We start from the raw sequence: 230,686 nt of genomic DNA on the forward strand, positions 1-230,686 counted from the left end.
ATGGTAATGCTGAATATGAATCCATTAAAAAAGTTAAAGAGCAAGTCAGTATTCCTGTTATTGCAAATGGTGATATTACAACTCCACAACAAGCTAAACAAGTTTTTAAATATACGAATGCTGATGGTATAATGATTGGACGTGGTGCTCAAGGCAGACCTTGGATATTTGAAGAGATTGCTTATTATTTAGAACACGGTCAATTAAAAAAAGAAAAGACAATGAATGAAATTAAGCAAATTATCATTGAGCATTTAGATTCTCTTTATCAATTTTATGGAGAATACAAAGGATTACGTATCGCTAGGAAGCATGTTAGTTGGTATACTAAGAATTATGTTAATAGCGATCATTTTAGGCGCTTATTCAGTGTACTTGATAACACAAGTGAACAAGTTAAAACACTAGAAGCATTTTTTAATCAAATTGAAAACAACACAAAGAGTTAAAAATACTATGTCAGAACAACGCGTTACAGCTGCAGCACTTAAATTTACAACTGTAAACTCACAAGACCAAATAACACAAAAACCTTTACGAGATTCAGTAAAACAAGCTGTTAGAAATTATTTATCACAATTAGATGGCGAAGATCCTAATGACCTTTATGACCTAGTGCTAGCTGAAGTTGAACATCCATTTCTTGATATGATTATGCAATATACTCGTGGTAATCAAACTCGCGCAGCTAATATGTTAGGTATTAACCGTGGAACATTACGCAAAAAACTAAAACAATATGGCATGAGTTAAACCCTAATTTCTCGTTTTATCTTTTTAAAAAAGCGCAATTGATATAATCGCGCTTTTTTAATTTTAGTTATAAGGTATTATTACAAAATAAATTGTTATTGAATTCGATTATTATTTGTTAAATTCTTCTCTATTTTTATTGCCATTTATTTGATAATTTTTTACTAATTAAGATAAATAAAATAGTAATTTTGTTCTAGATGGATTTTGATATTAATAATGAATTTATCACTTAATTTTGTTAAAATGCGGCGATTTTAAATTTTTTATTCTGGAGAATTTTATGGCAGGTCATAGTAAGTGGGCCAATACCAAACACCGTAAAGCAGCGCAAGATGCAAAACGCGGTAAAATTTTTACTAAAATTATTCGTGAACTTGTTACTGCCGCCAAAATTGGTGGAGGCGATCCAGCGTCTAATCCTCGTTTACGAGCAGCTATGGACAAAGCCTTATCAAATAATATGACACGAGATACCATGAATCGCGCAATTGCTCGCGGTGTCGGTGGCGAAGATGATAGCAATATGGAAACTATCATTTACGAAGGCTATGGTCCTGCAGGAACCGCGGTAATGGTTGAATGTTTAAGTGATAATCGTAATCGAACCGTTTCGGAAGTTCGTCATGCCTTTACAAAAACAGGTGGTAATCTTGGAACAGATGGCTCAGTCTCTTACCTATTTACTAAAAAAGGCGTTATCTCATATCCTGCAGGTACTGATGAAGATAAGTTAATGGATGCTGCATTGGAAGCTGGCGCTGATGATATTGTCACTTATGATGATGGTGCAATGGATGTTTTTACAAGCCCTGAATTATTTGGCGAAATAAAAGATGCCTTAGATGCAACAGGTATCGTTGCTGAAGCAGCTGAAGTTTCAATGATTCCTGCAACTAAAGTTGATTTAGATATTGAATCTGCACCAAAATTATTGCGTTTAATTGATATGTTAGAAGATTGTGATGATGTACAAGAAGTTTATCACAATGGCGAAGTGTCAGACGAGGTTGCTGCAACACTCTAATGTCAATTATCCTTGGTATCGACCCCGGTTCACGTTTGACTGGATATGGCATAATCCGTCAAACTGGCCGTCAATTGACCTATCTTGGTAGTGGTTGTATTCGTACACAAGTTGATGATTTACCGTCTCGATTAAAACGCATTTATGCCGGCGTTTCCGAAATTATCTTACAATTTAACCCAGACATGTTTGCTATCGAACAAGTTTTTATGGCGCGAAATGCCGATTCTGCTCTTAAATTAGGGCAAGCAAGAGGCGCCGCTATTGTTGCTGCTGTTAATCAAGATTTACCGGTATTTGAATATGCAGCAAGACTTGTTAAACAAAGTGTTGTTGGCACTGGTGCTGCTGATAAAAAGCAAGTGCAACATATGGTGAAATTATTATTAAAACTTCCCGCTAGTCCACAAGCTGATGCTGCTGATGCACTAGCAATTGCAATTACGCACGCACATATAGGGTATTTTAATTTAAATAAAAAAAGTTAAAATGCATTTTGCCAATTTTTAAACTTGTAAGTGATTTTATAAAGCTAAAACTCAGCGATTATCCTACCCTCATTTACCTGCGCTGTAAAACTCAATTCTTACACAAAGAAAATAATAAGTATTTATGCAATAACTTAGATTTGATTTCGCCAAAAATATGAGTTTATTAATGTTAGCAATGACTGAAGATTGAAATGAACTGCATAAAAAAGCACTGAATTGAAGTCACATTTTAACCTTAATAAATCTCAAATGTAACTTTTATCAGTGCTTTTTATCCGTATTTTTTAACTAATACTATTAACTTAGTTTTTATGTTCTATTGTTGCTTTTTCTGGTTCTGCCTCAGTTGGATTTTTAGCTAAGAATTTATTCACTAATACATAGAACAATGGAATATAAAATATCGTTAAGAAAGTACCTGTGAACATACCACCAATAACACCCGTACCTACCGCATTTTGACTTGCAGAGCCAGCACCTGTATTTAAGGCTAATGGTAATACACCTAAAATAAAGGCAAATGAAGTCATTAAAATTGGACGTAAACGTAAACGACATGCTTCTAATATTGCATCTATTAACGATTTATGTTGTTTTTCATAAGACTCTTTAGCAAATTCTACAATCAAAATCGCATTTTTGGCGGTTAGTCCCATCGTCGTTAATAAACCTACGATAAAGTAAATATCGTTGTCTAAGCCTCTTGACATAGTTGCATAAACCGTACCAATAATACCTAATGGTAAAACAAACAGAACAGAAATCGGCACACTCCAACTTTCATATAAAGCGGCTAACGCCAAGAATATAACAATAACTGAAATAATATATAAAGTTGTTGTTTGTGATCCTGTTTGGCGTTCTTGATAAGAAAGGTCCGTCCAGTCGTAGGTAAAGCCTGCTGGTAGATTTTTAGATAATTCTTCCATCATTGCCATAGCTTCCCCTGAGCTTTTGCCAGGAGCTGCGGAGCCCGTAATACCCATTGCAGAAACACCATCATAACGTATTAAAGCCGGTGAACCATACGTTTTAGTTGTTGTTGCAACAGCATCATAAGGTACCATTTCACCATAGCTATTTTTTACATTCCAGAAACTAAAGTCTTCTGGCAACATTCGATAAGGTGCAGCAGATTGTAAATATACTTTTTTGACTCGGTTGTTATAAACAAAATCATCAATATATGCAGAGCCAAGCGCTGTCGACAGCACGGTATTGACTGAACTTACTGAGACGCCTAATGCTTGAGCTGTTTCAAAATCAACATTAATTTTATACTGCGGCTCATCGAGCATACTTGATGGTCTAACATTAATTAAGCCAGTTTTTTCACTATTGCTTGCCATAGATAACATTTGGAAAAAGGCTTGTAGTAAAGCTTCGTGACCTTGTGAACCACTATCTTTTAACATATAAGAAAAGCCGTCTGCATTTCCTAATGAGATTATTGGAGGTAAATTCATAGCAAAAATATTAGCTTCAGTGAAGGTAGAAAAATAAAGATTCGCTTTACCAACTAATGCATCTACTTTTTGAGAAGGTTTAGAACGTTCTTCCCAATCTTTTAATTTCACAAATGCCATACCCATATTTTGACCACGGCCTTGGAAACTAAATCCCGCAATACTTAATACTTCTTTAACAGCATCGCCTTCTTGATTAAGGTAGAAATCGGAGGCTTTATTTAATACTTTCAGTGTTTGATCAGCAGTGGAACCTGAAGGCAATTGCACAATCATAACAAAAACACCCTGATCTTCATTTGGTAAAAATGAAGTTGGTAAGCGCGTAAAGCCAAAGACTAAAACAATCACAATAACTACATAAGCTATAGAACAAATGAATGGCTCGCGTATAACCTTAATCACGCCTTTTTCATAACGCACTAAGCAAGAATTATAAAATTTATTGAACCATTTGAAAACAAATTGCGAAATAGCCGAAAACCAACTAAATGGAGGATATTTTATTAATTTTTGCGCCAATGTTGGTTTCGTATCTTTATCATGTGCTTTTAAGATTTGAGTACAAAGTGCAGGTGTTAAAATAATCGCCATTAAAACGGAAAGGCACATTGATGTTACAATCGTAATTGAAAACTGACGATATATTCCCCCTGCTGCGCCACCGTAAAATGCCATTGGCACAAATACTGCTGAAAGGACAACCGCGATACCCACTAAAGCTGGGGTAATTTCTTGCATTGATTTAACCGTTGCGTCATAAGGTGAAAGCCCTTCATCCTTCATAATACGCTCCACATTTTCAATAACAACTATCGCATCATCGACGAGTAACCCAATCGATAAGACCATTGCAAACATAGATAACGTATTAATGGTGAATCCACTAATATATAAAACGGCAAAAGTACCCAGTAAAACAACGGGAACGGTGATGGTTGGAATAAGTGTTGCACGCAGATTTTGTAAAAAGATATACATAACGATAACAACTAAAACAATTGCTTCGATAAGTGTTTCAACCACATTACTGATAGAAAGTTTAACGAAAGGCGTTGTATCATAGGGGAAATCATATTGAATATCATCAGGGAATACTTTAGATAATTCAATTAATTTTGCGTCAACCGCATCAGAGGTATCTAATTGGTTTGCCCCAGTTGCTAAATATATCCCAAGCGCTGCAGAAACTTTACCATTATATTTAGAAATAAAACTATAATCCGATGCACCGATTTCAACAGTCGCAATATCTTTTAAATAAACAGTTGAACCATCAACATTAACGCGAATTAGAATATTTTTAAATTGATCTACAGTTTTCAAACGCGACTGAGCAGTAATTGTTGCATTTAATTCTTGTCCTTTAACATCCGGTAATGCACCTAATTGCCCAGCAGTAACTTGCGCATTTTGTGCTTGTATAGCGGAGGTAATTTCTTCGATTGATAAATTGAAATAATTAAGTTTGTTTGGATCTAACCATATTCGCATGGCATATTCAGAACCAAATAATTGCGTATCGCCAACGCCTTGTACACGTTTTATCGTATCTTGCACATTTGAATAAATAAAGTCAGCAATATCAGCCTTTGTTTTTTCTGGGTTAGTCGATGTAAAAGCCACAACTTTTAAAAAGTTAGTATTACTTTTGGCAACAGACACACCATTTTTTTGGACACTCTCAGGAAGACGAGATTTAATACTTTCTACTTTATTTAATACCTGCACTTGGGCAAAATCGGGATCAGTACCCGGCGCAAATGTTAATACAGTTTCAACAGAACCCGATGAACTACTGGTCGATTTCATATAAAGTAAATTATCGACCCCAGTTAAATTTTGTTCAAGAAGTTGTGTCACTGTATTTTCAATACTTTTTGCATCGGCACCAGGATAAACCGCATTAACCTTAATAGCAGGAGGTGCAATATCAGGATACTGTTCAATTGACATAAATTGGATACACATTGCACCGCCCAGAATCATCATAATTGCGATGACCCAAGCAAAAACAGGGCGATCAATAAAAAACTTAGCCATAATCTGCTGTTCTCCTGATTACTTCATATTATTATTTATTAAAGTATCTAACTGACTTTGCGTTAAAAAGCTGATAGCCTCAGTTGGATATCCTTCAGGTTTTCCTGTAGGTCCCATTTTTGTTTCCTCAACAATTTTCCCTTTGACAATGATATTTTGTCTTTTACCTTCAGGTTTATTTTGTTCAGTCATAGCGGCTTGCTCTGCACTAGATAATTTAAGTAATCCAGAGATAATCACTCTTTCACCTTGATTAATGCCTTTTGTGACTACCCAATATCCTGGTAACCCGGTATAGATTTCAAGCCCAACTCGCGTACTAATTGTATTATCCGCATTTAACACTTTTGCAGTATATTGACCTTGTTGATTACTGGTGATACCGCTTTGTGGAACAACAACCGCATCTTTAATATAACCTAGTGTTAACTGAGGTTTAATAAACATACCCGGTAAAATTTGTGCATCAGGATTTGCAAATTCAGCTCGTAGGGTAATAGTACCTGTTGTTTGATCAACCGACATGTCAGAAAATTTGATATTACCCGCTTCATTGTATTTAGAGCCATCATTAAAATAAATATCGACGTTATCTTCTGTTTTAGGTTCATAGATTACATTTGCATCTTTACGAAATTTATCGTAACGCGTTGCTGCTTCGGTCATATCGACATAAATAGGATCTAATTTTTGTACAACAGCTAAAGGCGTTGTTTGATCAGCTGAAACTAATGCACCTTCGGTAACACTCGACTTACCAATATAACCATCAATAGGAGAATAAACTTTGGTATAACCTAAGTTAACTTTGGCGGTATTTTGATTAGCTTCAGCAACAGCAACACTTGCATCAGCTTGTTGAGCTTCGGCAGAGGCTTTATCGTAATCTTGTTGACTTATAGATTTGGTTTGTAATAGACCTGCATAACGTTTTAATGTTAAATGAGCAATATTAGCACTCGCTTTCGCGCTTGCAACATTGGCGACGGCACTATCATAATTCGCTTGATAAATAGCGGGATCGATTTGATAAAGAGATTGACCCGCTTCTACATTAGAACTTTCAGTAAATTCGCGTTTTAGAATAATTCCGCCTACTTGAGGTCTAATTTCTGCTACTTGTGATGCGACAACACGTGCAGGTAATGCAACTTTAATCGTATATGTTAATGGTTTTATTTCAAAAACTTTTATAGGTACTTGCTTTACAATTGTATTGGCGTCATTGCCATTTTGTTGCGCTGTATCATTTTGAGAATTATTATCACAACCAGCCAAGACAAAAACGCTTGAAAAAACAAGCGGCAACATTAAAGTAGGAAAGAATTTATTAGATCTCATATCAAAAACGCCTCAATAAACTTATTAAATATATATTTAAATGACAATAGGTTTCGTTACAATGAAGCTGGAATTTTACAGAAAATAATTTATAAATGTAAGTCACATTCAATGTTATAGCACAGAGTTCTAAAAATAAAAAATTGTATTGATGATTATGATTATTGTTAGAAATAAAGTAAGATATGAAAACTTTATACACAAAAGGCTATTAAGTTAAAAATTTATTGATCATATTTACAATATCATAAAAGCTGTTTTAACTTATTAACATAAACTACTATAATAGCAACCTTTATTATATAGTAATTAAATAATTTTTTTTGAGATGATTATTATGGATAATTTACGTATTGTTCTAATTGTTGTGGCATCCTTAGTCATTCTAGCCTTATTGATTCATGGTTTTTGGATAAACAAAAAGGAACGTTCTTCATTATTTAATGAAAATAAACATAATGTAAATAACAATAAAAAAGATAACTCACCTTTACAAAATCAATCAAAAAATGATGTAGATTCTCCATCATTGTCTCAATATAATTCATCGACAAATGCTGACAATCGCACAAAAAAAACTAAAACAATTATCATAGATGAATCAGTTATGGACTATGTCGAACCCGATCGTCCACGCCAGCATGACCTCTTTGCAAATTCTACCTTTGAGGATGATCAACCTAAATCCGTTAATAGTAGCAATGTAAATATCGGCAATAAAGAATTTATAATTAATGAAAATGAACCTAAAATTCCCACTGATCACCATAACGAATTATTAACAGAGACCGATGAAACTCTGATCATCCCAGTTCATGATGAACAAGGCTCAAGTAGCAATAAACCTAATGAGTTGCCCAAAACCCATATTTCAGAAAAAGTAGAACAGCCTAAAACAGATATTATTATCCTGAATGTCACGGGTTTAAAAGGTGAACTTTTACATGGAGATGTTTTACTAAGTAGTATTATTCAATCAGGTTTTCAATTTGGTGATATGAATATTTTCCACCGTTATTTAGATCCAGCTGGTAATGGTCCTGTTTTATTTAGTTTAGCCAATATGATTCAACCCGGTTATCTCGATCCCGAAACTATGCATGAATTTAAAACTCCCGGCATTTCTATTTTTATGGTTGCGCCAACCGAGGGCAACAATCAACAAAACTTTAAATTAATGTTACAAACAGCCCAGCGCATTGCCGACGATGTAAATGGCGTTGTTTTAGATGATGAACATCGTATGTTAACACCTCAAAAAATTGATAATTACAAAGAAAGAATCAAAAAAGCGAATAATGAATTGTGATTTTATCACTTTTGATTAAATTTCTTGAAAATCGTGCTGTTTTCAGCCGAAATTAATGATATCAATATCATATTTATTAACAAACCGCTAATTATTAGCGGTTTATATATTAGGGATTGCAATCCTAAACCCTTTTATTGCTTCACAGTATATTTGCGTTTTTGTGGTAATACGTTTTATTAATAATGTGTTTTTATATATTAAATGGTATTTATTGCTTCGCAGCTAAGCTAGATGAGTTAGGGGCTAACTAATTTATGTGTAAAAGGCAAAATCATGACACAAATGAATCTAACCACAAATCAAATAGAATCATCTAAATCATTAAACAAAATTGAAAAAACCTTATCAAACTTGCGTCATGTAATACGTGAGCATGAGTATAATTATTATGTTTTAGATGCACCAACAATTCCCGACGCAGAATATGATAAATTAATTAAACAATTACAGGAACTTGAAGCACAATATCCTAATCTAATTATTGCAGATTCACCGACTCAGCGTGTCGGTGGCACTCCTTTATCCTCGTTTACAACCGTTCATCATGAAATACCAATGTTATCGTTAGATAATGTGTTCGATGAATCGTCTTTTTTAGCATTTGATAAACGCGTAAAAGAACGTTTACATTTACAGGAGCAACAATCGATTGAGTATTGTTGTGAATTAAAATTAGACGGATTAGCTGTCAGTATATTATATGAAAATGGACAATTTATTCGGGCATCAACCCGTGGCGATGGAACAACTGGCGAAGATATTACCGCTAATGTTAAAACAATTAAAGTCATTCCTTTAGTTCTTTTAGGCGAAAATATTCCATCAAGACTGGAAGTACGTGGCGAAGTTTTTATGACACATAAAGGATTTGAACAATTAAACAATAATGCTAAAAAACACGATCAAAAAATCTTTGCAAATCCACGTAATGCAGCAGCAGGTTCATTAAGACAATTAGATCCTAAAATCACAGCTAAAAGACCTTTAACCTTTTTTTGTTATGGCATTGGTATTGCCGAAAATGCCGATCTTCCTAATACACATTATGATCGTTTAATGCAATTGAAAAAATGGGGGCTACCAGTTAGTCATAAAGTTCAATTACGTGAAGGTGCAAAACAAGCCATTGATTATTTTAAACATATCAATCAAGAAAGGATGTCACTTGATTTTGATATAGATGGCGTTGTCATTAAAGTTAATGCAATTGCGCAACAACAAGAATTAGGCTTTGTTGCCAGATCTCCGAGGTGGGCAATTGCTTATAAATTTCCTGCACAAGAGGAAATCACCCAATTATTAAAAGTGGATTTCCAAGTTGGCAGAACAGGTGCAATTACACCGGTGGCAAGATTAGAGCCAGTTTCGGTTGCTGGTGTTATTGTAAGTAATGCCACATTACATAATAATGATGAAATAGAACGGCTAGGTATTCGTATTTCTGATTACGTCACTATTCGTCGAGCTGGTGATGTTATACCGCAAATTACATCTGTCATTTTAGATAAACGACCCAATGATAGTGAAGCGATTATTTTCCCGACACATTGCCCTATTTGTGGATCGTTGATTATTCGCGATGAAGGTCAAGCTATATCTCGCTGCTCAGGTGGACTATTTTGCCCTGCTCAACGTAAAGAAGCGTTGAAACATTTTGTTTCAAGAAAAGCCATGGATATTGATGGTTTAGGTGATCGTATCATTGAACAACTGGTTGATAAAGATTATGTTCATACCCCTGCCGATCTCTATAAACTGACTAAACCATTGCTTTGCAGTTTAGACAAAGTGGGCGAAAAATTAGCTCAAAATCTATTAAATTCATTAGAAAAATCCAAAAACACGACATTAAATCGTTTTATTTATGCGCTTGGTATTCCAAATGTCGGCGAAGTTACAGCTGAGAATTTGGTCAATCAATTAGGTGATTTGACAGATATTCAAAACACGAGTTTAGAAGAACTACAAACCGTTAATGATATTGGCGTTGTTATTGCCGAAAGTATTCAAAACTTTTTTAAAGAACCACATAATCGTGATGTTATTAATCAATTAATAAGTCCGGAAATAGGTATACATTGGGCTAAACCGATTTTAGCTACAAATCCCCCTTTAATGGATTCATTATTTACCGGTAAAACAATCGTATTAACGGGTAGCTTAACACACTTAACGCGCGACGAAGCGAAAGAAAAACTTAAACAACTGGGTGGTAAAGTAACAGGTAGTGTATCAAAAAATACCGATATGCTCATTGCTGGCGAAGCGGCTGGCTCTAAATTAACAAAAGCGCAGCAGTTAGGGATTCAAGTGATCGATGAACAAGAATTAATAAATGAATTAACTAAACATCATTTATATTAGATAACATAGTATAAAAAAAAGTTTTATACGAAAAATTATCATTGTTACATTTGTTAATATTGCTAATATATTAGCTTTAAAAATGTGTAAAAGGAAAATCTTATGCCATTACTCGATAGCTTTAAAGTTGATCATACCAAAATGAAAGCCCCTTTTGTCCGCATTGCAAAAAAAATGCAAACGCCAAAAGGAGATGATATCACTGTCTTTGATCTTCGTTTTACCATTCCAAACAAAGATCAATTGCCTGAAAAAGGTATTCATACTTTAGAACATCTTTTTGCAGGATTTATGCGAGATCATCTTAATAGCAAAAATGTGGAAATTATTGATATTTCGCCAATGGGATGCCGAACAGGGTTCTATATGAGCTTAATTGGTCAACCTGACGAAAAAACCGTTGCCGATGCTTGGTTAAAAGCTATGCAAGATATCTTAACGGTTAAATCACAAAAAGAAATTCCCGAACTCAATGAATATCAATGTGGTACTTATAAAATGCATTCGTTAGATGAAGCTAAAGCCATTGCAAGCAAAATTATCGAATCCAAAATTGGCGTGTGTCATAATGATGAAATTGCTTTAACAGACGAACAATTACAGAAAATTAATGCTTAAAATTTTATAAGCCTAATTTATTGGGAGCCTAAGTTATGCCAAATGTTATTATTGATTTTCTTGAAGGACGCACTATTGAACAAAAAAGAGAAATGGTGAAACGTGTTACTGACGCCATTAGTGAAACGCTTAATTGCCCTGCGCAGGCTGTGCAAATTATTATTCATGAAATTAGTAAAGATCAAATTGCCAATGCTGGCGTTTTGAAATGCGATCAAGATTAAAGATCCCTAGAAAAATATTAATTTCAAATTAGGATCTCTAAATGAGATCCTTTTTAACAGCAACAAAAATAAGCTTATTTATGCTGATTATGTCCAGAATGTAAATGCAATAAATGCCCCATTTTAGATGCTTTCGTTGCTAAATAATGCTCATTATTCGGATTTTCACCGACTTCTAACGGTACACGTTCAGTTATTTTAATCCCCGCGTCAGATAATACTTCAATCTTCTTAGGATTATTGGTTAATAAACGGATTTGCGAAACACCCAATAATTCAAGCATATCAGCACACAGTGTAAAATCTCGTTCATCAGCGGCAAATCCTAGCTTTAGATTCGCCTCAACGGTATCTAAACCTTGATCTTGTAGAGCGTAAGCTCGAATTTTATTTAACAAACCAATATTACGCCCTTCCTGACGATGATAAAGTAAAATACCCCTACCTTGTTTGGCAATTTGTTCGAGTGCGGCTTGCAGTTGAAAACCACAATCACAGCGCAAACTAAATAAAGCATCCCCGGTTAAACATTCTGAATGAACACGCGTTAATACCGGTTCATCACCTGATATATCCCCAAAAATCAGCGCAACATGCTCTTTACCGGAGTTTAATTCTTCAAATCCCACCATCAAAAACTCCCCCCAAGGGGTTGGTAATTTTGCTTGAGCAATTTTTTTTAATTGCATTATTCTCTCCACCGAAAATTTAACGCATATAAATTTATTTATTAACGTTAATTATCTATTCTTATCTATGTTAAAATAATAAAATTCCTGCTTCGATAGGTTAAATGGATGGCACTTATTTTAAAAAAGACGTTAGTATTATTAATCATCTTATTAGTGATACCTATTTTTATTCTTTATATAAAATGGTATTGGAGCCCAGAGTCTTTAACTTCTATCTCACATTATTTATTTTGGATCACACAAAGTGCAGGTAAACCCTACGCGCTTGTAACATCTATCCTCTTTTTTGTATTATTTTGCATATTACTACCTAGCCTAACAAAAAGAAAGTTTCTTATACTTAGCATAATTTTAGTTGGAGCCATATTAAGCGGCATCATCATTAAAAGTGGATTGAAAAATTACATAGCAGAATCGCGTCCTTTCGTTTTATGGATCAAAGACGAATATCATATTGATGATAAATTATTTTATTCACTATCTAAAAAAGAAAGGCAAGCGCTTATTCAACAAACAGTCAGCCGAGCGACCATACCAAAATGGTTAAATAAACATTGGCAAAATGAAGTTAATTATTCTTTTCCATCAGGGCATATTATTTTTGCAACAACATGGGCTTTTTTAGCTTTATTCTTACTCAATTTTAGAAAACACTATTTAGTAATTTCAGCAATCATATCTTGGTCAATTTTGATTGAAATTAGCCGTTTACTTTTAGGTATGCATAATCCTTATGATGTTATTTCGGCGGTCATAATGGCGTGGTTAATTTCGTTAATCAGTTATTTTTGCGCTAATAAATATCATATAGTAGAATCAGATTTAAATCACATACTGAAAAAATGATAATGATCGACTAATTATCAATTCAGATATTGTTAATCAGACAATAACTACAGGTCAACATTATGAAATTCGTTGTTTTAATATTCATTATTATTCTGTTTGCTATCGCAATTACAGTGGGTGCAAGCAATGATCAAATTGTTACATTTAATTATTTAATTGACGAAATAACCTCTCGCTTATCGACACTTTTAGCCATTTTCTTTGGTAGTGGTTTTTTACTTGGCTGGATTTTAACGAGTTTTTTCTTATTAAAAACAAAATTTCAATTAAAATCTGCCCAGCATAAATTAAATAAATTACAAAAGAAAAATGAAGAAGATAATGCTGAATTGCAAAAAATTCGATTAACATCGACTCAGTCGCAATAACAAAATCCTATGTTTGAATTGTTATTTTTACTTCTTCCTGTCGCTGCCGGTTATGGTTGGTATATGGGGAGCCGTAATGCTAGGCAAAAATACCATAATGAATCGAATAAACTCTCGCGCGAGTATGTCGATGGTCTCAACTTTCTTTTGTCAAATCAAAAAGACAAAGCCGTTGATCTATTTTTAGATATGCTAAAAGAAGATGACGGCACAATTGAAGCACATCTGACTTTAGGCAATCTTTTTCGTTCTCGTGGTGAAGTCGATAGAGCTATCAGAATCCATCAGGCCTTAATGGAAAGTGCTTCATTATCTTTTGAACAGCGCCTTTTAGCCATTCAAGAATTAGGGCGGGATTATATGGCAGCCGGTTTATATGATCGCGCCGAAGAAATGTTTTTACATTTAATCGATGAAGAAGACTTTCAACAATATGCATTAACACAATTAATTACTATCTACCAATCAACAAGTGAATGGCAAAATGCCATTAGTGCTGCCAATAAATTAGTTAAGGCTGGTAAAACTAAATATAATAAAAATATTGCTCAATTTTATTGTGAATTAGCTTCACTCGCTATTGCAAACGATGATTTAGATAAAGCATATAACTTATTACAAAAATCTGCCAATGCCGATAATAACTGCGCCCGCACATCGCTTATGGTTGGTCGGGTACTTATGGCGCAAAACAAATTACCGCAAGCAATTACGTATTTTGAACAAATCCTACAGCAAGATAAAAATTTTATTAACGAAGCCTTACCTTTTTTAAAAGAATGCTATACAAAATTGGATAACAATACCGAATTGATGGCATTTTTAAAATTATGTGTCGAACAAGATACAGGAAGTAGCGCAGAATTAATGTTAGCTGACGAAATTGAACAGCAAAAAGGCTTGGATTCGGCGCAAAATTATATCTATCGAGAACTTATCAAACATCCTAATTTAAAAGGATTTTATCGATTAATGAATTATCATTTAGCCGATGCCGAAGCAGGTCGTGCTAAAGAAAGCCTATTATTATTAAAAAATATGGTCGGCGAACAAATAAAAAATGTCCCTAACTATCGTTGCCAACAATGTGGGCTAACGGTCAATACACTTTATTGGCTTTGCCCAGCTTGTCGTTCATGGGCAACAATAAAACCCATTCGAGATTTCGAATCTCATGCTAATAAAAAAGAGTAAATTATGTTTTTAATTGATTCACATTGTCACTTAGATACATTAGATTTTAACCAACAATCCCTCGATGACATTATTCAAGAAGCGAAACAAAATAACGTCAAACATTGTTTAAGTGTAGCAACGACGTTATCTGGTTATCAATCAATGCGTCAAACCCTATCACCTTATGAGAAATACCTTTCTTATTCGTGTGGTATCCATCCTCTAAATATTCTCGATGAAGAATTTAATGAAACACTTTTTAATGAATTAGCAAGTCAGCAAGGTGTTGTGGCTTTAGGCGAAACAGGACTTGATTATTACTATGATCACGAGACAACTCATCTTCAACAGGCATTATTTCGTAAACATATTCAGCTTGGTAAGCAACTTAAAAAACCTGTCATCGTTCATACACGTAATGCAAGACAAGATACCTTGACAATATTAAAAGAAGAAGACGTCTACTCGGGCGTATTACATTGCTTTACCGAAGATTTAGACACAGCCAAACAATTATTAGATCTTGGTTTTTATATTTCATTCTCAGGCATTATAACCTTTAAAAATGCACAATCCATTCGTGATGTTGCCCGTTATATTCCGCTTGATCGTATCCTTATTGAAACCGATTCGCCTTATTTAGCACCGGTACCCTATCGCGGTAAACAAAATAAACCCGCATATGTGCGCCACGTAGCGACCTATCTTGCGGCATTAAAAGATGAAAGTTTAGAGACCATTGCTAAACAAACCACCCATAATTTTTGTCAATTATTTAATCTTCAAGGAGATCTAAGTGAATAATCAATTAACAATCAACTGGCAAGATTTTTTAAGTAATTATTGGCAAAAAAAACCGGTTTTATTACGTAAAGCCTGGCACAATTTTATTGATCCTATCACGCCTGATGAATTGGCAGGTCTGGCAATGGAGCCTGAATTAGATAGTCGTATCGTCAGTAATAAAAATGGTAAGTGGGATGCAAAATTTGGTCCTTTTACAAATTTCGATAATTTAGGTCAACAAAATTGGAGCTTACTTGTTCAAGCCGTTGATCATTGGCACAGTGAAGCAGCGACATTACTAAAACCTTTTAATGTTTTACCACATTGGCAATTTGAAGATCTTATGATCTCGTATGCAACAAAAGACGCGGGAGTTGGACCTCATATCGATAATTATGACGTTTTTATTATTCAAGGTATGGGCAGTCGACGATGGCGGGTTGGGGATCGCAATGATAATTATGAACAATTTAGCGCCCATAAAGCGTTACTGCATGTCAAAGATTTCACCCCTATTATTGATGAAATCCTGACTGCAGGTGATATGCTTTATATCCCGCTCGGTTGCCCTCATGATGGCGTTTCATTAGGTGAATCACTAAGCTATTCCGTCGGTTTTAGAACGCAATCATCTCAAGAGATGCTAAGCAGTTTTGCCGATTACATTATTGATAATTTACCTAACGGCATTTTTTACCAAGATCCGACTTTGCAATTATCGAACGATCCAAGCCGGTTAGAGCAAAGAGAATTGCAACAATTGCAAAATCACATGATAAAACTTATTCAAACACCTGAGCTATTTCATGATTGGTTTGGCAAACATATTACCGTGCCAATGCACGAATTAGACATTGTCGTCCCTGAGCCAGAATATGAATATGATGAATTTTTACAACGATTTCAATCAGGTGAACCTTTGCATAAGGTTAATAGTATTCGCATCGTTAAAATTCAAGATCAAGGTTATATTCATGGCGAAATCATCCCTTTAGAAATGCAACTTATCGATGATCTAACATTAACGTCCACAATAATTTATAACAAATCAATCAATAAAAAAAATCTGCAAGGATTGTTGGCACTTGTTAACAAAGGTTATTTATATTTTGATGATACTGAGGCATAACATCGAAGATGTATGAATTATCCTCATTAAAAATTAAGATCAACAGGTGAATAAAACATAAATTAACTTGAGGTAAAAATGAAGACAGACCAAAATATCCGTCATGTACAGCAGTCTATTACCCCTTATCAAAAGAAAACTCTATTCGCATCAACGATAGGTTATGCCCTCGATGGCATGGACTTAATGATTTTAGGCTTTTGTTTTCCTCTTATCGCTCTCTCATTAAATTTAGATCTCAAGGATCTAGGTACATTAATGTCCACCACATTAATTGGTGCAGTAATAGGAGGCATTGTATTTGGCGTATTAGCCGATAAATATGGTCGTGTAAAAGTTTTTTCATGGTCAATTTTAATATTTTCACTTTTTACTGGACTTTGTGCGATATCACCCAATTATGAATCTTTTTTAATTTTTCGCTTTTTAAGTGGACTTGGCTTAGGTGGCGAATTTGGCATCGGTATGACACTCGTTGCCGAAACATGGGTAAAAGATAAACGCTCAAGAGCAACCGCCATTGTCGCATTAGGATTTCAATTAGGTATCATTCTAGCTTCGCTAACCGTTCATTTTATTGGTGAAAAATATGGCTGGCGATTTGCTTTTGCCGTTGGCGTATTACCCGCCTTATTTGTTGCTTGGACACGACGAGGATTAGCCGAACCCGAAATTTGGCAACAACTGAAAAAACAAAACAAAAATAAAATATCTGTACAAAAACTGTTTAATACTCCTCGTACAGCTTGCATAACTCTCGGATTAATCATTGCATGCACTGTTCAAAATTTTGGTTTTTATGGCTTAATGATTTGGATGCCAAACATGTTTGCTACAGAATTTCATTTACCTTTTAAAGACACCTTATTTTGGACAATATCAACAACGATTGGCATGTCATTAGGGATCCTAATTTTTGGTTGGTTATGTGATAAAGTTGGACGTAAACCCGCTTATATCGTATTTTTATTAGTATCAGCCTTATCCATTTGGATCTATTTTCAACAAACTGATACATTAATATTAATTCTCTTTGGATCGTTTATTGGATTTTTTGTTAATGGCATGATGGGAGGCTATGGAGCCTTATTAGCAGAACATTACCCAACTGATGCACGTTCAAGTGCAGAAAATATTATTTTTAATTTAGGGCGCTGCATCGCTGGTTTATTACAAATGCTCATTGCCTATCTAGCAACGATTTATTCTATAAGCTATGCGCTTGCTTTACTTTCTGCCGCTTACTTAATTTCAGCCTTCGCCTTTGTCCTGTTTATTCCCGAAACAAAAGGCAAGCCCCTCGAATAATTCCTTAAAATATCTGCTATTTTGTAAAACTTTATCGTGTCGGATAAGGTTTTACATTCATCAGCAAATAGCTATTTTTTAAGAATTAATCTGTATTTAAAGGTTGATATTAATCTTATCGGATGATTCTTTTCCTTAATGGTAAAAAAAACAGTTGCACTTTTCAAAAAAACGAGTAATTTATAAAAATCACTTTATAAAAAACAACGAATAAATTAACACTCTTTATGAATTTTTCACTCAAAGTCGTTCTTATTAAAATTATTGTCAGCGTGGTGGTCATTATTCCAACGCGGGGGCGTCATTTGAGTTAATTATTTGAACGACTTAAATTTCAAAACCCCTGCCAAAATATGCGGGGGTTTTTTTTATGATAAATTTAAGTTTAAAAATACATTAAATAGTTGCGAGGAAATAATGTTAGGGACTCAATGGATCATTAAAACATTAAAAGAAAAAGGCATAACAACCATTTTTGGATATCCTGGCGGGCAAATTATGCCATTTTATGACGCGCTATACGATGGCGGGATCGAGCATATATTATGTCGCCATGAACAAGGGGCTGTTATGGCAGCAATTGGCTATGCCCGTGCTACTGGCAAAATTGGTGTTTGCCTTGCAACATCAGGACCAGGAGCCACAAATTTAATTACTGGACTTGCCGACGCGCTATTAGATTCAGTCCCTATTATTGCCATTACAGGGCAAGTTCCTAATAATTTAATTGGTACCGATGCCTTTCAAGAAGTTGACGTTTTAGGCTTATCACTTGCTTGTACTAAGCATAGCTACCTTGTCAATAACGCTGAGGATTTACCGAATATTTTAAATGAAGCTTTTTATCTAGCAAAATCAGGAAGACCGGGTCCAATTTTAATTGATATTCCAAAAGATATCCAACTTACCGATTTAGATTACATAAATTGCATAAATTCGCACTTCTCTTCATCTCAAGATACATTTCCTATAACAGACGAGATCCTATTACAAGCAAAAGAAATGATTGCTCAAGCTAAAAAACCGTTACTTTATATTGGTGGTGGTATTGGATTAGCTGACGCGGTAGATGAATTAAATGATTTTATTCAACAAACACAAATTCCAAGTATTTCAACATTAAAAGGATTAGGCAGCATTAATTCAACCCAGCCCTATTATTTAGGCATGGTTGGCATGCATGGCGCAAAAGTCGCTAATTTAGCCTTACAAGAAGCAGATTTACTTATCGCCCTTGGCGTTAGATTTGATGATAGGGTAACGGGTAAACTAAGCGAATTTGCACCTTTAGCACAAGTTTTACATATTGATATTGATTTAGCCGAACTTAATAAATTACGTCAGGCTGATTTAACCATACAAGCAAATTTAAAAGACATTTTACCGCAACTAATGGTAACAACTGATATTAATAACTGGCACCATGAAATTGACCATTTACGCCAGAAGCACCTCGTAAGATATGATCATCCCGGCGATTATATTTATGCACCTGCATTATTAAACACCCTATCAAAGCGTAAACCACAAAATACCATATTTACAACAGATGTAGGACAACATCAAATGTGGTCAGCACAACATATGAAATTTGACCATCCGCGAAATTTTATTACTTCAAGCGGACTTGGAACAATGGGCTTTGGTTTACCTGCAGCGATTGGCGCACAATTAGCAAGACCACGAGATTGTGTCATTTGTATTTCCGGTGATGGTTCTTTTATGATGAATGTACAAGAACTAGCAACGATAAAACGCAAACAATTACCTATCAAAATAGTATTAATTGATAATCAACGACTTGGTATGGTAAGACAATGGCAAGAATTATTTTTTAATGAACGTTATAGCGAGACTAATTTAAGCGATAACCCTGATTTTTTAATGTTAGCCAATGCATTTAATATTGACGGCAAAGTTATTTATAAAAAATCGGAAATTGACAATGCGTTAGATGAAATGTTCAATTCAAAAAACGCCTATTTATTACATGTTTGCATCGATGAGCTTGAAAATGTTTGGCCTTTAGTGCCACCAGGCGCAGCTAATCATCACATGCTTGAAAAAAGTTATCAGGAGTAAACTATGCATGATTTAACCCATCAAGTTACCATAACGGCATACGATAAATTAGAAACGCTAGAGCGTATCCTACGCGTTATACGTCATCGAGGCGCAAAAATACATGCTATGCAAATGCAACAAATCGCTAATGATTGTTTATCGATGACACTCACATTAAGTAGTCCGCGATCGATGACAAATATTAAAAATCAAATATCTAAATTAATCGATGTCATTTCAATTAATCATTAAGAGGCAACATTAAACATAAAAAGCTAAACTAAAGAAATTAAACGTAATAAGATATATACACAAGTTAAGACAATGTAATTAACACAACGTACTTAACACAACATAGTTAAAAGCAATTGGAAATAAGGCATGATTAATTAAATATGACAACGTGCACAATTTCTAAATTAATAATGAAAATTTAAGAGGGAAAAAATGGGATCAACAGCAAAATCAGATTTATATTTTATGGTTTAATGGTAAAATGGTACCATGGGCAGAAGCAAACGTACATGTTATGTCGCATGCTTTACATTACGGGACATCGGTTTTTGAAGGTGTTCGTTGTTATAATACACACAAAGGACCCGCTATCTTTCGTCATCGCGAACATGCCGAACGTTTATTAAATTCAGCAAAAATCTATCGCTTTCCTGTGCCTTATTCCATTGATGAAATCATGGAAGCTACGCGCCAAACTATCAAACAAAATAAATTAACCAGTGCTTATATTCGTCCACTGGTCTTTATAGGTGATGTTGGTATGGGAGTTAACCCACCGCCTGGATATAAAACAGATGTTATCATCGCGGCTTTCCCTTGGGGGGCTTATTTAGGTGAAGATGCTTTAGATCAAGGTATTGATGCCATGGTTTCATCTTGGAACCGCGTTGCATCTAATACGATTCCAGCCGCAGCAAAAGCAGGAGGAAACTACTTATCTTCTTTACTAATTGGTTCAGAAGCTCGTTTAAATGGTTTCCAAGAAGGGATTGCGTTAGATGTTCATGGTCATATTTCAGAAGGTGCGGGCGAAAACATTTTTATTATTAAAAATGGCATTTTATTTACCCCAGTTTTATCTTCATCTGCCTTACCAGGCATAACTCGTGACGCCGTTTTAACTCTAGCTCGTGATCTGGGTATCGAAATTCGCGAACAAACTCTATCGCGTGAAGCATTATACCTTGCTGATGAAGCCTTTATGACAGGAACAGCCGCTGAAATTACCCCAGTAAGAAGTGTTGATCGTATCCAGATTGGCATTGGTCGTGCCGGTCCAATCACCAAACAAATCCAACAAGCCTTCTTTGGTTTATTTGATGGTAAAACCGAAGATAAATATGGTTGGTTAGATCCTGTAAAATAAATAAATTCACGCCCGTTAAACGTTTAACGGGCAATCTTTGATATGCTTGATATGAAATCAAGCAACAAGGGATGCTTAAAATAAAAAAATTGGGAGCAAAAAATGCCTAAATATCGTTCCAAAACTTCCTTTGAAGGTCGTAATATGGCTGGAGCTCGTGCTTTATGGCGCGCTACCGGCGTAAAAGATGAAGATTTTGGTAAACCCATTATTGCGGTGGTTAATTCTTTTACACAATTTGTACCCGGTCATGTGCATCTAAAAGATATTGGTCAACTTGTTGCCAAACAAATCGAAAAAGCCGGCGGTAATGCCAAAGAATTTAATACAATTGCTGTCGATGATGGTATTGCTATGGGACATGGAGGAATGTTGTATTCATTACCTTCAAGAGAGCTTATTGCAGACTCGGTCGAATATATGATTAATGCCCATTGCGTCGATGCTATGGTTTGTATTTCCAATTGTGACAAAATCACACCGGGTATGTTAATGGCTGCTTTACGACTTAATATTCCGACTATTTTTGTGTCTGGTGGTCCAATGGAAGCTGGCAAAACAAAACTGTCTGATAATATTATCAAGCTTGATTTAATTGACGCGATGATTCAAGGCGCCAACCCAAATGTTAGTGACGAAGATAGCAATAAAATCGAGCAATCGGCTTGCCCTACTTGTGGATCATGTTCAGGCATGTTTACAGCTAATTCGATGAACTGCTTAACCGAAGCATTAGGCTTATCTTTACCGGGTAATGGATCGCTTGTTGCCACTCATAAACAGCGCGAAAAATTATTTTTAGATGCCGCGAATCGTATTGTTGATATTACTAAACGCTATTACGAACAAGATGATAATTCATTTTTACCACGTTCAATTGCAACAAAAGAAGCTTACGAAAATGCCATGTCATTAGATATTGCTATGGGCGGCTCAACAAATACCGTTTTACATTTATTAGCAACCGCACAAGAAGGTGAAATTGATTTTACAATGTCTGATATTGATAGATTATCACGTATCGTACCCCATCTTTGTAAAGTCGCACCAAGTACCCAGCTTTATCATATGGAAGACGTGCATCGTGCCGGGGGCGTTATTTCAATATTAAATGAATTAAACAAAGCCAAACTGTTAAATCGTAATGTGCATAACGTTTTAGGTCTTTCATTAGAAGAAACTCTCGATCAGTATGGTATTACTGAAAACGCCAATGATGAAATTAAAACGATGTACCTTAGCGGTCCTGCTGGTATTCGCACAACGCAAGCTTTTTCGCAAGATTGTTATTGGGATTCGTTAGATACCGATCGTGAAAATGGTTGTATCCGCGATAAAGCCCATGCTTATAGTCAAGACGGCGGACTTGCCACCTTATATGGTAATCTTTCTTTAGATGGCGCCATTGTAAAAACAGCTGGTGTTGCAGCAGAAAACCTTATTTTTAAAGGTCCTGCAAAAGTATTTGAAAGTCAAGAAGATGCCGTTGAAGCAATTTTAGGCGGTAAAATTGTTGAAGGTGATGTTGTTGTTATTATTTACGAAGGACCAAAAGGTGGACCTGGCATGCAAGAAATGCTTTATCCAACTAGCTATTTAAAATCAATGGGATTAGGTAAAAAATGCGCTCTAATCACCGATGGTCGTTTTTCTGGTGGATCATCCGGTTTATCTATCGGACATATCTCTCCCGAAGCGGCAAATGGCGGTTTAATCGGACTTGTCCGAGACGGCGATATTATTGATATCGATATCCCAAATCGAAAATTAGCTCTAATCGTTGATGATAAGGAACTAACCAAACGTCGTAATGAGGAATTGGCTCGTCAAGATAAAGCCTTTACGCCGCATCACCGTGATCGCTATGTATCTTATGCACTTAAAGCTTATGCAAGCCTTGCAACCAGTGCCGATAAAGGGGCTGTACGTGATAAAAGCAAGCTTGCTAATTAATTAGGTAATTCATCATGAAGCCAACTAATAACGAATTTACTGGAGCAGATTATTTAAAGGCCACGCTTTGCTCGGCGGTATATGATGTTGCCAATATCACACCGCTTGAATTAATGGAAAATTTATCCACACGTTTACATAATCAAATTTTCGTTAAACGAGAAGATCGCCAGTTAGTACATAGCTTTAAAATCCGTGGTGCACAAGCCATGATTGCCAGTTTAACGCCTGAAGAACGCAAACAAGGTGTCATTGCTGCATCCGCTGGCAATCATGCCCAAGGCGTTGCCCTTTCGGCAAGTAAACTTGGCGTTAACTCTTTAATTGTCATGCCTGTAACAACAGCAGATATTAAAGTCGAAGCCGTAAAAAGCTTTGGTGGTGAAGTGTTATTACATGGCGCAAATTTTGATGAAGCTAAAGCAAAAGCGCTAGAACTTGTAAAACAGCAAAATCGAATTTTTATCCCCCCTTTTGACCATCCGCTTGTTATTGCCGGTCAAGCCAGTATTGCCATGGAACTTATACAACAAAATGCAAAATTAGATCGCATTTTTGTCCCTGTCGGTGGGGGGGGTTTAGCTGCAGGCATTGCTGTATTAATCAAACAAATTATGCCGAACATAAAAGTCATTGCCGTTGAACCCGTCGAAGCTGCATGTTTAAAAGCCGCACTCGACGCAGGTAAACCTGTTGATTTAAATCGAGTGGGGTTATTTGCTGAAGGTGTTGCTGTTAAACGTATTGGCGATGAAACATTTCGCTTATGTCAAAAATATCTTGACGATATTATTACCGTGGATAGTGACGAAATTTGTGCAGCCGTTAAAGATCTCTTTGATGATGTAAGAGCCATTGCCGAACCATCTGGCGCTGTTGCGCTTGCCGGTTTAAAAAAGTATGTCGCATTGCATAACATACAAGGTGAAAACTTAGCGCATATATTATCTGGCGCAAATTTAAACTTTCATAATTTACGCTATATCTCGGAACGCTGTGAGCTTGGTGAAAAACGCGAAGTCCTACTTGCTGTTACCATCCCTGAACAAAAAGGCAGTTTTTTAAAATTTTGCCAGCTTTTAGGCAGGCGCATGGTAACAGAATTTAATTATCGTTATCATGATAAAAAATCGGCATGTATTTTTGTTGGGATTAAAACTTCTAAAATCGACGATAAACACGACATTATGAGCGATCTGATATCAGCAAATTACCCCGTTGTCGATTTAACCGATGACGAGATGGCAAAATTGCATGTTAGATATATGATTGGCGGTAAACCTTGCCAAACTATTGAAGAGCAAATCTATAGCTTTGAATTTCCTGAATCTCAAGGTGCATTATTAAAATTCTTACAAACGCTTGGCACAAATTGGAATATTTCAATGTTTCATTATCGAAGTCATGGTACCGATTGTGGGCGAGTTTTGGCTGGTTTTGAAATTGATGCAGCAAGTCAAGCAAAATTTAATCAACACTTAACACAATTAGGATATGATTTCCACAATGAAACCGATAATCCTTCAATACAATTATTTTTAACAAACTCTCCTAATTAAACTTCTAATTCAAAACAATAAAAGTTTAAAAGTTAAAAATAGAATCAATAAAGCAATCAATATGTTGGTTGCTTTTTTTATTATTCACTTTTCCTTAAATTTTTTAATAAATAAGCATTTTGATCTGTTCTCATGAACTCGATATGTATTGTTAATCATTATTAAAGACAGTAAAAAATAATTAAAATACCTTAATTGAGAGTATTGATTATCTTTCTATTTAAGTGCATATTGTTAATTATGTTAATTAATCGTTAAATTTAATTTAAATATTATTTTCATAATGTTTATCATTTTTTTTAATTATTATTGTGACATTAATTAGGCAACAAAATTAATTGTTTATAACTTTTTTTATCAATCTTTAAAAAATAGCTTTTTAAATACCCTTAATCAAGGGGGCTCTTTCTTAAAAGAAAGTAAAGAATAAGGAATATTTTATGGTAAATTTAACTTGGTTCCGTAAATTTTATTTATGGCTAGTTGCATTCATTTTTTTAATTAGTGGGCTTTATCTCACCTTTTTTGGATTTAAATTAATTTCTTTAAATGGAAGTTGTTTTTATTGCCTAATGGGACTTGCGCAAATTATTTCTGCTATCCTACTTTTTAGAAAAAGCACCTTAGGGGTATGGATATATGCCATTGCCTATATTTTAACCGTCATTTGGGCATTTGGTGAAGTCGGTCTACAATTTTGGCCTCTCTTTACGCGTTTAGAAGTTTTTACTGGCTATGCTATGTTAGTTGCGTTTATTTATCCAAGCCTACTACAACTTAAAACGGACAATCCAAATGCAGGGAAAGGCGGTTATTATATTGCATTTTTATTATTAATTCTTGTCGCAATCGGCGTAGCATTAATGTTTAAAGAACATAATGTTATTAAAAACGATATTGTGATTATGAATAATTCCCTATCGAAAAAAGATGCCCCGCTTGATTGGCAACAATATGCAAATACAACAAAAGGAACCCGCTTTTCTGGTGCTGATCAAATTACAAAAGAGAACGTAAAAAATCTAGAAAAAGCGTGGGAATTTCATACAGGTTATGTTCCTTACAATAGTGGCTCAGGTCCTGAAGATCAAAATACACCACTACAAATTGAAGATTCAGTTTACTTATGTACTCCAAACAATATTGTCATATCGGTCGATGCAGATTCAGGTAAAGAAAAATGGCGCTTTGATCCAAAAGCCACAACACCAAATTGGCACCGTTGCCGAGGACTTGCGTTCTATACTGACAAACCATTAGCGAATTCGCAAAATGTTAAACTAGAATCCCCTGATGAACAAAATGATCAAAATCAAGTATGTCAATCACGTATTATTATGAATACCGTTGATGCAAGACTGATGGCTATTGATTTAAAAACGGGGAAATTATGTGATGATTTTGGAGATCATGGTGTAGTTGATCTAAAAGTCAATATGGGTGATATTAAACCTGGTTATTACGAACCTACCGCAGCTCCGCTTGTTGCTGCTGACAAAATCGTTGTAGGGGGACGTGTTGCCGATAACTATTCAGTTGGTGAACCTGGTGGCGTTGTACGAGCCTATGATGTTCATACAGGAGAATTAATTTGGGCATGGGATCCAGGTAATCCAAGTATTACAGATGTTCCGTTGCCAAATCAAACCTATACTCGCGGCACCGTTAATGTTTGGGCAACAACGGCGTACGATCCTGATTTAGATCTTATCTATGTTCCAACTGGTAATGCAACGCCAGATTTTTTTGGTGGTATCCGTACTGAATACGATAATGAATATAATTCATCAATCGTCGCCTTAGAACGTAAAACCGGTCAAATCCGATGGACATTTAGAACAGTTCATCATGATCTCTGGGATTATGATTTACCATCACAACCTCTTTTATATGATATTCCTGACGGGCAAAATCGTGTTGTAAAAGCGCTTGTACAAACAACTAAATCCGGTCAAATTTTTATGATTGATCGTGAAACAGGTAAACCGATTGCCGAAGTGCAAGAAAAACTAGTCCCAACAGGTAATGTTGAAGGTGAATATTATTCTGCAACACAACCTTTCTCGGTCGGTATGCCATCAATTGGTAATGAAACTTTAACTGAAGAAGATATGTGGGGTGCAACACCTTACGATCAACTATTATGTCGTATTGATTTTGCAGGATCGGATTATAAAGGATTATTCACACCACCAGGAATGACTAAGACTTTACAATATCCAGGTTCACTTGGTGGTATGAATTGGGGAAGCGTTGCTGTCGATCCGCAAACAAATCTAATGTTTGTTAATGACATGCGTATTGGTTTAACTAACTGGATGATCCCACGTAAAGATATCCCAAAAAATGCAAGTGGTATTGAGATGGGCATCGTTCCGCAAGAAGGTACTCCTTTTGGGGCAATGCGCCTACGATTTACCTCTGTGCTTGGTATTCCATGTCAAAAACCACCTTTTGGTACCATGACAGCTATCGATCTTAAATCCAAACAAATCGTATGGCAAAAACCTATCGGTACGGTTATGGATACAGGTATTTTAGGTATTCCAATGCATTTACCTGTTCCAATTGGTATGCCAACGATTGGTGGACCAATGACAACTAAATCAGGCTTATTATTCTTTGCTGCGACACAAGATTTCTACTTGCGTGCTTTTGATTCAGCAACCGGTGAAGAAGTTTGGAAAGCGCGCTTACCTGTAGGTAGCCAAGGAACACCAATTAGTTATATCTCACCTAAAACAGGTAAACAATATATTGTTATCTCAGCAAGTGGGGCTCGCCAATCCCCTGTACGTGGTGATTATGTAATTGCTTATGCCTTACCAGATGAAAAATAAGTTGCACATATAATTATTCTAAATACAAAAAAGGATGAGAAAATATTAATTTCTCATCCTTTTTATTATTACTTTATGATTAATCTATCAATAACAAGATTCTAAAAAATTAATCAACACATTCTAAATTAAAATTATCTTATTAAAGGAGATTAATTTGCTTTAAATAACTTTTAATAATATCAATACTATTCGCAAATAACTGCTGCTCTTGAGAATCAAATTTAAGTTGAATGATTTCTTTCACACCGTTTTGATCTAAAATTGCAGGCACACCAATTGCAACCTCTTTATAACCGTATTCCCCATCTAAAATACAACTTACCGCGAGGGCTCTATGGCTATTGGTAAAAATTTGCTGACAAATTTCTGTAATCGTGCTACCAATTCCATACTCTGTACAATGTTTACGATCGGCAATAATAAAGCCCATTTTTCTTGCTTCAACACCAATTTCTTTAAAATCAATTTGTCTTTTTTCTAATTTATTTAGTGGGATACCATAAACCGAAGAATGAGACCAAACAGGAAATTGTGAATCACCATGTTCACCAACAATAAACGCATCAATACTTTGTGGGCCAATATCAAATTGGGCACCTAATAAACGACGTAAACGTACTGTATCAAGCCAAACGCCGGTGCCTATAACGCGATGTCTTGGTAAACCTGAGAGTTTCCAAACTTGATAAGTAATCGCATCACACGGATTAGTTGCTACTAAAAATATACCATTAAAGCCATTTTTCATCATTGTCGGCACAATGCCTTCGACTATTTTTGAGGTACCATCAAGTTCCTCTGCTCGACTTTTTTTCGCCATACCTGATGTAACAGTAATAATTGCAATGTCAATATCGGCACATTCTGACGCTTCTCTTAAACTGACTTTAATCATATTTTGGCGGTAAGCTGCAGCATCAAGTAAATCTAGCTGTTGCCCATAGGTTTTTTCTTTATTTATATCAACAAGTGCTATTTCTTCACAAATACCGCGATTAATAAGTGTGTAAGCGGTTGTCGAACCAACATTCCCAACACCAATAATCATCACTTTTCGTAATTTCATCATCGACTCCTAATTTATTTAAAAATAAATAATAACAACCTAATTAAATTACTTATACAATCACTTATCAATTTATCAACTTATTTTATAATATTATTTTTTAACATAATGAAAGATTTTATTTTTTAGACTATACACAATATATAAATAAGGCTATCATCATTTTTATGATTATTTAAATTAATGATGCTCAAAAGAAGCCATAACCTTCTTCTTTTTCATTATTTAAAATCTTAAATATGATAAGGTTATTGACATAGTTAATTTAAATAATAATAATTCTCATTATTAATTATTTTTGGAGACTATCTTTGATTTCACTTCCATTTAATGCATATAAAAATCATCGAAACATAATCGTTAGATGCTTATCCAAAATAAGTGTTCTTCTTACTATTACCCTTTTAGCCTCTGTTTTACTGGCATCTATAAATTTTGCTCATGGCGATGAAAAAAAATTTAAAGTCGTCACAACTTTTACGATTATCCAAGATATCGCCCAAAATATTGCGGGTGATGCAGCTGATGTTGAGTCAATTACTAAACTCGGCGCAGAAATACACGAATATGAGCCAACACCCCAAGATATTATTAAAGTACATTCTGCTGATTTAATTTTATGGAATGGACTGAATCTTGAATTATGGTTCAAACGTTTTTTTGAGGATGTCAAAGATGTTCCAGCTGTTGTTGTTACTGAAGGTATTAATCCTTTACCAATACAAGAAGGAAGTTATAAAGGCAACCCCAATCCGCATGCGTGGATGTCGCCGACTTTAGCCTTGGTTTATATTGAAAATATTCGAAAAGCACTGGTCAAATATGATCCGAAACATGCTGATATTTATAATCAAAATGCGAAAATTTATGCGGATAAAATCAAAGCACTCGATGAGCCTTTACGCGAACGTCTTGCTAAAATTCCCGATAATCAACGTTGGTTAGTGACAAGTGAAGGTGCTTTTAGCTATTTAGCGCAAGATTATAATTTGCGGGAAGCTTATTTATGGCCAATTAATGCCGAAGGTCAAGGAACCCCTAAACAAATAAAACATGTGATTGATCTTGTTCGAAAAAACAATATTCCGGTTATTTTTAGCGAAAGTACCATTTCGAATAAACCCGCTTTACAAGTCAGTAAAGAAACCGGTATTAAATACGGCGGCGTTTTATATGTTGATTCTTTATCAACAAAAGATGGAAAAGTCCCAACTTATATTGATCTATTAAATGTTACCGTTGAAACTATTGCGCAGGGTTTTGAAAAATAATGAGTCAGATTCAGTTAGATGTCGAAAACATCACGGTTACCTATAATAATGGACATACGGCCATTTATGATGCCAGTTTTTCTCTTGCTGGCGGAACGATTTGTGCGCTAGTAGGGATAAATGGAAGTGGCAAATCAACGTTATTTAAAAGTATCATGGGAATGGTGCGTCCAACAGCCGGAAAAGTAACGATTAATGATAAGCCTGTCAAATCTGCTTTAAAACAAAATCTCGTCGCTTATGTCCCCCAAACTGAAGAAGTCGACTGGGACTTTCCGGTTCTGGTTTCCGACGTCGTCATGATGGGACGCTACGGTCATATGTCTTTTTTACGAATCCCGTCTAAAGAAGATAAAAAACAGGTTGATTTAGCGCTGAAACGCGTATCAATGACTGAATTTAAACATCGACAAATTGGTGAATTATCCGGCGGTCAAAAAAAACGAGTATTTTTAGCTAGAGCTCTGGCTCAACAAGGAAAAATCTTATTATTAGATGAACCTTTTACAGGAGTCGATGTTAAAACAGAAAATGCCATTATTGATTTACTTAAAGAATTGCGTAATGAAGGGCATTTAATATTAGTTTCGACACATAATTTAGGTAGTGTACCTGAATTTTGTGATCAAGTAGTGTTAATCAACCGAACTGTTCTTGCTTTTGGTGATACCAAAACAACCTTTACGCCCCATAATCTTATGCAGACCTTTGGCGGTACATTACGTTATCTAAGCCTTTCTGGTAATACCTTACATGATGATGAAGATCCACGAAGAGTTTCTATATTAACCGATGATGAAAGAGCCGCTATTTTTTATGGTGAAGGTCAACATGATTCTCCTCACAAAGATCTACTTATCGATCACCTTGTCCATGATCCAAAAGGATAAATTAACATGGAATATTTACTAGAGCCTTTTAATTACGCTTATATGACTAAAGCCATCTTATTAAGCGCAATAGTCGGCATGGCATGCGCATTTTTATCCGCCTTTTTGATATTTAAGGGGTGGTCTTTAATGGGCGATGCGCTTTCCCACTCGGTAGTACCTGGTGTTGCAGGTGCTTATGCATTAGGTTTGCCCTATTCAATTGGTGCTTTTTTTACCGGTTTACTTGCCGCACTAAGTATTACCTTTGTACGTTATTATTTACGCTTAAAAGAAGATGCCGTTATTGGTTTTATCTTTTCTACCTTCTTTGCTGCCGGTTTACTTATCATTTCATTAAACCCGACCTCGGTCGATATTATGACTATCACCTTTGGTTATATACTCGGAATTGATGATAGTGACATGTGGCAAGTAATAATAATTATTTTAATTTCATTTACGATCCTTCTTTTAATATGGAAAGACTTACTCATCACCTTTTTTGATGAAATTTACGCCAAATCTATTGGCTTACCAACTTTAAGACTTAAAATTATCTTTTTCACAATATTAAGCGCCTGCACCGTTGCCGCTTTACAAACTGTTGGTGCTATTTTAGTGATTGCGATGGTCATTACCCCAGGTGCAACGGCATATTTACTTTGTCAGCGATTTTCACGATTAATCATTCTATCCATTATTATTGGCGGATTAAGTAGCGCAATTGGTGCATGGTTAAGTTATTTTATTAACGGTGAAACAGGTGGAGTAATTGTTACCTTACAAACGCTTGTATTTATCCTCGCTTTTTTATTTGCTCCTCAGCAAGGTATAATTTCAAGACGCTTAAGAATTAGCGCTTCATTAAAAAATAAGGGGACAACATAATGATAGAAATATGGGACTTCATCATTAAACCGCTTTCTTACCCCTTTATGCAAAGAGCAATCATTGCAGCATTAGCAACTGGTATTGTTTGTGCCTTGTTATCGTGTTTTTTGATATTAAAAGGTTGGTCATTAATGGGCGATGCTATCGCACACGCTGTGTTACCGGGTATTGTTATTGCTTATGTTATCGGTATTCCTATTGTCTTTGGTGCCTTTGTATCTGGACTATGTTGCTCAATTGCATCAGGTTTTATCAAACAAAATTGCCGTGTAAAACAAGATACCGTTATGGGCATTGTTTTTTCGGGCATGTTTGCTTTTGGTATTGTCTTATTCTCAAAAGTGGATACCTCGGTTCATTTAACACATGTCTTATTCGGCAACGTTTTAGGAACGCAATATAAGGATTTAATACAAATTTTAATTATCGCAGCGTTAGTCTCTATTATTATCATTCTTAAATACCGAGATTTAATGCTCTTTTGTTTTGATCCTATCCAAGCAACTGTCATCGGTTTACCCGTTAAATTACTACATTATGGTTTATTAACATTATTATCATTAACCATTGTGACATCATTACAAGCTGTCGGGGTAATATTAGTGATTGCTATGCTTATCGCCCCAGGTATTACCGCTTTTACCTTATCAAAACGCCTTAGTTATATGATGATTATTGCAACCTTTGTTGCTGTGTTTTCGACGATATCAGGTACCTATATTAGCTATTATTTAAACGCGGCAACCAGTGCGTGTATTATTCTTATTCAAGCTATGGTATTTGTTATTGTGCAAATTATTTATTTAATAAAAAAACACTGTACGAGCCATATGCCAAAAACGTTTTAATTTTGCTTTTGCATGATTAAATAATCAACCACATAAATATGCGAAATTTGAAATGCTGGCAAATTTCGCTAATATCATTACATCTCACTTTCTTAAACAACTTTTTGCTTTGCAAATAATTTACAGTATGCTACCTTATACCCGGTAATAAGCATCGATTTTACTTAATAACAATTACGTGACAACCTAATCTTTTTAGCTTAGTGATTTTTTATAACTCACTCATTTTTTGCTATTTATTAAGTAATTGATGATTAAAGTCTGCCAAAAATAAACAATAAAAAAACGGAAATAAAACATGTACTACTATCAACTGCTCACCCCAAGCGAGTGGGATAACCTTATACAAGAATTTAGAGAGGGTGAAGGCGAATTTAGATGCAGTCCTTTTTTTCCTCGTCGCATTAAATACTTCCATAAAACCGACTATCACCCGATTATTAAAAAGCTCGTTGCCAATCCTAATAGCTGTAAAAATTTCTATCCCTTACTGCAAAAAAACGGCTTACATTATGCGGCTTATTATCACCGTTATCCCGATAAGGTCGCAAAGTGTTTATTACAGGCACTCTATCACGAACGACTTATTTTGCGCACCTTACCGATTTTCAATCCCGTTTTCGATATGCGCCCATCCTCTCCACCTATGCCACCGCCCATTCCATATAATAGAAAAATCCCGGAATACCAACCTGATTACACTTGGATTATTGTTGAGCTCATCAATCGCCCAGCACTACCCATCGGCTTTTATGATGGCGCAGCGCCTGACATTAATGCCGCTCATTTCCTGTTCAATCATGATTTTAGCCCCGATGAAATTTTTTTAGGTAAGAATAAAAGTGTATTTAGTACCGAAAAGGTGTATCCCAAAGTACATTTACTGCTAGGGGGCGGCTTAAACGCCATTGAACTTGCGGAAAGGGGGGATAAACGCTTACACGTTAAAAAAACTGGCACAAGCCTGGCTTGATGACTTAACCGCCTTATTAACCTCCGGCAATTCACCCTTTACGGTTGAGATAGATAACGCCCTGGCGGGTCAAATTAATTATGGTTATTCCGCCGAGCATTTTCGCTATGCCCCTTTGCTTTGGCAACAAAATATGTTTCGCCCGGATGAGCACATTGGGTTTATGTTTTATCAGCTACTGATATTATTAAACAACACCTATTTTTTTACCGCCGAGCAACGCATCGGCACGTTAGCGTATGAAGACAGCGAAGGAGCAACGTACCCGCCCATTTTCTACAAGGACGTGATTTCAGCCGTTAGTCAGCTTAAACACAGTGAGGGATTTGATAAAGCGGATTATCGCTATCATAATAGCGATATCGTTAAACGTGTCCGCGCGTATCTCTATAGCCCCCTTGTGTTAGATGGCACAGGTGATGAGCGCGATGAAGAAACACGCTTAACAGCGGCAATTAAAACCGCCACGCAGCATGATAATCTTACCGATATCGAGTCCCTCTATGTTAACGCCTTTAAGCTGCTCAAATACCTGCGGCAACCGGCTATTATTAAGCATGTTGAAACACGCAAAAAGTATCGGTTAAAAGGCACCCGGATTGAATTTGCCTATACGCAGCTCCCAAAATGTGATGAGGTACTGCTTCAACTTCATTCCAGTTATAAATATAAAATCATTCCCCAGATTGAGGATAATCCTTATCATCTCGATAACGATACGGCAGATTGCAAACTGATTGGACGTTATAACCCCAAGGATTTATGCCGCGTTAAAATCCCTAAAAAATGGGCACATATCGAAAAATGGCAAGTGATTAATGAGCCAGTTGAGCCTGACTTTGTTGATAACAAGATAGCCAGGTACACATGGACCGAGCACGATAAACAAAATGTTTGGAATAGCTTTGTACTGAGTGAGCAATTCTGCCTGCCTTTTCGCGTTACCCCCATCGGTGACTTAGTCTGCCACACAGCACTCGTGACTGCGGGTTATACCACCGAAGGCAAATCAAACGAAGCCCTTGAGCATGAAATGCCCGCTTTTTAGGGGGGATGAAAGTCGTACAAGGTGCAGCGACGCTGATTGCTGCCAGCGCGTTAGCTGAAACCGGCATCGGTCTAGGGCTTGCAACCACGTTACTATTTTTTGGGCTAGATAATATCCAATCAGGGGCTCGGCAAGTAATATCGGGTGAATATACCTCAACAATCGGTGGCAGTTTAATTGAAGCAACCGGCATATTCCCCGATGGCACCGGCGAAGATATTTACGCATTAGCCGATATGACTGCAGCCGGTAAAGCGGGCTTAGTCATTAAAACAGCGACACAATCCCGTAATATCATCAAACTCACCAGTATTAAAGGCACCCCACCCGTTAAACCCAGTGAAATTGGTATCACCGTTGAGAATATCTCGCTTAATCAACGTAATATGATTAATATTAAAGAATCTGCTTTTAGTCCAAATGAATTAGCAGATGGAGTAAGAAATACAATAAAGGTTGATAATAAACTTAGCATAACAGAGTTAATTAATGCAGCAAATAAACCCGTTAATCAACAAGGATTATCAGAGGCATCAAGAGCTTGGGAAAAACATGCAAATAGACAAGGTGGAACATTTGGGTCATTAAAAGGCAATGTGATTCAAAAAAATACTGCTGCGAGTGAATTTGTAAAGGGAGTATTGGAAAATCCTGATATGATTAAAACAGAATTATCCCGAGGAGGGATTGAATATAGATTACCTAATGGTCAAGGGATTCGTTATAACTCAGATGGTTCTTTTTCTGGGTTTCTCGACCCAAAAAGGAGATAACTAATATGAGTACTGATTTTGAAATAGATTTTTTTAGTGATAATAAATACGAAGAAATAACAATTGAAATATCCTACAAAGGGCAGATACTTTGTCAATTAAATAAAGATAAAGGTATTTCAAATATAGAAATAGAATTTTCCTGTGATTCTAAAATATTAGAGATACCCGTAATAACTAAGTTCCCACTTGATGAATTTATTCATATTTTAAATGAAGCAAAACAAGACCTTATTACTTCATAAATACAAATTTATACGATTAATTATCCATCAGTTTTGCTGATTAATTTTAATCGTATTATCACAGATATATTGATATGTAGAAAAAGACGTCATTTGGGAATAGGAGAAGAGAACGGCACTTATTTATTAAGAATTAATATAAATATGAAAGCACAATTAAAATTAATGTATTCAATCGAAAGCGATTTTAATGGTTGTAGTTTAATTGATTATAAACCAGTTAATGAAACGGATTTTGCTATAAGTATAAATTTAGATATTGGAACCGAAGAAAATGATGCTTCTGATAATTTTGATTTATTTATATGTACGCCTGAATGGCTTTGTAACAATCAGTGGGAGCCCGAATTAATTCGTCATATGTTAATAGTTAGGAAATATGATTTTGATGAAATAAAAAATACCATAAATAAATATATTGAAAATTGTACTGGTGATACTTGGCTAGAAATAGCTACAAAACTCTCGAGGTATTTTTCTTGGGAATTTGAAGATTTTGAATACTAATTTTAAAATTATTTAAATATTCTTAAAAACCATTTAGTACAATAATTAGAATAGCTTTGTACTGAGTGAGCAACTTTGTCTACCTTTTCGCGTTACCCCCATCGGTGACTTAGTCTGCCACACAGCACTCGTGACTGCGGGTTATACCACCGAAGGCAAATCAAACGAAGCCCTTGAGCACGAACTGCCCCGCTTTTTAGGGGGGATGAAAGTCGTACAAGGTGCCGCGACACTGATTGCTGCCAGCGCGTTAGCTGAAACCGGCATAGGTCTAGGGCTTGCAACCACGTTACTATTTTTTGGGCTAGATAATATCCAATCAGGGACTCGGCAAGTAATATCGGGTGAATACACGTCAACAATCGGTGGCAGTTTAATTGAAGCAACCGGCATATTCCCCGATGGCACCGGCGAAGATATTTACGCATTAGCCGATATGACTGCAGCCGGTAAAGCGGGCTTAGTCATTAAAACAGCAACACAATCCCGTAATATCATCAAACTCACCAGCATTAAAGGCACCCCACCCGTTAAACCCAGTGAAATTGGTATCACCGTTGAGAATATCTCGCTTAATCAACGTAATATGATTACTATTGACGAGCCGACGTTTAGTCCATATGCTAAAAAGGAAACTACTGAGCAAATACTTCATAATTTACCAAAAACTAGAGTTGAGCTTTATACCGATCTAAAATCGAAAGGTTTTACAAATAATGGAAAATCGCAGGGAAATTATGAAACTTGGAAAGGCTCAGATGGTGTCACTGTAACAATCAAGCCAACCGGTGAAGTTATTAGAACACAAAGAGTATGGAAATCTGATGGTTCAGGTAAATATTCTGAACGACAAGATTATTTAGGTAATAGACTTCCAGACCAATCACATTCAACAGGACATTTTGTGGAGTAAATTATGAAATTTGAAGATGTATGCCTTGGAACTGTAGATTTTAGTAATTTCGGGTGCGATATTATTTTTGATATATGGAGTACTTATGATGGGGCATCTTTAGGAAAGATCCATTGTAAGAATGTAAAGGAATTTGAATTTAAAAATACACTTGATGGAGAAGAATTGTATGGTTCTTATATCGCTCTCGTGAAAATAGAATCAGGAACTTTAATAATGGAGTCTGGTGAGATTTGGTTTAGAGTGATTAGTGAAGAAATAATTTCCACTTTATAGATTAATAATCTTAGGTGTAATTAACGAAGATTTAACTTTTAATTATTAAAACAATATTAAATATGAACTTCTAAAATCTAATCAATGGGTAAACAATTCAAATACGAAGATTTTTATTAGTTCTAAAAATAGCTTATTAAATAATAAATATCCTTTATAAAAAATGACGATTAACTCGTCATTTTTTATTGACTATCTCAATACAACAAGCGCGGTTAATAGCGCATTTATTGATGACTATTTTAGCTATCTTAACCCCCATCAGTTAAGTAATGCCTTCGAGGCGAAGGCCCATCCTGCTTGAAACACGCAAAAAGTATCGGTTAAAAGGCACCCGGGTTGAATTTGCCTATACGCAGCTCCCAAAATGTGATGAGGTACTGCTTCAACTTCATTCCAGTTATAAATATAAAATCATTCCCCAGATTGAGGATAATCCTTATCATCTCGATAACGATACGGCAGATTGCAAACTGATTGGACGTTATAACCCCAAGGATTTATGCCGCGTTAAAATCCCCAAAAAATGGGCACATATCGAAAAATGGCAAGTGATTAATGAGCCCGTTGAGCCTGACTTTGTTGATAACAAAATAGCCAGGTACACATGGACCGAGCACGAAATGCCCCGCTTTTTAGGGGGGATGAAAGTCGTTATTCTTTTGATAATAACGTTTTTTACAACATCACCCGATTTTAAATATCGCATTACTCATACTTTCGCCTATTCTTGATTAGGTGGATTGATAATACGTTCAATCTCTTTTGGGCTCATATCCATAATTTTAGCGATGCTTTCAACGTCAACTCCTTTTTCAAGTAGCGTATTGACCATCGTTTGTTCTAATTTCTCTCGTCGTTGTTTTTCAATTTGTTTGGCTTCACGTTCTGATTTCATTTTTTCTTGCGCTACTTTAGTCTTATCCTTTTCACTTTCTAACTTTTCTTTAATGGATTTAGTTTTATTATTTGCTATATCTAATTTCTGTTTAGCAATACTTAGCTTTTCTTTCGCAATAGCCCGCTCTTCTTTTCGGATCTGTTCAACTACCTGATACGTTGGCACATATTTTAAACTCTTCTCTAGTTCATTCATTAAACCAATTGAGCGAAAGCTGACATAATTTTTAGGGCTGATAATTAAGTGATCGGTCAATTCAATATTTAAAATGCGACCCACTTGTATTAATCGGTCGGTTATATCTTTATCCGCATCAGACGGCACTAACCGACCCGAGGGATGATTATGAATAGCAATCACACGCGTGGCATTTTTCATCACAGCAACTCGAAATACATTCATCGGCTCGACATCGACCGAATGCACACTACCAAGTGCAATCAGCTCAATATACAAAATAAAGCCAGCAGTATTAAGACCAATAATCCAAAAATGCTCCTTTTCTTGATCGATTTTATTATCTCGCAATAATACTCGACGCATAATTTCAAATACATCATCGGTACCATTAATATACTGCTTATCGTTCTTGCTGAGTTTAATATCCATTGCGATTGCCTATGCGTTAGACTTAGGGAGTAAATTGGTTAAAAAATATAGCATAAAAGCGCGGTAACTTAAATGTCGTTGCGTCGTTTTGAGAGCAGAATTAAAGAAGAAATTATGCCATTAAATAATTTTTATTAAATTTGCGAGGTAGTTCGCAAAATAGATAAATGATACATGTAATTGGATGAAATAGATCCTAAAAACAAAAAATCCTAGTTTTTAAGCTGGGATTGTTAATATAGATTTTAAACGATCCTTTATTAGTGTGCGTAAAACAATTAATCCCATTTGACAAATTCAGTTATTCATCATCTAAATATTTACTTGCATCGGCATAATTATCAAAGCGTGAAAATTGTCCTTGAAATTTTAAGCGCACTTTGCCAATAGGACCATTACGTTGTTTACCCAAAATAATTTCAGCAACGCCTTTATGATCCGAATTTTCGTTATATACTTCATCTCGATAGATAAACATAATGACATCGGCATCTTGTTCAATTGAGCCTGATTCACGTAAATCTGAATTGACAGGTCTTTTATCAGCGCGCTGTTCAAGGCTTCGATTTAATTGTGATAAAGCGACAACCGGGATTTGTAATTCTTTGGCTAACGCTTTTAAAGATCGTGAAATTTCGGCAATTTCAAGCGTTCGGTTTTCAGAGATATTAGGCACACGCATTAATTGTAAATAATCGACCATAATCATACTTAGCCCTTTATGTTCTCGATAAATACGACGCGCTCTCGAACGCAATTCCATTGGCGTTAATCCTGCTGAGTCATCAATATAAATATTTTTCTTTTCAAGCAAAATCCCCATACTACTTGAAATCCTCGCCCAGTCGTCATCTTGCAGTTGACCGGTACGTATTTTAGTTTGATCAACGCGTGACAAAGATGCAAGCATACGCATCATTATTTGATCGGATGGCATTTCTAAACTAAAAATCAATACGGGTTTTTCTTGATCCATCGCCGCATTTTCGCATAAATTCATAGCAAAGGTTGTTTTTCCCATTGATGGACGAGCAGCAATAATAATTAAATCTGATTTTTGTAAACCTGCGGTTTTTTTATCTAAATCTGTAAAACCTGTTGAGACCCCCGTTACCCCATTATGTGGGCGCTGGAATAATTCCTCAATTTTAGCCACGGTTGATTCAAGCACATCGGTAATATTTTTAGGGCCTTCACCCTGTTTTGTTCTGCTTTCGGCAATTTGAAAAATCTTACTTTCTGCCAAATCTAATATTTCATTGCTATCTCGACCTTCTGTAGAATAGCAATTATCGGCAATATCATTAGATGCACTAATTAATTCTCGTAAAATAGCTTGTTGACGAATAATATCAGTATAAGCGACAACATTAACTGCACTCGGCGTGTTTTTTGATAGCTCGGCCAAATAAGCAAATCCGCCAACATCAGCAAGTAGCTCTTTATTTTCAAGACTGTCCGATAAAGTTATTAGATCAATAGGGGTTGCTTTACTAACAAGACTGTGCATTTCAGCAAAAATAAGTTGATGATGTCTAGCATAAAAATCACGCTCGGTGATCATTTCCGAAACCAGATCCCATCGTTGATTATCTAACATTAAACTACCCAAAACCGCTTGCTCTGCTTCAATAGAATGCGGAGGTAATTTTATATTTTGATTTATCGCTTTATTATATTTTTGTGCTTCTTTATTTGTTTCTTTCGTCGTCATAGTGTTAATATTCATCGTATTTTAGATAATTTTTAATCATTCATTTGATAAAAATAAAGGTCCTAATGGCGTTTGAGGTAAATGATATTCCGCTTTGTAATCTACTTTGACTAAATACAGCCCTTCTGGTTTTGCTGTCGCAGCAGCTAAGGTGCGATCTTTTGCTTGTAACAATTCTGCGATCCATTCCGGTTTTTGATTAAGCGTGCCAACTTCGCATAAACTACCAACAATATTTCGTACCATATGATGCACAAATGCATTGGCTTTAATATCAACAATAATGTAATCCCCTTGCCGATAAACATAAATATGATGAATATTGCGAAAAGGTGTTAAAGATTGACATTGGGCAGCTCTAAACGATGTAAAATCATTTTCACCTAATAAATATTGGGCAGCCTTATGCATTAATGAGGCATTTAATGGTAAATAACAATGCGTTACACCACTTGCTAAAATGGCTGGGCGATAGCGGTGATTATAAATAATATAACGGTAACGCCTTGCTATCGCACTGTGGCGAGCATGAAAATTAGTATCCACATCTTGCGACCATCTAACAGCAATATCAGGTGGTAGATGAGAGTTCACACCCATTGTCCATGCGCCATGCGACCGAATAGCTTGTGTTTCAAAATGAATCACTTGACCTGTTGCATGAACACCAGCATCAGTGCGCCCAGCACAAAATACCGTTATTGGCTCTGATGCGATTTTCGATAATGCGTTTTCTAAATGCTCTTGAATCGAACTTACAGCTTGCTGCCGTTGCCAACCATAATAACGACTACCATCATATTCAATACCGAGTGCAATTTTAGACATAGTCATTAATTAAGATCTCAAGCGTTTCAATCAATAATTTAGCCCCTAAGAAGCGAATATTATCTGCAACTGACCAAAATTGTACTTGTTCAAAATGACCATATCCATGACGTAAATTAGCTAATTTAATGGCGAGATTAGACGACGCATCAGGGTTAGCTTCGCTAACTGGAGTTGGTAAATTATCCCCATAAATCTCAATACCAAAATCTGCAAATCGTCCTGAATCTAATTCAATCGGAAAACTACTTGAAATATTAACAGCTTGCGCTAATCCATAAAAAACAGGCATGATGACAGATTCAATAGAAATAGGTAATTGATAATTATTCAAAACTTTGCGTATTTGATCGATTTGCGATTTTTCACCCAAAATCGTATCGTCTTTTTGGTGGGACACCGGCAAAATATTAAATGCTAATTGATTATCAAAAATGGCATTTTCAACCGGCATTCCATTTAATAATCTTGCACTTTGCCCTGCAAGTTCATCTACCCCTTGTTTACCATATAATGATGCTGGTATAAAATTAGTAACATGTATGTTATCTAGCTGCTCGACATCCGTTAAAGATGCAACTGAAAGAAGTAATTGGCAGACAGGTGCACTGGCTAAAGCAATAATATTTTCGTTACGATATTCTGACAGAATAGAATTATTAATTTTAGGCACCAGTAATGGAATATGCTCTTGGTTAAAAAAGTAACCACTAGCATCAATGACGATACATCCTGATTCAGCGGCCAACATTGCATATTTTTCACTAACCGCTAAATTTGCCACAAAAAAAGCAAAATGGCACTGGCTAAAATCCATTTGTTCACAATCAATAACGGTTAAATTCTTACCGTTATAGCGAATAATTTCGCCTTCACTGTTATCACTTCCGACTAAATAGAGCTTGTCAATGTCAATTGCCGAGTGTTGTAATAATTCTACTAAAGCCGATCCAACTTGTCCCGTCGCGCCGACAATAGCAATATTCCATGTTGACATAGCTAACCCCTCACAAAAAATTAAAATATGATTATAACATTAATTACTTAATATATTCGATAAAGTAATCTAAGTGATTTTTTTAGATTTTTTACTGTTTTTGCTTTATCACTGACATAAAAATAACTAAAAATATTGTATAACAGATCGCAAAACTAAATATTACATGTTTTATGATTTTAGACCTTTGATAACATTCACATTATGATCAATAACGTTTTTATGTTATGAAAAAACAAAAGTTTAATTTATCTATCATTGCTAAAAAAGCTAATTTATCGATTGCATCGGTATCAAGAGCATTAAATAAACCTTATTTAACCTCTTTTGAAACAAAGCAACGTGTTAATGATGCGTTACAAGATTTAAATGTTGAAATGGATCAATTATTAAAACCTTACAATGATAAAAATAAACATAAGAAAATTTTGATCATTGATAATCAATTACATCATCAACACTTAATTTTGGATGGTATAGAAAGTCATTTTCGTCAATTAGAGTATAAAATTAATTTGATTAAACTCGATAAAATAGATGAAAAAGATTTGTACTTGCTGATGCATTATATTGAACTTAATGCTATAGCTGGCATCATCATTATTAATGAAGTACATTTTTTAGAGCACTTTAAAAAATATGATTATGCTCTACCTCCGATTATTGTCGTCAATCATTTTTCGCGATATTTTCCCTGTGTTAATTTTGATCATATGATGATGGGCTTTCAATCGACAAAACATTGGTTAGATAATAATCATAAAAGAATTGCTATTTTGATTAGTCATTCGCATAAAATCAGTAAAGTGCAATTTTTAAAAGGCTATAAACAAGCATTAAAACGGGCGAATGTCAGATTTAAAAGTGATTATATCGTTGATAATTGTTTTAACTATGAACATGGTAAACAAGCCATTCTCTCTTTACTGCAGTGCACTTACCCACCATCTGCGATTATTTGTGCTGATCAGTTATGTTTAAGTCATCAAATAGATCAGGCTGATAACGAGGATCTCTACCTTTCACCATATGAAGTCAGTTTAGGCGCTTTACATCAACTTGAAATAATCAAAAATCATGGTGGTACTAAGATGTCATTATTATTTATTAGCCATTCAGTAAAATTAATGCATCAAGAATTACTGACGATAAGTCGTATCTATAAACCTTTAAAATCAATGGGAGAACAAGCCGCTCATTTGTTATGTGATTTCATTGAGAATAAATCGTCGTCTATACCTTGTAATAAAATTATCGATACTGAAAACTTTTTTTATTCGTCATAATTTTTTAAAAAACAATATAAAAATCTTTCAGCCATTTTCATATCAGTTATAAATCTCAATAATAAACCAGCTTTTGCAGCAAATACTCTTAGCTGTTAATTAATGAGCCGAATTTGCAATTAAGCGTTTTGGTATTAACTTATTGTCTTCAAGCATGCCTGCACCAATAAAATTGTCTTGTTGATAAATTCTAACTAACGAGTTTTTTTGTAAAAGATTATTTACGATTTGATTTTGTAAAAAAATAGTGCGTCCTAATAAAATATCGTCACCTTGTTGCTGGGATAAATCTATACGCGGATAATCTTGCAATGGGCTATCAACAGTTAATAGGTACTTATCCCTCTCTTTTAAGCTTTCAATCGATTGTAACCTATCTAAGGTAATCATTTTATCGATAGCATAGCTCGCAACTTGTAAACGGCGTAATTCAATAACATGTGCGCCACAACCTAATTTTTCGCCCAAATCATCAATGATCGTGCGTATATATGTTCCTTTTGAACAATGAATTTCTAACGTAATTTGCTTATTTATCTCATCATAGTTAATTAATTCATTGGTAAATACTGTTATCGGTCTTGCTTCGCGTTCGATAACGATTCCTTGTCGAGCATATTCATATAGCGGGCGCCCTTGATGTTTTAATGCTGAAAACATCGTCGGAATTTGCATAATATCACCACGAAAACTCGATAATTGTTGTAAAATATCTGTTTTTGTTAAATTAACCGGTTTTGTACTAATAATTTTGCCTTCCGCATCCGATGTATCTGTGCGCTGTCCTAATTGAGCAATAACTTGATAACGTTTATCTGAATCCAATAAATATTGAGAAAATTTCGTTGATTCGCCAAAACAAATAGGGAGCATTCCAGTTGCTAAAGGATCTAAAGCTCCGGTATGACCGGCTTTTTTAGCATTAAATAACCATTTTACTTTTTGTAATACATCGTTCGATGATAAGCCCTTGGGTTTATCAAGTAATAAAACGCCGTGAAGATCACGGCGTATTTTTTTAACATTCATCATTTTACACTTTTATCATTTTATACGATCGTTTTTATGGTTTGACCATAGCATAGTAGTTGCCTTTAAAACAGACAATTTATTTAGTTAAAATTGATATATAAAGCCATTATTTTGCTTTATATTAAACATTAACTTAATCAATTATTGCTTACGACGATTCTCGTCATTTTTAATCACATCTGATACTAAATTAGACATTTGCATGCCTTTTACAAGCGATTCATCATAAAAGAATTTTATATCAGGTACGATTCTTAAACGCATCGCTTTACCAACTAAGGTACGAATATAGCCAGCAGCGTCATTAAGAATTTTTAATCCTTGTTCAATAACAATGGGATCTTCGTCATATAAAAAAGTAACATACACTTTTGCATAAGCTAAATCTCGCGAAATATCAACGCCTGAGACCGTAACCATTCCAAGCCGAGGATCTTTGATTTCACGTTGCAAAATAATTGCGATTTCTTTTTGTAATTCATGTCCAACACGAGATGAGCGGTTAAATGCTTTTGCCATTTCTATTGTCCTTTAAATAATAATAAGCAAGGTATTAACCTTGCTTATTATGATCATCAATTAAGATGAAGGTGGATACCTTTTAATAAGTCAGTAAAATCTACCTAAACTAACTAAATTGTACGCTTAATTTCAATTGTTTCAAATACTTCGATTGAGTCACCAACCCGTACATCATTGTAATTGCGAACGCCAATACCACATTCCATCCCATTACGCACTTCATTCACATCATCTTTAAAGCGACGTAATGATTCAAGCTCACCTTCGTAAATCACAACGTTATCGCGCAGTACACGAATTGGGTTATGACGTTTAACAACACCCTCAACTACCATACATCCAGCAATTGCGCCAAATTTTGGTGATTTAAATACATCGCGCACTTCTGCAAGACCAATAATTTCTTGCTTATATTCAGGGGCAAGCATACCACTCATGGCTTGTTTAACTTCGTCTATCAAATCATAAATGACCGAATAATAACGTAAATCAAGATTTTCAGTATCAATCACTTTGCGAGCTGAAGCATCAGCACGGACATTAAAACCAAGAATAATCGCGTTAGATGCAGCAGCAAGTGATGCATCAGTTTCGGTGATCCCACCAACGCCTGAGCCAATAATTTTGACTTTAACTTCATCGGTTGATAATTTTAATAAAGCATCATTAATTGCTTCAACCGATCCTTGTACGTCCGCTTTTAATACAATATTTAACTCTGATACATCACCTTCAGTCATGTTGGTAAACATATTTTCAAGTTTAGCTTTTTGTTGTCGCGCCAATTTCACATCACGGAATTTACCTTGACGATATAATGCGACTTCACGCGCTTTTTTCTCATCACGTACAACCGTTGCTTCATCACCTGCAGAAGGAACGCCTGATAAGCCTAAGATCTCAACGGGAATCGATGGTCCTGCGGCAATAACTTCTTTACCCAGTTCATTACGCATCGCACGAATTCGACCATACTCAAAGCCACAAAGGACAATATCACCTTTATGCAACGTTCCTGATTGCACTAAAACTGTAGCAACCGAACCGCGCCCTTTATCTAAGAAAGACTCAATAACAACACCGCTCGCCATTCCTGTTTCATAAGCAGTTAATTCTAATACTTCAGCTTGTAGTAAAATCGATTCTAATAGTTGATCAATACCGAGACCTGTTTTAGCAGAAACATGCACAAATTGTGATTCACCACCCCAATCTTCTGACATAACGCCATATTGTGCAAGCTCACCTTTTACACGTTCAGGATCGGCTTCTGGTTTATCAATCTTATTAACGGCAACAACAATTGGCACATTGGCGGCTTTTGCATGTTGAATTGCTTCAATAGTTTGAGGCATAACGCCATCGTCTGCGGCAACAACTAGAACAACAATATCTGTTGCTTTAGCACCACGAGCACGCATTGATGTAAATGCAGCATGTCCTGGAGTATCTAAGAAGGTAATATCGCCATTTTCGGTTTTAACATGATAAGCACCGATATGTTGCGTAATACCACCCGCTTCGCCAGAGGCAACTTTTGCTTTACGAATATAGTCAAGTAACGAAGTTTTACCATGGTCAACGTGTCCCATAATAGTTACAACAGGTGCACGAGAAACTTTTTCTGCACCCGTATCACGATCGCTCATGATAGATTCTTCAAGTTCGTTTTCACGACGAAGAACCACTTTATGTCCCATTTCTTCAGCAACTAATTGAGCTGTTTCTTGATCGATAACCTGATTAATTGTTGCCATCGCCCCCATTTTCATCATGGTTTTAATGACTTCAGAACCTTTAACTGCCATTTTATTGGCAAGCTCAGCAACAGTAATTGTTTCGCCAATCACTACATCACGGTTAACGGCTTGAGCTGGTTTAACAAACCCTTGTTGTAATGCACTTTTACCTTTCTTTTTATGACCACTTCGAGTAATTGCTCTCGCTTCTTCTCTCTCCGCTTTACCTTCAGATAGTTTGCTGCCTTTTTTCTGTTTGGTTTGTTTACTATTACGACCACGACCGCTTTCGACTTCGCGATCCGTATCATCTTCTGCTGCACGAGCATATTTAGATGTCGTTACATGATAATCTTCATCTTCTAACATTTCATTGTCGGTCGAATCATTATATTGTTGCGCTAATTTGCGTGCTTCTTCAGCCATGCGTTTTGCTTCTGCCTCTAATTTACGGCGGTTTTCTTCTTCTGCCTTGCGTTTAATTTCGTTTGCTTCAGCTTCGAGTTTCGCTTTCTGATCGTTAGCTGATTTTAACTTAGGATCAACTACTTTAGCAGTAACGGACTCTGCAGTTTGTTTAACATTTTGCTCACGTCTTACACGTTCGTCTTCTTCTGCTTGTTGGCGTTTTTTAGTTTCTTCAGCTTTTTTTGCTTGTTCTTCTGCCAATTTTGCTTTTTGTTCTGCTTCTTGACGTGCTTTTAACTCTTCCTCTTGCTTCGCTTTTTGCTCTGCTTCTAAGCGAGCTTTTTCTTGCGCCGCCGCGATTTCAGCCGGATCTTGCTTTACAAAAGTTCGTTTTTTTCGGACTTCAACTTTAATTTCTTTATTTTTGCCACCATTGCCAGACACATTTAATGTGGAATGTGTTTTACGTTGAAGCGTCAATTTTGTTTGACCTTGCTGAGGATTTAAATGAGCAAGCAAAGCCTCTTTTTCTTTTTGGCTCACATTGTCAGATGCTGTTTTTTTTATGCCAGCATCTGCAAATTGTTGCAAAAGAGTATCCACTGGTGTTTTTATTTCTTTAGCCAGGGTTTCTATTGATACTTTGGTCATGTGTTAATGTCCCTCAATTATTCATTTGCAAACCAACAAATATTACGCGCAGCCATAATAAAATCGCCAGCTTGTTTGCTTGTTAAATTTTCTATATTTTCGATGTCTTCAATACCTTGCTCAGCTAAGTCTTCTAATGTAATCACATCACGATTTGCTAACTGATAGGCTAATTCGTTAGTCATGCCAGGTAAATTTAAAAGTTCCTGTGATGGTTGTTTATTACCACTATGAGCTAGCGCTAATGTTGTTAAGGCATCTTTGGCACGATTTCTTAATGCTTCAACTAATTCCTCATCAAGCGCTTCAATTTCGAGTAATTCATCAACGGGTACATATGCCAATTCTTCAAGTGAAGTAAATCCTTCTTCTACAAGTAATTTCGCAAGTTCTTCATCAATATCTAAATATTTCATTAAATTATTGATTGCGGCAAAAGATTCTGCTTGATGTTTTTCTTGTAGATCATCGGTACTCATCACATTTAGCGTCCAACCTGTTAATAAAGATGCTAAGCGAATATTTTGTCCATTGCGCCCAATTGCTTGTGGTAAATTATCGGCATTTACTGCCACATCCATAGTATGTTTATCTTCATCAACAACAATAGAAACAACATCAGCCGGAGCCATGGCATTAATGACATATTGTGCAGGATTTTCATCCCAAAGTACGATATCAATACGCTCGCCACCAAACTCATTAGATACAGCTTGCACACGCGCACCGCGCATACCGACACAAGCACCAACTGGATCGATACGTCTATCATTACTTTTAACAGCGATTTTAGCTCGCGAACCAGGATCACGCGCTACGCCTTTAATATCAATAATCTCTTCACCGATTTCTGGTACTTCAATCCTGAATAATTCTTCCATCATTTTTGGATTGGAGCGGCTTAAATACAGTTGAGCCGGTTTATTGTCTTGTTCAAGTAAATATAAAATACCACGAACTCTATCACCAATACGGAAGTTTTCTCGTGGTAACATATCATGACGTGTCATGATCGCATCCGCATTATTACCAATATCAAGGATCACACTTTCACGAGTCGTTTTTTTAACAATCCCTGTCACAATATCATCTAAACGACTTCTAAACATGTCGATAATCATTGCTCGCTCAGCTTCTCGCACTTTTTGAACAATAACTTGTTTAGCGGTTTGTGTTGTTATCCTATCAAAAGCAACAGATTCAATTTGTTCATCAACATAATCACCTAATTGTTTACTAGGATCTTCATATTGTGCTGCTTCTAAGGTTGTTTCTTTTGTTGGTAGCGTGACATTATCAACAACAAGCCAGCGACGAAATGTTTCGTAATCACCCGTTTTGTGATCAATTTTAACGACAACATCAATATCAACTGAATATTTCTTTTTAGTGGCGGTTGCTAATGCTGTTTCTAAGGCTTCAAAAATCTTATCTCGAGTCAGTGCCTTCTCGTTTGACACAGCTTCTACAACGGCTAAAATCTCTTTATTCATTCTTTTACACCCACACTCTATTAAGGTTAAAAATTTGGCACAATATTGGCTTTTTGAATATTACTAAAAGCAAATATTTCGTCATTACCATCGACGGTAAGGGTAATCATGTCATTATCGACAGATTTAATTCGACCTTTCCATTTGCGGCGATTAGCAACTGGGATACGTAAACTCATCGTTACCTCTTCACCTGTAAAACGCTGATAATCTGTCACAGTAAATAGGGGTCTATCTAAACCAGGAGAAGAAACTTCGAGGGTATAGGCATCTTTAATTGGATCTTCGACATCTAAAACAGCACTAATTTGTCGGCTAACATCAGCACAATCATCTACATTAATGCCATTTTCACTATCAATATAAACGCGCAAAACGGGAGCGCGCCCTCGAATATATTCTAAACCAACTAATTCAAAACCAATGGCTTTGACTGGCTCTTGAATAATATCCGTCAATTGTTGTTCTATGCTAGTCAAACAAAACCTCCACGACAGAAAAGAAAAAAGGGCATAAAGCCCAACATCTTGTATTTAAATTTATTTACGTTAATGCTTTTATAACAAAAGTAAATGAAACAAAAGCGATAAGGCAACAATAAAAAAGCCCCGGTATCCGAGGCTACATTTAAAATAAACTAGAATGAAGCCACTTGTCACAAACCATCATCAGACGATTAATACAAGCGCCTTAAAACTTGATAATTAAGTTAATTAAATGATGGATAAGAAAACTTAAGTGGTTGCGGGGGCTGGATTTGAACCAACGACCTTCGGGTTATGAGCCCGACGAGCTACCAAGCTGCTCCACCCCGCGATAGATAGAATGACAGTATATAGGATCTTTACATAATTGCAAGTCCTCATTTTATCTTTCCACTGATTAAATCTTATTGATAAGTACTTGCTTTCATCTTACGAACAAAATCCGTCAGTTTTACTAACATCGCTTTTGGATCATGAAGATTATTTTCAATAATTTTGACAGTAGCCGATCCTGCTATAGCTCCAGCAGCTCCTGCCATTATCGCTTCTTTCACTTGTGCAGGCTCTGAAATACCAAAGCCTTGAATAGCCGGTGGTGCATTAAAATGTTTCAATTTGCTAATAAGCTCAGGTAACGGTTTAGCCGCTTTGATTTCTGCTCCCGTTACTCCTGCTCGCGAAACAAGATAAGTGTAGCCTTGACCATATTTAGCAATTTCTTGTATCACAATATCATCGGCATTTGGCGGGCAAATAAAAATCGGGGCAATTTGATGTTTATTTGCTGCTGCTGTAAATTCTGAAGCATATTCAACTGGCACATCCGCAATTAAAACAGAATCAATCCCCGCTTTTGCGCAAAGTGCATAAAAAGGGTCAATGCCGGCTTTAAAAACTAAATTAGCATAAATAAGTAAACCTATTGGAATATCAGTATATTTAGCTCTAATTTCAGCAATAATTTCAAAACACTTTTTAACATTAATGCCTCCCTCAAAAGCCCGTAAATTAGCAGTTTGTATTGTCGGACCATCGGCAAGCGGATCAGAAAAAGGGATCCCCAGTTCTAACGCGTCTGCGCCCGCTTCAATTAATGTTTCAATAATTTGTTGTGATAACTTAGGATCTGGATCACCAACTGGGACAAAAGGTACAAATGCACCTGCGTTTTTTGCGTTTAATTGTTTAAATAAACGTTGATAACGATTCATTCCACCTCTCCTTTTGCTTTTAAAATATCATAAACAGTAAAAATGTCTTTATCACCACGACCTGATAAATTGACTAACAAAACTTGTTCTTTTTGTGGATTTTGTTTAATGAGCTTTAATGCATAAGCTAAGGCATGCGAAGATTCTAAAGCAGGAATAATACCTTCATGAATAGATAATGCTTTAAATGCATCTAACGCTTCATCGTCAGTAATCGACACATATTGCGCTCGCCCAATGCTATCTAAATGAGCATGCTGTGGACCGACTGATGGAAAATCTAAACCTGCCGAAATCGAATAAGATTCTTCAATTTGTCCTTCTTCCGTTTGCATCATGGGTGATTTCATTCCAAAGTAAATACCTAATTTACCGTGTTTTAATGATGCGCCATGTTGCCCAGTTTCGATGCCTTTTCCTGCTGGCTCAACACCAATTAATTCAACCGATTTATCATCGATGAAATTGGCAAACATACCAATTGCATTAGAGCCACCACCAACACAAGCAATAACAGCATCGGGTAATTGCTGTTCACGTGCTAAAATTTGTTGTTTAGCTTCAGCACTGATAACTTGCTGAAATTCTCGAACAATCGTTGGGAAAGGATGTGGGCCTGCTGCTGTTCCAAGCAGATAATGCGAATTTTCATAGCTCCCTGACCAATCCCTTAATGCTTCATTACAGGCATCTTTTAGCGTTGCTGAGCCGGTTGTGACTGGAATCACTGTTGCCCCCATTAAACGCATACGAAACACATTCGGTGCTTGCCGTGCTACATCTTTTGCTCCCATATAAATACGGCATTTTAACCCTAATAAAGCACAGGCAAGCGCTGTTGCAACACCATGTTGACCGGCGCCTGTTTCGGCAATAATATGCGTTTTACCCATTCTTTTCGCTAATAAGGCTTGCCCTAATACTTGGTTAGTTTTATGTGCCCCGCCATGGACAAGATCTTCACGCTTTAAATATAATTTGGTTTTTGTTCCTTTTGTTAAATTTTGACAAAGCGTTAAAGCAGTTGGGCGCCCTGCATAATTTTGTAATAAGTCATTTAATTCTTGTTTAAAACTTTCATCTTGCTGCGCTGACAAAAAGGCAGCTTCAAGCTCATCAAGAATTGGCATTAATATTTGTGGCACATATTGCCCACCAAATTCACCAAAATAGGGATTTAACTTCGACATAAAATTACCTTTTTTTCATCGTTTGAATCTGTAAAAAAACCGTGCGGATTTTTTGTTCATCTTTAATTCCTGCCGTGCTTTCAACGCCAGAATTAAGATCAACACCTAAAACGCCCATTGCGAAAGCTTGCTCAATATTTTGCGGATTAATCCCCCCCGCTAAAATTACTTTAGTTAAATCATAATCTTTTAATAACGTCCAATCAAAAGACTGTCCTGTACCTCCTTTTTGATTGTCAAAAATATATCTATCAATACAAGGATGAGGGATAAAGTTAGTATTTTTAGCAACACTAACCGCTTGCCAAATTTGGCAAGATGCAGGTAACAAATCACGTAAACTATTAATATAAGATTGATCTTCATCGCCATGGAGCTGCACCGCATATAAACTAAGTTTATTGACAATGTCATTAATGGTTTCAATGCTCTCGTTTCGAAATACACCTACCCAATTAAGCGGTATCTCTTTTTTTACTAATTGCGCTGATAAAGGGTCGATATAACGAGCAGATGACTTTACAAAAATGAGCCCACCATAAACAGCACCGGCTTGATAGGCAGCTTTAGCATCTGTATTACGTGTTAAACCACAGACTTTATTCTCACCATAAAGTACCTTTCTTACTGCTAAATGGAGATCTAGCTCTGACATTAAGGCACTGCCAATCAAAAATCCATGTGCATAAGGACTAAGCGATAAAATGTCTTGATGGGTATAAATGCCTGATTCACTTATAATGATCCTATCATTAGGAATCAGGGTTGAAAGTTTTTTAACACGATTTAAATCAACCGATAAATCGCGCAAATCGCGATTATTAATACCAATGACTTTTGCATCAAGATTAATGGCTCGCAATACTTCCTGCTCGTTACTTGCTTCGGTTAATATACCCATATTTAGCTGATGAGCGACCTCGCTTAAATGCCGGTATTCTTCATCATTTAAAACAGATAACATCAATAAAATTGCATCCGCCTGATAATATCTTGCCAAATAAATTTGGTATTCATCAATAATAAAATCTTTACATAAAATAGGCTGCTCCACCTGCTGTCGAACCATCGGCAAAAAGTCAAAATTACCTTGAAAATACTTTTCATCGGTCAAGACAGATATTGCCGAGGCATAATCTTTATAAACCGAAGCAATCACAACCGGATCAAAATCATCACGTATTAACCCTTTTGAAGGGGATGCTTTTTTGCATTCTAAAATAAATGCAGGTGTCTTTTGCGCTAATGCTTGATAAAAACTGCGATTAGTTGGCTTAATTTGGGATTTAAAATCAATTAATGGTTTTTCTTGCTGTTTATTAGCAAGCCAAATGGCTTTATCTTCGATAATTTTTTTTAATACCGTTGCCATTTCGACATTTGTACTTAAAGATGCTAGTGTCATAATTAATTTGCCTTATCTTGCTGCAAGCTGGTTAAGTAATTGATAAGCTTGCCCGCTTTGCATCATCTCTATGGCTCGCTGTGCATTTTGTTTTAAATCTGCATGACCAAATAAACTCATTAACATGGACGTATTTGCCGCAATTGCTGCTTGATGTGCCTCTCTCCCTTGTCCTTTTAAAATGGCAAGTAAACTATCGCGATTTTCTTCTGGCGTGCCACCTTCAATATCTTTTAAGTTATAGGTTGCTAAACCAAAATCATCGGGCGTTAAACTAAAATAGCGAATTTGACCATTTTTGACTTCGGCGACATCGGTTTGACCATGTATTGCTACTTCATCCATCCCAGCACCATGAACAACATAAGCATGCTGATAATTTAATTTAATTAGTGCCTCGGCAATGGGTTTTATAAGCTTTGTATCATATACGCCTAATAATATTTTTTTCGGTCTTGATGGATTGATAAGCGGACCTAATACATTGAATATTGTGCGCGTTTTTAATTGTTGCCTCACTTGGGCCGCATGTCGGAAGCCGCTATGATATTGCTGGGCAAATAAAAAGCAAATGCCCAGTTCATCGAGCGCTTTTCGTGACTCATCAGCAGACATATTTAACTTTATTCCTAAAGCCGATAACACATCAGAAGAGCCAGATTTACTTGAGACGCCTCGATTACCATGTTTCGCCACTTTAAAGCCCAAAGCGGCAGCAACAAAGGCACTTGCTGTTGAAATATTGATACTATTTGTGCCATCACCACCTGTGCCGACAATATCGGTATAATCATAATCAGGCGATGAAAAATGATCGGCGCCCGCTAATAATGCGCTTGCAGCCCCAGCTATTTCTTGTGGCTCCTCACCCCGTACTTTCATACTGATAATCGCCGTTGCTAACTGAGTATTGTCTATTTTACCTTGAATAATCAGGCTAAATAATTGTTCGCTTTCTGCCTGTGACAAGCTATAACCTTGGTACAATTTATGTAAAATAGCCTGAATTTGATAAGTTTGTTTTTCATTGAATGATTGATTGACAATAGCCTTATTATTAATAGGCTCTTGTGCCCAATTAATCGCTTGTTCTAATAATTTTACGCCTTGAATCGTTAAAATAGACTCAGGGTGAAATTGAAAACCGCATACTCTATCCCCATCATGCCGAACTGCCATTACAATATTATTAAACATTGCATTGATTATTAGACTTGAAGGAATATTTTCTCCTTTTAAAGAATGATAACGGGCTACCGGCAAAGGATTGGGTAAATTTGCAAACATGGCTTGCCCATCATGTTCAATTAATGATGCTTTACCATGTAAAATATCCCCAGCCGAAACAATGCTTCCTCCATAAGATTCAACAATGGCTTGATGTCCTAAACAAATTCCAATAATGGGTATTTTTCCTTTTAATCGCCGAATTAATTCAGGCATACAGCCCGCTTTACTGGGTGCTCCAGGTCCTGGCGATAAAAATAAAATCGGATTTTGCATATGCGATAATTTTTCAATAATGACATCTGCAGGTAATGTATTACGATAAATAGTCACATCATGCTGATTATTGCGTAGCTGATCGACAAGATTATAAGTAAAAGAATCCATATTATCGATAAATAAAATAGTCGCCATTAAAAATCCCCTTTCACATTATGAGCAGATAAAATGGCACGAACAACAGCACGCGCTTTATTTCGGGTTTCATCGGCTTCGGCTTGTGGATTTGAATCTAAAACTACACCCGCACCTGCTTGCACAATGGCTTCGCCATTTTGGACATAAGCAGAACGAATTACAATACAGGTATCTAAATCACCATGAGCAGTAAAATATCCAACCGCCCCACCATAACTGCCACGTTTAGATTTTTCTGTCTCGGCAATTAATTGCATAGCGCGAATTTTTGGTGCACCTGTTAATGTACCCATATTCATGGTCGCTTGATAAGCATGCAACGCATCAAAATCCTCTCTTAATTGCCCAACAATGCGTGAAACCAAGTGCATCACATACGCATACCTATCAACGTTGAGTAGATTTTTTGTGTAACGCGTTCCAGCTTTACAAATGCGTGCTAAATCATTGCGCGCTAAATCAACTAACATTAAATGTTCGGCTAATTCTTTTTTATCGGTACGCATTTCTAACTCTAAACGGCTATCAAGATCCAAATCGATCTCGCCCGTATCAAGATAGCCACGAGGTCTTGAACCTGCAATCGGGTAAATTTCAACTTCATTAGTTGCTCGGCAATATTTGACAGCACTTTCTGGCGATGCACCAAATAAAACAAAATCGTGATCTTGCATATAAAACATATACGGGCTAGGATTTTGTGCTTTTAAGGCTTGATAGGCAGCTAAAGGCTCAGGGCAAGGTAAACTAAAACGTCTTGAGGGTACTACTTGGAATATTTCACCTTGTTGTATGGCATCTTGCATTTTTTTAACAATCGTTGAAAAATCATCATCATTAAGATTTGAAGCAACCGAAACTTGTGCAAGTGACGTTTGATTAATTGGTAATAAAGGTTTTTCAAGCTGCGTTACTATTTCTTGCAAACGGATATTTAATCTATTTTCTTCTGTCTTATCTCCCGTAAATATGGTCGCTTTTAAAGATGCTTTTTTATCTTGATGATTTATTTCTAATAAAGTTTCAGCAAGATAAAAACAGTAATCTTGGCAATTTAAATCTGAATCTAGCGCAGGTAATGCTTCAAAATTAGCCACTAAATCATAGCCAAATAAACCACCAATAAAAATAGCATCTTGCCCAGCCGAATCCGGAATATTCACTAGGTTTAATAAAGCTCGTAGCGCGTCAAATATTGACAATGACTTTAATCTTGAATCTTCATCTTGCAATAAAGAAATAGTCGGAAATGTTAAGGTAATATGTTGATGACTTAGTGTATTTTTTATTACATCATCACCAAAAAAATCTACTATTAATGGTAAAAGTGCCTGCCCATTATCGCTCAAAGCTTCGATGATGACTTGATTATTTATAGCCGAAATACGCAGCGCACTATCAATAATCATGACACTTTTAATACCTTGTTTATTATCTATTTCGGCAGATTCTAATAAAAGCGTTGCCGGTCTTTGTTGGCAAAGTGTATTAAACACCAAGCTAGGATCTGAAAAGTAATTCAAGTTTTTTGATAATTGAATTAAAGTCGGTTTATTCATTAGGATCTTCTTGATTCGCTTATGAGTGAATTTGTACTATTAGACTAGTTCAACGAGGCAATGTCAAGGGGAATGAAATTTTAATTCATAATAATTTTTATCATTAAGTCCAAAACAATAAAATAGTTTTGTTATAGTTTCATCATTTAAATGTTAAAAAGCTAAGATTTTGGTTTTCGAAAGCTCAATAACATACTTTCAACCAGTTTATCTTTTAAATAAAACCGATGATATATGGCAATTAGTACATGTAAACAAATTAGAAAAATAAATGCCATACCAAAAATATTATGTACGCGATACATGTCCTTTTGTATCTCGATAGGTAATGGTATTTGCGGAATAATAAAACATCCAAAAAAATTAATGCCGTTATTACTCATTAAATAACCTGTAATTGGCATAAATAACAATAATAAATATAAACAGCCTTGCAAGGATTTATCTAATATTTTTTGTATGCGAGGACTGTTTACATATAAATCAGGAACACCTTGTTTTTTAATAATATATAAACGTAATATTGTTAAAAAAAAGATAAGTATACCTAATGATTTATGTAATCTAAATAATGGTAACATGTCCGCAAAAAAAGAGCGTCCAAAGGGTAATAAGATAGCAATAATAACGAATAAAGCAGAGAGCCAATGAATAATGATTTCTGCCAAAGAATATTTTGGATAATTGTTCATTGTTTATTTTTCTCTTATTTTGGTAAGAATTTTCAGTATAAACTGATTTTTAATTATAAGATATTTATGTTGAAAAAAATTCAAATTAATTGTTTATAAAACACTCCGATAATCTAGTAAAAATACCAAAAACTGTTACTATAAATCGCTTTTTAATTTTTATAATAAAATGAGAGGATTCTTAATTATGACTTTATTTTATATTATTATTGGTATTTTGGTATTTTTTGCACTTATTACATTGGCTAAAACGATTATTATCGTTCCACAAGGTCAAGAATATACCATTGAGCGTTTTGGTAAATATACACATACTATCACTCCAGGTCTTAATATTCTTGTTCCTTTTATGGATAGCATTGGTCATAAAATGAATTTGATGGAACAAGTGCTCGATATTCCATCACAAGAAGTTATCTCAAAAGATAATGCAAATGTGCAAATTGATGCCGTTTGTTTTATCCAAGTACAAGATGCTGCCCGTGCAGCTTATCAAGTAAGACAATTAGATCGCGCTATCATCAATCTTATTATGACCAATATCCGTACCGTTCTTGGTGGAATGGAACTTGATGAGATGTTATCTCAGCGTGATCATATTAACTCTAAATTATTAGTTACGGTTGATGAAGCAACCGCTTCGTGGGGGGTAAAAATCACCCGTATTGAAATTCGTGACGTTCGGCCGCCACATGAATTAATCGCGGCGATGAATGCACAAATGAAAGCAGAACGTAATAAACGTGCTGAAATTTTAGAAGCGGAAGGGATCCGTCAAGCCGCTATTTTACGTTCTGAAGGTGAAAAACAATCTGAAATTCTGAAAGCAGAAGGTGAAAAACAAGCGGCATTTTTACAAGCTGAAGCACGTGAACGAGCTGCAGAAGCAGAAGCGAAAGCAACCAAAATGGTGTCAGATGCCATTGCAGCAGGTAATATTAATGCGATTAATTACTTTGTGGCACAAAAATATACCGATGCTTTACAACAAATTGGTTCATCTAAAAATAGTAAATTAATTATGATGCCTTTAGAAGCAAGTAGTATTATGGGTAGCATTAGTGGTATTGCTGAATTAATTAAAGAAACTAAATCATCATAATGCGAAAATAATTGATTATAAAATGCGCTATTTGTCATATAAAAGCGCATTTTTAGTTATTATAATCCTGTTTGATACTCAAATTATATTTTTGTAAAGGTCAACATTATGAACGAATTTATTACGTTGATTTATAACTCACCAATGTTATTTTTTATTGGTTTAGGTTTTATCTTTTTAATCATTGAATTATTAGGTACCGACGCTTATTCCTTTTGGTGTGGTATTGCTTCTTTTTTAGTTGCTATATTAGCTAGCTTTAATATTTTAAGCTGGCCTTTTTTATGGATCGCTTTTTCAATATTAAGCATCTTGTCAGTTTATTTGTGGTATAAATGGCAAAAAAATAAACGTAAAAAATCAACCCATCAATCAACAATCAATCAGCCACAGCATGAGCTTATTGGTATTAGAACTTTTGTTACTGTATCTATTATTAATGGTACAGGGCGCGTTAAGATAAAAGATGGTAGCTGGATTGCAACGAGCAAGCATGACATTCCTCAAGGCACGGCCGTTGAAGTAACAAATTGCGATGGTATCACGTTAACCGTCAAAGCAATCGATTCTTAATTGCAATCCCCATATTATGGGGATTATTTTATTCGCCACGGCATAAAACTAATGCGGTACGATGTTCGCTGGCAGGTCCATCAAATCCTATGTCTCCATGAGCATAAAGATGATATTGTTTTGTGCTTGAATATATTTCGCCTATCCATGAAAATAAAGTTTTCGTCCATAAGCTGTTTTTATAATTATTCACATTTCCCCACTCACTCGTAAATGTTCCGATATCCCTCGAAAAATAGCTAGTCTTATAAGGAACCGAAGATTCTTCTTGATAACGATGACTGTCCGCAAATGGGCTATTACTTAATTCATCTCGACGATACATATATTGTTGTCGCCAACTACTGTAATTTAAAGAAGTAGCTTGTTCTTTGGTTGTGGCTTGACTTGAATCACTCGCCACGCCGCGACATAAATCTAATGCGATGAAAGAGGTTGATGTCTCTAAATTACTATTATTATTCGCATAATAATTAACACCTTTGCCAATTGCCCATTTTTTAATTTGAGAAGCTGCTATGGTATAACTACCTATTTTTTGCCAATTAGAATTAGTATTTTGACTATATTCTAAATTTAATAAGATATCACTACTAGGTTTCCTAGTTAAATTCGGATTGAATGTCACAATGCAGTTTTCACCATTAGTTTGGGATGCCTTACCCGATAAAATTACATCATTACTAAGAGTCGAACAACGAAAATGACTTTGATCATTACCCGAACCAATTACCGTGAATTCCGCTCCAGCAAACGCCGTCGTTGGAAAACCTGCCTCAACTTTAAATCCGTTTCCTGCTTGTTTATACCCTCCCCAATCTTCTTGGACCGCTCTTGCTGTCAATTTACCTACTTGCCAAGTATCAGGATTATAACCATTAGCATATTTAATATTATCGCCAGCTGAGCCTATATAAATCGACATATCTGCAGGTTGAAGGTAGCAAATTTTTTGATAATGGGGAACAAAGGTATAACTGATTTGTGCATCACCATAACTTCGCGTGTTGGGTTCGCCATATTTTGTTTTAACTTTGACATTCGTTAAGGTATATATCACTTTATATGGACCACCACAATCATTAAGCGTATAAGCTAATTGTTCTGTTGGCAGTTGTTGGTCACCGTTATACCATGTTGCATTAATTGAGCCTAATATTTGCACATTGGCATCGTCATTTGCATCATCATCATCATCAACCACAACCCAATCAGATAATAAAAGTGAATCATTATTAGCTATAATAGATGGCTTTACATCACTTAAGTGTAAATTTAATGGAGCTGTGATTGGTAAATGTCTATCGGCGGGATTAATTTTTTGCATCTGACCATTATCGTCAGGAAAACTAATGCTTAATATATTATTAATATCCGTGAGTTGCGTTTTATCATCTTTGGATATCAAATAAGGAGGCGTACCTTTTATTGTATCTTGACTACTTGCTGTTATTATTGTTGCATGAGAGAAAACAGGCGTGAAAATTAAAATTATGCTTAGAAAAATTGTATGTATTATATCTTTTTTCATAACTATTTACCTCTTATTTTACATAATTATAACATTATCTAATAATAAAAACCGTTATTTTACACGGTAAAATAATAAATAGAATAACTAATCATTAATGATATTAGAATATTCCATGATTAAAATTAATCACGGAAATTAGTAAATTGTAAAGGTTGATCTAATTCACTATTCTTAATTAATGCGATAGTTGCTTGTAAATCATCACGAGATTTCCCCGTAACCCTAACTTGTTCGCCTTGAATTTGTGCTTGTACTTTAATTTTACTGTCTTTAATTAATTTAATTATTTTTTTGGCTAATTCTTTATCAATACCTTGTTTCAACTTAATCGTTGTACTGTATAGTTTACCACTGTGTTCCATTTGTTCAGGGATTTCAAGTGCAGCACCATCTATACCTCGTTTAGCAAGCTTATCGCGTAAAATATCAATAAGTTGATTAACCTGAAAATCGGATTGGCTTGTGATAGTTATCGTTTCGTTTTTTTCATTTAATTCAAAGCTCGCTTCGACATTTTTAAAATCCCAACGAGTTGTTAATTCACGAGTGGCATTTTCTACGCCGTTTTTTACTTCCGGCATTTGAATTTCAGAAACAATATCAAAAGAAGGCATAAGTTTTCCTGTTTTATTAAATACAATAATTATATTAAATCATTGTAAATGATAATTAATAATTTAAATTAGATCTCTATTTTAAAACCATTTAGAATTTAATATAAAGAGATATCAAACTATAGAAATAAACATAGTGGCTAATGCCACTATAATAGATCAAAATAAATCAACTATTCGTCAATCGTTCTTAATAATTCATTGATACCCACTTTTCCAAGTGTTTTAGCATCCACTTTTTTAACAATAACGGCACAATAAAGGCTGTATTTTCCATCTTTAGTTGGCAAATTACCAGAAACAACAACTGAACCTGCAGGTACGCGCCCGTAATGCACCTCTCCTGTTGTTCTATCATAAATTTTAGTGCTTTGGCCAATAAATACACCCATCGAAATAACTGAACCTTCTTCAACGATTACGCCTTCTACAATTTCACTGCGTGCACCAATAAAACAGTTATCTTCAATAATAGTCGGATTGGCTTGTAAAGGCTCTAGTACACCACCGATACCAACACCACCAGATAAATGAACATTTTTACCAATTTGAGCACAAGATCCAACGGTTACCCACGTATCGACCATCGTTCCCTCATCAACATACGCGCCAATATTAACATAAGAAGGCATTAAGACCGTATTACGTGCAATATAAGCACCTTTACGAGCTATTGCTGAAGGGACAACACGAAAACCCTCTTGTTTAAATCTCGCTTCGGTATAATCGGCAAATTTAAGGGGGACTTTGTCATAATAATTCGTTTCACATCCATCAATTAATTGATTTTCATTAATTCTAAAAGAAAGTAATACCGCTTTTTTAAGCCATTGATGCGTAACCCAATCACCATTAATTTTTTCTGCCACGCGCATTTTACCACTATCAAGCAATTGAATAGTTTGAGTAATAGCGTCTTTAGTTGCAGAATCTACAGTAAGCGGGGTAATATCAGCACGGCGTTCGAATGCTGTCTCAATAATGGATTGTAATTGTTGCATTTTTACGTTTCCTTTCGGTGTATTTGTCAAAGATGATCATATTAGCTATAAGTATATAACTTTATTGATCGTCGACGAATGGGTTAAACTCGTATTGCTAAAAAAACTTCATTAAATGCAATTGAAATTAGTATGCATTTCGTTTAAATCATTTTTTAACAAAGTAAGCGGCGCAAAATAAAATTGAACTTCAGTATAATATAATCAATGCTTATTTTTAAGCGCTTTATCGTTAACAAAATTTTATAACTTACTTGAAATAATTAACATTGCTAATAAATTAGTATTTTGTCGACGATTTTGATAAATCCTATTGCCATTTTTTTAATCAATAAATTGCTTACTAATGAAAACAAAAATCCATCATTTAGAATAACTGCGATCAATATCTCAATTTAAAAAAGATCCCTACCCCACAATTTAAAATTAATTACACTCTATTTCTACTTTATATTACTGATTAATTACAGGTCATTACTATGTGCCAATATGGTTTTTCATTACTTGAACTTATCATCACGATAGTGATCTTTGCTTTACTTGCTAATGTTGGCATTGGTCAATGGTCTACATTTAAACTAAAGAATGAATTGATTGATACAACCCAGCAATTAGCTCAATTTTTAACGCTAATACAGATGGAAGCGAATATATATAATGTCAATTATAGACTTAAATTAACATCAGATCCGTGGCGTTTATTTGCCGTTAATGAAGATATACATTTAGATAAATTGGATGATGATTCAAATAGTAAACAATTTATTTTTAACCGCCCCATTAATTCTGTCGTTATTGATGGTTTGACCGATAAAAAAAAGATTATGTTTTGGGGAGTAAATAATAGACTATCAACTTTTTCTTTTCATTTACAAAATTCGGTTGGTAAAACAAAAGTCATCAATGCATTTAATGGTCGCATTCGTATATGTAGTATAAACGAACAATTAGGCGGAATGCCAAAATGTTAACCATCACAAATTCACTTAATGAACAAGGCATCTCGTTATTTGAGATGTTAATTAGTCTTATTCTCTCGAGCCTATTAGTTTTGAGTGTTTGTCATTTTTATCCGCAATTACAGTTATTTTTTTTTCAGCAATCAAAACAATTTCGTTTAGAACAAACTACTTGGCAAATACTTTCAGGATTAGCAAAGCAAATTAAACGCGCGGGTTTTAATTCCGTTCGTAGTTCTTTTAGCAAATCTAATACTATCGAGATTTTAAATAATAAACAGTGCCTTCTTTTGCGTTACGATAGCCAACTAAATAATCAAGTAAGTTACCAATTAAATAATAATGAATTGACTCCTAATGTGAATAAACACCCTTTGACAACTTTTGCGTATCGCTATCATCAGCAAAATTTAGAATATAAAACAGATGTTAATGATTGTTATGGCGTTAATTGGTATAAATTATTTGATCCAAATGAAATTAAATTAACTCATTTTGCGATCAACAAATATGCTAATACGATTATTCTTTCTTTAAAGGCGGAATATGTTCATCATGCCAATATTTATTATCAAACTCATTTACTTGTCAGAAATGAGAATAATGAATAAAAATTGGTTATTTATAGTTAAATCCATAATCGGTATTTTATGATTCTTCATTGTTCAACTGATTTTGAAAAAGGATTTGCAAATCTTACCTTAATGGTAATTCTATTAATATTTGGATTAAGTTTAGCAATCGGATTTAATATGCTAGCCATGCATTGGCAAAAATCATTATGGATAGAAAAAAAATATTATGAGAGCTTTAATTATGCTATGTCGTCATTACATTGGTCAACATTACAATATTGGCAAAACCCGACTCATAAATGGCAATGTAAAACTGATTTTAATTTTCAAGCTTGTATACGTTTATCAACATCTGTCACAAGCACAATAGATACTTTGCCTGTTTTAATAAAAGGAAGATACCAAAATTTTACACTTTTTCGTTTTGCTGTATTTGAACATGGAAAACTACATAATTTAGCTAATCAGTGGTTAGATTATTGTCCAGAAAAAAAAGGTGATTGCTATTAAAGGTAAAGAACAAGGATTTTTACTCATCGAGATATTAATAGCCAGTTTAATTTTTGCGATTGTCACAATAAGTTTGCTTAATCTTAGTCAAGCATTAATCAATAAACATATTTATTTTTATGATCAGATAAAAGCTGAGCGCATAGCTTTCCAATTACTTGAAAGTTATCCAAATGTTTATTCAATCAATATACCTAAACAAATCAATTATCAAATGAACATTAAATCTTATTTAACGAAGTGCCAAATGGTACAAGTTAACGTGCAATTTACCAATGCAACGCCCATTCAGCAACAACGGTTATTTTGCGATTGAGTATTTTTTAATATTCTCACTCATTTTTTAATAACCATTTTTCAATAATTTGAATGACCTCTTGACTAGCTTCACTATGAACATTGTGTCCGACATTATCAATCGTTACGATATCAGCAAATGGGAATTGACTTAATATCATCGGATAATAAGCTTCTTCAATATAATGAGATCTGCCCCCTCGGATAAATAAAATAGGTTTAAAGCATGGTGGGATCATTTGCCAATCACGTATATTTGCATAATTATCATGAATAGACTTTATATTAAATTGCCACTGGTTATTTTTATAAGATTTAATTAAAAACTGAATAATTGCCGACGATAATCCACCCTCTTGTAACGCGTAAATAATATCTTTTTTGTCGGTTAATTGAAGATTTAGGCATTGATTTAAAGCATTTAAGACATCTACATTTGAGCTATCTTGATAACTCACCGGTGCAATATCAAGAACCACAATTTTAGTAATTAAGTCCGGGATAATTTGCGTAAGCTTCATTGCCACTTTTCCGCCCATCGAATGCCCAATTAAGATGATATTGTTAAGCTGTAAGGTTTGACATAGTGTAGCGACATCTTGCGCCATAGCCTTATAATTCATTTCATCTGACCAAGGCGATAAACCATGATTAGGTAAATCAACTTGTAGTGTTTGATACTCTGCCCCTAATGCATTCGCCAAAATATTTAAATTATCTAAATTCCCCAATACTCCATGTAAAAAAACGATGGTTTGACCTGAGCCTTGAATTTTATAATGTAAAGGTATGCTCATTTATATTTCCTATATAACCCTTAAAACAATGAGTATAACAATTAATTTAAATAGAATTTAATAAATCTTATTTGGAATAAGAATAAAGAGAAAATAAGAATAAATAGCAAGTTTTTGCATTAACTGTTAATCTGTTAAAAAAGATTAGTTAAAAAGATTTAATGAATTTAGAAAAAAGACCGATAATGAAGAAAATGTAATTATAAAAAATTTGAAAAATCCGATAAAAATAGATATAGATAAATTTTAAAATTGATTAATTTATTTTTCTGATGAAATTTTTGCAAGAAGATTGCTTTATATTTATTCAATCTATACTAAATTTTTAATAGAATTGCGATTAATTATAGCTAAATGAGTTAATTATCAATATTATTAAAATATTTATGATTAGTTAGCGATTTTTTTTAATTATCGTATCGAAATTTAATCGTTATATCAGTCTGTTAATGGATCTTTTTATGAAATTGCCAATTATTTCTTTTTTAGCTATTCCCGTTTTTTTATGTCATTCAAGTTTAGCTATTGCTTTTACTTGCAGTAATAATACTGAGCAAAATACGATCGAAGTTAATCATTTCTTATTACATACACTTGATAATATCTATCCCTATACTAAAAATGCGAAAAATGAAACGATTATAATGACGACATATGATAATTCGAATAATCCAATCTCACATTCTCGGCAAAATTTCTATTATGATAAATCTGGTATGATTATTAACGGTGATTTTGATCTATATTCTATGAAAAATGAAATGTTATATACTGAAAGATTAAAGAAAACTGAATCTGGATGGGAAAATATTATTTCGGATTTTGAAGATAAAAGAAATAGCGTCATTACCTACAAAATAGATGAACAAAATCGAATCATTGAATCTAACGAAATCAAAAAAGCGTATGATTTTATCTTTTTTGCGACTAATAATTATTTATATGATCAAAATAATTGTCTTATCAACAAAGAAACACAATGGAAATTAAAAGAAATTAATCGTCGAGGTAAATATACGGGTGTAAATGAGAAAGGTCAATCTCGTTTTTCTTATGAATATAAAAACCAACATCTTGATAAGATTATTTATGATTTTAATAATAACTCACCGAGTGTAAATCATATTTTATATGAAACGGATCATAATAATCGCCAAGTATTTGTAAAAATCATTTATTCAACGCATCGAAAGAATACCTATTCAACCATGCTGTTTAGAGATTTCAATGATTATGGAGATTGGATGTCTGCCCATCGTTTAATAAACAGTCAAGACGGTAGGTATAATGAGATTAAGCGTACCGTTAATTATTATAACTAATCGCGAAAATAAACGATATTACGCTATTAAAAGCATGATTTTATTAAAAATTAATATTTTGGGTTAATAAACAATCTTTATAGTTATTTTCTAACATCTACTAACAAGCGGATAAAGCTCCGCTTTGTTGTTTTATGAAATAACACACTATTTAGTTAGCTTTATTGCATTAATTTAAAATGACTAACGAGCAAATAATAGATAAATGATATGAGCTGTCCAAAGTAATCCTAATAACGCCATTAATAACTTACCTCGATTTGGGTAAATATTAAAAGCATCAAGTAACTGTAACAGCCGATTTAACGCATACCAACTAGGCAAAACAATTATTAATAACAAAAATATTTTTGCCTCAGTTGTGGTTATTAATTTTAAAATATAAGAACGGTCTTTAGAATTCCCAAAAGGAATAATAATCGCAAAAATAGCAATAATAACAGGAGCAAAAATCGCGGCAACAACGTTACCAAGACTGATAATAGTATTTATTACAATGCTAGAATTAACATCATCAGGATGATTATTACTATTCTTTAAATGAAAATGAGATTTTACTGGTCTTTTGTTCATGATTTTACGACCTCAAATATAAAATAAATCCACATAATAACAAGAAACATCCAAAATCCTATATTTATAAACAAACGAAATAATAAAGTAAGCGAAAAATAGTTTTGGAATTTAATGGCGACGTTATCAATATAACGATAAGTATGGCGCATAGCGGCTATAAAGGCTAAACAGTTAATTACCATAACCCAAGGATTTTGCATAAAAAAGATAAATCGATAAAATTCATCTTGCCCTTGCCAATTACTGTGCATACAAATCACGCCATAAGTTAATACCATGCTTGTCCAAATCATCAAAAAAGCAGCGCTTAAATCGATAATTTTATGCCAAAAAGACTGGGAGGTTGATGGCGAATGTAATGAATTATTTTTATTATCATTTAAATTGTTATCGACCTTTAGCGACATATCTCTCTCAATATTTTATTAATGATTTAAATACTATTTGAGAATTTTAACATAACTTAGCTTAATTTCGCGGTTTAGATTGCTTTTAATAGGTAAATTTAGCATTTCATGAATAAATTGCCGGAAATTAAAACCAGTAATTTTATTTAATCACAGATTTTTAATAATAAGTTAATTACTAATATTCAATTTCTCTAACTGATTCCCCCGACTCTTTTAAATGATTATTTTCAGTTATCGAATAAACTTTGAATGAAGCTTTGGTCCAATCGCCAAATTCATTATGATGGGTATAGATTTCATCGACTATATATTCTTCTTGAGGTGATTTATATAAAATACTTGAGCTAATAAGTCTGCCATCTTTATCGTAAATCAATGATCCTTCATATGGATTAGTCAACATTTCTTGGTTATTTATCATCACGACCATTTTATTTAATCGATCATCTTGCCAATAATATAAAGTATCGTAATTTTCATTAGGTCTTAGAGTAACTGATTTTTCAATTTGCTTACCCTTGTAACTTATTTCGATACTGGAATTATCTTTGACACTAAGTATTTTAATTAAACGTTTTTTATCATCCAACACCATATCCGCCTCTTCAAACAACCAGCCAAATCTTGTCTGCTCAACTTTATATTTTAATTTATCGTAATCATAAGAATAAGAAAAATTTTCATCAATTAAATTATCATTTTTCTGTATAAATTTAATCATTCTTCCTTCTTTATCCGTCGTTATTTCAGTACTACTATTTAAAAGTTTACCTTCATATTGTTTGATTATTTGTTTTTTTATTGCTTTTGAAAATGGGGTATATTGAACACCAGTCCTATATTCGTTAAAGGCTAAAGTTCTATCAAATGTGTTTTTTTCATCACTTGTTTTTTCTTGACAACCTAAAATGGTGAAAATAAAAACGCCAATTAAGCAAAATTTATATAATGCCGTCATTTTATTATCCTTCCTGTTTTTCTTGTTTTTAACTATTTCATATTTATGAATATAGAAAATAATCCTATCTTCTTTAATAAACTAAGTAAACAGTTTTATATCAATATGGTTTTTAGATAATTTAAATAACATATTTCAAATTAGATTATTTAGACTTTTCACTGGAATTTGGCGAAGTGGAGTAAACAATCAAATTAAACTTTCGTCTTTTATTTTCCAATAAAATGCGCTAGTTTTTTCTACGATTTTTGTTATATAATTCATAAACTTTAAATCACAAAAATTCCATTATGGCTTTAAAATTTCAGGACAGAAATGATCAATTCTTTATTGAAGATAACTGTTTAAATGAAATATACAAATGTATTGCTAATTACTTTTTGTTTCATATGTAATTAATTTGACTCCTTCGTGGAGCTTTTAAGTCTATCATTAAGTTGATAGCTAGTGTTTACTTTCAAGGAGAAAACAAGCCTGTAATCACTATTGATACCCTCACTATCCTTATTAGGGGTTTTATTTATATCTAATTTCATAATATTAGTCCTTTTTTATTCAATCCTGATAATACCCTATTAATATAGTCATTAAATTTATTAATAAATAAAAATTAGCTTTAGCTAGCAACATGGATATATGTACAGTTGCGTTCATTATGAATAATAGCTAACTTTGAATTTTTGTAATCTTGTATTTAATGCGCTATTAGATTTAACAAATAGACAGATATTTATCTCCACAAGCAAATAACGAGTAATCCTTATCTCATAGTTTAGCTACTTTGATTTGTGTATTTGTCATCTGCCTATGAACATACAAAAAATAAGATTGTAGCTGTATCTTGCTGATACTTACCGATATATAAAATCACCTGCAGGTATTGATATGGGAGGGTTTACTATACTTTATAGGGTTTAAAAGGATTTTACGAAATAATGATTTGGTGGAGCCAAGGGGGATCGAACCCCTGACCTCAACGCTGCCAGCGTTGCGCTCTCCCAGCTGAGCTATGGCCCCAAAAGAATGAATAAAACTGCGGTCAATAATAGGTAAATACTGTTAATCTGTCAATCTATTTACTTTCACTTGCACAAAAAGAAATCAAAGCCTGTCACAATAGCTGACAGGCTATAAGATTAACGAATGATAGGCTCTTGATCAGCGCCTTCTACTTCAACTTTTTGTGGCATAAAATGGTCACGTTTAATGCCTAATTTTAATGACATATAAGCCGCTACATAGATAGATGAAATTGTGCCAAGAACAATCCCAACACCTAGTGTTTCAGAAAATCCTTTTAGCATACTTCCACCAAAAATATATAAAATAATGACTACCACTAAGGTTGTGCCAGAAGTCATTAAGGTTCGGTGTAAAGTCTGTGTTAGTGAGATATTAATCACATCATAAGATGAAGCTCGGCGAATTTTTCGGAAGTTTTCACGAATTCGGTCAAATACAACTATGGTGTCATTTAGCGAATAGCCAATAATCGATAACATAGCCGCGATTATGGTTAAATCTAACTCACGCTCAAATAAGGATAAATATCCAGCCGTTATAATAACGTCATGTAATAATGCCACAACCGCGCCTGTACCAAATCGCCATTCAAATCGAAATGCAATATAAATCATAATACAAACTAAAGCAGCAAAAATGGCTAAAATACCATCTTGCGCAAGTTCAGCACCCACTGTTGGTCCCACAAACTCAACACGTTTAATTTGTGCGTCGGCATCAATTTTTTCGTGAATTAATTTAGTAATAGTCGCACCAAAAGCATTATCAATAATGGTCGCATCACTCTCTTGCTGCTTTATTAATGGCAAGCGAATAATAATATCTTTACTGCTCCCATAATATTGCACAATCGGTTCATGATAACCTCCTTTGCGTAAGGTATCGCGAAAATCATCTAAATTAATTACTTTCGAAACCGTAAGCTCAACTGTCGTTCCACCTGTAAAATCTTGACCTAAATTAAATCCTTTAACACAAATGACAACGATAGATGCTACAACTAATAGCATAGAAATCACAAAAGCCAAGTAACCAAATTTTAAGAAATCGATCACTTTTCGCCCATGATTTAATTCTTTAACGTCATGGTTTTTTGTTTTATCAATATTCACAATAGACCTCTAAATTGATAATTTTTTAACACGACGACCACCATAAACTAAATTCGCTAAGGCACGTGTACCCACGATTGAAGTAAACATAGACGTCACAATACCAATAGCTAAGGTAATGGCAAAACCTTTAATCGAACCTGTACCAACAGCATACAAAATAACCGCTGTAATTAAGGTTGTGATGTTGGCATCGAAAATACTACTCCAAGCCCCTTTATAGCCTTCGTCAATAGCATGTTGGACACCTCGACCATTGCGTAACTCTTCTTTAATACGTTCATTAATAAGCACGTTAGCATCAACCGCCATACCAACAGTCAAAACGATACCTGCAATACCTGGCATGCTTAACGTAGCACCAGGTAATAATGACATCACACCAACGATTAAAATAAGATTAGCAACTAAGGCTAAACTTGCAAATAAACCAAATAAACGGTATACAATGACCATAAAGATCACTGAAACAATAAGACCCCATAAGCAAGATTCTAAACCTTGCGTAATATTTTCTTGTCCCATTGATGGGCCAACTGTGCGTTCTTCAATAATTTGGATCGGGGCTATTAATGCGCCTGCTCGTAATAATAAGGATAAGTTTTTAGCTTCTTCAATATTACTTATCCCTGTAACTTGGAATCTATCACTAAAGATACCTTGAATTGTCGCAACATTAATAACGCGCTCTTGTTTTTCTAAAACCGGTTTGCCATTATCATCGACTTTACCGGTATCTTTATATTCAACAAATAATGTAGCCATCGGTTCACGAAGGTGCTCTTTGGTAAAATTAAGCATAGTTTTCCCGCCTTCGCTATCAAGATTAATTGACACTTCAGGTTGACCGAATTCATTTATTCTAAAAGCGGAATTCGTAATATGATCGCCGGTTAAAATTGTTCGTTTATAAAGTAAAACCGGACGCCCATCTGCCATAAATTTCATTTCGTAACCATAAGGGACACGCTCTTGACCACGTAAAACAGCTTCTAATCTATTGTTATCATTATAAACTTGACGAAATTCAAGAGTCGCCGTTGCCCCTAAAATACGTTTTGCTTGTGCCGTATCTTGAATACCAGGTAATTCAACAACGATACGATCCACTCCTTGACGTTGCACAATAGGCTCTGCAACCCCCAATTGATTAACGCGATTACGTAAAATCGTGGTATTTTGCTGAACAGCATCGCTTTTAGCTTGGGCAAGGCGGTTATCACTGATATTAAGTGTAATACTGTTATTTGTTTGTGAAGTAAGTTTAAAATCAGACCACTGATTAATTTTGCTAATCGCTTTATTACGATCAACAGTATCCGTAAATTGAATAATAATTTGTTGATTAGGAGATTTATTAATTGACGTGTAATTTAATTTATCTTTATCAAATTCACTTTTTATATTCTGTAGGGATTGATCAACAAGTTTACTTAATGCTGTTGTCATATCCACTTCCATCAAGAAATGAACACCACCACGCAAATCAAGACCTAATTTCATTGGCTCAGCGCCAATCATGGTTAACCAAGATGGTGTTGCCGGTGCTAAATTTAAAGCAACGGTAAAATTATCACCTAATTTTTCGGCAATTAATTCTTTTGCTTTCAGTTGTGAATCATTATCTTTAAGACGAATTAAAATCGATTTGTTTTCAAAGACGATTGATTTGGCATCAATATGATTATCCACTAATAACTGTTTAATTTCGTCTTGCTTAGACACAGTTACTTCGTTGCTTGATGAGCCAGAAATTTGGATAGCAGGATCTTCACCATATATATTTGGAAGCGCATAAAGTAAACCGAGTAATATCACGACGATTAACATTATGTACTTCCACAAAGGATAGCGGTTTAACACGTCATATTCTCTTGTGAAATGAACAAAATTATAAAATGAATTCTAAATATTAGGTTTTAATTAATGTTCGTTCAAAAATTGGTTAAAAAGTTATTTTTTAACCAACTTTTGATAGTTAGCCATTGATTAAAACAACTAATATTAAAGAGCTTTCATTGTCCCTTTTGGTAAAACAGAAGTAATAAAATCACGTTTAATGACAACTTCTGTCGTATCATTTAATTCTAATACGATATAGCCATTTTCATTAACTTTCGCAACACGCCCAATTAAACCACCATTAGTTAAAACTTCATCGCCTTTAGAAATAGAATCCATTAAAGCACGGTGAGCTTTTGCACGTTTTTGTTGAGGGCGCATAATCATAAAATAGAAAAATAAGCCAAACACAACTAACATAATTGGTAAAAAATAAGGATTTGTTTCTCCGGCATCACCTGCATTGGCGTAGGCATTGGAAATAAAAAAGTCCATAAATGTCCTCGTAATTTAAATTAATGTATAAAGCTTGTGAGTATATCATAAGAATTTACTTTTTTACCATTAAAATACATTGTCCTTAAATAGTCTCATGATACAAAACGAAATGTATTTTGCATGTTTATAATTATAAAAATAATATTTTAAATCAATAACACAATTAGCACGTTTATAAAACAAGGCGAACAAGTTAAATCCACCTTAAATCACTCTCAACTTGCAAAATATTGTGCAAGATTAACTAAATTAAATAAAACATTAGGATAAATGCCACATAACACAATTAAAATAGCGGCTAAAACAATAATTATTTCGCATACATGTATCTCTGATATTTTAAGTTTTGCGATTCCATTTGTTTCTGAAGGCTGAGCATAATTAATTGGTTTTATATAAAGGTTTATGATTAATCGTAAGTAAAAATATAGACCAATAGCACTACCAATAACAACGGCTAAAATTAACCACCATAATTCTGCGGTAACACCTAATAAAATCAATAAAAATCGTCCAATAAATCCAGCGGTTAAAGGTACGCCAGCTAATGATAGCAAACCCACTCCCATGGCAATAGCGAGAAAAGGTCGACGCCAAAATAAGCCTGATAAATCAACTTCATTTTCATGATCTTGCTGCTCATTACAATGGGATTCGATACTAATTACACCTAAAATACAGATATTCGCTAAGATATAAGCGATTAAATATACCCCAATCGTTTCAAGCGCCAAAACTTGATATTGCACAGCAATTAATGCAATAAATAAATAACCGAAATGAGTAATAGATGAATAGGCAAGTAATCTTTTAATACTACTTTGCATTAAAGCAAAGAGATTACCCCATAAAATAGAGCCAAATGCCATAATAATTAAAATAATACGAATCGTGTCATTATTTATAATGGGTGCTAATAAAAATAATCGCGCAACTGCACAAAATATCGCAACCTTCCCAACGGTTGATAACAATAAAGCCACAATAGTAGGTGAACCTTGATAGACATCGGGCAACCAAAGCTGGAAAGGAACAAGTGACAATTTAAAACCGATTCCAACTAGCATTAAACATGCACCCATTAATAATAAGGTATTTGGAAAAGTTAAGGTTGATAACTGAAAACTTAATCCAGTAAAGGTTAATTCCCCTGTCACGGTATAATAAAAGGCAATACCCATTAAAAGAAAGCCACTAGCAACCGCAGATAAAATCATAAATTTAACTGCCGCTTCAAGAGTATGAGCCTGTTGATATTGATAACTAATTAAACCAACAAATGGTATAGACAATAATTCAATACCTATAAAAAAAGAAATTAAGTGACTTGCATAGGTCAGAATAACACCGCCTAATGTCATCATTAATAAAATTAAATAAAAAATACCATTAGGTTTTTGTTCTTCTTTAAACCAACGAATCGCAAAACAAACCACAATTAAGGCTATCATTAAGATTAAACATGAATACAGTAATCCATAGCCATCGCAGGTAAATAAAGCCGTTACATAGCCAGCTGACCATTTTGCTATCGAGGAGTTATTATTTTCGGGCGATACATTTTGTACAGGAATAACATTTGTTATCTTAGCTATATCAATACTTGAATTAGGCTCAATTTGCAAAGGTATTTGTCTTTCGATTATTTTTTCTTGCGTTATTTGATTAACCTTTTTATTAATAATTGGATTTGCAATAGAAACTTGCATATTATTGCTGCGAATATCGGTAATCTTTTGGCTATTTTCCGACATTTGAAAACTTAAAAATAAAGAAAAACCTAATGCTAAAATTAAAGCAAATGCCGTTATTATGCTACTAGATCTATTATTTATTTTAAAAATAAATAATAGACAAAATAAAACAATTATGGCAAAACTTAATATAAAAATAGGCGATAAAGTTATCATAGATTATTGATCTCCAACTTTTTCAGTTTTGATATGTTGCGTTATTTGATTCGTAGTAGAATAAGACATATCTAAAACTACTTTAGGATATAAACCAATAAAAAATAATACACTTAATAAACTAACCAATAATAAAACATCTATTTTTGATAATGTTTTTTTGTTAATTTTAGTCGGTTTATCAGTTCCATAAAATATAGGCTGCAAACGAATAATTAACGTAATTGATAGCAGTAATAACCCAATGATTAATATAATAGTATAAAAAGAAAAAACGCTATAACTACCTAATAACATCATATAATTACCCACAAAATTCGCGGATCCAGGAATACCTAATACCGCTAATATAAAAAATAGCGTAAATGTGGATAAATAATTAATTTGATCTTTTAATCCAGTAAATTTACTAATATTTCGTGTTGCATAGCATTCAACTAAAATACCGCTAATAATAAACATGCCCACAATAGCTAAACTAATTGCCACCATTTGCACAATAACACCTTGAAAAGCGATTACCGACATACTGTAAATTATAATTGATACAAATGCAGCTAAGGCCATATGGACATAAGCAATCAGTTTTTTGATATCAGTTTGTTTAAATGCAAGTAAAGTAGCATAAATAATAGTTAATAAACAAAGAACTGCCATAAAAGGGACAATGGTTGCTGAAGCATTTGGAAAGAGCGGAATAACAAAACGTAATAACCCATAAATTGCCGTATTTATAAGTAAACCACTTATCATTATTGAGCCAGTAATTGAAGACTCACTATGAGCTTTAATAAACCAACTATGACAAGGAATAAGTGGAATACGAATAATAAAGGCGATTAAAAATCCGAGCATTAATAAAAATTCAACGTTGCTTGATATGGGAGTTTTGGTTAAAACTTGATAATCAAAAGACCATTGATTCGAAATATTCCAATTAATAAGCGCTAATGACACAATAGAAATTAACATAAGGATACTGCTAACTTGCGTATAAATTAAAAATTTACTTGCTACATTAAATCGTAATTGTGCACTCGAATCGCGCCTTCCCCATAAAGAAATTAAGAAATAGATAGGAATAGCAACAGTTTCCCATAATAAGAATAATAAAAATAAATCATTAATTAAAAATAGCATTATGACAGCGGATGTCATAAATAAAATACATAAGTAAAATAGACCCGTATTACCATTGCTTTCTTTACGAGAATATAAAACCGCTAACAAGACAATAAATAATGTGGTTGTAATCATAATGAGGGACAAACCATTTAATACTAGATGGAAATTTATTCCTAACAAAGGTATCCATTCTTTATTGACTTCTTTTATCCATATTTGACCGTGATGCAAGGCAATAGACGCTTCATACCAAAAACTTAAAGCTAATCCTAAACTGATTAAAAGCGATGATAAGGCAATCATGAAAGGCAAATTATACCAAAAAAGACTAATTATTTTAGATGACTGTAACCGATATAAATAAATATGGCTAAACCAACCCAATAAACCGCCTAAAATAGGTAAAAAGATAAGTCCTAATAACATGTAAAGATCACACCTTTATGAAATAAAAATCAATAGCATCAATACAAATATGCATCCCATCACAATCGAAACTGTATAATACCGAATGTGACCATTTTCTAAATTAATTATCGTCGCATTGAGTTTTTTTATTGCCCATACAATCCAGCTATCCCATTTAGCTAAAGGATCATTTTTGATTAAATTAGCAAAATATAAATACGGCTTTACAAATAGTGTTTTTAATAAATAATCAAATCGCCATTCACTACTACAAAGGCGCATAAAGAAAATCACAATGGGAGCATTTAACATTTCTTTAATTTCATTATTGGGATGCAAAAACATAAAATAACCAATAATAAAGCTCAATATCATTACCGAGGCAAGCAATAATTGGAACGGTAATAACATTTTAGTATTGAATATAATTTCAGGAATAATACCTTGTATAGGTAATGGAAAATAAATAAAAAATGCTGTTAAAAAGATAGGTAAAATGGCTAATGGCACATAGCTATATTTATTGATTTCCTGTAGGGATTGTAATTTAGCCTTGCCATGAAATATAAACACAATAAGCCGAATCATGCTTAAACTAGTCAAAAGTATGCCGACTAAACCCATGGTACCTGCAATTAAATTACCATTATTCATTAAACTGAAAATAATATCGCCTTTGATATAAAACGCAGCTGATAACCATGGGAAAGCAGAAACAGAAAAAAGAATAAAAATATAACTTACATATAAAAAAGGTAATTTTTTTGCAAGTCCACCTAATTTACTTATATCTCGTTGTCCACCACATTTTTTTAATAAAATAGCTGATGTAAGAACGATAAGACAACTTGCAACCGTATAGTTAATTAAAAAATTAAGGGATAAACTCCAATTTTGTGTTGAAAAAGCTAAAAACACATAACTGATTTGGGAAAGATTGAGATAAGTAATGATGCGCTTAATATCAAAATTAACTAAAGCGATGGTACTTGCAAATAATAAAGTAATAATCGCAATTATCATCATAAAAAATAAAATATCGCTCGACATCACAAAAAGATTATTTAATCGTAAAACTAAATAAATACCTGACATGACAACCGTCGATGATTGTAGTAAAGCAAGTGCTGGCATTGGTGATAATGTGGTTTCGGCAAACCAAGTTTGCATGGGAAACAAGGCACATTTATTCATGACACCTAAAAATAACATTAACGTTATCCAATAGACAATATCCGAGTCAATGGCTAAATTTGCCTTAGCTTGCACCAACACTTCTCGAATAGATAAAGTACCAAGCTCTTGATATAACAAGAAGATGCCGATAATAAAAAAGACGTCCATTAAATGCATTAATACAAAAGCTTTAACAGCGGCATAACCATTACGTAATTGGCTATAATAAATGCCAATTAATAAGTAAGTACTTAGGCTTATCCCTTCCCAACCAATCAATATAACAAATAAATTATCAACCAAAATAATGCATAAAATACTTACAAGCAGTAAATTACTATAGGCATAAAAACGATATATATCTTTCGCTGAATTTAAATAAAAAGCAGCAAAGAAATAAATAATAAAAGCAAAAAAGGTAATAAGACACAAAAAGATAATAGATAAGCCATCTAATGTTAATGTAATCGGAATAGTAAAATTACCAACAGAAAACCATTCCCATAAAAAACGGGAATAAATTAATGTCATATCTGGCACCGTATTGGCATAATAATCAATGCAAACAAAAAAAGTGACAAGCATCATAATAATTGTGGTACTTATGCCAATAATGATAATATTTATCGGTTTAATAAAATGTCCAAAAGCTAATAACAATAGAAAAGACGCTAATGGCACGAATAAAATTAAATAAAGTAAATTCATCCTTTCATTTCACTCAAAGTATCAACATTTAACGTTCGACGACGAAAAAATAATTTCATTAATAAGGATAGCCCAATACAAGCTTCGACTAAAGAAATGATAATTGCTAACAGAATTAATAATTGACCATCTGCTTGTTGCCAATAGTTTGCTGCGGTAACTAAGACTATAATGCATCCATTATTCATGATCATAAGACTTAATAGCAAAAAAAAGAAATTACGACGGATCATTATACCTAATAGTCCGACAACAAAGATAATCACCCCAAGGATTAAACTATAACTGAGTTGGATCATATTATTCTTCAGAAAAAAAACGATGCATAAAATGGTAAGCAATAACAACAGCACAAAGCAATAAAAAACAAAATAACTCGGCAATTATTACATAAGCAAATAAAGACATTTCGTGATTAAATTCATTTGTCTTAGGCAGATTTATATAATTACTACTTACCACGCCATAAATTAATAATACTAGCAAAATAAACGCTAAAATTAACGGTCCAAGCCAAATTTTAGGGCTGATGCCTGCATTTTCATTACCTGTTCTATCAGAATAAATTTTAAGAAAAGCAGCAACATACATAAAGAATAATGCAATCCCACAGGTAAAGATCATAATATACAAGACTGTTGGAAAATAAGCATTCAAAAGAATAAAGATTGTCGCGGTAGCAAGAAAAGAAATAACAAGATATAAGATCGCCTTGTCAACACGCATTGCGCTTATGACATTTAAACTCGCAATGACTGCAATTATCGAAGCAATATAAAATACAACTATCATTGATTCTTTTAACTCCTCTGTATAATGGAACTAGTATAGCGGTTTTATTAAAAATAGCCAACTTCTTAACTTTCTCAATCTTGATTAATAAAATGATAATTATATGAATATATCTAACAATGGTTTTAATGGTGTTTATTAGTTTTATTATAATTAATTACGCAAAAAACGTTAAATACATAAGATTTTATGATTTAACCTACTTTCACCATTACGTTAAAGTATTAAAAAATTGCTAAACAAAATTATAATGCCTCACGCTGATTATCCCTCACTGAGTGTTTAATATGACAATTAATAGAAAGAGATAAACATGAACAATCATTATTCCACAATGCGCAGTAATATCAATATGCTAGGTACTCTTCTTGGCGATGCCATTAAACGGGCTACAGGTGATCAAATTTTTAATTTGGTCGAAAATGTTCGGAACCTATCAAAATTAACTCAAACAGGTAATCAAGAAGCGCGTTCTCAGCTACTCAATCTAATAGAGTCTCTTGATGACGAAGATTTATTACATGTTGCGCGAGCTTTTAATCAATTTTTAAATCTAGTTAATACAGCAGCTGAATATTATGGTATTTCACCCCACGGTGAAGCAGCAAGTAGCCCGCAAAAAATGATGGAATTATTTACTACTTTAAAAAAAAATCATATTTCGCATCAAACGTTATGCCAATCTATTAAAGATTTATCGATTGAATTAGTACTAACCGCTCATCCAACCGAAATTAATCGCCGTACGATGATTAATACCTATATTGAAATTAATCATTGCCTTGCAAAACTTGATCACGATGATTTAGCCGATTATGAAAAAGATCGCATTATGCGACGTTTAAAACAATTAGTATGTCAAGCTTGGTATACCGATGAGATCCGTAAACAGCGCCCAACACCTATCGATGAAGCTAAATGGGGCTTTTCGGTTATTGAAGATAGTTTATGGAAAAGTGTGCCTTTATTTTTACGTGAATTAAATGATCACCTTGTCGACGCATTTAACGAACCTTTACCTGTCGAATATGTGCCCGTTAAATTTACATCCTGGATGGGGGGAGATAGGGATGGTAATCCTAATGTCACAGCTAAAATAACTGAATCCGTTATGTTACAAGCGCGATTAAAAGCTATCGAATTATTTTTAATTGATATTGAAATTTTAGTGCGTGAACTGTCAATGTCTGACTGCAATCAAGCCGTTTATGATCTTATCAAAATAAAAGATGCCCCAATTAGTGAACCTTATCGAGTAGTAATGAAACAAGTAAGGCAAAATCTAAAAAATACGCAAACCTATTTATTGGCTCTTATAAATAATGAACCTTGTTTAATAACGGATGATTTATTATTGAAAAATGAACAATTATGGCAACCGCTTTATATTTGTTATCAATCGTTAATTGAAAAAGGAATGTCTGTCATTGCGCATGGTCCTTTATTAGATACACTAAGACGAATTAAAAGTTTTGGCTTACAATTGCTGCGTTTAGACATTCGCCAAGATAGCTCGATTCATTGTGATGCTTTATCTGAATTAACAAAAGAGCTGCAATTAGGTGATTATGCCAACTGGACAGAAGAGCAAAAACAAGCATTTTTATTAAGAGAATTACAATCTAATCGTTCATTATTACCTTACCATTGGCAACCTTCAAGCATGACTCAGGAAGTGTTAGATACTTGCCGAGTGATTCAAAAAGCAGGCGAAGAATCCATCGCAGCTTATGTCATTTCAATGGCAAAAGCACCATCGGATATTTTAGCTGTTTATCTATTATTAAAAATCGTCGATTGCAAAAAAAATATCCCAATTGTTCCTTTGTTTGAAACACTTGATGATCTTAATAATGCGCAATCTGTCATGGAAAAATTATTATCCATTGACTGGTATCAGCAAAAAATTCAAGGTAAACAAATGGTGATGATTGGTTATTCTGATTCTGCCAAAGATGCCGGCACATTAGCAGCTTCGTGGGCACAATATCGGTCGCAAGAAGAGCTTGTTAAATTATTTGCCAAACATAATATTGATTTAACGTTATTTCATGGTCGAGGCGGATCAATCGGGCGAGGTGGTGCCCCGGCTCATGCCGCATTATTATCCCAACCACCGGGATCGCTGAAAAGTGGTTTAAGAGTTACTGAACAAGGTGAAATGATCCGTTTTAAATTAGGACTCCCTGAAGTAGCATTAAGTAGCTTAATGCTATATACAGCCGCAATATTACAAGCTAATTTATTACCGCCTCCCGAGCCTAAACAAATATGGCGTGATAGTATGGACGAGATGGCAGCTATATCTTGCGATTGTTACCGCCATTATGTAAAACACTTACCCGAATTTGTTGAGTATTTTCGAGCCGTTACACCCGAAACTGAATTAGCGAGGTTACCTCTCGGATCGCGCCCACAAAAACGTCGAAGTTCAGGAGGCATCGAAAGTCTGCGTGCTATTCCATGGATCTTTGCCTGGACACAAAATCGTTTAATGCTACCTTCTTGGCTAGGTGCCGGTAAAGGTTTGCAATGTTTATTGACGCAAAATAAACAGGCTTTACTTAAAGAAATGTATCAAGAATGGCCTTTTTTTAATACGCGACTTGGCATGTTAGAAATGGTTTACGCAAAAGCCGCGCCAGATATTCATCATTATTATGAACAAAAATTAGTTGATAAGCATTTTTGGAAGTTGGGTGAAGAATTACGAGAGCAACTCAAACAAGATATTAATATTTTATTAAGTATTACTGATGGTATGAGTTTAATGTCAGATTTACCATGGATCGCCGAATCTGTAGCATTACGCAATACTTATATCGAGCCACTTAACCTTTTACAAGCAGAATTATTAAAACGCTCGCGAGATAATAATATAAATAATAATGAAGAAAATTCGCTTGTAGAACAAGGGCTAATGATAACAATTGCCGGCATTGCAACGGGAATGCGTAATACTGGATAAGTATTTACCTCTCGATAACTTTCGTATTACATCGGCAATTAAAAACGGCATTGTTAATCAAGATTAACAATGCCGTAAACGATAAACTAATTAATGAAGAGTACTTTATTGATTATGGATGATTTTGTAAGATATTTAAATAATTTTGCGCATCGACATTGCCTTGGTCAGCGGCTTTTGAGAACCAGTAGATAGCTTTTTCGCTATCTTTTGCCACATCATCACCTGAATAATATTTAAGACCTAACGTATATTGCGCATCTGCACTGCCTTGTTCACCTGCTTTGGTATACCATTTAATGGCACTTTGCACATCTTTATCAACGCCACCGCCAACTTCATACATCACGGCAAGATTAAATTGCGCATTCATATTACCCAGTTCAGCAGATTGCTTAAACCAAGATGCTGCTTTCGCATTATCTGGGTCAACTCCCTGTCCTGTTGCATAAATAATCCCTAAATTATACATAGCAGGCTCATAACCTTGTTCAGCAGCTTTGGTGTAAAAATAGACAGCAGCAACCATATTTTTCGTTATTCCATCACCATATTCTGACATTAACCCTAAATAATATTGTGCTTCTATATTATTATCGCTTGCTGCTCGACTAAACCAATCGGCTGCTACTTGCCGATTTTTAGGTATACCATCACCAGCAAAATTCATAATGCCTAAATTCAAGTAAGCATCAACAATACCTTGCTCACCGGCTTCGGTAAAATATTTAATCGCTAATGGAATGTTTTTCTCAGTACCTTCACCATTTTTATACATTGAGGCAAGATTATATAAAGCTAATGGGTAATTTTGATCGGCAGCTAATTTAAAATAATTAAATGCCATTGTTAAATCTTGTTTCACCCCTAACCCATATTGATACATGTAGGCTAAGTTATTTTGCGCATTTGGCAATTTTCCTTCAGCGGCTTTTTTATACCAAAAAAAAGCACGCTCATTACTTATATCAACGCCTAAACCCTGACTGTAAATATTACCAAGTGTATACTGCGCATCATGCTCACCCTTTTCGGCAGAGAACAATAAAGTGGAAATTAATTCATCCGAATTTTCGATTGCAAACTGAGTATTATCTTTTAATGTATTTTCATTAGCTTGCACAGCAAACGAAAACAGTAATATTAATAAAATTTTAAATTTTTGCATAATTTTCTATTTTCTATTTCTCTAATTTTTAATTCTCTAAAAAGAATTTATCCTTATATAATAAAAAAACGATTCAATTATCAATAATTAGTCATGATTATTATTTATCCTTCCTTAATTATTCCAATTAAAATCCATAATAAATTATTTATATTATTTTAAATAATCATCAAGATTAAAAAAATTATAAACCCAGCTCTTGCCAAATAGCATCAATATGCGCGACGACATCTGAATCTTTTTTAATCACTTTGCCCCATTCACGCATAGTTTCACCTTCCCATTTATTTGTGGCATCAAATCCTACCTTTGAACCTAAACCTGATACTGGTGAGGCAAAATCTAAATAATCAATTGGTGTATTATCAATAAAAACAGAATCCCGTTTTGGATCCATGCGTGTCGAAATTGCCCACATAACATCTTTCCAATCTCGAGCATTAATATCATCATCACAGACAATCACAAATTTTGTATACATAAATTGACGTAAATAAGACCAAACGCCCATCATGACCCGTTTAGCATGACCGGGATATTGTTTTTTAATCGTGACAATCGCAATTCGGTACGAGCATCCCTCAGGCGGTAAATAGAAATCGATAATTTCAGGAAATTGTTTTTGTAAAATAGGAATTAATACTTCATTTAAAGCCATTCCCATTATTGCCGGTTCATCAGGTGGTCTCCCTGTATAAGTCGAATGATAGATGGCATCTTTACGTCGCGTTATATGTGTAACGGTAAATACAGGAAAATTATCAACTTCATTATAATAACCTGTATGATCGCCATATGGACCTTCGGCGGCAAATTCATTCGGCTCAATATAACCTTCAAGGACAATTTCGGATGAAAAAGGCACATCTAAATCATTAGATAGTGCTTTAACAACTTCGGAGCGACTGCCTCTTAACAAACCGGCAAACGCGTATTCGGGTAAAGAATCAGGAACAGGTGTAACAGCAGCTAAAATGGTTGCGGGATCGGCACCAATAGCAACCACAACAGGAAATCGTTCATTAGGATGTTCTTTTTGCCATTCTGCAAAATCAAGTGCCCCACCACGGTGCGAAAGCCAACGCATAATTAATTTATTTTTAGCTAATAATTGTAAACGATAAATACCGATATTTTGCCTTTCTTTATAAGGTCCTTTTGTAATTGTCAGTCCAAAAGACAAAAGTGGGGCAACATCATCTGACCAACAATGCATAATCGGTAATTTAGTTAAATCAACCTCATCATCTTTTAACACCACTTGTTGGCAAGGTGCCGATGAACGTCGTTTAACGGGCATATTTAGTACTTGTTTATATTTCGGTAAAATATTAAAAAATTGCCGGATCCCTTTAGGGGGATCGGGTTCACGTAAAAAAGCAAGGAGTTGACCGACTTCTTTTAAATGCGAGATATCATCTTGTCCCATTGCCAACGCAACTCGCCGAGTCGTGCCAAATAAATTACATAAAACAGGCATATCATAACCAATCGGATTTTCAAACAATAAAGCCGGTCCTTCATTTTGCAAAACACGATCGGCAATTTCGGTCATTTCAAGATAAGGATTAACAGGATAAGTAATACGTTTTAATTCACCTTGCTCTTCAAGATAATTCAAAAAATCTCGGAAATCTTTAAAATTCATTACTTAACCTTCATTAATGTATAACGTATATTTATGTTACTAAAACAAGATAAAAAATCTTTTAATGTTGTTTTCGCAACTTTTTATAAAAATAATACTGATAATAAATTTATTTTCTACAAATCATTTTGTATGTCAATAAGCGGTATTTGTCTAATCGCATCAGCATTATTCGGTGAAACCGTTAAATTAGCGGCATCTTCATAACTTAGCCATTGATACGCTAAATGTTCACTTAACAGTGGAATACGTTCATTAGGCAAACATAAATAAAACCAATGTTCTTTATTGACTGTCACCCCTGGTGCATAGCGATGACGAAATTGTGCAAAAATTTCAAATTCAATCGAATAATGAGCATCTATAAGGGAAAGATTTTCATGAATAATATCAATCGACGTTTCTTCACCTACTTCTCGAATTGCTGCATCCATGGGGGTTTCACCTGCTTCTAAACTACCTGTAACAGATTGCCAAAATTGTAAATCATCAAGACGTTGTAACATAAGACAACGCCTTGATGATTGGCAATAAATCACAACTAAAATAGACTCAGGTTTTTTGTAATTAGTCATTAAAGGTGACCATATAAATTAAGCATGATAATCATTTAAATTCGCTTTAAAAAACGTTTTAAATAGCAAATTAACGCATAATATTATGATGATTTTTCGCTCATTTCAATCCCTAATTCTGCCAAAGCGACCGGATTAGCTTGACTTGGTGCATCTGTTAATAAACATGCTGCTGCTGTCGTTTTAGGAAACGCAATAACATCACGAATATTATCTGTACCAGCTAATAACATCGTTAATCTATCTAAACCAAAAGCAAGTCCAGCATGTGGCGGAGTGCCATATTTTAAAGCATCAAGTAAAAAGCCAAATTTATCACGTTGATCTTGTTCATTGATACCTAAAATTGCAAATACAGCTTGCTGCATTTCACTGCGATGAATACGCACCGAGCCACCACCCACTTCATAACCATTAATAACCATATCATAAGCATTGGCGACAGCATGAGTAGGATCGGCACGTAACGCTTCAGGTGTAAAGTCTTTAGGAGACGTAAAAGGATGGTGCATCGCACTTAATCCACCATCGACTTCTTCAAACATCGGGAAATCAATCACCCAAAGAACTGCCCATTTATTTTCATCAGTGAGATTTAAATCTTTACCGACTTTTAAACGCAGTGCACCTAATGCATCACTCACAACCTTATAACTATCTGCACCAAATAATAAAATATCGCCATCTTTGGCGTTTGCTCTTGATAATAAGGCTTCCATTTGCGTTTCATTAAAGAACTTAGCAATAGGACTTTGTACACCCTCTAAACCTTTACTACGATCATTAACTTTGATCCATGCCATACCTTTAGCACCGTAAACTGAAATAAACTTTGTATAATCGTCTAATTGTTTACGCGTTAACTCAGCTCCCTTTGGAACACATAAAAGTGCAACACGTCCTTTTGGATCATTAGCCGGTGTTTTAAACACACTAAATTCACTATCTTTAACCAAATCGGCTACATCGATAATTTCAAGCGGATTACGTAAATCGGGTTTGTCACTACCATAACGGCGCATAGCTTCAGCATAGGTCATAACTGGAAATTGACCTAAATCGACATTTTTAATGTTTAACCAAAGTTCACGGATCATCTGCTCCATAATGGCTCTGACTTCATCAGCAGACATAAACGACGTTTCAACATCGATTTGTGTAAATTCAGGTTGTCTATCAGCACGTAAATCTTCATCACGAAAACATTTAACGATTTGATAATAACGATCAAATCCTGACATCATTAATAATTGTTTAAATAATTGTGGCGATTGGGGTAAAGCATAAAATTCCCCTTTATGAATACGACTTGGCACCAAATAATCGCGGGCGCCTTCAGGCGTTGCTTTCGTTAACATAGGCGTTTCGATATCTAAAAAACCATGTGCATTCATAAAAGAACGAACAAATGCGGTAATTTTAGCACGCGTTTTAAAAATAGTGCTCATTTCCGGGCGACGTAAATCAATATAGCGATATTTTAAACGCTGTTCTTCGCTATTATTTTGATTAAAATCGAGGGGTAAAACATCAGAACTATTAAAAATGACAAGATCTGTTGCAAGCACTTCAACTTCGCCGGTTACCATATCTTTATTAGTTTGCCCATCGGGCCTTGCTCTTACTTTACCCGTAATTTGGATACAAAATTCATTACGTAATGAAGAGGCTAATTCGTAAGCATGTTTAAAATCTGGATCAAAAATAACTTGCACAATGCCTTCACGATCGCGCATATCAATAAAGATCATTCCGCCTAAATCTCGTCGTTTATTTACCCAACCACAAAGTTTAACGTCTTGATCCAGATTTGATTTTGTTAACTGCCCACAATAAATCGAACGCATAAAATACCTTATCTATATTCCAGTTTTTAAAAAATTTCATCATTATAAAACAATTATTACCCTTTTGACATCCTTGAAAAACTAAATGCGTAATAAGCAAAAATTTATATCAATACTTCCTAATCGACATCTATTAACTAATACCATATTTTTCTTTTTAAAAATAAATCAATAGATTATTTCTTAGAAAGAGGAGAATTATAAATATTTGTCAGCAAATTTATTTTATAAACTAGATATATAATGACAAAATTTATTTTACAGTGTATCCTTGCCGGTCAATATTCATAAATGCATTGTTATTATTTATTAAAAAATTTGAAAGATTTTTGTGTGTTAAACTAAATAATTGACGCTAATTTTTAACGTTAATTGAAAGAAAATACCATTTTTTAGTCTTATTTTTTATTTTAATAATAGATGTTAACTGTTTAAAATTAATGACTTACTTAAAAATATTAATTTTAAATGTCAATGCATTTATATAATTGTTATTTATATCAAACAAACACGGTGTGATTCATGGATATACGCAAAATTAAAAAGTTAATTGAATTAGTTGAAGAATCAGGTATTTCTGAACTTGAGATTTCTGAAGGGGAAGAATCTGTAAGGATTAGTCGTTCTGTCCCTACAGCAAATTATTCTGCTCCTGTTCAAAACATTCAAATTCCGCAACCAAGTCCAGTCATTGTTAACACAGCCCCTTCATCTGACGTTGTGACAAGTAATAGCGATGTGCAAGCACGAGGCACGACAATTAATTCGCCTATGGTCGGTACTTTTTATCGTACCCCTAGCCCAGATTCAAAAGCTTTTGTTGAAGTTGGACAACAAGTTAATGTCGGTGATGTACTTTGCATTGTTGAAGCAATGAAAATGATGAATCAAATCGAATCTGAAAAAGCGGGTAAAATCACCGCCATTTTAGTTGAAAATGGTCAACCCGTTGAATTTGATCAGCCACTATTCGTTATTGAATAACCTGACCTCTTTAAATTGAGTAATACAAGTAAAAGGTTAACTATGCTTGATAAAATTCTTATTGCGAATCGAGGAGAAATTGCTCTTCGTATTTTGCGAGCATGTAAAGAACTCGGTATTAAGACTGTCGCCGTGCATTCGACAGCCGACAAAGATTTAAAACATGTTTTATTAGCCGATGAAACAGTGTGTATTGGGCCGGCTGCTTCAGCTAAAAGCTATCTAAATGTTCCAGCCTTAATTGCCGCCGCCGAAGTAACTGGCGCATCGGCTATCCATCCTGGTTATGGGTTTTTATCGGAAAATGCCGATTTTGCAGAACAAGTAGAACGTTCTAGCTTTATTTTTATTGGTCCAAAAGCTGAAACGATTCGCTTAATGGGTGATAAAGTCTCTGCCATTAATGCCATGAAAAAAGCCGGTGTACCTTGTGTTCCTGGTTCTGGTGGTCCTTTAGGTAACAATATAGAGACAAATAAACTCATTGCTAAAGAAATTGGTTATCCGGTTATTATTAAAGCATCTGGTGGCGGTGGTGGTCGTGGTATGCGTATTGTGCGTCACGAAAAAGATCTTGAACAAGCCATAAAAATGACTAAATTAGAAGCGAAAACCGCGTTTAATAATGATATGGTTTATATGGAAAAATTCCTCGAAAACCCTCGCCATATCGAAATCCAAGTTTTATCTGACGGTCAAGGTCATGCGGTTTATTTAGGCGAACGCGATTGTTCAATGCAAAGACGCCACCAAAAAATTATTGAAGAAGCACCCGCAGTCGGTATTACTCCTGAAATGCGTAAATTCATTGGTGAACGCTGTGTCAATGCATGTCTTGAAATTAATTATCGCGGTGCGGGTACCTTTGAATTTTTATTTGAAAATGGGGAATTTTATTTCATTGAAATGAATACCCGTATTCAAGTAGAACATCCTGTCACTGAACTTGTTACAGGTGTCGATCTTATTCGTGAGCAAATTTCGATTGCTGCAGGCAATCCACTCACATTAAAACAAAGTGATATTCCTCTTAAAGGTCATGCCATCGAATGTCGTATTAATGCTGAAGATGCGAAAACATTTATGCCTTCTCCAGGTAAAATTACTCGTTTTCATGCACCAGGTGGTTTTGGCATCCGTTGGGAATCGCATATTTATGCAGGCTATACAGTACCCCCTTATTACGATTCAATGATAGGCAAGTTGATTACTTATGGTGAAACTCGTGAAATTGCGATTGCACGTATGAAAAATGCTTTAGCTGAACTCGTTATTGATGGAATTAAAACAAATATCGATTTACATATTCAGATCTTAAATGATGAGAATTTCGCAAAAGGCGGAACTAATATTCATTATCTTGAAAAGAAATTAGGTATTTATGAATAACAAAATCCCGCAGTCGCGGGATTTTTTTCGTCTTATTTATTTCTATTTTCATTGGTTAACGATTAACTACGCAGCCCTTTACCACTTTCAATAATTCGCCATACAGCAATATAAATAACGATAACAAAACACAATAACATTGAAAATGTAATCCATAAAGGCACATCGCTAATGCCTAAAAATCCATAACGGAAACCATTTATCATATAAACAATGGGATTTAGTTTCGAGATCCATTGCCATATTGTCGGTAATAAAGATAACGAATAAAATACGCCGCCTAAGTAAGTTAATGGCGTTAATACAAAAGTCGGCACAATACTGATATCATCAAAACTTTTTGCAAATACCGCATTTAATAATCCAGCTAACGAAAATAAAATTGCTGTCAAAAGTAACGTAGCGATAATAATCAGCCAAGAATGGACATGATAACTTACAAAAAATGCAGAAACTATGGTCACTAAAATTCCAGTACAAACACCCCTTGCAACACCGCCACCAACATAACCCCAAATAATAATATGCGTCGGTACGGGGGCGACGAGTAGTTCTTCAATATTATGTTGAAATTTAGCGCTATAAAATGATGAACACACATTTGTATAAGAATTGGTTATCACTGACATCATAATTAATCCGGGCACAATAAAAGCCATGTAACTATGTCCATCCATCTCACCAACTCTTGAGCCAATTAGATTACCGAAAATAATAAAATACAGCGTCATGGTAATAACCGGTGGAATTAATGTTTGAATCCAAATCCTTAAAAAACGGGTAATTTCTTTACGCCAAATCGTTTTTAATGCGATCCAATAAAGTTTATTCATAACAATTTTGCCCTTGTAATTTATCCTTTTGTACAATTTCAACAAAAAGTTCTTCTAACCGATTAGTCTTATTACGTAAACTTAAGATTTGAATATTTTGCTGATTAAGTAATTGAAATAGATGATTAAGATCATGTTCTTTATCAATTTTAACTTCAATTGTGCCGGTTTCGACTATATGCATATCATATCCCTCTAATATTGGCAGATTATTAGCTGGCACATAATCCAAAAGAAGGGTTTCAAATTGGCTATTTGCAAGTAGATCTCGCATTGAGGTATTACGAATTAATTCACCATCTTGGATAATACCAATATGGCGGCATAGCATTTCAGCTTCTTCTAAATAATGGGTTGTGAGTATAATAGTAATACCTTGTGCATTAATTTCTCGTAAAAATTGCCACATTGATCGGCGAATTTCAATATCAACGCCAGCGGTTGGTTCATCAAGAATTAATAATTTAGGCTCGTGCACTAATGCTCGCGCTATCATTAAACGCCTTTTCATTCCGCCCGATAACATTCGAGCACGACTATCTCGTTTATCCCATAATTCTAAAATACGTAAATATTTTTCAGCACGCTCAAGCGCTAATTGCCTTGTCAAACCATAATAACCACCTTGATTGGCAACAATTTGTAGTACAGTTTCGAACGGATTAAAATTAAATTCTTGTGGTACAAGACCTAATAGCCTTTTGGCATTGACCTCATCTTTATCTAAATCATAGCCAAAAATTTTTACTTGTCCGGCTGTTTTTTTAACAAGAGAGCTAATAATACCTATGGTAGTTGATTTACCGGCGCCATTGGGTCCAAGTAAGGCATAAAAATCACCCGCTTTTACGGTTAGATTGATACCTTTTAATGCTTTAACGCCGTTTTTATACGTTTTTTTGAGATCGATTAATTCGAGAGCAGGAACTAAAGACATGACTTAATCCTAATTAATTAAACATGATAAAAAGCAAATGCGATTATGTTAGAGATTCCAATTCTTTACAACCTATTTATGATCGAAATATAATTATTGTTTTTCCTTTAACAGCTATCATTTTAACGATTGAGAAGAATATGTTTAAAATTGGTTTAATCTCGATTTCTGACAGAGCAGCAAACGGCGTTTATCAAGATCAAGGCATCCCAGCCCTAATGGATTGGTTACAAAAAGCATTAATTACCCCATTTATAACCGAACACGCAATTATTGCTGATGAAAAATTACTGATTGAAGAAACCTTATGTCAATTTGTTGATCAATTAAATTGTGATTTAATTCTTACAACAGGGGGAACTGGACCGGCAATTAGGGATGTCACTCCTGATGCTACACTGGCTATTGCCGATCGTGAAATGCCTGGATTTGGTGAACAAATGCGACAGATCAGTTTGCATTTTGTGCCAACCGCTATTTTATCAAGACAAGTCGCTGTTATTCGAAAAAAATGCTTAATCGTCAATCTACCCGGTCAACCTAAATCGATTAGAGAAACCCTTGAAGGTGTTAAAGATGAACAAGGCAATTCACGTGTCTCTGGCATTTTTGCGGCCATACCTTATTGTATTCAACTTTTAGATGGGCCTTACATTGAAACGCATGAGCATATTATTCGATCATTTCGTCCAAAATCTGCGCGCAAAGAGTCATAAAACCTAAAAATATATTGTTTAGATAACTAATATTGCAAATATCTTCTTTAGTTTTATGCACAAATGATGCATAATTATTTGCATTAAGTATATTAAGGCTACATTATGAAACAGATTGATTTAACGCGTGCATTTAAAGACATATTACAACAAGAAAAATTTAGTTCGCAAATCGAAATAGTACAAGCTTTGCAAGAACTCGGATTTGATAATATTAATCAATCAAAAGTATCTCGCATGTTAACAAAATTTGGTGCGGTCAGAACACGTAATGCTAAGTCTGAAATGGTCTATTGCTTACCCGTCGAAATGAATATTCCAAGTACCTCAAGCCCCTTAAAAAATCTTATTATCGATATTGATTATAATCATTCACTCGTCGTTATCCATACAAGCCCGGGCGCCGCTCAGCTCATTGCTCGTTTATTAGATTCAATGGGTAAATCAGAAGGCATTCTAGGCTCAATTGCCGGCGATGATACCATTTTTAGTACGCCAACCAAAGACGGTAGCGTAAAAGAATTATACCAAACCATTATTGCATTATTTGATCAGGAATTATAAGGTTTATCAATAATTCAATAAAATCTTAAAGTTTTTTAATGACTATTTTCTTGACTGCCTTTATATAATCGTTAATGCTATGTAACACAATTTTTATAAATTCTTTACAAAAACATTTTTATTTGAGGGCGTTATGAATACACCTTTTATTATTGCAAAATTTGGTGGCACAAGTGTTGCTAATTATCAATCTATGGTGAATAGTGCGAATATTATTTTAGCTAATCCCAATGTAAAAGTGGTCGTATTATCTGCCTCTGCCGGCATCACAAATCTTTTAGTCGCGTTAGCTGAAGGACGTTCTGAAGAAATTCGTAAACAGCATCTCGTTAAAATCCAATCCATTCAATATGATATTTTAGAAGCGTTACCCGAAAATCCACTCTTACGCGAAGAAATCGACGCAATCATCTCCAATATTGCCTCATTATCAGAAGCCGCCAGTTTAGCAACCTCGACCGCATTAACCGATGAATTAGTCAGTTATGGCGAAATTATGTCATCAAAACTTTTTGTGGCAATCTTAAAAGAACAACATAAAAATGCCCTATGGTTTGATGTTCGAAAAGTCATGCGCACGGATGATCAGTTTGGCAAAGCAACCCCAAAAATCGACGAAATTAAGCAGCTTTGTTGTGCTCATTTAAAGTCATTAAATTCAGATCATATTATTGTTACACAAGGCTTTATTGGCAGTGAAAGCACGGGTAAAACAACAACACTTGGTCGCGGTGGCAGTGATTATACTGCCGCATTATTAGGTGAAGCTTTAAATGCCACCCAAATCGATATCTGGACAGATGTCGCAGGCATTTATACAACTGACCCAAGGATTGTACCTTTAGCAAAACGAATTGATGAAATTTCGTTTGCGGAAGCTGCCGAAATGGCGACATTTGGTGCTAAAGTACTTCATCCAGCAACCCTTGTTCCCGCTGTACGCAGCAATATCCCTGTTTTTGTGGGTTCAAGTAAAGCGCCACAAGAAGGCGGCACTATTGTTTATAATCATTCACATATACACGAATCACTGCCCGCATTTCGTGCCTTAGCTTTACGCAGTAAACAAACATTATTAACGTTAACCAGTCTAAATATGCTTTATGCGCAAGGCTTTTTAGCTAATGTATTTGCTATTTTAGCTAAGCATAATATCTCAGTTGATTTAGTAACAACTTCCGAAGTTAGTATTGCGCTCACTATTGATACAAAAGGCACCTCAACTAATGGTGGCAGTTTGTTAACTAAAGCCTTATTTGACGAACTTTCTCAAGTCTGTCATGTTGCCGTTGAGGAAGATTTAGCATTAATCGCGATTATAGGTAATAATCTCACCTCTATCAAAGGCGTTGCTAAAGAAGTGTTTGGAGCATTAGATGATTTTTGTATTAGACTTTGTTGCTATGGTGCTAGTACACATAATGCTTGTTTTTTAGTGAAAAACAATGATGCTAACGCCATTATGCAATTGTTGCATAAAAATATTTTTGAATAAATGGATTCAAACCCATAATAAATAAGATTCCGTCTTGCGCTTTATTTTATTATTATTTATTTTGTAATTAGACAACAAATACGTAAACGCATTTTTACACCTACACAATAAATACGTTTACGTATATAATCTTATACCCTTTCAAATAGGGTTTCGTTTTACGTCGCTTTTATCACAATTAATAATTTCCTCATTTATGGCGATATTTAGATATCGGATTTTTTATCATTAGGATGCGTTATGCTTAAGATTTACAATACACTTACTCGCGAAAAACACGTTTTCAAACCTATTAATCCCAATAAAATCGGCATGTATGTGTGTGGTGTAACGATTTATGATTTATGTCATATTGGACATGCTCGAACATTTGTTGCATTCGATGTAATCACTCGGTATTTGCGCTTCTTAGGCTATGATTTAACCTATGTACGAAATATTACCGATATTGATGATAAAATCATTCAACGCGCTATTTTAAATAATGAAAGCTATGAACAATTAACAAAGCGAATGCTACAAGAAATGTATGCTGATTTTGATGCGCTAAATATAAAACGCCCTGATATTGAACCGCGAGCGACCTTTTATATACCGCAGATCATAAAATTAGTTGAGCAACTTATTGATAAAAATCATGCTTATATCGCTGATAATGGCGATGTCATGTTTTCTGTCGATAGTGATAAGGACTATGGCATACTTTCTCGACAAAATTTAGAGCAACTACAAGCAGGTGCAAGAGTCGAAATCGTTAATACTAAACGCAATCCAATGGATTTTGTGCTATGGAAAATGTCAAAAGAAAACGAACCTAGCTGGGAATCACCGTGGGGAAATGGTCGACCAGGATGGCACATAGAATGTTCTGCGATGAATTGCGATCTTTTAGGAGAGCATTTCGATATTCATGGGGGAGGTTCGGATTTAATGTTCCCACATCATGAAAACGAAATAGCCCAATCTAGCTGTGCTCACCACGGCGAATATGTCAATTATTGGATGCATTCAGGTATGGTGATGGTTGATCAGGAAAAGATGTCGAAATCGTTAAATAACTTTTTTACTATTCGCGATGTATTAAAACACTTTGACGCCGAAACCGTTCGTTATTTTTTACTTTCAGGGCATTATCGTAGCCAACTTAATTACACGGAAGAAAATTTAAAACAAGCTCGTTTAGGACTTGAGCGTTTATACACTGCTTTACGAGATACCGATCCAACCACACAATTTACAAATAAACAAAGTCCCTATTTTGTTTCATTTTGCGATGCTATGAATGACGATTTCAATACGCCAGAAGCCTATAGTATTTTATTTGATCTAGCACGCGAGATTAACAAAGCAAAAGCAGAAAATCATATTGATAAGGCTAATCAATTAGCCGCTGAATTACGTTTCTTAGCACAAATTCTTGGATTACTCGAACAAGATCCTAATGCTTTTTTACAAAATAACGTTAATGACGATAATGATACGCAACAAATTGAGGCATTAATTAAGCAACGTAATGATGCCAGAGCAGCTAAAAACTGGGCACTTGCCGATGAGGCACGTAATAAGCTTAATGAGATGAATATTGTACTTGAAGACAGTGCCAATGGAACGACTTGGCGTAAAAAAAGCTAAGTATCTTTTTATCCTCTCTATTCGATAAAATACTTTTAGATAAAAAACTTAGCAAATTACTCCGTCTACAAAAGACGGAGTTTTATATTGCTCTCAATCATCCCAAAAGACTTGCTTTTATCGCTCCGGTGAAGACAAAAATAAGCACGTTACCATCAATAAAATCAAACTAAGTAGCCTAAATCAGAGTCGATTTATATTATTTAGCTTTATCAATCGACGTTAAAATACCACGTAAAATATTTAATTCTTGTTGTTCAATTCGAGCACGGGTAAATAAACGACGTAAACGACTCATAATTTGCCCAGGGTGATGAGGGTTAATAAATCCGGTCTTCAATAACGTATTTTCTAAATGCTGATAAAAAAGTTCAATATCGCCATCTTGAGGGAAAGGGATCACCTCATCTCGCAGTACATCTGTCTTATCCGCTAAAGCTAACATTGACATACGAATTTCATAACATAAAACTTGTACCGACATTGCTAAATTTAACGAGCTATAATCAGGATTTGCAGGAATACTTACATGATAATGACAACGTTGTAGCTCATCATTAGTTAAACCGACACGTTCACGACCAAAAACCAACGCCACTTTCCCTTGCTCTGATTCTTGTATAATTTTATCAGCGCATTCTTTAGGTGTTAAATGTGGCCAAGGTAAACTGCGTGATCTAGCACTTGTACCAATCACTAATTGACAATCAGCAATTGCCTCATCAAAACTATCATATATTTGTGCTTTTTTAACAATATCACTGGCGCCAGCGGCTAATGAAATAGATTGAGAATCGGGTTTTATAATAGGATTCACTAAGCACAGTTGTGATAAACCCATCGTTTTCATTGCTCTAGCCGCCGATCCCATATTACCCGTGTGAGAGGTTTCGATAAGGACAATTTTAATTTGATCTAAATGATTCACAGTTCCCTCAATAATTCGATATAAATAACTAAAAATAGCCTGTGAGTATATACTTTAAGCCAATACAGTGACAATAATCTCAATCGAGATAGACTTCATCCCAGCTATTTTTGCATAAATAACTAAGCGATTGTTCAATAAACTAATAAAGCATAATAAAGATTGACGAATAGCAAATAATTTGCCAATGTAGTTAACGACAGAAGTTAACACTATAGTGAGTCATTGTTGTTAAACGCACAATACTAACAAAAAGTTTTATTTTAATGTAGAACAATTAAGGAGGTTTCTAATGTCAGTTAATATAACCAGTAAACAAATGGAAATTACCCCATCAATTCGACAATTTATTGATGAAAAATTAGGGAAATTAGATAAATTACACACTACGTTAATCAATCCTCACTTCATCTTATCAAAAGATCCCGATGGTTTTGTAGTTGATGCAACCATCACAACAAAAGGTGAACCGCTTGTCGCTTCAGCTAAAAAAGAAGATATGTATACCGCTATTAATGAAGTTATTGCTAAACTTGAAAAACAAATTAATAAAGAAAAACACAAAAAAGAAGCCCGCCGCGTTCTTGATAGTATGAAAGATCATATTATTAAAGATGATATAGAACATGAAAAATAAAGTTTAATTCTGCTTATTAGATAATTACCGTCAATTTATAAATAACTCAGGTAACAATGACTTGTTACCTGAAGTTTTAAGCATTGTCTAGTTTGCCTGTCTTACAATAAAATGATTAATAGAAAAGCTTACCTTAATCATATCTTAAGATAAATAACATCATTTGAAGATCTTTAAAGATGCTTGCGTTTATTTGAAGGAGGGATAGCGAGCGATTCTCGATATTTAGCTATAGTTCTTCTGGCTATGCTAATACCTTGCTCAGCTAATAACGTAACCAGTTTACTATCACTTAATGGTTTCTTTGGAGATTCGCTGGCAATCATTTTTTTAATCAATGCTCTAATTGCTGTTGATGAAGTTTCATTGCCATCCCCTTTATTTACATGAGTCGAAAAAAAGTATTTCAATTCAAAAATACCTGCTGGGCAATGTAAAAATTTTTGCGTCGTAACACGCGAAATTGTCGATTCATGCATATCAACTGCTAAGGCAACATCCGATAAGATCAAAGGTTTCATATACTGTGATCCCTTTTCAAAAAACGCTTGCTGATGACCAATAATAAAATCACTGACTTTTAATAAAGTCTCATTACGGATCTCAATACTTTTAATAAACCAATTTGCTTCTTGATAACATTGGCGAATATAGTCACTATCTTGCTTTTCAATATAATTTTGCATATTAGCATAATGCTGATTAATTCCTAAGCGAGGTAAAATATCGGTATTTAGCATAGCTTGCCATTTACCGTTTATTTTTTTAACTAACACATCTGGAATGACATAGCTTGATTGAACGTTAAGAGCGGTAAAAGAAGGTAAATTTGCACAAGGGTAAGGCTGCAAGGCTTTAATAAATTCAATAGCGGTTTTTAATTTTTCGTCTGTCGCACTGACTGATTTTTTTAATTTTCGAAAATCACGATTTGCAACTAAATCTAAATAATTTTCGATGATTTGTAATATGAGTTTTGGTGGTGATTGGGGTAACGCTTGAATTAATAAATACTCTTTTAATGATCTCGCACCAACGCCGATGGGATCAAAATGCCAAATTCGCTTTAAAACCGCTTCAATTTCATCTAGTTCTATTTCTTTATTATCTTGTTCAGCTAAAATTTCATCCAGTGAAACCGTTAAATATCCCCTATCATCTATCGCTTGAATAATCGATATGGCAATAGCTCTATCGACATCAGTAAAAGGTGTTAAGTCTAACTGCCATTTTAAATAATCCGCTAATGTTTGCTCTGTTTCACCTTGGTAGGTGGGCACATCTTCATTACAATAATCAAGATGCGTTCCTGATGGGGTACCTGCAGTATAGATATCATTGAGTGTAACATCTAATGGAATATCCTCACGAATATTAGGATCTTCCATAAAATCATGCGTTTCCGCCTCCTCCTCATCTTTAGGATCAAAATTGATTTCATCAAAAATATCTTCAATTTCAAGCAACGGATTTTGTTCTAATAGCGTTTGAATTTCTTGCTGCAGTTCTAAAGTCGACAATTGCAGTAAACGAATAGCTAAACGTAATTGAGGCGTAAGAGATAGCTGCTTTGTTAACTTTTGTTGCAGACTAAAGGTAATCATAACCTAAATTCATTCCCTAAATAAACACGTTTAACATGATCATTATTTAAAATGTTATCCGGGGTTCCTTCAGCAATTAAATGTCCTTTACTGACAATATAAGCTCTTTCACAAACATCCAATGTTTCACGCACATTATGATCGGTAATTAAAACGCCCAGTCCGCGATCGCGTAAATGGGTAATAATATTTTTGATATCAATAACCGAAATAGGATCAACGCCGGCAAAAGGTTCATCTAACAAGATAAATTTGGGATTAGCTGCTAATGCACGGGCGATTTCTACCCGGCGCCTTTCACCACCTGATAAAGATTGCCCCAATGAATCACGAATGTGAGTAATATGAAATTCTTCCAATAATTCTTCCGCACGCTCACGCTTTTCGTTTTTATGCAGATCCGTACGAAGTTCTAAAACGGCCATAATATTATCAATAACCGATAATTTCCGAAAAATAGAAGCTTCTTGAGGTAAATATCCAATCCCTTTTTTAGCTCGTTCATGCAAAGGTAAAAGACTGATATCATCATCATCTAAAAAGATTTTACCCGCATTTAAGGTCACAATACCGACGACCATATAGAAGGTTGTCGTTTTACCGGCACCATTTGGACCGAGTAAACCCACAATTTCACCTGAATTGACTGTTAAACTAACGTCTTCAACCACTCGTCTTTTTTTATATACTTTTGCTAGATTTTCTGCTCTTAACTTAGACATTTAGTTTTTCATCTCTTTAACTTGATTAGGAATAATGGTTGTTTTTACGCGTCCTTGTTTCCCGGATTCAGCAATAATTGTTCTTTTATTAATATCATAAGTAATGGTCGAACTATTAACTTGATTATCATGTTGGATAATTTCAGCCTTATCAATTAATACAATATTATTTTGTTTGACATTATAGATAAGTATTTGACCACTACCTAAAATATCTTTTTGCGGTGGTGTCATAATTTGTTTAAATTTAACAGGATTACCATAAGCTGTAATTTTTTGTTTTGCGGAATCGTCGATATGAGTAATAACGACCTTATCAGCCTTTATCATTAAACCTTCTTGAACGATGTTAACATTACCGTTAAACGTGATAATATTTTTTTCTATTTCTATTTGTTGATTATCGGCGGATATATCAATAGGCTTGTTATTGGCAATAGGTTTTTTATTGGCAATCGCTTTATTATCGACAACAACACTAGCAGCCTTACTCTTATCATTTATGCTGTTTTTTTCGTTCGCAAATGCTAGATGATTACAATTCAATACTAGAATGATAAGTGATAGGTAAGTTTGCCATTTTGATAAATACATATCTTATTTCGCCTCGGAATTATAATAGGTTTTAACATTTTCAAGCACTTTCGCTGTTTTCGTTTGCAGATCTCCTTCTAAGCCATTACCCGTCGAATAAAGTCCAGTACCGCGAATCACAACAGGATCACGAGAATGAATTAGCTGAGTTTTAAGATCAACAACCGCGTTATCCGTACTAACCTCTTGTAACTGTGCATTAGGCGTTAAATTATCAAGCTTTACATTTTGATAAAGATAGATATGTTTGTCATTGGTTAATGTCGCTTGCTTAGCTTCGATATGCCATGTGGCAGAACTCTGCCTATCATAGAAGATCACATCTGGAAGCTCAAATTCAGTATCATCAGTTTCATCAAAATGTTTAACATGCTCAGACTTAATTTGATAAACGAGTTCACCAGCAATATCAAAAACATGCGTTATCATACTATCACTTTGATAAATAGGAAGTTTTGCTAAATTAAGTGCTTGTTTGTTTTGGGAATCATTTTCTTTTTCATAATAGTATATGCCAATTAGGATAATAATAAGTACGGTACAAATCAGATTTTTCTTGCTCATAATACCCATTAATAAAAATAATAAACCCCAAACAAAGAGTTAATTATTTTACTGTATTTTTATCTAAATTAATATCTCACTTTGAAAGAAGTTAATAGTTTTTGTCCGCTTATTTGCTCTTTATTTATTTGTTGAATATTTGCCATCGAAGGTCCACCGCTTTCTAACCAAGATGATAAGTTATTTAATTGTTCTTCAGTGCCCTGCGCAACAATTTCAACTTTACCATCAGCAAGATTTTTTACATAACCACAAATCCCTAATTTTTTGGCTTGCTGCGCTGTATAAAATCGAAACCCCACCCCTTGCACTCGTCCACTAATGATTAATTTTATTTGTTGTATCATAAATGTACCCTTTATCAATAATAACGACGATCAAATTTATCCGTCGAACTTTTTTGACAAACATCGCTTTTTTAACATATCGCTTTTATAATAGCGACATAGTAAGTCATTTACCTATTAATGCTATAACATTTAACCTCACTATTTTTTTACATATCATGCGCAGGGACTATTTTGATATTATTAATTGATAATTATGATTCTTTTACATTTAATATTGTCGACTATCTACGTCAGACAGGTGAAAAAGTACAGGTCATAAAAAACGATGCCATGCAACTCGATGAAATCAAACAGATTCATTTTGATAAAATCGTTCTATCGCCGGGACCGGGTTCACCGAATGAGGCAGGAATTTCGCTAGCCGTGGTTGATGAATTTGCAAATCGCTGCCCTATTTTGGGTATTTGCCTCGGTCATCAAGTTATTGCTCATTATTTTGGATATCACATTATTCCCGCGCCAACGCCAATGCATGGTAAAATAGATACGATCATTCATGATAAAATGGGCATATTTGCTGGGATGAAAAATCCCTTAAACGTTGTACGTTACCATTCACTTATCGCCAAACAGCCAGATAATGCACAATCTTTACCATTAAAAATTTCGGCTCAAAATGCACAAGGTATTATTATGGGATTACGGCATAATGAGTGGCCAATCGAATCTGTCCAATTTCATCCAGAAGCCATTAAAACCGAATGCGGAACACAATTAATTCACAATTTTATTAAAAATTATCGTTAATATGAAAATTTATATTGATTTTGAAGGACAAGAGCGTGTTTTTAGTCACCCTTGCCATATACTGTCGACTTTCGATTATCAAGATATTCCGATTTTAATGGATAAAATAAACGATTATATCGATCAAGGTTATTATGCCGCTGGCTATTTAGCTTATGAAAGTGCGATGGGCTTTAATGCTTATCATTACACGAAAGATCCCAATCAAATTAAACAAAAAATACCGTTATTATTATTTGGTATCTTCAAAGATTATACGCTCGGAACAGATGACCAAAAACCTAACTTTATTGCTCCAAATTTAGACTTAGTCAGCAATACCTCATTAGATGAATATCAACAAAGCATCAATGAAATTCATTCACAAATTGCAAAAGGCAATACTTATCAAACCAACTATACAATCCAGTTTTCAGCGCCTTTTGACAGTGATCCAAAAGCCTATTACCACTTTTTACAACAGAAAAATCAAGCGGATTATTGTGCATATATTGAGCATGACAATATTCATATTTTATCTATCTCGCCCGAATTATTTTTTAAATTAGACAATCGAAATATAACCTGTAAACCCATGAAAGGTACGGCTAAACGAGGTAAAACCAATCAGGAAGATAAAATGCAGCTTGCGTTATTATTATCTGAAAAAAACCAAGCCGAAAATATGATGATTGTTGATTTATTACGTAATGATCTCAGTCAGATCTCTGAATTTGGCAGCGTCAAAGTCCCTAAACTCTTCACGGCAGAAAAATACCCAACTGTCTGGCAATTAACATCAACCATTACAAGCCAATTACAAAATAATGTTCGTCTATGTCAAATTTTTAAAGCGCTTTTTCCTTGTGGATCAATAACCGGCGCCCCAAAAAGCCGCACGATGCAAATTATATCTACGATTGAAAAAGACTTACGTGATGTTTATTGCGGTAGCATTGGTTATATCGAACCCTTTTTACAAAAAGCGATTTTTAATATACCCATTCGTACGCTAACAATTTATCAAAATACACTTCACTATGGAGTAGGCGGCGGTATTACTTGGGATTCAACAGCCGAGGATGAATATCAAGAAATCCTAGCTAAAACTGCTATTTTAACAAGAACAAGTTCAATGCCTGATCATTTGATTGAAAGCCTTTTAATCGAAGACAAACACTATTTTTTATTAGAAGAGCATTTGGCTCGATTACAAGATTCCGCACAGTATTTTGATTTTAATTGCGATATCAATGCCATCAAACAAACGTTAATGACCCATTTACAAGGACTTGATCAAGATCGCTATAAACTTCGAATTGAGTTGTTAAAAAATGGACAATTCACGCTAAGTCAGAGCAAAATTGAATCACCATTTATGATAACAAAATTAGATTTAGCGCCTCAGGCACAAAAACGTCATAATCTGTACCTTTATCATAAAACATCTAATCGTGCACACTTTAGCAAACAAATACAAGGACAAGAGTATCTAAACTTTAATGAAGATCAAGAAATCACTGAATTTGTGAATGGAAATATTGTGCTTTACCTAAATGGCAAGTGGCAGACACCAAAAATTAATTCTGGCTTATTAGCCGGTACAATGCGCAACTATTATTTGCAGAAAAAAATCATTAGTGAAAAAACACTCTTTTTAAATGATATTTTACAAGCTGAAAAAATGGTTTTTATTAACAGCGTCCGCAAATGGCAAGAGATTGACAATAAAGTATTAGATGATTTAAAACAACAAATTAGTTTTTTTGTAAAATAGATAAAAAAATCGCAAAATTTGCTTAATGCGCTGCAAATCTTACGATACAAGTGAGGGGGATTCAAAAGAGGGACACGGTAGTTTAGTTGAGGCAAATTAGACCTGTTTAGCTATCTATTTATTATAACCAATTACGTCCACACAGTTTTAATGCCGGTTTACAACCGGCTATTGCTCAGCAACCTAAATTAGAGTATGGAAATACTTGACCACTACAATATTCATTATCACTGACCTATAATTACATTTTTAGAATATCAGGATCTTCATTTAGCGATTTTGAAAAAAAGAATTTAACAACTCTATTAGCCACAATCCAATAAATAATTAAAATAGGCGGTAAGACTAAGAGCAGAAATTTAATTATTTCAGAAAAGGAAAACGTATCTTGATACGCAATTGACGTTAACTCATAGTCAAAATTAAAGAAATTAATCACTTCTGTATATAAACTAAAAACAAGAGCAAGTAACATAATACTGATTATATTGATTAGAAAAGAAGCTTTGAAGATTTTACCTATTTGTAAAGTCGTGAAAAATTTCGTAAAACGGTTTTTTGTAGAAAAGTACACAGTACTTATTAATAATAAAATAAAAGGCAGAATTATAATGTATTTATAGAAAACATAAAATACAAATTGAAGTTCTACCCAAGATTGATACTTACTAATCATAACAAAATATATAAAATAATGATTAATAATACTTAGAATTTCATAAGTAATAAAGCTAAAAAAAGCTAAAAAAATAAGAGAATGGATTATGTTACTATTGTCATGCGTTAAAACGTATTTTTGCTTATTAATATCAAACTGCTTGTAAAAAATTTTAATAAAAAGCCATGTCATCAACGGGAAAAAAATATAGTATAAAGAATTAATTATTTGCCATTTAGTAAAATAAGCTACAATCGAAGTTAAAGAGTCATCAGTTTTAGCTATAACTTGATAACTCCTAGCAATCAATATTAGAATCTTAAAAATAATTTCTGTGAAAATAATATTTATCACTAATAAAAAACAGTTTTTGACCGTAATTTTATTAACTTTTTGATAATAAAATATTATGACAGAAGTCGTAAATACAAATAATGATTTAGGAATGAAATTAATAGCTTGCATCAAAAATAATCTATGTAACCTGGGCAAATAAAATTTATACAAGCTTTCAATATTATTAATATAACCTAGCGAGTTATTCATATTTGTTGCCATTTCGGATAGCATAAAAAAAGTATTATTTACAATAGCTAATACATAGTACATAGCTGCAAAAATTATCGGCAGCTTAAAAAACAATATCCGTTCCATATTTTTTCCTTTCTTTAATCCAATATTGTTTAGTTTTTAATTAATATGAGCATAAATTAGTAAATTCTTTTTATAAATTGTTTTATTTTAAAACCCATTGCAATAAGCGCGATAAAATAGACAAAAATACCGATAATCACAAGTAAAAATAATCGGCTTAATCTTACCGGCATACTACCTGTTCCCCAATCAGGAAAAAAATGCCCAGAAAACCCTAAGGCTAAGGACATCAAAATAACAGCAATAATAACTTTAATTAAAAAGGATAACCAGCCGACCGCGGGTTTATAAAGTTTCTTACGGCGGAGTTGCCAATACAGTAAAGCGGCATTAAAACACGCAGCGATACCAATTGAAAGGGCAAGTCCGGCATGTTGCAATGAATCAATAAATGCTAAATTCATTAATTGCGTTAATATTAAGGTGATAATAGCGATTTTAACGGGTGTTTTTATATCTTGTCTTGAATAAAATGCAGGCGCTAAGACTTTAATTAGAATTAATCCAATTAATCCTACCGAATAAGCCATTAACGCACGTGCAGTCATTAAAGTATCCTGCGCCGAAAAATGACCATATTCAAATAATGTCGCTATTAATGGTTTTGATAATACGCCTAACGCAACACTGCAAGGTAATGCTAATAAAAAGCAAAGTTTTAATCCCCAATCTAATAATTCAGAATATTGTTTATCATCAGATTTAGCGAAAGTTTTAGCCAATGAAGGTAATAAAATAGTGCCGAGAGCAACGCCTAATACACCTGCTGGAAATTCCATTAAACGATCAGCATAATACATCCATGAAACAGATCCTGAGATCAAAAAAGAAGCGAAAATGGTATTGATAATTAATGAGATTTGCCCAACCGAGACACCCAATATCGCGGGCACCATCTGTTTCATGACTCGCCAAACACCCGCATCTTTTAAATTAATTCGTGGTAAAACTAACATACCGATTTTTTTGAGAGCAGGTAATTGATATACAAGCTGTAAAATCCCACCAACAATGACAGAAACGGCTAATGCAAGAATAGGCGGATTAAAATAAGGTGTCGCAAAAAGAGTAAAACCTATCATACTCAGATTTAAAAAGGTCGGCACAAATGCCGGTACTGAAAAGCGATTCCAAGTATTTAAAATGGCTCCCGCTAATGATGCCAGTGAAATAAAAAAAATGTAAGGAAAGGTAATTCTTAATAATAATGTCGTTAATTCAAATTTTTCAAGCGATTGATTTAAAAAACCTGGCGCAGTTATCATAATAATAATTGGCGCGGTAATAATGCCAATGACTGTTACTATGGCAAGGACTAAAGTCAGTAAACCCGCAACATAAGCGATAAATGTTCGGGTCGCTTCATCCCCTTTTTGATTTTTATATTCTGCTAAAATGGGCACAAAAGCTTGTGAAAAAGCACCTTCAGCGAAAATACGTCTTAATAAATTAGGTAACTTAAAAGCGATAAAAAAAGCATCAGCAGCGGATCCTGCCCCAAAAAAACGGGCAATAATGGCATCTCGGATAAAACCCAAAACACGAGAAATCATTGTCATTGAACTGACTGTCGCTAACGATTTTAGAAGATTCATAAATGGATTGTTCAAGAAAATTTGAGGCATAGTCTACAAATTATTCATTAAAATAACCATGCTTTTTTAGGTAAATTCATTTTGGTTCTTTTTCACTTTTTGGCAAGAATTTCGAATTGGGCTTTTGTTTTGAAACAAAATAATGAAATAAAGCAATAAGTTAATTATTAAAAAAACGGTAGGATGGTAATGACAATAAACTTTTTCTAAAGATTTATGATATAATTCCTTTCTCGTATCTTAATTATATTAAGTGAAATGTTTCAAAATAATCCGCTACTTGCTCAATTAAAACAACAAATCCATGAAAGCACACCTCGAACCGAAGGTATTGTGCGGGCTCACGATAAAGGCTATGGTTTTCTTGATGTCGATGCTAAAACCAATTATTTTATTCCAATGTCCAAAATGAAATCTGTTTGTCATGGTGATAAAGTTTCTGGCTCGTTAATCACACATGACGATAAAATTTCATTTGAACCTGAAGCATTAATTGAATCATCGTTACAAACGTTTATTGGTAAAATTGGATTTAAAAAGCAGTCCATGGTCATTTACCCTGAAAATATGCCGCAGTTTGCTATTCTTTGTAAAGTCAATGCTGCCGTTAAAGAACGTATCAATGAAGGGGATTGGGTTAAAGCAAGTCTTATTTCTCATCCACTGATGGAAGAAAAAAAAGGATTTTTTGCTGATGTTACCCAATTTATTACCACCACAAATAATCCTCATCAATTATGGCTTAGAACATTAGTAAGATATGATTTAGAATTGTCCCCAGCACAAAATGATAATCCCGCATTAAATGAAAACGAACTGACTAATCGGCATGATTTAACGGCTATCCCCTTCTTTACTATAGATAGCCAATACACGCAAGACATGGATGATGCAATATCTATCTCATTAGATGAACAAGGTTATTATGATTTAACTGTTGCTATAGCCGATCCCACTGCCTATATCACAGTTGACAGTCAATTAGATCAAAGCGCAAAACAACGTAATTTTACAACCTATCTCCCTGATTATACGGTTCCTATGTTGCCAAAAGATTTGGCTAATGATATTTGTTCGCTAAAACCGAATCAAAAAAGGCTTGCCATCGTTTGCCATATTAAAATTGATCAGGAAGGAAATATTTTAAAAGATTATGAGTTTAAGCCTGCATGGATTGAATCAAAAGCAAAACTGTCTTACCACAATGTGTCAGATTTTTTAGAAAATATTGCGCCTTTAGCAAGTAACGACTCAATTATTGTTGAGCAATTAAATTTATTACATAAATTAGCATTAATACGAGCAACATGGCGTCAAAAAAATGCCTTAGTGTTTCAAGATAAACCGGATTTTCATTTTATTCTTGATGATAATTTCCAAGTAAGTGCCATCGAAAAAGAAGATAAACGTATCGCTCATCATATTGTTGAAGAAGTTATGGTTATTGCCAACCAAGTGCTAACCATCACACTACAAAAGGAAATCGGATTTGGCGTTTTTAATGTTCATAGTGGATTTGATAGTAAATATTATGATCAGATTGTCTTAATTTTAAAACAAAATGGCATTGAAAATTTTGATAAAGAGACGATTTCTTCATTTACAGGCTATGTTAAATTACGGCAATTAATAGAAAATAATGACTTTATCAATGCTCGCTTACGCAAATTACAAACCTCTGCCGATATTTCGTCTAACCCAATGCCACATTTTGGACTCGGGTTTGAAGCTTATGCAACATGGACTTCACCCATTCGTAAATACGGCGATATGATTAATCATCGCTTATTAAAAGCGATCATTCACCATGAAACGGCTCAAGAGCCAGATGCACAGCAACTAAAAAGCATGAACGAAAGAAGAAAAATTCTTCGTTTTGCTGAAAGAGATATTACCGATCATTTATATATGCAGTATTTAACGCATAAAATTGGCGAAATATTTAATGGAGAAATTATCGATATTAATCGCGGTGGAGCAAAATTACGCTTAACCGATATTGGTGCCTTAGTCTTTTTACCTTTATCGATGATGCATAATATTCGAACAGAAATTAATGCTTGTCCAGACGAAGGTATCATCAAAATTAATGAACATACCGCTTTTAAATGCACAGATACGTTACAAGTTAAACTTCTAGAAGTGAAAAAAGAGAGTCGTACCATCATTGTGAAATTGCATTCATCAAATTAAGAAATTAACCGTAATCTGAAAAATGCATTTTATTTTATTACAATCTAAAATGCATTTCGATTATTAAATGGACTTATTGATATATAAATAATCTATTTTTTAAATTTTACGACATGCTTTAAAGATAATTTAAAAATCAACTAGTGTTTTTAAAAAATATAAGTATATAATTTTAAACTTAATCAATTTGTAATCTTGAAAAAACATCTTTGGAATTTTATTAATGAGAATTATAAATCACATTATTATTTTGCTAGTCTCCTTTTTTATTACAAGTTGTGCAAATTATTCTAAGTCAACTGTTCAACCATCAAATAACACCCAACAAAACGATAGGTTAGCAAATCTCTATTTGCGCACTGAAAAAAACAATAGCTATATCGTTAATGCTAAACAACAATTAAAAGAATTACTTAATAAAAATAATCAAACATTTGATAATTATGTGACTGAACAAGGGATTTTAGGATGTGAATTAGATAATCAATTAACACCTTGTGTATTAAATTTTTATCTAACTAAATATTATCAATTAAAAACCGATAAACAAATTAAAACAGCAATTGATAAAACCAAAAATGAATATAGTAAATTACTACCGAACCAAACAAACATTTTAGAATATTGTCAATATAATGCTGATTTTATTACAGCTATTTATGCCCAGAAAACAGATAAATCTATCGAAAAATATCGGCAATTATTTAAAATGAATGCTCAAGCAATGCAAGCCGAAATTAAAAAACTGCATGATGATCATTACAGCCAGTTTTTAATCGCCGAAAATCCAACAATCCTTCAAGAGATGCAGGAAACATTTATGACCAATTGTTTAAATGAACCAGCGACTCATATCATTAATTATTCTCACCTTTTTAGGTAGGTCTATGCGCGCATCTATACATAATTTATTATCCTTTATACCCTCTAATCCTAGAGCAATAATTAATAAAAAAACCATAAGCCAAGTTTTTTGTTTATTTACCGTAACTTGTGCTAGTTTTTCTGCTTGCGCATTTTCACTTAATGATGTCGTGCAACTTGCCAAAGAAAGCTCAACCAAACCGTATGTGAAAACAGAAAGTAATATTCCAAATGAACTGTCTTCATTACAATTTGCGGATTATCAAAAAATTCATTTCGATCATAGTCGTAGTTTTTGGTCAGATATTAAAAGTCATTTTAAACTTGAGTTTTATCATGAGGGGATGTATTTCGATACACCTGTTAAAATTAACGAAATTATTGATAATCAAGTTAAACCTATCAAATACGATCCGTCTTATTTTGATTTAAGTTTGACGGATCTCAAAAACCTCGACACCAGTAAATTAGGCTATGCCGGCTTTAAAGTGCATTATCCCATTAATTCAAAAGATAAAACTGATGATGAAATTTTTACAGCCTTAGGTGGCAGTTATTTTCGAGTCATTGGTAAAAATCAGATATATGGCGTTTCAGCACGAGGACTGGCTATTGATACAGGCGAAATGTCCGGTGAAGAATTTCCTTTCTTTAAAGAATTTTGGATAGTGCGCCCAACGCCCACAGAGCGCCATTTAGTGATCTATGCCTTACTTGATTCACCGCGCGTTGTCGGCGCTTATAAAATGATTCTTACACCAAGTATAGATACGACGTTAACCGTTGAATCGAAATTATTTTTCCGTGATTCCATAAAAAAACTGGGGATCGCTCCATTAACGAGTATGTTTTTATATGGTCCTAATCAACCATCACCATTATTAAATTATCGACCCGCAATGCATGATTCCAATGGATTGTCGATATTAACAGATAATGATGAATGGATTTGGCGACCTTTAAACAATCCTAAAAAACTGTCCTTTTCCTCGTACAGTTTAGATAATCCTAAGGGCTTTGGTTTAATTCAAAGAGATAATGGTTTTAGAGATTATCAAGACCTAGATGATCATTACGAAAAAAGACCCAGCGTTTGGACTGAAATACTAGATCATTGGCAACGCGGTCGAGTTGAATTAGTTGAAATCCCAACGGCAGATGAAACAAACGATAATATCGTTACCTTTTGGGTGCCTAAACAAGAATACAAACGAGGCGATGAGCTTTCCGTTAAATATCGACTTCATTACACTTTAAATGAAAAAGCACGTTACCCTGATAATATTGCTCGAGCAGATAATACGCGTTTATCATTAGGTGATATTAAACAAGCTAATTTGATTCGTAAATTAGATGGTTCTAATGCGTATATCATTGATTTTGTCGGGAAAGATTTAGCGCAAGAAAAGCAAGTAAAAATTATATCGAGTATCAATAATGGCACTATTTTAAGCGCTGATTTGCAATATAACCAACAATTAAAAGGCTATCGAGTTATTATTCGTTTCAATGTTCAAGATAATAAAAAACCCACCGATATGCGCGTGCAACTTGCTTCTGAAAAAAATAATCAAATTTTAACAGAAACATGGAGCGGACAATATCCTGTTCAATAATGAAATATAAAAAGATTATAATGCGATGAAAAAAGATGACTTTTTAGATCTTTCTGATGCCCATAAATGGCATCAGGAAACGCAGGCTAATGCAGAGCCATTTAATTATTTAACCTTGTTAAAATATCGGCTAAATAAATTAGGGCGACTTTTTTTGTTCAATGATAAAAGATTGCAACAACCAACTTATCCTGATATTAAACGTGTAGCAATAAAACCGCAAAAATGGCATCAACGTTATAAACCTGCACGTAAAAGTCAATTTAATTTTATTGCAAGCTTACGGCGGTTCATTTTATTGCTATTAATACTTGGTCAAACTTATATGGCGACCACCTATTTAGCAACTCTTTTACCTTATCAAAGCTGGAATCAAATCAATTTTTGGCAAACCTGGGATCTTAATTACCACTTAGCGATTATGAGCGTTGTGCCTTACGCTATCCAAGTTGTCATTATCGGCTTATTTGCTATTTTATTTTGTTGGATTTCTATCGGCTTTTGGACAAGCGTCTTAGGGTTATTATTAACGATCATGAAAAAAGATCGCTTTACCCTGCAAATCCCTAAAGATGCGATCAAACAAATCAATCCTAAACACCGCACCGCCTTGGTCATGCCAATTTGTAATGAAGAGGTTGCCCGTGTATTTGCCGGTTTAGAAGCCACTTATCAATCATTAGTAGCAACGGGCGCAGCTTCACTTTGTGATTTTTATATCTTAAGTGATACTAACGATCCCGATCTCTATGTCAATGAACTTAAAGCTTGGGCTGATTTTAATGCACAAAATCAAGATAGCGCCTATCGCGTTTTTTATCGACATCGTAAGCGACGCGTAAAACGTAAAAGTGGTAATATAGATGATTTTTGTCGACGTTTTGGTCATCTGTATGAATATATGTTAATTTTAGATGCTGATAGTATCATGACGGGTGATTGTCTTACGTCAATGATAGCCATGATGGAACAACATCCAAATGCGGGAATTATTCAAGCTCCACCAAAATCCGTTAGAATGACAACACTTTACAGTCGCATCCAACAATTCGCAAATCAGCTTTATAGCGATATTTTTTGTGCAGGAACCCATTTTTGGCAAGTAAGTGAAGCTCAATATTGGGGACATAATGCAATCATTCGTCTTAAACCCTTTATTGAGCACTGTATTTTAACGCCGCTAAATAATCGCAAAGCCCCTTTACATATTCTGTCTCATGATCTTGTTGAAGCGACCTTAATGCGCCGTGCTGGTTATGATGTCTGGATAGCTTATAATCTAAATGGTAGCTACGAAGAACTACCAGGAAATATGATAGAAGATCTTAAACGCGATAATCGCTGGTGTATGGGGAATCTAATTAATTTAAAATTAATATTTAAAAGTGGCATTAAATTAACACATAGACTGATGTTTATGACCAGTGGCATGGCTTATATTTCTTCTTTATTATGGTTAATGTTCCTTATCTTTTCGACCTTATTATTATTAGTCTTTAATGTTGCAGAGCCCCTTTATTTTTATCAACCTAATCAGTTTTTTCCTGTCTGGCCTAGGTGGAATGAGCATTTAGCCATTCAATTACTTTCAACGACGCTAATATTACTTTTTGCGCCAAAATTTTTTAGTTTAGGGATTATTATCGCCAAAAAACAAACCCAAAATTTAGGCGGGATCGTTAAATTAACGTTATCTATTATCATCGAAATGATATGGTCGATGATCCTTGCGCCAATCAGAATGATCTTTCATAGTAAATTTGTGATTAAAGCCTGGCTTGGCAGCAAAATTCAATGGAAATCTCCATCTCGTAATGATGATGCCTTAACCTGGAAAGAATCATTTTATTTTTGCTGGCCTTTATCTTTACTCGGTATTATTTGGTTAGCTATCATTATTTGGCTTAATCCTCAATTCACTTATTGGTATATTGCGATATTAATTCCTTTGATTATTTCGCCGCTTGTGGTTAGGATTTCTGGACTGTCTAGCCTAGGGCTGAAAGCGAAAAAGTGTGGCTTATTTTTAACGCCCGATGAAATACATCCCAATAAAGCCATTCTCTTAACTGATGAAAATCTAGTAAAAACAGAAGCTTACCTAATACAACATGGTTTTATTATCGCGCTTATTGATCCGATTTATAATGCGCTAGTTTGTGCTTTATCAACGTCAAGACATCTTGAAAACGAAAAAATTAATCAAGTAAGGTTAGAACGACTCACTTATTTTAAAAATTGTGATCTACTAAAATTAAGTAAAGACGATAAATTACTTATCTTAGAAGATCCCTTTATTCTTTTTGCTTTACATTTGCATATTTGGCAACAACAAGAAAACTACGACAAATTATTTTCAATATGGCAAAATGAAACACATTAATCCAATATAGGGCTTAATGCCCTATTTTCTTTCTAAAACTAAACTTATATAAAATTCATGACTAATACAACCACTTGGCAACCAACAGCATCGATAGATAATTTGATAAAACGATCAAAAATCATTAAGCAAATCCGGCAATTTTTTGCTGACAGAGCGATTTTAGAGGTAGAAACTCCGTCCCTTAGCCAATATGCCGTGACAGATGTCCATTTAAGTTCCTTCCACACCCGTTATTTAAAACCAGGACAAACAAATGAAGCAGATGGCGTAAAAATGTCATTGATAACCAGTCCTGAATATCATATGAAACGTTTACTAGCCGCAGGTAGCGGACCTATTTTTCAAATTTGTAAATGTTTCCGTAATCATGAAGAAATCAGTCGTTACCATAATCCCGAGTTTTCAATGCTTGAATGGTATCGTACTAAATTTGATATGAATCAAATTATTAATGAAGTGGATGATTTATTACAAGCTATTCTCGATTGCGAACCTGCCGAACGTTTATCTTATCAAAAAGCGTTCATTCGCTATTTAAATCTCGATCCGCTTGAAGCAACACGAACCATGTTAATCGCAAAATTAACCGAATTAAATGTGGAAGTAACAAGCGAGGATATGGACAATGATGGATTATTACAGTGCTTATTTGCCTATGGCGTCGAACCTCATATTGGGCTTGAAAAACCAGTTGTGATTTATCATTTTCCTGCATCACAAGCCGCCCTTGCCGAAGTCAATCAAACGGATCATAGAGTTGCTCACCGGTTTGAGTTTTATTATAAAGGTGTTGAGCTTGCTAATGGTTTTAAAGAACTGACCGATGTCCAAGAACAACAAGCGCGTTTTGAACAAAATAATCGCGATAGAGCCGCACTTAAATTACCCGAAGAAAATATTGATAGCGAACTCCTTGCCGCCTTAAATGCAGGTTTACCGGATTGCTCAGGTGTTGCCGTTGGACTCGATCGTTTAATTATGCTGGCAATTAATGCCACAACATTAGCCGAGGTTATTTCGTTCCCAATGGATAGAGCTTAATTTTTATGAACAACCTAGTTATTACCGACTGGATTGCGATTATTTTTGCTATCCTGGCTTTGGTTTTGCTCTTTTGGGCGATTAAATTACAATTTCATTTACATAATGTGAAACAATTGTCACAGCTACAGTTATCACAAAAAAATGAAGAGTTACAAATTGTAATGCAAAAAAACGGAATTTTAGAGCATGAATTAAATCAACATCGTGAGCAGCATCTTGTACAAAATATTAAAATAAGCGAATTAAAAACCCGCTTAGAAGAAACACTCCATGCCGCGACCGAGAAGCAAACGATTCTCGAACAAAGTGAGCAAAGATTAACTAACCAGTTCGAAAACCTCGCAAATCGCATTTTCGACCATAATGGTAAAAAAATCGAACAACAAAATAAATTAAGTTTAGATTTATTACTTTCACCATTAAAAGAACAACTTGAAGGCTTCAAAAAGCAAGTCCAATCAAGTTTTAGTGAAGAAGCCAAAGAAAGGCATACGTTAACTTTTGAAATTCGCCATCTCCAACAACTTAATCAGCAAATGGCAAAAGAAGCCACGAATTTGACTAATGCCCTAAAAGGTAATAATAAAACGCAAGGAAATTGGGGCGAGTTCATTTTAAGCAAAATTTTAGATAACTCAGGTCTTCGTGAAGGTTATGAATATCAAACACAAGTCAGTTTATCTAACGACGATAATAGGCGAATGCAGCCTGATGTCATTGTTCATTTACCGCAAGGTGGCGATGTTGTTATTGATTCAAAAGTCACGCTTGTTGCTTATGAACGCTATTTTAATAGTGAAGATGAACAAATCCAAAATATCTCTATCAATGAACATTTAGTTGCCGTACGTAATCATTTAAAACAACTCAGTCAAAAAAATTATCAACAATTAAATGGCATTAATTCATTAGATTATATTTTAATGTTTATTCCCATTGAACCGGCTTTCTTAACGGCGATTAATCATGATCCGGCTTTAATTGATGATGCACTTAAACAAAATATTATGATAGTCAGTCCATCTACCTTATTAGTTGCGTTACGTACCATTCATAATCTTTGGCGATTTGAATATCAAAATCGTCATGCTGAGCTTATTGCAGATAGGGCAAGTAAACTTTATGATAAAATCCGTGGATTTATTGAAGATATGCAAGGACTAGGTAACTGTTTAGATAAAGCTCAGCAAACTTATCAATCATCGATGAATAAATTAAATAAAGGGCGTGGCAATATCATTGCGCAAATAGAAAAATTTCGAGAAATGGGCATTACGGTTAAAAAACCGATTAATGAAGATCTGGCGTTAGATGCCATTCAAGAATATGAAAATAACCAAGAAGAATAAAACTAAACGCTCTTGATTTATTCCTTAATTCATACTGATGATAAAGAGAAAATAAAAAATAAGTTGTTTTAATTTTTATTAATTTGATGATTAATCTGAATGATTGCAAACAAGATAATGAATATACATCATAATTGTTAAAGATCATGATGGATAAATAGGATAATTTAAAAGCATAATCTAACAACCTATTTGCTAAGGTTAAGGAGTATAAAATGGCGATAAAAAAAGAGAATACCTTGTCTTTTGAAGAAACAATTAAACAATTAGAACTTATTGTTGCAAAACTCGAAGAAGGTGACTTATCTCTTGATGAAGCATTAACAGAATTTGAACAAGGAATCAAATTAGCTCGCACAGGTCAGCAACAATTACAAAAAGCGGAACAGCGTATACAAATCTTATTGTCCGAAAATACTGATGCCGAATTAGACGAGTTTATTGTTGATAATGAATGAATTAATCCAATTACAACAGCGGATCGATAAGTATTTAACTCATCTTAGCCAAACACTTGCGCCATCAAGATTACAGCAAGCAATGAGTTATAGCTTATTAGCCGGCGGTAAACGTATACGCCCTATTTTGGTCTATCTAACTGGACAAATGTTTAATTGTTCGTTAGAGCAATTAGATGCGCCCGCTGCAGCAATAGAAGCACTACATACTTATTCCTTAATTCATGATGATTTACCGGCAATGGATAACGATGATTTAAGACGTGGTAAAGCAACGTGTCATATTCAATACGATGAAGCAGAAGCCATCCTTGCTGGTGATGCCTTACAAGCACTCGCCTTTTCGCTATTAGCCGAAAATCCGCATATCAATGATAAAAATAAACTTATCATGATTAAAGAGTTAGCAAATGCCAGTGGCATAAATGGTATGTGTTTAGGGCAATCATTAGATTTACAGGCGGAACATAAAAAAATAAATCTCAACGAACTCCAATTTATCCATGCCAATAAAACAGGTGCACTCATTAATGCTGCAGTTAGGTTAGGTGCCTTAGCCTGCCCTCATCTAACGAAGCAAGAAGATGAAGCGCTAAGTGAATATGCACAAGCAATTGGACTGGCGTTTCAAATTCAAGACGATATTTTAGATATTACCGGTGATCAAAACATCATGGGAAAACCCAAAGGCTCCGATCTTATTCATGAAAAAAGCACTTATCCGTCATTGTTAGGACTCGAACAAGCAATTTTAATGACTGAGCAACTTTATCAACAAGCAGTCGAAAGCTTGCAAAAAATACCGTATAATAGTCAACCATTACAAGATCTTGCAAGGTTTATTATTAAGCGAAATAATTAACCGCTTAACCATAAAAATAGATAAATGAACGCTGATAATTACCCATTATTAAATCAAATTGACTCGCCAAAAGATTTGCGAACGCTTAATACATCGCAACTGGCAGGTGTTTGCCAAGAATTACGTCAATTTTTACTGGAATGCGTTAGTCAATCAAGTGGTCATTTAGCGTCAGGATTAGGCGTTGTCGAATTAACTACAGCGTTACATTACGTTTATCAAACCCCTTATGACCAAATCATTTGGGATGTTGGACATCAAGCTTATCCCCATAAAATTCTAACAGGTCGACGCGATCGCATGTTAACGATTCGTCAAAAAGATGGATTACATGCTTTTCCTAATCGGCAAGAAAGTGAATATGATGTTTTAACAACCGGTCACTCATCGACATCAATTAGTGCCGCTCTTGGCATTGCGATTGCAGAACAACAAAAACAATCACATCGTAAAGTGGTGGCCATTATTGGCGATGGCGCATTAACGGCAGGTATGGCATTTGAAGCAATGAATCATGCCGGTCATATAAAACCAGACATGCTTGTTATTGTTAATGATAACGATATGTCTATTTCAGAAAACACTGGCGCCCTAAAGCAGCATTTAGCCCAAATATTATCAAGCAAAACCTATGCCTCTATTCGTGAAAGAAGCAAACGGGTATTATCAACCATTCCACCTTTAAAAGAATTAGCGAAAAAAACGGAAGATCATCTAAAAAGTTTAGTTACCCCGGCCATTTTATTTGAAGAATTAGGATTTGAGTATATTGGTCCTGTTGATGGGCACGATATTAATAATCTAGTTAATGTGTTACAAAAAACACGACAAGCTAAAGGACCGCAGCTACTACATGTCATTACTCAAAAAGGCAAAGGTTACCCACCTGCTGAAAAAAATCCCACATTATGGCATGGCGTACCTAAGTTTGATCCGGCAAATGGCCACTTACCTATCGCCAACAAAACAACAGCCACTTATTCACAAATTTTTGGTGAGTGGTTATGCGAAATAGCTAAGTCAGATAACCGCCTTATGGCAATTACACCCGCGATGGGCGAAGGCTCAGGCATGGTGCAATTTCAAACACATTATCCTAATCAATTTTTTGACGTTGCGATAGCCGAACAACATGCCGTCACCTTAGCTGCAGGTTTTGCTATCAGCGGGTTAAAGCCGGTTGTCGCTATTTATTCGACTTTTTTACAACGTGCCTATGATCAAATTATTCACGATGTTGCGCTTCAAAACTTACCGGTCATGTTTGCCATTGATAGGGCGGGCATTGTCGGTGCAGATGGTGAAACCCACCAAGGCGCATTCGATTTAAGTTTTCTACGCCCTATACCCAATATGGTGATTATGACACCAAGCGACGAAAATGAATGCAGACAAATGCTTTATACTGGCTATTTACATAATGGACCATCCGCTGTCCGTTATCCTCGAGGTAACGGTATAGGTATCCCTCTTACGCCATTGACCCCTTTAACAATTGGACAAGCTGTAATAAAACGCCATGGGCAAAAAATCGCTATTCTTAATTTTGGCACTTTATTACCTGAGGCATATAAAGCAGCTGAATATTTAGACGCCACATTGGTTGATATGCGATTTGTCAAACCATTAGACGAAAAACTCATTTTACAGATCAGCCAAAGCCATACTATACTTATTACTATTGAGGAAAATAGCATAAAAGGTGGCGCAGGTAGTGGCGTTAATGAATGGTTACTCTTGAACAAAGCCAATTGTGCTATTTTAAATATCGGATTACCTGATCAGTTTATTCCCCAAGGCGAACAAAATGAAATACGTAAGCAAATGGGACTCGATGCTGAAAGTATCATCCGACAAATTAATCACTTTACTAATCAATAGGTTAAATATGGAAACACAAACTGTAACGATCCAAATATTTGGTCGCACATTAAAATTTAATTGCCCTGTTGATGAAATTGAAGCGCTAAATAATGCTGCTAAAGATCTCGACCAACGACTTGTCGCAATGCGCGAAAAATCGCCCCAAATTGGTAGTGAGCAATTAATTATGACAGCGGCACTTAATCTTTCTTATGACTTAACGAAAGAGAAAGAAAAAAATGATAACTTTAATGAAAGATTAAAAATGCTACAACAATTACTTGATTCCGCGATATAACTCATAAAATAAGCTATCAAAGTGTAAATTTAAGTAAACTAAGTTGTATCATTTAAAAAATTTTGTATTATGTATCCGTCTCTGAGGTGTTTGTGACTGGGTTAGTTCCCTGAGCCGATAATCCAAACTTAAGAACGCTGTGATTTTTAATTGGTGTGTAAGCCTTACTTGATAAGGAAACCTAAAGATTAAAACACCTTGTTCACCTTGAACCTACGGTTCAAGGGTTGCAACCTAAAACGGCATCTTGGAGATTTTAATTATTTTTTAAGATCCTTTGTCAACAAAATACCCTATGATGACATGTAGACCTTCTCGAAAAAGCATTCGCCTACAGCGAAAACAACTTTCACCTCAAGTCCGCTTACAAGCTGAGCAAGCCATTTATAACAAAATTATTCATTATCCTATTTTAAAACGCGCTAAAAATATCGGCATATTTTTATCCTTTGATGGTGAAGTGAATACCAAACCCATCATTAATTATTTATGGCAACAACAAAAACACGTTTATGTGCCAATTATTCATCCTTTTAATAACAATCATTTACTTTTTTTGCGTTATCACAAAGAGACAAAGCTCATTAAAAATACCTTTGGCATCAATGAGCCTCGCTTAGATATTAGGCAAGTTATTCCTTTTAACCAGCTTGATGTTTTGTTTACGCCCTTAGTCGCGTTTGATGAACAAGGTTACCGAATGGGTATGGGCGGAGGGTTTTATGATCGTATGTTAGCGAACAATCAACATCATGCTATAACAACTATTGGCCTTGCTTTTGCCTGTCAAAAAGTCCCCTCAATTGATGCTAACCCCTGGGATATTCAATTAACTGATATTATTTATGCCTAATTTTGCTATATTAAAATGATTTATCTTTAATAAGAAGTAAACTTGCAGCGAAATATCTTATTAACCGTGCTATTTAGCGACATAAAAAACCATTTTTTTATTATTAATCAATCCATTATTAAATAACGGTGTTCATCATTTTTAAATGTAATTTACTTGATAAACGAAATATATACTTCTATTATAAAAAAGATTGCTAAATAAATTATAAACTTACATTATTACCTTCAATCTACATCATTACAAAAATCTTTAGTTATAAGAGGAGTATTGCAATGTCAGATAAATCAACAAAAACATCCCCAAAAGTACTAACAACGGCCAATGGTGCACCGGTTGCAGATAATCAAAATTCGCGCACAGCAGGACCTCGCGGACCCATACTCATTGATGATTACCAATTAGTTGAAAAACTTGCTCATTTTAGTCGCGAAAACATTCCTGAAAGGCGTGTACATGCTAAAGGCTCTGCCGCTCATGGTACCTTTACCGTAACAAAGAATATTACCCAATATTCCTTTGCGCGTATTTTTGAACAAATCGGCAAACAAACACCGCTATTTATTCGCTTTTCTGTTGTCGGTGGTGAAAGAGGATCGTCAGACACCGCACGAGATCCACGCGGCTTTGCAATTAAATTTTATACCGAAGAAGGCAATTGGGATCTTGTCGGTAATAATACCCCAGTATTTTTTATTCGTGATCCCTTAAAATTTCCTGATTTTATTCATACACAAAAACGCGATCCCAAAACTAACCTTAAAGATCCTAATATGAAATGGGATTTTTGGTCTCTCTCCCCTGAATCTCTACATCAAGTTACCATTTTATTTTCGGATCGCGGTATTCCAGATGGTTATCGTCATATGCATGGATTTGGTAGCCATACTTATAGCTTAATCAACAAAAATAAAATTCGTACCTGGGTCAAATGGCATTTTAGAACTGAGCAAGGCATTAAAAATCTTGATGCAAAAAAAGCGCTAGAATTAGATGGCAGTAATCCTGATTCAGCACAACAAGATTTATTTGATGCCATTGCCAGAGGCGAGTTTCCGAAATGGCGCGCTTACATTCAAGTAATGAGTGAAGAAGAGGCCCAAAATTACCCGGAAAATCCTTTTGATGTCACTAAAACATGGTCAAAAAAACGCTTCCCTTTGATTGAAGTCGGTATCATTGAATTAAATCGCAATCCAGAAAACTATTTTGCTGAGGTTGAACAAGCTGGATTTGCGCCGAGTAATGTTGTGCCAGGCGTTGGACTTTCCCCCGATAGAATGCTACAAGGTCGCGTTTTTGCCTATGCAGATGCCCAACGTTACCGAATTGGTACCAATTATCAACAATTACCGATCAATGCAGCACAATGTGCCGTACATAATTATCAACGCGATGGCGCTATGCGTTTTTACGTGCCAGATAACGCACCAAATTATGAACCAAATAGTGATAATAACGCACCAAAACAACAACCCGATTATGCATATCCCCCAGTCGATGTTAAACCAGGTCCTATGGATAGATACGATAATCGTATTGACGATGATTATTACTCCTATCCTCGCGCACTTTTTCATTTAATGACCGACGAGCAAAAACAAATTTTAATCGATAATATCGTCGATTCTATGAAACCCGTCCGCCGTGATATCCAAATCAGGCAAACTAAACTTTTTTACAAAGTTGATCCTGATTATGGCAGTGGTGTGGCAAAAGGATTAGGTATTAATATTGAGGAGATTAATCATTAATTCATATAATTTAAATCAAATAACCGTCAATTTGAATTAAATATGATCGTCAATGTTTTAGATAAAACGCCAATAACTTATTGCGTTTTATCTAATTCAAATAATATAAAATTAAAAGTAATAAAAAATTTATTTTATCTCATTTGATTGTTTGGCAATCAATTGTTGGCGCACAATTTCAAATAAACAAACACCCGTTGCAACAGAGACATTTAACGAAGAAACACTACCTGCCATAGGAATACTCACTAATTCATCGCAATGTTCTTTAGTCAAGCGACGCATACCTTCGCCTTCTGCGCCCATGACTAATGCTAAAGGTTGTTGCAGATTACTTTGATAAAATTGTGTCTGATAAAGATTTTTATCGGCATCGCCCGCTGTGCCAACAATCCAAATATTGTAATCTTCTTGTAACATTCGCATCGTACGCGCTAAATTAGTCACCCGAACCACTGCTACGCTTTCCGCAGCGCCGCATGCCACTTTTTGTACAACGTCGTTTAAAGGTGCGGATCGGTCTTTAGGAACGATAATTAAATCAACACCAGCCGCATCAGCCGTCCGTATACATGCTCCTAAATTATGCGGATCCGTCACGCCATCTAATATTAATATTAAGGGAGCCGGTGTTAATTCTAATAATGATGGAATATCATTTTCTTGATAAGATTTTGCCGGTTTTACTCTTGCCAAAATGCCTTGATGTACACCTTGTTTGCTTTTTTCATCTAACCATTGCCGATTAGCAATTTTTACCGGTAATCCTAATTGTTCAATCTCATTCACAAGGGCACTTAGCTTTTTATCGTCGCGTCCTTTTAAAATAAATACTTCAATAATTCGTTCTGGCGCCCGTGATAATAAAGCTTGTAGGGCATGAATACCATAAACTGTCTCATTCATAGATGTTTTACTCTTTAATTTTATCAATAACGGGTTGACGCTTAGCTGGTTTGCTCGTTGGCTTTTTAGCTTTTGTCACCTTTTTAGTTTTCTTCTTTTGCTTAACTTTTTTATCCTGACTATTCGAATTAGACGCTTTTTTAATCGCCTTCTTTTTCGCTTGTGGATGATCTTTTTTAAGCGCTTTGATATTATCGGTTTTCTTTTTACTCGTTTTTGGTTTAGCTGATGTAGATGAGGCTAATTTAGCATTATCCTTGCTAGTTTTACCTTGGCGTTTTGATTTTCTATCACTGCTGATTAATAAAAAATCAATTTTACGTTCATCAGGATTAACACTTTCTACTTTAACTTTGACTTTATCGCCTAATCGATACGTAGTACCACTATTTTCACCAATTAATCGATTACGAGCGGAATCAAAAATATAATAATCATTTTCGAGCGATGAAACATGCACAAGACCATCAATAAATAAATCATCTAAGCGAACAAAAAAACCGAAATTAGTTACGCCTGAAATAGTCCCATTATAAATTTGACCAACATGATCTAACATATAATCACATTTTAACCAATCAACAACATAACGTACGGCCTCATCAGCACGCCTTTCCGTCATTGAACAATGTTCACCAAAATAAAGCATATCGTTTAACGTATAACGGTGACCCCCTGTTTGACTTATTTCATGCTTTTCATTGGCTAAAATCCATTTGATGCTACGATGTAAAAGCAGATCTGGATAACGCCGAATTGGCGAAGTAAAATGCCCATATTCATCTAGTGCAAGACCAAAGTGCCCTCTATTTTCAGCATCATAAATAGCTTGTTTCATAGAGCGCAATATTAATGTTTGTAACATGTCCCTATCGGCACGTTTTTCAATTTCTGCCATTAATTTCGCAATATCATGCGGTGTTGGGTTACCTTTAGTACCTAAACTTAACCCAAGTTCGTTCAAAATAGATTTCAAATTATTGATGCGGTCTTCATCTGGCTTATCATGTACCCTAAATAAAACCGGTATTTGTTGTTTAATGACGAGTTTTGCCGCGGCAACATTAGCCAAGATCATACATTCTTCAATGATTTTATGGGCATCATTGCGTACAGCAAGCTCAATGCTTTCAATGCGTTTATCTGCATTAAATATAAATTTAGGCTCTTCGGATTCAAAACTAATCGCGCCACGTAATAGGCGTGACTGTTCTAGTACATGATAAAGTTGATAAAGGTTTTCAAGATGAGGAACTAATTCATGATATTGCTCACGCAAGTTTTCATCGCCTTGTAAGATTTTAGCGACTTTAGTGTAGGTTAAGCGCGCATGCGAATTCATCACGGCTTCATAAAATTGATAAGAAGTCAAACGCCCTTTATTTGATACCGTCATTTCGCACACTAAACACAGCCTATCAACTTGTGGATTTAATGAACAAAGACCATTTGATAAAACTTCAGGCAACATAGGTATAACGCGTGACGGAAAATAAACCGATGTACCACGATTAAAAGCTTCTTTATCTAACGCTGTATCAGGTCTAACATAATAACTTACATCGGCAATAGCGACCCATAAACGAAAACCTCCACCACGATTTTTTTGACAATAAACGGCATCATCAAAATCACGCGCATCTTCACCATCTATCGTGACTAAAGGTAAATTGCGCAAATCAACGCGATTTTTTTTAGCGCTTTCTGGCACCTGTTCGCTGAGTTTACTGACCTCTTTTTCAACCGCTTCTGGAAATTGATACGGAATTTCATAATTGCGGATGGCGATATCAATGGCTAAATGGGTTCCCATATTTTCACCGAGAACTTCAATAATTACCCCAACCGCTTTTTTACGCTTTTCGGGTCTTTGCTCTAAATCAACAACAACAACCGATCCCATTCGCACGGTTTCACCTGGCTTTTTGGCAATTAAAATATCAAAGTTTAAACGGCTATCATCAGGAACAACAAAACCGACACCTTGCTCAACAAAATAGCGTCCAACGATATGATTACTACGCGGCTGTAAAATTCGAACCACCCTCGCTTCAGCTTTACCTCGATATTGTTGTCCTGTTGGCTGCGCTAAAATAACATCCCCTTGCAGAACTTTTTGCATTTGATCGGGAGGTAAAAAATAATCTTCGGGTTTACCTTCAACACGCAAAAAACCAAAGCCATCACGATGTGCGATGACATTACCTTTTACCATATCTAATTTTTCTGGTAATGCGTAACATTTACGACGAGTAAACACTAATTGCCCATCACGCTCCATAGCACGTAGCCGCCGATGTAATGCCTCTTTCTGCTCATCAGACGTAAGCCCTAGTGCGCTGGCAATCGTATCAAGATTGGTTGGTTTGGCTTCTTTAGTCAAATAATCTAAAATCAACTCACGACTGGCAATAGGGGATTCATATTTTTGTGCTTCTCGGTCATAAAAGGGATCTTTTATCATGATAACTTTCCTTTCAGCAAATATTCGCTAAAGCATAACATAGAGTGCAATCAACTTAAAATAAAGTGACTTTTTTTAGTTTCATTTGTTTAATTTCTATGACGATTTTTTGCAGTTTAATCATATATCCTTCTCGCGATATTCCTACCTATTAAATGATTACTTTAACGAATTTTTAAATGGCACTTATTCACCTAATTTCTATCTTACTGAAAATTTCCTTCAACAAAATTAAAGGAGATAAAAAGCGTAATAAATCTTCAAGACTATTTAATCTTATAAAACAAATTTTTTACGATTTTTATTTTTTATTTTAGTTTTTAAAATAATTTAAAGCTTTTTTTATGTGAACAACCTCACAAATTTAATTTAAAAAACGACTCTTACGAAATTTTGATTGTACTTTTGCTCATTAACCGAATATTTTATATTGGTTTTTAAATTGAATGAATTTTAAAAAATTAAAAACAGCATCTTTTATTGCTAGTATCTTAATTTTCTAGCATTGAAATAATCAGTAAAACAGATAAATGTCAGCACAATAATAGATAATTAAGTTAACGTTAACTTAATAAATATTAGGGACAATTTAGAGGTATAAGCAATGAAGCTCAAAGGTTTAAATAAAAATTACGTAATATTAAGTGGTCTTTTTTTCTTTTTCTTTGTCACATGGTCATCGTCTAGTTCATTATTATCACTCTGGCTTTCACAAAAAATGGGGCTTTTGCCGTCTGAAACGGGAATAATTTTTTCAATTCTTTCGATTTCTGCTTTATTTGCTCAAATAACCTATGGCTATATTCAAGATAAATTGGGAATTAAAAAAAATATTCTTCGTTTTATTTCATTATTACTTATTTTATCGGGTCCATCTTATTTATTATTCGGTTATTTATTACAAACCAATTTATTAATAGGCTCTATTTTTGGTGGCGTTTTTATTGCTTTAACATTTAATGGTGCTATAGGATTAATCGAAGCTTATTCTGATCGCTTTACCCGTCTAAGTGGATTTGAATTTGGTAAGGTCAGAATGTGGGGATCTTTAGGTTGGGCGATTGCTATTTTCTTTTCAGGGTTATTTTTTAATATTAATCCTAATATCAATTTCTTAATCGCCTCTTGTGCAGGTCTTATCTTTTTCCTTTTATTAACCCAGTTAGATCCTCATAAAATTAAGCAAACAGACAAACTAGATGATTCTGAAAGCAAAATTAAATTAAAAGATGCGGTTAATTTATTACAACAATCTAATTTTTGGAAATTAATCTTATTTGTCGTTGGTACCTGTGTTTACGGTGTTTATGATCAACAGTTCCCAATTTACTATTCATCTCAATTTGAAAATATCGCCAAAGGAAACGAAATATTTGGTTATCTAAATTCAGCTCAAGTCTTTCTTGAAGCCGGTGGCTTATTTATTGCACCATGGTTTGTTAATCGAATTGGTGCCAAAAATGGATTAATCTTTGCCGGCATGGTGATGGCAACAAGAATGATTGGTTCAGGTTTGGTTGAAGGTCCACTGCTTATTTCGGCGATGAAATTATTACATTCTCTTGAACTTCCTGTTTTACTTATTTCAGTATTTAAATACAACAGCATTAATTTTGACAAACGCCTATCTGCCACAATTTATTTAGTCGGTTTTTCATGTACAGGTTCAGTGATTGGAACATTCTTATCACCACTTGCAGGCGTAAGTTATGAACACCTTGGATTTGCCAAATCCTATCTCATTATGGGCGGTATTGTTTTTACCATAACACTCATTTCTGCATTTTTATTGCAAAACAATAAACAACCGCAGGAAATCACTGATTAAGATTAACGAAGAAAATAGCCTAAATTGCCTTGATATATTTTGCATAGAAATATAAAGCAAATAATAAATATTATTATTTAGATAATCATGATGATTAATCAATTTATTAGTTACAGCTCAACTATAGCGTTAATCGTCATAAGTGAGTTTATCAGCTCTAGCAATTAGGCTTTTTATCTAAACACAAACAAGATATTAATAATTTAGAGATTAATATATGAAAGATAAACAAATATCTTATAGATCAAAAAAGTTGGTTAGCGGCTACCTAATAGGATTATTAATTCTAATGGTATCGATTAATGTTAAAGCGGATAATCGTTATATAAACGGATACCACGCCTATTTTTCTGAAACGACTAACAACCAAAATGCCAATAAAGAGCACGTCGAACAAACTATCGAAACAAGTGATATAAATACAACAGCGGATATCCAATCACAACACGAGGATGATGCTGAACATATTACAAGCCAAAATCTAAAAATCGACCAGCAAATTCAACAACAAGATTCATTATTTATTACAAATCCAAACGAACCGCCAATGGCTTGGTTGATGATGAATGATAACCTTGAATCGGCGGGTTTACATGGCAATATTCGTTCGCAAATTGAAAGTGATAATGTGCGATGGAAACATGATAAAGATCGCAATGGCGGCAATTATAAATTTGCTATCATGAACGCTTTTCTACGCCATGGTGAATTACCAAATTGGTACTTTGGTTTTTATTTTGCTAAAGAAGAAAATTATCAAGGAAATATTTTTGATCAATCTTATCAAGACAATACCAATATTAGTGAAGTTTTTGTTGGGCATATCTTTGAAACCTATCGTGGAAATATTGGTCTTGAAGGAATGTTTGGCGCTGAATCAGGATTAAATCGATTAAAAACCCGCGTAAAAACTTGGCTTGATTTTCGTTTAAGCAATGCTTGGCATTTAAATGGTTATGCTTTCTATCAATTTCAACCAGATAACAATCGCATAGGTAATAATGATACTCACAATACGTCATTTGAAACCGAACCCGTTCTTAGATATCAATTTGATAATCATAATGGAATTTGGATCAGCTCACTTTATGCACGAACTAAACAAGCACGTAAATCTTTTGGCAACATTATGGAAGACGAACAAAATGTGCGCGTCGGTTTTTTCCATAATTGGTCTGACTTATTTTCATCTTTTTATCTTGGTATAGGTCGTTTAAAAAAATATAACCAAGCAAATACAAACGAAGTGTTTTATAAAAATACCCATAAAATGATCGGTTTAACAGCAAGTTATCCGCTAATAGACGGTGTAAGAATGTATGGTGAATTAAAATATCAACGAACCAAAGAATATGGCTTATGGACAAAGGCCGGTCATAATTGGAATCCTTTCACATTAATTGGCTTGGTCTATGAATTTTAGTAAGGAATACACTATGTTATCAATAAAAAAAATCGCTCTCTTTTGTCTATTTTGTACTTCAAGTTGTTTTGTTTCAGCGCAAATGGGACCTGAAACTCAATACAATAAATCAATCCCAAGTGTAAAAGGGTTTTTTCCAAATGTGGATGGATCTTTTATTGGGGATCCTATGCCTGTTTATACTGACAATGAGTTTAATGTTTTCTATCTCAATGATATTCGTGGCGGCAGTGATTTAGGTGTACATGCTTTTCATTTACTCGAAACAAAAGATTTATATCACTATACCAACCATTCAGAAATACTGCCTTATATTAATGAAATCGATAATCCTGAATTACTGCTTGGAACAGGCTCTGTTATAAAAGTGGGTGATACTTGGCATGCCTGGTATACTGCACATAATCAAAACGTTTTCCCGGTTGAATCAGTAATGCACGCAACAAGTGCAGATAAAGTCAATTGGACAAAACATTATGATGATACCATTCTCCCCGGTAGCGCTTATAGTGGACGTGATTTTCGTGATCCCCATGTTGTTTGGATCCCTGAAAAACAAGAATATTGGATGTTAATCACAACCCGTCAAAACGGCAAAGGCGTTATCGCTAAATATTCCTCTGTTGATTTAAAAAATTGGCAAGATGATGGTGTCTTTTTTGAAAATGATACGATTTCGACGGATTCTAATCTTGAATGCCCAACATTAATCTTTTTTAACAATAAATGGTACCTATCTTTTAGCGACCAATGGCCGACACGCTTAACACAATATCGTGTTGCCGATACACCAGAAGGTCCTTTCATAAAACTGAATAATTACGCTGTTGATGGTGCAGGATTCTATGCAGGCAAACTCACTAAAAAAGACGATCACCTCTATGTTTTTGGTTGGAATCCGACAAAATCGGGTCATAAAGATACTGGCAATATTGACTGGGCTGGTAATTTAGTTGTGCATGAACTCATTGCAAACTCAGATGATAGTTTAAACAGTGTTTTACCAACCGAATTAAATCAATTTATTCATCAATATGATTCTTCTAAAAAAGTGTTAATACCAGAATCATCACATACAGTAAAAAATCCGCTTGATACCTTAACAATGCAAGTGTATGACACGATGCCAAATGCTGCTGTAATTGAAGGAACCATAAAGAATAATACACATGGTTTTATATTCAGTTTTGGACTTGATGAGGAAAATTTAACCAACGCTCCTCTAAATGTTGTTTTTAATAAACTGGTTAATAAAGTCTTCTTCTATAACACGCCTCTATCAGAAATCATTCAGGCAAAACCAGAATTAGGCATGCCGGTTGATTTACATGGTGATATTAAATTAAAAATCATCGTTGAAAACTCTATCGCCGTTTTTTATATCAACGATCAAGCGGCATTTACGACTCGTATGTATGGTATGACCAATAATAAATGGGGGATAAGTTATTCCGATAAAAATAATCCGGCAATCGAGTTAACTATCCAAGCGATCAAATAGGTTTAATTATGAAGAAAATTTTTTCTCTAGCTTTTGTTTTATGTTTGCCAACTATCGCATCGGCAAGTATGAATGTTATTCACGATCAAAGCGGTAATATTATTGCCGTTAATCCCTGGTCTTATCTTGATGAAGAGGTTATGTGGACATCCGTTCACTCAACCAACACCGATGGTGGAATAATCAATGGTTATATGAAAACTAAATATGCGGCAGAATTTTCATACCTGAAAAATCATAAGCATCATGTGAGTGATAATATGACTTTTGCTCAAGGCGTTTTACGCTCTCAAAACTTACCCGGTTGGTATATAGGTTTTTCCAGTAACCGAAAAGCAAATTATAGTAGTTCCTATGGTCGCTATGAGCTTGCAAATAATACATTCGATACTGAAGTCGTCATTGGCAAAGAATTTCGTTACGATAATATTCGTTTTGGTGCCGATATGATGGGCGGTTATCAATCATCGGGTTTAGAAGATGATCAAGGGAAATTCGGCTTTTGGAATACTCGCATTAAACTTTATACCGATATTCAACTTGATGATCATCTATCGATATTTGGATATGTCTATCAACAATTTAATCGTAAACGAAAACGTGAATCTGAAAATGATCGTGATTCGCGATCTACCGCTTTTGAACCCGGCGTCCAATATATTATTAATAATAATAATGGTTTTTGGATCAGAACCTATTCCGATTTTGTTCGTTTAAAAAGACAACAATGGGGAAATATAAAAGATAGAGATCGTGTAACTTCCATAGGCTACTGGAATATTTGGGGTAAATTACAAACCTCATTAAGTTTCGGGATCGGCAAATATCATAAATATAATGCCAAAGATGGCGAACAATTCTACAATCGAAATTATAACCATGTGCAGATTAATGCAACTTATCCAATCAGCAACCGATTTACTGTATATGGAGAAGTAAAAAGAAAACATTTAAATGAAACCGGCAATTGGTCATCAAATAGCCATGGTAACATTTATACCTATACTGCTATGATAGATTTTAATTTTTAATGTCGTATCAATGTCATATCAATTATTCTCCCCATCCTAAAGGACGGGGAGAATATTTAATTTGATTTCCGATTAATTGCACGATAACCAATATCATTACGATAAAAACAATTTTTCCAATTAATAAAAGCCACCTGTTGATAGGCATTCTTCTGTGCGTCTTGTACATTCTCTCCAAGTGCTGTAACACATAATACGCGCCCGCCATCCGTCACTACTTGACCATTATGGAGTTTTGTTCCCGCATGAAAAATTTTACAAGTTGGATTATGTGTTAAGGGTAAACCTAAAATTTCATCATTTTGTTGGTATTTGGCAGGATAGCCGCCAGCAGCCATAACAACACCTAATGCGGCTCTAGGATCCCATTTTGAGCTATGTTCGGTAAGTTTACCATCAATCGCATCTAGACATAATTTAACCAGATCGGATTGTAAGCGCATCATAATGGGCTGAGTTTCGGGATCGCCAAATCGGCAATTAAACTCAATGACTTTAGCATGACCTTGTTTATCTATCATTAATCCCGCATATAAAAAACCCACATAAGGGATCCCATCTTGCCGCATTCCTTGCACGGTTGGATAAATAATATCTTGCATTACCCTTTTATATACTGATTCTGTCACAACCGGTGCTGGGGAATAAGCGCCCATACCGCCAGTATTTGGTCCAATATCCCCATCGCCAACCCGTTTATGATCTTGGCTTGTCGCCATGGGTTCGACATGGGTACCATCGACCATAACAATAAAACTGGCTTCTTCACCGGCTAGAAATTCTTCAACGATAATTCGATGTCCAGCATTACCAAAAACATTACCAGCAAGCATATCGCGTGCTGCTTGCTCAGCTTCAGCCGTCGTCATAGCAACAATAACCCCTTTACCTGCCGCAAGCCCATCTGCTTTTATGACAATTGGCGCACCTTGCTTTTGAATATATTCGATAGCTGCATTAATATCAGTAAAATGCTGATACTTAGCGGTTGGAATGTTATGACGATACAAAAAATCTTTAGAAAAAGCTTTTGACGATTCTAGCTGTGCTGCCGCTTGGGTCGGACCAAAAATCGTTAATCCCTCTTGTTGGAATTTATCAACCACACCTAAGGCTAAGGAGATCTCAGGACCAACAATTGTAAGATCAATATTTTCCTGCTTTGCAAAGCGGACTAAGCTGTCTATGTCTGTCACGGCTATCGCAATATTTTGCAGATTGGGCTCTAATGCTGTTCCCCCATTCCCCGGAGCAACAAAGACTTGCGTGACGAGTGGCGACTGCATCACTTTCCAAGCCAATGCATGCTCGCGTCCTCCATTACCAATAACTAATACTTTCATACGCTACCCTTTTGAATTTAATAAATATTTAGTAACTAATGGTGAGTAATTTTGTCTGTCATTGTTAAAAACTAATGTCTAAAATGTCGAATATGGGTAAATATCATGGCTATATTATGTTCATTAGCGGCTTGGATAACTTCATCATCACGAATCGAGCCACCGGGCTGTATTACACAGGTAACACCAACCGCTGCCGCCGCATCAATGCCATCACTAAAAGGAAAAAATGCGTCAGATGCCATGACTGAGCCAGCTACCGTTAAATTCTCTTGCTGCGCTTTTATACCCGCAATTTTCGCTGAATATACGCGGCTCATTTGCCCAGCTCCTATGCCAATTGTCATGCCATCTTTGGCATAAACAATCGCATTAGATTTAACGAATTTTGCAACTTTCCAGCAAAATAACGCATCATTTAATTCTTGCTTGGTCGGTGCTCGTTTACTAACAATAGTTAACTGATTTTCGTCTATAAGGTGGCTATCTTTATCCTGCACTAATAATCCTCCCGTTACACGTTTAAAATCAATCTCGTCATGAGAGGAACCAGTTAACGCACCACATTCAAGCACCCGAATATTTTTTTTATTGGCAATAATCTCTAATGCTTCGTTATCAATCTTAGGGGCAATAATGACTTCAACAAATTGCTTTTCGATAATAGCCGTTGCGGTTTTACGATCTAAAGGTTGATTAAAGGCAATAATACCCCCAAAGGCAGAGGTTGGATCCGTTTGATAAGCGCGTAAATAAGCCTCAAAAATAGTCTCTGCCTGTGCCACGCCGCACGGATTAGCATGTTTAACAATCACACATGCAGGTTTTGAAAAGCTTTTTACACATTCGAGCGCCGAATCGCTGTCGGCAATATTATTATAAGAAAGTGCTTTACCCTGTAATTGTTTAGCGGTTGCAATTGAAGCTTGCGATTGCTCTTCATCAATATAAAAAGCGGCATTTTGATGCGCGTTCTCGCCATAGCGCAAGCTTTGTTTTTTTATAAATTGCAAATTTAATGTGCGAGGGAATTCCCCGGCAAGCTCGGTTTGATTATTGCCATAATCTGACACTAAACGTCCAAAATAATTCGCAATCATGCCATCATAATGCGCTGTATGTTCAAAGGCTTTTACGGCGAGATTAAATCGAACGTCTAATGTAAGCGAAGCGTTTTCAGTTAATTGATGAATAATTGTTGGATAATCATTGCTGTCAACAACAACCGCGACATCTTGAAAATTTTTAGCGGCAGAACGAATCATCGCAGGGCCACCTATATCTATATTTTCAACCGCATCTTGTAATTTGCAGCCCGCTTTGGCAACCGTTTTAGCAAACGGATATAAATTGACGACAACAAGATCGATAGCTTTAATTTCATGCGCTTTCATCACATCATCATCAATTTCACGTCGCCCTAAAATAGCACCATGAATTTTGGGATGTAATGTTTTAACACGTCCAGCCATCATTTCAGGAAATTCGGTATAATCGGCAACATCAATTACGGCAATATGATGATCTCGTAATAGTTTGGCAGTTCCGCCAGTCGATAATATTTCGATTTTTAGATTGGTTAAAGCTTGGGCAAATTCAACAATGCCAGTTTTATCGGAAACACTGATTAACGCACGGTAGATGGGGCGAGCTTGCTGCATGAAAATCTCCAGAATTAATTCGGTCAGTAACTGTAGAAAAAAGCATTATAAAGAAAAGCAATGCCAAGGTTAAGTAATAACTGAGTTCAATAATGAATTGCTTATTACATCATAAATTATTTAGTTTTCTATCATTTTTGCTAACAAATCACAAATTTCTGTTTGAGTTTTTAACGTTCTAATTTGCGTTAATAAGTCACTTGCGGGTAAATATTCTCGTTTTAAATAGCTTAACCACTGTTTGATTCGTGCAGAATGGTAAAACGGTTTATGTTCGTCAAGTTCAGTACTGGCATAGTTAAAAAGAAGTTGAACAACTTTATGCCAGGGTAATTTAGAATCGTTATGACAAATTTGACTGGCTAAATTTGGCATCGCTAAAATGCCACGACCAAGCATAATTGTATTGGTTTGGCTTTGTCGTTGGCAATTTTTAGCATCTTGCACACTAAAAATTTCGCCATTGGCAATAACAGGAATCGTTAATCGTTGTTTAATTAAACCTATCGTTTGCCAATCAATTTTATCGGCTTTATATCCATCTTCTTTGGTTCTGCCGTGAATAACAATCTCATCAGCACCACCAGCTTGTACCGCTTCGGCAATTTCAAAACATTGGCATTTATCTTGCCAACCTAAGCGAATTTTTACCGATAACGGTGTATTGTTTGCAATGGTAAGCCTTATGCGATTAACAATTGAATAAATTTTTTCTGGATATTGTAATAAAAAAGCGCCACCTTGATGGCCGACAACCGTTTTAGCAGGACAACCACAATTTACATCGATACCATAAGAGCCAAGATTAATGGCAATCGCGGCATTTTCAGCCATAAGTTCGGGTGATTGACCTAATAACTGAACGCGAACTTTAGTCCCTGTCAGCGTTTTACCTTGATGATAAAGTTCAGGACATAATCGGTAAAATGTCCGATTCGATAATTTATGATTTGTGACGCGCACAAATTCAGTGACACAATAATCAATCGGGTTTATTGCGGTCAATAATTGCCGAACAGAATAATCAAGAACACCTTCCATCGGCGCTAAAATAATACGAGGTTCAGTCATAATGTAGGATGATTTTTAGAGCATACCGAGCAGTTATTTAATTTAGGAATGATGATTGGTTTAAACTGCATCGTAAACGTATCTATCATTAATACTTTTGATGTAATGGGCTCTCCAAATTCGGTAATAACTTTGATCGCTTCAAGTGCCTGCATTGCACCAATGATACCAACTAAAGGCGCCATAACACCGGACTCAACACAGCTTTGTTCATCTTGCCCAAATAAATGACTAAAACAATGATAACAAGGCTCGTGTTTTTGGTAGGTAAATACGGACAAAAATCCTTCCATTCGGATAGCTGAAGCCGAGACAAGTGTTTTTTTAGTCATAAAACAACATCGATTAATTTGTTCACGGCTGTTTAAATTGTCAGTGCAATCTAAAATAATATCGTGCTGCAAAATGAGAGAAATAAGGGCATCATCGTTCAGTTTTTGATTAACTGCTTGGATAGATAAACAATTATTGATTTTTAGTAAAGCCGATTTAGCTTGCTCAGCTTTATTCTGATTTAAAGACGTTTCAGTAAATAAAACCTGACGCTGTAAATTCGATTTTGATACGGTATCGAAATCGACTAAGGTTAACACACCAATACCTGAGCTTGCCAAATATAAAGAAGCTGAACAACCTAAGCCGCCCACACCAATAATCAAAGCAGAACTATTCTTAAGCATAGTTTGTTTATCAATATCAAATCCTCGTAAGGTAATTTGTCTATCGTAGCGTAATAATTCTTGGTCTGTGAGCGACTTATTTTGCAAAATGCACCTTTAAATTATGAAAATTATTTATCAAAGCTTGTCAAAAAAGATAAATATTCTTCTTTCGTCATTAATGGCTTGTAATCTTTAAAGAGTTTATCAGATTCTTTTGCATCATCATATAACAGATCAATAATAGTACATGCCATCATTTGTGCTGGGCGAATATATGCCATGTCTTCATCAAACACAGTATAATCTTTACCATGTAATCCACCACGAATAGAGCCAATCCATGGATGGCTAACTGGCATAATGTGCGATAAATCACCGGTATCCGTACTTCCTGTAATATGAGGAGCAACCCAGACATTTTCTTCATCGATAAGATCGTTTGCATTTTGTTGCAATAAATCATTAATCGTTGGATTATTTTGTAATGGCAAATAACCTGGTAAATCTTTAATTTCACAGCTTGCACCCACTGCCATTGCGCCCGCTTTTAACGCTTGATTAATACGCTCGTTCGCTTTGACCATTGCCGGTACATTACCCGCTCTAACATAACTTTCCATTCTCACATCGCTTGGTACCACATTGACCAAATCCCCACCTTGGGTAATGATTGGATGAAAACGTACAAAATCTTTTTCTTGGAAAGTATCACGAATCGCATTAACGCCCATCATACCCATCATTGCCGCATTTAACGCATTAACCCCTGCATGAGGCGCTGCCGCAGCATGCGCGGGTTCGCCTTTATATTTAATCAATTTACCAATAAAACCATTGCTTGTGGTTGATAATTCAATAAATCCCTTATCCCGCTCTTTAGGTACAGTCATTAAATGGATTTGTAATGCCATATCGACATCATCAAATTCACCACGATGAATTAATTCGGGTTTTCCACCTATATATTTGATTTTACCTTCTTCAATAAGACGATTACGGTAAGCAATCTCAACATATTCTTCGGCAGGAACAGCAAAAGGAACGACATCACCCGCTAAATGTTGCATAACACCTGAGTCAATTAACCCCATGGTAACCGCCATCATATTAGCAATTTGCGCATTGTGTCCGCAGCAATGCGCCGCACCCGTTAGTTCGTTTGCATTCGGGTGATCAGCACAAATAATTGCATCAAGTTCACCAATAACCGCAATACTATATTTACTACCTTTTCCACCTTTTAGACGTCCTTTAACACCTGTTAAGGCTAATTTATTTTTAAAAGGAACACCTAATTTTGTGAATGCTTCTTCGACTTTTTGCGCGGTTTTTGTTTCTTTATAACCAAGTTCTGGCTCATTCCAAATTGCATTAGCAAGATTCACAATATCTGTTTTACGTGCAGCAATTGCGTTACATACCTGTTCTTTTAATTGTTCTTTTGTCATTTCTTTATCCTTGACTCCATGTAAATGGAAACGTATTAAATTTACAATTAACTAAATTAGATAAACTTTATAAATTAATTAAAGTTTACTAGATAATTTATTGGGCCCAACTATTTTGATTAAATCCATTAGATTAATGTTTATTTTATTAATAGAGAGTCCCTTAACTTTTAAGTAAAAATTAAATATTGCCGCCAACATGTAAAGACATTTGTGCAATTAATGCAGCAAAAATAAAGGTGCCTGAAAATACCGCCATCGCAACAGGTATTATCCGCCATGAAAGTCCTTTAAATAATGCTAAATCCTTACCAATTGAAAGTCCTGCATAAGCAAGCACTGGCGTACAAACAGCTAATAAATTAATTTGGTTTGTTAAATCAATAACTTTTGTATGGAGTGAGAGCAAAGATTGCAATCCAAGGCTGGTTAGTAAAGATTCGGAATCAGCAGGGGTAATAAGGCTATCTAAAAAAGGAAATAATGGAATAGACGCGATTACTGCAACAACAGACACCCAAAAAATAAGAGGAAATTTCTTCAATACAGGCAATTTGCTTATTAAGAAACCGATACAAGCAATAACCGCTAATATCGCCATCGCTTCAAGAGAGGTCGTTATATCAACATGATACCCAACACTATTCGCAGCTGCCATAATAATAGCGACTAAAGCAATTAAAAAAAATGTTTCGAATATTTTCATTAGTCTTCTCCCAATAATTTTTCTTCTTGTCCATTATTCTCTTGAATAGTTTTTGTTTCTTCTTTACGAATTTTATCGCGGTTAAAAAACGGCGCAAGGCGGTTATATAAAAAGGAGGCAAAAGGTAAAGAAAAGAAAATATAGATATAAATACCTAAAACACTTGAGATTAAATTAGCTGAAGCCGCATAACTTGTTATTCCTTCTTTTATTTCTGGATAGGCTTCAACAATAGGTCCTAATGAAGCCGCCATCATACTACCACTACCGACGCCAGCACCCATAGCTAAAGCATAAGGGTTAAACAAATCCAATGAAATAAGCAAACTGGCTAAGATACTCATCCAAATTGCACCAAATAAGGTACCGCAAATATACATTGCCATAACGCCACAACCTTCAGGAGAATCTAAACCGTATTTATCAGCAACAATCGCAATATTGGTTTCGCGCCCGACTGAATAAGTAGCACCAACGGCTTCGCGTTTCATACCAAGTAGCATAGCAAGTGGTAAACCTAACAAAATAGTGCCAGCAAAATGCCCAATCTCTTGCATAATAAGCGCAAATGAAGCATGTAAAATATTGTTCATTTGCGGACCAATGGACACACCCAATTTAGCAATTAATAACATTAAAGCAATTAACATCATTGAATTTGCATTTTTCATATTTTCTAAATTAAGTATTTTAAATTTAGGAATACTGACGATCCCACCTGCTAGCATTGAAAATACCATCGGGTAAAGTACAATGACACCTATTTTAACGCTTCCTGCATATTCACACAGGATAACGATAATAAGTGCAACAAGATGCAGTTTATAATCTTTTAAAATTCCCATTAATTATGTCCCTCTAATAATTGATGCTTTAATAGCATCTTTAGTGTTTTAAATTTAATGTTCAGAACATTATCATATTTTTGTCTTACAAAAGCGAAATCATTACAAGGTTTTACTATAACACAACATTATCGCGAATTGATAACTGCTATTTAAATTATCTTAATCCCTTCATATGGCAAATATATATTAAGCAAATTTAATGCCAATTTGTTAACTCTTTTATATTGCTTACAAATAATGTTTTGATAACGTTTGCCAACAATTTAACAACCTATGACTTAACAACTTATAACGTTAATTCTGGTTACTTTTATTTGTCCAAATAAAACTGGCAATAATTCCCATAGCCAAAATAAAAAGAACAATATATAAACTTAGTGTTGGACTAATTTCAAAACCTATATTAAATAAATGATGACTAGCATTAAGGGCCAGTTTTAACGCAATAAAAAACAATAAACATATAACGGCTTTATTTAAATGAATTAAATATTGTTTCATTGCTTCAAGCACAAAATACATCGTTCTTAAACCTAAAATAGCAAATATCATCGCGCTATATACAATTAAAGGATCATGACTGACAGCAATCACAGCAGGAACTGAATCAAAAGCAAACATGACATCAGTAAGTTCAATGACAACCATACATAAAAATAGCGGAGTCACGTAAAATATTTTTGGCTTTAATTGACCGCTCAAGTTTTTGTTTTCGGGTTTAGCTAACTCTTGATTAAGCAGTTTAGGTGTTATAAAAAAGTGATCACCTACAATTTTAGGATATGACGGAAATATTTTTTTAGCTAAACGATAAGCAAAATGCTTAGAATAATCTTGAATGGTTTGCTCTTGCTCAGAATGCCTTAACATCATGATTCCCGTTAAGGCGACAATGCCTGCAAATACAAGCTCCATCCAGGCACTTAAAAAGAATAATTCAGTACCAATAACAACAAATATAGCCCGAAATATTACCGCGCCAATAACTCCCCAATAAAGTAGACGGTGACGATTATGATTATGATTAGGTATAGCAAACCATGAAAATATCGCCATTAATACAAATAAATTATCGACTGATAAGGCTTTTTCTAATACATAACCCGTTAGAAATAAATTAGCGGCATCTGATCCATGAAAAATAAATAAGTACAATGCGAAAATTAAAGCAATCGTTATCCAAAAAAGACTCCAAATTATGGCGTTATTTAGTGTAATGACTTTATGACGACGATGGGCAAAAAGATCGATGATAATTGCGCTAACGGCTAAGATTGAAAAAACTAAAATGATATCAATTGAAAAACTTAAGGGACTTTGCTGCATTATTTTCTAACCTATTTTTATAATGAATATGAGTGAATTCCTTTCCTATTAAGATATAAGAAGGTAATCAAAAAATGAAAATTTGTCTAGCGATTGCTTGCCAAATTAAAAAAAGCTATAGTGATGATAATTAATATTTATGTTAATTCTCTTTTATTGAGTAACATCATGCGCTTTTCAAAATCATTAATAGTCATTATTCTTGTTTTTTTCTCTAAAGCAATCGTTGCTGAGCCTGTTTCCGCTTATCTCAATCTATTACCCAAAGGCAGTGATTTGTCGGTTTTAATTCAATCCACTGAATCAAAACCAAAAACGCTTATTCAATTTAATAGTGACGAATTTAAATTCCCGGCAAGCGTGCTTAAACTCGTGACCGCTTTAGCCGCTGAACTTGAATTAGGCGACGATTTTAGATTTATTACCTCATTTAAAACCAATGGGATAATAAAAAATAAACAATTAAAAGGCGATTTAATTGTAGAATTGAGCGGGGATCCCACGTTTAATCGTAATCGCTTAAATATTATGCTTACAGAACTTAAACAACAAGGCATCGAAAAAATAACTGGAAATATTATTTTAGACACTTCAGTTTTTGCAAGTCATGATAAGGCGCCTGGCTGGTCATGGAATAATTTAACAGCATGTTATAATGCCCCACCATCAGCCGCCATCATCGATGGTAATTGTTTTTATGCAGATATTACAACTCACAAAATTGGCAATAAAGCAACCGTCACTGTTTCCCCCAAATATCCCATTTTATTATTTAATGATGTGTTAACAATTGCTAAAAAAAATCAAACAGTTAATGAGAAATATTGTGAATTAGATATTGTGCATATTGAAAAAAATCGTTACCACTTATCCGGTTGTATTAAAAAAAATGATGAAAAAATAACACTAAAATTTGCTGTATTAAATGGCGTTGATTATTTTACAGCAGTTTTAAAAAATGAATTACAAAAACAGCATATAAGTTATAGCGGTCTCATACTCGAGCAATCAAAACAAGTCACGCAAAAACTAACCTTATTAACATTGAGTAAATCGGCACCTTTACATGATTTATTGACGATTATGCTTAAAAAATCAAATAATTTATACGCCGATACCCTATTTAGAACGCTAGGCAGCCGTTATTATCAAATTGCAGGAACATGGAAATCAGGTAGCGATGCAGTAAAAGAAATTTTATTAACAAAAGCCGGTATTGATCTTGAAAATAGTGTTATTGCGGATGGATCAGGTTTATCGCGTTTAAATCTGATTAATGCCAATAAAATTATGGAAATTTTGCAATATATTGCGGCTAATGATGCAAACCTAAACATGATTAGCATGTTACCCATTGCGGGTGTAGACGGCACTTTGCAATATCGTAAAAGTCTTAATATATCGCCGTTTAAAAATAAAATTTATGCTAAAACGGGATTTATCCAAGGTAGCTATAATCTGGCTGGCTTTATTGAGCAACCGAATAATAAATATTTGGCTTTCGTGCAATTTTTGTCTGGCTATTCACCCGATAATAGCAATGAGCCCAAAAATGCAGCGATTATGGCGTTCGAAAGAGAATTTTATAAAAACTATGTCAAATAAGCCTCGTCAAATAAAGTATATCTTATAAAAAAATCCACTTTAATTAAGTTAAGAATTTAAAGTGGATTTTTGTTCTTACCAAAGCAAAGCGATTAAATTATTGTTTTATTCAATAATGTTAAAAAACATCTTTTATAATTTGTACAACTCGACCAATAATTTTATATCTTTTAAAATCTTTTTTAGGGATCTCAAATGAAGAATACTTTTCATTATTACAAATCAATAATAAACCTTCTGGTTTTAGGCGAATGCGACGTAAAAGCGTTACATCATCAAGTTCGATTAAATAAATCGCACCATCAATAATGTCAGATGTTTCAGTATTGATAATAATGCCATTATTATTTTGGATCTCTGGTGCCATCAAATCACCTTTCGCCCAATAAATAATAAGTGTTTTAATATCTAATCCACGATAAAGCGCCCAACCTTCAAGGATCGGATAAGATAATACAGGTGGGGTTTCGCGAATATAGCGTTTTGTTAATGATTCTTGCGTCGTGGGTAATTGTTTTTTATAGACAGGGATATAATGAATAACTTCTTTATTGAGATTTTTTTCCTCTTTCTGTTTCTCACAAATATCTTCTATATGATATCCTGTTGCTAGCCAATTATAAGAAACATTCGTTTTTTCAGCAATAATCTGTAAACGCGCAAGTGATGGATACGTTTTTCCTGATAAATAATCACGAATAACCGTTTGGGACATTTCGCATTTTCTAGCAAAAGCGGCGATAGTGCAGCCGTTCATAGTTTGAGATAATCTATCTTTAAAATTTTTTACATATTTATTTCTTATCATCAACTTTTTCTCATCTATTATTCTTATACCGCTGAATAGGCTAACAGTTATAAAACCTAATCAGTATTATTAAAATGTTAATAACATTTGTTGCATCCAGTTGCAAAATAAATCTAATTTATTACATTTTTGTAATCTAAAAATTATAATTCATTTTTTAGAAATATCCTATAACACAAGGCTAATAATGTGCTAGAAAATAAGGTTTTTTGTTATTAATATAGATTAAAACAGATAATACCTATTGAATTATATAAAAAGCATACAATTTCTTAATTTTTTTTTAAATATGAAACTGATTTTTAAATTATTATTTCTCATAACTTATTATAAAATAAAGGGTTATATACTCATTCCGCATAACTTATTATAAAATAAAGGTTTATACGTTTCTTTGATTATATTCTTTAGATAAAACACATTAATCCTATTAATTCAATAGTTATTTTTAACGTTATTTGGGGTTGAAATTTATGGCATATTAATAAATACAATAATAATCTTGACTTATTAATGCAATAGAGTCATAATATCAAAGTAAGGATTTTTCATTGTTTTCTTTCCTTATATTCCTTATATTTCATATTGGCCTATATATTTATATAGGTCTTTTTTTATGTCCTTTCCCCACTCTTTTTCCTTATACATCATGCAATTACTTTTAAAAAAAGGTATACTAAGAAGGTTTTGTGATTCCTTTTTTAAAATTCACATATTAAATTTTTTTCGTATATTAATGTAGTAAATTGAATTAAAAGATCACAGTAATAACATAAATTCTCATATTTATTTTATTAAGTGTTTTATTATCTTTTCGTCAATTTAAAAAGGATAGATTATGTCATTTAGTATTCCCCACTTACTGGTATTTCTTGCGGTTGTTGTCTTGCTATTTGGAACAAAGAAATTACGTAATTTAGGCTCTGATTTAGGTACGGCTTTAAAGGGATTTAAAAAAGCCATGAATGATGATGAAATTGAACAAGTTGAAAATAAAGATAAACATAAATAACTTTTTTTATCCCTTTTAATCATTACATCTCGAAAAGATGAATTAATTCTATGAATATTAAATTTGATATTGTTATTGTTGGTTCAGGGTTAGTTGGCTTAGCAACGGCTTGTGCATTAGGTGAAAGTGGATTAAATGTTGCAATTGTTGATGCTAAATTTGATCCAGAAAAATTATTACATCATCTTCCTGCTATCGGCGTTCGTGCTTCTGCTATTAATGGTGCATCACAGCGTTATTTCGCCCAAATAGGAATTTGGTCCGAACTTTGTCATAGTGGACGCGTACAAGAATTTGCTGAAATAGATGTGACTGAAAAAAATGGCAGTGCTCATTTATCAGCCCATGCGAGTGATTACCATTTTCCTAATTTAGGTTGCATCATCGAAAATCATGTCATGCAGCATTACTTATTTCAAAAAATTCGCTCTTTACCTTCAATAACCTTTATCAATAATTCTGTTGTCCAAAGTCATTTTTTAAATGATGAGGCCATTTTAACATTAGAGGATAATACTTTTATAAAGGCGCAATTAGTGATCGGTGCTGATGGCGCACATTCATGGTTAAGAGCACAAGAAGGGATCCAGACTATTCAGAAGAATTATCGTCATCATGCCCTTATAACAACGGTAGACTCCGAATTACCACACAATGCGATTGCTCGGCAAATTTTTTATCATAATGGTATTGTCGCTTTTTTACCCCTATGGCATAAACATAAAAGTTGTTTAGTTTGGTCAACTAAGCCAGAAATGGCAAACGAACTCGCCTTGATGTCACCTCAGCAATTCTCGTCTGAATTATTTGCCTTATCGGGCGATAAAATGGGGTTTTGCGAATTAACTAACGATAGGATGATTTTTCCACTAAAAGCGCGAATTGCTCGACAATTTGTTAAACACCGTCTTGTCTTAATTGGTGATGCTGCCCATACCATTCACCCATTAGCCGGGCAAGGTGTTAATTTAGGTTTTCAAGATTCCGCTATGTTAGTTGAGGCTATTTTGCAAAACTTAAGCGAGGGTAAAGATATTGGATTAGCCAATAATTTGCGCAAATATCAATTAAAACGCCGTAAAGATACATTAGTGATGCTCGCTGCAATGCAAACAATACAAGATATGTTTGATGGCAATAACACGATTAAAAAGACTTTACGAGCAACAGGAATGAATTTTATCAATCATTGCTCACCGATTAAGAAACAGCTAATAAAATATGCCATGCAAATATAATGTGTTAAAAACGACTGTGATAACTTGAGATAAAATCATTCAAGCATAATAATCTTCAAGCATAACAAATAGTTATACATGATAGCTATTAATAACTTATTTAATCTGCTCGATTTTAATTTGCTCAAGCAAATTTAAAACCGGCGTCGCTAATCCTATCTTGGTTATTTCCTGCTTTAAATCGTACCAACACCCTGCAAAATCACCAAAACAGGTCTTATTATCTAACCATTCACAATAAATCGGTACCATAGTCAAATGAAAATGGCTAAATGTATGGCGAAAAGCAATTAATTGTTTTGGCTTGCTAGTTTTAATAGCGTGTTTTTTTAACCAATTAAGCAATGTTAGCTCGTCAGAAAATTGCGGGAAACAATACAAGCCGCCCCAAATACCCGTGGGTGGTCTTTGTTCTAACCAAATCGTTGAATTATATTGTAAAACTAAAAAAAAGGCGGTTTTTTCAGGGATCGCAGCTTTTGGCTTTTTAGTTGGATAATCTTGCCAACTCTTTGTTTGATACGCAACGCACTCCGTATGTAAAGGACAAAGGCTGCATTTAGGTTTACTCCTCGTACATATCAAGGCACCCAAGTCCATCATCGCTTGATTAAATTTTGCTACGTTGATTTTAGGTGTCACGTTTTCACTTAATTGCCATAATTTATTTTCAACAGCCTTATTCCCTGTCCATCCTGAAACAGCATAATAACGCGCCAGCACACGTTTAACGTTGCCATCTAAAATAGCATAATGCTGATTTTGTGATAAGGATAAAATCGCGCCAGCCGTTGAGCGACCAATTCCCGGTAAAGATAGCACATCGTTAAAATCAGTTGGAAATATACCTGCAAATTTTTCGGCTATTTGCTTCGCGGCTTGATGTAAATTACGCGCTCTTGCATAATAACCTAATCCTGTCCATAGATGCAGCACATCATCAATAGGTGCATTAGCTAACTCAATAACGGTTGGGAAAGTCTCAATAAATTTTTTAAAATACGGGATGACTGTCGCAACTTGCGTTTGTTGTAACATCACCTCTGACAACCAGACATGATATGACGTTTTTTCTAATTGCCAAGGTAATGATTTGCGCCCATATTTTTCATACCAGGCGAGCACATGACTTGCAAAATTAGTGTTATTGCTCATTAAACAACGCTTGCGATAGTATCAGTTGGATAGCAACCTAACACTTTCGAGAATAAGGTAATATGTGATAATTCTTTTAAAGCGAGTTGCATCGATAAATCTTGAATATTGCCTTGTAAATCTACGTAAAACATTTCTTCCCAAGGCATGCCATGGATAGGTCTTGATTCCAATTTTGACATCGCAATATTATGTTGCCTAAATACCATTAATGCATCAACAAGAGCACCAGCTTGTTGCCCTGTTTTCATAATAATTGTCGTTTTAGCTGGGATCTGATCCGAGACTTCAATAGCTTTATTTGCCAGAACAATAAAACGGGTAATATTTTCTTTTTGATTAGCAAAATTGTGATCTAAAACTTGTAAACCATATAATTCGCCCCCCTCTTTATTGCCCATTGCCGCAACATTTGGGCGATTAATTTTTGCAACGGTTTCTAACGCAGATGAAGTACTATCACAATAAACAATCTTCCAATCGGGGAATCTTTCTAAAAAATTACTACATTGTTGAAAAGGTTGTGGATGGCTGTAAATCGTATCAATATCGCAAAGTTTGCTATTTGCAGGCGCTAATATACAATGATCAATCGGTAATGAAAGTTCGCCAATAATAGATAAATTGGTTTTTTGAAGTAAGTCATACACCTCATTAATCGACCCAGAACTTGAATTTTCAATCGGCAAAATGCCAAAATCAACAAGACCGTTTTCTACCTGTGCAAAGACTTCTTTAAATGTTATGCAACTCGTTTCGCTCATCTTATCAAAATGGTTTGCGGCATAAATGCGAGCCGCTAAATAAGAATAGGAGCCTTTCGGACCTAAAAACGCGATATTTGCTGTATTACAGGTTTTTTTATTGAGTTTTTCTTGCAATATTTTTTGTTGTAATAAAACCGAATCTTCCAAAATAATTTGATAAAGACGTTTGATTAATGTTTCATCCAGATTAATTTCACGACCTTGATTAATCAAACCTTTTAACAGTGAACGCTCACGTTCAATGTCTCGAACAGGAATATTTGCCATTATTTTCGTTTCGATAACATCGTGAGATAATTGTCGACGTTTAGCTAAAAGATTTAATAATTCTTGATCTAATGCTGTGATTTTATCGCGTAGGGGAATTAAAGGATTTAAAGTCATTTTTATTTTAGTTAGATTCAATTAAATTAGATTAATCATTAGTATAACAGTTAAACAATGAAGGCACCATGAAAGCGCCAATATTATTATGTTTCAAAAATGATAATAGTCTCAATATAGCTTACTGATTTACCAGCCCATTTTATTTGCGGTACGGGTATAATTTAGCTTGGCTCTACCATCGGGTTTAAAATAGGTACCATATTTAACAAGTCCCCCTTCTTTTAAATAACAAACTAATTCATACGACAAAATCATATTGTTTTCATTGCTATCTACAATTTGTACTGAGATTGATTCAAGCCTTGGTTCATAAATTAATAATGTTGTTTCAATCGCCCGCATCAGCACATAACTTGACGACGGTAAAGCTTGAAATATAGTCGACATATCAGGCAAACCATAGTTAGGTAAATGTTTTAAAGCACCATCTCGACTATTAAGGATCCGCTCTATATTATCCATTACACTTAAAATCGTTTGTTCATTAGGTGGAATATTTTCGAGCGGTGTCCCATTTGCTAAATAGCCATAAAGGATATCATATAATGAAGCACTCATTGATCTTCATCCACTAATTGAATTTCATATTTTACCGCAACGATTTCACGAGGTTTATTAATATGTAAATCATCACGCGTTAATAACATACGCCAATTATTTTGTTTTAAATCTGGCTCTTTATAAAGCGCAATAACGCCGACTGCTTTAGCTTTAGCATCCATCGGTATTTGTAGTGAGGCATCGGTATCTGGAATTAAAATAATCTCATGATGGCTAATTAAATCAGCGCCTAAAGCTTCAATATCATTTTCAACTAAATCTTGATAATTGACATTATTGAAATTTTTATCATTAGTGAGTTGATACAATCGAATGACAACAGGCGAAGATTTATTATCATCATCAAGATTTAACTCAGATCGACCATGAATATCTAAATGAATGGTGCGAATATCCCATATAAAAACAGCTTTTGTGAGTTCTGTTGTCGATTCGCTAATCGATTGCGCAACACCACAAGCGGTTAATGAAAAAGCAAGCAAGCTTGCTAAAAGTGTTTTTATTATTGTCATGGTAATTTTATTCCTATTATTATGCGGCATAATCGATGCCAGAATAGTGACCAATATTTACTAATATTTCGTCTTGCGGTTTACTATCAATCATTTTTTTGGATAATATCGACGTTTGCCCTAAGCGGCTATTATTTGCAATCAATTGACTTGGCGGTAAAAAACGGCGTTCAATCGATAAGATTAATTTAGCCTCTATTCGATAGCCAAGGTAAGCCCTTAATAAAGCCAACAGATCTTTATGTAACTCCCCATTAGGTAATAATCCAATAATCTGCTCTTGCGACTGCGGTTGAATCGTAATTTTAATAGTTTGATTTGATTCTTTAAAACGAGCTCCTAATACCGACGATCCGTCTAAACTCGCACCATGCGATTTTTTACTGGTCAATTGAGCTGGGTTATCTAGATTAAACCAAATTGGATGAAATTCATTAACAAATACCTTAGCCCCATTAATTAACAAACGAACAACACCAATAACCCCTTCGGCTGTTCTGGTTTGCTGTGTAATTAGCCCAAGTAATGCTAAAAGCCGAGATGATGGTGTACCTATTTGTTCAACGGCACCTTTAATACCAAATCCCGTTAATCCAACAAGACATTGCGATATTTTATCTTTACCGGCCGGCAAGAATGCAGACGGGTAATGATACTTAGCCCAGATACGATAAAAATGCGTAATGATGCGATGATTAAACATGTCTAAAAAATCTGTCATGACATGATAATTTTCATTGCGCGATATGATATTTTGCAACAATGCCAGCGGTAAAACCGAATCGACGCCATAGAGACCTAAAAAACGAGTTCTCACTGTCGGGCGGCGATTAACATAAATTGATCGTTCAATGGTCTTTAATTCACTCGCGGGAAATGACATATCGATCGCCGGCGCAAATCGTAAAGGATCTTTTGCTGGTGTTTCAAATTTACCCAATGCATGCTTTTCTTCCGACATCTGTTCAAGGAGCTGACAAAAACGATAAAAATTAATTTTTGGTAGCACCTTTTCGATTGAATGCATTAAAGGGCTGTTTTCGATGCTTTGCTCTGATTCCATACGATTTTATTTCCTGTCGGTAAAACAATCAAAATGAGTTGCGTAAATAAATTAACATCCGCATATAGGGCAAAAAACTGATGCAGCAATTCACCAAATAGCACCACATCACCTTCACCAGTAAATTGATAGCTATTAATGGTCACTTCAATCTCAATGCCTCGTTGCAACATGCCCTTTTCAATGCGTTTAATCATTCGATGCGAGACCTCAACTATCCCGTCTAAACGTCGACGATTTAGTTCATTATCGGTCCAATCATACAAAGCTAACGTGCCACGTAACACTTCAGCATTCATTAATGATAAATAATTAGGAGCTAAATGCGATAATAATCGCCAATGAAAGCGATCTTCTGTCGGTGGATAACAAGGCATTGTTGGCGAACAAATATTTTTCGCCGATTGAATATAATTTTGCCCAACTTCAATTGATTCAATCTCCGCATTACGCAATGATTTACGGGGTAACATACCATTAGTACCGGTTAATCTAAGTGATAAGGTTTCATTAGTTAATGTTTCGCTTTTATCCCAGATTTTACCGCCTAAAATTAACCAGGTTTCGTGTAATCCTGTCGCACCTTTTCGGACACGTGAATGATAATATCTTTCCGGTGCATCATGACGCAGCATGCCACCACGATGTTTAAAACTGGTAAAAGGAACATAACTATAACGACCCTCAGCCGTTATTGCATCGACACTATCAACCGAATAAACCTCAACATGACCATCTTGCACTAATAAAGGCCTTAATAAATATTCACTTTCAAGTTGATTAACAATGATAGGATCCGCTTCCATCTCAAATAAATTAATAACAGGCACGCAATGCAAACAAATATTGTCTTTATCAAACGGCATGTCACTTGGCCATGTTTGGTTTAGGATTAATTCTATATCGATATAAGAACAACCTTCTGGAATATCTTTAGTTGATAGACCTTGTAAATCAACAAACATAAATTTTTCGCGGAAAGCAAAATATTCCAGAAGTAATTGATAACCTGCAAAAGCATTATCGGGTTTTAACCATAATCTATCTTTATCATCAAAACCCACCGGCGTTATCGAGCCGTTAAACGAAATACGATTTTCGGGTGCATTTGAATAACGTAAATGCATCGATGACACTTGCCTTGTTAAATAATAATATAAGCTTGATGCAATCGGACCATCTGCATTTAAATATAAACGCAAATTTGATAAATCCATTTCGGCAAAATCAGCTAACGAGCCAAAGCTTAACCGCAGATTAAAAATACTACGCCCATCTTGATTAATGCTAATTCCGGCTTTTGTTATCGAAATCGGTTGCAAAGAAACCGCTTGGGTTGTGCGATATGGACATTTAGTTAATTTTTCTCCTAACGGTTTCGTTTTAATAACAATTCCTGCTGGAATAATTTCTTGACGGCTTAAACTTTCATAAACCGGTTTTAATTCCACTATGGATAGTGAAGGAATTAAACGTAAGTAATGAGGCCATAATAAATTAACCAAACTCTCGGTAAGTTCGGGTATATCATCATCGATTTTTTGTCGTAATCGTCCCGTTAAAAAAGCAAAACCTTCAAATAAACGTTCAACATAAGGATCGCGATCGCCAACTCGATCTAAATTTAATTGGCTTGCTCTATCAGGGTGAATTTTCGCAAATTCTTTGCCCGCTTCGCGCAAATAGCGCATTTCTGACTCGTAATAACGAAGTATTAAATCATCCATTCTTATCTCTTTATTGTTGAAATGTATCTTTTATGTAATTAAAAACAATGATTAACTACATAATACTTAATGTACGTGTAGGATCGAGTAGCATCAATTCCTGTTTTAATTGCTCAATTTGCTCAGTAATAGAGGGCTTTATCCCTTCTTTTATTTGATTTTTTTGTTTAAGTAAACGCAATAATTGCCGTTTAAGATCAAAGATTAATTCTGGCTCCCATTGCATTAAAGATAATAATTGTTGTTGCTCATTTAAATTCGTTAACAATGCCAAAGCGACATCATGTTTACCTATTTGGTCAGCAACTCTCGCTTGCGTATAATTTAATAAATAGCGTTGTTTAGGCGATCTAATTGATGGCAAGTTTTGTAACCATTGAAACGCTTTTTCAAGATTTTCAGACTTTGCCAACTCAAGGGCTTGCGTTTCAATTTCGATCCAATCATCCTCTCCTGATACATTAATATCAGCAATACTACTGCCTTCATTAATATGATGGATCCGCGCTGATGTTGTTATCCAATTCAAGGTTTCATCATCGGCAAATGGCATATTATTATCAAATCGTAACCCTTCAATACCTGGTAAGCGTTCTAACATTAATCCAAGATCCATTAAATAAATATCCGCCCACGATTGATAAGGTTCACCCATTTTTTGTAACGCCATCACAAGCGCAAATTGTAAATCTAACCAAAAGTGGTTTGCTCTTTCCATAAAGGCATCTTCAACTTTATTAATCAGATCTGACCACTGTTTTTGGATGATTAATCGTGAAATATGTTGTCTAATTTCAGTTCGAGGTGCCGGTAACCGGGTTTTACCGGTATGATCTGCCGGTGGTAAATTAAGAATCGTATCCCAACGCATGACCCGCAATAATCGCCCTGCCGCTAAATACCCATCGGGCGTTTCACGTAAAAACACGGCCATTTTGCGCGCCATCGTCAGCAAATCTTCTTGTGAGGAAATTTTTTTATCTACCGTTTGCGTCTGAACTTCGCTCATTGGCGTCATGCTAGGATTTACTGGCGCATTTTCCGCGATGGGATTAGATTTTGGTTTAAAATCTTTTTCAAAAAAATGAACAAGTGCCGTTAAATCAGGGATATCACTTTCGCCATTCGCCTCGTTATTCGCAAAAAGAACCTTATTGGTATTTTCAATAACATTAAGCGCAATTAAAATACGCGTTAAACAGGCATCAGTAATCGGTAATAAGTGGCTAAGTAAATCAATAAATTTAGCACTCGCTAGCCATTCAATTGAATTTTTACGCATATTCGAACGTAATGGGTAAATTTTTTCACCAAAATTTTCTAACAAAACGGCAATCAATTCCACCCCATCAGCAAAACCTTCAGCCCCATCTAGCTGTAGTCGAGATAAAGCATAATAAGTTGCGACACGAATATCTTTACTACTTTGCTTTACTATTTTTTCACTTTCCTGCGCAATCATTGCATAATTAATCGATGAGAGCTTAGCAATTTCCTCTTTAATATCTTGAAACGTATCATGATAGGTTAAATCATCACCTGCAGGTTTATCAGGCGTAATGGGGGTGATCCACTCAGCCCAGCGTTGCTCTAAAGGTTCTGTTGAAGGTTCAACAACTTGATCTTGTCCAAAAAAACGACTTAGTAATTGGCTAAACATACAATCATCCATTTTCTAGTAATTATAAATCAAACACAGTTTCAGGTAATTTAAAATTGCGCAATTTTAATAATGTTAAAGGACCTTCACCTAATTGAGTACGTAAAATATATTTAATATTGCCGTCATTGGGTAAACGCCACATCAATTGGAAACGGCTTGAGTCTAATCGTTTAACCGACGCAGACTCCAGTAATCGAATAAGTGCCCAATCACCATGAAAATATTGATAAAGACGTAATCCCGTTTTATCACTACTCCAACTTAATTGTGAATTAGAGGTATAGCCATCATCAGGCCATGTAAAACGCTTCCATGTTGGTGCTTCGTTCATATACTCTAATTTTTGCTTATTGATAATTAATTCGGTGCGCGCAATTTTATTACCGCTTCGTGGCATTAAATCAAAAGATAACGATAAATCCCCTGTCGAAATAGATTCATTGGCTAATTCAGTAAATAAATTTAAAGCATTTAAAAATTCAGACGAAAAATTTAACCCCTGTGCATGGGCATTATTGACCACCCAAATACCGGCTTTCTTTTCAAGTACCCCACTTAATTCATTACTGATAAAACGATCAATTAGTCCTGTATCACTGCGTAAAAAGCGAGCCAGTTCAGCTAATGATGCTTCATTATCACTATTTTTAAATGGATAACGACCCGAAAAAGATTTTTCCCACTGATCGACAATATATTGTTGCCATAGTGAATTAAAGCTTTTTGCAGCAGGATTTAATACCACCTGCCAAGATTGCTCTAACGGTTGTTTAAATAAGTTCTGACCAAATCCTAACCATTCCTCCCCTAAATTAGCAGCAATTAGGTTACCATAATCACGTGTTTCTGTTAAATCAACCGACGTGCCTTTAAACACACTTTTGGCAAGATTTTGCATCATAGCTTGTGGATCGTAACTATTAGCAACATTTTGTAATTTTAATCTTACTTGCGTAATACGCATTAAATAAGTTTGTAATGACAGCCCATTAGTATTATCGTTTTTTAATAAATTATTTAATGGGGCAAATGTTTCAGTTAAAGGACCTGATGCTTCTATATTTTTCGGTAAACCCGTTTTCGACTTATTACCAATCATTTCTTGCGCAGAACGAATAAGGTTATCTGAAATACCGTTTCCTGTATAAGCAACTTCAGATTGGTACTTAACAACATTCATCAATGCAATAAGAGGCGATTGACGAGTATCAGCAAGTAATGTTAATTGCTCAATAGTGTCAGAAACATTATTCGATTGGTTCCATTGAATAGTATTTAAAAAATGTAACCAAGCAGCACTATATTCACTAAAGTATTTTTCGGTTAATTGTTCCTTTAGAACTTCTGGCGAAATAGATGACGTTAATCGATTCTCACCATCACTTAATACCCAGTCAATTTGTTCTTTACGAGATTTAGCGGCTTCGGCAATTTCACTTTTGATCGTATCTTCCCAAGCTTTACGGGTATATACACCTGGGATTTCTATTTGATTAGTAAATAATAATTGACTATCAATACCCTCTAATAATTGCGTTAAACTTTGATTAGAATATTGTTGACTCGCACGTTGAATAAGATTTTGGTAAAGGGTCGTGACCGCATTTTGCACGCCAATTTTATTAATCAAAATCTGCCTAATATCTTTAATCAAACGGGGATCATTTGCTATTTGCCAGTCAGGTTGATATTTAATTGTTTGTCCCCAAAATTTAACTAATTCAGGCATTATTCTGTGCCAATCACCATCAGTGACACCTTCTGGCGCAATCCAGACTTTAGTTGCAAATTGGCTTAAGTAATCTGCATCTGTTCTATCAGAATTGGCCAACATTAAATACGCTTTCAATACATCATAAGCGTTATCAACTAATTTCGTACGCTTTGGATCATCATTTGGCATTTCGCTTAATAATGACATAAATGCTTGAATATCTTTTACAAAAGGCGCAGCAATATTACGGGAATTGGTAACACGATAACTTAGCCAAATTTTAGCTAATAATTCATTATTATGATTTAAACCAAAACGATTAAATAACGGTGCTCCTTTTTTTTCACGATAAATAAGCTGGGCGATATTTTGTTGTAATAAATATTGTTTTTCTAAACGAATATTATAGGCATCATTCACTGATTCATCTGATTGTTTCGCTAATCGAATAGATTCTTTAATCAAATCAGCATTCTTAAAATAAGAAGTAAATAGAAGAACGCCATATATTCCCATTAATGCCATCACACCATATAAACACCAAGTCGCCCACTGAATACCCATTCTTTTACCTAATTGCTGTTTAGCATCATCACTAATCGATCGCAAAGTAGGTGAAACAATAAAAGAATGGTCAAAAAGGGGTGTTTTATTGATGATTTTATTATCCTTATCTTTACCATATACCGTAAAGAAAAGACCTCGGAAATTTGGCACATAAATAAATGAAACAAGCGAACTAATAAATGCTTTAATCCGCTTAATTTTAAATTGCACTAAATCTTGACTCAGCTCCAGCAAATAACTAAAGCGAATATTTTCTTTAATCTGGTTAACACCCCGTAAGCTACATTCTTTAGCTAGCTGATTAAGGTAATCATCAATCGATGATACGGATTGATTTTTAATATCTGAAAAAACCAAACCAACACTTTGCTCAACGCGATCGGGGGTAAATACTTCATCTAACTTATTATTAACAATGTATAAAGGAGCGGACCATTTTAATAATTTATTACGCTTTTGGATTTGTATAATCGCATTTTCAATTGCGGTTTGCTGCTGGGGGTGCTTTTGTAAATAATTATCGGGTAAGATCCAAATTAACCCATCGATAGGTTTATGAAAAAAAGGAATGCAGCGCGAAAAGTGTTTTTTTAATGATAAAAACCATGAGATATTTAAATTCTCATCTAAATCCCCACCATAAACTAATAATGTTTCATCTGCCAATTGCCATTTTTGCATGACTATTTGGGGCAAAAAGGCGTTAACATCCTCACTATTACCGACTACAAGACATTTACGAATTTTATAACGCCAAAAAATTCCGTAGCGATTTTTTATGATTTTTTTTAAGTTTAATAATTCATAAAATTCACTCGATTTTTTATCAATCTTTTTTATATTAGGATTTAAAGATAAAGAACGTGATTTAAATTTAGTTTTAAGCTCTTTCGCTGATAGTGCACATAAAGGAATTAAAAATAAACCTATTATGCATAGCATTACTTTTATCCAAATATCACATTTTTCTTTAAACGAAATATAACCAAAGTTGTCACCAAAAAAAAATAAAATAATTGCCAAGAATAATGCTAAAACTAATAGCACGATTACATAACTTATCGTTTTTCCTTTTTTATTTTTTTCCATTTATGATTTTCCTTCCATTCCCGTTACTATTGAAAATAGCCATTTGTTTTCGTGCATGCTACTAATTAAATTATTTTTTTTATTCATATTATTCATATCGCATCCCATTGCTAACGCCAACCAATAAGAAAGATTATTATGATTTCCAACTAAGGAATCTAAAAAATAAATATCTTCAATTGAGGTATTATGGGCGGATAATTCAATACACAGTTGAGCATCTTGAGATTTTGAGATATTTGCAGACCAACGTTGTGAAACATCTAATAATACTGGCTGCATGGATGCCATTTGAGCAAGAGCAAAAACTAAATCCGTTGAAATCATAGGTCGCAAAATGTTGCATTTTACGACCTCTTTTTTCTCTATAATTTTATAATATTCGTCATTAGCTAATAAAAAACCAGTAACGAAAGCTGTTTCAGTTGAAAAAATATTATTAATAATAATAATTTTTAATTTCGCATTTGGATCATCAATAACATGGCCTATTTTATCAATAATATCGTCAGAAAATTCATTTTGAATGATATGAAATGAATGATTCAATTCAATTTTTTCACATATTGAAGCAAAATTTTCTTTCGAATATGACAAAGATTGCTCAGATGAATAAATATAAATAGGTAAATTATCTATTTCCGGTAATTCTGATAACGTCGTTTTAAAGGTATTTAATAATTCTTCAAACATTCCGTTTACTTCATCTTCCGGAAATGCCAAAGTTTTACCTACTTTTGTCTTATAGTCTTTCAGTTCATGAAATATTTTATAACTTGTTATCGTTTCAGGTAATTTATAATAACTATCTAAAACAAAAATCGATTGCATTGCCCAGTTTTGCCAATTCTTATCAATAATATCTTTTTCACGCAACCATATTTCAAACTCTTCGCCTTCTAAAAAATAGACATAAATCCGAATACATAAAGAAACTATACTTACAACTATTGAAATACCTATTACAGATAACCAATAAATAGCATCTGTTAAAATTTCATTATTAGTCCATAAAAAAAATAGAGTAATGCCAGTAATAAAAAAAATAATTAAAATTAAACAAAACCATACAAATGGTCTTATTCTTTTTGGCGGCAACGTGATATGAGACAGATCCGGTTTAGGCCATGACATTGATTATCCTGCCTCAACTGTATTAATTGTCGAAAGTACTTTACAACCACATTCACATAGGCAATTATCGATAACAATTAATTTTCCATCTGATATAACACTTTGAGATCCTTGAATAATTTTATTAATGCCATGATTCTTTTTAGGGCAACTGATTAAATCTCCTACTAAAGCAGCAGGTTTACCTTCAATTATCATGCTAGATGAGGCTGTAATAACTTTTCCGCCATGATCAGTAGGATCGCCTAAGCGGACAATATTTCTACCCATTGTTTATTTCCTTTCAATATTGATTATTATATATTTTTCAATGAAACAGTTAATCATTTAAAGATTAGCGGCAAATTTTATAATTATTTATTTTATATAGCTAGTTATTTTTTATTCAATATTATCAATTATTTTTATTCAGTGATAATCAGGCGATGAGTAAGTCACTTTGGTTTTAATGCGAATATCTGGTGCTAACGTGACATTGTTATTTTTTTCTTGCCATTCTTTCGGCATACCGTGTTTTTTCAGCCATGCTTTGCCTTCTTCTTTAATTTCCGGTATTTTTCGATCTTTATACGGATTTCGGCAAAAATCTGAATTGGACGGCACACGCTGCGTCACGGCTTTACCAAAACTAATATCTTTATGACCTGGTACTTTACCCTTGAGCCAGCCAATAACATTGCCACCCGGTGCAAAAGCCAAAACGATGCGATTGTTGTAACCTGTTCGATATTCTTCATATGCTTCTGCATAAAATTTATGTAATTTAACCATTTCTTCACGCACCCATTGTGGCACCTCAAGGGTGCTGAAATAAAAAGTCTGGTCTACAAACGATGCCCAGCACACATCAATGATTTTCGGTAAACCAACACTTGATTCCCCCCCCCCCGACGGCACCTTCTTGCCACTCTGCTAAGGTTTCTTTATGGCTATTAACCGCATTCAGTAATAGACCATACCAATAGCCAGATTGTGATAACATGCCAGCACCCTCAGTGTCGACCGGAAAATATTTCGGATAACTCCCCCCAATCTCCCAATATTCATACGGCATTTTGATAAAATCCGGATCGACCGGCTCTTTTTGAGTTTGACAACCGCTTAATGCTAAAGTAAAAATAAATATGACACTGATTAGTTTTTTCATTGTATCCCCTTAGTTTGGGTGAATGACCCGTTGCCATTCTTTTGTTTTGTTTATTAGATGCATTAATGATAATCAGGTGACGAGTAAGTCACTTTGGTTTTAATGCGAATATCTGGTGCTAACGTGACATTGTTATTTTTTTCTTGCCATTCTTTCGGCATACCGTGTTTTTTCAGCCATGCTTTGCCTTCCTCTTCGATTTCAGGGATTTTTCGATCTTCATACGGATTTCGGCAAAAATCTGAATTGGGTGGCACACGCTGCGTCACGGCTTTACCAAAACTAATATCTTTATGACCTGGTACTTCACCCTGGAGCCAGCCAATAACATTGCCACCTGGTGCAAAAGCCAAAACAATATGATTGTTGTAACCAATCCGCTCTTTTCTATAGGCTTCAGAATAATAGGTATGGGGTTTAACCATTTCCTCCCGCACCCATTGTGGCACCTCAAGGGTACTGAAATAAAAAGTCTGGTCTACAAATGATGCCCAGCACACATCAATGATTTTCGGTAAACCAACACTTGATTCCCCCCCCCCCCCGACGGCACCTTCTTGCCACTCTGCTAAGGTTTCTTTATGGCTATTAACCGCATTCAGTAATAGACCATACCAATAGCCGGATTGTGATAACATACCTGCTTCATAAGTTCTTACTTTAAAATATTTCGGATAACTCCCCCCAATCTCCCAATATTCATACGGCATTTTGATAAAATCCGGATCGACCGGCTCTTTTTGAGTTTGACAACCGCTTAATGCTAAAGTAAAAATAAATATGACACTGATTAGTTTTTTCATTGTATCCCCTTAGTTTGGGTGAATGACCCGTTGCCATTCTTTTGTTTTGTTTATTAGATGCATTAATGATAATCAGGTGACGAGTAAGTCACTTTGGTTTTAATGCGAATATCTGGTGCTAACGTGACATTGTTATTTTTTTCTTGCCATTCTTTCGGCATACCGTGTTTTTTTAGCCATGCTTTGCCTTCCTCTTCGATTTCAGGGATTTTTCGATCTTCATACGGATTTCGGCAAAAATCTGAATTGGGTGGCACACGCTGCGTCACGGCTTTACCAAAACTAATATCTTTATGACCTGGTACTTTACCCTTGAGCCAGCCAATAACATTGCCACCCGGTGCAAAAGCCAAAACGATGCGATTGTTGTAACCTGTTCGATATTCTTCATATGCTTCTGCATAAAATTTATGTAATTTAACCATTTCTTCACGCACCCATTGTGGCACCTCAAGGGTACTGAAATAAAAAGTCTGGTCTACAAATGATGCCCAGCACACATCAATGATTTTCGGTAAACCAATACTTGATTCCCCCCCCCCTCCGACGGCACCTTCTTGCCATTCTGCTAAGGTTTCTTTATGGCTATTAACCGCATTCAGTAATAAACCATACCAATAGCCAGATTGTGATAACATGCCTTCTTCAAATGTTTTAATAGGAAAATATTTCGGATAACTCCCCCCAATCTCCCAATATTCATACGGCATTTTGATAAAATCCGGATCGACAGGCTCTTTTTGGCTTTGACAACCACTTAATGCTAAAATAAAAATAAATATGACATTGATTAGTTTCTTCATTGTATCCCCTTAGTTTGGATGAATGACCCGTTGCCATTCTTTTGCTTTGTTTAGATGTGGACTATGAACACCAATTAAATCGGTATTTGAATAACGTATCTCTTCATTTTTATACCATGTGATTTTTTTTAGCTCACCGGTTTCATCGTCAATAATCTCCATTTCTATCTCGGTTTTTCGACTACCGTGACCATATTCTGCCGAAGAATGCGTATAATGCGTAATGACTAATCCTTTTTCTTCTTCCGTTAATTGATAAGATTGGTACATTTTAGCGGCACTGAGGATTTTATTTGCTACCGGCATTAGTGGTGTTGGAATGCTATATTTTTCCTCCGCAAATTCATTAAATTGACAGCCTTGTGCAATTGCCTCGTTATACATCACCCTAAGCGCTATCCTATCGAGTCCTGACTTCACCGTACGCTCAATACGTATTACGCCAAAATCGCTATGGTAATCACGCTCTTTCGTTGTTCGGGTGGTTGTCCATATATCAAAATTACTTTCTGACACCCCAGCAAACAGGTGTTTTAATTCCGGGTGATTTTGAATCATCGCCAGCTCTTTTTTTAATTTCGCTTCGTGCCGTCCGTGCTGAAAAAAATCCAAATCTCGACTCGCATGTAAATCCGTTATATAGATTTTTTCAATCACATTCTCATTCGAATACCCTCCACCAATATCAGAATGCGCTCCCGGTAAAATGACTTTTTTAAAGCTATCTGGCACCGTATTTAAGCTAAAGTTATAACGATATTCATGCGCTGCTTCGATATGTAAGCCTGACTTTGCCGATTCTTGACGTAAGTGAATATCAACATTAAAGGTATTGGCATCGCCTGCATCAAATAAATTTGTTGGTCCACATATCCCGGCAACCGTGTCAAATATCCCCAAAAAACGCACTTCACCATTGCGGTGACCGCTAAATTGCTTGCTCATTTTATTTTCAAATACGGAGGTGATCACTTTAGTTAGCGGGTTATTGTCACCTTGTACATGACTATCCTCTAAAACATCGGCAACGTAATTACAAAAAAAACGGGCGGAAGCGGCGCCTCGGCTATATCCAAAAACATCATACTGCAGCTGGCGAATGCGAATTTTGGGGTTTTTATCTATAAATTTAGCTAGTTTTGTATTAATTTTATCTATGGCTTTTTGCGTTTTAGCCCAAACTCCTGTGCTGCCACAGCCTGAGCCTAAGCCTATCCAATCATCGCCTTTGCCATCCTCGGTGCCGACCCCTTCAATATAAACAGCAAACTGATAATTAGCCGTGTTGGGCGTGGTATTTTGTGGGGTAGAATTTATTGCTTTAGCCATATCGGCTATTTTTTTCTTATCATCGAGATCATCTTGATACATTTGCTGGAGTTTATAAACATTTGTGTATTCATTGCTATAGCTCATATCATACACGGGTAAGGATTTATCTACCTCCACCCCCTTTGCTAATTGCTGTTGGTGTTTTTTACGATACTTGGTATTGGTGGCATTATTTGCCGTTCCATCAAAAAACACACCTATTGTTAAATTTACTTCAACGGGGCGATTTATTACTTGTTGTACTTGGTGGATAGTGCCATCTTTACCAATCGGCTGCGCTTTTACAATCGTTGTACGCTCAGGATCGAATTTTGTTGTTGTCATTGTTTTATTTTTCCTTGGTTTTGATAGATTGATATTATGTATTAATGATAATCAGGCGATGAGTAAGTCACTTTGGTTTTAATGCGAATATCTGGTGCTAACGTGACATTGTTATTTTTTTCTTGCCATTCTTTCGGCATACCGTGTTTTTTCAGCCATGCTTTGCCTTCATCGCTAATTTCCGGTATTTTTCGATCTACATATCGATTTCGGCAAAAATCTGAATTGGGTGGCACACGCTGCGTCACGGCTTTACCAAAACTAATATCTTTATGACCTGGTACTTCACCCTGGAGCCAGCCAATAACATTGCCACCTGGTGCAAAAGCCAAAACAATATGATTGTTGTAACCAATCCGCTCTTTTCTATAGGCTTCAGAATAATAGGTATGGGGTTTAACCATTTCCTCCCGCACCCATTGTGGCACCTCAAGGGTACTGAAATAAAAAGTCTGGTCTACAAATGATGCCCAGCACACATCGATGATTTTCGGTAACCCACCATAAGCTTTCATCCCCTTCCCCCCGGGACCATCTTGCCAATCTTCTAATGTTGTTACACCACTATTCCCCGCATTCAGTAATAGACCATACCAATAGCCGGATTGTGATAACATACCTGCTTCATAAGTTCTTACTTTAAAATATTTCGGATAACTCCCCCCAATCTCCCAATATTCATACGGCATTTTGATAAAATCCGGATCGACCGGCTCTTTTTGAGTTTGACAACCGCTTAATGCTAAAGTAAAAATAAATATGACACTGATTAGTTTCTTCATTGTATCCCCTTAGTTTGGGTGAATGACCCGTTGCCATTCTTTTGTTTTGTTTATTAGATGCATTAATGATAATCAGGCGATGAGTAAGTCACTTTGGTTTTAATGCGAATATCTGGCGCTAACGTGACATTGTTATTTTTTTCTTGCCATTCTTTCGGCATACCGTGTTTTTTCAGCCATGCTTTGCCTTCCTCTTCGATTTCAGGGATTTTTCGATCTTCATACGGATTTCGGCAAAAATCTGAATTGGGTGGCACACGCTGCGTCACGGCTTTACCAAAACTAATATCTTTATGACCTGGTACTTTACCCTTGAGCCAGCCAATAACATTGCCACCCGGTGCAAAAGCCAAAACGATGCGATTGTTGTAACCTGTTCGATATTCTTCATATGCTTCTGCATAAAATTTATGTAATTTAACCATTTCTTCACGCACCCATTGTGGCACCTCAAGGGTACTGAAATAAAAAGTCTGGTCTACAAATGATGCCCAGCACACATCAATGATTTTCGGTAAACCAATACTTGATTCCCCCCCCCCTCCGACGGCACCTTCTTGCCACTCTGCTAAGGTTTCTTTATGGCTATTAACCGCATTCAGTAATAGACCATACCAATAGCCGGATTGTGATAACATACCTGCTTCATAAGTTCTTACTTTAAAATATTTCGGATAACTCCCCCCAATCTCCCAATATTCATACGGCATTTTGATAAAATCCGGATCGACCGGCTCTTTTTGAGTTTGACAACCGCTTAATGCTAAAGTAAAAATAAATATGACACTGATTAGTTTCTTCATTGTATCCCCTTAGTTTGGGTGAATGACCCGTTGCCATTCTTTTGTTTTGTTTATTAGATGCATTAATGATAATCAGGCGATGAGTAAGTCACTTTGGTTTTAATGCGAATATCTGGTGCTAACGTGACATTGTTATTTTTTTCTTGCCATTCTTTCGGCATACCGTGTTTTTTTAGCCATGCTTTGCCTTCTTCTTTAATTTCCGGTATTTTTCGATCTTTATACGGATTTCGGCAAAAATCTGAATTGGGTGGCACACGCTGCGTCACGGCTTTACCAAAACTAATATCTTTATGACCTGGTACTTCACCCTGGAGCCAGCCAATAACATTGCCACCTGGTGCAAAAGCCAAAACAATATGATTGTTGTAACCAATCCGCTCTTTTCTATAGGCTTCAGAATAATAGGTATGGGGTTTAACCATTTCCTCCCGCACCCATTGTGGCACCTCAAGGGTACTGAAATAAAAAGTCTGGTCTACAAATGATGCCCAGCACACATCAATGATTTTCGGTAAACCAATACTTGATTCCCCCCCCCCTCCGACGGCACCTTCTTGCCATTCTGCTAAGGTTTCTTTATGGCTATTAACCGCATTCAGTAATAGACCATACCAATAGCCAGATTGTGATAACATGCCAGCACCCTCAGTGTCGACCGGAAAATATTTCGGATAACTCCCCCCAATCTCCCAATATTCATACGGCATTTTGATAAAATCCGGATCGACCGGCTCTTTTTGAGTTTGACAACCGCTTAATGCTAAAGTAAAAATAAATATGACACTGATTAGTTTTTTCATTGTATCCCCTTAGTTTGGGTGAATGACCCGTTGCCATTCTTTTGCTTTGTTTATTAGATGCATTAATGATAATCAGGCGATGAGTAAGTCACTTTGGTTTTAATGCGAATATCTGGCGCTAATGTCACATTGTTATTTTTTTCTTGCCATTCTTTCGGCATACCGTGTTTTTTTAGCCATGCTTTGCCTTCTTCTTTAATTTCCGGTATTTTTCGATCTACATATCGATTTCGGCAAAAATCTGAATTGGGTGGCACACGCTGCGTCACGGCTTTACCAAAACTAATATCTTTATGACCTGGTACTTTACCCTTGAGCCAGCCAATAACATTGCCACCCGGTGCAAAAGCCAAAACGATGCGATTGTTGTAACCTGTTCGATATTCTTCATATGCTTCTGCATAAAATTTATGTAATTTAACCATTTCTTCACGCACCCATTGTGGCACCTCAAGGGTGCTGAAATAAAAAGTCTGGTCTACAAATGATGCCCAGCACACATCGATGATTTTCGGTAAACCAACACTTGATTCCCCCCCCCCCGACGGCACCTTCTTGCCACTCTGCTAAGGTTTCTTTATGGCTATTAACCGCATTCAGTAATAGACCATACCAATAGCCGGATTGTGATAACATACCTGCTTCATAAGTTCTTACTTTAAAATATTTCGGATAACTCCCCCCAATCTCCCAATATTCATACGGCATTTTGATAAAATCCGGATCGACCGGCTCTTTTTGAGTTTGACAACCGCTTAATGCTAAAGTAAAAATAAATATGACACTGATTAGTTTCTTCATTGTATCCCCTTAGTTTGGGTGAATGACCCGTTGCCATTCTTTTGTTTTGTTTATTAGATGCATTAATGATAATCAGGCGATGAGTAAGTCACTTTGGTTTTAATGCGAATATCTGGCGCTAACGTGACATTGTTATTTTTTTCTTGCCATTCTTTCGGCATACCGTGTTTTTTCAGCCATGCTTTGCCTTCTTCTTTAATTTCCGGTATTTTTCGATCTTTATACGGATTTCGGCAAAAATCTGAATTGGGTGGCACACGCTGCGTCACGGCTTTACCAAAACTAATATCTTTATGACCTGGTACTTTACCCTTGAGCCAGCCAATAACATTGCCACCCGGTGCAAAAGCCAAAACGATGCGATTGTTGTAACCAATCCGCTCTTTTCTATAGGCTTCAGAATAATAGGTATGGGGTTTAACCATTTCCTCCCGCACCCATTGTGGCACCTCAAGGGTGCTGAAATAAAAAGTCTGGTCTACAAACGATGCCCAGCACACATCAATGATTTTCGGTAACCCCCCATAAGCATCCATCCCCTTCCCTCCTGGACCATCTTGCCAATCTTCTAATGTTGTTACACCACTATTACCCGCATTCAATAATAGACCATACCAATAGCCAGATTGTGATAACATGCCAGCACCCTCAGTGTCGACCGGAAAATATTTCGGATAACTCCCCCCAATCTCCCAATATTCATACGGCATTTTGATAAAATCCGGATCGACCGGCTCTTTTTGAGTTTGACAACCGCTTAATGCTAAAGTAAAAATAAATATGACACTGATTAGTTTTTTCATTGTATCCCCTTAGTTTGGGTGAATGACCCGTTGCCATTCTTTTGCTTTGTTTATTAGATGCATTAATGATAATCAGGCGATGAGTAAGTCACTTTGGTTTTAATGCGAATATCTGGCGCTAATGTCACATTGTTATTTTTTTCTTGCCATTCTTTCGGCATACCGTGTTTTTTTAGCCATGCTTTGCCTTCATCGCTAATTTCCGGTATTTTTCGATCTTCATACGGATTTCGGCAAAAATCTGAATTGGGTGGCACACGCTGCGTCACGGCTTTACCAAAACTAATATCTTTATGACCTGGTACTTTACCCTTGAGCCAGCCAATAACATTGCCACCCGGTGCAAAAGCCAAAACGATGCGATTGTTGTAACCAATCCGCTCTTTTCTATAGGCTTCAGAATAATAGGTATGGGGTTTAACCATTTCCTCCCGCACCCATTGTGGCACCTCAAGGGTGCTGAAATAAAAAGTCTGGTCTACAAACGATGCCCAGCACACATCAATGATTTTCGGTAACCCCCCATAAGCATCCATCCCCTTCCCTCCTGGACCATCTTGCCAATCTTCTAATGTTGTTACACCACTATTACCCGCATTCAATAATAGACCATACCAATAGCCAGATTGTGATAACATGCCTTCTTCAAATGTTTTAATAGGAAAATATTTCGGATAACTCCCCCCAATCTCCCAATATTCATACGGCATTTTGATAAAATCCGGATCGACAGGCTCTTTTTGGCTTTGACAACCACTTAATGCTAAAATAAAAATAAATATGACATTGATTAGTTTCTTCATTGTATCCCCTTAGTTTGGATGAATGACCCGTTGCCATTCTTTTGCTTTGTTTAGATGTGGACTATGAACACCAATTAAATCGGTATTTGAATAACGTATCTCTTCATTTTTATACCATGTGATTTTTTTTAGCTCACCGGTTTCATCGTCAATAATCTCCATTTCTATCTCGGTTTTTCGACTACCGTGACCATATTCTGCCGAAGAATGCGTATAATGCGTAATGACTAATCCTTTTTCTTCTTCCGTTAATTGATAAGATTGGTACATTTTAGCGGCACTGAGGATTTTATTTGCTACCGGCATTAGTGGTGTTGGAATGCTATATTTTTCCTCCGCAAATTCATTAAATTGACAGCCTTGTGCAATTGCCTCGTTATACATCACCCTAAGCGCTATCCTATCGAGTCCTGACTTCACCGTACGCTCAATACGTATTACGCCAAAATCGCTATGGTAATCACGCTCTTTCGTTGTTCGGGTGGTTGTCCATATATCAAAATTACTTTCTGACACCCCAGCAAACAGGTGTTTTAATTCCGGGTGATTTTGAATCATCGCCAGCTCTTTTTTTAATTTCGCTTCGTGCCGTCCGTGCTGAAAAAAATCCAAATCTCGACTCGCATGTAAATCCGTTATATAGATTTTTTCAATCACATTCTCATTCGAATACCCTCCACCAATATCAGAATGCGCTCCCGGTAAAATGACTTTTTTAAAGCTATCTGGCACCGTATTTAAGCTAAAGTTATAACGATATTCATGCGCTGCTTCGATATGTAAGCCTGACTTTGCCGATTCTTGACGTAAGTGAATATCAACATTAAAGGTATTGGCATCGCCTGCATCAAATAAATTTGTTGGTCCACATATCCCGGCAACCGTGTCAAATATCCCCAAAAAACGTACTTCACCATTGCGGTGACCGCTAAATTGCTTGCTCATTTTATTTTCAAATACGGAGGTGATCACTTTAGTTAGCGGGTTATTGTCACCTTGTACATGACTATCCTCTAAAACATCGGCAACATAGTTACAAAAAAAACGGGCGGTGGCGGCGCCTCGGCTAAATCCAAAGACATCATACTGCAGCTGGCGAATGCGGATTTTTGGATTATCAATTATAAATTGAGTTAATAACGTATTGATTTTATCTATGGCTTTTTGTGTTTTAGCCCAAACTCCTGTGCTGCCACAGCCTGAGCCTAAGCCTATCCAATCATCGCCTTTGCCATCCTCGGTGCCGACCCCTTCAATATAAACAGCAAACTGATAATTAGCCGTGTTGGGCGTGGTATTTTGTGGGGTAGAATTTATTGCTTTAGCCATATCGGCTATTTTTTTCTTATCATCGAGATCATCTTGATACATTTGCTGGAGTTTATAAACATTTGTGTATTCATTGCTATAGCTCATATCATACACGGGTAAGGATTTATCTACCTCCACCCCCTTTGCTAATTGCTGTTGGTGTTTTTTACGATACTTGGTATTGGTGGCATTATTTGCCGTTCCATCAAAAAACACACCTATTGTTAAATTTACTTCAACGGGGCGATTTATTACTTGTTGTACTTGGTGGATAGTGCCATCTTTACCAATCGGCTGCGCTTTTACAATCGTTGTACGCTCAGGATCGAATTTTGTTGTTGTCATTGTTTTATTTTTCCTTGGTTTTGATAGATTGATATTATGTATTAATGATAATCAGGCGATGAGTAAGTCACTTTGGTTTTAATGCGAATATCTGGTGCTAACGTGACATTGTTATTTTTTTCTTGCCATTCTTTCGGCATACCGTGTTTTTTCAGCCATGCTTTGCCTTCCTCTTCGATTTCAGGGATTTTTCGATCTTCATACGGATTTCGGCAAAAATCTGAATTGGGTGGCACACGCTGCGTCACGGCTTTACCAAAACTAATATCTTTATGACCTGGTACTTTACCCTTGAGCCAGCCAATAACATTGCCACCCGGTGCAAAAGCCAAAACGATGCGATTGTTGTAACCTGTTCGATATTCTTCATATGCTTCTGCATAAAATTTATGTAATTTAACCATTTCTTCACGCACCCATTGTGGCACCTCAAGGGTGCTGAAATAAAAAGTCTGGTCTACAAACGATGCCCAGCACACATCAATGATTTTCGGTAACCCCCCATAAGCATCCATCCCCTTCCCTCCTGGACCATCTTGCCAATCTTCTAATGTTGTTACACCACTATTACCCGCATTCAATAATAGACCATACCAATAGCCAGATTGTGATAACATGCCAGCACCCTCAGTGTCGACCGGAAAATATTTCGGATAACTCCCCCCAATCTCCCAATATTCATACGGCATTTTGATAAAATCCGGATCGACAGGCTCTTTTTGGCTTTGACAACCACTTAATGCTAAAATAAAAATAAATATGACATTGATTAGTTTCTTCATTGTATCCCCTTAGTTTGGATGAATGACCCGTTGCCATTCTTTTGCTTTGTTTAGATGTGGACTATGAACACCAATTAAATCGGTATTTGAATAACGTATCTCTTCATTTTTATACCATGTGATTTTTTTTAGCTCACCGGTTTCATCGTCAATAATCTCCATTTCTATCTCGGTTTTTCGACTACCGTGACCATATTCTGCCGAAGAATGCGTATAATGCGTGATGACTAATCCCTTTTCTTCTTCCGTTAATTGATAAGATTGGTACATTTTAGCGGCGCTGAGGATTTTATTTGCTACAGGTTTTAATGATATCGGTATATCATAGTCTTCTATATTAAAATCTTGAAATTGACAGCCTTGTACAATTGCCTCGTTATACATCACCCTAAGCGCTATCCTATCGAGTCCTGACTTCACCGTACGCTCAATACGTATCACGCCAAAATCGCTATGGTAATCACGCTCTTTCGTTGTTCGGATGGTTGTCCATATATCAAAATTACTTTCTGACACCCCAGCAAACAGGTGTTTTAATTCCGGGTGATTTTGAATCATCGCCAGCTCTTTTTTTAATTTCGCTTCGTGCCGTCCGTGCTGAAAAAAATCCAAATCTCGACTCGCATGTAAATCCGTTATATAGATTTTTTCAATCACATTCTCATTCGAATACCCTCCACCAATATCAGAATGCGCTCCCGGTAAAATGACTTTTTTAAAGCTATCTGGCACCGTATTTAAGCTAAAGTTATAACGATATTCATGCGCTGCTTCGATATGTAAGCCTGACTTTGCCGATTCTTGACGTAAGTGAATATCAACATTAAAGGTATTGGCATCGCCTGCATCAAATAAATTTGTTGGTCCACATATCCCGGCAACCGTGTCAAATATCCCCAAAAAACGCACTTCACCATTGCGGTGACCGCTAAATTGCTTGCTCATTTTATTTTCAAATACGGAGGTGATCACTTTAGTTAGCGGGTTATTGTCACCTTGTACATGACTATCCTCTAAAACATCGGCAACGTAATTACAAAAAAAACGGGCGGAAGCGGCGCCTCGGCTATATCCAAAAACATCATACTGCAGCTGGCGAATGCGAATTTTGGGGTTTTTATCTATAAATTTAGCTAGTTTTGTATTAATTTTATCTATGGCTTTTTGCGTTTTAGCCCAAACTCCTGTGCTGCCACAGCCTGAGCCTAAGCCTATCCAATCATCGCCTTTGCCATCCTCGGTGCCGACCCCTTCAATATAAACAGCAAACTGATAATTAGCCGTGTTGGGCGTGGTATTTTGTGGGGTAGAATTTATTGCTTTAGCCATATCGGCTATTTTTTTCTTATCATCGAGATCATCTTGATACATTTGCTGGAGTTTATAAACATTTGTGTATTCATTGCTATAGCTCATATCATACACGGGTAAGGATTTATCTACCTCCACCCCCTTTGCTAATTGCTGTTGGTGTTTTTTACGATACTTGGTATTGGTGGCATTATTTGCCGTTCCATCAAAAAACACACCTATTGTTAAATTTACTTCAACGGGGCGATTTATTACTTGTTGTACTTGGTGGATAGTGCCATCTTTACCAATCGGCTGCGCTTTTACAATCGTTGTACGCTCAGGATCGAATTTTGTTGTTGTCATTGTTTTATTTTTCCTTGGTTTTGATAGATTGATATTATGTATTAATGATAATCAGGCGATGAGTAAGTCACTTTGGTTTTAATGCGAATATCTGGTGCTAACGTGACATTGTTATTTTTTTCTTGCCATTCTTTCGGCATACCGTGTTTTTTCAGCCATGCTTTGCCTTCATCGCTAATTTCCGGTATTTTTCGATCTACATATCGATTTCGGCAAAAATCTGAATTGGGTGGCACACGCTGCGTCACGGCTTTACCAAAACTAATATCTTTATGACCTGGTACTTCACCCTGGAGCCAGCCAATAACATTGCCACCTGGTGCAAAAGCCAAAACAATATGATTGTTGTAACCAATCCGCTCTTTTCTATAGGCTTCAGAATAATAGGTATGGGGTTTAACCATTTCCTCCCGCACCCATTGTGGCACCTCAAGGGTACTGAAATAAAAAGTCTGGTCTACAAACGATGCCCAGCACACATCAATGATTTTCGGTAACCCCCCATAAGCATCCATCCCCTTCCCTCCTGGACCATCTTGCCAATCTTCTAATGTTGTTACACCACTATTCCCCGCATTCAGTAATAGACCATACCAATAGCCGGATTGTGATAACATACCTGCTTCATAAGTTCTTACTTTAAAATATTTCGGATAACTCCCCCCAATCTCCCAATATTCATACGGCATTTTGATAAAACCCGGATCGACCGGCTCTTTTTGGCTTTGACAACCACTTAATGCTAAAATAAAAATAAATATGATACTGATTAGTTTTTTCATTTTATTTCCTTAAGTTATTAAACATTAATTAAATTGATCTTGATATCATCTGCGTTTTCTACATAAAAGACTTTTGTTTTGCCTTGCCCATCTGTCACACCTTCAATTTCGCGCCCATCAGGCAAGCTGGCAATATAAGATTCATTAGCAAAAATATTACCTTCGTTATCCATAAATTGTAATACTACCGCATTATCGGTGGTTGGCATTGGTAAATTTAGTGGTTCGATAGTCGTTCCATCACTGCCCATTTTTTGCATAACAGCACATCGTACATACACATTTTGCGGGCTACCGAGTTCAATACCTTCTTGATTTATTCGGATATACGACCCTCCACACGCCAAGGTTAGCGTTTTATTGGCATTGATTATCACGTCACTTTCACTGCTCTCGATGGTTAGCGTTTGTTTCGCCGCTATACTTAATTCATTATTCTGTGCTTGTATCTCAACCTTCCCTTGGCTCGAAAACAACTTTATTCCCAGTTTATTTGCAAATAAACTCAATGCCTCACCCGCTGCTAAGGTGATTTTCTTCAGTGTACTGATATCCGTCTGTTTTTCACCAATCAATTGAATATTTTGACTGCTTGATAATTGAACATTATTCGGACTCGTTAACGCTATCCCTTCTTGCGCATAAGCCAAAAGACCATTTCGCTTAAGACGATTGAGCGCCTCTTTTTGCGCCATTTGACTGTCAACATCAGCTGTCTCCGCCTGTGCCTGATGAGCCGTGTTTTGTAACATCTTGGCTATAGACAAAGCATTTTCTAATTCGCTAATAGCACCTTGCATATCTAGCTGCTCACCTTTCGCCTTCGGCTCCGCTTCTGTCGATAAATATAATCCTTTGTTCGCGATTATCGCCCCAAATTCATCCGTCCTTAACTCAAACCCTTTACCGCGCTCTTCTTTATTTTGATTAACAAGGTGCCCTAAGTTTAATTGGGTTTTACCGTATTCTGTGGCAAGTTTTATATGCTCTTTGCCGCGTTTGTCATCCATACGTAATTTATTATTGGCTGGTGTGCGTATTACGTTGCGATGCTTATTGGCGGTACTGACTAAATCCGGCTCATCACTGTTGTGCATAGCATGTGCAATATAGGGTCTGTCTGGATTACCATTCATAAAAGCAATGGCAACTTCAGTGCCATCAATTAACGGAAAGTGAAAACCATAAGTATCGCCTGCATAAGGTTTAGCAAGCCTTACCCATAGGCTTTCGTTGCCGGCTTTCCATTCGTGTAAATCAAAATTAAATTTGACTCGATAGCGACCTTGGGTATCGATATAACCATAGATATCATTATCCGGACTTGTGACATGAGCAGGCAGTGTGCCATAGATTTTCGGCGCTAAAATCGGAGCGGGGTGGTAGGGTTTTAATACGTTAAAGGGAATAGCCGTAAAACGAATTTCATAGTCTTCACTGCGGCTACCTTGACCGTCGACCGTTAAGATAATAAGACCATCTTGTACATCACTTAGCGACATGCCAGTTAAGCGAATTAATTGCCCTGGCGCCAATGAAAATCGATTACATTTTCCTTTAACAATAACTTGCCGGCTTATTGCCTGCTCATGCCGCAAACGGGCATACCCTTCGCCACTTTCAAGGCTTTCGCTGCTGTTGGTTTTATAATGTTCGTCGTATCGATAGTCAATGCCATGCGTTGTGCTATCTTTCGGTTGACTGTTGACTTGGTTTAGTAATGGCGTCATTGCTGTGCGATAATTATAATCTTGGACTTTGACCGCCGATTCGACGATTTCACTGTGTAGACTGATATCCCAGATACTTTCTCGACCACTATCTAATAACGATGACGGCGCTTTATAATCGATGGTTTTTACTTTTGCGTAGCCTTGTTCACTATCACCCAATATCACCACATCACAATGATGCTCCGCATGACTTTCAAAACGGAGCCATATTCCAACATCTGCAAGTAAACGTTGAATAAACGCTAAATCACTTTCTTGCCATTGCGTGATAAATTCCCTATCGGCATAGTGATGAATTAATTCTAATCGATAGTCAATCCCTGTAAATCCATGTTGACGTAAAATCGATTCAACAACACTGACAACGCTTTGATGTTGATAAATCGCTGAACGTTTGCCATAACCGAGTTTGGCTAGACGCGGGGATAAAATCACTTCATACACCGCTTCGTCTTTACTCATTGCGATTAAATTAAACACCGTTATCACACCATATACGGTGCGGCCATCTATCCCTTGCGGTAAATCAGCGAGTGTTCGAATTTGTTCGAGTTTTTGCACGGGCGCTATCGCATTAAAACTAAATGAGGCGGGTTTGTTTAATACTGATGACATAGCAATCGATTGATTGCTACTAGTAAACGTTAAGGTATATTGCCACGGCTCGTTCATCGGCTCATGAGTTTGCACGCTTTGCATGGAAATGGCCGATTGTAGTCCATCAATGGACAAGGTATAACGATTATGTGTGACATTTTGTAAACCCGCGACCACTTTTTTGCCTAATTGGTTGATCGCTGAGATCCCCTTATCCATAGTATTCTCCTTATCATCTCAATTTTGTTTAATTAATATTTTTAGGATAGATGAGCGATGTCATTAATGAATTAAATGACATCGCTAAAATTTATAAATCGTTATAAATCAATCGTTATAAAAAAGAGCTTTAACATCGTATTACCTCATTTAATAACTGAGGCAATACGTTATGTTATTACTTTATTTATTTGTTTGTTTATTATTTTATTGCTCATTGTCTGCATTTTTGAGATCACTTTGCTGTTGTTCTTTATTTCCTTTTGTTGCCTTTTTCGTCGCCGCTGTCGAGGCTGTGCCTGTTTTTGATGTAGCCGTTTTGTTTGTCGATTTTTTGCTTTTAACTGGTTGGGATTTAGTGTCTGTTATCCATTCGAGAATAATGCCTTCTTCCTCATTAAAATCTAACAATAATGTCGGCAAGTTTTGAGGATCTTTGGTCACTCTTTGCAATAATAAATTAGAAATTACCGGTAAAATTTGCTGATTTAAAATGCTGTCGATATTACGCGCCCCGGTATCTGGTAATAAACACGCATTAACAAGTTGCTCATATAAAGCCTCACCAATTTTAAATTGAATGTTGTAATGTTGCTGTAAACGTTTAGCGACTTTATGTAATTTAATTTCAACAATTTTGCGTAACGCATCAGGTTGTAAAGGCGTATAGATAATGGTTTGAAAACGCGCTAATAATGCAGGTTGAAAATGCTCGCGAATGATTGGGCGTAATAATTCTTGTTGCGTTGCTATATCAGCCTGTGGCATTTCATCAAAGAGTGCCATTAGTTCGTCACTACCTAGATTCGATGTCATTAAGATTAGGGTATTACGAAAATCAATTTCGCGCCCTTCGCCATCACGCATAAAACCGCGATCAAAGACTTGATAAAAAAGGTTAAGTACATCACGATGTGCCTTTTCGACTTCATCTAATAAAACAACACTATAAGGGCGCTTGCGTACGGCTTCCGTTAAAATGCCGCCTTGACCATAGCCGACATAACCCGGTGGTGAACCTTTTAATTGCGAAACCGTATGCGCTTCTTGGTATTCAGACATATTAATGGTGACAAGTGATTGTTCGCCGCCAAATAGCATATCCGATAAAGCGAGCGCAGTTTCGGTTTTACCGACGCCTGATGGTCCAACTAATAAAAATACCCCCATTGGGGCATCTTCTGACGTCAAGCCTGTTTTAGCTGCGCGTATACGTTTAGCAAGTTCAAATAAGGCATGATCTTGACCCACAACCCGTTTTTGTAAATCGTGTTCAATTGTTAATAAGTGACTTTGTTCATCTTTTAATAAACTTTCGAGTGGTACGCCCGTCCAGTCAGCGATAACGGATGATACGATGCGACTGTCAACATCCAGTGAGAGTAAAGGGTTATTTGCTTGTATCTGCTTTAATTGTTGTTGTGCATCATATAATTGTTGTTGCTGCTCTTTATCGCTTTCTGCCGTTAGAGATTGACGTAACTTGATGATTGTTTCAACTTGATTTTTTTCATTTTCAAATTGGGCTTTTTGAGAATCAAGCATTTGATTTAATTCATTTATTTTTGATTCTATTTCTGCTACGCGATCGCTATTTTTAATTTCACCTAAGGCTAAATCTTGTAAAATGGCTTGATGTTCGATATTGAGTGCTGCAATATTGGCTTCTAAGAGAGTTATTGATTCTGGGATCGTATCAAGGCTCATGCGTACACGCGCCGATGCTGTATCTAATAGATCAACGGCTTTATCGGGTAATTGACGCCCTGTAATATAACGCCTTGATAATGCAACCGCTGCTTTAACGGCGTCATCGACAATATGTACGCCATGATGTTTAGCATAACGTGATTTTAGACCACGTAGCATTAGGCATGCTTTATCATCGTCTGGTTCATCAACTTTAACGATTTGGAAACGGCGTTCAAGCGCGGCGTCTTTTTCAAAATACTGTTTATATTCCGACCATGTCGTTGCGGCAATGGTGCGTAATTCGCCACGCGCTAAGGCAGGTTTTAATAAATTTGCCGCATCAGCTCCCCCCGCCGAATTACCTGCACCAATAATGGTATGTGCTTCATCAATAAATAATAAAATCGGGGTTGCAGAGTTTTGTACCGCTTCAATAACATTTTTTAAACGTTGTTCAAATTCGCCTTTAACGCCTGCACCTGCTTGTAACAAACCTAAATCTAATGTCAATATAATGACGTCTTTTAGGCTAGTTGGTACGTTTCCTTCCGCAATCCGTAAAGCGAGTCCTTCGACTAATGCTGTCTTACCGACACCCGGCTCACCGACTAGAATTGGGTTATTTTTACGGCGTCTTGATAAAATATCGATCATTTGTCTAATTTCGTTATCACGCCCAAAGACAGGATCTATTTTACCGTTTTTGGCTTTTTCAGTTACATCTTCAGTAAAACGCGCTAAAGCAGCTTGATATTGTTTTGCCGCAATTGCCTTTTTCTTGTCGGCTGTTTTTTCATCTAACAATGCGCCATCGTCTTTTTGATCGATATTGGTTGGGTTTTGATCGCTTGCAACATCTGCGGCATCATTATAAGCCGTTTGCATTAGGTAGCTATTTTGCATATCTGGATTTTCATCAGATACTTCATCTAATTTACTGCGTATTTTTTTTAGCGAAATGACAGAAAGGCTTAGTAATTGCCATGCTTCTTGTGCTTTTAAGCAATGTGGCATTTCTTGCAATGCTTGTAAAATATGAACTGATCGGATGACCTCTTCTTGATCTTCTAACGAGGCTTTTAACCACGCTGATTGTAAAATAGCAATAAGTGAATTTGATAAACTTGGTTTAGTATTAATCGTGTGCGGTAATGAATCTAAATAATTCAATAAACCTTGCCAAATTTTATCCATTTCAAGTTGGTAATGCCTAGTAATTGATGTGATATCACCATTACCTTGTTCTAATAATTTTAATAACCAATGTTCAAGGGTGATTTCGTTATGTGCTCGAGTTTGACATAACCCAGCGGCTGATTCTAATGCTTTGGCACAATAAGAGTTAAGTCTTCTTAATAAAACTGAAGGATCCGCTATCATTACTTTTCTTTCCTTTCATTATTTTTTTAACGAGATTTAAAAATGAATATATAAGAATTAATTTGAGCTAAGCCAGATTTATCAATGTTCACTCAAATTAATTTATTATGATTATCTGTTATTAAGCTTAGTCAATCAGAGTTAATAAAATTTAATAACAACATGATCTGGCGCTAAACATTAACCCCATAAACTATGAGGTTAATGATGTTACGGATTAGCTACGTCCTTCAACCCAACTATCTGAGTGAATGATGTTGCCATCTTTATAAGTCCACGTAATTTTTTCATAACGTAGTTCAACACGTTCTAAATGATTATATTGTTCTTTAGATGGATCTTTAATGTTGTGCATTTCTGGTTTAATAGAAACCACTTTTACATTTTCCATTGTTGTGTTGAAGTATTCAATTTCTTGACCGGCATCATTAATTTTATACCATTTGATTTCAACAGATTTTAATGTTTGACCGGTTGTTACTGCTTTGTAAAGATAAGGTGATGAAGCATCGATTTCTTTAACAAATTCAAGTGCTTTATGAACACGAGTTCCTGTTAATTTACCTGTATTGCCATCAGTTGGAATGTAGACTTGATGATCAAATTCGATCACTTCAACACTACCTTCACGATCTGCAACTGTCACGGATCCTTTAATTTCCGCTCCACCATCATCTTTTAAAAATAAATAAGCTGGAATAGCCATATTTTATAACTCCTTATTGTTATTGTTTAATAATTAGTTTTCATTGCCAACTATACATTTCGATAGTTGTGGAACTAAACTAATTTCTACCCGTCGATTTTTGGCACGATCTTCAGGAGTATCGTTACCAAATAACGGATTCTTTGCTCCATATCCTTGAATAGCAAAACAGGTGTCTGGAATATCGCTAGTTTGAATCATCCAGTTACGTACTGCCATTGCTCTTTCAAGAGATAGTTGGATATTTTTATTTGCATCTCCAGTTGAATCAGTATGACCCGTGATTAAGATCAACCAGCCGGTTTCTTGATTGCTTTGAATTTGCTTTTTAATTTCAAATAATGCATTAATTAGCACTTTATTTGAGTCAGATTTTAATTGTGATTGACCACTTTCAAATAGAGCTAAGCTATCTAAACGAATAAGCGGCGGTGGCTCTTTTAGAATCACTTCCTTTTCTTTGACAATGATTTTTTCGGGCTCAGGGGGTTTTGCTACATAATCACTCATTGCTTTACTTAATGATTCTTGTAGTTTTTTGCCGTGATATAAGCCAAGACCTAAACGAACAGGTTCACCTTTTATTTGATAATTATTTAAAGTCAGCATGTCATTTTTGAGTACGGCTAATGCTTGTTTTTTCTCGTCATAATTATCCATTGCAATAAATTTATAGTGATTAATATCGTTTTGAATTTGTTCACTTAATTTAATATTGTTCCAATAAGATGCGCCAAGCGCTGCCATCAAAAATACCGCGGTCAGCATGATCATTTTGCAAAAGCAAGTAAATAGTGTTGAAAACGGGTAGGCGATGGGCATAAATTTCACTAAAGCATCAGGCGGGCTAATGTTATCTTGAATTTTATGCTTATTCGGTAATTTTAAGCTTGTGCGATGTTGCCATATTGCTTGCAAAATATTGTCGTCAACAACATGATTATTAATCGGATAAATCGCCATTGCTTGTGGTTTGCATTTTGCAATAGGTTGTCTTTCATCCATTAAAGTTGCTAATACAACATTGTCAATCCATGTTTCTGTTTCAACTAGAAGTGGGCTAAGTGTTAAACGTTTTTCTCGTTCTTCAACAGAAACTTTGCCATCGTTCATCCAATTAATTAATGGAGAGAAGTAATTATCTACCAAATATAATTTATGATTGAATAATTGATACCAACATACCGGTATAGGGTTTTTTTCGTCATAAATAATATCATTTAGACCAATATGGGTTGATAAATAGACCGGTAATTCATATTTTGCTATGCGATTTGTATCTACCCAGGCTTGACGAAAAGCTTGAATTTTAGCAACAAATAAACCCGCTTTATCTTCAATTTCGGGCGTTAATGCAAGTAATAATCCAACTCTTCCTGACATATCTGGCCATTTACCAACAAGTTGATCATAAACAATCGGTAAATGGGCAAATTCTTCTACATAGACCCAAACAGCATTAGAAGAAATCACAACATTTGACTGTGCCAATGATAAATCCTTCGGAAAAAAGTCTTTAGCCGCAGAGCCACTGACTAACAAAATAGGTAGCCGATAACGTTGTCTTGCGGGTAATAAATCTAATTTTTGCGTTAGAAAATCATTATTCGCTTTTAGTCTTGCTAAGCCTCTTTTATAACGATAGAGACGCCATAAAAGGCTACTTGCAATAGCGATAACTAAAATAGCACCGATTAATTTCCAACCTAAAGTTATTGGTAAAAAAACAAATAATAGTAAAAAACTTAAGACTGTGGCATACAAAATTAAAATGCGCTTCGGGTAATCGTTCATAACTATCCCTTTTAACCAACAATTTGTTTAAGTAATTGATCGAGCCGATTATCTAGCACAAAATAAAGCATACCTACACAAAAGATTGATAATGCAGTGCAGATAAGTAAGCCGGCTTTGCGTCCAAAGTAATGATAACTCGCTGTTTTTTCGATAATTGGATAAGATTGTTCGATTTCTTTCTCACGTAGTGCTTCACGCAATGCTAAAATAAGATGTTCACGCTCTTTCGTTTCTTGATTGATATAACGACCTTGAAATCCTAATCCTAAAACACGATCAAAACACAATAATACTAAGGTATTTTGTTTATCTTCTTTGAGTCTTGTTCGTATTTTGTCGTACAGTTCATTACCCGCATTATTGGTATTGAAAAAGATGACTTGTAAAGGAGCCCCTTTCCATTCCTCATAATCTGTTTCTTTATTTTGTTGATTAAAATAGACTAAAACAGATTCATCTAATAATGCACAAATGGCATAGCAAATATCATCGACCGTGTCTTGGCTATATTTTGCGGCGGTTAATTGTTCTTTTAATTTTATGATTTGTTCTTTACATAAATTGTATAACTTTTTAACATTTATAATTTCTGCTTTCGCTTGTAATTGCGCGACAACTAAGATTGGATCCCGCAATAATTCATCAATAGAATAATTTTGTGGCTCTTTATTCATAATTAATATCCTATGATCGTAATACGGCAAATAGCTCTAATGAAATATCTGTCATTGCTTTTGGCACATAAAATTCACAGCAGCGACTGAGTAACATATTTTGCGCGGCGCTATGGCTGAGATCTAAGGCAAAATATTGGTTTTCTAAGCGCATTGGGATGGCGGCTGGCACATGACTTAAGGCTTTTATTGGGATCCCGGTTAATGCTGAATGTAAGATTTGTCTTACATCATCTGGCGCACCTGCTTTACATAATAATGGGAATTTCGTTTGTAATTCGTGACCAGGCATTGATGAATGGACAGATAAATAAAAATCGGCATTTTCAACAATACGCGCATCATTAAGTCGACCTGTCCATAATGTTTCTTTATCATGGATTAAATCAATTTTAATGACTCGAGATGGTAAACTTTCCTCTAGAAGATTACGCACTAGATCAAAAAGCGGTGGAAATACTTCCTCAAGATTATTATGGAGATAAGACGGGATTTTATCGACATCATAATTTAGTGAAAAAGTCAGTAATGCTCCGGTTAATCCCGTTAATGTCTTATAGAGGTTTTCCGGATGAATAGTTGGATTATCACGTAAAAATTTAATTTGTGGTTCAAAGGTATTTAGGGAATTTAATAGCCAAAATAGTGAGACATCGGCTATAGCAAAATCTGCCATTTGTTCGTTACGTTCATGACGCATTCCCATTAATCTTTGCCGTTTAGCTTGAATTTGAATACATAACAAATCAAGCTCTTTCATTAAATTGCCACCTTGCGTAGATAAATTTAATACAGGTGGAATATAATTAAGATCTAAATAAAAACGCCCATTCAGATCTCTTTTTAAACGCGCCACCGGGCAAGTTAAATATTCGCTGGTATCTTCAAAATCAAATAAAAACGTTAACGCATATTGTTCGACTGAAATAGTCTCTGTGTTTTGTCCAAATAAATCAGCGACTTCTTGCCATTCTTGCCTGTAACGTAATGGCCGTTCAAGCTTTTGGTTTTCTTGCAAACAATTACCGCCATTGGCTTGTAATAAAGGGATACCAGCAAGTACAGTCACGGTTTCTTGTTCAGGTGGAACATCGCTCGATAATGAGCGAGCGGCGGGTAATTTGTCAGCCGATTCGCTATCAATAACTACACCATCGGCAAAACGTATACGAATTGATTCAGCTTGCAAACGATCTGCCGTTAAAGCTTGAATATCAATAACCAGTTTTTCAATTCCCCAAGGATTAGCTATGTTTAGCGTAGCTAATTTTTGAGCAGTAAACTGTTGCCATAGTGCTTGCTGTTGAAACTGTTGGGGCGTCAAAAAGACGCCCTCATTCCATAAAGGACGAAAGATTTTCATTTCCAAATACTCCCAGATTATTTTTAGTATTAATATTAAGATTTGGCTTTCGGCATTTGTGATACCATCGACAAATTAATATCCATACCTTCGATCTGGAAATGTGGAATTAAGAAAGTTTTAACACGGAAGAACCCAGGATTATCTTCAATATCTTCAACAATCACTTTAGCTTCACGTAATGGATGTGATGCTTGTACTTCATCACTCGGATCGGTCATTTCAGTAACCAGATTACTAATCCATTTGTTGAGCTCTAATTCAAGCACGCGACGATCTTTTGTTGCACCAATATTTTCACGTTGAATTACTTTTAAATAATGCGCAATACGTGATAATAAGAAGATATAAGGCAAACGGGAATTAATGCGGCTATTAGCTGTGGCTTCTTTAGTATCGTATAACGCCGGTTTTTGGGTAGAGTTAGCCGAGAAGAAACAAGCATAATCACGGTTTTTATAGAAAGATAACGGAATAAATCCTAAATTAGCAAATTCAAATTCACGTGTTTCTGGAATTAATACTTCCGTTGGGATTTTAACTTGATTACCGGTACCTAAATCGTAAAGGTGAATTGGTAAATCTTCAACGAGTCCGCCTGCTTGTGGCCCACGAATTTGTACACACCAACCATTACGAATAAAACTTTGCACCATATTTGCAGCAAAGGCGTAAGAAGCATTAGCCCATAAATAACGATCGTGGTCAGTGCCTTTAACATCTTCGACATAGTTAAAGCTACGAACAGGAACCGTATCTGGTCCATAAGGTAGACGAGCTAATACGCGTGGTAAGGTTAAACCAACATAACGTGCATCGTCAGTATTACGGAAGCTATTCCATTTTGTATATTCGGCGCGATCAAAATAGTTACCAATATCTTTAATCGCCGCGACTTCTTCCATTGTTTCTTTACCAAAGAATTTTGGACCGACTGAACCTATAAATGGCATATGCGCAGCTGCGGCCACTTTTGAAATATTACGTAATAACGCCATATCTTGCGGACCACGATCAAATTCATAATTTGAAATGGTGACTCCGATTGGATTTCCGCCTGGTGTGTCGTATTCTTGAATATAGGTGTGACGATAAAAACCGGTTTGGATAATTTCTGGAGCGTCTTCAAAATCTTGACGTAAATCATCTTTGGCAACGTCTAAAAGCTCAATGAAAACATTTCGGCGAAAATCGGTACGATCAACTAAAAATTTTAATCCTCTCCATGTACCTTCTATTTCTTGAAAGGTTTCATGATGCATTATCGCATCAAGTTGGCGACTTAATTTGTTATCGATTTGGCTAATATGATAATCCAGCAAATGTTTGTCTAATTTCTCGACTTTTTGTGATGAATTTTCAATAAGTTTTAATAAAATATTGACCGCCATGGTGATACGTTCGTCTTGAGATGATTCAAATAAAATATCATTATCTTCGTATTTATCGATTTCACCGGCTTTTTGGATAGGAGTTAAATTAATTTTATTAAAAAGTGATTGATAGACACTTGCTTTATCGTCTAAAACAGTTTGCGTAGTTGTATTTTGTTCATGTTGTCCGCTCATTATCTTTTTTCCTTTATCAGATCAAAAATTAATCGGTTATTTCTAAAAATAACAGGAAATAACCCGTTAAAAATAACTTTATTTGTAATAAGTATAATAATTAAATATATGAATTAGTTAATTAATTAGTGGTAGTAGCTGAAACAATAGCGGCTAATTCAGCACGTAACTCATCAGATAATTGTTCGTCTTTTACTATTTTTTCTAATTCATAGCGAAAGGTAGCGTTATCGAGTAAATTTGATTTCAAATCTCTTAATAGATTACGCATAGCGAGTAATGAGCGGAGTTGAGGGATTTTTTTGGCAACATGTTCAGGGCTAAAATCTTTCATTTCTTCAAATGCAAGATCGATACTTATTTCACTGCCATCATCGGCAAGTGTATTAGGTACACTAATTTTAGCTTCTGGTTTAAAAGATTTTAATACAGAATCGAAGTTGTCTTTATTAATAGACACTTTTTCTTTTTCGGATAGCGGGCGTTTATCCTTACCACGACTATAATCGCCAACTGATAGAACCTTTAGGGGTAATTCAATTTTTTGTTTAGCGCCGCCGGTATGGAGATCTAACTGAATATTAACGCGAGAAGAAGGAACTTCATTTTGATAGCTATTTGACATATTTTCATCCTCGAAAATTTTATATTTTATTGTTAACTTAATATAGTTAATCTATTAGAATTTAATAACTTACTTGTTTTAATATTTAAAGGCAAGAATTAAAAACCAAAATTGTAAAGTTTTTTAAAACATGGAACTTATTGTATAAAAAAACCAAAAACTGTAAAAGTAAGGAAATCTTGAAGTGCTAAAAAGTTGGCTCCTCCAACAGGACTTGAACCTGTGACATACGGATTAACAGTCCGCCGTTCTACCGACTGAACTATGGAGGAACACTTAACGGGAGAAGATACTACTTATTTCGTTAAACGATGTCAATTTAAAATTAAACAAATCTTTTTAATTGTGAGTGTGTTCACAAACAGGTAGGCGCTCAAATTGCCAAGGACAACTTAGCAAAACTTAGAGCATTTTGACTAACTGCGCCTGTCCTCGTTCTATATCGGTGAGTTCAACAAAATGAGCACATTGCCAAATTTTAGAGCGTTTAGCCTGTGCGGCTAACGGTACACTCCAAGGGGCATAGACTCGAAACGCACGTTTCCCACCTTCTGATTGCTCTGAAAATATATCTTTTTTTACCAATTGTTGTGAGGGGAAAATGAAAACACCAAAGCGTGGATGTTCATCGGTAAAGATAATCACTCCATCAATCCCGTCCTCACGGTCAAACGGCGCAATCTCGCTAGATGGTGTCGGGCGTTTCCATAGCGTAACAAACTGACCAATTTTTTTTGGTGTATGTTTAGCCTGACGATATAAATATGTCAGTCCATCCATCTTAAAGCGTATAGCACCATATTCGGCACTTTCTTCTTCCCTTTCAATATTTGTGATAATTTTACCTAAGGGAGTTAAGAACTGTTCTTGGAACAGTTTAAACGAAGCAGGTATTTCACCCATCGATGGATCTGTTTGCCAGGCTATATGTTCAGGATTGAAGTCTTTCATTTTGAATTTACCAACTTACTTGTTTTAATATTCAAGGGCAAAAATTAAAAGCTAAAATTGCAAAAGTAAGGGAATCGTGAAGTGCTAAAAAGTTGGCTCCCCCAACAGGACTTGAACCTGTGACATACGGATTAACAGTCCGCCGTTCTACCGACTGAACTATGGAGGAACACTTAATGAGAGAAGATGCTACTTATTTCGTTAAACGATGTCAATTTAAAATTAAACAAATCTTCTTACTTGTATAATGAATAAACATTTTTATAAATTTCTGGCAAGAGTAATGCAATAAAGCCGTACTTTTTTATTTTATTGATTTCGATATGAGTGTCTTTGTTTATCATATAAAACACCCCAAAAGTTTATCCAACTTTTGGGGTGTTAGTAGTTGTAGTTAATGATAACTTAATTTATAAAATAATCATTAATCCATTAAGCTACTGCGCTTACCGCTAATGCATTATCAGGTTTTTTAACAATAGCATAAAGAATACCCGTAAGTAGTGCACCGACTACAATCGAAATTAAATAGCCGACAACGGGCGTAACAACACCTGGAATAGCTAAAGCAAATAATCCGCCGTGTGGTGTCATTAATTTAGAACCAAAGGCTAAAGCAAGACCACCCGCTGTAGCACCACCTAAAATACAACAAGGAATAACACGTAAAGGATCTCGCGCTGCGAATGGAATTGCCCCTTCTGAAATAAAACATAATCCAAGAATACCGGCTGCTTTACCACTTTCGCGCTCCCCTTTATCAAATTTACGACGAGCAACAAAAGTCGCAAGGCACATTGCTAGAGGTGGCACCATGCCGCCTGCCATCACAGCTGCCATAGGTCCATATTGGTGCACTGTAATCAAACTGGTACCAAATGCATACGCAACTTTATTAACAGGCCCGCCCATATCTGTACACATCATTCCACCTAATAATGCCCCTAAAATAACGGCATTAGCGGTATTCATTGATGCTAACCATTCTGTTAAAAAGTTCATTAATGCGGCAATAGGCGTACCGATGATAAATTGCATCACTAAACCCGTTATTAACGTTGCAAATAAAGGCACAATTAATATTGGTTTTAAAGCTGCCATACTTTTTGGTAAAGGGAAGTATCGTGTGATTAATAACGCCACATAACCGGCTATATAACCAATGATAATCCCCCCAAGGAAGCCGGCATTAACAACAACTGAGAGTAACCCCCCAACAAGACCTGGGGTTAAACCTGGTCTATCTGCAATAGAATACGCAATATAACCCGCTAATAAAGGCACCATTAACGAAAAGGCTAAATCACCAATTTGTTTTAAGTGAGGTTCACCAACAAGCTCTTGTACCATAACTGTTTTAACAACACTTACGCCGTTTTCTATTGTTTTGACTGTTTTTTCAACATATTGGAATTCACCAAAAGCAAAAGCTAAGGCAATAATTAATCCACCTGCAACGACCATAGGTAGCATGTAAGAAATACCAGTTAATAAATGTTGATAAAGTCCTTTCTTTTCACTACTTGTCGATTTGACTGAGGTATTAGCGGGTTGATAGACAGTCGCTTCTTTTAATGCTTTATCTAGCTCTTCGGCGGTTTTCTTTAATGCTGCACCTGTTTTAGTACGATAAAGTCTTTTACCAGCAAATTTGCTAAGATCCACATCAATATCACAAGCGGCAATGACAACATCTGCTGCAGCAATTTCTTCAGGGGTTAATTCATTGCCGACCCCAACAGAGCCACGCGTTTCAACTTTACAACGCCAGCCACGTTTTTTAGCTTCTTCTTCGATTGCCTCAGCTGCCATAAAAGTATGAGCCACACCCGTTGGGCAAGCCGTTACCGCAACGATAGTTACTGGCTTATTAGTATCTGTTGCTTTGGTTTCTGTTTTACTTGTTTCGTAAGAGATGGCTTTTTTAGGGGCATCCGTTAAGATTTTTCTCGGATCTTCAAATAATTCATCAAGGTTTTTAACAGAATACACCTTTTTGCCTTGAAGATTTTTTTCATCAATATTTCCTGAACCAACAGCAATAACAACATCGGCGTCAGTTGCAGAATCAACAATGTTAATATTTAATTCATCTGCTGCTAATTTTAACTCAGCATTTGCTAAGCGCCCTTCAATAGGTCCTGTATTACTTCCAATGAGTATATATATATTCATAAGCTCTCCTAACCTGTGATGATTTGTATTTCGTCCAACATTTTATCGACCGCTTGTCTGTCAGCGATTCCAACTCCTGCTTGAGTAACCGATAAGGCTGCAACACTTGAAGCAAAAACTAAAGTATCTTTAATCGATTGATGAGTTAATAGCCCATACATGATGCCACCGACCATTGAGTCACCTGCACCAACGGTGCTAACAACCTTACATTTTGGTGGTGTTGCAAGCCAAGCTTCATTTTGGGTTACCCATAATGCACCCTTGCTACCAAGTGAAACAATGACATTTTCGATGCCTTCATTGACTAGTTGCAGCGCCGCTTTTTTTATATCTTCGAGTGTTGGTAATTGGTGCCCAGCCCAGATTTCAAGCTCTTTATCATTGGGTTTTATTAACCAGGGTTTAGCTTTTAAACCGGCATTGAAGGCATCTCGGCTACTATCAAAAATAATTTTGGGGCAAATCGCTTTGACTTGTTTCATCCAGTCGGTAAAACTATCCAGAGAAACACCAGCCGGTAAACTGCCACTAATAGCAACAATATCTATGTCTTTTAACCATTCTAATGAGCGTTTAACAAATGATTGCCAATCTTGTTCGCTAACGGTAAAACCTGAAAAGTTAAGATCCGTTACCTCGCTATTTTGTTCGGTCAATTTAACATTAATACGTGTTCGTCCTTTGACGCTTTGAAATTTATCCTCTAGTTTCAAACGTTGAAATAATTGATTAAATCCATCGCGGTTTTCATCACCAAGAAAACCACCGACTTTTAACGAAACACCTAAATCAGATAATACTTTAGCAACGTTAATTCCTTTACCTGCCGGTAATAAATCATTGGTTTGAACAAGATTAACTTCACCTAATTCGATTTTGGCACAATAACCAAGTAAATCATAAGCTGGATTTAAGGTGATGGTTGCAGCTTTGTATGTCATAGCTAAATTTCCTCGCCTAAACCAGATTTAATCCCTGCTTCAATCGCATCTAACGCTTTTTCAGCATCTTCACCGACAGCATTAAAACGTAAACGGCTGCCTTTTTTGGCACCTAATGCCACAACTTTCATTAAGCTAGTTGCACTAACAGGTTCGTTTTTGCCATCCACTTTGGAGACTGTTATTTTACTTTTAAATTCTTTTGCTAATTTTACAAGCACTGATGAAGGTCTTGTGTGTAATCCATTTTCATTTAAGATGATAAATTCACGCGTTAGATTTTCAGTATCTTGCTTATCGTTAACTTTATCCTCAGTTATTTCTTCTATTGCAGCTTGTTTATGTTGTTCTTTTTCGTTGCCATCGGTCGATGTGAGTAAATCGAGGAGTTGATTGGCGCTTGCATTAACAAGTTTATCTAATTGATTATTAAAGGTAAGTTTAGCGAGTTGATTAATGAAGGGTTCTACAGAATTATCAATTGCTGAGACGGTAATTAACATGTTAACTGGCACACCATCTTGGCTAATGTCAAATTTTGTTCGACTAATAACAGCCGCATTTTTTAGATTGCCATCAAGGCTATCATTAATCCAAACGCCTTGACCTAAATATTTGGGTTGTTGTTCTATGACATTCGCAATAAATTTATTATTAACCGCATTTTGTTGTTTTAATCGAGAAGCATTTAACGCTTGCATGGTCGCTAAATCATCAACAGGAATATCTAATAGTAATGTGTCTTCGCTGAGATTTAAATGCGATTCTTGTGCAGTTTCTTTGCCAGTTAGAATAGCTAGCGCATCATCAGCAGTTTTAATATTTTTAATTTTTTCTTCAATATCATCGGCCCCTAACACATGGGTTAATTGGCGAAGTAATTCCAGGTGCTCATCGGAACTTGCCGCAATACCAATAGCTAAATAGGCTTTTTCTCCATCGTCTCCCCAAACTACCCCTTTTGGGAAACAAAAAACTTGTACACCTGTTTTTTTTATAAGATGACGAGTTGACGGTGTTCCATGAGGTATGGCAATTCCATTTCCTAAATAGGTAGAGGCTTGAGATTCGCGCTCTAACATTCCTGCGACATAACCTTCTTTGACATAATCAGCTTTGGTCAATGCGGCAGCAATTTTTTTTATAGCTTCTGTTTTATTTTCTGCTTGTTCATTTAAATGAATATCATTTTGGGTTAAATGAAACATAAAATTTTTACCTCTGATTAAAAATGTTAGAATTAGCAAAATCTCAAAATATTACTGCTAATTATTAAAATAAATAATTGAATAGCTTCAGTTATGATGGATATAAAATGATAAATTATCAAATATTTTATACCAATTGATAACAAGGATGTGATCTTGATCCATTTCTTTATTAAATTTTAACGATAATTTAATTTGCAGGGGTAAAAAAAGAAGTTTGAGATGTCATTATAATTTAGGCATGATAAGTACAATATAGCCTTTCATCATAAATAAAATACCTTGCGATAATTGCAATTTAGAATAAAGGATTATTCTATAATGTTAACATAAGTTTAGCGCCTAAAAGACGCCTAAAATTTAAAAAGTTAATTTGTAATAACAATCTAAATGACTTATGATTCAAGATATTCTCGATTATTTTTCTGTTCAATAATAAATTGCAATTTTATGATCACAAACTGTTTCTATTTTAACGGGTGTATCAAATATTTCTTCTAAAAGTTGGCTTTCCATCATGCTATCAGCATCGCCTTGATGAATAAGTTGTCCATTTTTCATCGCTAAAATATTATCAGCATAAACCGAAGCAAAATTAATATCATGAATAACAATGACGATGGTTTTACCGAGTTCATCAGCAGCGCGCCGTAATTGTTTCATCATTGCAACAGCATGTTTCATATCTAAATTATTTAAAGGTTCATCTAATAAGACATATTTTGTATCTTGACATAAAACCATAGCAACATAAGCACGTTGTCTTTGCCCGCCAGATAATTCATCTAAAAAACGGTCTTTTAATTCCGTTAAATGTAAAAAATTTAATGCTGAATCTATATGTTTTAGATCATCAGTCGTTAAACGTCCTTTACTATAAGGATAACGTCCAAAACCAACTAATTCTTTTACGGTTAATCGAGTATTAAATTGATTTTCTTGCCTAAGTACCGATAGGTAAGTAGCAAGTATATCACTTGGGGTTGTTGCAACATCTAAATCATGGACTTTAATTTGCCCTTCATCAGCGGCTAAAAGTCGAGCGATTATCGTTAATAACGTCGATTTACCTGCTCCATTTGGTCCAATAATTGCGGTAATACCCCCTTCAGGTATGGTTGCTGTAATGTGGTTTAAAACCAAAGTAGTTTGATATTTTTTGCTGATGTTATTAATTTCTATCACTTTGAAACCTTTTTTAATAATAGAAGGATAAATAAAATTCCTCCTATAAATTCTATAACAACGGATAAAGAGCCAACCATATTTAGTAGCTGCTCAAGTACAAATTGCCCACCTATCAAAAATATTACACCGAGTAAAAAAGCACAGGGTAATAAATATCGATGCTGGCTCGAACCACATAGACTATATGCCAAATTTGCGATTAACAATCCTAAAAAGGTAAATGGACCAACTAAAGCCGTTGAAATCGCAACAAGTACAGAGACTAATAATAAAATTAGTGTGACGTTTTTTTGGTAATTAAGTCCTAAATTAATGGCTTGATCTCGCCCTAGCGCTAACACATCAAAACGATAGCGCATACGCCATAAAACAAAACCAATCATTAAAGCCGTGATTAATGAAAAAATAATTAATACCGGTTCTGCTTTTGAGAAGGTGGCAAAAATACGAGATTGTACAATAGCAAATTCGCTAGGTGTCATTAGCCGTTGTAATAAATTTGAAAAACTTCGAAATAACGTACCTAAAATAATTCCAATTAATAAGACGATTTGCAAGTTTGTTTTAAGTTTGGTAAATAAGCCTCGATATAAAAATAATGAAAATAAAATCAGTAATAAACATTCAAAAATAAATTTACCAATCGCGCCTAAATAAAATATGCCATTATTGTCTGTAAAAAAAACAACAATAGTTTGAATTAAAATAAAAAGCGATTCAAATCCCATTAATTGCGGCGTTAATATACGATTATTTGTTACTGTTTGAAATAATAAGGTCGACGTTGCCGAGGCAAAGGCAACAAGGAGCATGGTTAAAATAATATAGAAACGGTGATTTAAAATAAATTGAATATTTCCTTTTAAATTCACTGTCATATAACAAGTGACGCACGTTAGTGCGATGACAATTAATATTATTAATCTTTTATTACATGATAAAGATGTTAATGCTTTAATTGGCATGACGTTTTCGACTCAATAAAAATAAAAAAATAGCAGCGCCTAAAACGCCTAATATGACACTAACGGGTATTTCATAAGGATAACGGATAGTGCGTCCTATAATATCGCAAATTAATACAAGCCCTGCCCCTGTTAAACAAATCCAAGGAAGGGTTTTACGAACGTTATCACCGTAAAATAAGCTAATAAGATTTGGAATAATAAGACCCAGAAAAGGTAAAATGCCGACAACTACAATGACGATACCGCCAATCAGCGCGATGACAACGAGTCCGAGCAGCATAACGCGTTGATAGTTTAAACCAACATTAATCGCAAAATCACGTCCTAAGCCAACAACGGTGAATTTATCGGCACTCCAGCAGGCTAATAGGGTTAATCCTCCTACCAACCAAAGTAATTCATAACGACCTTTTAAGATTGCCGAGAAATCCCCTGATTCATACCCTGCAAGTGATTGCAATAAATCAAAATACATAGCAAAAAAAGTCGTTATTGCACTAATTATTGCACCTAACATGATACCGACCAATGGTACCATTAGAGCAGATTTAAAGATAATTCGGCGCGTAATAAATAAAAAGGTTAATGTCCCTATCATCGCAAATAAGCTTGCCACAATCATTTTTAACATTATTGGAGAGGATGGCGCAATGACCATCATGACTAATAAGCCAAGGCTTGCTGATTGTGTAGTACCGACGAGTGTCGGCTCAACAAAACGGTTTTGCGTCAAAAGTTGCATAATTAATCCGGCAACACTCATCGCACTACCGGCAAGTAATAATGCGATTGTTCGTGGAATGCGGCTAACCAAAAAGATTTCACGCATATTAGGATCTGTCCAAACACCCGCGAGGGTAACATGTCCTGCACCAATAAAAAGACTAATTACAGACATTATGAATAAAATCACAATGCCCGTAATAAAATAAAATGACTTCATAAATTAAAAATAATTTTTGCGTTAGTTAGTCGTTGTTTGTAATGCTTGTTCTACTTGTTGGATTAATTCTTGATAAGTTTGGATCCCACCAGCAATATAAATCGCAGCTGAATCTAGATAGATTATATGATTATTCTTCCAAGCTTTAGTTTGTTCAACTAATGGATTACTTAAGACTTGTTTTGCTGATTCTGCTTCAGACCGACCAATTGCACTATCGCGATCTAATACAAATAACCAATCAGGATCGGCACTTAAAATAAATTCTGACGTTATGGCATCACCATGTTTACCTGATTGTTCTAATTTTGCTGCAGGTTTAAATCCTAACTCATCAAACACAAAACCAAAGCGTGATTTTGCGCCGTAAGCTGACATTTTTCCACCATTAACCATAATTACTAATGCATTACCTGCTTGACTCGTCTTTGGTTTAATCGTATTAAGCTGCTGCTTAAAATTATTAATTAATTGTTCTGCTTGTTCCTGTTTATTAAAAATAAGTCCTAATTGCTTCGTACGCTCAGTTAAACTATTTAAAAAATCATTAGTATCGATTTCAAGAGATATCGTTGGTGCTATTTGATTGAGTTTTCCATAAGCATCATTAGCACGTCCACCCGCTATAATTAACTCAGGATTGATAGAGCTGATTGCTTCATAATTTGGCTCAAATAATGTGCCTGCATTTACATAATTTTTACTACTATATTTGCTTAAAAATGAAGGGAAATTAACATTAGTCTGTGCAACCGCAGTCACTGGAATATTAAGTGCATCCATGATATCAAGTGTTGCCATATTTAAAACGACGACATTTTTAGGATCTAAAGGAACAGTAGTTTTACCTTGGGCATGTTCAATGGTGATGGTTTCGGTCACGTCTTTTTTGTCAGATTTATTGTCACAGCCGACAAGCACGAACATAAAGGCAAGTAGCAAGGCTAACTTAACTTTGATATTTGAAAACATTTGATCTCCTAATCTCATTAGATGAAGGTGCGATTGTAGATTAATCTTCTATCATTATTTTAAGGGGTAATAATGATACATTTGAGTAAATGATAAATAGAATAATTATCATTTGCGTTAGATTGTATCTAAAAACGCGTTAATCTTCAATCTTGCAGCCATAATTATTTAGTTAAATTGTATGATTAATTCATCTTTATAAATAAAATTATTTAAACAAATGATTACCGTTAAATAATAAAAAAAAGAATAAAATCATTTTTTAACATGTTACGAATGTTTTTTTGCGTGATAATTTTTATATTTATTAGGTGAATGAGTAAGTTTAATATATCAAGCTAATCAGCTAGAGTTGCCAAAGATAAAATGAAAATTTATTTTAAAATTATAGGAATATCTGATAATTATAATAGTTAAAAAATATCTTTATTTTGCTGGACTTTGATACCAAGTAAGGGTAATTTTAAAAAACAGTTTATTTTTTGATAGACCTTCCAAAAAGGAGAACTAAATTATGACTAAAAAAGAATTATCCGCAAAACGATTCAAAGAAGCACAAAAATTACAAGAAGCGCCTATTTTGTTTCCTACCGATTTGGGAGAAAAAGCCTCTCGTGATATCTCTGGTGCCATGAATTCAATCTTAGCAGATGTATTTGCTTTATATTTGAAAACTAAAAATTTCCATTGGCATGTCAGTGGCCCACATTTTCGTGATTATCATTTAATGTTTGATGACCAAGGTGAAGAGCTGTTTGCAATGACAGATCCAATTGCCGAACGAGTGCGTAAATTAGGTGGTACGACCCTTAGATCGATTACTAATATTACGCAATTGCAAAGTATTAGTGATAATAATGCCGATTATGTTGAGCCAGAAGATATGCTAAGAGAATTATGCCAAGATAATATTCATTTAACTTCTCGAATGCGTGAAGCTCACGATATTTGCGATGAATATAATGATACCGCTACAGCAAGCTTAATTGAAGAATGGATAAATCAAGCGGAACAACGCGCCTGGTTCCTTTTTGAAGCAAGTCGCCGTGCAGATTCAACAGGGCATTAATAATATCTATTTTGATAGATAATATCGATAATAGATAAAATTAAATGTAATAGGCTGTAGGTTTTAATTCACTCCATTAGGTTTCAATAATGTTTGTTGGAAAGATGCTTATTAAAGCTCTCCCTTTATATAAAATAATGAGGTAATAATGAGTAAGAATATTGCAGTATTAGTAGGAAGTTTACGTAAAGAATCCTATAACCTTAAACTTGCAAAAGTGTTTCAACAAATTGCACCGTCATCTTTGTCGTTAGAAATCATCGAAATCGGTGATTTACCTTTGTATAATGAAGATATTGATACGGCAACACCACCACTTTCTTATACAAGATTCCGCACTGAAATTGCTAATTGCCAAGGTGTGTTATTTATTACACCTGAATATAATCGCGGCTTACCGGCTGTTATTAAAAATGCTATTGATGTTGGCTCTCGCCCATATGGTAAAAGTGTGTGGTCTAAAAAACCGGCTGGTATTTTCACTTCATCACCAGGCGCTATTGGTGGATTTGGCGCTAATCATCAACTTCGCCAATCACTGGTTTTTCTTGATATGCCAGCATTGCAACAACCTGAAGCCTATTTTGGTGGTGTGGATAAAGATTTTGATCCTAATGGTAATATTAATGACAGCGCAAAAGCATTTTTAACTAAATTTATTAATGCTTATGCCGATTGGGTTAATAAACTCGCTTAATTTTCCTTCTTTAAATTTCTATTTAGTTATTTACCGTCTACAATAGTAGGCGGTAATTTTTTTAGATATCGATGTTATAGTCTTTACTTTTATATGATCACTTTTAATCCACTGACTGAACAACTATTATTAGAGCGTGCAGAATTAATGGCAGGTTATTCATTTGCTGACATAGCTGCTTATTTAAACATTACGTTACCGAATGATCTAAAAAGACAAAAAGGTTGGGTTGGTCATTTAATTGAAACCTTTCTTGGCGCAACGGCGGGTAGCAAGGCAGAACGTGATTTTGTCAATTTAGGTATTGAGCTTAAAACCATTCCTGTTAATCATAACGGTTTGCCGTTAGAAACCACCTTTGTCAGTGTTGCACCATTAATGGATAATCATGGCGTAACATGGGAGACAAGTCACGTTAATTATAAATTAAGTAAAGTGCTCTGGATCCCAATTGAAGGAGAAAGAAGCATACCACTTGCTAAAAGGCGTATTGGCAAAGCAATTTTATGGTCTCCCTCCCCTTTGCAACAAAACCAGCTGAAGCAAGATTGGCAAGAATTGATGGATATGATTATTTTAGGTCAAGTTGAAAAAATTACCGCGCATTATGGCACCTATTTACAGCTGCGTCCCAAAGCTGCAAATGGGGCAAGTTTAACAAAAGCAATTGGTGAAGACGGACAAATTATTTTAACTCGTCCACGTGGCTTTTATCTAAAAAAAATATTTACTCAACAAATTTTGCAAAACATCAGCTAATTAGAATAACCCATTGATTAAATGGGTAAAATTTTATTAATTTGAGATAACATTTTTAATTATTTTTTTAGGGTAAATACATTAAAAGAGTAACCTCGCTCGAATTGTTCCGTGTACTTTTTTTAACTTCGTTAGTAATTCTTCTGCCTTTTGCAGATCTACTCTATCAATATCAATAACCACATAACCGATATTATTCGCCGTTTGTAAATATTGCGCGGCTATATTTAGTCCTTGCTTTGCAAACAAGGTATTAATTGCCGTCAGTACGCCCGGATAATTATGGTGAATATTTAAAAAACGACTGGCACCTTTCTGTGGAATGGGTAAGGAAACTTCAGGGAAATTAACTGCCGATAGCGTTGCGCCTGTATCCGAATATTTTGCTAATTTGCTTGCCACTTCAATACCAATATTTTCCTGCGCTTCAACAGTTGATCCCCCTATATGAGGCGTTAAGATAACATTATCAAATTGACATAAAGGTGATTGGAATGGCTCTTGATTGCTCGCCGGTTCACTTGGAAAAACATCAATAGCAGCACCACTAAGTTTATTTGCTTTTAATGTCTCTGTCAGTGCATCAATATCTATGACACTGCCACGTGATGCATTAATCAAAATAGCCTTACTTGGCATTAGTGCTAATTCTTGTTTTCCAATCATTTTTTGCGTCGAAGGATTTTCGGGGACATGCATGCTAATCACATCAGAAAGGGCTAGAAGTTCATTCATAGTTGCTACTTGTTTTGCATTACCAAGCGATAAACGAGTTTCTATATCATAAAAAAACACCTGCATTCCCAAAGATTCGGCTAAAACACTTAATTGGCTACCAATATGACCATATCCGATTATACCTAGTTTTTTTCCTCGCGCTTCATAAGCCCCCTCGGCAATTTTATTCCATTTTCCTTGATGCGCTTTAGCATTTGCTTCAGGCACCCGTCTTAATAATAATATTATTTCGCCTAAGACAAGTTCAGCAACAGAGCGCGTATTTGAAAACGGCGCATTAAATACCGGAATACCTTTTAATTTGGCAGCGTCTAAATCAACTTGATTGGTACCAATACAGAAACAACCAATGGCGGCTAATTTAGGAGCACTGTCAATGATGTCTTTAGTGAGGTGAGTACGCGATCGAATACCAATAAACCGAACATCTTTTAAAGCCTGCTTTAATTCTTCAGGAGATAAAGCACCTTTATAATATTCGATATTTGTGAAACCCGCCGATTTTAAAAGATCAATTGCGCGCGGATGTATTCCTTCAAGTAATAAAAATTTATTTTCATCTTTCGTCAATGTCTGAACAACCATGTTTACCTCAATAAATATCATTAATAGTCATTATCAATTGCAAAATAAATAATGTACTGAATTCATTAATTATTGATTGTCGATAGCCTAATAAGACGCAATAATTTCTTCAAATTTTTAATTAAACTTTTTTAAGTTCTTTAACGCCAGAGCTTGTTCCAATTAAAGCAATATCGGCAGAATGATTTGCAAATATACCCACTGTAACAACACCAGCAAGATTATTAATTAGCCTTTCAAATTCAAAGGGATCAGTTATGATTAAATCATGAATATCTAAAATAACATTGCCATTATCAGTTATAACACCTTGTCGATAAATAGGTTTGCCTCCTAATTTAAACATTTCACGTGCAACATATGAACGCGCCATAGGAATGACTTCAATAGGTAACGGGAAATTACCTAAAACATTCACAAGTTTTGATTCATCTGCAATACAAATAAATGTTTTTGCTAAAGCTGCAACAATCTTTTCGCGGGTTAGTGCAGCGCCCCCCCCTTTTATCATTTGTAACTGCTGATTGATTTCATCAGCACCATCAACATAAATATCGACACTATCCACCTCATTACAATCAAAAACTGGAATGCCATAGCTTTCAAGTTTAATCGTCGAGGCTTTTGAACTTGAAACTGTCCCTTTTATTTGATGTTTTATGGTCGCTAATGCATCAATAAAATGCATCGCTGTTGATCCTGTTCCTACGCCTATTATAGTATCTGGTTTGACGTATTTTAATGCCGACCAACCGACTAATTTTTTTAATTCATCTTGTGTCATAGTGTTCCCATCTTAATTGATAGTTTTTATATAAAAAAATAAAATTTTAAAAGCAAAATGCCTAAAGATATGGCATAGTAACTAATCATAAGACAAAAATCATTATGAATTTAAGAAAATAAAGTATTTATCATAATTGCTTATTTATTAAATAATAGGAGCAAATAAATACGATAATGGAATACCTATTATAAAAGTACATTGTTTTTTAACCGATATTGTTAATTTAATTAATAATAAGAGTACTCGACTATAATAAGTAATGTTAGCGAAATTAAAATAAGAATAGATAGAGATTATGAAGCGTCCAGATTATAGAGCCTTACAAGCGTTAGATGCAGTAATAAAAGAACGTGGATTTGAAAGGGCTGCCGATAAATTATGTATTACTCAGCCTGCCGTTTCACAGCGCATCAAACAATTAGAAAACTTCTTTGGTCAACAATTATTAGTTCGTACCATACCCCCTAAAGCAACTAAACAAGGCGAACACTTGCTTGGTTTATTACATCAAGTTGAATTACTCGAACAACAATGGTTAGGTGATAACGAACAAAATGCGATGCCTTTATCTTTATCAATTGCAATTAATGCAGATTCATTAGCAACTTGGTTATTGCCGGCCTTAAAACCCGTGCTAAATAAAAATATTGTCCGTCTAGATATTCAAATAAAAGATGAAGAACATACTTTAGATTTATTGAGGTTAGGTACAGTTATTGGTGCAATAAGTATTCAAGCAAATCCTCTACCGAGTTGTTTATCAGATAGATTAGGTGCACTGGATTATATTTTTGTTGCCTCTCCCGATTTTCAAAAGAAATACTTTCCAAATGGCGTAACAAAAACATCACTATTAAAAGCGCCCGCTGTTGCTTTTGATCATTTAGACGATATGCATCAGGCTTTTTTACATGAAAATTTTAATTTAACGCCAGGCAGTGTAATTTGTCATATTACTAGTTCGTCTGAAGCGTTTGTGCAATTAGCAAAACAAGGTTCTGCATGTTGTATGCTACCTATTTTGCAAGTTGAAAAAGAACTCAAAAGTGGCGAACTGGTAAATTTAACAGAAGGTTTATATCAAAGACGAATGCTATATTGGCACCGTTTTGCACCAGAAAGCAGTATTATGCAACACATTTCTGAAACGTTAGTCTCTTATGCCGCTAAAGTCTTATCCCAACCTTAAAAATTGCCTGTTTAAACGTAAGATTAGATGTAATAATTGCATCTAATCTAAAATTGCTTATCAAAAAAAGTGATTTTTATTGTTAAATATATAACAATACTTCTAATGTCTAGTTTTTTACAAATATATTGATATTAATCTGCCTTCTCAAGCATTGGGTTTTTTTATTCATATATTTATAATTCATATCGTTATAGTAATTATATACATGAAGAGTTTCTATCATGACAAAATTGAAAAATGATCGTTATTTACGTGCTTTACAGTGTTTACCTGTTGATAAAACGCCATTATGGATGATGCGACAAGCAGGTCGTTATTTGCCTGAATATCGAAAATTACGCGCGCAAGCAGGTGATTTTATGACATTATGTCAAACTCCTGATTTAGCTTGTGAAATCACATTACAACCTATAAAACGTTATGATCTTGATGCAGCTATTATTTTTTCGGATATTTTAACCATTCCAGATGCCATGGGTTTAGGACTGCATTTTGTGTCTAATGAAGGTCCTAAATTTAGTCGACCTATCACGCAATTATCCGATATTTTAAACCTACCGATTATTGATCCAAATACGCAATTAAGTTATGTAATGGATGCCATAAGCATGACACGTAAAGCATTGCAAAATAAAATACCACTTATCGGTTTTTCGGGTAGCCCTTGGACGTTAGCAACTTACATGATAGAAGGTGGCAGTAGTAAAGCCTTCACTAAAATTAAAAAAATGCTTTATTGTGATCCAAAAGCATTACACTGTTTATTAGATAAATTAGCTAAAAATGTCGCTAATTATTTAAATGCTCAAATTGAAGCCGGCGCACAATCAATTATGATATTTGATACCTGGGGTGGCGTTTTAAGCCATCAAAGCTACCTTGAATTTTCGCTTTATTATATGCAGCAAATTTTATCTGAACTTAAACGTGGGCAAAAAGATAAACAAAATATCGAAAGTTATGTGCCTGTTACCCTTTTTACTAAAGGTGGCGGCTTATGGCTAGATGCTATTATGAAAAGCGGTTGTGATGCAATTGGTATCGATTGGACAGTCGATTTAAGCACAATTGCAAATAAAAGCAGAATCGCTATTCAAGGTAATTTAGATCCTAGCGTTTTATATGCTGATAAAAGCGTTATTGATATAAATGTTACCCGTATTTTACAAGAATTTGGTTATCATAATGGCCATGTTTTTAATTTAGGTCATGGCATTCATCAAGATATTCCACCCGAACATGTCCAATATTTAGTCGATGCAGTTCATCAACAATCTGAAAGGTTTCACTATGCTTAAAAATCCGGTTCAACTTAGGCTTGAAAAATTGCCCATTTGGCAACAACGTTTATTTATGGCTTGCTTATGTGAACGTATGTATATTAATTATTGCTATTATCTACAACAACAAGGAACATTAGAAGAAGCTAAAAGTTATAAAAAAATTCTAGATTTAGTCTGGGAATCACTAATTATTAAAGAAAGTAAAATCAATTTTGATTTACAGCTAGAAAAATTAGAAGACATTATTCCTATTGTGAAAGAAAATAGTCCTTATATGATTTACCCAGCAATTGATGCCTGCCAAGCTTTAAGTGAACTTTTACATTCTTATTTAAGTGATGAAATCGGTTTTCATACTTGCCAAGTGAGCAGTATATCGGCGACAACTATTGCCGAACTTGAAATGACAAAATCAAATCAAATTTTAAGTACTGAAGAACAACAGAATTTAACAGATGTAGTTGAAGAATTCGACTTTCAATGGGAAATTTTACGGGCTTTACGAAATGAAGAAAATACAAAACTTGATTTAATAAAAGGATTAAGAGAAGATATTCGAGGTATAGAAACAAGTAATATTGGCGTTTTTTTAAGCGAATAACTGATATAAGTAATTTTTTTCTCTTTTTTTATAAAATATTGCTTTGATATTAAAGAAATATAGACTACATTTACTGTCAATGTAAAACCGTTTTTGTTTACAGTAGCAAAGTTAAAAGCTTAAAATAAAGTTAAAAGCTTTAATTTCAGCTTTTTATGTTCACTTTAACAATGAAATTAATAAGTAAGGATATGTCCATGAATAAAACAGAACTTGTAGATGCAATTGCTAGCAAAGCCGATATCACTAAGGTCGCTGCTAAAACAGCATTAGAAGCTACTTTAGCGGCAATTACTGAATCTTTAAAAGCAGGCGATTCAGTTCAATTAGTAGGTTTTGGTACGTTTAAAGTCAACAATCGTAAAGCACGTACTGGTCGTAATCCTAAAACAGGTAAAGAAATCAAAATTGAAGCTAGCAAAGTTCCTGCATTTGTTTCAGGTAAAAGCTTAAAAGAAGCTATCAAATAAATTTTCCTTCTATTTTGATAAATAATTAGAGTTTATAAAGATAATGCTTTATAAATTCTAATTATTGTTTAAAATCCTATTAAACATATCTGTTTATCTTCTTAAATGCTTAGCTCTAAAATTCTTCTATCATTAGATACTTATATTAAAAAATTGTGCATCTGTTAATGCTGCTAAATCCATTGGCGCTAATTCTATCTCAAGTCCTCGCCTTCCTCCTGAAACAAATAGTGTTGATAATTGTTTTGCGGATAGATCAATAAGTGTTTTTAGTCGTTTTTTTTGTCCTAACGGGCTAATGCCTCCAACTAAATATCCCGATACTTTTTGTGCCAATTCACTTGCAGCTAAATCAACTTTTTTACAGGAAAGAACCCTTGCAACCTCTTTTAGATCAAGATATTTATTAACAGGAATAATACAAACTGCTAATTGTTTAGTATTATCATTTAAACTCACAATGAGTGTTTTAAAAACTTGATCAGCGGTAATTGATAAACTCGGATCGAGTTTATTGACCGCTTCGTCTCCATAATGAATTTCATTCGGATCATGTTTATATTGATGAAGTATAAAAGAAATATGTTCTTTTTTGAGTAAATTAATAGCTGGTGTCATATACTTTCACTTCTTAATAAGAATATTAATCACTAATCATTAAAATGGTTATTGTTTCAAGAATATGTTTGAAGATGAACTAATAACAAAAAACTCTTACGAAATGAAAACTATCGTTATTAAAACTATCATTATTAAAACTATCTTTTTAAAAAATCTTTATTAAAAAAACTAAGTTTATTTCATAAGAGTCAATTTATAATACTAAATTTTAATAAATTAGATAAACGTACATATATCGCCGTGCTAATTAAATAATAAAATCATGTTGCTCAGGTGTTTCACTAATGGTTTTATATAAACGATAATAAAAACATAATACAAAAAAACCACCCATACTGTGTATGAAACTTTGTATTAAATTCATAGTAATATTATTAGGAAAATTAATCGTTAATGATGCGCATATAAGTATAAATCCTACATATATAACTTCTATTGCTATTCCTATTCCAAAATATTTTTTTATCAACTGAATAGTATTTTTAAATAATAAACTAAAAGGTGCTTTCGTTGGGTCGACAATAGAAGCCATAAAAAAATGAGACATCATTAAAAATAAAAATAGAAAAAACAGTATTGCTAATAAAAGAATTAATATGCCAAAAAAAGGCATTATAATCATAAATAACATTGATATCAGTGAAATCAAAAAACAATATACAATAGATAAACCAATAAAGCTCAGATATAGCAGTAATAATTTACCTACATTATTTATAATGTGATCAAATAAAATTTTGATATTAAACGATGAGCTGTGCGCTAAATTATAAAGAGTCGCAATATTTATCAAAGATAGAATTAAAGATGTGATCATAATAATCAACATAAATAATATTATTATATGAGCAAAATTATTGATGGTATAAGAGTCATATAAATCAACATTTTTACCCATTGAAATGAATTGATTAATACCCAGAATGTCAACCGCCGAATCATAAACAAGAAAATTTAATATCGTTAATATTATTTGCATAATCACAATAGGCACGAATCGATTAGCCATAAAATTTAACGACTGCTTGAAAATGGGCACAAAGTTTATTTGTTTATTCATTAATTTTTTCCTTATTAATTGGCATGACATCAGATGCCATGCCAACTAAATTCATTCATTATTTCAATTAAGATTGTAAATAAGCAATATCGGCAACTTTTAAAAATAAATTTTGCAATTTAGTTAATAAAGCTAAGCGATTTAACTTAATTTGTTCGTTATCAACCATGACCATTACGTCAGAAAAAAATGCATCTACTGGCTCTTTTAAAGTTGAGAGTTCAACTAACGCATCTTGATATTTGCCTTGATTAAAATAAGGCTCTAATTTATCGGTAAGAATAATCACTTGCTTAGCAAGTGCTTCTTCTGCTCCTGATTCAATAAGCGATGCGTTAATTTTTTCAGGAATTATGCAATTTGCTTTAGCTAAAAGGTTAGATACCCGTTTATTAGCATCTGCTAATGATGCAGCTGCTGGTAAAGTTCTAAAATGACTTACGGCTTTCACACGAGTATCAAAATCAGCTGGTTTTGTTGGATTTAAAGACAGAACGGATTGTAATGTATCGATAGCAAAGCCTTGTTCTAAATACCAAGCTCTAAAACGACCTTGCATAAAGGTGACAACATCTTCAATGACGTTTTTATTAGTTAACTTATCCCCATAGCAAGTAGCGGCAAACTGCGCTAAATTAACAAGATCAAGCGGTAATGATTTTTCGACAATAATTCTAAGTACGCCAATTGCAGCGCGACGTAATGCAAATGGGTCTTTATCCCCTTTCGGGTTTTGCCCAATACCAAAAATACCCACTAAGGTATCCATCTTTTCGGCAAGAGAAACGGCACAAGCAACAGACGTATCAGGAAGTTCATCACCTGCAAAACGCGGTTTATATTGCTCTTCGATCGCCATCGCAACATCCATGCTTTCGCCATCTTTTAAGGCTAAATAACGTCCCATAATGCCTTGCGTTTCAGGAAATTCAAAAACAGTATTGGTGACTAAATCACATTTTGCCAATTTAGCTGCGCGTTTAGCTGCATGAACATCAGTATGGATTTGATGAGCAATCTCACCCGCTAATGATTCAAGTCTTAACGCTTTATCTTTTAATGTGCCTAGTTGTTGTTGAAATAAAACTGTTTCAAGTCTTGATAATCTGTCTTCTAAATGCTCTTTTAAATCCGTTTTATAAAAAAATTCGGCATCTGCAAGACGTGGTCTTACCACTTTTTCATTACCTGAAATTATCACCTTCGGATCTTTCGATTCAATATTGGCAACAAATATAAAGTTAGGTAATAATTTTGCTTGTTTATCATATACTGGAAAATATTTTTGATCGCCTTTCATGGTATAAACCAATGCCTCGGCAGGAACATCTAAAAATTTTTCTTCAAATGCCGCCGTTAAAACAACAGGCCATTCGACTAATGATGTCACTTCTTCTAGTAAATTGTCGGCTAATTCAGCTTTACCATTTAGCTTTTCAGCGGCAAGTGTTGCATTTTGTTTAATTATTTCTTTACGCTTTTGATAATCCGCGATGACTTTACCTCGTTCTTCTAAAATTTCAGGATATTGATCAGCATTATCAAGGATGATTTGTTGTTCCCCCATAAAACGATGCCCATGAATAATACGATCACAACGAACGTCTAAAATAGTACCTTCAACAATTTCAGAGCCATAAAGCATAGTCACAGTATGACATGGGCGAATAAATTCTACGTTTTTATCTGCCCAGCGCATAGGTTTAGGTATCGGTAATTTAGCTAATGCGTTTTTAACCATTTCAGGTAATAATTCAATGGTTGCTTGCCCTCTTTGATGAGCCGCATAAATTAGCCATTCGCCTTTATCGGTTATCAAGCGTTCAGCTTGTTCAACAGAAATACCACATCCTTTTGCCCAACCTTCAGCTGCTTTTGTCGGTTGCCCATTTGCATCAAATGCTGCGCTAATCGCAGGCCCGCGTTTAACTATAGTGCTATCAGGTTGAATGTCGTCTATATTTAAAACTTTTAATGCTAAACGGCGCGGAGAGGCATACCAAATTACTTCACCATGATTAAGATTTGCAGCATCGAGTTGTTCAATGAAATTAGTCGCAAAACTTTCGGCTAACGCCCGTAATGATTTAGGTGGTAGCTCTTCAGTTCCAATTTCGACTAAAAATGTTTTTTGCATGATATTGACTCCTTATTTAGTCGATTCGGGTTTTGCTTGACACATTGGGAAACCTAACGCTTCGCGCGATGCATAATAGGCTTCGGCGACCATTTTGGTTAATGCTCTAATTCTTAAAATATAACGTTGACGTTCAGTCACGGAAATTGCTTTCCGGGCATCAAGTAAGTTAAAACAATGAGCTGCCTTTAAAATACGTTCATAAGCCGGTAATGGTAGTGGATTTTCGAGTGCTAACAAATAGTTAGCTTCTTTTTCGTATTCATCAAAACAATGGAATAAAAAATCAATATTGGCGTATTCAAAATTATACGTCGATTGTTCGACTTCATTTTGATGAAACACATCGCCATAGGTTGTTTTACCAAACGCACCTTCACTCCAAATTAAATCATAAACACTATCTACGCCTTGAATATACATGGCTAAACGTTCTAAACCATAAGTAATTTCACCCGTCACAGGTTTACATTCAAGCCCACCAACTTGCTGAAAATAAGTAAATTGCGTCACTTCCATACCATTTAACCAAACTTCCCAACCTAATCCCCATGCACCTAAGGTTGGATTTTCCCAGTTATCTTCAACAAAACGAATATCATTTATAGTGGGATCTAAACCTAGTTCTTTAAGCGATCCTAAATACAATTCTTGAATATTATCAGGAGACGGTTTTAAGATGACTTGGAATTGATAATAATGTTGTAATCGATTTGGATTTTCACCATAACGACCATCTGTTGGGCGCCTTGATGGTTGAACATAAGCGGCATTAATTGGCTCTGGACCGATCGCCCGTAAACATGTCATTGGATGCGATGTGCCTGCACCCACTTCCATATCTAAAGGTTGAATAATTGTGCAACCTTGATTAGCCCAATAATCTTGTAATGTAAGAATTAAACCCTGAAAGGTTTTGACATTAAACTTTTGCATGTTGTGATCTTTTTGGTTGAATTAAAGTATTAAGATATAAATAGTTTTGTATTTTATCCTGTTTTTAGATATTGTGAAATGCCTAATCGCTTCTCGTTATTGATTTATGCAAAGTATAAAGATTATCTAATTGTTTATATTATTTAATAATAACTTGCCTATCTAGTATTAAAGTCATTTTGTATTATATTAAGCCACTTTACCAATAATCATCATTATTTTAGCGTTTACTTAATCTATTTATTTAGTTGCCGTATAAAAGGCAGATTGTTTTGCATCTTGTCCTAATTTAGGTATAGTGTTATCACATAATTTTTCGATGGATGATCACTAATCAAATCATGTTTTTTAGAATAAATTTTTTTATCATTATTTTCTTAACAGCGCTAACGATTCCTGTTAGCTATGCTAATGATAAACAAGAATTACAATCAATTCGTTCATCGATTCAAGATCAAGAAAAATTAATTAATAATCAAAAAAAACAACGTAGCCAATGGGTCAACGATTTAAAAGAACAAGAAACTGAAATCGCTAAATTACTAAATGCTATTGAAGAAAATAAAGCCTCACTAAAACAATTATCATTAGACATTAATAAGCTTATTAAGCAAATCGATGCACTTAGCCTTAAACAAAAACAGCAGCAAACTGCGCTTGCTAAACAATTAGAAAATACGTTCAAACTCGGTCGCAATTCTGGTATTGAACTTGTCTTTTCTCTTGATGAAAATGAGCGTAATGAACGAATCATTAATTATTATGGTTATATCAATGAAGCTAGACAAAAACAAATCAACGATCTACAACTAACAACGGATCAGTTAACAAATAAAAAAACAGATCTTGAAACGAGAGAAAAAACCCAAAAACGTATCGTTAATAAACAAAAAGAAAGCCAAATTAGCCTCGAAAAAAATCGCCAAAAAAGGCAAAGTACTATTAAAGAACTTGAATCGTCAATGCTGGCAAATCAACAAAAATTAGCTGAATTGCGTGATAATGAATTCAAATTACAAGATCAAATAAAAAAAGCCGAACAGGAAAATCGCCTTACAGCACAGCAAGACGTTAAGCAAGCCAAACAATTGCAAGAAAAACAAAAAAATAATCAATATAGTTTTAATGCCAATGAACGTTCTTTAATGGCGCGTGTTAGTGGTATTGGTAAACCTATGCATCAATTTCCTTTACCGGTAAAAGGGCAAATCACTCACCGATTTGGTGATCCTTTACAAGGCGAATTATATTGGAAAGGGCTGGTTATTAATGCACCTTATGGCACAAATGTTTCAGCAATTACAGATGGACGTGTTATTCTAGCGAGTTGGCTTCAAGGTTATGGATTTGTAGTCGCTTTGGATCACGGTAAAGGTGATATGAGTTTATATGGTTATAATCAGCGTCTCTTGGTTGAAGTTGGTGATACGATTAAAACAGGGCAAACAATAGCCTTAGTCGGTAATAGCGGTGGACAAAATACCTCGTCGCTCTATTTTGAAATTCGCCGGGATGGCAAAGCGTTAGATCCAAGTGCATGGTTAAAGAAATGAAACAGTTAGTAAAATTTACATTATACATTTGTCTATTTATAAGCAATATTTCGATTCATTCAAACGCGTGGGCAGCAAAACTTGCCATTATTATCGATGATTATGGATATCGAAAAAATACCGAAGAAGCGATACTTAATCTTTCATCAATGATTAATATAGCCATTTTACCTAATGCACCAAATGCCAGCTATATGGCTGAATTAGCCTATACACACGGTAATGATATAATAATTCACTTACCGATGGCACCCATTAATAAGCAACCTTTAGAACATAATACGCTTTATCCATCGATGGATGGTCAAGAGATCCAGCAGATAATTCAAGCGGCTATTAACAAATTTCCGTATGCAAAAGGCATCAATAACCATATGGGGAGTTTAATGACGGCTAATTATCAAGCTATGCAAAAAGTCATGCAAGTTGTTAGTCAATATTCACTTTTTTTTATCGACAGTAAAACAACAGGACAAAGTAAAATTAAACAAGTAGCACAAGAATATAATGTTCAAACTGCTACACGTGATGTCTTTCTTGATAATAATCTTGACGAAGATGAGATTAGTAAACAATTTGATTTAGCGATAAAAATTGCCCGAAAAAAAGGACAAGCTATTGTTATAGGGCATCCTCATCTTCAAACATTAATTGTGTTAAGGCACAAATTAGCCAGTTTACCCAATGATATTGAATTAATTAAAATAAGCGATATTTTTGTTAATACCGAATCGGTTAATAATTGACAATAAAAGTTTGTCCAATGAAAATTGTTAACGTTTAAAAATCATCTATACATTTAATGTAATAAATATTTTTCTAACGCTTTATGACGCGCTTGGACTTCAAGCCCTTGTGAACGAAATAATTCAGCTAACTGTTGGACAATATAAACCGACCGATGCTGCCCACCTGTGCAACCGATAGCAATTGTTAGATAACTGCGATTATTATTTTCGAGCATGGGCAACCATTGCTGTAAATAATTAGCCGTTTGCGAAATAAAATTATTAACTTCCCAGTATTTATTTAAATAATCTTTTACCGGTTTATCAAGCCCAGTTAATGGACGTAAGCTCGGATCCCAGTGTGGATTAGGCAAAAATCGCACATCAAACATAAAATCCGCATTAGCCGGTGTGCCATGTTTAAAACCAAATGATTCAACAACAATGGTTAATTTTTTCTGTTTTTTACCTAAAACATGTAATCGTAAGGTATCCGTTAATTCATAAATGGAGAGATTGTCGGTATTAATAATTGTTGTGGCATGTTTTTTTAGTGGCTCTAAATATTCTTCTTCTAAATCTATGGCTTCTTCAAGCGTTGGGCGTAAGGCTGTTAAAGGGTGTATACGTCGAGTTTCACTATAACGGCGAATTAAGGTGTTTCGATTACTATCAAAAAATATAATTTCAGGCGTTATTGTTTTAGGCAAACGTTGAATAATGTCTTGATTAAAATCAAAATTAGCAGGTAAATTACGAATATCAATACTTACTGCAACAGGCGTATTACTTATTTTTAATGATTCTGCTAATTCTGGAAGCAAACTCACCGGAATATTATCAACACAATAAAATCCCATATCTTCTAATGCTCTCAGTGCGATAGACTTTCCTGAACCAGAACGACCACTTACTATCATAAACATTACAATAACAGCTCCAACGTAATTGAGGCTTTCATTATACACTGGCTAAATAGTCGCTGGCAATTTAGCCTTTTTAGCTACATTTAAATTAGAGATTTCTCAATTAAAATTTTGGCAAATAAATTTAAGTTCATCGATTGTAAATCCTGTCGCTTTTTGCAAAAAATTAATATCAAAGCCTTTTTTTAACAAATTTTGCGTGATCATTTTAATATCTCGCACACTGATATCAGATTTTATTTTGTGAACTTTCTTCATTACATTTAATTCTTGCACTTTTATATTTTTATTTGCCTCTACTCTTTGAGTTAACATAGTCATATGATTTCCTAATAAAAATAGTTATAAATTAAAAATAGATTTTATCGACGTTAAAATTCATTCAATTTCTGCTTTAATTTTGCCTAATTCCGATTATTTAATCAAGATCAAATTGGTAAGTTATATAATATAATCAATGACATGATGAAATGTCGAAACTGTGTTTAAATATAGTTAATAATTATTTTTAAAACCCCTTAATATGCATAAAAATAAACGGTTTTATTTTTATTTAAATGATAAAAATATGATTTGCGATAAATTACGCAATCTATTTGCAATAAATAGAAAAATCTAAATTAAAAATGCGAGAAGCCTCACAAAAACCACAAGGCTGTTTTTATTGACGAATTAATCAATGAATAGTTAATTAATGAACAGTTAATAAATAGATAATGAATTAATAATTAGCATTTGCAGATGGCGATAATACTTCGCGACTGCCGTTATGCGCGGGTTTACTAATTATTCCTTCTTCTTCCATTTGTTCAACAATGCGAGCGGCTCGATTATAACCAATCCTAAATTTACGCTGCACGCTTGAAATAGATGCTCGGCGAGTTTCTGTTACAAAATCCACCACCTGATCAAATAAAGGGTCGAGCTCATCTTGATGACTATCGTTATTATTTCCATCATGGCTATCAACGGAAACGGTAATATTATCGACGTATTTAGGTTTTCCTCTTGCTTTCCAATCTTGTACAACGGCATGAACTTCTTCATCGCGAACAAAAGCACCATGTACACGTATTGGAATAGAACTATTTGGTGGGAGATATAACATATCCCCCATGCCTAATAATGATTCTGCTCCCATTTGATCGAGGATGGTGCGTGAATCAATTTTACTTGATACTGTAAAGGCAATACGAGTTGGAATATTGGCTTTTATAAGTCCCGTAATCACATCAACTGACGGTCTTTGTGTTGCTAAAACTAAGTGAATACCTGCTGCTCGCGCTTTTTGAGCTAAACGAGCTATTAATTCTTCAACCTTTTTACCAACCGCCATAATAAGATCAGCAAATTCATCAACCATAACTACAATATAAGGTAGCTTTTCAAGCGTTGGCATGTTGAGATCAAAGTTATCATTCGGTTTCCATAATGGATCAGGAATAGGCTGCCCCATTTCAGCAGCTAATTTAATTTTTTCATTGTAACCGGCAATATTGCGTACACCTAATTTTGACATCAAAAGATAGCGCCTTTCCATTTCGTTTACACACCAGTTAAGGGCATTGGTGGCATCTTTCATATCTGTTACAACATTTGTTAATAGATGAGGAATTCCTTCATAGATAGATAATTCAAGCATTTTTGGATCTATCATAATAAACCGAACATCTTCAGGCTGTGATTTATATAAAATACTTAAAATCATCGCATTAACGCCAACAGATTTACCTGAGCCAGTTGTACCTGCGACTAATAAATGTGGCATTTTAGCTAAATCAGCAACCACCGAATGTCCTGAGATATCTTTACCTAATACAATGGTTAAGGGTGATTTTTCTTCACGAAATTGCGGACTATCAAGCACTTCACGAAAATAAACAGTTTGACGATTTTTATTGGGTAATTCAATGCCGACATAAGGCTTTCCGGGAATAACTTCCACAACACGCACTGATGTCATTGATAACGAACGAGCTAAATCGCGATCTAATGTTGAAATCCGTGCGGCTTTTATGCCCGGAGCGAGCTCAATTTCAAAACGTGTTATTACAGGCCCCGGCTGGTAATCGACTACTTTCGCATTAACACGATAATCCGATAAACTGCGTTCAATTAATTCGGCCATTTTATCTAATGCTGAATGATCTATTGTGATCTGCTTTGTCGGTGCCGGCGTTAATAAATCTAAAGAAGGCAATAATGTTGTAGGTTTAGTTGCAATTTTAGCTGTAGTTTTATCCTGATTAAATAAAAATGGATGAATTAAACCTTGCGAAGTATCGTTATTATCTTCGTCATTTTCATCATTATATTCTTGCTCAGCTTGAGGGTTATTTGCTGTAATAGGATGATGGCTATCATTTTCTGGTAAATTAGTATCTTGTTGATTAGTTGCGTAAACATCGCCAACGTGTTCAGCTAATTGGCTAGGATCATCAGCATGAGCAGATATCATCGATTTGCTATAAATATCAGCGGTTATTTCATAATCTATATCGTTATCTTTATCAAGATCAGGGTCATGGTCATTTTTAGTTTCAAAATAATGATGTGGAGATTCTTCTATAATTGGTAAACTTGCTCTTGAATTTAGTAATTGATTTTGTTGATACTCTTTGGCAAGACTTTGTGAAATCTCATTAATTTCGTCATTTCTATCATTATCTCGATACTCTTCTATCACCCAGTGTTGATTGTTCTCGTATTGATTTAATTTTGTATTCGGTAAATGTTGCGCTGCATAACTTGTTTTAATAAATAAAGGTTTACTTGGTGCATCGGCAATTTGATAATCATCATGCAAATTAGATATATCGTCTTTTTCTAAAGCATTATTCGATAAGTTTTCATCAAGTTGCTCATCTGCATCGACAGCTATTTTGTTGTCAGTGTTTGGTGGCAAAGTTAAATCATTTGTTTTCGAATTTGCGAAATTGATACGGTCATCAACATCGTTATCTGACGGAAATTCGTGAGGCGTTAAACCCTTATCTTGATTAATATGATTTTCTGAATAAGCAACATTAGATACAGTATTATCCAGGTTTTGTTTATCATCAAGGGACGTTTGATTAGTGGATTTAGGTATGGCATGTGAACGATTAAACAACAACCAGCTAATCGGCGTTAAACAGAAAATAACAAGCGCGCCTAATTTTTCGAGTAATTTAAACCAGGATAAACTCGTTAAAAGCGTAATACAGGCTAAACAAACAACAAAAAAGGTTAATGATGTTTGCAAAGGATTCATTAAAGGCAATATATTTTGTAATACTATTTGCCCCAGATTTCCACCCGCCATAAATAACATGCCATCACGAATATTTAGCGCAAAAAATCCTGTCGCACTAAATATAAACGCTAAAATTCCAATGATACGAAAAGAGGCACTAAAATAATTAATCGGTTTATCGCAAGAATGAAAAAAATAAATCATTAATTGTGCACAGATAAAACATCCAATTATCGGTAAACAATAAGCAATAAATCCGAAGAATTGCAATAAAATATCTGATACATATGCACCAATATAACCGCCTAAATTACTGATAGGTTCGTGCCAGGCCGTTTGTGACCAACCTGGATCTGCCGGATCATAAGTTATTAGCGCGACAAAGATATAAACAAATAAAACGAGTAACCCAAATAAAATGAGTTGAGTCATAATTTGTTTTTTTGTGACTTTTAACTTTTCCAAAAATGTACCTAACCATTAACCTGCAAAATAGTCGTTATTTTATCTCTTTTTGGCTTTTTTTGACATTCAAAAAGAGCCCAAAAGCTAAAAAATTACATACAACCATTGAACCAACCATCAACCATTCAATGATATTATCCGTCATTAATGTGTCATTGTGAGCCGGTGATAAAACAGAAATTAAAACACCAACAGCACCTGCAACCATAAATCGAAGTGTTCCAGCTAATGAGGAAGCGGTACCAGAAATGCGCGGATAATAATTTAAAACCACCGCCATACTATTACCGCCAACAACCGCAATACAACCGATATAACCGGCCACACAGGCAACTAAAAAGGGAAAACTTAGATGCATTAATTCAACAATAATAAGACCAATGGACATAATGAATTGCACCGTTAATCCAAATTGCATCATATTAATCGCACCCACTCGCTTAACAAAACGACTGTTTAAGGTATTCATCAATATCATTACACAAATATTAATCGCAAAATAGAAACCAAAATGCGTACTATCTACACCGTGAATATTCATATAAACAAAGGCGCTAGAACTTAAAAATGAAAATAATCCTGCTCCAGCAAACGCCCCAACTAGCATATAGCTTAATACTTGCCGATGGCGAAATAACACAATAAAATTACTTAAAATGCGTAGTAAACTAAATATATCGCGTTTATCTTTTGCTAACGTTTCAGGAATAAATTTTGCAACTAAAAATAAACAAAATAGCCCAACACCGCCTATAACATAAAAGTTAGCCTGCCAATTAAACCAATATAAAATATAGCCACCAATGATAGGTGCTAAAAGTGGGGCTACATTAGAGACTAACATCACAAAAGACATCATTTTAGAAAATTCATCACGATCGCGATAAATATCTTTCATAAGCGCATTCACAATAATGGTTGTAGCAGCTGCTGCTGTGCCATGAAAAAAGCGGGCAATAATTAATTGATCTATATTTCCGGCCAGGGCACAACTTAAAGCGGCAATAACAAAAATAGTGAGTCCCGTTAATAAAACATTTCGTCGACCATAACTATCTGTTAAAGGTCCAAAAAGTAATTGCCCAACCGAAGCACCGAGCAAATATATACTGATGGTTAATTGCACCTTGCCATCGGGTGCATGAAAAGAAGAACCAATATTTGGGATACTACTTAAATACAAATCAATCGATAGAGGCATTAACATCGAAAGTAAGCCGAGAATTAAAATCAAAGCACCATTTGGTAGCTTTATTTCAACAGCATTATTGGAAGGTTGCACTGCAATTTATCCTTTTAATATAACGTATAAAATAATGGGTATGTAGGGTGTAAATTATATCAATCAATAATATAAATTCGTAAAATCATTAATTAGGACGATATATATTAATTAATTGAATCAATTTCTTGTTGTGTTAATGGTCTATATTCGCCTTCTTTAATATCAAGCACAATATCACCAATACTTTGACGATGAAGAGCTACAACATGATTATTTACCGCCGCAAACATTCGTTTTACTTGATGATAACGCCCTTCACTAATTTTCACTTGTGCATGAAACTCATCAATAAGAATTAATTGCGCCGGTTTTGTTAATGCTTTTTCACCTTTTAATTGAATACCATTTTTAAATGTTTCGATAAGTTCTTGATGCAATGGTTCAGCGACTTCGACAAGATAAGTTTTTAGGCAATGATGTTTGGGTGAGGTAATTTTATGTGACCATTTGCCATCATCTGTTAATAAAACTAAGCCAGTTGTATCTAAATCAAGGCGACCTGCCGCATGCAATTTATCCGACATAGGTTCATCGATAAAATATAAAATTGTTGCATGATCAGGATCATCTGTTGAGCAAACATAACCTTGTGGTTTATTAAGCATAAAATAACGTTTGCCTGTTATCTGTTCAATTTCGTTATCTTGATATTTTACAATTTGTGAACTCGTTAATTGATAAGCACCTAATTTTACGATTTGATCATCAACTGTGACATGACATGCTTTTAATTCTTTATTAACTTGATTGCGGCTGATACCCAAATGATGGGCAAGGAATTTATCTAATCTCATATTCTATTAACCAAATGGAGTATAAATATCAAAACGATGATTTTTCGTTTTGATTTCGGCTGTCGGCGTGCAATTTCCTAAAAAGGGGGCATAATCGGGTCTTTTGACAACGACCCGCTTTTTCGCTAATTTGCGAGCAGGTTCAAGCAATAAATTAGCATCATCATCATGACCAACTAATTGTTGAAAAACACGCATTTCTTTTTTGACTAATGCACTTTTTTGACGATGAGGAAACATAGGGTCAAGGTAGATAACATCAGGCTTTTCAGCTAAATCCGTTACATTATTAAGCAACTGCTGTAAATTGAATGCCTGACTTAAACGTAAACGCGCTTGCAACTCATTGCCGCTACGCTCATCAAGATAAGCTCTTTGTAAGCCATCTGCTAATAAGGCTTTAACCACTGGATGACGTTCAAGCATAATCACATTACAACCAATCGATGCCAAAACAAACGCATCGCGCCCAAGCCCTGCTGTTGCATCAATGACAAAAGGCAAATAGTTACCTTTCACACCGATAGCCTTAGCAATCGCCTCGCCCCGACCGCCCCCAAACTGCCGACGATGCGCCATTATACCTGAAATAAAATCCACATAAATAGCCCCCATCTTAGGTTCATCTATTTTTTGTAATTCTAAACGACTTTCTTGCTTGATAAGGGTAAAAGGTAAGGTTTGATATTGAGCTAACCATTCTTGTGCCTGAATAGTTAGCTCAGTTACGTTAAGATTCATTGATACCATAATGATGTAATAATGCGTCTAATTGAGGCTCACGACCCCGAAAGTTTTTAAATAGAGTCATCGGCTCATCACTACCGCCTTGCGACAAAATATTATCCAGAAAAGCATTCCCTGTTTTAGTATTAAAAATACCTTCTTCTTCAAAACGCGAAAATGCATCGGCTGATAAAACTTCTGCCCATAAATAACTATAATAACCGGCAGCGTAACCACCTGCAAAAATGTGGCTAAAGGCATGAGGAAATCGCCCCCACTCCATGGTAGGAACAACGGCCACTTGCTTGCGAACTTCATTAAGCGTGTCTAATACTCTTGCTTCTTTTTGGCTGTGTAATTTAAAATCAAATAGACCAAATTCTAATTGTCTTAAGATAAATAACGCGGCTTGATAATTTTTAGCTGCTAGCATTTTATCTAACATTTCTTGCGGTAAAGGTTCACCCGTTAAATAATGTCCTGAAATAAAGGCCAGTGCTTGTGGTTGCCAACACCAATTTTCTAAAAATTGGCTCGGTAATTCAACCGCATCCCAAGGAACACCATTAATTCCGGCAACCGAGGCGACGTCAATCTCAGTCAACATATGATGTAAACCATGTCCAAATTCATGAAATAATGTCGTCACCTCATCGTGAGTAAATAACGCGGGTTTATCGCCAATTGGGCGATTAAAATTACAAGTCAAATATGCAACCGGTTGTTGGATATGACCATCCGCATAGCGCATACGTCCAATACAATCATCCATCCAGGCTCCGCCGCGTTTATGTTCACGAGCAAATAAATCAAGATAAAAACTGCCTTTTAAATGACCTTGTGCATCAAATAAATCATAGAATTTAACTTCAGGTGACCAGACTTCGACACCTTGACGTTCTTTGGCGCTAATACCAAAAATACGTTTTACTACTTCAAATAATCCATTAATGACACGTTGTTGTGGAAAGTAAGGGCGTAATTCTTCGTCGTTAATGGCATATAAATATTGTTTTTGTTTTTCACTATAATAAGCAATATCCCATGGTTTCAGATCGCTTGCGCCAAAAAACTCATAGGCATATTGTTTTAATTGTTTTAATTCTTTTTCGCCTTGCGGTTTTGCTTTATGGGCAAGATTATTTAAGAAATCAAAAACTTGCTCGCATGAATGTGCCATTTTAGTCGCTAATGATTTATCCGCATAAGTGTTAAAACCTAATAAGGTTGCGACTTCTTGACGTAATTTTAAAATCTGTTCAATATTTTCTGTATTATCCCATTTACCTGCATTAGGACCTTGATCAGATGCTCTTGTACTGTAGGCTTGATAGATTTCAAAACGTAAATCGCGATTATCGCAATAAGTAATAACAGGGATATAACAAGGCATATCAAGCGTTAACAGCCAACCATCTAACCCTTTTGCTTCCGCTTGCTGTTTTGCTGCTTCAATTGCGCTTTCTGGTATTCCTTTTAAATCATCAATATCTGTAATATGTTTAGTCCAGCCCATCGTCGCATCTAACACATTATTGCTATAATTTGATGATAATTCGGATAACTTGCTGACAATTTCACCATAACGTTTTTGTTTGTCGGCAGCAAGTCCAATACCAGATAATTCAAAATCACGTAATGCATTATCAATGACTTTTTTTTGCGCTTTATTTAATTGATGATATTCCGAACTATTTTTAAGTGATTTATAAGCTTCATATAACGGTTTATGTTGCCCAACCCAAGTACTATATTCAGATAATAACGGTAAGCATTCTTCATAAGCTTTACGCAATTCAGGACTATTTTTAACGGCATTTAAATGACTAACCGGCGACCAGGCTCGACTAAATTTTTCGTCGACTTCATCTATCGGTTGAATTAAATTATCCCATGTATATTGTGTATTATTTGCGACAACATATTCAATGGTATTACGACAATTTTGTAAAGTCTCTTTGATAGCAGGTAAAACATGTTCAGGTTTTATTTGCGAAAAAAGTGGTAATTCGGAATTTACTAATAAAGGATTCGTTAATAATGGATTTGTCATGTTTTATACCTTAATTCAAAAATTTGTCTTCAAATGCGATGTTATTGTGGTGCTTAAAATACCTAAATCAAGTGGAAAAAAACAAATCAAAGCCCCATTAATTTACGTTCGCGTTGCCACTCTTTTACGGTATAAGTTTTTATTGATAAAGCATGTATGCGATTATCTGAAATAAATTCTGCTAAAGGGGCATAAATAGCTTGTTGTTTTTGCACGCGGCTTAACTCTGAAAATATATCACTTATTGCAATAACTTGAAAATGACTTCCATCATCCGTCATAACATGCACATCGTCTAAAGGTAAAGACTGTTTTAATTTATCAATAATATGTTGTTTATCCATTTTATTTATTACTCGGTTATTAATTGATTAGTTAACGCTTTGAAATGAAAAAAATAAAAATAATTTTTTATTTTTTTCATTTTTAAAAAATTCAATTTAGATAAATTTATAAAATTCGTCAAATTTATACTAAATTAAATTTTTAAGGAGATTGGATAAGAAAAAAAGATATAACTAAACCCTATTTATTTACCCATTGGAATGACTGTTTGCAAATCATAAAGCGCAATAAGTGTTTTTAATTGCGATTTTACGCCGATTAAGCTTAGCGAATATTTATTACAAAAATAGACAAGCATTGCTAAACCGCAGGAATCAACGCGATCTAATTCGGCAACATCAATAATTTGAATGTCCGCAATTAATTCCTGCTGTTGTTGCCATAATTGATTGAGCGAAGATGCATCTAATTCACCCTTTAGTATTAACGTTTGTTGCGCTTTTTCGGTCAACAATTTAATCATAGGATATTAATCCTTCTTATTGGCATTAGGATCGATTTTTGTTAATGAGCTTTTATGGAGTTCTGCCGTTAATGCATCGATACCCCCTTGACGCAAAATGGTTGCCCATTCATTTTGTTTAGTTGTGATCATACTGACGCCTTCAGCAACTAAATCATAGGCTTTCCATTCACCTGTGACACTGTTTTTACGCCATAAAAAATCAATCCGCACAGGTTGTTGGTTTTTATCAGGTTGAATTAATAAAACACGAATCGACAGCAGTGTTTTATCGCCAATATCTTTTGCCGCTTCTACTTGATATGCTTGTCCATTATACATGGTTAATGCTTGAGCCATCGCTTGAATTAAATATTCTTGAAATGCAGTAAAATAGGCATTGCGTTGTTCTTGGCTAGCACTTTTATAATAATTACCCACAATTAAAGCTGCTGAATATTTAACTTGGATATAAGGTAATAAGTCTTGTTTGGTAATATCTTTTAATTTATTAGGATCGCTTTTAATCAAATTTGCATTCGCTTTAATTGTACTAAATAATGTATCAGCGGCGGTTTGCATTTGTTGATAAGGATCATTACTTGCCATTACATTTGTTGAAAATAAAAAAGTAATCGCAAAAAAAAGGGTGATTTTCAATTTCGTTAACATCTTACTTACTCCGTTATTCCTTTTCAGTTGTTGCTTCTTTGGCTGATTTATCACTACCAGAACTGTATAAAAATTGCCCAATCAGATCCTCTATGACTATTGCCGGTTTAGTGTTTTGAATAACAAAACCCTGATTAAAATAGCTAGATTCTTTATTTGTTGTTGCAATGTGGGAGTGGCTATCAGTATCTAAAGCATCAATTTCATCTGACATTGCTTGATCAAGACCAAAATTGATGTCAATAAATTGTTCGCCAAGTAAGCCAGAAGTTTTAATTGAAAGTGAGCTACTACTTGGGATCTTGTTATAAGCTGAATAAATATCCATTGTCACATAAGGTTTATAAATATCATTGTCCGAAATTTGTAACGAAATATTACTCACTCGACCAATAACAACACCACCAATTTTAATCGGTGATTTGGCTTTTAAGCCACCAATATTATCAAAAACAGCATATACTTGGTAGGTGTTTTTATTCATTAATGAGGCAGGATCTGCGACTCTAAAACATAAAAAAAGGACTGAACAAATCACTAATAATAAAAATAAACCAACAGTAATTTCAACTTTACGACTCATGTTTAATAACCTCAATGACTAAACATTAATGCGGTTAAAATAAAATCTAACCCCAAAATAACTAATGACGAATAAACAACGGTATTTGTTGTCGCTTTACTAATCCCTTCTGAAGTAGGGACGCAATCATAACCATTAAAAAGCGCTATCCAGCAAGTGGCAATTGCAAATGCAAGGCTTTTAATAAAACAATTTCCAATATCATTCCACCAATCAACATTACTTTGTATAGAGGACCAAAAGAATCCCGAATCTATGCCTTTCCATTCAATGCCAACTAAAGCGCCACCAAGAATACCTATTGCAACAAATATTGCCGTTAAAAAGGGCATACAAAAAAATCCCGCCCAGAATCTCGGTGCAATTAAACGCCTTAAAGGATCAACTGCCATCATTTCCATGCTTGAGATTTGTTCAGTAGCTTTCATTAAACCAATTTCAGCCGTTAATGCCGAACCCGCCCTACCTGCGAATAATAGACCAGCGACGACAGGTGCTAATTCGCGTAATAATGCTAAAGCAACCATCATACCTAAACTTGCCTCAGCGCCAAAGGTTGTTAAAATAAAATAACCTTGTAGAGCAAGGACCATACCGATAAAGAGTCCAGAAACCATAATAATGGTTAATGATTGCACGCCAATAAAATAGAATTGCTTAATTAATAGCGGGAACTGTTTTTTAAATTGCTGGCGACCCACCAAAGAGCGAAAAAGCATAATGCCAGCACGTCCAAGCATTGAGATAAAATTAATTGCCCATTGTCCCACGTGCGCAAGTAGATTTAACATTAATTATCACCTCGGCTTAAATCCAATTTATAATCAATTGCAGGATAATGAAAAGGAACGGGTCCATCTGCTAAACCTTCCAGAAATTGTTTAACACGTGGATCGTCATTTTTATAGAGTTGATCTGATGTACCACCAGCAATAATATGTTGTTCGGCAATAATATACGCATAATCAGCGATACTTAATACTTCTTTGACATCATGCGTTACAACAATACAGGTTAACCCTAATGATTGATTGATTTCTGATATAAGTTTAACGATAACGCCCATTGAAATAGGATCTTGACCAGCAAAAGGTTCGTCAAACATGATTAACTCAGGGTCTAACGCAATCGCTCTCGCTAACGCAACCCGCCTTGCCATACCGCCCGATAGTTCAGAAGGCATCATATCAGCAGCCCCTCGGAGGCCTACTGATTGTAATTTCATTAATACTAAATTATGTAAAATAGGCTTAGGAAGATCAAGATGTTCTAAAAGCGGATAAGCGACATTATCAAACACAGACATATCAGTGAATAATGCGCCTGATTGGAAAAGCATACTCATGCGCTTACGAGTTTCATATAATTTTTTGCGCGATAAAGACGGAATATTTATGCCATCAAATAAAATTTGTCCAGATTGGGGTTTTAATTGCCCCCCTATCAAACGTAAAAGCGTTGTTTTACCAATGCCTGACGGTCCCATAATGGCGGTGATTTTCCCTTTAGGCACTGTTAAATTCATATTTTTATAGATAGGTCTTGTTCCACGAAAAAAAGACATATCTTGGATTTCAACCAAATTATTAACTAAATTAATTGTCACGACTGTTTCCTACAAGGTTGTTATGAGCAATCTTTTTTCATTATACGGGTAGAAGTAGAGCCATTCTACTTGATAATTTTCAATAAAGGAAATCTATTCAACTAATAGATAAAAATTAAAATTCTAGTGTTGATCGCTTTACAATTAAATTATTAATATTTTTGATTTAATAAACAATTATTTCCAAATTTTAATTATTCATGTCTCGCTTTTTTAGCTAAATAATTACCAAGACTTTGAATGGCTTGCACGACGATAACTAAAATACAAACAATAATCAGCATCGCAACGGTATCATAACGTCGATATCCATATGCAATCGCTAAATCACCCAACCCACCGCCTCCAACAACGCCCGCCATAGCCGAGGCATTAATTAAACCTATCGTCGCTGTAGTTAAGGTAAGAATTAATGAACTAAATGCTTCAGGCAACATAAAATGCCATATAATTTGCATAGGTGTTGCCCCCATTGATTTTGCCGCTTCAATGATGCCACTTTTGACTTCAAGTAAAGAATTTTCAACAAGCCTTGCTATATAAGGTGCGACATAAAACGTCAATGGCACAATCACTGCAGCTGTACCTATTGATTTATGTATTATCAAATAGGTAAACGGAATAATTGCAATTAATAAAATAATAAAGGGCAAAGAGCGAACAATATTAATAACGATATTAAGAATTTTATAGAGGCGTGGATTATTCCATAGCCCACCTTTACGAGTAGTAACTAAACAAATACCCATCGGAATACCAAATAAAGAGCCAATAAATAATGACATGATCACCATGTAAAACGTTTCCATTGTAGCAATGACAAATTGATCCAAACTGAGTCTTGTGACGAAAATACTACTAAAAAAATGGTTTATCGTTTGTATTAATTCCATAGTAATAACCCTTTAATGATTAATTTCAGTGACTTGCACACCATGCTCTTGTAAATAATTAATTGCATTTAGAATCGACTTATGATCACCTTTTAAATGAATAAACATGCTTCCTAACACTTTATGTTCAATTTCGGACATATGCGCAAACAAAATATTTACGGTAACATGTTGTTGTAAAATTAAAGAATTAATGACTGGCTCTGATGCTGAGCGCCCTAAAAATTCTAACTTAAACAATCGAATATTTTCATGATCGCCTTCAATTGCGCGTAAATTATTTACAATGGCAATCGGAATTTCATCATTAATAATTGAGTTGATAAATTGTCGCGTCGTTAATTGCATCGGATTTGCAAAAATATCAACAACTTTGCCTTGCTCTATGATGTGCCCTTTTTCCATTACCGCCACTTTATTGCAAATTTGTTTAATGACTTGCATTTCATGGGTAATTAGAACGATGGTTATTTGATATTGCTGATTTACTTTTTGTAAAAGGGATAAAATTGACTGGGTAGTTTTAGGATCGAGTGCTGACGTTGCCTCATCACATAATAAAATATCAGGTTGATTGGCTAAAGCCCTTGCGATGCCAACTCGCTGCTTTTGACCTCCTGATAATTCTTTAGGGTAATGATGTGCTTTATCGCGTAATTCAACGAAATCTAATAACTCCTCAACGCGTTTCTTAATGTATTTTTTATTTTTATGAATTAACATCATTGGTATTGCAATATTGTCATATACCGTTTTTGACTCGAGTAAATTAAAATGTTGGAAAATCATGCCAATTTTATGTCTTAATGTTCGTAATTCTCCCTCATTTAAATGATTAAGAATTTGATTTTCAATAATGACTTCACCTTGGCTTGGTGATTCTAATTTATTAATTAATCTGAGTAATGTACTTTTTCCTGCACCGCTATAACCGATGATGCCGTAAATATCACCTTTATCAATATTAAGATTAATATCCTTTAATGCTTCGGTTATTACACCATTATGATTATATTGTTTATAAACATGTTGAAATTTAATCATTCTATAACCTTTTTTATTAACTAAATTACCTGACATTAAGAGTCTAAATATATCGTCATATTTAAATTCATTTATTGAGTTAAAATCAGACTAACATAGCTCTAAAAACCTTTTTAATAATCCTTTTTTATATCTTATTCTTTTCGGTTATATATTATAAAAAGTTGGAATAAACAAACACCATTTTGTGTGTTACAGTCAATCTATAGCAGATTGATTTTTATTAGTTAGAATAAAAATCGCATAAAATTAAGGATGAATTGATGCAATGAATCGTTTTAATACCGCATTTTTTATTGAACAACTTACTTTCTTTTACTTTCTTTTATTTTTAGCAAACACGTCTACTTACTCTTTTTTAAAAGGATAAATCTATGCAAAACATCTCTAGATTCTTAAAAAAAATAAATAAAATAGGTTCATTACTGTTAGTTAGTTTAATTTTTATTTTAAGCGCTTGCGATGATTCATCTTCATCAGAAAGCAATAATCAACCTAAAAAAGAATTTAGTATGGCGGTTTCACCCGGGCCTTATAATGATTTATTCGAGGACGCTGTTAAACCCATTTTAGAAGCTGAAGGTTATACCGTAAATTTAATTAATTTTGCTGATTTATTTGAATCCGATATTGCATTGACAGAAGGTAGTGTTGATGCAACAGTTGCACAACATCAGGCATTTATGGATGTTTTTAATCGTGAACGTAAAGCCAATTTAAAAGCTGTTGTCCATGTTCCGTCTGTGCCTGCTATTATTTATTCCAGTAAATATAATTCGTTAAATGATGTTTTTAAAGGTGCAAAAGTTGCCATTCCATCCGATGCCTCTAACGCTGCTCGTGCTTTTAACTTACTTGAAAAAGCGGGATGGATAAAATTAAAACCGGGCATTGATCCTATTTTAGTCAGCACAAAAGATATTGAAAGTAACGATGCTGGAATAAAATTTATTGAAATGGAATCTCTAAATATGCCACGTGTTTTAAACGATCTTGATTTTGCGGTCATTCCTGGTAGCGCAGCCTCTATGGCAAAATTAGATCATACAAAAGCATTATTAACTGAAACCATTATTCCACCACTTGAAATTATGGTTGTGGTTAATGGTGGTAATGAAGATAGTGATTGGGCAAAAGCCATAAAAGAAGCTTATCATTCTGAACAATTTAAAGATTATATGAAAGAACATAATAAAAATGGTTATTGGATTATGCCAGAGTCTTAATATCCGCTTTTCCATATAAGTTTCGCTCGCTAGTGCGAGCGAAACTTAAAATAAACCGTTAAAACAGCTTGGTAAAATCATTTTTTGAAGCAGTCCAATAGGTAAGATTAAGCGGATAATGCCTTAGTAATCTTTTCATAGAGATCTTTCGATAAATGTTTAAGTTTCAATAAAGATTCTAATGACTGCCTCATTTGTTGTTGTCGTTTTTGATCATAGCGCTTTAATCGAATTAAAGGATCGATTAATCTAGCTGCAACTTGCGGATTTTTTCCATTTAGTAATTTAAGCATATCAACAAGGAATTGATAACCGCTACCATCTTCAGCATGAAAAGCAACAGGATTGTTATTGACAAAAGATCCAATTAAAGCTCGAATTCGGTTAGGATTACTTAGACTAAATGATCGATGATTTAAGAGTGATTTTACGGTTTTTAATACCTGTTTATCTGGATTTGTTGCTTGTAAAGATAACCATTTATCCATAACGAGCCCATCTTGATACCATTTATTATCAAAATCTTCTAATAATTCTGTTTTACAGGCAAGCGTTGCTTTTGCGGCAATCGCTAAGGCTGCAAAACTATCTGTCATATTATCTGCTTGTTGGTATTGTTTTAATACCAATTGATTAACCTCTTTTTTATCATTAGCAAACGCTAATAAAGCAAGACACGCATTTTTAAGCATCCGTTTAGCAATATCTTTATGAGTAATTTGATAATTTGCTATTTGATTAGCACGATATACTGCTAATAATTCATCATATAAATCATTGGCAAAATGATTTAATAAGTATTCTCTTACTTGATGGATTGCAAGTGGATCGACTAAGGTAAATAAATTAGCCATTTCATTTTCAGAAGGTAACGTAATTATTTGCGCAATTAAAGCAGGATCCATATTTTCCGATAATAATACTGCGCGAAATGCATCTACCACATTTTCAGGTATAGTCAATGCTTGTTCATTTTGATAAGCCATTACATTTTGACGAATATATTTACCTAATAAGCGTTGTGCTGCATCGTAACGATTAAATGCATTATGCGCATACTGCATTAAAAAGATTAAATCATCATCTTGATAATCGTAGTCTAATTTAACAGGCGCTGAAAAATCCCCTAATAATGAAATAACGGGTTTTTCTGTAATATGATCAAATTGAAATTGTTGCTGATTTTGTGTCACATTTAAAACATTACCTATCTCTTTACCTTGATATTGTAATGGCAAAATATTGCCGTTTTTTGCATACAATTCAATATCAAGTGGGATGTGCAAAGGTTGTTTATTTTGTTGATCAAACGTTGGTGAAGTATGTTGTTTAACGGTTAATGTGTAACACTGTTTTTTTTCATCATAGAAATCAGTCACTTCAAGTTCTGGCGTTCCTGATTGGCTATACCATAATTTGAATTGACTAAGATCAATATTAGAGGCATCTTGCATCGCTTGCACAAAATCATCGCAGGTTGCAGCACTTCCATCATGACGTTTAAAATATAATTTCATCCCTTCTTGGAAGGCTTTTTCACCTAATAATTTGTGCATCATACGAATAACTTCGGCTCCTTTTTCGTATACAGTGACCGTATAAAAATTATTCATTTCGATGACGTGATCAGGGCGAATTGGGTGAGACATTGGACTTGCATCTTCTGCAAATTGTACGGTACGCATAATTTTAACATCATCAATTCGTTTTACAGCACGAGAGCCTAAATCTGAACTAAATTCTTGATCGCGAAATACCGTTAATCCTTCTTTTAAACTGAGTTGGAACCAATCACGACAAGTGACCCTATTACCTGTCCAGTTATGAAAATATTCATGCCCAATAACACCTTCTATGCCTAAATAATCCGCATCGGTTGCAGTTTGTGGTTTCGCTAATACATATTTTGAGTTAAAAATATTAAGCCCTTTGTTTTCCATCGCTCCCATGTTAAAAAAGTCGACAGCAACAATCATAAATATATCAAGATCATATTCGAGATCAAAACGTGTTTCATCCCAACGCATCGCATTTTTTAAGCTAGTCATAGCAAAATTGCTACGATCTAAATTGCCTTTATCAACATAAATTTCTAATGCAACTTTTCGTTTTGAACGAGTAATAAATTCATCTTTTAATACATCAAAATCACCGGCAACTAACGCAAATAAATACGCAGGTTTGGGAAAAGGATCCTGCCATTTTACCCAATGGCGTCCATCATGTAATTCGCCTTGTGCTATACGGTTTCCGTTAGATAACAAATAAGGATAGCTTTCTTTATTAGCAGTAATTTTAGTTGTAAATTTGGCTAAAACATCGGGTCTATCTAAATAATAAGTAATATGCCTAAATCCTTCTGCTTCGCATTGCGTACAAAGTACATCACCAGAAACATAAAGTCCTTCTAACGCTGTATTTTCAATAGGCTTAATGTGATTAACTATTGTCAAAGTAAACTTATCAGGTACATGGTTAATAATTAATTGACTGTCTGTTAGTTGATAATCGTTCCATGGTTGATTATCGATCTTAATCTCGATTAATTTTAGATCTTCGCCATCTAATTTTAAACCTGTTGCCTGTTCATTTTTTTTAATCACTTGACTAACAGCTGTAACGATAGTCATTTCAGGGGCTAAATCAAAATCTAAATTAATATCCGTAATTGTAAAATCTGGCGCTTTATAATCAAGGCGATTTTTAACAATCGGTTTCGATTCGGTTATTGTGTTATTCATATATTCATACCTTATGATGACTATTTTATTATTAATAAACTAGTTATTTAATATTCCGCGATAAAATTAAGACTTTCAGTATTTCGTTAACTATTTTAGTTAGATCTTTTTGATATTATTTTATCGATGAGATGCATTTTAAACCATAACTCGATCACAATTATTTTAGGTATAATTTTTTTTAATCTCGTTATTTACGTCTACTTTATCATTCCATCTGTTTCTATTATAACGAATTAAAACAAATCTTATTCGTTAATTAATCTATACGTTCATTATTATTCTGCTATAATCTTCAAACTTTTCTTTTGTATTAACGACAAATTTTCATGTTACCACCTATCATCACATCATTATTAGATACTGATGCTTATAAATTGCATATGCAACAAGCCGTCTTTCATCATTATCCTAATGCGACAGTTGTTGCCGAATTTCGATGCCGTAATGATGAGCTTTTAGGGCAATATGCCGACGAAATCAAACACCAATTGACGTTAATGGAAAATTTAACGCTAACAGAAGATGAATTTAACTATTTATCAAAAATTCCTTATTTACAGGCCGATTATTTAAATTGGCTTAAAAATTGGCATTTTAACGCTAAGCTATTAACTGTTAAAAATAATAATGGAAAATTATTTATTCGCATTGAAGGCAAATGGCTCGATATCATTTTATGGGAAGTACCGCTTTTAGCGGTTATTAGTGAAATTGTTCATAAAGATCGCACGCCGAATATTGGTGTCAATGAAGCTATCGCTCATTTAGAAAATAAGCTACAGTCTGTTTATCAAAAAACAAAAAATGTTGATATGACTGGTTTTAATTTTATGGATTTTGGTACGCGTCGTCGATATTCCTTTGACGTCCAACATGCCGTTATTCATTATTTAAAAAATAATTTCCCCGGATTTTGTTGTACCAGTAATTATTTATTAGCTTATCAATTAGGTTTAACCCCAGTTGGAACACAAGCCCATGAATGGTTTCAAGCTCATCAACGTTTAAGCCCTAATTTGCAAGATTGTCAAAAAACAGCGTTAGACGTTTGGTTAGACGAATATCCCCATCATCTTGACGTTGCGCTGACTGATTGTATTACCATGGATGCATTCTTACGCGATTTTAATTTATATTTTGCTACGCGATATCAAGGTTTACGTCATGATTCTGGTGATCCTATCTCGTGGGGCGAAAAAGCCATTGCTCATTACGAAAGATTGGGAATCGATCCTAAAACCAAGCTTTTAGTGTTTTCGGATAGTTTGAATTTTGATAAGGCGCTAAGAATTTATCAGCATTTTAATCAACGCATTAAATTATCTTTTGGTATTGGTGGTCATTTGGCGTGTGATATCCCGTCAAAAAATTTCAATACCAAATCTTTAAATATTGTGCTTAAATTAACCGAATGTAATGGTCAATCTGTCGCAAAATTATCGGATAGCCCAGGTAAAACAATTTCGCAAGATCTCGCATTTATCGATGAGCTAAAACGTACTTTTAGTGTCGAAAACCACATAAATTAATCATAAAATGGAAATTAAAATGAATTCAGTTGTTTCTATTGTCGATGTGCTTCAAGGCAAAATTGCTGTTGGTAGCACCGTTTCTGTTCAAGGCTGGGTTAGAACACGCCGTGATTCTAAAGCAGGCATTTCTTTTTTAGCAATCTACGATGGCTCTTGCTTTGATCCTATCCAAGCCGTTATCGAAAAAAACCTACCTAATTATGACAATGAAGTATTACGATTAACAGCAGGTTGTTCAGTTAAAGTGACAGGTCAAGTCGTTGAATCACCAGGTCAAGGACAAAAGTTCGAATTACAAGCTACTCAAGTTGAAGTCTATGGTTTTGTCGACGATCCTGAAACCTACCCAATGGCGGCAAAACGTCATTCAATCGAGTATTTGCGAGAAGTTGCTCATTTACGTGCTAGAACAAATATTGTTGGTGCGATTACTCGTGTTCGTCATACATTAGCTAAAGCAATTCATCAATTTTTTGATAGTCGCGGCTTTTTTTGGCTTTCAACTCCGCTCATTACCGCATCAGATACCGAAGGAGCTGGCGAAATGTTTCGCGTTTCAACCCTCGATCTGTTGAACTTACCTAAGACAGATAAAGGTGAAATTGACTATGATAAAGACTTTTTTGGAAAAGAAGCATTTTTAACGGTATCAGGTCAATTAAATGCGGAAACATATGCTTGCGCGTTATCTAAAGTTTATACTTTTGGCCCAACCTTTAGAGCTGAAAATTCCAATACCACACGCCATTTGGCAGAGTTTTGGATGATGGAGCCTGAAGTCGCTTTTGCAGATCTTAATGACAATGCTAAATTAGCTGAAGACATGCTTAAATTTGTGTTTAAAACAGTGCTTGAAGAACGCGCAGACGATATGCAATTTTTTACTCAGCACATTGATAAAAAAGCTATTAATCGTTTAGAACATTTTATTAATACTGATTTTGCCCAAGTCGATTATACCGATGCCATTACAATTTTACAAAAATGCGATGTTAAATTTGAAAATCCGGTCAGTTGGGGGATCGATTTAGCCTCTGAACATGAAAGATATCTTGCAGAGCAGCATTTTAAAGCACCCGTTGTTGTCAAAAATTATCCTAAAGACATTAAAGCGTTTTATATGCGTATGAATGATGATGGTAAAACGGTTGCCGCAATGGACGTTTTAGCGCC

Annotated in this window: 204 protein-coding genes, 4 tRNA genes and 1 other RNA gene (2 of these 209 cut by a window edge); 82 read left to right on the forward strand and 127 right to left on the reverse strand. The window is 34.9% G+C overall.

Annotated features, from left to right (window positions below; genetic code table 11):
- The 4 genes from dusB to ruvC form a co-directional block, all read left to right on the forward strand.
- A protein-coding gene (gene dusB, locus ACSYSW_RS07905; protein ID WP_491705574.1) for a tRNA dihydrouridine synthase DusB crosses the window boundary here: on the forward strand, positions 1 to 449 show its end. It extends 559 nt beyond the left edge of the window; only the last 449 of its 1,008 coding nucleotides appear in the window; the start codon falls outside the window, past its left edge; the stop codon is at positions 447 to 449.
- Positions 450 to 456: 7 nt separating this feature from the next.
- Complete coding sequence (fis, locus tag ACSYSW_RS07910) at positions 457 to 753, forward strand: DNA-binding transcriptional regulator Fis (RefSeq protein WP_491705573.1); 297 nt, start codon at positions 457 to 459, stop codon at positions 751 to 753.
- Between the two features lie 283 nt (positions 754 to 1,036).
- Entirely contained in the window at positions 1,037 to 1,780 is a 744-nt protein-coding gene (locus ACSYSW_RS07915) for a YebC/PmpR family DNA-binding transcriptional regulator (RefSeq protein WP_491705572.1), read from the forward strand.
- Positions 1,780 to 2,268 (forward strand): crossover junction endodeoxyribonuclease RuvC, encoded by a 489-nt coding sequence (gene ruvC, locus ACSYSW_RS07920; protein WP_491705571.1) that lies wholly within the window; start codon positions 1,780 to 1,782, stop codon positions 2,266 to 2,268. The genes ACSYSW_RS07915 and ruvC overlap by 1 nt, the downstream gene beginning before the upstream one ends.
- Before the next feature lie 305 nt (positions 2,269 to 2,573).
- On the opposite strand, the gene ACSYSW_RS07925 is transcribed toward ruvC, so the two are convergent.
- Together ACSYSW_RS07925 and ACSYSW_RS07930 are read right to left on the reverse strand one after the other, a co-directional pair.
- Positions 2,574 to 5,780 carry an efflux RND transporter permease subunit gene (locus ACSYSW_RS07925; RefSeq protein WP_491705570.1) on the reverse strand — a complete coding sequence of 1,069 codons (3,207 nt, stop codon included), beginning with the start codon at positions 5,778 to 5,780 and terminating at the stop codon, positions 2,574 to 2,576.
- An 18-nt stretch (positions 5,781 to 5,798) separates the two neighbouring features.
- Positions 5,799 to 7,121 carry an efflux RND transporter periplasmic adaptor subunit gene (locus tag ACSYSW_RS07930; RefSeq protein ID WP_491705569.1) on the reverse strand — a complete coding sequence of 441 codons (1,323 nt, stop codon included), beginning with the start codon at positions 7,119 to 7,121 and terminating at the stop codon, positions 5,799 to 5,801.
- A 337-nt stretch (positions 7,122 to 7,458) separates the two neighbouring features.
- Here ACSYSW_RS07930 and zipA point away from each other — a divergent pair, with 337 nt between their 5' ends.
- From zipA to thmT, 4 genes are all read left to right on the forward strand, one after another.
- Entirely contained in the window at positions 7,459 to 8,430 is a 972-nt protein-coding gene (gene zipA / locus ACSYSW_RS07935) for a cell division protein ZipA (protein ID WP_491705568.1), read from the forward strand.
- A 285-nt stretch (positions 8,431 to 8,715) separates the two neighbouring features.
- Positions 8,716 to 10,797 carry an NAD-dependent DNA ligase LigA gene (gene ligA, locus ACSYSW_RS07940; RefSeq protein ID WP_491706057.1) on the forward strand — a complete coding sequence of 694 codons (2,082 nt, stop codon included), beginning with the start codon at positions 8,716 to 8,718 and terminating at the stop codon, positions 10,795 to 10,797.
- Positions 10,798 to 10,899: 102 nt separating this feature from the next.
- On the forward strand, positions 10,900 to 11,415 hold the full coding sequence (gene luxS / locus ACSYSW_RS07945) for an S-ribosylhomocysteine lyase (protein WP_491705567.1): 516 nt from the start codon (positions 10,900 to 10,902) through the stop codon (positions 11,413 to 11,415).
- A gap of 35 nt (positions 11,416 to 11,450) precedes the next feature.
- Positions 11,451 to 11,639, forward strand: coding sequence for a 2-hydroxymuconate tautomerase (thmT, locus tag ACSYSW_RS07950; RefSeq protein WP_491705566.1), 189 nt, complete (start codon positions 11,451 to 11,453; stop codon positions 11,637 to 11,639).
- A 74-nt stretch (positions 11,640 to 11,713) separates the two neighbouring features.
- Here the strand turns inward: thmT and ribA are convergent, their stop codons facing one another.
- Positions 11,714 to 12,328: a GTP cyclohydrolase II gene (ribA, locus tag ACSYSW_RS07955; protein ID WP_491705565.1), complete on the reverse strand. Its 615-nt coding sequence runs from the start codon at positions 12,326 to 12,328 to the stop codon at positions 11,714 to 11,716.
- A 108-nt stretch (positions 12,329 to 12,436) separates the two neighbouring features.
- On the opposite strand from ribA, the gene ACSYSW_RS07960 reads away from it, so the two are divergent.
- From ACSYSW_RS07960 to ACSYSW_RS08015, 12 genes are all read left to right on the forward strand, one after another.
- Positions 12,437 to 13,177 carry a phosphatase PAP2 family protein gene (locus ACSYSW_RS07960; RefSeq protein ID WP_491705564.1) on the forward strand — a complete coding sequence of 247 codons (741 nt, stop codon included), beginning with the start codon at positions 12,437 to 12,439 and terminating at the stop codon, positions 13,175 to 13,177.
- Between the two features lie 62 nt (positions 13,178 to 13,239).
- Positions 13,240 to 13,548 carry a LapA family protein gene (locus ACSYSW_RS07965; RefSeq protein WP_491705563.1) on the forward strand — a complete coding sequence of 103 codons (309 nt, stop codon included), beginning with the start codon at positions 13,240 to 13,242 and terminating at the stop codon, positions 13,546 to 13,548.
- Positions 13,549 to 13,557: 9 nt separating this feature from the next.
- A complete protein-coding gene (lapB, locus tag ACSYSW_RS07970) occupies positions 13,558 to 14,742 on the forward strand; it encodes a lipopolysaccharide assembly protein LapB (protein WP_491705562.1) in 1,185 nt (394 codons plus the stop codon).
- A 3-nt stretch (positions 14,743 to 14,745) separates the two neighbouring features.
- Positions 14,746 to 15,528 (forward strand): TatD family hydrolase, encoded by a 783-nt coding sequence (locus tag ACSYSW_RS07975; RefSeq protein WP_491706239.1) that lies wholly within the window; start codon positions 14,746 to 14,748, stop codon positions 15,526 to 15,528.
- Entirely contained in the window at positions 15,521 to 16,639 is a 1,119-nt protein-coding gene (locus ACSYSW_RS07980; RefSeq protein WP_491706240.1) for a JmjC domain-containing protein, read from the forward strand. The genes ACSYSW_RS07975 and ACSYSW_RS07980 overlap by 8 nt, the downstream gene beginning before the upstream one ends.
- Positions 16,640 to 16,717: 78 nt before the next feature.
- The gene (locus tag ACSYSW_RS07985) at positions 16,718 to 17,947 is read left to right on the forward strand and encodes an MFS transporter (protein ID WP_491706241.1); all 1,230 of its coding nucleotides are present in this window, start codon (positions 16,718 to 16,720) and stop codon (positions 17,945 to 17,947) included.
- Between the two features lie 417 nt (positions 17,948 to 18,364).
- Positions 18,365 to 20,029, forward strand: coding sequence for an acetolactate synthase 2 catalytic subunit (gene ilvG, locus ACSYSW_RS07990; protein ID WP_491706242.1), 1,665 nt, complete (start codon positions 18,365 to 18,367; stop codon positions 20,027 to 20,029).
- Between the two features lie 3 nt (positions 20,030 to 20,032).
- On the forward strand, positions 20,033 to 20,263 hold the full coding sequence (ilvM, locus tag ACSYSW_RS07995; protein WP_491706243.1) for an acetolactate synthase 2 small subunit: 231 nt from the start codon (positions 20,033 to 20,035) through the stop codon (positions 20,261 to 20,263).
- A gap of 244 nt (positions 20,264 to 20,507) precedes the next feature.
- Positions 20,508 to 21,392: a branched-chain amino acid transaminase gene (locus ACSYSW_RS08000; protein WP_491706244.1), complete on the forward strand. Its 885-nt coding sequence runs from the start codon at positions 20,508 to 20,510 to the stop codon at positions 21,390 to 21,392.
- Positions 21,393 to 21,494: 102 nt separating this feature from the next.
- Positions 21,495 to 23,345: a dihydroxy-acid dehydratase gene (ilvD, locus tag ACSYSW_RS08005; protein WP_491706245.1), complete on the forward strand. Its 1,851-nt coding sequence runs from the start codon at positions 21,495 to 21,497 to the stop codon at positions 23,343 to 23,345.
- A gap of 14 nt (positions 23,346 to 23,359) precedes the next feature.
- Entirely contained in the window at positions 23,360 to 24,904 is a 1,545-nt protein-coding gene (gene ilvA, locus ACSYSW_RS08010) for a threonine ammonia-lyase, biosynthetic (RefSeq protein WP_491705554.1), read from the forward strand.
- 440 nt (positions 24,905 to 25,344) lie between these two features.
- Positions 25,345 to 27,744 (forward strand): membrane-bound PQQ-dependent dehydrogenase, glucose/quinate/shikimate family, encoded by a 2,400-nt coding sequence (locus tag ACSYSW_RS08015; RefSeq protein ID WP_491705553.1) that lies wholly within the window; start codon positions 25,345 to 25,347, stop codon positions 27,742 to 27,744.
- 142 nt (positions 27,745 to 27,886) lie between these two features.
- On the opposite strand, the gene ACSYSW_RS08020 is transcribed toward ACSYSW_RS08015, so the two are convergent.
- Positions 27,887 to 28,813: an L-lactate dehydrogenase gene (locus ACSYSW_RS08020; RefSeq protein ID WP_491706056.1), complete on the reverse strand. Its 927-nt coding sequence runs from the start codon at positions 28,811 to 28,813 to the stop codon at positions 27,887 to 27,889.
- A 395-nt stretch (positions 28,814 to 29,208) separates the two neighbouring features.
- Here ACSYSW_RS08020 and ACSYSW_RS08025 point away from each other — a divergent pair, with 395 nt between their 5' ends.
- From ACSYSW_RS08025 to ACSYSW_RS08080, 12 genes are all read left to right on the forward strand, one after another.
- Positions 29,209 to 30,084 (forward strand): metal ABC transporter substrate-binding protein, encoded by an 876-nt coding sequence (locus tag ACSYSW_RS08025; protein WP_491706055.1) that lies wholly within the window; start codon positions 29,209 to 29,211, stop codon positions 30,082 to 30,084.
- Positions 30,084 to 30,974, forward strand: a complete 891-nt coding sequence (locus ACSYSW_RS08030) for a manganese/iron ABC transporter ATP-binding protein (RefSeq protein ID WP_491706246.1) — start codon at positions 30,084 to 30,086, stop codon at positions 30,972 to 30,974. The genes ACSYSW_RS08025 and ACSYSW_RS08030 overlap by 1 nt, the downstream gene beginning before the upstream one ends.
- 6 nt (positions 30,975 to 30,980) lie before the next feature.
- Positions 30,981 to 31,844 carry a metal ABC transporter permease gene (locus tag ACSYSW_RS08035; RefSeq protein ID WP_491705551.1) on the forward strand — a complete coding sequence of 288 codons (864 nt, stop codon included), beginning with the start codon at positions 30,981 to 30,983 and terminating at the stop codon, positions 31,842 to 31,844.
- On the forward strand, positions 31,844 to 32,695 hold the full coding sequence (locus ACSYSW_RS08040) for a metal ABC transporter permease (RefSeq protein WP_491705550.1): 852 nt from the start codon (positions 31,844 to 31,846) through the stop codon (positions 32,693 to 32,695). The genes ACSYSW_RS08035 and ACSYSW_RS08040 overlap by 1 nt, the downstream gene beginning before the upstream one ends.
- A gap of 298 nt (positions 32,696 to 32,993) precedes the next feature.
- Positions 32,994 to 33,668 carry a hypothetical protein gene (locus ACSYSW_RS08045; protein ID WP_491705578.1) on the forward strand — a complete coding sequence of 225 codons (675 nt, stop codon included), beginning with the start codon at positions 32,994 to 32,996 and terminating at the stop codon, positions 33,666 to 33,668.
- Positions 33,604 to 34,716 carry a hypothetical protein gene (locus ACSYSW_RS08050; RefSeq protein WP_491706247.1) on the forward strand — a complete coding sequence of 371 codons (1,113 nt, stop codon included), beginning with the start codon at positions 33,604 to 33,606 and terminating at the stop codon, positions 34,714 to 34,716. Before ACSYSW_RS08045 ends, ACSYSW_RS08050 begins: the two co-directional genes overlap by 65 nt.
- Before the next feature lie 5 nt (positions 34,717 to 34,721).
- Positions 34,722 to 35,489 carry a tRNase toxin domain-containing protein gene (locus ACSYSW_RS08055; protein WP_491705548.1) on the forward strand — a complete coding sequence of 256 codons (768 nt, stop codon included), beginning with the start codon at positions 34,722 to 34,724 and terminating at the stop codon, positions 35,487 to 35,489.
- A gap of 5 nt (positions 35,490 to 35,494) precedes the next feature.
- Positions 35,495 to 35,734, forward strand: coding sequence for a hypothetical protein (locus tag ACSYSW_RS08060; protein WP_491705547.1), 240 nt, complete (start codon positions 35,495 to 35,497; stop codon positions 35,732 to 35,734).
- Between the two features lie 93 nt (positions 35,735 to 35,827).
- Complete coding sequence (locus ACSYSW_RS08065) at positions 35,828 to 36,241, forward strand: immunity 8 family protein (RefSeq protein WP_491705546.1); 414 nt, start codon at positions 35,828 to 35,830, stop codon at positions 36,239 to 36,241.
- Between the two features lie 130 nt (positions 36,242 to 36,371).
- Positions 36,372 to 37,154, forward strand: coding sequence for a hypothetical protein (locus ACSYSW_RS08070; protein ID WP_491705545.1), 783 nt, complete (start codon positions 36,372 to 36,374; stop codon positions 37,152 to 37,154).
- A 3-nt stretch (positions 37,155 to 37,157) separates the two neighbouring features.
- A complete protein-coding gene (locus ACSYSW_RS08075) occupies positions 37,158 to 37,430 on the forward strand; it encodes a hypothetical protein (protein WP_491705217.1) in 273 nt (90 codons plus the stop codon).
- Between the two features lie 272 nt (positions 37,431 to 37,702).
- On the forward strand, positions 37,703 to 38,164 hold the full coding sequence (locus ACSYSW_RS08080) for a hypothetical protein (RefSeq protein WP_491705544.1): 462 nt from the start codon (positions 37,703 to 37,705) through the stop codon (positions 38,162 to 38,164).
- On the opposite strand, the gene ACSYSW_RS08085 is transcribed toward ACSYSW_RS08080, so the two are convergent.
- From ACSYSW_RS08085 to ACSYSW_RS08100, 4 genes are all read right to left on the reverse strand, one after another.
- Positions 38,155 to 38,940, reverse strand: coding sequence for a JAB domain-containing protein (locus ACSYSW_RS08085; RefSeq protein ID WP_491705543.1), 786 nt, complete (start codon positions 38,938 to 38,940; stop codon positions 38,155 to 38,157). The genes ACSYSW_RS08080 and ACSYSW_RS08085 overlap by 10 nt on opposite strands.
- Before the next feature lie 301 nt (positions 38,941 to 39,241).
- Complete coding sequence (gene dnaB, locus ACSYSW_RS08090; protein WP_491705542.1) at positions 39,242 to 40,654, reverse strand: replicative DNA helicase; 1,413 nt, start codon at positions 40,652 to 40,654, stop codon at positions 39,242 to 39,244.
- 36 nt (positions 40,655 to 40,690) lie between these two features.
- Positions 40,691 to 41,482, reverse strand: coding sequence for a tRNA pseudouridine(38-40) synthase TruA (truA, locus tag ACSYSW_RS08095; RefSeq protein WP_491706054.1), 792 nt, complete (start codon positions 41,480 to 41,482; stop codon positions 40,691 to 40,693).
- Complete coding sequence (locus tag ACSYSW_RS08100) at positions 41,475 to 42,479, reverse strand: aspartate-semialdehyde dehydrogenase (protein WP_491705541.1); 1,005 nt, start codon at positions 42,477 to 42,479, stop codon at positions 41,475 to 41,477. The genes truA and ACSYSW_RS08100 overlap by 8 nt, the downstream gene beginning before the upstream one ends.
- A 227-nt stretch (positions 42,480 to 42,706) precedes the next feature.
- Between ACSYSW_RS08100 and ACSYSW_RS08105 the strand changes: the two genes are divergently transcribed.
- Complete coding sequence (locus tag ACSYSW_RS08105; RefSeq protein ID WP_491705540.1) at positions 42,707 to 43,765, forward strand: LacI family DNA-binding transcriptional regulator; 1,059 nt, start codon at positions 42,707 to 42,709, stop codon at positions 43,763 to 43,765.
- 99 nt (positions 43,766 to 43,864) lie between these two features.
- Here ACSYSW_RS08105 and truB read toward each other — a convergent pair whose 3' ends face one another.
- The 12 genes from truB to ACSYSW_RS08165 form a co-directional block, all read right to left on the reverse strand.
- Positions 43,865 to 44,797: a tRNA pseudouridine(55) synthase TruB gene (truB, locus tag ACSYSW_RS08110; RefSeq protein ID WP_491705539.1), complete on the reverse strand. Its 933-nt coding sequence runs from the start codon at positions 44,795 to 44,797 to the stop codon at positions 43,865 to 43,867.
- Positions 44,798 to 44,938: 141 nt separating this feature from the next.
- Positions 44,939 to 45,316: a 30S ribosome-binding factor RbfA gene (gene rbfA / locus ACSYSW_RS08115; protein WP_491705538.1), complete on the reverse strand. Its 378-nt coding sequence runs from the start codon at positions 45,314 to 45,316 to the stop codon at positions 44,939 to 44,941.
- 113 nt (positions 45,317 to 45,429) lie between these two features.
- Positions 45,430 to 48,117 carry a translation initiation factor IF-2 gene (gene infB, locus ACSYSW_RS08120; protein ID WP_491705537.1) on the reverse strand — a complete coding sequence of 896 codons (2,688 nt, stop codon included), beginning with the start codon at positions 48,115 to 48,117 and terminating at the stop codon, positions 45,430 to 45,432.
- A 17-nt stretch (positions 48,118 to 48,134) separates the two neighbouring features.
- Positions 48,135 to 49,610 (reverse strand): transcription termination factor NusA, encoded by a 1,476-nt coding sequence (gene nusA / locus ACSYSW_RS08125; protein WP_491705536.1) that lies wholly within the window; start codon positions 49,608 to 49,610, stop codon positions 48,135 to 48,137.
- Positions 49,611 to 49,636: 26 nt separating this feature from the next.
- Complete coding sequence (gene rimP / locus ACSYSW_RS08130) at positions 49,637 to 50,089, reverse strand: ribosome maturation factor RimP (RefSeq protein WP_491705535.1); 453 nt, start codon at positions 50,087 to 50,089, stop codon at positions 49,637 to 49,639.
- A gap of 260 nt (positions 50,090 to 50,349) precedes the next feature.
- A tRNA-Met gene (locus tag ACSYSW_RS08135) sits at positions 50,350 to 50,426 on the reverse strand.
- A 73-nt stretch (positions 50,427 to 50,499) separates the two neighbouring features.
- Entirely contained in the window at positions 50,500 to 51,306 is an 807-nt protein-coding gene (trpA, locus tag ACSYSW_RS08140) for a tryptophan synthase subunit alpha (RefSeq protein WP_491705534.1), read from the reverse strand.
- A complete protein-coding gene (gene trpB, locus ACSYSW_RS08145; RefSeq protein WP_491705533.1) occupies positions 51,303 to 52,496 on the reverse strand; it encodes a tryptophan synthase subunit beta in 1,194 nt (397 codons plus the stop codon). The genes trpA and trpB overlap by 4 nt, the downstream gene beginning before the upstream one ends.
- A 4-nt stretch (positions 52,497 to 52,500) precedes the next feature.
- Positions 52,501 to 53,901: a bifunctional indole-3-glycerol-phosphate synthase TrpC/phosphoribosylanthranilate isomerase TrpF gene (gene trpCF, locus ACSYSW_RS08150; RefSeq protein WP_491705532.1), complete on the reverse strand. Its 1,401-nt coding sequence runs from the start codon at positions 53,899 to 53,901 to the stop codon at positions 52,501 to 52,503.
- A gap of 12 nt (positions 53,902 to 53,913) precedes the next feature.
- Positions 53,914 to 55,542, reverse strand: coding sequence for a bifunctional anthranilate synthase glutamate amidotransferase component TrpG/anthranilate phosphoribosyltransferase TrpD (gene trpD / locus ACSYSW_RS08155; RefSeq protein ID WP_491705531.1), 1,629 nt, complete (start codon positions 55,540 to 55,542; stop codon positions 53,914 to 53,916).
- Complete coding sequence (locus tag ACSYSW_RS08160; RefSeq protein WP_491705530.1) at positions 55,542 to 57,104, reverse strand: anthranilate synthase component 1; 1,563 nt, start codon at positions 57,102 to 57,104, stop codon at positions 55,542 to 55,544. Before ACSYSW_RS08160 ends, trpD begins: the two co-directional genes overlap by 1 nt.
- A gap of 161 nt (positions 57,105 to 57,265) precedes the next feature.
- On the reverse strand, positions 57,266 to 57,796 hold the full coding sequence (locus ACSYSW_RS08165; protein WP_491705529.1) for a cytochrome b: 531 nt from the start codon (positions 57,794 to 57,796) through the stop codon (positions 57,266 to 57,268).
- A gap of 187 nt (positions 57,797 to 57,983) precedes the next feature.
- Here ACSYSW_RS08165 and ACSYSW_RS08170 point away from each other — a divergent pair, with 187 nt between their 5' ends.
- Together ACSYSW_RS08170 and ACSYSW_RS08175 are read left to right on the forward strand one after the other, a co-directional pair.
- Complete coding sequence (locus ACSYSW_RS08170) at positions 57,984 to 58,898, forward strand: SPFH domain-containing protein (protein WP_491705528.1); 915 nt, start codon at positions 57,984 to 57,986, stop codon at positions 58,896 to 58,898.
- Positions 58,899 to 59,006: 108 nt separating this feature from the next.
- Positions 59,007 to 59,471 carry an NfeD family protein gene (locus ACSYSW_RS08175; RefSeq protein WP_491705527.1) on the forward strand — a complete coding sequence of 155 codons (465 nt, stop codon included), beginning with the start codon at positions 59,007 to 59,009 and terminating at the stop codon, positions 59,469 to 59,471.
- Between the two features lie 28 nt (positions 59,472 to 59,499).
- Here the strand turns inward: ACSYSW_RS08175 and ACSYSW_RS08180 are convergent, their stop codons facing one another.
- From ACSYSW_RS08180 to dapD, 3 genes are all read right to left on the reverse strand, one after another.
- The gene (locus tag ACSYSW_RS08180; RefSeq protein WP_491705526.1) at positions 59,500 to 61,002 is read right to left on the reverse strand and encodes a hypothetical protein; all 1,503 of its coding nucleotides are present in this window, start codon (positions 61,000 to 61,002) and stop codon (positions 59,500 to 59,502) included.
- A 125-nt stretch (positions 61,003 to 61,127) separates the two neighbouring features.
- Complete coding sequence (locus ACSYSW_RS08185; RefSeq protein ID WP_491705525.1) at positions 61,128 to 61,619, reverse strand: YajQ family cyclic di-GMP-binding protein; 492 nt, start codon at positions 61,617 to 61,619, stop codon at positions 61,128 to 61,130.
- Positions 61,620 to 61,792: 173 nt separating this feature from the next.
- On the reverse strand, positions 61,793 to 62,620 hold the full coding sequence (dapD, locus tag ACSYSW_RS08190; protein ID WP_491705524.1) for a 2,3,4,5-tetrahydropyridine-2,6-dicarboxylate N-succinyltransferase: 828 nt from the start codon (positions 62,618 to 62,620) through the stop codon (positions 61,793 to 61,795).
- A 479-nt stretch (positions 62,621 to 63,099) separates the two neighbouring features.
- Between dapD and ACSYSW_RS08195 the strand changes: the two genes are divergently transcribed.
- The 4 genes from ACSYSW_RS08195 to ACSYSW_RS08210 are packed head-to-tail and all read left to right on the forward strand — an operon-like array spanning position 63,100 to position 64,980.
- A complete protein-coding gene (locus ACSYSW_RS08195) occupies positions 63,100 to 63,591 on the forward strand; it encodes a prepilin-type N-terminal cleavage/methylation domain-containing protein (RefSeq protein ID WP_491705523.1) in 492 nt (163 codons plus the stop codon).
- Positions 63,585 to 64,190: a hypothetical protein gene (locus ACSYSW_RS08200; protein WP_491705522.1), complete on the forward strand. Its 606-nt coding sequence runs from the start codon at positions 63,585 to 63,587 to the stop codon at positions 64,188 to 64,190. The genes ACSYSW_RS08195 and ACSYSW_RS08200 overlap by 7 nt, the downstream gene beginning before the upstream one ends.
- A 39-nt stretch (positions 64,191 to 64,229) precedes the next feature.
- Positions 64,230 to 64,664 carry a DUF2509 family protein gene (locus ACSYSW_RS08205; RefSeq protein WP_491705521.1) on the forward strand — a complete coding sequence of 145 codons (435 nt, stop codon included), beginning with the start codon at positions 64,230 to 64,232 and terminating at the stop codon, positions 64,662 to 64,664.
- Positions 64,651 to 64,980: a type IV pilus modification PilV family protein gene (locus ACSYSW_RS08210; RefSeq protein WP_491705520.1), complete on the forward strand. Its 330-nt coding sequence runs from the start codon at positions 64,651 to 64,653 to the stop codon at positions 64,978 to 64,980. Before ACSYSW_RS08205 ends, ACSYSW_RS08210 begins: the two co-directional genes overlap by 14 nt.
- Before the next feature lie 16 nt (positions 64,981 to 64,996).
- Here the strand turns inward: ACSYSW_RS08210 and ACSYSW_RS08215 are convergent, their stop codons facing one another.
- Positions 64,997 to 65,758, reverse strand: a complete 762-nt coding sequence (locus ACSYSW_RS08215; protein ID WP_491705519.1) for an alpha/beta fold hydrolase — start codon at positions 65,756 to 65,758, stop codon at positions 64,997 to 64,999.
- Between the two features lie 461 nt (positions 65,759 to 66,219).
- Here ACSYSW_RS08215 and ACSYSW_RS08220 point away from each other — a divergent pair, with 461 nt between their 5' ends.
- Positions 66,220 to 67,080, forward strand: coding sequence for a hypothetical protein (locus ACSYSW_RS08220; protein ID WP_491705518.1), 861 nt, complete (start codon positions 66,220 to 66,222; stop codon positions 67,078 to 67,080).
- A gap of 183 nt (positions 67,081 to 67,263) precedes the next feature.
- Here ACSYSW_RS08220 and ACSYSW_RS08225 read toward each other — a convergent pair whose 3' ends face one another.
- From ACSYSW_RS08225 to ACSYSW_RS08280, 12 genes are all read right to left on the reverse strand, one after another.
- A complete protein-coding gene (locus tag ACSYSW_RS08225; protein WP_491705517.1) occupies positions 67,264 to 67,653 on the reverse strand; it encodes a hypothetical protein in 390 nt (129 codons plus the stop codon).
- Positions 67,650 to 68,063, reverse strand: a complete 414-nt coding sequence (locus tag ACSYSW_RS08230; RefSeq protein ID WP_491705516.1) for a succinate dehydrogenase/fumarate reductase transmembrane subunit — start codon at positions 68,061 to 68,063, stop codon at positions 67,650 to 67,652. The genes ACSYSW_RS08225 and ACSYSW_RS08230 overlap by 4 nt, the downstream gene beginning before the upstream one ends.
- A 178-nt stretch (positions 68,064 to 68,241) precedes the next feature.
- The gene (locus tag ACSYSW_RS08235) at positions 68,242 to 69,024 is read right to left on the reverse strand and encodes a hypothetical protein (RefSeq protein ID WP_491705515.1); all 783 of its coding nucleotides are present in this window, start codon (positions 69,022 to 69,024) and stop codon (positions 68,242 to 68,244) included.
- A 941-nt stretch (positions 69,025 to 69,965) separates the two neighbouring features.
- Positions 69,966 to 70,041 (reverse strand) — tRNA-Ala (locus ACSYSW_RS08240).
- 119 nt (positions 70,042 to 70,160) lie between these two features.
- Entirely contained in the window at positions 70,161 to 71,153 is a 993-nt protein-coding gene (gene secF, locus ACSYSW_RS08245; protein WP_491706053.1) for a protein translocase subunit SecF, read from the reverse strand.
- A gap of 15 nt (positions 71,154 to 71,168) precedes the next feature.
- Positions 71,169 to 73,022, reverse strand: coding sequence for a protein translocase subunit SecD (secD, locus tag ACSYSW_RS08250; protein WP_491705514.1), 1,854 nt, complete (start codon positions 73,020 to 73,022; stop codon positions 71,169 to 71,171).
- Positions 73,023 to 73,163: 141 nt separating this feature from the next.
- Positions 73,164 to 73,496 carry a preprotein translocase subunit YajC gene (gene yajC / locus ACSYSW_RS08255; protein ID WP_491705513.1) on the reverse strand — a complete coding sequence of 111 codons (333 nt, stop codon included), beginning with the start codon at positions 73,494 to 73,496 and terminating at the stop codon, positions 73,164 to 73,166.
- Between the two features lie 218 nt (positions 73,497 to 73,714).
- Positions 73,715 to 75,253 (reverse strand): NADH-quinone oxidoreductase subunit N, encoded by a 1,539-nt coding sequence (locus ACSYSW_RS08260; RefSeq protein ID WP_491706248.1) that lies wholly within the window; start codon positions 75,251 to 75,253, stop codon positions 73,715 to 73,717.
- Between the two features lie 159 nt (positions 75,254 to 75,412).
- Positions 75,413 to 76,960, reverse strand: coding sequence for a complex I subunit 4 family protein (locus ACSYSW_RS08265; protein WP_491705511.1), 1,548 nt, complete (start codon positions 76,958 to 76,960; stop codon positions 75,413 to 75,415).
- Between the two features lie 15 nt (positions 76,961 to 76,975).
- Positions 76,976 to 78,826, reverse strand: coding sequence for an NADH-quinone oxidoreductase subunit 5 family protein (locus ACSYSW_RS08270; protein WP_491705510.1), 1,851 nt, complete (start codon positions 78,824 to 78,826; stop codon positions 76,976 to 76,978).
- Entirely contained in the window at positions 78,823 to 79,125 is a 303-nt protein-coding gene (gene nuoK, locus ACSYSW_RS08275) for an NADH-quinone oxidoreductase subunit NuoK (protein WP_491705509.1), read from the reverse strand. Before nuoK ends, ACSYSW_RS08270 begins: the two co-directional genes overlap by 4 nt.
- 1 nt (position 79,126) lies before the next feature.
- Entirely contained in the window at positions 79,127 to 79,618 is a 492-nt protein-coding gene (locus ACSYSW_RS08280; RefSeq protein ID WP_491705508.1) for an NADH-quinone oxidoreductase subunit J, read from the reverse strand.
- Between the two features lie 313 nt (positions 79,619 to 79,931).
- Here ACSYSW_RS08280 and ppc point away from each other — a divergent pair, with 313 nt between their 5' ends.
- Positions 79,932 to 82,586 (forward strand): phosphoenolpyruvate carboxylase, encoded by a 2,655-nt coding sequence (gene ppc / locus ACSYSW_RS08285; protein WP_491705507.1) that lies wholly within the window; start codon positions 79,932 to 79,934, stop codon positions 82,584 to 82,586.
- Positions 82,587 to 82,698: 112 nt separating this feature from the next.
- Here the strand turns inward: ppc and ACSYSW_RS08290 are convergent, their stop codons facing one another.
- The 4 genes from ACSYSW_RS08290 to aspS all read right to left on the reverse strand — a co-directional run bounded on the left by ACSYSW_RS08290 (position 82,699) and on the right by aspS (position 87,824).
- On the reverse strand, positions 82,699 to 83,754 hold the full coding sequence (locus tag ACSYSW_RS08290; RefSeq protein ID WP_491705506.1) for an SEL1-like repeat protein: 1,056 nt from the start codon (positions 83,752 to 83,754) through the stop codon (positions 82,699 to 82,701).
- Between the two features lie 184 nt (positions 83,755 to 83,938).
- Positions 83,939 to 85,402 (reverse strand): 4-hydroxy-3-polyprenylbenzoate decarboxylase, encoded by a 1,464-nt coding sequence (ubiD, locus tag ACSYSW_RS08295; protein ID WP_491705505.1) that lies wholly within the window; start codon positions 85,400 to 85,402, stop codon positions 83,939 to 83,941.
- A 116-nt stretch (positions 85,403 to 85,518) separates the two neighbouring features.
- The gene (gene nudB, locus ACSYSW_RS08300) at positions 85,519 to 85,977 is read right to left on the reverse strand and encodes a dihydroneopterin triphosphate diphosphatase (RefSeq protein ID WP_491705504.1); all 459 of its coding nucleotides are present in this window, start codon (positions 85,975 to 85,977) and stop codon (positions 85,519 to 85,521) included.
- A gap of 83 nt (positions 85,978 to 86,060) precedes the next feature.
- Complete coding sequence (gene aspS, locus ACSYSW_RS08305) at positions 86,061 to 87,824, reverse strand: aspartate--tRNA ligase (protein ID WP_491705503.1); 1,764 nt, start codon at positions 87,822 to 87,824, stop codon at positions 86,061 to 86,063.
- 522 nt (positions 87,825 to 88,346) lie between these two features.
- Between aspS and accB the strand changes: the two genes are divergently transcribed.
- Both accB and accC read left to right on the forward strand, forming a co-directional pair.
- Positions 88,347 to 88,808 (forward strand): acetyl-CoA carboxylase biotin carboxyl carrier protein, encoded by a 462-nt coding sequence (gene accB, locus ACSYSW_RS08310; RefSeq protein ID WP_491705502.1) that lies wholly within the window; start codon positions 88,347 to 88,349, stop codon positions 88,806 to 88,808.
- 42 nt (positions 88,809 to 88,850) lie between these two features.
- Entirely contained in the window at positions 88,851 to 90,197 is a 1,347-nt protein-coding gene (accC, locus tag ACSYSW_RS08315; protein WP_491705501.1) for an acetyl-CoA carboxylase biotin carboxylase subunit, read from the forward strand.
- A 62-nt stretch (positions 90,198 to 90,259) separates the two neighbouring features.
- Here the strand turns inward: accC and ACSYSW_RS08320 are convergent, their stop codons facing one another.
- Positions 90,260 to 91,030: an ABC transporter permease gene (locus tag ACSYSW_RS08320; protein ID WP_491705500.1), complete on the reverse strand. Its 771-nt coding sequence runs from the start codon at positions 91,028 to 91,030 to the stop codon at positions 90,260 to 90,262.
- A complete protein-coding gene (locus tag ACSYSW_RS08325) occupies positions 91,023 to 91,967 on the reverse strand; it encodes an ABC transporter ATP-binding protein (RefSeq protein ID WP_491705499.1) in 945 nt (314 codons plus the stop codon). Before ACSYSW_RS08325 ends, ACSYSW_RS08320 begins: the two co-directional genes overlap by 8 nt.
- A gap of 140 nt (positions 91,968 to 92,107) precedes the next feature.
- On the opposite strand from ACSYSW_RS08325, the gene mog reads away from it, so the two are divergent.
- The 4 genes from mog to cysS all read left to right on the forward strand — a co-directional run bounded on the left by mog (position 92,108) and on the right by cysS (position 96,374).
- Positions 92,108 to 92,683, forward strand: coding sequence for a molybdopterin adenylyltransferase (gene mog / locus ACSYSW_RS08330; protein WP_491706052.1), 576 nt, complete (start codon positions 92,108 to 92,110; stop codon positions 92,681 to 92,683).
- Between the two features lie 105 nt (positions 92,684 to 92,788).
- Complete coding sequence (gene argR, locus ACSYSW_RS08335; protein WP_491705498.1) at positions 92,789 to 93,247, forward strand: transcriptional regulator ArgR; 459 nt, start codon at positions 92,789 to 92,791, stop codon at positions 93,245 to 93,247.
- Positions 93,248 to 93,380: 133 nt separating this feature from the next.
- Positions 93,381 to 94,742, forward strand: coding sequence for a lysine-sensitive aspartokinase 3 (gene lysC, locus ACSYSW_RS08340; protein WP_491705497.1), 1,362 nt, complete (start codon positions 93,381 to 93,383; stop codon positions 94,740 to 94,742).
- A gap of 240 nt (positions 94,743 to 94,982) precedes the next feature.
- Complete coding sequence (cysS, locus tag ACSYSW_RS08345; RefSeq protein ID WP_491705496.1) at positions 94,983 to 96,374, forward strand: cysteine--tRNA ligase; 1,392 nt, start codon at positions 94,983 to 94,985, stop codon at positions 96,372 to 96,374.
- A gap of 199 nt (positions 96,375 to 96,573) precedes the next feature.
- On the opposite strand, the gene trmJ is transcribed toward cysS, so the two are convergent.
- Positions 96,574 to 97,245 carry a tRNA (cytosine(32)/uridine(32)-2'-O)-methyltransferase TrmJ gene (trmJ, locus tag ACSYSW_RS08350; RefSeq protein WP_491706051.1) on the reverse strand — a complete coding sequence of 224 codons (672 nt, stop codon included), beginning with the start codon at positions 97,243 to 97,245 and terminating at the stop codon, positions 96,574 to 96,576.
- A gap of 349 nt (positions 97,246 to 97,594) precedes the next feature.
- On the opposite strand from trmJ, the gene hpf reads away from it, so the two are divergent.
- Positions 97,595 to 97,939 carry a ribosome hibernation-promoting factor, HPF/YfiA family gene (gene hpf, locus ACSYSW_RS08355; protein ID WP_491705494.1) on the forward strand — a complete coding sequence of 115 codons (345 nt, stop codon included), beginning with the start codon at positions 97,595 to 97,597 and terminating at the stop codon, positions 97,937 to 97,939.
- Between the two features lie 173 nt (positions 97,940 to 98,112).
- Here the strand turns inward: hpf and ACSYSW_RS08360 are convergent, their stop codons facing one another.
- From ACSYSW_RS08360 to yccX, 5 genes are all read right to left on the reverse strand, one after another.
- Complete coding sequence (locus ACSYSW_RS08360; protein ID WP_491706050.1) at positions 98,113 to 99,540, reverse strand: RNA polymerase factor sigma-54; 1,428 nt, start codon at positions 99,538 to 99,540, stop codon at positions 98,113 to 98,115.
- Complete coding sequence (gene lptB / locus ACSYSW_RS08365) at positions 99,540 to 100,265, reverse strand: LPS export ABC transporter ATP-binding protein (RefSeq protein ID WP_491705493.1); 726 nt, start codon at positions 100,263 to 100,265, stop codon at positions 99,540 to 99,542. Before lptB ends, ACSYSW_RS08360 begins: the two co-directional genes overlap by 1 nt.
- The gene (gene lptA / locus ACSYSW_RS08370) at positions 100,266 to 100,859 is read right to left on the reverse strand and encodes a lipopolysaccharide transport periplasmic protein LptA (RefSeq protein ID WP_491705492.1); all 594 of its coding nucleotides are present in this window, start codon (positions 100,857 to 100,859) and stop codon (positions 100,266 to 100,268) included.
- A gap of 3 nt (positions 100,860 to 100,862) precedes the next feature.
- Positions 100,863 to 101,423: an LPS export ABC transporter periplasmic protein LptC gene (gene lptC, locus ACSYSW_RS08375; RefSeq protein WP_491705491.1), complete on the reverse strand. Its 561-nt coding sequence runs from the start codon at positions 101,421 to 101,423 to the stop codon at positions 100,863 to 100,865.
- Positions 101,424 to 101,491: 68 nt separating this feature from the next.
- The gene (yccX, locus tag ACSYSW_RS08380) at positions 101,492 to 101,770 is read right to left on the reverse strand and encodes an acylphosphatase (protein WP_491705490.1); all 279 of its coding nucleotides are present in this window, start codon (positions 101,768 to 101,770) and stop codon (positions 101,492 to 101,494) included.
- Positions 101,771 to 101,944: 174 nt separating this feature from the next.
- On the opposite strand from yccX, the gene ACSYSW_RS08385 reads away from it, so the two are divergent.
- Both ACSYSW_RS08385 and pabB read left to right on the forward strand, forming a co-directional pair.
- A complete protein-coding gene (locus tag ACSYSW_RS08385; RefSeq protein ID WP_491705489.1) occupies positions 101,945 to 102,520 on the forward strand; it encodes an anthranilate synthase component II in 576 nt (191 codons plus the stop codon).
- A 1-nt stretch (position 102,521) separates the two neighbouring features.
- Positions 102,522 to 104,276 carry an aminodeoxychorismate synthase component I gene (gene pabB / locus ACSYSW_RS08390; protein ID WP_491705488.1) on the forward strand — a complete coding sequence of 585 codons (1,755 nt, stop codon included), beginning with the start codon at positions 102,522 to 102,524 and terminating at the stop codon, positions 104,274 to 104,276.
- 241 nt (positions 104,277 to 104,517) lie between these two features.
- On the opposite strand, the gene ACSYSW_RS08395 is transcribed toward pabB, so the two are convergent.
- Together ACSYSW_RS08395 and murJ are read right to left on the reverse strand one after the other, a co-directional pair.
- Positions 104,518 to 105,588, reverse strand: a complete 1,071-nt coding sequence (locus ACSYSW_RS08395; RefSeq protein WP_491705487.1) for a hypothetical protein — start codon at positions 105,586 to 105,588, stop codon at positions 104,518 to 104,520.
- A 56-nt stretch (positions 105,589 to 105,644) separates the two neighbouring features.
- A complete protein-coding gene (murJ, locus tag ACSYSW_RS08400; protein WP_491705486.1) occupies positions 105,645 to 107,183 on the reverse strand; it encodes a murein biosynthesis integral membrane protein MurJ in 1,539 nt (512 codons plus the stop codon).
- A gap of 258 nt (positions 107,184 to 107,441) precedes the next feature.
- Between murJ and ACSYSW_RS08405 the strand changes: the two genes are divergently transcribed.
- The 13 genes from ACSYSW_RS08405 to ACSYSW_RS08465 all read left to right on the forward strand — a co-directional run bounded on the left by ACSYSW_RS08405 (position 107,442) and on the right by ACSYSW_RS08465 (position 122,723).
- Positions 107,442 to 109,376: an exoribonuclease II gene (locus ACSYSW_RS08405; protein WP_491705485.1), complete on the forward strand. Its 1,935-nt coding sequence runs from the start codon at positions 107,442 to 107,444 to the stop codon at positions 109,374 to 109,376.
- 223 nt (positions 109,377 to 109,599) lie between these two features.
- A complete protein-coding gene (locus ACSYSW_RS08410; RefSeq protein ID WP_491705484.1) occupies positions 109,600 to 110,259 on the forward strand; it encodes a hypothetical protein in 660 nt (219 codons plus the stop codon).
- A 4-nt stretch (positions 110,260 to 110,263) separates the two neighbouring features.
- On the forward strand, positions 110,264 to 111,856 hold the full coding sequence (locus ACSYSW_RS08415; RefSeq protein ID WP_491705483.1) for a glucan biosynthesis protein G: 1,593 nt from the start codon (positions 110,264 to 110,266) through the stop codon (positions 111,854 to 111,856).
- 25 nt (positions 111,857 to 111,881) lie between these two features.
- Entirely contained in the window at positions 111,882 to 114,239 is a 2,358-nt protein-coding gene (gene mdoH, locus ACSYSW_RS08420) for a glucans biosynthesis glucosyltransferase MdoH (protein WP_491705482.1), read from the forward strand.
- 57 nt (positions 114,240 to 114,296) lie between these two features.
- Positions 114,297 to 115,283 (forward strand): elongation factor P--(R)-beta-lysine ligase, encoded by a 987-nt coding sequence (gene epmA / locus ACSYSW_RS08425; protein ID WP_491705481.1) that lies wholly within the window; start codon positions 114,297 to 114,299, stop codon positions 115,281 to 115,283.
- A 5-nt stretch (positions 115,284 to 115,288) separates the two neighbouring features.
- Positions 115,289 to 116,635 (forward strand): DNA recombination protein RmuC, encoded by a 1,347-nt coding sequence (gene rmuC, locus ACSYSW_RS08430; RefSeq protein WP_491705480.1) that lies wholly within the window; start codon positions 115,289 to 115,291, stop codon positions 116,633 to 116,635.
- A 215-nt stretch (positions 116,636 to 116,850) separates the two neighbouring features.
- Positions 116,851 to 117,093, forward strand: a complete 243-nt coding sequence (gene xseB, locus ACSYSW_RS08435) for an exodeoxyribonuclease VII small subunit (RefSeq protein ID WP_491705479.1) — start codon at positions 116,851 to 116,853, stop codon at positions 117,091 to 117,093.
- On the forward strand, positions 117,086 to 117,955 hold the full coding sequence (gene ispA, locus ACSYSW_RS08440; RefSeq protein ID WP_491705478.1) for a (2E,6E)-farnesyl diphosphate synthase: 870 nt from the start codon (positions 117,086 to 117,088) through the stop codon (positions 117,953 to 117,955). Before xseB ends, ispA begins: the two co-directional genes overlap by 8 nt.
- Positions 117,956 to 117,979: 24 nt before the next feature.
- Positions 117,980 to 119,836: a 1-deoxy-D-xylulose-5-phosphate synthase gene (gene dxs, locus ACSYSW_RS08445; RefSeq protein WP_491706249.1), complete on the forward strand. Its 1,857-nt coding sequence runs from the start codon at positions 117,980 to 117,982 to the stop codon at positions 119,834 to 119,836.
- A 7-nt stretch (positions 119,837 to 119,843) separates the two neighbouring features.
- A complete protein-coding gene (gene zapA, locus ACSYSW_RS08450) occupies positions 119,844 to 120,116 on the forward strand; it encodes a cell division protein ZapA (protein ID WP_491705476.1) in 273 nt (90 codons plus the stop codon).
- 75 nt (positions 120,117 to 120,191) lie between these two features.
- Positions 120,192 to 120,374, forward strand: a non-coding RNA gene (ssrS, locus tag ACSYSW_RS08455) — 6S RNA.
- Between the two features lie 37 nt (positions 120,375 to 120,411).
- A complete protein-coding gene (locus tag ACSYSW_RS08460) occupies positions 120,412 to 120,969 on the forward strand; it encodes a 5-formyltetrahydrofolate cyclo-ligase (RefSeq protein ID WP_491705475.1) in 558 nt (185 codons plus the stop codon).
- A gap of 275 nt (positions 120,970 to 121,244) precedes the next feature.
- The gene (locus ACSYSW_RS08465; protein WP_491705474.1) at positions 121,245 to 122,723 is read left to right on the forward strand and encodes a catalase; all 1,479 of its coding nucleotides are present in this window, start codon (positions 121,245 to 121,247) and stop codon (positions 122,721 to 122,723) included.
- Between the two features lie 129 nt (positions 122,724 to 122,852).
- On the opposite strand, the gene rlmB is transcribed toward ACSYSW_RS08465, so the two are convergent.
- Positions 122,853 to 123,629: a 23S rRNA (guanosine(2251)-2'-O)-methyltransferase RlmB gene (gene rlmB / locus ACSYSW_RS08470; protein WP_491705473.1), complete on the reverse strand. Its 777-nt coding sequence runs from the start codon at positions 123,627 to 123,629 to the stop codon at positions 122,853 to 122,855.
- A 7-nt stretch (positions 123,630 to 123,636) separates the two neighbouring features.
- Complete coding sequence (gene rnr, locus ACSYSW_RS08475) at positions 123,637 to 126,093, reverse strand: ribonuclease R (RefSeq protein WP_491705472.1); 2,457 nt, start codon at positions 126,091 to 126,093, stop codon at positions 123,637 to 123,639.
- A gap of 604 nt (positions 126,094 to 126,697) precedes the next feature.
- Here rnr and ACSYSW_RS08480 point away from each other — a divergent pair.
- The 4 genes from ACSYSW_RS08480 to ACSYSW_RS08495 all read left to right on the forward strand — a co-directional run bounded on the left by ACSYSW_RS08480 (position 126,698) and on the right by ACSYSW_RS08495 (position 131,876).
- Positions 126,698 to 127,921, forward strand: a complete 1,224-nt coding sequence (locus tag ACSYSW_RS08480) for an oligosaccharide MFS transporter (RefSeq protein ID WP_491705471.1) — start codon at positions 126,698 to 126,700, stop codon at positions 127,919 to 127,921.
- Between the two features lie 289 nt (positions 127,922 to 128,210).
- Positions 128,211 to 129,344 carry an OmpG porin family protein gene (locus tag ACSYSW_RS08485; RefSeq protein ID WP_491705470.1) on the forward strand — a complete coding sequence of 378 codons (1,134 nt, stop codon included), beginning with the start codon at positions 128,211 to 128,213 and terminating at the stop codon, positions 129,342 to 129,344.
- A gap of 13 nt (positions 129,345 to 129,357) precedes the next feature.
- Positions 129,358 to 130,845, forward strand: coding sequence for a glycosyl hydrolase (locus tag ACSYSW_RS08490; protein WP_491705469.1), 1,488 nt, complete (start codon positions 129,358 to 129,360; stop codon positions 130,843 to 130,845).
- Between the two features lie 8 nt (positions 130,846 to 130,853).
- The gene (locus tag ACSYSW_RS08495; protein ID WP_491705468.1) at positions 130,854 to 131,876 is read left to right on the forward strand and encodes an OmpG porin family protein; all 1,023 of its coding nucleotides are present in this window, start codon (positions 130,854 to 130,856) and stop codon (positions 131,874 to 131,876) included.
- A 56-nt stretch (positions 131,877 to 131,932) separates the two neighbouring features.
- Here ACSYSW_RS08495 and purD read toward each other — a convergent pair whose 3' ends face one another.
- From purD to ACSYSW_RS08535, 8 genes are all read right to left on the reverse strand, one after another.
- On the reverse strand, positions 131,933 to 133,219 hold the full coding sequence (gene purD, locus ACSYSW_RS08500; protein WP_491705467.1) for a phosphoribosylamine--glycine ligase: 1,287 nt from the start codon (positions 133,217 to 133,219) through the stop codon (positions 131,933 to 131,935).
- 71 nt (positions 133,220 to 133,290) lie between these two features.
- Positions 133,291 to 134,880 (reverse strand): bifunctional phosphoribosylaminoimidazolecarboxamide formyltransferase/IMP cyclohydrolase, encoded by a 1,590-nt coding sequence (gene purH / locus ACSYSW_RS08505; protein WP_491705466.1) that lies wholly within the window; start codon positions 134,878 to 134,880, stop codon positions 133,291 to 133,293.
- Between the two features lie 120 nt (positions 134,881 to 135,000).
- Positions 135,001 to 135,951, reverse strand: coding sequence for a tRNA dihydrouridine(16) synthase DusC (dusC, locus tag ACSYSW_RS08510; RefSeq protein WP_491705465.1), 951 nt, complete (start codon positions 135,949 to 135,951; stop codon positions 135,001 to 135,003).
- The gene (locus ACSYSW_RS08515; protein WP_491705464.1) at positions 135,948 to 136,718 is read right to left on the reverse strand and encodes a molybdopterin-synthase adenylyltransferase MoeB; all 771 of its coding nucleotides are present in this window, start codon (positions 136,716 to 136,718) and stop codon (positions 135,948 to 135,950) included. Before ACSYSW_RS08515 ends, dusC begins: the two co-directional genes overlap by 4 nt.
- Before the next feature lie 23 nt (positions 136,719 to 136,741).
- On the reverse strand, positions 136,742 to 138,061 hold the full coding sequence (locus tag ACSYSW_RS08520) for an amidohydrolase (RefSeq protein WP_491705463.1): 1,320 nt from the start codon (positions 138,059 to 138,061) through the stop codon (positions 136,742 to 136,744).
- Between the two features lie 181 nt (positions 138,062 to 138,242).
- Positions 138,243 to 138,767, reverse strand: a complete 525-nt coding sequence (locus tag ACSYSW_RS08525; RefSeq protein ID WP_491705462.1) for a hypothetical protein — start codon at positions 138,765 to 138,767, stop codon at positions 138,243 to 138,245.
- Positions 138,767 to 139,612 (reverse strand): DUF3100 domain-containing protein, encoded by an 846-nt coding sequence (locus ACSYSW_RS08530; RefSeq protein ID WP_491705461.1) that lies wholly within the window; start codon positions 139,610 to 139,612, stop codon positions 138,767 to 138,769. The genes ACSYSW_RS08525 and ACSYSW_RS08530 overlap by 1 nt, the downstream gene beginning before the upstream one ends.
- A gap of 297 nt (positions 139,613 to 139,909) precedes the next feature.
- A complete protein-coding gene (locus ACSYSW_RS08535; RefSeq protein WP_491706250.1) occupies positions 139,910 to 140,941 on the reverse strand; it encodes a TerC/Alx family metal homeostasis membrane protein in 1,032 nt (343 codons plus the stop codon).
- A gap of 168 nt (positions 140,942 to 141,109) precedes the next feature.
- On the opposite strand from ACSYSW_RS08535, the gene dacB reads away from it, so the two are divergent.
- Positions 141,110 to 142,546, forward strand: a complete 1,437-nt coding sequence (gene dacB / locus ACSYSW_RS08540; protein ID WP_491705459.1) for a serine-type D-Ala-D-Ala carboxypeptidase — start codon at positions 141,110 to 141,112, stop codon at positions 142,544 to 142,546.
- Positions 142,547 to 142,664: 118 nt separating this feature from the next.
- On the opposite strand, the gene ACSYSW_RS08545 is transcribed toward dacB, so the two are convergent.
- Positions 142,665 to 143,303, reverse strand: coding sequence for a LexA family transcriptional regulator (locus tag ACSYSW_RS08545; protein WP_491705458.1), 639 nt, complete (start codon positions 143,301 to 143,303; stop codon positions 142,665 to 142,667).
- 889 nt (positions 143,304 to 144,192) lie between these two features.
- Between ACSYSW_RS08545 and tatA the strand changes: the two genes are divergently transcribed.
- On the forward strand, positions 144,193 to 144,366 hold the full coding sequence (gene tatA / locus ACSYSW_RS08550) for a twin-arginine translocase TatA/TatE family subunit (RefSeq protein WP_491705457.1): 174 nt from the start codon (positions 144,193 to 144,195) through the stop codon (positions 144,364 to 144,366).
- Positions 144,367 to 144,416: 50 nt separating this feature from the next.
- The gene (locus tag ACSYSW_RS08555; RefSeq protein ID WP_491705456.1) at positions 144,417 to 145,604 is read left to right on the forward strand and encodes an FAD-dependent monooxygenase; all 1,188 of its coding nucleotides are present in this window, start codon (positions 144,417 to 144,419) and stop codon (positions 145,602 to 145,604) included.
- 96 nt (positions 145,605 to 145,700) lie between these two features.
- On the opposite strand, the gene mutY is transcribed toward ACSYSW_RS08555, so the two are convergent.
- The 44 genes from mutY to ACSYSW_RS08775 all read right to left on the reverse strand — a co-directional run bounded on the left by mutY (position 145,701) and on the right by ACSYSW_RS08775 (position 193,714).
- On the reverse strand, positions 145,701 to 146,759 hold the full coding sequence (gene mutY, locus ACSYSW_RS08560) for an A/G-specific adenine glycosylase (protein ID WP_491705455.1): 1,059 nt from the start codon (positions 146,757 to 146,759) through the stop codon (positions 145,701 to 145,703).
- Positions 146,759 to 147,910: a bifunctional chorismate mutase/prephenate dehydratase gene (gene pheA, locus ACSYSW_RS08565; protein WP_491705454.1), complete on the reverse strand. Its 1,152-nt coding sequence runs from the start codon at positions 147,908 to 147,910 to the stop codon at positions 146,759 to 146,761. The genes mutY and pheA overlap by 1 nt, the downstream gene beginning before the upstream one ends.
- 129 nt (positions 147,911 to 148,039) lie before the next feature.
- Positions 148,040 to 148,471 carry a type VI secretion system baseplate subunit TssE gene (tssE, locus tag ACSYSW_RS08570; protein WP_491705453.1) on the reverse strand — a complete coding sequence of 144 codons (432 nt, stop codon included), beginning with the start codon at positions 148,469 to 148,471 and terminating at the stop codon, positions 148,040 to 148,042.
- Positions 148,468 to 148,986 carry a type VI secretion system lipoprotein TssJ gene (gene tssJ, locus ACSYSW_RS08575; RefSeq protein ID WP_491705452.1) on the reverse strand — a complete coding sequence of 173 codons (519 nt, stop codon included), beginning with the start codon at positions 148,984 to 148,986 and terminating at the stop codon, positions 148,468 to 148,470. The genes tssE and tssJ overlap by 4 nt, the downstream gene beginning before the upstream one ends.
- 19 nt (positions 148,987 to 149,005) lie before the next feature.
- On the reverse strand, positions 149,006 to 150,049 hold the full coding sequence (tssG, locus tag ACSYSW_RS08580) for a type VI secretion system baseplate subunit TssG (protein WP_491705451.1): 1,044 nt from the start codon (positions 150,047 to 150,049) through the stop codon (positions 149,006 to 149,008).
- Complete coding sequence (gene tssF, locus ACSYSW_RS08585) at positions 150,013 to 151,776, reverse strand: type VI secretion system baseplate subunit TssF (protein WP_491705450.1); 1,764 nt, start codon at positions 151,774 to 151,776, stop codon at positions 150,013 to 150,015. The genes tssG and tssF overlap by 37 nt, the downstream gene beginning before the upstream one ends.
- Before the next feature lie 55 nt (positions 151,777 to 151,831).
- Positions 151,832 to 153,436: a type VI secretion system protein TssA gene (tssA, locus tag ACSYSW_RS08590; protein ID WP_491705449.1), complete on the reverse strand. Its 1,605-nt coding sequence runs from the start codon at positions 153,434 to 153,436 to the stop codon at positions 151,832 to 151,834.
- 22 nt (positions 153,437 to 153,458) lie between these two features.
- Positions 153,459 to 156,809 carry an ImcF-related family protein gene (locus ACSYSW_RS08595; RefSeq protein ID WP_491705448.1) on the reverse strand — a complete coding sequence of 1,117 codons (3,351 nt, stop codon included), beginning with the start codon at positions 156,807 to 156,809 and terminating at the stop codon, positions 153,459 to 153,461.
- Positions 156,810 to 157,943, reverse strand: a complete 1,134-nt coding sequence (locus ACSYSW_RS08600; RefSeq protein WP_491705447.1) for a hypothetical protein — start codon at positions 157,941 to 157,943, stop codon at positions 156,810 to 156,812.
- A 3-nt stretch (positions 157,944 to 157,946) separates the two neighbouring features.
- Positions 157,947 to 158,213 carry a PAAR domain-containing protein gene (locus ACSYSW_RS08605; protein ID WP_491705446.1) on the reverse strand — a complete coding sequence of 89 codons (267 nt, stop codon included), beginning with the start codon at positions 158,211 to 158,213 and terminating at the stop codon, positions 157,947 to 157,949.
- A gap of 138 nt (positions 158,214 to 158,351) precedes the next feature.
- Complete coding sequence (locus ACSYSW_RS08610) at positions 158,352 to 158,840, reverse strand: DUF2931 family protein (protein ID WP_491705445.1); 489 nt, start codon at positions 158,838 to 158,840, stop codon at positions 158,352 to 158,354.
- Positions 158,791 to 159,090, reverse strand: a complete 300-nt coding sequence (locus ACSYSW_RS08615) for a hypothetical protein (protein WP_491705444.1) — start codon at positions 159,088 to 159,090, stop codon at positions 158,791 to 158,793. The genes ACSYSW_RS08610 and ACSYSW_RS08615 overlap by 50 nt, the downstream gene beginning before the upstream one ends.
- 62 nt (positions 159,091 to 159,152) lie before the next feature.
- On the reverse strand, positions 159,153 to 159,893 hold the full coding sequence (locus ACSYSW_RS08620) for a DUF2931 family protein (RefSeq protein WP_491705443.1): 741 nt from the start codon (positions 159,891 to 159,893) through the stop codon (positions 159,153 to 159,155).
- A gap of 62 nt (positions 159,894 to 159,955) precedes the next feature.
- Positions 159,956 to 160,696, reverse strand: a complete 741-nt coding sequence (locus tag ACSYSW_RS08625) for a DUF2931 family protein (RefSeq protein ID WP_491705442.1) — start codon at positions 160,694 to 160,696, stop codon at positions 159,956 to 159,958.
- A 9-nt stretch (positions 160,697 to 160,705) separates the two neighbouring features.
- Positions 160,706 to 162,352 carry a T6SS phospholipase effector Tle1-like catalytic domain-containing protein gene (locus tag ACSYSW_RS08630; protein ID WP_491705441.1) on the reverse strand — a complete coding sequence of 549 codons (1,647 nt, stop codon included), beginning with the start codon at positions 162,350 to 162,352 and terminating at the stop codon, positions 160,706 to 160,708.
- A 41-nt stretch (positions 162,353 to 162,393) separates the two neighbouring features.
- Entirely contained in the window at positions 162,394 to 163,134 is a 741-nt protein-coding gene (locus ACSYSW_RS08635) for a DUF2931 family protein (protein WP_491705440.1), read from the reverse strand.
- 62 nt (positions 163,135 to 163,196) lie between these two features.
- A complete protein-coding gene (locus ACSYSW_RS08640) occupies positions 163,197 to 163,937 on the reverse strand; it encodes a DUF2931 family protein (protein ID WP_491706251.1) in 741 nt (246 codons plus the stop codon).
- Between the two features lie 62 nt (positions 163,938 to 163,999).
- Positions 164,000 to 164,740 carry a DUF2931 family protein gene (locus tag ACSYSW_RS08645; RefSeq protein ID WP_491705439.1) on the reverse strand — a complete coding sequence of 247 codons (741 nt, stop codon included), beginning with the start codon at positions 164,738 to 164,740 and terminating at the stop codon, positions 164,000 to 164,002.
- Positions 164,741 to 164,802: 62 nt separating this feature from the next.
- Positions 164,803 to 165,291, reverse strand: a complete 489-nt coding sequence (locus tag ACSYSW_RS08650; RefSeq protein ID WP_491706252.1) for a DUF2931 family protein — start codon at positions 165,289 to 165,291, stop codon at positions 164,803 to 164,805.
- A complete protein-coding gene (locus ACSYSW_RS08655) occupies positions 165,191 to 165,541 on the reverse strand; it encodes a hypothetical protein (protein ID WP_491706253.1) in 351 nt (116 codons plus the stop codon). The genes ACSYSW_RS08650 and ACSYSW_RS08655 overlap by 101 nt, the downstream gene beginning before the upstream one ends.
- Positions 165,542 to 165,603: 62 nt before the next feature.
- Positions 165,604 to 166,344 carry a DUF2931 family protein gene (locus ACSYSW_RS08660; RefSeq protein ID WP_491705437.1) on the reverse strand — a complete coding sequence of 247 codons (741 nt, stop codon included), beginning with the start codon at positions 166,342 to 166,344 and terminating at the stop codon, positions 165,604 to 165,606.
- A gap of 62 nt (positions 166,345 to 166,406) precedes the next feature.
- A complete protein-coding gene (locus ACSYSW_RS08665) occupies positions 166,407 to 167,147 on the reverse strand; it encodes a DUF2931 family protein (protein WP_491705436.1) in 741 nt (246 codons plus the stop codon).
- A 9-nt stretch (positions 167,148 to 167,156) separates the two neighbouring features.
- Positions 167,157 to 168,803 (reverse strand): T6SS phospholipase effector Tle1-like catalytic domain-containing protein, encoded by a 1,647-nt coding sequence (locus tag ACSYSW_RS08670; RefSeq protein WP_491705435.1) that lies wholly within the window; start codon positions 168,801 to 168,803, stop codon positions 167,157 to 167,159.
- Between the two features lie 41 nt (positions 168,804 to 168,844).
- Positions 168,845 to 169,585: a DUF2931 family protein gene (locus tag ACSYSW_RS08675; RefSeq protein ID WP_491706254.1), complete on the reverse strand. Its 741-nt coding sequence runs from the start codon at positions 169,583 to 169,585 to the stop codon at positions 168,845 to 168,847.
- Positions 169,586 to 169,594: 9 nt separating this feature from the next.
- Positions 169,595 to 171,241 carry a T6SS phospholipase effector Tle1-like catalytic domain-containing protein gene (locus ACSYSW_RS08680; RefSeq protein WP_491705433.1) on the reverse strand — a complete coding sequence of 549 codons (1,647 nt, stop codon included), beginning with the start codon at positions 171,239 to 171,241 and terminating at the stop codon, positions 169,595 to 169,597.
- 41 nt (positions 171,242 to 171,282) lie between these two features.
- Entirely contained in the window at positions 171,283 to 172,023 is a 741-nt protein-coding gene (locus ACSYSW_RS08685) for a DUF2931 family protein (RefSeq protein WP_491706255.1), read from the reverse strand.
- 17 nt (positions 172,024 to 172,040) lie between these two features.
- Positions 172,041 to 174,572: a type VI secretion system Vgr family protein gene (locus ACSYSW_RS08690; RefSeq protein WP_491705431.1), complete on the reverse strand. Its 2,532-nt coding sequence runs from the start codon at positions 174,570 to 174,572 to the stop codon at positions 172,041 to 172,043.
- Between the two features lie 207 nt (positions 174,573 to 174,779).
- Positions 174,780 to 177,644 (reverse strand): type VI secretion system ATPase TssH, encoded by a 2,865-nt coding sequence (gene tssH, locus ACSYSW_RS08695; RefSeq protein ID WP_491705430.1) that lies wholly within the window; start codon positions 177,642 to 177,644, stop codon positions 174,780 to 174,782.
- A gap of 217 nt (positions 177,645 to 177,861) precedes the next feature.
- Positions 177,862 to 178,350 carry an Hcp family type VI secretion system effector gene (locus ACSYSW_RS08700; protein ID WP_491705429.1) on the reverse strand — a complete coding sequence of 163 codons (489 nt, stop codon included), beginning with the start codon at positions 178,348 to 178,350 and terminating at the stop codon, positions 177,862 to 177,864.
- A gap of 33 nt (positions 178,351 to 178,383) precedes the next feature.
- Positions 178,384 to 180,144, reverse strand: coding sequence for an OmpA family protein (locus ACSYSW_RS08705; RefSeq protein ID WP_491705428.1), 1,761 nt, complete (start codon positions 180,142 to 180,144; stop codon positions 178,384 to 178,386).
- Positions 180,145 to 180,155: 11 nt separating this feature from the next.
- Entirely contained in the window at positions 180,156 to 180,821 is a 666-nt protein-coding gene (tssL, locus tag ACSYSW_RS08710) for a type VI secretion system protein TssL, short form (protein ID WP_491705427.1), read from the reverse strand.
- 10 nt (positions 180,822 to 180,831) lie between these two features.
- The gene (tssK, locus tag ACSYSW_RS08715) at positions 180,832 to 182,184 is read right to left on the reverse strand and encodes a type VI secretion system baseplate subunit TssK (RefSeq protein WP_491705426.1); all 1,353 of its coding nucleotides are present in this window, start codon (positions 182,182 to 182,184) and stop codon (positions 180,832 to 180,834) included.
- 35 nt (positions 182,185 to 182,219) lie between these two features.
- Complete coding sequence (tssC, locus tag ACSYSW_RS08720; protein ID WP_491705425.1) at positions 182,220 to 183,752, reverse strand: type VI secretion system contractile sheath large subunit; 1,533 nt, start codon at positions 183,750 to 183,752, stop codon at positions 182,220 to 182,222.
- A gap of 121 nt (positions 183,753 to 183,873) precedes the next feature.
- The gene (gene tssB / locus ACSYSW_RS08725) at positions 183,874 to 184,377 is read right to left on the reverse strand and encodes a type VI secretion system contractile sheath small subunit (protein WP_491705424.1); all 504 of its coding nucleotides are present in this window, start codon (positions 184,375 to 184,377) and stop codon (positions 183,874 to 183,876) included.
- 196 nt (positions 184,378 to 184,573) lie between these two features.
- Positions 184,574 to 184,649, reverse strand: a tRNA-Asn gene (locus ACSYSW_RS08730).
- 130 nt (positions 184,650 to 184,779) lie between these two features.
- Positions 184,780 to 185,328 carry a MepB family protein gene (locus tag ACSYSW_RS08735; RefSeq protein WP_491705423.1) on the reverse strand — a complete coding sequence of 183 codons (549 nt, stop codon included), beginning with the start codon at positions 185,326 to 185,328 and terminating at the stop codon, positions 184,780 to 184,782.
- Between the two features lie 93 nt (positions 185,329 to 185,421).
- Positions 185,422 to 185,497: transfer RNA gene (locus ACSYSW_RS08740), tRNA-Asn, on the reverse strand.
- Between the two features lie 263 nt (positions 185,498 to 185,760).
- Positions 185,761 to 187,503: a fructose-specific PTS transporter subunit EIIC gene (locus ACSYSW_RS08745; protein WP_491705422.1), complete on the reverse strand. Its 1,743-nt coding sequence runs from the start codon at positions 187,501 to 187,503 to the stop codon at positions 185,761 to 185,763.
- A gap of 8 nt (positions 187,504 to 187,511) precedes the next feature.
- A complete protein-coding gene (gene fruK, locus ACSYSW_RS08750; RefSeq protein ID WP_491705421.1) occupies positions 187,512 to 188,447 on the reverse strand; it encodes a 1-phosphofructokinase in 936 nt (311 codons plus the stop codon).
- Between the two features lie 2 nt (positions 188,448 to 188,449).
- Positions 188,450 to 189,655, reverse strand: a complete 1,206-nt coding sequence (gene fruB / locus ACSYSW_RS08755; RefSeq protein WP_491705420.1) for a fused PTS fructose transporter subunit IIA/HPr protein — start codon at positions 189,653 to 189,655, stop codon at positions 188,450 to 188,452.
- Between the two features lie 429 nt (positions 189,656 to 190,084).
- A complete protein-coding gene (locus tag ACSYSW_RS08760; protein ID WP_491705419.1) occupies positions 190,085 to 190,840 on the reverse strand; it encodes an iron ABC transporter ATP-binding protein in 756 nt (251 codons plus the stop codon).
- The gene (locus ACSYSW_RS08765) at positions 190,837 to 191,808 is read right to left on the reverse strand and encodes an iron chelate uptake ABC transporter family permease subunit (RefSeq protein WP_491705418.1); all 972 of its coding nucleotides are present in this window, start codon (positions 191,806 to 191,808) and stop codon (positions 190,837 to 190,839) included. The genes ACSYSW_RS08760 and ACSYSW_RS08765 overlap by 4 nt, the downstream gene beginning before the upstream one ends.
- The gene (locus tag ACSYSW_RS08770) at positions 191,798 to 192,754 is read right to left on the reverse strand and encodes an ABC transporter permease (RefSeq protein WP_491705417.1); all 957 of its coding nucleotides are present in this window, start codon (positions 192,752 to 192,754) and stop codon (positions 191,798 to 191,800) included. Before ACSYSW_RS08770 ends, ACSYSW_RS08765 begins: the two co-directional genes overlap by 11 nt.
- A 21-nt stretch (positions 192,755 to 192,775) precedes the next feature.
- Positions 192,776 to 193,714, reverse strand: coding sequence for a siderophore ABC transporter substrate-binding protein (locus tag ACSYSW_RS08775; RefSeq protein WP_491706336.1), 939 nt, complete (start codon positions 193,712 to 193,714; stop codon positions 192,776 to 192,778).
- A 526-nt stretch (positions 193,715 to 194,240) separates the two neighbouring features.
- Here ACSYSW_RS08775 and ACSYSW_RS08780 point away from each other — a divergent pair.
- The 3 genes from ACSYSW_RS08780 to mutH all read left to right on the forward strand — a co-directional run bounded on the left by ACSYSW_RS08780 (position 194,241) and on the right by mutH (position 196,251).
- On the forward strand, positions 194,241 to 194,795 hold the full coding sequence (locus ACSYSW_RS08780) for a Dps family protein (protein WP_491705416.1): 555 nt from the start codon (positions 194,241 to 194,243) through the stop codon (positions 194,793 to 194,795).
- Positions 194,796 to 194,943: 148 nt separating this feature from the next.
- Entirely contained in the window at positions 194,944 to 195,492 is a 549-nt protein-coding gene (locus ACSYSW_RS08785; RefSeq protein WP_491705415.1) for an NADPH-dependent FMN reductase, read from the forward strand.
- 93 nt (positions 195,493 to 195,585) lie between these two features.
- A complete protein-coding gene (gene mutH / locus ACSYSW_RS08790) occupies positions 195,586 to 196,251 on the forward strand; it encodes a DNA mismatch repair endonuclease MutH (protein ID WP_491705414.1) in 666 nt (221 codons plus the stop codon).
- An 81-nt stretch (positions 196,252 to 196,332) separates the two neighbouring features.
- On the opposite strand, the gene serA is transcribed toward mutH, so the two are convergent.
- Together serA and rpiA are read right to left on the reverse strand one after the other, a co-directional pair.
- Positions 196,333 to 197,574, reverse strand: a complete 1,242-nt coding sequence (serA, locus tag ACSYSW_RS08795; RefSeq protein ID WP_491705413.1) for a phosphoglycerate dehydrogenase — start codon at positions 197,572 to 197,574, stop codon at positions 196,333 to 196,335.
- A 121-nt stretch (positions 197,575 to 197,695) separates the two neighbouring features.
- Positions 197,696 to 198,358: a ribose-5-phosphate isomerase RpiA gene (gene rpiA, locus ACSYSW_RS08800; protein ID WP_491705412.1), complete on the reverse strand. Its 663-nt coding sequence runs from the start codon at positions 198,356 to 198,358 to the stop codon at positions 197,696 to 197,698.
- A gap of 298 nt (positions 198,359 to 198,656) precedes the next feature.
- On the opposite strand from rpiA, the gene ACSYSW_RS08805 reads away from it, so the two are divergent.
- The 4 genes from ACSYSW_RS08805 (at position 198,657) to ACSYSW_RS08820 (ending at position 201,907) form a co-directional block, all read left to right on the forward strand.
- Positions 198,657 to 199,550 (forward strand): LysR family transcriptional regulator ArgP, encoded by an 894-nt coding sequence (locus ACSYSW_RS08805; protein WP_491705411.1) that lies wholly within the window; start codon positions 198,657 to 198,659, stop codon positions 199,548 to 199,550.
- Positions 199,551 to 199,774: 224 nt separating this feature from the next.
- On the forward strand, positions 199,775 to 200,851 hold the full coding sequence (gene hemE, locus ACSYSW_RS08810; RefSeq protein ID WP_491705410.1) for a uroporphyrinogen decarboxylase: 1,077 nt from the start codon (positions 199,775 to 199,777) through the stop codon (positions 200,849 to 200,851).
- Positions 200,844 to 201,437 carry a YjaG family protein gene (locus ACSYSW_RS08815; RefSeq protein ID WP_491705409.1) on the forward strand — a complete coding sequence of 198 codons (594 nt, stop codon included), beginning with the start codon at positions 200,844 to 200,846 and terminating at the stop codon, positions 201,435 to 201,437. The genes hemE and ACSYSW_RS08815 overlap by 8 nt, the downstream gene beginning before the upstream one ends.
- A 197-nt stretch (positions 201,438 to 201,634) precedes the next feature.
- Positions 201,635 to 201,907, forward strand: coding sequence for an HU family DNA-binding protein (locus tag ACSYSW_RS08820; RefSeq protein ID WP_491705408.1), 273 nt, complete (start codon positions 201,635 to 201,637; stop codon positions 201,905 to 201,907).
- Positions 201,908 to 202,039: 132 nt separating this feature from the next.
- Here ACSYSW_RS08820 and ybaK read toward each other — a convergent pair whose 3' ends face one another.
- The 4 genes from ybaK to glyQ form a co-directional block, all read right to left on the reverse strand.
- Positions 202,040 to 202,525 carry a Cys-tRNA(Pro) deacylase gene (gene ybaK / locus ACSYSW_RS08825; protein WP_491705407.1) on the reverse strand — a complete coding sequence of 162 codons (486 nt, stop codon included), beginning with the start codon at positions 202,523 to 202,525 and terminating at the stop codon, positions 202,040 to 202,042.
- 250 nt (positions 202,526 to 202,775) lie between these two features.
- Positions 202,776 to 203,588: a hypothetical protein gene (locus tag ACSYSW_RS08830; RefSeq protein ID WP_491705406.1), complete on the reverse strand. Its 813-nt coding sequence runs from the start codon at positions 203,586 to 203,588 to the stop codon at positions 202,776 to 202,778.
- A 67-nt stretch (positions 203,589 to 203,655) separates the two neighbouring features.
- Positions 203,656 to 205,728: a glycine--tRNA ligase subunit beta gene (gene glyS, locus ACSYSW_RS08835; protein ID WP_491706048.1), complete on the reverse strand. Its 2,073-nt coding sequence runs from the start codon at positions 205,726 to 205,728 to the stop codon at positions 203,656 to 203,658.
- Positions 205,729 to 205,737: 9 nt separating this feature from the next.
- Positions 205,738 to 206,661 carry a glycine--tRNA ligase subunit alpha gene (glyQ, locus tag ACSYSW_RS08840; protein WP_491705405.1) on the reverse strand — a complete coding sequence of 308 codons (924 nt, stop codon included), beginning with the start codon at positions 206,659 to 206,661 and terminating at the stop codon, positions 205,738 to 205,740.
- A 341-nt stretch (positions 206,662 to 207,002) separates the two neighbouring features.
- Here glyQ and envC point away from each other — a divergent pair, with 341 nt between their 5' ends.
- Together envC and ACSYSW_RS08850 are read left to right on the forward strand one after the other, a co-directional pair.
- Positions 207,003 to 208,214 carry a murein hydrolase activator EnvC gene (envC, locus tag ACSYSW_RS08845; RefSeq protein ID WP_491705404.1) on the forward strand — a complete coding sequence of 404 codons (1,212 nt, stop codon included), beginning with the start codon at positions 207,003 to 207,005 and terminating at the stop codon, positions 208,212 to 208,214.
- Positions 208,211 to 208,960, forward strand: a complete 750-nt coding sequence (locus tag ACSYSW_RS08850) for a divergent polysaccharide deacetylase family protein (protein ID WP_491705403.1) — start codon at positions 208,211 to 208,213, stop codon at positions 208,958 to 208,960. The genes envC and ACSYSW_RS08850 overlap by 4 nt, the downstream gene beginning before the upstream one ends.
- Before the next feature lie 53 nt (positions 208,961 to 209,013).
- Here the strand turns inward: ACSYSW_RS08850 and rapZ are convergent, their stop codons facing one another.
- The 15 genes from rapZ to ACSYSW_RS08925 form a co-directional block, all read right to left on the reverse strand.
- Positions 209,014 to 209,868, reverse strand: coding sequence for an RNase adapter RapZ (gene rapZ / locus ACSYSW_RS08855; RefSeq protein ID WP_491705402.1), 855 nt, complete (start codon positions 209,866 to 209,868; stop codon positions 209,014 to 209,016).
- Between the two features lie 99 nt (positions 209,869 to 209,967).
- Positions 209,968 to 210,189 (reverse strand): hypothetical protein, encoded by a 222-nt coding sequence (locus tag ACSYSW_RS08860; protein ID WP_491705401.1) that lies wholly within the window; start codon positions 210,187 to 210,189, stop codon positions 209,968 to 209,970.
- Positions 210,190 to 210,589: 400 nt separating this feature from the next.
- Positions 210,590 to 213,568: a DNA translocase FtsK 4TM domain-containing protein gene (locus ACSYSW_RS08865; protein WP_491705400.1), complete on the reverse strand. Its 2,979-nt coding sequence runs from the start codon at positions 213,566 to 213,568 to the stop codon at positions 210,590 to 210,592.
- A 34-nt stretch (positions 213,569 to 213,602) separates the two neighbouring features.
- Positions 213,603 to 214,850, reverse strand: coding sequence for a Bcr/CflA family multidrug efflux MFS transporter (locus ACSYSW_RS08870; RefSeq protein WP_491705399.1), 1,248 nt, complete (start codon positions 214,848 to 214,850; stop codon positions 213,603 to 213,605).
- Between the two features lie 107 nt (positions 214,851 to 214,957).
- On the reverse strand, positions 214,958 to 215,647 hold the full coding sequence (rsuA, locus tag ACSYSW_RS08875) for a 16S rRNA pseudouridine(516) synthase RsuA (RefSeq protein WP_491705398.1): 690 nt from the start codon (positions 215,645 to 215,647) through the stop codon (positions 214,958 to 214,960).
- A gap of 6 nt (positions 215,648 to 215,653) precedes the next feature.
- Positions 215,654 to 216,397: a class I SAM-dependent methyltransferase gene (locus tag ACSYSW_RS08880; RefSeq protein ID WP_491705397.1), complete on the reverse strand. Its 744-nt coding sequence runs from the start codon at positions 216,395 to 216,397 to the stop codon at positions 215,654 to 215,656.
- The gene (prlC, locus tag ACSYSW_RS08885; RefSeq protein WP_491705396.1) at positions 216,378 to 218,426 is read right to left on the reverse strand and encodes an oligopeptidase A; all 2,049 of its coding nucleotides are present in this window, start codon (positions 218,424 to 218,426) and stop codon (positions 216,378 to 216,380) included. The genes ACSYSW_RS08880 and prlC overlap by 20 nt, the downstream gene beginning before the upstream one ends.
- An 86-nt stretch (positions 218,427 to 218,512) precedes the next feature.
- The gene (locus ACSYSW_RS08890; RefSeq protein ID WP_491705395.1) at positions 218,513 to 218,770 is read right to left on the reverse strand and encodes a BolA family protein; all 258 of its coding nucleotides are present in this window, start codon (positions 218,768 to 218,770) and stop codon (positions 218,513 to 218,515) included.
- A gap of 185 nt (positions 218,771 to 218,955) precedes the next feature.
- Positions 218,956 to 219,234 carry a lipid asymmetry maintenance protein MlaB gene (mlaB, locus tag ACSYSW_RS08895; RefSeq protein ID WP_491705394.1) on the reverse strand — a complete coding sequence of 93 codons (279 nt, stop codon included), beginning with the start codon at positions 219,232 to 219,234 and terminating at the stop codon, positions 218,956 to 218,958.
- Between the two features lie 6 nt (positions 219,235 to 219,240).
- Entirely contained in the window at positions 219,241 to 219,885 is a 645-nt protein-coding gene (mlaC, locus tag ACSYSW_RS08900) for a phospholipid-binding protein MlaC (protein WP_491705393.1), read from the reverse strand.
- A gap of 13 nt (positions 219,886 to 219,898) precedes the next feature.
- Positions 219,899 to 220,468: an outer membrane lipid asymmetry maintenance protein MlaD gene (gene mlaD / locus ACSYSW_RS08905; RefSeq protein ID WP_491705392.1), complete on the reverse strand. Its 570-nt coding sequence runs from the start codon at positions 220,466 to 220,468 to the stop codon at positions 219,899 to 219,901.
- Between the two features lie 11 nt (positions 220,469 to 220,479).
- Positions 220,480 to 221,259: a lipid asymmetry maintenance ABC transporter permease subunit MlaE gene (gene mlaE / locus ACSYSW_RS08910; protein ID WP_491705391.1), complete on the reverse strand. Its 780-nt coding sequence runs from the start codon at positions 221,257 to 221,259 to the stop codon at positions 220,480 to 220,482.
- A complete protein-coding gene (gene mlaF / locus ACSYSW_RS08915) occupies positions 221,259 to 222,032 on the reverse strand; it encodes a phospholipid ABC transporter ATP-binding protein MlaF (RefSeq protein ID WP_491706337.1) in 774 nt (257 codons plus the stop codon). Before mlaF ends, mlaE begins: the two co-directional genes overlap by 1 nt.
- Before the next feature lie 236 nt (positions 222,033 to 222,268).
- Entirely contained in the window at positions 222,269 to 222,883 is a 615-nt protein-coding gene (locus ACSYSW_RS08920; protein ID WP_491706046.1) for a methionine ABC transporter permease, read from the reverse strand.
- A 96-nt stretch (positions 222,884 to 222,979) separates the two neighbouring features.
- Entirely contained in the window at positions 222,980 to 224,011 is a 1,032-nt protein-coding gene (locus tag ACSYSW_RS08925; protein ID WP_491705390.1) for a methionine ABC transporter ATP-binding protein, read from the reverse strand.
- A 374-nt stretch (positions 224,012 to 224,385) separates the two neighbouring features.
- Between ACSYSW_RS08925 and ACSYSW_RS08930 the strand changes: the two genes are divergently transcribed.
- Positions 224,386 to 225,237, forward strand: coding sequence for a MetQ/NlpA family ABC transporter substrate-binding protein (locus ACSYSW_RS08930; RefSeq protein WP_491705389.1), 852 nt, complete (start codon positions 224,386 to 224,388; stop codon positions 225,235 to 225,237).
- A gap of 107 nt (positions 225,238 to 225,344) precedes the next feature.
- Here ACSYSW_RS08930 and pepN read toward each other — a convergent pair whose 3' ends face one another.
- Positions 225,345 to 227,978 carry an aminopeptidase N gene (gene pepN, locus ACSYSW_RS08935; RefSeq protein ID WP_491705388.1) on the reverse strand — a complete coding sequence of 878 codons (2,634 nt, stop codon included), beginning with the start codon at positions 227,976 to 227,978 and terminating at the stop codon, positions 225,345 to 225,347.
- A gap of 329 nt (positions 227,979 to 228,307) precedes the next feature.
- On the opposite strand from pepN, the gene pncB reads away from it, so the two are divergent.
- Positions 228,308 to 229,510 (forward strand): nicotinate phosphoribosyltransferase, encoded by a 1,203-nt coding sequence (gene pncB, locus ACSYSW_RS08940; protein ID WP_491705387.1) that lies wholly within the window; start codon positions 228,308 to 228,310, stop codon positions 229,508 to 229,510.
- Between the two features lie 19 nt (positions 229,511 to 229,529).
- A protein-coding gene (gene asnS, locus ACSYSW_RS08945; RefSeq protein ID WP_491705386.1) for an asparagine--tRNA ligase crosses the window boundary here: on the forward strand, positions 229,530 to 230,686 show its 5' portion. The gene runs 247 nt beyond the window's last position; the window shows 1,157 of its 1,404 coding nt (coding positions 1-1,157); its start codon is at positions 229,530 to 229,532; its stop codon lies beyond the right edge, outside the window.

Source organism: Gilliamella sp. ESL1225, from assembly GCF_058502635.1.

Bases quoted from the DNA above. Each gene is read 5' to 3' on its own strand.
- thmT (WP_491705566.1), top strand. From the start codon at position 11,451: ATGCCAAATGTTATTATTGATTTTCTTGAAGGACGCACTATTGAACAA.
- aspS (WP_491705503.1), bottom strand. From the start codon at position 87,824: ATGCGTTCGATTTATTGTGGGCAGTTAACAAAATCAAATCTGGATCAA.
- ACSYSW_RS08080 (WP_491705544.1), top strand. From the start codon at position 37,703: ATGCCTTCGAGGCGAAGGCCCATCCTGCTTGAAACACGCAAAAAGTAT.
- mlaD (WP_491705392.1), bottom strand. From the start codon at position 220,468: ATGAGTCGTAAAGTTGAAATTACTGTTGGTTTATTTTTATTATTAGTG.
- tssL (WP_491705427.1), bottom strand. From the start codon at position 180,821: ATGAATAAAGAGCCACAAAATTATTCTATTGATGAATTATTGCGGGAT.
- pepN (WP_491705388.1), bottom strand. From the start codon at position 227,978: ATGAATAACACAATAACCGAATCGAAACCGATTGTTAAAAATCGCCTT.
- ruvC (WP_491705571.1), top strand. From the start codon at position 1,780: ATGTCAATTATCCTTGGTATCGACCCCGGTTCACGTTTGACTGGATAT.
- fruB (WP_491705420.1), bottom strand. From the start codon at position 189,655: ATGTTTCATTTAACCCAAAATGATATTCATTTAAATGAACAAGCAGAA.
- lptA (WP_491705492.1), bottom strand. From the start codon at position 100,859: ATGTATTTATCAAAATGGCAAACTTACCTATCACTTATCATTCTAGTA.
- ACSYSW_RS08195 (WP_491705523.1), top strand. From the start codon at position 63,100: ATGTGCCAATATGGTTTTTCATTACTTGAACTTATCATCACGATAGTG.
- rnr (WP_491705472.1), bottom strand. From the start codon at position 126,093: ATGATAAAAGATCCCTTTTATGACCGAGAAGCACAAAAATATGAATCC.
- ACSYSW_RS08235 (WP_491705515.1), bottom strand. From the start codon at position 69,024: ATGACGGCATTATATAAATTTTGCTTAATTGGCGTTTTTATTTTCACC.
- ACSYSW_RS08665 (WP_491705436.1), bottom strand. From the start codon at position 167,147: ATGAAGAAACTAATCAATGTCATATTTATTTTTATTTTAGCATTAAGT.
- ACSYSW_RS08595 (WP_491705448.1), bottom strand. From the start codon at position 156,809: ATGGAAAAAAATAAAAAAGGAAAAACGATAAGTTATGTAATCGTGCTA.
- ACSYSW_RS08215 (WP_491705519.1), bottom strand. From the start codon at position 65,758: ATGAGCATACCTTTACATTATAAAATTCAAGGCTCAGGTCAAACCATC.
- tssB (WP_491705424.1), bottom strand. From the start codon at position 184,377: ATGTCAAATAGCTATCAAAATGAAGTTCCTTCTTCTCGCGTTAATATT.
- ACSYSW_RS08655 (WP_491706253.1), bottom strand. From the start codon at position 165,541: ATGAAGAAACTAATCAGTGTCATATTTATTTTTACTTTAGCATTAAGC.
- fis (WP_491705573.1), top strand. From the start codon at position 457: ATGTCAGAACAACGCGTTACAGCTGCAGCACTTAAATTTACAACTGTA.
- ACSYSW_RS08075 (WP_491705217.1), top strand. From the start codon at position 37,158: ATGAAATTTGAAGATGTATGCCTTGGAACTGTAGATTTTAGTAATTTC.
- ACSYSW_RS08525 (WP_491705462.1), bottom strand. From the start codon at position 138,767: ATGAAAATATTCGAAACATTTTTTTTAATTGCTTTAGTCGCTATTATT.
- ACSYSW_RS08555 (WP_491705456.1), top strand. From the start codon at position 144,417: ATGAATATTAAATTTGATATTGTTATTGTTGGTTCAGGGTTAGTTGGC.
- accC (WP_491705501.1), top strand. From the start codon at position 88,851: ATGCTTGATAAAATTCTTATTGCGAATCGAGGAGAAATTGCTCTTCGT.
- dapD (WP_491705524.1), bottom strand. From the start codon at position 62,620: ATGCAACAATTACAATCCATTATTGAGACAGCATTCGAACGCCGTGCT.
- ACSYSW_RS08480 (WP_491705471.1), top strand. From the start codon at position 126,698: ATGAAGCTCAAAGGTTTAAATAAAAATTACGTAATATTAAGTGGTCTT.
- truB (WP_491705539.1), bottom strand. From the start codon at position 44,797: ATGATGAATGTTAAAAAAATACGCCGTGATCTTCACGGCGTTTTATTA.
- lapB (WP_491705562.1), top strand. From the start codon at position 13,558: ATGTTTGAATTGTTATTTTTACTTCTTCCTGTCGCTGCCGGTTATGGT.
- rbfA (WP_491705538.1), bottom strand. From the start codon at position 45,316: ATGGCAAAAGCATTTAACCGCTCATCTCGTGTTGGACATGAATTACAA.
- ACSYSW_RS08850 (WP_491705403.1), top strand. From the start codon at position 208,211: ATGAAACAGTTAGTAAAATTTACATTATACATTTGTCTATTTATAAGC.
- ACSYSW_RS08625 (WP_491705442.1), bottom strand. From the start codon at position 160,696: ATGAAGAAACTAATCAATGTCATATTTATTTTTATTTTAGCATTAAGT.
- mutY (WP_491705455.1), bottom strand. From the start codon at position 146,759: ATGAGCAATAACACTAATTTTGCAAGTCATGTGCTCGCCTGGTATGAA.
- ACSYSW_RS08660 (WP_491705437.1), bottom strand. From the start codon at position 166,344: ATGAAAAAACTAATCAGTGTCATATTTATTTTTACTTTAGCATTAAGC.
- prlC (WP_491705396.1), bottom strand. From the start codon at position 218,426: ATGACAAATCCATTATTAACGAATCCTTTATTAGTAAATTCCGAATTA.
- envC (WP_491705404.1), top strand. From the start codon at position 207,003: ATGTTTTTTAGAATAAATTTTTTTATCATTATTTTCTTAACAGCGCTA.
- yccX (WP_491705490.1), bottom strand. From the start codon at position 101,770: ATGATACAACAAATAAAATTAATCATTAGTGGACGAGTGCAAGGGGTG.
- ACSYSW_RS08930 (WP_491705389.1), top strand. From the start codon at position 224,386: ATGCAAAACATCTCTAGATTCTTAAAAAAAATAAATAAAATAGGTTCA.
- ACSYSW_RS08605 (WP_491705446.1), bottom strand. From the start codon at position 158,213: ATGGGTAGAAATATTGTCCGCTTAGGCGATCCTACTGATCATGGCGGA.
- ACSYSW_RS08700 (WP_491705429.1), bottom strand. From the start codon at position 178,350: ATGGCTATTCCAGCTTATTTATTTTTAAAAGATGATGGTGGAGCGGAA.
- ACSYSW_RS08265 (WP_491705511.1), bottom strand. From the start codon at position 76,960: ATGTTATTAGGACTTATCTTTTTACCTATTTTAGGCGGTTTATTGGGT.
- ispA (WP_491705478.1), top strand. From the start codon at position 117,086: ATGAATGAATTAATCCAATTACAACAGCGGATCGATAAGTATTTAACT.
- ACSYSW_RS08035 (WP_491705551.1), top strand. From the start codon at position 30,981: ATGGAATATTTACTAGAGCCTTTTAATTACGCTTATATGACTAAAGCC.
- ACSYSW_RS07960 (WP_491705564.1), top strand. From the start codon at position 12,437: ATGGCACTTATTTTAAAAAAGACGTTAGTATTATTAATCATCTTATTA.
- ACSYSW_RS08670 (WP_491705435.1), bottom strand. From the start codon at position 168,803: ATGACAACAACAAAATTCGATCCTGAGCGTACAACGATTGTAAAAGCG.
- tssC (WP_491705425.1), bottom strand. From the start codon at position 183,752: ATGAGCGGACAACATGAACAAAATACAACTACGCAAACTGTTTTAGAC.
- ACSYSW_RS08045 (WP_491705578.1), top strand. From the start codon at position 32,994: ATGTACTACTATCAACTGCTCACCCCAAGCGAGTGGGATAACCTTATA.
- ACSYSW_RS08030 (WP_491706246.1), top strand. From the start codon at position 30,084: ATGAGTCAGATTCAGTTAGATGTCGAAAACATCACGGTTACCTATAAT.
- pheA (WP_491705454.1), bottom strand. From the start codon at position 147,910: ATGACTTTAAATCCTTTAATTCCCCTACGCGATAAAATCACAGCATTA.
- ACSYSW_RS08160 (WP_491705530.1), bottom strand. From the start codon at position 57,104: ATGAATAAACCGACTTTAATTCAATTATCAAAAAACTTGAATTACTTT.
- infB (WP_491705537.1), bottom strand. From the start codon at position 48,117: ATGACCAAAGTATCAATAGAAACCCTGGCTAAAGAAATAAAAACACCA.
- ACSYSW_RS08635 (WP_491705440.1), bottom strand. From the start codon at position 163,134: ATGAAGAAACTAATCAGTGTCATATTTATTTTTACTTTAGCATTAAGC.
- mlaF (WP_491706337.1), bottom strand. From the start codon at position 222,032: ATGTCTTTTTTTCGTGGAACAAGACCTATCTATAAAAATATGAATTTA.
- ACSYSW_RS08085 (WP_491705543.1), bottom strand. From the start codon at position 38,940: ATGGATATTAAACTCAGCAAGAACGATAAGCAGTATATTAATGGTACC.
- epmA (WP_491705481.1), top strand. From the start codon at position 114,297: ATGACTAATACAACCACTTGGCAACCAACAGCATCGATAGATAATTTG.
- ACSYSW_RS08735 (WP_491705423.1), bottom strand. From the start codon at position 185,328: ATGAAAGACTTCAATCCTGAACATATAGCCTGGCAAACAGATCCATCG.
- serA (WP_491705413.1), bottom strand. From the start codon at position 197,574: ATGGTTGTTCAGACATTGACGAAAGATGAAAATAAATTTTTATTACTT.
- tssF (WP_491705450.1), bottom strand. From the start codon at position 151,776: ATGGATGATTTAATACTTCGTTATTACGAGTCAGAAATGCGCTATTTG.
- ACSYSW_RS07930 (WP_491705569.1), bottom strand. From the start codon at position 7,121: ATGAGATCTAATAAATTCTTTCCTACTTTAATGTTGCCGCTTGTTTTT.
- ACSYSW_RS08675 (WP_491706254.1), bottom strand. From the start codon at position 169,585: ATGAAGAAACTAATCAATGTCATATTTATTTTTATTTTAGCATTAAGT.
- ACSYSW_RS08230 (WP_491705516.1), bottom strand. From the start codon at position 68,063: ATGTCGCTAAAGGTCGATAACAATTTAAATGATAATAAAAATAATTCA.
- ACSYSW_RS08535 (WP_491706250.1), bottom strand. From the start codon at position 140,941: ATGCAGCAAAGTCCCTTAAGTTTTTCAATTGATATCATTTTAGTTTTT.
- ACSYSW_RS08000 (WP_491706244.1), top strand. From the start codon at position 20,508: ATGGTACCATGGGCAGAAGCAAACGTACATGTTATGTCGCATGCTTTA.
- zapA (WP_491705476.1), top strand. From the start codon at position 119,844: ATGGAAACACAAACTGTAACGATCCAAATATTTGGTCGCACATTAAAA.
- ilvG (WP_491706242.1), top strand. From the start codon at position 18,365: ATGTTAGGGACTCAATGGATCATTAAAACATTAAAAGAAAAAGGCATA.
- ACSYSW_RS08805 (WP_491705411.1), top strand. From the start codon at position 198,657: ATGAAGCGTCCAGATTATAGAGCCTTACAAGCGTTAGATGCAGTAATA.
- ACSYSW_RS08020 (WP_491706056.1), bottom strand. From the start codon at position 28,813: ATGAAATTACGAAAAGTGATGATTATTGGTGTTGGGAATGTTGGTTCG.
- ACSYSW_RS08745 (WP_491705422.1), bottom strand. From the start codon at position 187,503: ATGAATATATATATACTCATTGGAAGTAATACAGGACCTATTGAAGGG.
- ACSYSW_RS08225 (WP_491705517.1), bottom strand. From the start codon at position 67,653: ATGAACAAAAGACCAGTAAAATCTCATTTTCATTTAAAGAATAGTAAT.
- pabB (WP_491705488.1), top strand. From the start codon at position 102,522: ATGAAAATTTATATTGATTTTGAAGGACAAGAGCGTGTTTTTAGTCAC.
- trpB (WP_491705533.1), bottom strand. From the start codon at position 52,496: ATGTCGAAGTTAAATCCCTATTTTGGTGAATTTGGTGGGCAATATGTG.
- ACSYSW_RS08705 (WP_491705428.1), bottom strand. From the start codon at position 180,144: ATGAACGATTACCCGAAGCGCATTTTAATTTTGTATGCCACAGTCTTA.
- ACSYSW_RS08170 (WP_491705528.1), top strand. From the start codon at position 57,984: ATGACTTTATTTTATATTATTATTGGTATTTTGGTATTTTTTGCACTT.
- ybaK (WP_491705407.1), bottom strand. From the start codon at position 202,525: ATGACACCAGCTATTAATTTACTCAAAAAAGAACATATTTCTTTTATA.
- ACSYSW_RS08290 (WP_491705506.1), bottom strand. From the start codon at position 83,754: ATGCAAAAATTTAAAATTTTATTAATATTACTGTTTTCGTTTGCTGTG.
- ACSYSW_RS08270 (WP_491705510.1), bottom strand. From the start codon at position 78,826: ATGAATTTACTTTATTTAATTTTATTCGTGCCATTAGCGTCTTTTCTA.
- ACSYSW_RS08100 (WP_491705541.1), bottom strand. From the start codon at position 42,479: ATGTCAACATGGAATATTGCTATTGTCGGCGCGACGGGACAAGTTGGA.
- ACSYSW_RS08890 (WP_491705395.1), bottom strand. From the start codon at position 218,770: ATGGATAAACAACATATTATTGATAAATTAAAACAGTCTTTACCTTTA.
- ACSYSW_RS08465 (WP_491705474.1), top strand. From the start codon at position 121,245: ATGTCAGATAAATCAACAAAAACATCCCCAAAAGTACTAACAACGGCC.
- ACSYSW_RS08690 (WP_491705431.1), bottom strand. From the start codon at position 174,572: ATGGATAAGGGGATCTCAGCGATCAACCAATTAGGCAAAAAAGTGGTC.
- ACSYSW_RS08600 (WP_491705447.1), bottom strand. From the start codon at position 157,943: ATGTCATGGCCTAAACCGGATCTGTCTCATATCACGTTGCCGCCAAAA.
- ACSYSW_RS08620 (WP_491705443.1), bottom strand. From the start codon at position 159,893: ATGAAAAAACTAATCAGTGTCATATTTATTTTTACTTTAGCATTAAGC.
- luxS (WP_491705567.1), top strand. From the start codon at position 10,900: ATGCCATTACTCGATAGCTTTAAAGTTGATCATACCAAAATGAAAGCC.
- ACSYSW_RS08645 (WP_491705439.1), bottom strand. From the start codon at position 164,740: ATGAAAAAACTAATCAGTGTCATATTTATTTTTACTTTAGCATTAAGC.
- ACSYSW_RS08040 (WP_491705550.1), top strand. From the start codon at position 31,844: ATGATAGAAATATGGGACTTCATCATTAAACCGCTTTCTTACCCCTTT.
- dusC (WP_491705465.1), bottom strand. From the start codon at position 135,951: ATGACTGAACCTCGTATTATTTTAGCGCCGATGGAAGGTGTTCTTGAT.
- nusA (WP_491705536.1), bottom strand. From the start codon at position 49,610: ATGAATAAAGAGATTTTAGCCGTTGTAGAAGCTGTGTCAAACGAGAAG.
- pncB (WP_491705387.1), top strand. From the start codon at position 228,308: ATGTTACCACCTATCATCACATCATTATTAGATACTGATGCTTATAAA.
- mlaB (WP_491705394.1), bottom strand. From the start codon at position 219,234: ATGATTAAATTGTTGACCGAAAAAGCGCAACAAACGTTAATACTAAAG.
- glyQ (WP_491705405.1), bottom strand. From the start codon at position 206,661: ATGCAAAAGTTTAATGTCAAAACCTTTCAGGGTTTAATTCTTACATTA.
- ACSYSW_RS08780 (WP_491705416.1), top strand. From the start codon at position 194,241: ATGACTAAAAAAGAATTATCCGCAAAACGATTCAAAGAAGCACAAAAA.
- fruK (WP_491705421.1), bottom strand. From the start codon at position 188,447: ATGACATACAAAGCTGCAACCATCACCTTAAATCCAGCTTATGATTTA.
- cysS (WP_491705496.1), top strand. From the start codon at position 94,983: ATGCTTAAGATTTACAATACACTTACTCGCGAAAAACACGTTTTCAAA.
- dnaB (WP_491705542.1), bottom strand. From the start codon at position 40,654: ATGACGACGAAAGAAACAAATAAAGAAGCACAAAAATATAATAAAGCG.
- ACSYSW_RS08495 (WP_491705468.1), top strand. From the start codon at position 130,854: ATGAAGAAAATTTTTTCTCTAGCTTTTGTTTTATGTTTGCCAACTATC.
- ilvM (WP_491706243.1), top strand. From the start codon at position 20,033: ATGCATGATTTAACCCATCAAGTTACCATAACGGCATACGATAAATTA.
- hpf (WP_491705494.1), top strand. From the start codon at position 97,595: ATGTCAGTTAATATAACCAGTAAACAAATGGAAATTACCCCATCAATT.
- mlaE (WP_491705391.1), bottom strand. From the start codon at position 221,259: ATGTTAAATCTACTTGCGCACGTGGGACAATGGGCAATTAATTTTATC.
- ppc (WP_491705507.1), top strand. From the start codon at position 79,932: ATGAACAATCATTATTCCACAATGCGCAGTAATATCAATATGCTAGGT.
- argR (WP_491705498.1), top strand. From the start codon at position 92,789: ATGAAACAGATTGATTTAACGCGTGCATTTAAAGACATATTACAACAA.
- ligA (WP_491706057.1), top strand. From the start codon at position 8,716: ATGAATCTAACCACAAATCAAATAGAATCATCTAAATCATTAAACAAA.
- truA (WP_491706054.1), bottom strand. From the start codon at position 41,482: ATGTCTAAAATTGCACTCGGTATTGAATATGATGGTAGTCGTTATTAT.
- ACSYSW_RS08410 (WP_491705484.1), top strand. From the start codon at position 109,600: ATGAGAATTATAAATCACATTATTATTTTGCTAGTCTCCTTTTTTATT.
- lptC (WP_491705491.1), bottom strand. From the start codon at position 101,423: ATGAGCAAGAAAAATCTGATTTGTACCGTACTTATTATTATCCTAATT.
- trpD (WP_491705531.1), bottom strand. From the start codon at position 55,542: ATGGCGACTATTTTATTTATCGATAATATGGATTCTTTTACTTATAAT.
- ACSYSW_RS08830 (WP_491705406.1), bottom strand. From the start codon at position 203,588: ATGAATAAACAAATAAACTTTGTGCCCATTTTCAAGCAGTCGTTAAAT.
- ACSYSW_RS08685 (WP_491706255.1), bottom strand. From the start codon at position 172,023: ATGAAAAAACTAATCAGTATCATATTTATTTTTATTTTAGCATTAAGT.
- ACSYSW_RS08520 (WP_491705463.1), bottom strand. From the start codon at position 138,061: ATGACAAAAGAACAATTAAAAGAACAGGTATGTAACGCAATTGCTGCA.
- ACSYSW_RS08860 (WP_491705401.1), bottom strand. From the start codon at position 210,189: ATGACTATGTTAACTCAAAGAGTAGAGGCAAATAAAAATATAAAAGTG.
- ACSYSW_RS08405 (WP_491705485.1), top strand. From the start codon at position 107,442: ATGTTTCAAAATAATCCGCTACTTGCTCAATTAAAACAACAAATCCAT.
- nuoK (WP_491705509.1), bottom strand. From the start codon at position 79,125: ATGATCCAACTCAGTTATAGTTTAATCCTTGGGGTGATTATCTTTGTT.
- ACSYSW_RS08415 (WP_491705483.1), top strand. From the start codon at position 110,264: ATGCGCGCATCTATACATAATTTATTATCCTTTATACCCTCTAATCCT.
- rpiA (WP_491705412.1), bottom strand. From the start codon at position 198,358: ATGACACAAGATGAATTAAAAAAATTAGTCGGTTGGTCGGCATTAAAA.
- ACSYSW_RS08395 (WP_491705487.1), bottom strand. From the start codon at position 105,588: ATGGAACGGATATTGTTTTTTAAGCTGCCGATAATTTTTGCAGCTATG.
- ACSYSW_RS07985 (WP_491706241.1), top strand. From the start codon at position 16,718: ATGAAGACAGACCAAAATATCCGTCATGTACAGCAGTCTATTACCCCT.
- ACSYSW_RS08530 (WP_491705461.1), bottom strand. From the start codon at position 139,612: ATGGGAATTTTAAAAGATTATAAACTGCATCTTGTTGCACTTATTATC.
- ACSYSW_RS08185 (WP_491705525.1), bottom strand. From the start codon at position 61,619: ATGCCTTCTTTTGATATTGTTTCTGAAATTCAAATGCCGGAAGTAAAA.
- dacB (WP_491705459.1), top strand. From the start codon at position 141,110: ATGCGCTTTTCAAAATCATTAATAGTCATTATTCTTGTTTTTTTCTCT.
- ACSYSW_RS08320 (WP_491705500.1), bottom strand. From the start codon at position 91,030: ATGAATAAACTTTATTGGATCGCATTAAAAACGATTTGGCGTAAAGAA.
- ACSYSW_RS08545 (WP_491705458.1), bottom strand. From the start codon at position 143,303: ATGAACGGCTGCACTATCGCCGCTTTTGCTAGAAAATGCGAAATGTCC.
- rsuA (WP_491705398.1), bottom strand. From the start codon at position 215,647: ATGAGATTAGATAAATTCCTTGCCCATCATTTGGGTATCAGCCGCAAT.
- ACSYSW_RS08180 (WP_491705526.1), bottom strand. From the start codon at position 61,002: ATGAAAAAAGATATAATACATACAATTTTTCTAAGCATAATTTTAATT.
- ACSYSW_RS07925 (WP_491705570.1), bottom strand. From the start codon at position 5,780: ATGGCTAAGTTTTTTATTGATCGCCCTGTTTTTGCTTGGGTCATCGCA.
- ACSYSW_RS08200 (WP_491705522.1), top strand. From the start codon at position 63,585: ATGTTAACCATCACAAATTCACTTAATGAACAAGGCATCTCGTTATTT.
- ACSYSW_RS08680 (WP_491705433.1), bottom strand. From the start codon at position 171,241: ATGACAACAACAAAATTCGATCCTGAGCGTACAACGATTGTAAAAGCG.
- ACSYSW_RS08490 (WP_491705469.1), top strand. From the start codon at position 129,358: ATGTTATCAATAAAAAAAATCGCTCTCTTTTGTCTATTTTGTACTTCA.
- ACSYSW_RS08105 (WP_491705540.1), top strand. From the start codon at position 42,707: ATGAAAAAACAAAAGTTTAATTTATCTATCATTGCTAAAAAAGCTAAT.
- tssE (WP_491705453.1), bottom strand. From the start codon at position 148,471: ATGAGTGCTTCATTATATGATATCCTTTATGGCTATTTAGCAAATGGG.
- yajC (WP_491705513.1), bottom strand. From the start codon at position 73,496: ATGGACTTTTTTATTTCCAATGCCTACGCCAATGCAGGTGATGCCGGA.
- trmJ (WP_491706051.1), bottom strand. From the start codon at position 97,245: ATGGGATCGGCGGCTAGAGCAATGAAAACGATGGGTTTATCACAACTG.
- ACSYSW_RS07975 (WP_491706239.1), top strand. From the start codon at position 14,746: ATGTTTTTAATTGATTCACATTGTCACTTAGATACATTAGATTTTAAC.
- tssA (WP_491705449.1), bottom strand. From the start codon at position 153,436: ATGTTTAGCCAATTACTAAGTCGTTTTTTTGGACAAGATCAAGTTGTT.
- xseB (WP_491705479.1), top strand. From the start codon at position 116,851: ATGGCGATAAAAAAAGAGAATACCTTGTCTTTTGAAGAAACAATTAAA.
- purD (WP_491705467.1), bottom strand. From the start codon at position 133,219: ATGAAAGTATTAGTTATTGGTAATGGAGGACGCGAGCATGCATTGGCT.
- mdoH (WP_491705482.1), top strand. From the start codon at position 111,882: ATGAAAAAAGATGACTTTTTAGATCTTTCTGATGCCCATAAATGGCAT.
- ACSYSW_RS08485 (WP_491705470.1), top strand. From the start codon at position 128,211: ATGGTATCGATTAATGTTAAAGCGGATAATCGTTATATAAACGGATAC.
- ACSYSW_RS08770 (WP_491705417.1), bottom strand. From the start codon at position 192,754: ATGAAGTCATTTTATTTTATTACGGGCATTGTGATTTTATTCATAATG.
- ACSYSW_RS08785 (WP_491705415.1), top strand. From the start codon at position 194,944: ATGAGTAAGAATATTGCAGTATTAGTAGGAAGTTTACGTAAAGAATCC.
- ilvD (WP_491706245.1), top strand. From the start codon at position 21,495: ATGCCTAAATATCGTTCCAAAACTTCCTTTGAAGGTCGTAATATGGCT.
- ACSYSW_RS08815 (WP_491705409.1), top strand. From the start codon at position 200,844: ATGCTTAAAAATCCGGTTCAACTTAGGCTTGAAAAATTGCCCATTTGG.
- ubiD (WP_491705505.1), bottom strand. From the start codon at position 85,402: ATGAATTTTAAAGATTTCCGAGATTTTTTGAATTATCTTGAAGAGCAA.
- trpCF (WP_491705532.1), bottom strand. From the start codon at position 53,901: ATGACACTAGCATCTTTAAGTACAAATGTCGAAATGGCAACGGTATTA.
- ACSYSW_RS08260 (WP_491706248.1), bottom strand. From the start codon at position 75,253: ATGTCGGAAAATAGCCAAAAGATTACCGATATTCGCAGCAATAATATG.
- ilvA (WP_491705554.1), top strand. From the start codon at position 23,360: ATGAAGCCAACTAATAACGAATTTACTGGAGCAGATTATTTAAAGGCC.
- lptB (WP_491705493.1), bottom strand. From the start codon at position 100,265: ATGTCTAAGTTAAGAGCAGAAAATCTAGCAAAAGTATATAAAAAAAGA.
- dxs (WP_491706249.1), top strand. From the start codon at position 117,980: ATGAACGCTGATAATTACCCATTATTAAATCAAATTGACTCGCCAAAA.
- ACSYSW_RS08880 (WP_491705397.1), bottom strand. From the start codon at position 216,397: ATGGTATCAATGAATCTTAACGTAACTGAGCTAACTATTCAGGCACAA.
- ACSYSW_RS08615 (WP_491705444.1), bottom strand. From the start codon at position 159,090: ATGAAAAAACTAATCAGTGTCATATTTATTTTTACTTTAGCATTAAGC.
- ACSYSW_RS08060 (WP_491705547.1), top strand. From the start codon at position 35,495: ATGAGTACTGATTTTGAAATAGATTTTTTTAGTGATAATAAATACGAA.
- accB (WP_491705502.1), top strand. From the start codon at position 88,347: ATGGATATACGCAAAATTAAAAAGTTAATTGAATTAGTTGAAGAATCA.
- tatA (WP_491705457.1), top strand. From the start codon at position 144,193: ATGTCATTTAGTATTCCCCACTTACTGGTATTTCTTGCGGTTGTTGTC.
- tssH (WP_491705430.1), bottom strand. From the start codon at position 177,644: ATGATAGCGGATCCTTCAGTTTTATTAAGAAGACTTAACTCTTATTGT.
- ACSYSW_RS08630 (WP_491705441.1), bottom strand. From the start codon at position 162,352: ATGACAACAACAAAATTCGATCCTGAGCGTACAACGATTGTAAAAGCG.
- rlmB (WP_491705473.1), bottom strand. From the start codon at position 123,629: ATGAATGAGACAGTTTATGGTATTCATGCCCTACAAGCTTTATTATCA.
- hemE (WP_491705410.1), top strand. From the start codon at position 199,775: ATGACAAAATTGAAAAATGATCGTTATTTACGTGCTTTACAGTGTTTA.
- zipA (WP_491705568.1), top strand. From the start codon at position 7,459: ATGGATAATTTACGTATTGTTCTAATTGTTGTGGCATCCTTAGTCATT.
- tssK (WP_491705426.1), bottom strand. From the start codon at position 182,184: ATGAAAATCTTTCGTCCTTTATGGAATGAGGGCGTCTTTTTGACGCCC.
- ACSYSW_RS08640 (WP_491706251.1), bottom strand. From the start codon at position 163,937: ATGAAGAAACTAATCAGTGTCATATTTATTTTTACTTTAGCATTAAGC.
- ACSYSW_RS08920 (WP_491706046.1), bottom strand. From the start codon at position 222,883: ATGGAAACGTTTTACATGGTGATCATGTCATTATTTATTGGCTCTTTA.
- ACSYSW_RS08765 (WP_491705418.1), bottom strand. From the start codon at position 191,808: ATGCCAATTAAAGCATTAACATCTTTATCATGTAATAAAAGATTAATA.
- trpA (WP_491705534.1), bottom strand. From the start codon at position 51,306: ATGAATCGTTATCAACGTTTATTTAAACAATTAAACGCAAAAAACGCA.
- ACSYSW_RS08820 (WP_491705408.1), top strand. From the start codon at position 201,635: ATGAATAAAACAGAACTTGTAGATGCAATTGCTAGCAAAGCCGATATC.
- ACSYSW_RS08205 (WP_491705521.1), top strand. From the start codon at position 64,230: ATGATTCTTCATTGTTCAACTGATTTTGAAAAAGGATTTGCAAATCTT.
- lysC (WP_491705497.1), top strand. From the start codon at position 93,381: ATGAATACACCTTTTATTATTGCAAAATTTGGTGGCACAAGTGTTGCT.
- ACSYSW_RS08165 (WP_491705529.1), bottom strand. From the start codon at position 57,796: ATGAACAATTATCCAAAATATTCTTTGGCAGAAATCATTATTCATTGG.
- nudB (WP_491705504.1), bottom strand. From the start codon at position 85,977: ATGACTAATTACAAAAAACCTGAGTCTATTTTAGTTGTGATTTATTGC.
- ACSYSW_RS08175 (WP_491705527.1), top strand. From the start codon at position 59,007: ATGAACGAATTTATTACGTTGATTTATAACTCACCAATGTTATTTTTT.
- murJ (WP_491705486.1), bottom strand. From the start codon at position 107,183: ATGAATCTTCTAAAATCGTTAGCGACAGTCAGTTCAATGACAATGATT.
- ACSYSW_RS08015 (WP_491705553.1), top strand. From the start codon at position 25,345: ATGGTAAATTTAACTTGGTTCCGTAAATTTTATTTATGGCTAGTTGCA.
- ACSYSW_RS08220 (WP_491705518.1), top strand. From the start codon at position 66,220: ATGAAATTGCCAATTATTTCTTTTTTAGCTATTCCCGTTTTTTTATGT.
- ACSYSW_RS08280 (WP_491705508.1), bottom strand. From the start codon at position 79,618: ATGATAGTTGTATTTTATATTGCTTCGATAATTGCAGTCATTGCGAGT.
- ACSYSW_RS08460 (WP_491705475.1), top strand. From the start codon at position 120,412: ATGATGACATGTAGACCTTCTCGAAAAAGCATTCGCCTACAGCGAAAA.
- ACSYSW_RS08925 (WP_491705390.1), bottom strand. From the start codon at position 224,011: ATGATTAAATTTCAACATGTTTATAAACAATATAATCATAATGGTGTA.
- tssJ (WP_491705452.1), bottom strand. From the start codon at position 148,986: ATGACAATAATAAAAACACTTTTAGCAAGCTTGCTTGCTTTTTCATTA.
- ACSYSW_RS08055 (WP_491705548.1), top strand. From the start codon at position 34,722: ATGAAAGTCGTACAAGGTGCAGCGACGCTGATTGCTGCCAGCGCGTTA.
- tssG (WP_491705451.1), bottom strand. From the start codon at position 150,049: ATGGAATCAGAGCAAAGCATCGAAAACAGCCCTTTAATGCATTCAATC.
- ACSYSW_RS07965 (WP_491705563.1), top strand. From the start codon at position 13,240: ATGAAATTCGTTGTTTTAATATTCATTATTATTCTGTTTGCTATCGCA.
- mutH (WP_491705414.1), top strand. From the start codon at position 195,586: ATGATCACTTTTAATCCACTGACTGAACAACTATTATTAGAGCGTGCA.
- rapZ (WP_491705402.1), bottom strand. From the start codon at position 209,868: ATGTTTATGATAGTAAGTGGTCGTTCTGGTTCAGGAAAGTCTATCGCA.
- mog (WP_491706052.1), top strand. From the start codon at position 92,108: ATGTTTAAAATTGGTTTAATCTCGATTTCTGACAGAGCAGCAAACGGC.
- ribA (WP_491705565.1), bottom strand. From the start codon at position 12,328: ATGCAATTAAAAAAAATTGCTCAAGCAAAATTACCAACCCCTTGGGGG.
- purH (WP_491705466.1), bottom strand. From the start codon at position 134,880: ATGCAGCAAGCTCGCCCCATCTACCGTGCGTTAATCAGTGTTTCCGAT.
- mlaC (WP_491705393.1), bottom strand. From the start codon at position 219,885: ATGTTAACGAAATTGAAAATCACCCTTTTTTTTGCGATTACTTTTTTA.
- rmuC (WP_491705480.1), top strand. From the start codon at position 115,289: ATGAACAACCTAGTTATTACCGACTGGATTGCGATTATTTTTGCTATC.
- ACSYSW_RS07915 (WP_491705572.1), top strand. From the start codon at position 1,037: ATGGCAGGTCATAGTAAGTGGGCCAATACCAAACACCGTAAAGCAGCG.
- ACSYSW_RS08325 (WP_491705499.1), bottom strand. From the start codon at position 91,967: ATGTCTTTAGTTCCTGCTCTCGAATTAATCGATCTCAAAAAAACGTAT.